Source organism: Peribacillus sp. NPDC006672 (assembly GCF_050274955.1).
Lineage (GTDB): Bacteria > Bacillota > Bacilli > Bacillales > DSM-1321 > Peribacillus.
Genome location: NZ_JBNNOR010000001.1, coordinates 286,587 through 517,272 on the forward strand (window position 1 = coordinate 286,587; position 230,686 = coordinate 517,272).

Here is a 230,686-nt window from a genome sequence, read left to right on the forward strand (position 1 = left end):
CATTTATAAAATCCCTGTAGATCACACATTAGCGATGACTGGAGAAATCAGCATTCATGGCGGTGTTAAACCGATTGGCGGAGTCATTCCGAAAATCAAGGCAGCAAAACTTGCCGGGGCAAAGAAAGTAATCATCCCTACCGATAACATGCAGCCGCTGCTTTCTGAAATCAAGGATATAGAAATCATTCCTGTTTCGAATGTGAAAGAAGTGCTGGATCAGGCACTGAAAAAGGAATTGATGTCGGAACAAATCCTCACATCCTTGGACCTATCAAAAAAGGAAAGCGTATAAAGGAAATGCCCCGGATTAAAACAGAACCGGGGCATTTTAAGGACCATAATGGGGGTCCTCAATATACCTAGCAAAAAAATAAACACTTGTTCAGACGTGCTTTTTTTTCTAATATTGGAGATAATAATAGCAGTCGAAACGTGTTAAGGTAAACGAATAGACACTTCTATATAAATAGGATAGAATTGTTAAAAGGTTGAGAACATGGGTAAATAGTTTACAACGACGATACTAATTAGATGGAGGTGTCAGGAAATGACTGATAAAGAAATCATCGTCCCCCTCCTGCCGCTTAGAGGACTGCTTGTATATCCAACGATGGTACTTCATTTAGATGTAGGCCGAGATAAATCGGTACAAGCCCTTGAGAAAGCAATGGTGGAAGACCATCTTATATTTTTGACGACACAACAAGATGTTTCGTTGGACGAACCAGGTGAAGAAGATTTATTTACAATGGGAACTTTAACAAAGGTAAAACAGATGCTGAAGCTTCCGAATGGTACAATCCGGGTGTTAGTGGAAGGATTGAACCGGGCAGAGGTCATTGAATTTTACGATTATGAGACACATTATGGTGCCAAGATTAAAATATATGAAGACAGTGATGAAAAGGATGCTGAACATCAAGCATTAATGCGCACCCTTCTGGATTATTTTGAACAATACATAAAAATGTCCAAGAAAATAACCGGTGAAACGTTTTCGTCCACTTCCGACATTGAAGAGCCAGGGAGATTAGCGGATATAATCGCTTCCCATTTGCCTTTGAAATTGAAGGAGAAGCAAGAAGTGCTTGAGACCATTGATATGAAAAAGCGTCTGAGCCGGGTGATCGAAATCATTAATAACGAGAAAGAAGTTCTTTTTCTCGAGAAAAAAATTGGCCAGCGTGTTAAGCGTTCGATGGAACGGACCCAAAAAGAATATTACCTACGTGAACAAATGAAAGCGATCCAAAAGGAATTGGGCGATAAAGAAGGAAAAACAGGGGAAATTGAGGTCCTCAACGAAAAGATAGAAGAGGCGGATATGCCGGAGCATATCAAAGAAACGGCATTAAAGGAATTGGACCGTTATGAAAAAGTTCCGTCAAGCTCAGCAGAGAGTTCTGTCATCCGCAATTATATCGAATGGTTGATCTCGCTTCCTTGGTCCAAAGCGACTAAAGATGACTTGAATATTCACAAAGCTGAAAAGATTCTGAACCGGGACCACCATGGATTGGAAAAGGTGAAAGAACGGGTGCTTGAGTATTTAGCCGTCCAGCAATTAACCAATTCATTGAAGGGACCGATCCTTTGCTTAGTGGGACCGCCCGGCGTCGGGAAAACCAGTCTGGCTAAATCGATCGCGTCATCCATGAATAGGAATTTCGTCCGTATATCTTTAGGCGGGGTGCGTGATGAATCAGAAATCCGCGGACATCGCCGCACATATGTAGGGGCGATGCCGGGAAGGATCATCCAAGGCATGAAAAAAGCTGGAACGATCAATCCTGTCTTTTTACTGGACGAAGTGGATAAAATGTCCAATGACTTTAGGGGAGACCCATCTGCAGCGATGCTGGAGGTACTCGATCCGGAGCAAAATCATAATTTCAGTGATCATTATATTGAAGAAACGTATAATCTTTCCAAAGTCATGTTCATAGCAACTGCGAATAATTTGGGATCTATTCCAGGCCCGCTTCGTGATCGTATGGAAATCATTTCGATTGCAGGTTATACTGAGATAGAGAAACTTCATATAGCCAAGGATCACTTACTGCCAAGACAGTTGGAAAACCATGGTTTAATGAAGACACAATTGCAAATCCGTGAGGAAGCACTTACCAAAATCATCCGTTATTATACCCGGGAAGCCGGTGTTCGGAGTCTGGAGCGACAGCTTGCAAGCATCTGTCGTAAGACTGCAAAAATCATCGTGTCCGGAGATAAAAAGCGGGTCGTCATTTCTGAAAAGAATGTCGAGGAGTTTTTAGGGAAAACGATGTTCCATTATGGACAGGCGGAAGTCGAGAACCAAGTAGGTGTAGCTAATGGTTTAGCTTACACATCGGTTGGTGGCGATACGCTGCAAATCGAGGTTTCCTTGTCACCGGGTAAAGGCAAGCTTATCCTGACAGGAAAGCTTGGTGATGTAATGAAAGAGTCAGCCCAGGCTGCTTTCAGTTATGTCCGTTCGAAAACCGAGAAACTTCATATTGATACGAACTTCCATGAAAAATATGATATTCATATTCATGTCCCCGAAGGTGCCGTCCCTAAAGATGGTCCTTCTGCAGGCATCACGATTGCAACAGCGTTAATATCGGCCCTTACTAATAGGCCGATCAGAAAAGAGGTAGGCATGACAGGCGAAATTACATTACGCGGACGGGTTCTTCCGATCGGCGGGCTTAAAGAAAAATCTTTAGCGGCTCACCGGGCAGGACTTACGAAAATCATCATCCCGCAAAATAACGAAAAGGATATTGATGATATCCCGGAAAGTGTCCGTAAAGCATTAACATTTGTTCCAGTTTCACACGTCGATGAAGTCCTTGAGCATGCATTGGCAGGTGTGAACGAATGAAAGTGACAAGTTCAGATATTGTCATCAGCGCTGTAAAGCCTGAACAATATCCCAATACTCCAATACCGGAATTTGCCTTGGCGGGCCGTTCCAATGTTGGGAAATCCAGTTTCATAAACAAAATGATCAATCGAAAAAACTTGGCGCGCACATCCTCTAAACCGGGTAAAACGCAGACCTTGAATTTTTACATCATAAATGAAGCACTCCATTTTGTTGATGTACCGGGTTATGGTTATGCAAAGGTTTCAAAAACGGAGCGTGATGCTTGGGGAAGGATGATCGAAACGTACTTCACTTCCCGTGATCAGCTCCGCGCTGCGCTTCTGATCGTCGATTTGCGTCATCCGCCTACAAAGGATGATATCGCAATGTATGAATTCCTGAAGCATTATGACCTGCCCCGGATCGTAATTGCAACAAAAGCGGATAAAATTCCAAAAGGCAAATGGCAGAAGCACTTAAAAATAACACGCCAAACGTTAAATATGGAAAGAGAAGATGAATTGCTTCTTTTCTCGGGTGAAACAGGCGAAGGTAAGGAACAAGCCTGGGGCGTCCTTAAGAAATATATGTAAAAGAAAAGGGTATTCCGCATTTGGAATACCCTTTTTCATTATGAAATTCGCATGAAATGCGACTCGGCTGCGTTTTACTTTTTTCGAACCAAAAAGTAGATGCCGATTGCCATCAAGGCAAATGGCCAAAACCTTTCGATGTTCGCCGTATTTGTTTCAACGATCCCGAAAGACGTTGTGATTTTATCATAGAACAAGAAAAGGATCGAGATGATGAATAATACCATCCCGTGAAACATTCCAGAATTTGTTTTACGTGCCCGGAGAATAAATCCCAGCGAGATGATTAAAATAAAGATACCTATATTATCCGGCCAAATATCAAGGTTTTCTACGATGTGGAAGTGAGCCCCGAACCCCAGTAGGATGACGCCTGGCAGGATGGCTTCATATTCATTACCGCTATAAGCCTGAACCAAGAAGGCAGCGCCGACGATACATAATAAAGTGGGCCAGCTATAAAAGCCTGGAAAGATTTCCATTTGGGAATGTTCAAGAAAAAAATAGAGTCCGAAACCGATTAAGACGGTTCCAGGGAAAATACGTTGCGTTTTCATTTTATCCTCCTATTCAATTCGATTACTTGAAGTTCTTTGCCATTTTTGATATGGTACTTTTGTACACAATGTCGAAATATGTATGTAACTTACAAATCACCGCTCGAACACCTGTTATAGCAATTCAGGCGTTTTGGCTGTCTTTTCATGGTAGCATACGTTTTCATAAACTGTTCATATTATTTGCGTGAAACCATTTTAGTACATGGTATAATAAATTTACATGAAAAATTTTGGGGGTGCAAAACAAAAGGATGCATATTCTAGCGGTTGGTATAAATTACAAAACTGCCCCTGTAGAAATTCGGGAAAAACTATCGTTTAACGAAGCCGAACTTGCCGAGGCAATGAAAGCTCTTAAAAATAAAAAAAGCATCTTGGAAAACATTATTATTTCAACATGTAACAGGACGGAAATATATGCGGTCGGTGACCAGCTTCATACAACCAGGTATTATATAAAGGAATTTCTTTCGGAATGGTTTAATATCGATAAAGAAGAATTTTCTAAATATCTGTTCATTTATGAAGGCGATGGGGCTGTCGAGCATTTATTTTCAGTTACCTGCGGCTTGAATTCCATGATACTGGGAGAAACTCAGATTTTGGGACAAGTACGTTCAAGCTATCTGTTAGGGCAGAAGGAAGATACGATTGGTACCGTTTCTAACCATCTCTTCAAGCAAGCCCTTACTTTAGCTAAAAAAGCTCATTCGGAAACCGAAATCAATACCAATGCCGTTTCCGTCAGCTATGCGGCAGTCGAGCTTGCAAAAAAAATCTTTGGAGGCCTGAACGGCAAGAATGTCTTGATTCTTGGGGCCGGTAAGATGGGTGAGCTGGCCATTCAAAATCTTCATAGCAATGGCGCAGACAGCATTACGGTCATTAACCGTACCTTCCAGAAAGCGGTCGACCTGGCCGAGAGATTCAATGGTACGGCGAAACAGCTTCAAGAGCTGCAATGCGCTTTAGTGGAAGCGGATATCCTGATTACTTCCACTGGATCAAAAGATATTCTTGTAACAAAGGAAATGATGTCATTCATCAATAAGCTTCGTAAAGGCCGTCCTATTTTCATGGTCGATATCGCAGTGCCGCGTGACCTTGATCCAACATTGGCCGAGCTGGAAAATGTCTTCTTGTACGACATTGACGATCTTGAAGGGATCGTGCAAGCGAATATCGAAGAGCGTAAAAAAGCTGCCGAGAAAATAGAAATGATGATCGAATCTGAAATTGTGGACTTCAATCAATGGATTAATTTGCTTGGTGTGGTTCCTGTCATTTCTTCTTTACGGGAAAAATCCCTATCAATACAAAAGGAAACGATGGAGAGCATCGAAAGAAAGCTTCCTCATTTAAGCGAACGGGACAAAAAGGTTCTGAACAAGCATACGAAGAGCATCATCAACCAAATGCTAAAAGATCCGATTCTTTATGCAAAAGAGCTTGCGGATGAGCCGAATGCAAAAGAGCAATTAAATAATTTCGTGAAAATCTTTCATTTAGAGGAATTGATTGAAGACCAGCTGGTAGCGGAGGATGAAAAAGAAATGAACAGCTCCTCCCCATTGAATCCAGTTCCTGTCCAGTAATGAGGTAAATATGGAATTACTAATGACAAGATTGCATGAAGCCACTGTATTGTTGTATGCCATCAGTATGCTTTTATATTTTATTGACTTCCTTAATAATAACCAGAAGGCGAATAAGGTCGCCTTCTGGTTGCTTTCTATTGTTTGGGTACTGCAAACAATTTTTTTATTTCTGTATGTATTGAAAACGGGAAGGTTCCCGGTATTGACGATTTTTGAAGGCTTATATTTTTATGCATGGGTCCTCATATCGTTATCTTTAATCATTAACCGATTGCTAAGAGTCGATTTTACGGTTTTTTTTACGAACGTATTAGGTTTTATGGTTATGGCCATCCATACCTTTGCACCTGTTCAGATGGAATCTCAAGTGCTTGCACAGCGTCTGGTTTCAGAGCTATTGCTCATACATATCACTTTTGCCATCCTATCTTATGGGGCATTCACGCTTTCATTCGTTTTTTCCCTTCTTTACTTAATTCAATACGATTTACTTAAACGGAAGAAGTGGGGGAAACGGCTGCTTCGACTCGGCGATTTAACGAAGCTCGAGCAAATGTCTTATGTCCTTGCAGTAATAGGTGTTCCGTTATTAGTGGTCTCCCTTATCTTAGGAATTCAATGGGCTTATATAAAAGTGCCTGGGGTATCCTGGCTGGATATGAAGATTATCGGTTCATTCATTTTGCTCATCGCTTACAGTGTGTTTTTATACTTGAAAATTCGGAAACAAATGTATGGAAGGACGCTAGCCTTTCTGAATATTGGATCTTTCATGATTGTGTTAATTAACTTTTTCCTTTTCGGAAGCCTTTCAACATTCCACTTTTGGAATACATAGGAGGAAACTATGAGAAAAATAATTGTTGGTTCTAGACGTAGTAAATTAGCGATCACCCAAACGAACTGGGTAATCGATCAACTTAAAGAGCTTGGGGTTCCATACGAGTTCGAGGTGAAGGAAATTGTCACAAAGGGTGACCAAATCCTTGATGTAACGCTTTCCAAGGTAGGAGGAAAAGGCTTATTCGTTAAAGAAATCGAACAAGCGATGCTGGATAAAGAAATAGATATGGCTGTACATAGTATGAAAGATATGCCGGCAGTGCTTCCTAAAGGCTTGACGATCGGCTGCATACCACCGAGGGAGGACCATCGGGATGCCTTGATTTCAAAGAACCATGAAACCCTTTCTGAACTGAAGCCCGGTTCAATTATAGGTACAAGCAGTTTGCGCCGTGCCGCTCAAATTTTGGCTAGAAGGCCGGATCTTGAAATTAAATGGATTCGCGGGAATATCGATACCCGTCTGAATAAGCTGAACACGGAAGATTATGATGCCATCATTTTAGCAGCAGCCGGACTATCAAGAATGGGATGGAAGCAGGACATCGTATCGGAATTTTTAGATGAAGATATTTGTATTCCGGCAGTTGGACAAGGGGCACTTTCCATTGAATGCCGCGAAGACGACAAAGAACTGCTGGCGGAACTTGAGAAATTAACCTGTGAAAAAACGAAAAGAACGGTTGAAGCGGAGCGTGCCTTTTTGGATAAAATGGAAGGCGGATGCCAGGTGCCGATTGCCGGATTTGCGGTAGCGAAAGATAATGGATGCGTTTCCTTGACGGCTTTGGTCGCTTCTCCGGATGGAAAAGTGATTTATAAAGAAATGGTTGAGGGGGCTGATCCCGAGACGGTTGGGCATAAAGCTGCCAAACAGATAAGTGAAATGGGCGGTAAAAAATTGATTGATCGCGTAAAAGAGGAGCTTGATCAGTAATGAATCCCTTTCAACCTCTTAAGGATTATCAGGTATTAATCACCAGAGGGAAAGGGCAGGCAGATGGTTTAAAAGATTCGATCGATAAAAATGGCGGAACGCCGCTTCTTGTGCCATTGCTTGAGTTCACTCTTCCTGATCATATGGAAGTTGTTCAAGAGCGGTTAGATGAGCTGCATACCTATGACTGGATAATTCTCACCAGTCAAAATGGAGTGGATTTCTTCTTTAAACTTATTGGTGAACAGCCTTTAATGCTTCCGAAAATAGCCGTTATCGGCTCCAAAACAGAAGCGGCCCTGAAACGACATGGATTTAGGGCGGATTTCGTTCCAGCTCAGTTTGTTGCCGAAGGATTTGTTTCGGAGTTCATCACGCTCCTTGATCCCGGGTCGCGTGTATTGCTGGCAAAAGGTAATCTCGCGAGGGCGGTTATTGCGGAGGCAATCAATGAAACTGGTGCATCTTGTGATGAAGTGATTATTTATCATACCGTGCTCCCCGGAAGCAGTGAAAAAAGACTCGTGAAACTTATAACGAATCATGAAGTCGACATCATAACCTTTACGAGCTCTTCGACGGTCAATCATTTTTTACAGATCATGGAACGCCATGATTTGGATACATACATAGACCGGATCATCATCGCATGCATCGGGCCGATTGCCGCTAAAACGGCTGAAAAAAATGGGCTACACGTCGATGTTTGTCCAGATGTTTATACGACGGATGCCATGGTTGCGGATTTAATACGCTTCATAAGTAAAAAGAAATAATAAGGGAGGAACTTCAAAATGAAAAACATTCCATTCAATCGCCACCGTCGCTTGCGTGCAAGTGCTGGCATGAGGGCTTTAGTCCGTGAAACACAATTGCATAAAGAGGATTTGATCTATCCGATCTTCGTCATTGACGGTGAAAATGTAAAAAATGAAATCAACTCGATGCCGGGTATATATCAGTTATCCATGGATAACCTTGGGGCTGAAATGGATGAAGTCGTAAGTCTGGGCATTAAGTCAGTCATTTTATTCGGTGTCCCTTTTGCTCATGATAAAGACGAACAAGGCACAGGTGCATTTCACCATAACGGACTTGTGCAAGAGGCAACCCGCTATATCAAAAAACAATATCCTGAAGTCATTGTCATTGCTGATACATGTCTTTGTGAGTATACAAGCCATGGCCATTGCGGGGTCGTTGAAGGGGAAAAGATCCTGAATGACGCTTCTCTTGACCTTCTTGCCAAAACGGCGATCAGCCAGGCTGAGGCCGGTGCCGATATCATTGCCCCTTCCAATATGATGGACGGTTTCGTTGCGGCTATCCGTGCAGGTCTGGATGAAGCTGGCTATGAAGATATTCCGATCATGTCCTATGCAGTGAAATATTCTTCGGCTTTTTACGGTCCATTCCGTGATGCAGCGAATGGTGCACCGCAATTTGGCGACAGGAAAACTTACCAAATGGATCCCGCCAATCGCCTTGAAGCATTCCGTGAAGCTGAATCCGATGTTGCTGAAGGTGCGGATTTCTTAATCGTGAAACCAGCCCTTTCCTACATGGACATTATCAGGGACGTTAAGAATAACTTTAATCTTCCCGTTGTTTCCTACAATGTGAGCGGTGAATATTCAATGGTCAAAGCTGCAGCCCAAAATGGCTGGATTGATGAAAAAGCGATAGTGATGGAAATGCTGACAGGATTGAAACGAGCAGGTTCCGACTTGATCATTACGTATTTCTCAAAAGAAGTAGCACGTTGGATAAACGAAGATAATCAAGGATGATTAACAAATAAAACCTGTAATGGAAAAGGGGATTGAATCATGCGGTCATATGAAAAATCGAAACAAGCGTTTGCCGAAGCAAAAAATTTGATGCCAGGCGGCGTGAACAGCCCTGTACGTGCCTTCAAATCTGTGGACATGGATCCCATTTTCATGGAGCGTGGAAAAGGCTCAAAAATGTATGATATCGATGGCAATGAATATATAGACTATGTTCTTTCATGGGGACCGCTTATCCTGGGTCACACGAATGACCATGTCGTTGAAGCATTGAAAAAGGTAGCGGAATCAGGTACAAGCTTTGGAACCTCTACGCTTATTGAGAATGAACTGGCTAAGTTGGTCATTGACCGGGTGCCATCGATTGAGATGATCCGGATGGTATCTTCAGGAACTGAAGCGACGATGAGTGCGCTAAGGTTGGCAAGAGGCTTTACTGGCCGGGATAAAATCCTTAAATTTGAAGGTTCATATCATGGACATGGCGATTCATTGCTAATCAAGGCTGGTTCCGGCGTTGCCACATTAGGTTTGCCGGATAGCCCGGGAGTACCGGAAGGCATTGCGAAAAATACGATTACCGTACCATATAATGACCTTGCAGCAACTAAATATGCGTTTGAACAATTTGGCGAAGACATCGCGTGTATCATCGTAGAACCTGTTGCAGGGAACATGGGTGTAGTTCCGCCGCAACCTGGTTTCCTCGAAGGCTTACGTGAAGTGACGACCCAATACGGGGCTCTATTGATCTTTGACGAAGTTATGACAGGGTTCCGTGTCGGTTATAATTGTGCACAAGGCTATTTTGGCATCGTACCGGACCTGACTTGCCTTGGGAAAGTGATTGGCGGTGGCTTACCGGTCGGAGCTTTCGGAGGCAAGCGCGAATTCATGGAACAAATTGCCCCGAGCGGGACAATCTATCAAGCAGGAACATTGTCAGGTAACCCTCTGGCCATGACGGCTGGTCTTGAAACGCTGAGCCAATTGACTCCAGAATCTTATGAAGAGTTCACCCGAAAAGGTGATATGCTTGAAAAAGGCATTGGGGAAGCAGCGAAAAAGTACGGAGTTCCCCATACATTCAACCGTGCCGGTTCCATGATTGGACTATTCTTTACGGACGAAGAAGTAATCAATTATGATACAGCAAAAACATCAGATTTAGAGTTCTTTGCTTCTTACTATAGGGAAATGGCGAATCAAGGCATCTACTTGCCGCCGTCCCAGTTTGAAGGTTTATTCCTTTCCACTGCACATAGTGATGAAGATATCGAAAAGACCATCGCAGCGGCAGAACAGGCCTTTGCAAAATTAAAAAAATGAGGCTTCTAACTTGAGACACTTTTAAAATTTTAAACAGGCTACCATTTTTCCAAAAACTTTTGGAGAAAGGTAGCCTGTTTTTTTTGCAGTAAGCGGAAGAAGGCCGAATTAAATTGGTTGAAGGACGAAAAAAATGGAGATAGTCCGAATTAAAAAGGCTTAAGGCTGATTGATCCAATTCACATGTTTTAGCCTGAAAAAGTAAAATCTACTCCTTTTCAATGATTCAGTAAAAATAAGGTCTGGATGGATGCAAATGAAATAAGGAATAATCAGCTTCCTTCTTTCATAGATTGATATTGGTATAGGTACCGTTTCCTGAAGCTGAAAGGAGGAGTTGTCTTGTCGCAAGAAAATGAATCGTATTTACGATTTTCTTTAGAGGAATCCGTTTGGTTCCAGAAGGGACAGGAAGTGGCTGAGCTATTTTCCATTTCCCTGGATCCAAATGTGACGATTCAAGAAAGTGATCAATATGTTTTTATACGAGGCTCGTTAGATTTATGCGGTGAATACAAAGACTCGCAAAATGGTGAGGAAGAGGAGTTTTCGCAGACCTTTTTGCCAAAAGCCGTTCAAAAGGTCGAGAGGCATCCCGATGGACTTACTGAGTTCAGACACCGTTTTCCGGTTGATATAACGATTCCTAATAATCGAATTGCCTCATTAGAGGAGATCGATGTCTCGATTCAAAGCTTTGATTATGCCATGCCTGAGCATAACTGTTTGAAATTGCAGGCGGATTTGTTGATAACCGGAATTTATAATGATTCATATGTGGAAGAACGGTTCGATACGGAGCAGGATGCTGGGGAAACAGAGGAACAAGAAGAAACGGACGGCGAAAACGAGTCATATATTCCATATGCGGCTTCAGTGCCGCCAATCCCGGATTTTCAGCCTGTTTTCCGCGATGAGCAGGAGGAAGAGTTATACACGCCTTTTTCTGCAGAAGCAAAACGGGTATCTGAAGCAAACGAGGAAGAAGAAGAGGAACCAATCTATTTAAGCGATCAGCATAGTGTTCCAGTTTTTGAGATTCCCGTTTCACCATATCCTGAAGAGGAGGAGTGGGAAACGGAAGTGAACAGACAGGAAGAAGCTGAAGCTGTAGAAGAAGCTGTAGAAGTAGAAGCTGAAGCTGAAGCTGAAGCTGTAGAGGAAGAAGCTGTAGAGGAAGAAGTGAATTTTTTTATAGATGATCAGCCTGACTCAGCAGAAGTACCTGTGTCATCCAGGGAAGAGGAGAAGGATGAGGAAAATGTAAGCAGGCAGGAATCCATGGAGAAAGTCGAGACTCCTAGACAGACTTTGATGGAAGAGGAAGCAGTGGAAGAGCCAAATCATGTAATCAACCATATAAGTGAACCAGTTGAGGATAACCCTGTTTCAAATTCCAAAAACGAGGATTTCATCCGGCAGGAAGAAGCTGAGGTTGTAGCGGGGCCTATCCTTAATGAACATGCGAAAAATGAACATGAAGAGGAATCAAATTCGTCGTCCCTAAGCGATCTATTCAAAAAGAAGGAAAGACCAGCGCCGCCAGCTAAGGAAGTTAAAAATTTCAAAGGCAGGAAACAAGCCGTGGAACGTGATGATAAGGAAACGGCTGAACATGATGAAAAGCAGGTTTCCATCATGGATTTATTCGGTCGGAAACAAGAAGAAGAACTGGTAAGGATGAAGGTTTGTATTGTCCAACAAGGGGAAACGCTTGATGACTTGGCTCAACGTTATGATGTTACAGTTCAATCCATACTTTTCAGTAATGAGTTGGAGTCGAACCAGAACGTCCATGAAGGGCAAGTCATCTATATACCAAAGGCTGTTTCGTATAAAAGTTGATCAGGACAGAGAGCAGAGCGTATGGTCTGCTCCTGTTTTTTAGAGCAGCCTGGATGCTAGAGGAATCGAATAATCGGATTGTTGAGTGTTTTTAGAGAAAGTGAGTGAGTCTCGTGAGGGAAAACGAGAATCAGCAGCCTGTTAATCGGGATCGTGACACGGAGACCGTCTTGAAGGAATACGCCATGTATGTACAATATATTGAGGACTTCGGGCGGGTGAAAAAAGTATACAGTGATCGAGGTACATTTGCCTTGAAATCCATGTTGCCGCATAACGGCATTGATTTTATCAGAAATGTTCAAAAACTGTACCATCGAGGCTATAACCGGATCGTTCCCATTTATCAAACGATGGATCAGCGTTACGCCGTTCTTCATAATGGACGTTTGTATTACCTGATGCCCTGGCTGAATAATGAAGGGGATGGGGAGCGCGATGAAAAGCATAAGCAAATGTTCAGGGAGCTTGCTCGGATGCATACGCTGTCCGTTAAGGAAATCCAGGTGGATATAGAAGAACGGGAAGCTCATTATGAGCGGACGTTTGATGCCTGGAATAAAGAGAAGGACTTTATGGATGAGTACATTGTCAGCTGCGAAAAGAAGTGGTATATGTCTCCATTCGAAATGACGGTTTGTTCCTTCTTCACTGATATTTCACAGGCACTGAAGTACTCGATCAAGAAGTTTGAAACCTGGTATGAAAAAACGAAGGAAAGTGAAAAGGTTCGAACCGTGATCACGCATGGAAAGGTCTCTTTGAAGCATTTCGTTTGTGATGAACGGGGATATGGCTACTTCATAAATTTTGAGAATTCGAATACGGCACCGCCTCATTTCGATTTACTGCCATTTCTAATTAAATCGGCCAGGACCTATCCTGTCCAATGCGATGACTGCGTCGACTTGCTATATAACTATTTTCGTTATTTTCCGTTGAAAGAAGAAGAATTGCTGCTCATGCAAAGTTATATGGCTTTCCCTGGATCAGCTTTGGAATTAGTGAAGGGTTATTCCGAAGGCAGGAGCCATCGTTCAGAGCTTGATAATGTTACTCAACTGCAACGGCAATTTTGGCTCCTGAAGAATGTAGAATATATGGTGATGAAAATCGAAGAAATCGAACAGAAGAAAAAGGAGGCTGCCGAGGCTGCCAAAGAAGAGCAATCCCCCCCAAGCTAAAATATACATGATTGGATCATCTCCAGTCATGTATATTTTTTTGCTGTAAGGGAATAATTAAAGCCATTCGAAATATAAAGACAAGGCCAAGAAAACAAAGGCGACTAACAGGAGCATATCGAAGAAAGTAGGGAAAATCAGCGTACGCAATCCTTGGAATACGATAAAGGGGACGATGAACTGCTGGCAAACACCGCGGAATTTTTTCATCCAAGGCGGTAAAGTATAGGGTGTATATCTTCGCTTCATATTATTACCTTCCTTTTTAGGACTTCTTTTATTCTATGAGTGGGTAGTGGGAAAGGTGAAAAAGTCGTCACATTAACTGTTCCTGGAGTATAAAATAAAGAAAATGGCCGGGCAGCGGGAGTGAATGCATGAAATGAGACGCTTCCTGGAAAAAGTAAGCGAAAAGATGATTGACTGGAGCCCCATATTTTTTGTACTATATACTATATGCATTCAATGATTTTACATATGAATATAAATCAATGCAAAGACCGGAAATAGTAAGATGAAATGCACTTTTCAGAGAGGAAACCAATTGGTGCAAGGTTTCCAGGCAGCAGCATCCGAAGTCGTCCGCGAGCAGTTTTCGTGAAAGATCTTAGTAGCGAAGGCCGGTGAAGAGCCGTTATCCGATTTGAGAGCCGAAAGAGATTTTTTTCTTTTTCGGAAAAAAGGTGGCACCGCGAACAACTTCCTTCGTCCTTTTGTGATGATGGAAGTTTTTTTTATGCCCAAAAAGGAGGAAATGATATGGAAGAGAACCAAATTTCGATGCCAACTAAATATGATCCGCAGACGATAGAGAAAGGCCGCTATAAATGGTGGCTTGATGGGAAGTTTTTCGAAGCGACGGGTGACGATAAAAAGGAACCATATACGATTGTCATCCCGCCCCCTAATGTAACAGGTAAGCTGCATCTTGGTCATGCTTGGGATACGACACTTCAAGATATATTGACACGCATGAAAAGGATGCAAGGCTTTGATGTATTATGGTTGCCTGGTATGGACCATGCCGGTATCGCCACTCAAGCGAAAGTTGAACAGAAACTTCGTGCGGAAGGCGTGAGCCGTTATGACCTTGGACGTGAAAAGTTCGTTGAAGAGACATGGAAATGGAAAGAGGAATATGCGAGCCATATCCGTGAACAATGGTCAAAGCTGGGTCTTGGGCTTGATTATACCCGTGAACGCTTCACGCTTGATGAGGGGCTTTCTAAAGCAGTACGCGAAGTTTTCGTCTCTCTTTATAACAAGGACTTGATTTATCGAGGCGAATACATCATCAACTGGGACCCATCAACGAAAACGGCGTTATCCGATATCGAGGTTATTTATAAAGATGTGCAGGGCGCATTTTACCATATGAAATATCCGTTGGTTGACGGGTCAGGTGAAATTGAAATAGCCACCACACGTCCAGAAACGATGTTGGGCGATACTGCGGTTGCTGTACACCCTGAAGATGATCGTTATAAACACCTGATCGGCAAAATGGTTCGCTTGCCAATTACAGGTCGGGAAATCCCGATTGTCGGTGATGATTATGTCGATATGGAATTCGGTTCAGGCGCAGTTAAAATTACTCCGGCCCATGATCCGAATGACTTCGAAATCGGGAACCGCCATGATTTGGAGCGTATCCTTGTCATGCATGAAGATGGCTCGATGAATGAAAAGGCCGGTAAGTATGAAGGCATGGACCGTTTTGAATGCCGTAAACAAATTGTCAAAGACCTTCAGGAAGAAGGGGTGCTCTTCAAAATCGAAGATCATCTTCACTCAGTTGGACACTCAGAGCGAAGCGGTGCTGTAGTTGAACCATATCTTTCGACTCAATGGTTCGTTAAAATGCAACCTCTTGCTGATGCATCAGTTGAGCTTCAAAAAGGGTCTGATGATGAAAAGGTTCATTTCGTACCAGATCGTTTCGAAAAAACGTATCTACACTGGATGGAAAATATTCGCGATTGGTGTATTTCCCGTCAGCTTTGGTGGGGCCACCGCATTCCAGCTTGGTACCATAAAGAAACAGGCGAAGTTTATGTAGGACATGAAGAGCCTGCGGATGCTGAGAACTGGGAACAAGATACAGACGTTCTGGACACATGGTTCAGCTCGGCATTATGGCCATTCTCGACTATGGGCTGGCCTGATAAGGACAGTATCGATTTCAAACGATACTATCCAAACGGGGCACTTGTAACAGGCTATGATATCATTTTCTTCTGGGTATCGCGGATGATTTTCCAAGCTCTTGAGTTCACGGGCGAACGTCCATTTGAAGATGTGCTGATTCACGGTCTTGTTCGTGACGAACAGGGACGTAAGATGAGTAAATCGCTTGGTAATGGAGTCGATCCGATGGATGTTATCGATCAATACGGTGCTGATTCCCTGCGTTACTTCTTATCAACGGGCAGCTCACCAGGTCAGGACCTTCGTTACAGCACGGAAAAAGTGGAAGCGGTTTGGAACTTCTCCAACAAAATCTGGAACGCATCCCGTTTTGCTTTAATGAACATGAATGGCATGACGTATGATGAAATCGATTTAAGCGGTAAAAAATCTGTAGCTGATAAATGGATTTTGACACGTTTGAACGAAACGATTTCAAACGTAACAAGACTCGCTGACCGTTATGAGTTCGGTGAAGTGGGCCGTGTGCTTTACAACTTCATTTGGGATGATTTCTGTGACTGGTATATTGAAATGGCGAAACTTCCGTTATATGGCGAAGACGAAGCGGCGAAGAAAACGACTCGTTCAATCTTAGCTTACGTGTTAGATAACACAATGAGATTATTACACCCGTTCATGCCATTCATTACCGAAGAAATCTGGCAAAACCTTCCACATGAAGGTGAGTCAATCACTGTTGCTGCTTGGCCGGAAGTGAACGAGGAATTGACAGATACAGCTGCAGCTGAGGAAATGAAGCTGCTTGTTGAAATCATTCGCTCCGTTCGTAACATCCGTGCTGAGGTGAACACACCGTTAAGCAAAAAAATCAATTTGATTTTAAAAGCGAAAGACGAGTCCATCTTAGCAACTTTACAGAAAAACAGCAGCTATATCGAGCGTTTCTGTAATCCTGAACACTTGACGATCGGCATCGAAGTCGAAGAACCAGCTCAGGCAATGACGGCAGTTGTTACTGGAGTTGAACTAATCCTTCCGCTTACAGGACTGATCAATATCGACGAAGAAGTGAAACGTCTTGAAAAAGAACTCGACAAACTTAATAAAGAAGTTGAACGCGTACAGAAAAAATTAGGCAACGAGGGCTTCGTTAAAAAGGCGCCGGCGAGCGTTATTGAAGAAGAACGTGCCAAAGAAAAAGACTATAGCGAAAAACGTGACTCTGTGATCCACAGGATCAGCGAACTGAAACAACTGTAAAACAAAAGGATGGACCAGCTATATGCCGGTTCATCCTTTTGTATTTAACGCAATTGATGCCATTCCCAAAATCAAATGTTCCGTTGGGAGGATATACTTTCTTTTATGAATAGGAGGTACTCACGTACGATATTCATGTCACTTAGTGCACTTAATGTCCGGCTGCCGACGACATCCTCGATTTCGTTGAGCATGAGGCTGCCATCTTCGGCAAATATGAAGTCGATTCCGACCAGGCCAAAATCAAATGCCTCGATTACTCTTTCTACAAGGGCTAAATCGGATGCGGTCAGCTCATATAACGAAGCCGATCCCCCTAGCGTGTAATTTGCCTTGAAACTCGAAGCGGATTCCCTAAGTACAGCAGCCTTCACTTTTTTACCAACTGCAAAGACACGGATATCTCTACCGAATAAACCAGGTTTTTGGACAATCCAATTTCCGTCATTCAGTTCGGCCAAATCATCGGCATGCTCGATTAAATAAACTTGTTTCCCGCCGCGGCCACGTGTTTCTTTAGCGATGAAAGGAAACTCCATATCATCGGCCCCCGGCCTTCCGTTGCAATATACGGTATCGGCCATTGGAATCCCCATCGAGGACAAATATTGATGCGTCTTTGCTTTGTCGTTCGCGATTTCGGATACGAAGGAGGAGTTAAAGCAAGCAATCCCCAGTTGCTCCAGTTGCCTAGTAAAAAAAGGATCGATGGTCCGGACGATAGCAAAGTCTGGCAATGAAATTGGCTGTGTCTCACATTCCACGTACAATTCGTTGAAACGGTGGCCGATCTTAAGGTCTTCCCGATGGAGAAAGTGTAAATCAAGATCAAGCTTACTGGCTTCGCCAAGCATCCAATCTATGTATCCTTTATTATTTATGGCATCCTCACGGTTATAAATCAACCAACCCGCTTGTTTTTTCATCAGATGCACTTCCTTTTCCTAATTTGTTCAAGATATAATCGAACATGCTTTCAGCGATGTTGATGCCTGTACATTCATAAATATTCAGTAAATGAGAATTCGAATTCACTTCGCACAAAAGCGGACCCTCTTCACCAAACAGCAAATCGACGCCAGCGAAGTCGGCACCTAGAATCTCCGCACATCGGATGGCGAGTTGTGCTTCTTCCGTGGTGGGTGTATAGGGGGAAGCCTGACCCCCGGCAGTCATATTAGCTCGGAAGTCGTGCTCGGAATGGCGTTGCATCGCTGCTATGACTCGATTGCCGACGACATTCACACGAATATCCCGTCCTTTACTGTGTTCAATGAATTCCTGAATGATAAATGGTTTGTGGCCAAGATTACGGATCGTCTTAAACAACTCATCCTCTGTTTGGATCAAATATACTTGTTCCCCAAAAGAACCGTATGCTTCCTTAACGATAAGTGGATACCCCAGTTCAATACCGATTTGTTTAAAGGCATCCATATTGACCCTTTCAATACCTTCGTACGTAAAGGGTGGAAACAAGGTTTTCGGCATCGGTATGCCATGCCCGGCCAATGCTTGATGTGTTTTTGCTTTGCTGTCGCAAATATCGATCGCTGTACTGCCGTTATATACGGGGATGCCGAGCAATTCCAAATGGCGTGCCAAATGAATGTCTTTATCCATGAACAGAACAAAATCAGGCAGCTTATCAAAGGCTCCTTTAATTAGAGGCACTCCTTTTTCAATGATGGGTATCAGATCTGAATTACGGATAAGGGTTGCCATGATTTCTTTCCTTTCAGCCGCCTCTTTAATGAACAAAGCTAAACTGGAAAACTTATCATGCTGTAAATAGCCGTTAACGACGATCCAACAGTGAAGATCTGAAGGTTTCATGGTAAAACACTACCTTTCATCTAGGTTAATCGTTCATATATTGATAAAATAATATTAACGCATAAGAGCGGTATAAAGAAAGAGGAGGCTCAACGATAATGGTAACAACCATGAAGGAAATCAATCATTTTTTTGAACGGCGCCAAGTTCAATTGGGTATGAATTTTGGCCTATCAAGGATGGAAACATTGTTAACTAACTTAGGTGACCCACATAAGGAGCTTAAGTATATTCACATTGCAGGATCAAACGGGAAAGGATCTACCTTGCAATATATGAAAGAAATCCTTCTAGCTGAGGGGGTACGTGTCGCTTCCTTCACTTCACCTTATTTAATGCGGGTAAATGAACAGCTGAAGATAAATGGGGACGAAATCAGCGATAAGGATTTTATCGCCTCATTCCGGGAGCTGGAGCCGTTCATCCAAGAGATGGACAGTAAGGGGAATGGACCCACTCAGTTCGAAATATTGACTGCAATGGCATTTTCTTATTTCAGCAAAAAGGAAGTGGATTTGGTTTTAATGGAAACCGGACTGGGAGGCAGGCTCGATACAACGAATGTCATCCAGCCGTTTCTTTCGATCATTACCTCGATTTCTTTGGAACATACAAACATCCTGGGTAACACACTAGGGGAAATTGCTTCAGAGAAGGCGGGTATCATTAAAAGCGGGGCGCCGATTATCAGCGGAGTCACCGCATGGGAACCAGCAAAAGTAATCGAAGAAAAAGCGTCTTCAGTAGGCGTGCCTTATTACCAATTAGGTAAAGACTTCCATGTAAGCAATGTAAAGCAAAGTGAACATGGGCAAAGTTTCTCCTTTTCGCTTGGAGACAGGTCCATCGAAAATGTGGAAATGCAGATGTTAGGCCGTCATCAAATGGAGAATGCGGCGCTGGCTATTGCTGCTATCCTATTAGGAATGGAAAATATCGATGAAAAAAGCATCCTTAAAGGAATAAGGGAAGCGAAATGGGATGGCCGTTTTGAAAAAATATCGGATGAGCCATTGGTGATCATTGATGGTGCACATAATCCTGCCGGCATCGACGTATTGATGAAAACGCTAAAAGTGCATTACCCTGAATATAAGTACCGGTTCATATTCAGCTCATTTAAAGATAAAAATTATTCCCTGATGCTTCGTGGACTGGAAACGGAAGCGATTGAAATCATCATTACCGAATTTTTCCACGAACGGGCGGCGGATGCGCACTCGCTTTATGAAAAATGCAGTCATGAAAATAAAAGTATAAACAAGGATTGGCAGGCGGCGGTAAGGGAAGGCAGACGGAAAACAGGGGGAAAAGAGGCTCTTGTCATTACAGGTTCCCTTCATTTCCTTTCACTTGTGAGGGAATTCCTATCTAAATTAAGTGTGGAAGAATGACGTTTTTTAGAGTAGTACCTAAAGGGTATGTGACTTTACTGTTCCGCCTGTCGAATGATCTGTTACTGAGGGTGTAAAATGAATACAATCATTAGTGTTTTCATCGTACTATTTATATTTGCCCTTGTTATCAAACTAGAGGCAATGAATCATAAAGCAAGAGCTGAAGAACGCCCTAAGCTTAATAAGAGAAGTAAGAGAATGGAAACTAGTAGGAATTCCAAGATTGATAAATCCTTGTACTTTTTTCTTTTTGCCCTAACCGTGGATTTGATGATCGTCCTGTTCGCCATTAAGGGCTATTATTTTATACCCGTTAAGTCAACAGGTGATATCTTACCATTATTACTTACAGTGATTGCCTTCTATATGTTAGCAAGAGCGAGGAATTTGGGGAAGTTCTGGGTTATTCTTGTCACAGTTTTGCTCGTACTGTTTTTAGTGATGAAAATTTCTCTATTAAAAACTCCCTATGCATCTGTCAGTTCACCATCTGGAAAAGAAACGGTCATTATAGGACATAGAGATGCCACTTTAGGGGAAACCAATCATTTCTATACCTTTTATCGTAAAACGGCTGTTCCGGGCGTGATGAAAAAAATGAATCAAGGGACGTTGAACATCATGACCAGAGGTACTCTTGAGGGGGATTTGGAAGTATTAGGAGTTGACAATGCTAAATGGATAGATGGTGAGCTGGTTATCTTTTCTTCTGCATATGCAGAGACCCGTTTGGAATTGAACTAGTGAATGATCAACTTAAATAAATGACAGTCTCAAAAAAGGATCTTTATAAGAGGTCCTTTTCTCTTTAAAATAAAAAGACTCTAACAGAGTGATGGACAACAAATCACCAAGTATATTTGTTAAAATATACTTATATATTGATTCTATATCACTAAGAATTTGAACTGAACGCCTCTAATGGGGATGGCGGTTATTCTAGGCAGAGCCAGTGAGGAAAAATAAAATGACGGGAGGAATGAAATACCATGAAGAAACCAAGTGATTATTATATAGCGGAAGGGACTTCTATATTAGGGTTTCAAAGAAAAGCAATCGAATCCTCGTGCACTTTGTATAAATGATGGCTATCCATATCTATCTCTTCGTCTTGGGCTTAATTTTAGGCTCATTCTTTAACGTCGTCGGTTTAAGTGTTCCAGCGGGAAATTCATTTGCGAATCGGCGCTCCGCTTGCCCTTCTTGTGGGCGTACATTGACATTCTTCGAGTTGATACCGGTTATTTCTTATATGATGCAATACGGAAAATGCCGGGGCTGTAAAGCGAGAATTTCCCCCCTCTATCCGTCAGTGGAAATGCTGACCGGTGTTTTGTTTGCCTCAGCTCCCATATTTATTGGCTGGTCGGACGAACTCTGGGTTGGCTGGACATTGATTTCATTATTTATGATCATCTTCGTGTCTGATGTAGCCTATATGCTCATCCCTGATAAAATACTGCTTTTCTTTACGGCGATTTTTACGGTTCTAAGAGTTTTATTTCCGCTGTCGCCATGGTGGGATTCAATTGTCGGGGCAGCGATTGGCTTTAGCCTGCTGCTATTAATCGCTGTGGTGAGTAAGGGTGGCATGGGGGGCGGTGATATCAAACTATTTGCAGTGATTGGCTTTGTACTGGGAATGAAGATGGTCCTGTTATCGTTTCTTTTTGCGTGCTTTTATGGTGCATTCCTTGGAATCATCGGGTTGCTAACCGGAATTCTAAAAAAGAAAACACTAATTCCTTTCGGGCCGTATATCGTTTTGGGGACATTGACTGCTTATTTTTGGGGCGATTCCCTTTTACATTGGTATGTAACTTTTCTAAGATGAGCTTAAAGGACCATTCCAGTTCAAGAGTAATTTGTCAAAAATCACCTGAACGATGAGGCAGTAGGGAACTATCCCCATTTGGCTTCAAGTGAAGATGACATGGAAGAGGTAAATATGTAATTGGTGTGTGGCGTTATTAAACGGTTCATGGACCAGAAGCACCAGTGCCTGGAAGTTCCTTTTGATTAACCAGATATGAATAGGGAAATTTGACGAAACCTATTAATGACAAGACGACAAAAGTCTTGTTATTTTTTTTTTCCTCTATGTTAGGATGAAAAAAATGATCTGGAGGGGAGGAAAAAAATTGGACAAGACGGAAAAAAGCAAAGGCGTCACGATTAAAATAAATGGGGAAGAAAAAGTATTTGCCGATAAAAATAAGATTGAAAGCCAAGAGGCGGCGAGTGAGGAACAGGAACAGCCAGATGAGAGTTTCGAATGGATACTCCCTGAGGATACAAACGAAAACAAGATTGTATTGGCTCCCTCACCGCCAAAGAAGAAAATGCCTAAGCTAATCGGTTTTGGTACTAGTTCGATGAAAAGCCTGGATAATAGACCGATCAAGGCATTCGTGATCGCTGTCATGTGTGCAGTGTTTTTTGGGTCGATTCTTGGCTTGATTGCCGTTAAAACGATTACAAAGGAAAAAGCCGCAGTTTCTTCGGTCGAGACTACGATTCCAAAGGGACCCACTGTTGAAGATAAAAAAGCGGCAGCGAATGAACCAGGAACGCAGCTGAAGACATTTCTTGTACAGGGCGGTGTATTCAGCAGCGAGGATGCGGCAAGGCAAATCCAAAAGAAAATCATTAAAAAGCAGGTTCCAGCTGAAATTTTCAAATTGGAAGACAGCTATTATTTATTCCTGGGATTGGCAGAGAGTCTAGCTGCAAGTAAGGAGTTGGCCTTGTTCTTAAAGTCCTATGATTTGGATGTATATTGGAAGGAAATCAATTTTGAAGCGGCTGGGACAAGCAAGGAAGATGAGAAAACCCTCGACAAGATGAAGGCAGTATATGCTTCATTGGCAGAAACATCTGCAACCAAGCTTCGTGGTAAGGCAGGGAAGGCAAACGAAGAAACCCTGAAAAAAAACCTGGATGAACTGAAGGCAGGGGAATTATCACCGAAGTTTTCAAAAATGAACGATGACCTGACGTCTGCTGCAAAGTCGATTAACGAATATGAGACTTCCCAAAAGGAAGAAAAACTATTGCAGGCCCAGGGAAGTCTTCTTGATTTTTTATTGAATTACCAAAACATATAGGGTTAAGTAAAGAAAAAGGGGAGCTGCCTAATGGGCCAGGCTCCCAATATGAAACTATCAGGTGACACCTTTTTTTATTTTCCGGGAAATACTTTCAGGCTTTTGTCGATTCCTAGTAAACAATAATTGTGGATTGGACCATAATTTGATAGGATAGATATGTATCTCCCTATGTAAAGAAAGGTGACTTTTTATTATGCAGCCATTGATTTTAGCTTCTTCATCACCACGTCGTAAAGAACTTCTACAATTTCTTCAAATCCCCTTTGAAAGCATGAATTCCAATATCGATGAAAGTATTGATGAAAACATGTGTCCGGATGCTGCGGTGAAAGACCTGGCCTCCCGTAAAGCGGAAGCCATCGCAGCGAAATTTCAGGAAAGCTGGGTAATCGGCTCGGATACCGTTGTTGTCCTTGATGGTGAGATATTGGGGAAGCCGGCAAGCCGGGCTGATGGAAAAAGAATGCTGGAAATGTTATCAGGACGGACACACGAAGTATACACAGGTGTTGCCATCCTATTTGGCGAACATCGCAGAGTATTCGCAGAAAAGACGGAAGTGACATTTTGGGAGCTGCCAGAAGCTGAAATCGAACGTTATCTGGATAGCGGGGAACCTTTTGACAAAGCTGGCGGCTATGGGATTCAAGGATACGGATCTCTTCTCGTCAAACAAATCAAAGGGGACTATTTCTCTGTCGTCGGGCTTCCGGTCTCAAGACTGGCCCGTGAACTTAAAGCGATGCAGGCAGAATTAGGATAAACGATTTCCCTCTGGCATCTCCCCTTTTCCAAAGGAAGGGTGGATCAAAAATGTTAATTCGGGATTACCCGAAAGAAGAGAGGCCGCGCGAAAGGTTTCTGCAGGACGGACCGCAAAGTCTATCCAATCAAGAATTGCTTGCTTTGCTATTGAGGACGGGATCAAAGGAAGAATCCGTTCTGCAACTATCGGGCAGGCTCATCAATTCCTTCAAGGGCCTTCGTCTGCTAAAAGAAGCCTCAGTCGAAGAACTTACGGTGATTAAAGGGATCGGTGAAGCGAAAGCGATTCAGATACTGGCCTCTGTCGAACTTGGCAGGAGGATTAACAAATTGAATGATCAAGACCGTTATGTGATTCGATCTCCTGAAGATGGAGCCAATTATTGCATGGAAGAAATGCGGTTTTTGTCACAGGAACATTTCGTCTGTCTCTATTTAAATACGAAAAATCAAGTGCTTCAAAAAACTACGGTCTTCATCGGCAGCCTCAATGCCTCAATCGTGCATCCGCGTGAGGTTTTTAAAGAAGCTTTCAGAAGGTCCGCTGCCTCTATCATCTGTCTTCATAACCACCCCTCCGGAGACCCCTCTCCCAGCAGAGAAGATATTGAAGTGACGAAAAGATTAGTCGAATGTGGTAAAATAATTGGGATTGAAGTATTGGACCATATCATTATCGGGGAACATAAATATGTTAGTTTGAAGGAAAAAGGTTATTTATGACACTATCAAAATTTTTGACGATACGATATAATATTGTTTATGATTTTTAAAAGAGGAAACTTTTTCAAAACTCTTATTGTCAAAAAACGACAAATTATTATTTGAACTTATAAAAAGGCATTTTTGTTTACGAAAGGGAGATACCATAATGTTTGGAATTGGCGCTAGAGATATAGGGATTGATTTAGGAACGGCGAATACGCTTGTATATGTAAAAGGAAAAGGGATTGCAGTACGTGAACCATCGGTTGTAGCTGTTCAAACAGATACAAAGCAAATCGTTGCAGTCGGAAACGATGCGAAAAACATGATCGGCCGTACACCTGGTAACGTGGTTGCCCTACGCCCGATGAAGGATGGAGTAATTGCCGATTATGAAACGACGGCTACCATGATGAAGTACTATATGAAGGAAGCTCAAAAGAAGGGCGTATTCGGTAATAAGCCATATGTCATGATTTGTGTGCCTTCCGGAATTACGGCAGTTGAGCAGCGCGCAGTCATCGATGCAGCTAGACAAGCTGGAGCTCGTGATGCATATCCTATTGAAGAACCGTTTGCAGCAGCAATCGGGGCGGACCTTCCTGTTTGGGAGCCTACGGGCAGCATGGTCGTTGATATCGGCGGAGGAACAACAGAGGTGGCGATCATTTCCCTTGGCGGAATCGTAACAAGCCAATCCATCCGTATTGCCGGTGACGAAATGGATGATGCCATTATCGTTTACATCCGCAAGAACTACAATTTGATGATCGGTGAGCGTACTGCTGAAGCCATCAAAATGGAAATCGGTTCTGCTGGAGACACGGAAGGCGTAGACAACATGGAAATTCGCGGCCGTGACCTATTGACTGGACTACCGAAAACGATCGAAATTACAGCTGAGGAAATATCCAAGGCATTAAGCGACACAGTTTCTGCAATTGTGGATTCCGTAAAAAACACTCTAGAGAAAACACCACCTGAATTAGCCGCTGACATAATGGACAGAGGTATTGTGCTGACAGGCGGAGGTGCTTTGCTGCGTAATTTGGATAAAGTCATCAGTGAAGAAACGCAAATGCCGGTGATCATCGCTGAAAATCCGCTGGATTGTGTTGCAATCGGAACGGGTAAAGCATTGGACCACATTCATCTGTTCAAGACTAAATCAAGAGATTCGCGATAAGCATTACTTCTCAAATAGGGCCGGCTCAACAAAAGGTGCAATTTTGAGCCGGTTTTTCTTATGTTTATCTATTTAATTAAAATCATTTATAGCTGTTTTTTTGTCTGTATGAACAAGACGATTGAGTAAATTTAAGATTAAGATTAAGATTAAGATTAAGATAGAGGTGCAAGCATCATGCCACAATTTTTTAATAAAAAGCTCCTTCTCTTGCTCGTTAGTATTATCGTTCTCGTGGCATTGATCGGTTTTTCATTAAGAGAGAGAGAAGAGTTGACATGGCCGGAGCAATTCCTGAAAGATACAACAGGCTGGGTCGGAAATATGTTTAATAAACCAGTATCGGGTATAACAGGTTTTGTAGGGGGCTTAAAAGACCTTCAAAATACATACGATGAAAACAAAAAATTGAAAGCCCGCTTGGATGAATATGTATTATTGAAAACTCAAGTCCAAGATTTAAAAGAAGAAAATGAAGAACTTCGCGATAATCTCAAAAAAGAAGATGACCTGCGGAAGTATTCACCCACTCAGGCGACGGTCATTGGGCGTAATCCTGACCGCTGGCATGAAATGCTGACGATTAATAAAGGGAAGCGTAATGGGGTAGAAAAAAATATGGCTGTCATAACGTCCAATGGGTTAGTCGGTAAGGTAAAATCTACGACGGATTTCACGGCTTCGGTTCAACTCTTAAGTTCGATCGATAAAGCCAACCGTGTTTCTGCCATCGTTCAAGGTGAAAAAGCATATGGCTTGATTGAAGGCTTCGATGATAAGAAGAACCTTTTGTTGATGAAACGGATACCTTATGATAAAAAGATCAAGAAAAATTCATTGGTCGTCACTTCCGGATATGGCGGGATCTTTCCAAAAGGTTTGCCGATTGGGAAAGTTGTCGATGTCAAAGTGGATCAATATGGATTGAACCAGACTGCATATATTGAACCTGCGACGGATTTTTATGATATTAATAATGTAATGGTCGTTCAGCGTGAAGTGGGCGGTGTACCGAAAGAAAGTGATGGGGAGGATGAAGGTAAGTGAGATATTTCATCCTTTCTTTTATAGCCTTGTTTTTTTTCGTTTTTGAAAGCATCTTTGCCCAGATGTTCGCTGGTGATGCATTCGGGGCCAATAAAATCCTCGTTCCCCATTTCATGATGATTTTCGTTTTTTTCCTGACCATGTACGGATCCAGGAAGATGGGAATGCTTTATGGCGCTATTCTTGGGTTGACTTATGATGTCGTGTATACGGAAATCCTGGGGATTTACATGTTACTGCTGCCTTTTCTTGCTTATCTGATATCGAAATGCATGAAAATCCTGCAAAATAATTTATTGGTTTCCTGCCTTACGGCGCTTTTGTTCACGGCAGTTTTAGAGGTTGTCATCTTTCAGATGAATGTCATCCTTTCTTTTACAGCTATGGGATTCGGTGAATTTGCGAACCGCAGATTGCTGCCGACATTATTATTGAACCTCGCATTCATTATAATCAGCTGCTATCCTTTAAAAAGAATGTTTGAAAAGCTTGATTTGCAAGGAGAAACGGATTAACGTTCCTGTGTCTTACAAAGCAGGTCGAGAATGTATTTTCTCTTTTCCGTGTACGTAGAAAAAGGAAATTTGTTTTCCTATGTCGAATTATATTTCATTGAGGTGAAACAAACGTCATGAATAAAAGAATTCAGCAAAATGTTATGATTAAGGGAACAAAAGACGGGTTTATGCTTCATCTCGATGATTCTTGCTCATTTTCCGAATTATTGAAAGAGTTAGAAGCGAAGCTTTCGGCAAACTATCAGTTTCAAGAAAATGACCCGTCCATTTCCGTAAAAGTACATACAGGGAACCGCTATCTTGATGAAATACAAGAAGAAAAGATTAAAGAGGTCATCCATAAAAAGAAGAAGCTTTTCGTTGATGAGATGATTTCGAATGTCCTGACGAAGGAAGAAGCGAAACGCTGGAAAGATGAAAACCAAGTGACGACCGTGACCAAGGTGATCAGGTCGGGACAGGTTTTTGAAGTCCCTGGGGATTTACTTCTAATAGGCGATGTCAATCCTGACGGAACGGTTCGTGCAGGCGGCAACATATATATCATGGGTCAGCTAAAGGGAATAGCCCATGCAGGATATAAAGGGAATAATGAGGCCATAATAGCTGCCTCTGTCATGAAGCCTGCCCAGCTCCGCATTGCTGGACAAGTGAATTTATCTCCTGACCAATATACAAAATGGGGACATGACTTGGAATGTGCTTTCATGGATGAAGAAGAAAATATCATTATAGAAAAACTGCAGGTTTTAAAGAAATATAGACCTAATTTAAATAGATTAGAAGGGGGTCTCTAATCGTGGGAGAGGCAATAGTTATAACATCCGGTAAGGGTGGTGTCGGGAAAACGACCACCTCCGCCAATTTAGGAACATCTTTAGCTCTTCTAGGCAAAAAGGTTTGCCTGATAGATACGGATATTGGTCTTCGGAACTTGGACGTGATCATGGGATTGGAAAATCGCATTATCTATGATTTGGTCGATGTGGTTGAAGGGCGCTGTAAGATACACCAAGCGCTCATTAAGGATAAACATTTCGAGGATTTGCTTTATTTGCTTCCGGCTCCACAAAACAGTGATAAAACAGTGGTGAATGAAGAGCAGATGAGGAAACTCATTAGCGATATGAAGCCTGACTATGATTATGTCATCATTGATTGCCCTGCAGGCATTGAACAGGGCTTCAGGAATGCCATCGCTGGGGCAGATAAGGCAATCATCGTTACGACTGCAGAGAGACCGGCTGTCAGGGATGCGGACCGTATTATTGGCCTGCTTGAAAAAGAAGAGCATATTGAACCGCCTCAATTGATCATCAACCGGATACGCGGCCATTTACTTCATGAGGATGAAGAAATGGATATCGATGGAGTTGCCGATTTTCTTAAAATTGATTTGATCGGCGTCATTCCTGATGATGACCAAGTCATTGTGGCAGCGAATAAAAAGGAACCCATTGCCTATAACCCGGACAATAGAGTCTCACTTGCCTATCGGAACATTGCCAGAAGGATCCTTGGTGAATCTGTACCCTTGACTCCAATTGGCGGAGAACCAAAAGGCTTCATGTCCAGATTGAAAAAATTCTTTAGCGTGCGGTAAATCTATATTCCATATTAAGAAGCGGGAGCATTTTATGCCCTCGCTTTTTTTTTGCTGCATGGAACTGTTGGGCAGTTCCATCATAATAAATAAAAAAGGCAAGCCATGTCCTGGCTTGCCTTATCTATATGCTGGAATGTAGCGGGTTATCCGCGTCTTCCGCCTCTGCCGCCGCGTTTTGATTCGGTGCTGCGTTTAAGAGTCGATAAATTTTCTTCACTAGTCTTTAAAAAGCGAACCATTTTATCTTCGAAATTTTCCTTTGGTTGGAAATTACCTTTAGAACGGAAATCTTTAGAACGGCTATCCCCTTGGCGTGGTGGGCGTTTGGTATAAGAAGAGGTTTGCCCTTCGGGTCTATCTATAGCCTTTTTGATGGACAAGGCAGTTTTTCCGTCTTTCTCACTAATCACTTTTACTTCAATTTGGTCGCCTACTTTAAGATGGTCATTTACGTCTTTTACATAGCTATCTGCTACCTCACTGATATGCACAAGACCTGTTGAGCCTCCTGGTAATTCTACGAATGCTCCAAAATTAGTGATACCTGTTACTTTACCTTGTACTTTGCTGCCTATTTCGATTGACATAAAAAAATGTTCCCCCTCAATAATGTTAAAACCACTTTATTATAACAAATTCAGGGGAACAATATCAATTGGATTTTTTCCTCAATTATTCGATTATCTGAATCGATGCCCAAAACGCCTGAGGAATTCCTTAGTTTCCGGTGAATTTTTCCTACAAAAAAAATTTTTCGCTTTATAAATCCTGGGGATGTCCGGAAAGAAAATTTTTTCTCCGGCATAGTCAGGACAAGTTGCTCATACGTTGTAATATAGCGCGTTGACATGAACAGGGGGGAGATCTGGAATGGATGATCGGAGGAAAGATATCCGCAATCGTATCGCCAAGAGACGTAAGTTTAATGATAAACCGGCAGGAAGCAGTAGTTGGACGGAGATCAACAATGAGGAACCATATGGAGTTGATTCATATAACGGGTATTCCGAGAAAGATCATCCGCTCTTCAAGAAAGAATATTTTTTCTTTAAAGTCCTTGCCAGTGTATGCCTGTTCCTGATTATCGCGGTGATGTTCAAACACCCTTCCGTAAGGCTTGACCCTGCCAGAAGTTTTGTCACGGAGAACATGAGCAAGGAATTTCAGTTCGCTTCAATCTCCAATTGGTACGAAAGTGCGTTTGGTAAACCAATTGCTTTTTTACCGAATGAAGCTGGTAAGGAAACAGTCGACTCGGGTGAAGGCTATGCAATGCCAGCCTCTGCGAAGATTACCCAAACCTTCGAGACGAACGGTGAGGGAATCATATTGGAAACGAGCAAAGGCTCAAAGGTGGAGGCCGTTAATGAAGGGGTAGTCATTTTTGCCGGCGAAAAGGAGGGGATTGGAAAGACGGTCGTCATTCAGCATGCCAATAAAAGTGAATCTTGGTATGGGCAGCTGGAAGGGATTGATGTGAAATTGTACGAGACCGTTAAAAAGGGCAATGAAGTCGGACAGGTTACAGTAAGTGAAGATGGATCCAAGGGCAGGTTTTATTTAGCGATAAAAGAAAATGACGCTTTCGTCAATCCTAAAAAGGTGATTCCATTTGAGTGAATATGGGAAATTACTGTTTAAAATCAGGGTGCATCCGACATTGTGGTTTGTCATTGGCATCGCCATCATCACTGCCCATTTCATTGAAGTGATGATGCTGCTGCTTATCGTCTTCATTCATGAGATGGGGCATGCCGTCTGTGCCCAGCACTTCAAATGGCGGATAAAGTCAATCCAGCTGCTTCCTTTTGGTGGGGCTGTAGAGACTGAGGAGTATGGAAATAAGAGTTTGAAGGAGGATTTGGCGGTGGTGCTCGCCGGTCCGCTTCAACATGTTTGGCTAATTGGTGCAGCCTTTTTGCTCTATTTCTTTTCTATTATTTCCTATGAGCTGTATCAGCCCTTTTTGTATATGAATCTTATGCTGCTGGTTTTTAATTTACTGCCAATCTGGCCATTGGACGGGGGACGGCTGCTATTCATCGGTGTTTCCCTTTACTGTACCTTTCTTGAAGCGCAGAAACATACACTTCATTTTTCTGCAGTATTCGCTGTCCTGGCTTTCTTGACCTGGCTCATTCTTGATCCGCTTAATTTGAACATCTGGCTCATCATCTTTTTCATAAGTCTCTCGCTCGTCATGGAATGGCGGCAGCGGTATTATGCGTTTATCCGCTTTCTTTTGCAGCGCCATTACGGGCATACGAATGATTTGGCGAAATTGAAGCCGATCTCGGTGGATTCACAAGAACCGATTTATAAAGTGCTGGAACTGTTCCAACGCGGATGTAAACACCCCGTCATCATCATGAAAAACGGGAAAGAGAGCGGTTCGTTGGATGAAACAGAAATCCTTCATGCCTATTTTTCCGAGAAAATGACAAACGGGAAAATCGGCGACCTATTATATTCTTATTAAATATGTTATCCTTTCTTCAAATTGAGGAGAGGATTTTTTTGATGAAAAAGATGATCGCGAACCTAGCTTCACGCGAAAAAAGAGTGGCCGTACTTGAGAATGGTGTTTTACGTAAACTTGAAATCATGCCGCCTCAAAAGCGCAGTACGGTCGGTAATATTTATCTTGGGAAAGTGACGAAGGTGTTACCGGGTATGGATGCCGTCTTCATTGATTATGGTGCAGAGAAAAATGGTTTTTTACACCGTGACGAGATTCCCTCTTACCAGCTGACAAAAAAGAACGATGGGAAAGCATCAATCGGTCAATATGTCCGTCAAGGAGAAAAGCTGCTAGTTCAGGTGGCCCGGGATGAAACGGGTACAAAAGGAGCTAAATTGACTGGGCTGATCGAGTTTTCAACGGATTCCCTCGTATACATACATGGAATAGATTATGTTGGCGTTTCAAAGAAATTCAAAAATGATGATTTGCATAAGCGGTGGCGGGAAACGGCCTTACAATATAAAAAGCCAGATGAGGGATTGATTGTCCGCACCTCGATGGAGAACGAAAGTGAAACATTCTTCCTGGATAGGTTAACTATAGTGCGGGAGCTCTTTAAAGGACTTGAACTTAAGGCTGCGTCCCTCAAGGCCCCGTCCCTTTTATATGAGAGGGACACATACCTTGATATGATCATTTCTGAAATGTCGGGAACGGCTGCCGGAGAACTTGCCATCGATGATTTCGAGGCGTATCAGGAATTGAAAAAATGGGTACAGGAAAACCGTAAGGAGTGGGAAATATCCCATGTATCTGGTAAGAATATTTTTTCTGAATGGAATGTGGAAGCGCAAGTCGAGAAAATGGCCAAGAAAATCGTCTGGCTTGATAATGGCGGATATTTAATTTTTGAAGAAACGGAAGCTTTCACCGTAATCGATGTCAATTCAGGTAAGTTCACCGGAAATGTGGCAAAGGAAGCAACATTGTTTGCGGTGAATCAGGCTGCGGCGAAAGAGGTCGCCCGTCAACTGAGATTGAGGAATATCAGCGGAATCATTTTGATAGATTTCATCAATATGGACCAATCACGACATGCGCAAGAAATCATCGACATCGTCAAAAAGGAAGCGGCGAGGGATGAGAAGCGGGTCCAGGTCATTGGCTTTACGGAACTGGGCATTTTACAAATGACGAGAAAGCGAACATCCCCATCTTTAAGTGAAATGATGACGGTGCCTTGCCCCGTGTGCAGCGGTATCGGTAAAATTGAGAGCCCGGAGACGGTGGCCTTCCGCTTGGAACGTGATTTGCTTGAACACCGGAAGACGGATGATGAAGCGGTCTGGGTGGAAGTCAGTAAAGCGGTGGCGGACGTGCTGCTTGGTGAAAAGGAATCATACCGGCAGACACTGGAGGAATTGATCGCTAAAAAGTTATTCCTATCTTTTATCCCAGGTCCCAGGAATGCCTATTCCATCAAGCGCTTCGGGAGCATACAGGAAATCGGGCGGGCTTTCGAATGAAGGACGATAAATCTTATAAATATATTGACAGCCATTCCGGTTTCATGTTAGGATTTTAATGTTATGTTTGTAGCACCCGTGCTACAACCGCTCAACAACAGGTCTTAAGCTTTTGTCTTTTTGACAGGACGCCTGTGATTGGCGAGTCTGAGACATTTAAGGAGGTGCAAGTATGTACGCAATTATCGAAACTGGCGGTAAACAAATTAAAGTAGCAGCTGGCGAAGCGGTTTACATTGAAAAATTAAACGCAGAAGCAGGCGAAACTGTTACATTTGACAAAGTTTTATTCGTAGGTGGCGAAGACGTGAAAGTCGGTGCTCCACTAGTTGAAGGCGCTACTGTAACAGGTACTGTCGAAAAACAAGGTAAGCAAAAGAAAATCACTGTTTTCAAATACAAAGCGAAGAAAAACAATCGTAAAAAACAAGGTCATCGTCAACCATACACAAAAGTTGTTATCGAAGCAATCAACGCGTAAGGGCTGATTCTAGATGATTAAAGTTGTCTTTGATGCTCCGCAGGAACGGATTACTTCGTTCACCTTAAGCGGACATGCTAATTTTGCTAAAAAAGGTTCTGATATCGTTTGTGCAGGTGTATCGGCTGTTTCCTTCGGGGGAGTCAATGCAATCATGTCCTTAACGGACGTAGAGCCTGAGATTGAGCAAGGCAGGGAAGGCGGCTATCTTCGCTGCGTCATTCCGGGGAATCTTTCGCCGGAATCGGAAGAGAAGGTTCAGCTGCTTTTGAACAGTATGCTCATATCGCTGCAGACCATCGAACGTGATTATGGTAAATACATGAAAATTATCCTCAACCAATAGGAGGTGGAACAAATGTTAAGATTAAATCTTCAGTTCTTCGCTTCGAAAAAAGGAGTAGGTTCTACAAAGAACGGACGTGACTCAATCTCTAAGCGTCTTGGCGCTAAACGTGCAGATGGTCAATTCGTATCTGGTGGTTCTATCCTTTACCGTCAACGCGGAACAAAAATCTATCCTGGTGAGAACGTAGGCCGTGGTGGAGACGATACTCTATACGCTAAAGTAGACGGTGTTGTTAAATTCGAACGTTTCGGACGTGACCGTAAAAAAGTAAGCGTATATCCAGTTGCACAAGAAGCATAATTGGCATCTTTGAACAGAGGCTGACTCAAAAGGGTCTGATTCCTTCTACGAGACACTATATACCGCGTCATTTTTAATAATGGTATGCTATATAGTGAAGAAGGGGTCTGGCCCTTTATTTATACTATAGGAACGATAAATAACCAGCATTTTGCAGGAGACTTTAGTCATTAGTATAAGGAAAACAACCTCTGACTTACAAAAGGCTCGCCAATCGGCGGGCTTTCTTAAACTTTCAGGGGGAAAATCCAAGGTTACTCATCCTTCCCATTTGGTTAAACCGAATAGACAGTCCAATTTAACTATAATATCTCCAATTGGTGCATAAATAAGGCCCATTCTCTTTTTTAGTTCAAATGGCTCTACCATCGTCCAAAGAACTCAGGGTGTGCGGCTGTATTTTTTGGACGGGGGCTTTCATGTGAAGGCATGTGAATCGAGCTTCATTTCCTGTTTGTCGTTTTTTTGATATACTGTACAAATGGAAGTATTCAACATGATAGAGCTGAAAAAAGTTTCTTTATCATAATTGAAGGTGTTTATAATGGAAAAAAATTGGACGACTATTGAAACTCTTCGTCAAACCAGGCATGACTGGCTGAATAAAATTCAAATCATCAAAGGGAATCTGGAGCTGAACAGAATTGATCGTGTCAAGGGCATCATTGATGAGATCATCGTTGAAACCCAGAATGAAGCACGCCTCTCCAGTTTGAATTTACCTAAGTTCACCGAGATGCTGTTGACGTCGAATTGGAAGAATGGATCATTTTATTGCGAATATGAAATCATTGATGTTTTTGAAGGCTCTGCTGAAATGGACAAGCTGATGTATCGCTGGACGAACGATTTCTTTAAAATTCTGGATAAGAATCTGGACCCGTTTTTTGAAAATATACTAGCTGTTTCTATGAGTAAAAAAGAAGTGAGCGATATGCACTGTTCATTTCATATGCAAGGCAGGTTCATTGATCAATCCGCAGTGAGCGAGTTTTTGGAAAGTTCATTAACGGCCGAGCAATCAATTGAAATTCTCGAATGTAATGAGGATGAAATATTTTTTAAGATGGATATTAACTTTTAGAGAAGTATACAGCAAGAAATGACTTGCAGAAAACAAGGAAGTGATAGCATGTTTGTCGATCAAACGAAAGTCTATATAAAAGGCGGAGACGGTGGTAACGGAATAGTTGCTTATCGTCGTGAGAAATTCATACCAAAAGGCGGTCCTGCCGGCGGAGATGGCGGTAATGGGGCAAATGTCGTTTTTGAAGTGGAAGAGGGCTTGCGTACGTTAATGGATTTCCGTTACCAACGTCACTTTAAGGCACCCCGCGGAGAACATGGCATGTCCAAAAACATGCATGGTGCAGCTGCAAAGGATATGGTCATCAAAGTTCCACCAGGCACGGTTGTCATTGATGAAAAAACGAAGGAAGTCATTGCTGATTTAGTTGAGCACGGGCAGCGCGCCATTATCGCAAAGGGTGGCCGCGGAGGCCGGGGGAATTCCCGTTTTGCTACACCTGCCAATCCTGCACCTGAAATCGCGGAGAACGGTGAACCGGGCCAAGAGCGCGATATAATCATGGAATTGAAACTGTTGGCTGATGTCGGTTTGGTTGGTTTCCCAAGTGTAGGGAAATCCACTTTGCTTTCTGTCGTATCTGCAGCAAGACCTAAAATTGCCGAATACCATTTCACAACGATCGTTCCTAACCTCGGAATGGTGGAAACGGAAGATCACCGCAGCTTCGTCATGGCCGATTTACCGGGTTTGATTGAAGGCGCTTCAGAAGGAGTGGGCCTTGGACATCAATTCCTGCGCCATATTGAAAGAACGAGAGTAATCGTTCATGTAATCGATATGTCAGGTCTTGAAGGCAGGGATCCATATGAAGACTACCAAACAATCAATAAAGAGTTGGAAGAGTATAACCTGCGCTTGACTGAACGTCCGCAAATCATTGTAGCAAGTAAAATGGATATGCCGGACTCAGCAGATAATTTAGCAGCATTCAAAGAAAAGCTGGAAGAAGACTATCCTGTTTTCCCGATATCTGCCGTAACGCGTGAAGGGATTCGTGAGCTTCTTTATGCAATTGCTGATAAAATCGAAGAAACGCCTGAGTTCCCTCTTGATCATGAAGAAGAGAATACTGGAATCCACCGGGTTCTTTATAAACATACATCACAGTCGGATGAATTTAACATTGAACGCGAATCAGATGGCAGCTTTGCCGTATCAGGATTCAAGATCGAGCGTCTATTCAAAATGACTGACTTTACCCGTGATGAGTCCATACGTCGTTTCGCTAGACAGCTTCGTTCATTCGGAGTCGACGAAGGCCTTCGTCAAAAAGGTGCGACAAATGGCGATATCGTCCGTATCCTTGAATATGAATTTGAATTTATTGATTGATTGAAGACCATGATGGCAGGCAAAAGGAGGCGTGCGGAGTTTGAATAAGGCCGATCAGAAATTTTTCCTCGTTCGGGAGGATGTCCTTCCCGAAGCGATGAGAAAAACGCTGGATGCAAAAGAAATGATTGAACGGGGAAAAGCAGAATCAGTTTGGGAAGCGGTACAGAGAGTGGACCTAAGCAGGAGTGCTTTTTACAAATACCGTGACACGGTTTTTCCGTTTCATACTGTTGTTAAAGAAAAGCTGATTACACTGTTCTTCTACCTCGAGGATCGTTCTGGTACTCTATCGGAGCTCTTACGGCTCGTCGCCTCATCCGGTTGCAACATCATGACTATCCACCAAACGATTCCTTTACAGGGTCGTGCCAATGTCACCCTATCTTTGAACACGGGTGGGATGACGATGGATATTGATGATCTGCTTACTAAGCTGCGTAAAATGGAGTTCGTCGAAAAAGTCGAAATTATTGGGAACGGCGCATGAAAACAGCCTGTACATTTCACATGTACAGGCTGTTTTTATTTGTAAAGGGGATTTAACGATTAACTATTGTAAAAAATCAGAAAATGGCATAACATAAACAATAGATTTTCCGTGAAAAGGAGTTTATAATATGACATCAAAAATTGCATTTCTTGGACCAAAAGCAACGTTCACGGATTTAGCTGTTTCGCGACTATTTCCTAATGATATAAAAATGCCGATGAACACGATTCCAGACTGCCTTGATGCTGTCCGGGACGGGGAAGTGAATCACGCGCTCGTACCGATCGAGAATGCTTTGGAGGGATCGGTAAATATTACGATGGATTACTTAGTCCATGAAGTCACATTACCGATGAAAGGGGAAGTGACGATCCCAATCCAACAGCATTATATGGTGCATCCGGATCATGCATATCCTGGTTTCAAACCGGACATGGTTTATTCGCATTCCCATGCCATCGCTCAATGCCGCAAATTCCTCCATAAAGAACTAAAGGGCATTCCATATGAGTATGTCACATCCACTGCAGCCGCTGCAAAAATGGTGATGGAGAATCCAGATATCAATATTGCTGCGATTGCAAATGATATGGCTGCAGCGGAGTATGGTTTGACGATTGTAGAAGAAAATATTCACGATTACGAACATAATCACACCAAGTTTATCGTCGTATCAAACAGTGAAGTTAACTATGAAGGGCATTTGACCGTTGAAGGGAACAAGAAAACGACCCTGATGATTCAGCTGCCTGCCGACCACTCAGGGCAGCTGCACCAAGTTCTATCCGCTTTTTCCTGGAGGAAGCTTAATCTTTCCAAGATTGAGTCAAGACCCATGAAAACAGGATTAGGCAATTACTTTTTCATCATCGACATTGAAATGGCCCTTGACGATGTTCTCATTCCAGGAGCGATCTCTGAGCTCGAGGCCCTTGGATGTACGGTTTCGATCATGGGAAGTTATTCATGCTTTAAAGTCCAAAATGGTGTGCCGCAGCGATGATTTCCCAGGAAAATTAAACGCTTAAAGCGGCGGTAAACGATTTTTCCTGGGTTTACAAGGTTGGAATTTTTGCATTCTCGTTTCCCCAAGTGATAAATGGTACAACCCTCAGCTGTGCTTTATATACAAGAAAGGTGCCCCAGGAGTATTTCCGGGGCATTTTTTTGTGAAGGTTTCAATTAAGATATGTATTTTCCTTGTGTACAAGTTCCTAAAATGGCTAACAAGAAAAGAGCGATGAAGGAAATCACTTTGAAGATGATTCTTTAGAGGAACATGAGTATGGATTGAAAAACACCGTTTGTGATGGACGCGTATACAATAGGTATTTCTCGGTAGGCTACCTGTGGATATGGAACATGAATACCAAATTAATACAAGGGATGGGGAGGCTGGGTACATGCGGTAGGTTCCATTGTTGGTTTTTAGGGCAATAGAGAATCTAGGGTGGAGAGTACGGAGCCAATAAAAAATCCCCAAAAGATGTGGCTTTTGAGGATTTTCATTTATTCAATCGACCAAAATGCCGGCATCCCTCAATGCACCTTCCGCTTCATCAAGCAATTCTTCTGATGATGCACTCAGTGTATGGAGATGGATGCCGCTCGTTAGTTCCGATAAAAGAGATGCGTTCGTTGCGGTCACCTTAGAGAGGAATTGCTGGACTTCCTTACGGCTGCTGACCATGATGGAAGCAGTCAGGTCTCCGTATACGGGGTGCTCGATTGTGACATCTTTCACCGTGATACCGATATCCACGAGTAAATATAGCTCTTCTTGGGCTCGTGAAGGATCATGCTGGCAAGCAATTATCCTTTCCGGCTTTTGGGTGCTCCCCGTTTGTAAGTACATATAGCCTTGGCTCGTGGCAATGATAGGTTCATTCCGTGCTTTCAGGAGCGTTATGTCACCAACGATAACCTGCCGGCTTACATTCGTGATTTGCGAAAGCTCGCTGCCTGTTACTGGCTGCTCGCTTGTTTGCAATAAATGTAAGAGTTTCGTTCGTCTTTCTTCCCCGAGTAATTTCTTTCTTTCCATAAACATTCACCTCTTTATTAACAAACATTCTACCATAGAATGGAGGGTTTTATCGAATGGAAGCTATCATTTCGAGACAGTCTGCCAACTTGTGGATGTCGTCGGCTGTTGTATTTTTACCAAATGAAAAACGGACGAATTGATGTGCTTCATCTTCGCTTTTCCCAATGGCCATCATGGTTTTTGAAGGATCCTGTTTACCGATTTGACAGGCGCTTCCCGTCGATACTGCGAATCCCTTCTGGTTTAATTCCAGCATGATGTACTGTCCTTGCAATCCTGCAAAGGTCAGCGCCAGAATGTGGGGCAATTGCTGGTCCTTCGCATCGATGATTTGAAAATCGACTTTCCTTTCCGCAAGCCGCTCGATCAATTGCACCCTAAGCATGGAAATCCGTTTCCGTTCATCTTCCATGATATTCCCTAATTTCTTTGCAGCGGTTACGAAGGAAGCTATACCAGGGACGTCCACTGTCCCTGGCCGGAAACCAAATTCATGAGTGATATTCGGTACAGAAGCCTTCAACTGATGGATGGCCGGGAAAATGACGGCTCCAGTCCCTTTTGGACCATAAACTTTATGACTGGAAACTGATAATCCATCACATAAGGCAGATAACTTCCCAAGCGGCAATTTAGCAAATGATTGGACACAATCCACATGCAAGAAAGCATGGTATCTTCGAACGATTTTACTTATTTGCTCAATGGGTTGAATGACCCCGATTTCTGAATTCACATGTTGGACGATGACCAAGCAAGTTTTCTCCGACAGGCATTCCTGTAGATGTTCAATGTCAACTCGGCCATCTTCCAAATGCCGTAAATACGTAACCTCGTAGCCTTCATGTTCAAGCTTTGCGACAAAATTAGCAATGGATGCATGTTCAGTTCGGCTTACAATCAGGTGGTTCTGCCAGGCTGGTTTAGAAGCGATGAATGTATCTATGGCAAGCATGTTGCTTTCTGATCCGCCGCTCGTAAAGATGATTCCTTCCTTTTTTATGTTCAGCATTTCTGCGAGTTGCTGCCGTGATATATCCAATAAATGTGCCGCTTCAGAGCCAACATCATGCAAACTGCTCGCATTCCCGAAAAATTTCCGGGATGCTTGGCTGAATACATCGAGTGCCTCATCATCAAGCGGCGTTGTGGCTGCATAATCTAAATAAATCAAGCAATCACTTCCATCCTTTAATCTTAAAAATCTCTTGATAATAGTTTAATAATATGTAAATATAGTTGTCAAGACACCTGTCGTAAACAGGAGGAATGAAATAATGGTAAAAGCGGGAATCATCGTTATAGGTAGCGGGATTGGTGCCTTGAAAACGGCATTGGAAGCAAGTAAACATAAGCATGTGATACTCATCACAAAATCAAAGATCCGCCATAGTAATTCCTATTTAGCACAGGGCGGGATTGCAGCAGCAATATCTGATCGTGATAGAGTATCCTTTCATAAAAAAGATACGCTGGAGGCTGGTCAGCGTTATAACAAGGAAAAGGCAGTGGAAAAACTCGTCGAAGAGGCTCCTTCGGTGATAGCTGAACTTATTCGTTCCGGTATGCAATTTGACCATGATCATGACGGTACTATCATGCTTGGCATGGAGGGTGCCCACAGTGAAAGGAGAATCCTTCATAGTCATGGGGATGCTACAGGAAAGTACATCATGGAACATCTAATAGGGTGTTTGAAAAACTCTGCGATTACTGTCGTCGAGAATGCGCCAGCGGTGGAGTTGATCATCGGAAAAGATGATTCTTGCATAGGCGTCAAAACTCTTGATAAGGCTGGGAAACTTGTAACGTACCACGCGGAACAAACGGTTTTGGCAACTGGCGGCTGTGGTTCCCTATACCATTTCACTTCAAATTCGCAAACGGTTTCAGGAGATGGAATCGCACTTGCATTCAAGGCCGGGGCAAAAGTTCGTGACATGGAATTCATACAGTTTCATCCGACTCTGCTTTTTATAAATGGTAAAGCGGAAGGGCTGGTTTCAGAAGCGGTCCGCGGGGATGGTGCAAGGTTAGTGACTGAAATGGGAAGGCCAATCATGGAGGATGTCCATGTCATGAAAGATCTGGCTCCAAGGCATATTGTGGCACAGACGATTTTTTCTTATTTACAGCGCGGTGAAAAGGTATTTTTGGATATTTCAATGATTAAGGATTTTAAGAAGCGTTTTCCGACAGTGAGCTCATTATGTGAAAAAAGTGGGCTGGACCTTAAATTCGGGAAAATCCCTGTAGCACCTGGAAACCACTTCCTGATGGGGGGGATTGAAGTGGATGAATGGGGGAGAACCTCTGTCCCCTCTTTGTATGCAGTTGGTGAAGTGGCATGCACTGGTGTACATGGGGCGAACCGATTGGCCAGCAACTCACTGCTCGAAGGGCTGGTTTTTGGAAATGCGCTTGGTCAGTTGCTAGCTAACATGCCAGCAAGGTCGATACCGGAAGAAAAAGAGCAGTCCAAAGGTTCCTGCAATTTTACCTTTTTACCTGATCTCGCGACATTGCAGGAAAAATTAATGAACGAAGCAGGAATCGTTCGAAATGAAGCAGGTTTAACTCGACTGAAGGATTATCTTGAAACATTCAATATCGAAAAATTGCTGCATATGGAAGTAACGGCATTATCGATAAATGAGATAACGAAAATCAATGCCACAATCGTGGCGTGGCTGATTGCCGAATCCGCATTGACCAGAACGGAAAGCAGGGGCGGTCATTTCCGCAGTGACTATCCAGGCGAAGATGACTCCAAATGGCTTGAAAATTCGGTTATCCTTGCTTGCACAGATGTGAAAAATCGAGTGAAAGGGAGACGACTATATGAATATATTGAAGCTTAAGCAGATGCTCCAACAATTTTTGATGGAAGATATAGGTGAATGCGACGTAACGAGTGATACGATTTTTGATCAAGGTGAACAAGGGACTTTGACATTCATTGCAAAAGAAGGTGGAGTTTTTAGTGGAAGTGAGGTCATCAAGACGGGATTTGCATTGTTGGATGAGCAAATCGAGGTTTCTCTTTTTGTTCATGATGGCGAAGTTTTTGAACCAGGACATCAACTTGCAAGAATGACCGGCGATATGGCTTCTCTTTTAAAAGGGGAACGGGTGGTTTTGAATTTAGTACAGCGTATGTCCGCCATTGCAACACAGGCTCATCAAGCTACCATGATATTAGCGGGGACGAGGACGAGAGCTTGTGATACGAGGAAAACTACACCTGGCCTGCGGATGCTTGAAAAATATGCGGTCCGTTCAGGCGGGGCATTCAATCACCGATATGGTCTATTTGATGCCGTCATGATAAAGGATAATCATATTTCTTTTGCTGGGTCCATAACGAAGGCGGTTCAAACGGTAAAATCTAAACTGGGACATACCACTAAAGTGGAAGTGGAAACGGAATCAATCGAACAGGTGCTTGAAGCAGTGGAAGCCGGTGCTGATATCATCATGTTCGATAACCGGAGCCCCGAAGAAATTAAACAACTGATCAAATTGGTTCCTGCCCACATCATAACTGAAGCTTCCGGAGGTATCCATTTAGACAATCTAGCCACATATCGGGAAACAGGGGTTGACTATATTTCGTTGGGCAGTCTGACTCACAGTGTCAGGGCACTTGATATTAGCGCAAAGGTCAAAGAACGTGAGGGGATATTGAAATGAACATATTGGAGATGGCTAGCACGGCAGGTAATGTATTGCCTGAAAAATATAAAACGATGACAATGGAAGATATGGAAAATCGGGTCCATGACATTAAGAACCGACTGGGAAAGCGGCTTTATATCCCAGGTCATCATTATCAACGGGAGGAAGTCATTCAATTTTCGGATGTAAAGGGAGATTCACTTCAGTTGGCACAGCTTTCCGCAGAAAATCGCGAAGCGGATTATATCGTGTTTTGTGGCGTGCATTTCATGGCTGAAACGGCCGATATTTTGACAGAAGAAGGGCAGACGGTCATCCTTCCTGACATGCGTGCAGGCTGTTCCATGGCAGATATGGCGGATATTGAACAAACGGAACGGGCCTGGACAAAGCTTCAGGATTTATTTGGCGATACGATCCTTCCGCTCACTTATGTTAATTCGACTGCGGCCATCAAAGCTTTTGTTGGGAAAAATGGCGGGGCGACGGTGACTTCTTCAAATGCACAAGGGATGGTATCGTGGGCCCTCTCGCAAAAAGAACGGATCCTTTTTCTTCCCGATCAGCATCTTGGGAGGAATACAGCCTTTGACCTTGGCATTCCATTGGATGAAATGGCTGTCTGGGATCCTCATAAGGATGAATTAATCTATGAAGGGGAACTCGAAGATCTGAAGGTACTTCTTTGGAAAGGGCATTGTTCGGTCCATAAAAATTTCACGACGGCGAATATTGAAACCCTTCGAGCGGAGCAGCCGGAAATGAATATCATCGTTCATCCCGAATGTCGCCGTGAGGTAGTCGCCCTGTCGGATTATGCGGGTTCGACATCGTACATCATTACTATGATAGAAAAGGCTGAACCAGGTAGTTCTTGGGCAATCGGCACGGAAATGAACCTTGTCAAACGGCTTATCGCCAATAGCCCTGACAAGAACATCATCTCGTTAAATCCGAATATGTGTCCATGCCTTACGATGAACCGGATTGATTTGCCTCACTTGCTTTGGGCGCTTGAATCAATTGAAGAAGGTATTATCATTAATCCAATAAAAGTCGAGAAGGGCATTGCGGATAATGCCATACTAGCTTTAAACAGAATGTTGGAACGGGTTTGAGTTAATCCTTTCAATATAATAAAATTGAAAAGGCTTTTTATAACATAAGAAAAGTGGGGCAGAAGCCCCCCTCAGACTGTAGACAAACTCGATAAATTATTGAGTTTGTCTACAGTCTTTTTTGTTTTTAAATAGAAGTAATCCGAATCTGTGATTACCGCCAAGGAGCGTCACCATCAAGATGATTGCTAATCCTCCCTTCGCCGATTCCGGCCATACCTTTGCCCTCGACGTTTGAGCTGCCCTGTCTCCTTTTTCCTCCCAGAATGTAAGATAAGTTTTCTGAAGCCACAGTTTTAGGTCATTAACTTTCTTATACTAGGATTTCCCTTTAGTTTAGACAGGTTGGGGGAAGCGTTTCTTTCATGATGCATTCCTAACGTAATCCTTTTTTTAGGATGAATGCAATGGTTCCTTTCTAATTATAGAACCTTTTTAGAGTGCCTCAGGAAATGGAGGCAGGTCCAAAGAGATGGATTATCCTTTTTCCGAGATGCCATATCGATTATTTCTTCTTTAAAAAAGTACCTTTCATTTCCCTAAATCATTGATCCAATCATAAAAGCCATTTTTTACGCATAAGTTTTCATGATAAAAATAATAGCAATTCACCCACTGCATCATAGAATATATGGACATATGCACAGGAGGGGTTAACAGCGTGAAAATTCATATAGTCCAAAAAGGCGATACGCTTTGGAAGCTCGCCAAAAAATACGGCGTCAGTTTTGAAGAACTTAAAAAAGTTAACACGCAATTGAGCAACCCGGACATGATGATGCCCGGAATGAAAATTAAAATACCAGGGACATCCGGAGCTGTAATAAAAGAAACGGTTCAACCAAACGCGAATATTCAACAGGGAATGAAAGAAACGGTTAAACCAAACGCGAATATTCAACAGGGAATGAAAGAAACGGTTCAACCAAACGTGAATATTCAACAGGGAATGAAAGAATCCCAAATTCAACATGAGCTGGTTAAAGAAAAACCAATCGTTCAAAAACCAGTAAAAGAGCAGCAAATCTTTCAACAGCCAGCTAAGAAAGAGCAGCAGATCGTTCCAAAGCCAGCTAAGAAAGAGCAGCAGATCGTTCCAAAGCCAGCTAAGAAAGAGAAGCAGATCGTTCAGCCAAAGCCAATCATTAAAGAAAAGCAAATAGTCGTTCCAAAAGAAGTGCCAGTACCGACGCCAGTGATTCCAGAAATCGATGTCAATAATTATTATATGGTCAACATGACCAATATGAGTGTACAGAAGCCTCCTGCACCACCACCTTTACCAAAGAAAAAAGAAGTGCCGGTAGTCACTAAAAAGAAGAAGAAGAAAAAGCCAGCTGTTCAGCCAGTACAGGAATATTGTGAGCCGGTGGATGAGTGTATTCCAGTAACCCCAATCATGCCTGGAAGCGGTTATTGTATTCAGCCGCCTCCATGGGCGTATATGCAGATGCAAGGGATGCAAGCCCCATATCAAGGTGCTCAAGGGTACCAGGCGGCTCCACAAGGTTATCAAATGATGGAAGAAAGTTCTGATGTTTGGGGAGAATCTTCTGACATGCAAACGATGGGGCAAGGATTTGTTCAAGGGGCAAGTATGAATCCGCCAGGCCAGCAACATTATCCATATCAAGCCACAGCACCGGTTCCGCACCATTTTTATGGAGGGATGAATCAACAAGCTCATGTAGCAGGGTCACAAGATTATGGGTCATCAGTGGAATCGTCTTCTTCACACAATTACCATAACGTTCATCAGCATTATACCCAGTCAGCCGGTGAGGAAGAGAAAGATTGCGGCTGTAATAAGGGGGTACTTGGAACTTATGGGCCGGAAGCGAAGGGGCAGTATAAAGGAAACAAAAAAATGGATTTCGAAGCACATCATCATCCGGATTATCACCAACATCAATCCGTACAATCACACCATCAAGCACCATATCCAGTAGTGTCAGCTAAAGAATCTCAGATGGGAAAAGAGATGCAGCATCAATATGAAGCAGATTCAGAAGAATCGGCTCAAGTCCAGCAATATGGCGGTCAAAGTGGAGGCGATCCAGGTATGGTGATGGGCGGTCAAAGTGGAGGCGATCCAGGTATGATGATGGGCGGTCAAAGTGGAAGCTATCCAGGCATGATGATAGGAGGCCAAGGTGGAGGTCAACCATGGATGACAGGAGGTCATCAAGGAAGCCATCCAGGGATGATGGAAGGTCATCAAGGAAGCCATCCAGGCATGATGGAAGGTCATCAAGGAAGCCATCCAGGCATGACGGGAGGCCACCCAGGAAGTCATCCAGGCATGATGGAAGGTCATCAAGGAAGCCATCCAGGCATGACGGGAGGCCACCCAGGAAGCCATCCAGGCATGACGGGAGGCCACCCAGGAAGCCATCCAGGCATGACGGGAGGCCACCCAGGAAGCCATCCAGGGATGATGGAAGGTCATCAAGGAAGCCATCCAGGCATGACGGGAGGTCACCCAGGAAGTCATCCAGGCATGACGGGAGGCCACCCAGGAAGCCATCCAGGGATGATGGAAGGTCATCCAGGAAGCCATCCAGGCATGACGGGAGGCCACCCAGGAAGTCATCCAGGCATGATGGGAGGCCAGCAAGGAAGCCATCCAGGCATGATGGGAGGCCAGCAAGGAAGCCATCCAGGCATGATGGGAGGCCATCCAGGAAGCCATCCAGGGATGGGAGGTCATCCAGGAAGCCATCCAGGAATGATGGGAGGCCAGCAAGGAAGCCATCCAGGGATGGGAGGCCAGCAAGGAAGCCATCCAGGGATGGGAGGCCAGCAAGGAAGCCATCCAGGGATGATGGGTGGCCATCAAGGAAGCCAACCAGGGATGATGGGAGGCCAGCAAGGAGGCCAACCAGGGATGATGGGAGGCCATCAAGGAGGCCATCCAGGGATGATGGGCCAGCCCGGAAGCCAACCAGGGATGATGGGCCAGCCCGGAAGCCAACCAGGAATGATGGGCCAGCCCGGAAGCCAACCAGGGATGATGATGCCGGGTCAATTTGGTGGTCAGCCGGGTATGATGCGTGGTCAGCTTGGGGGGCAACCTGAAGCTATGTTACCTGGACAAATGGGAGGCCAGCCAGGCCAATTCGGAGGCGTTCGTGCTCCTGAAACATTTGGGATACCAACATATGTAGATGAAAGCGATGACTACTAATTATCAAGGAGACAGTGTTTTTAACACGCGTCTCCTCTCTTATATAAATCGTAAACCAAAGAACATCCAGCATCTTCAAAGCAGTGTCTATTTAATAACTTTTGAAAAGGGTCATCCAATGATCCTTAAAGGATTCAGCAGTTTTGAAAAATGGGATCGGCAAAGAGAATTGACTTCTTTATTAAAACAAAAGGGTTTCCATCAAACGTATTATATTCATCAGAATTTAATGCCCTTTCAATTCAAAGGGAAATGGTATGGCAGTATGGACTATTTTCCGCCGAGTAAGAAAAAATTTCGATTTTCCCGTCATAAGGACCGTTTAGAGGGAATTCAGTTACTGGAAAACTTCCATGATGTTTCGGAACATCTCTCCATTAACGCGCCTGTTTTCGATCAATCAAAAAAATGGAAAGAACGTTTATCACTATTTAAAAATAACTTTTCCTATGTTCGCCAATATGTTTCCGAAGATATTATTAAAGAATGGATTAGATGGGGGGAGTGGGCATTAGAGGGGTTTGATGAAAATCAGTCTTTATGGAGTAAGGAAAAGAAAGTCATCATTCATGGTGATTGTGCCCACCATAATTTCTTGCGAAGAGAAGACGGCATTTTAACCTTAATCGATTTTGATCTAATGGCAAGTGCTCCAAGATGCATTGATTATTTACAATATGCAAATCGAATTTCGCATCATTTGGAAGATGCGGCCACCAAGTTGTGGGAAGTGCCGCAATTGCAAAGTTATCAGTCTGACCTGGCCTTTTTATATGCTTTAACTTATCCTACGGATATTTTCCGTGAATGGAATCGTCTTAATAAAAGTTCTTCTCAGCTTCATTCGGTCTGGAAAATGACTGTGGAAGGTTTTTCGGAGCGGATGGAGATGAATGAAAAGTTGGCGAAGAAGATTTCTTCCCTAAATAGGAAATAAAACGCGTTTTTGGCCGTAACTTACAGAGTACATTTATCGTTAGACACCCATGCTAATTATGAGCGGAATATAGCTCATTCTATTGCAATGGGAGGGTTATTTTGCAGAAAATAAAATGGTCACTGCCGCTTTATACGGTATTAGTCGCTGTCAGTTTGGTTGGATGCGCTAATAATGATACAGCGAAAAATGAAAATATCACGAATAAAACAGGGTACCATACAACTGAAAAAGATGTATTGGTACGAAACATCAATTATCGGAATATGGGGCAAGGTCTATACGATAAAGATGATGCGTACAGTACGCGGGACCGTAATTACCATGGCCATGAAAGTAAACCGCTTAGGGCCCGATCATCTTATTATAATTCATATGAAGGCACGTTAGCCGACAAAGCTAATGGGGTCGCCAATGAAGTGGACCCTGTTATCGATGCCAGAACAATCATCATGAAAGACGAAATGCTGGTTGCCTTGCTGCTTAATGACTACAGCCAAGCAAAAATTGTTAAAGAAAAAGTCAAGAATGAAATCGGACCGCTTTCTAATGGCCGGACCTTATACGTCACTACCGATCAAGGTGTCTATTACAGGTCGATGACACTTGATAACAATCTTCGTGATGGCGATACGAGGGAATTAATCATTCTGGATGCTAATGACATGTTCGAGAATCTTAACATTCATCAAGATCACTTAAGATAATTAAAGGGCTGACCCCGATTATTTTGGTCAGCCCTTTTTGATTTTTTCGGGTTAATAATCCTTATTTGGGTCAAACTACTTAAAAAGTAAACGCCTTAAGAGGTGAGAATATTGATTAATCAACTAAGGATCCAATTTTTCATGATACTTTTCATACTGCCATTTTGTTTAACCGTTTTTGCCGAAGAACCTGTGCAAAAGGAAAATGATCCAATTGAAAGGAAAGTCATTCTTCAGCGTATGTATCTGGATGGTGAGTTAAGTGAGGAGAAATTGACAGAAACAATTTGGTCGATGGAGGACTTTTGGTCAAAATATCAAGGGTGGAAAGTGGTCGGTCAAAATGAAGAACATATTATCCTTAAGAAAATTGAAAATGACATATCTCCGCTTTTAAAAGCGAATGGTTACCTTGGGATGAGGGAAGATGGTACATTATCCATTTTTATCGGAAGGCCTGAGCACGCCAAAATCATTCATACTTTCTACCAAATAGACGTTGGTAAACTTGAAGTATACAAGCAGGAGGAACTGCAAAAAGGGATACCGATCATGAATAAAGACCAATATAAACAGCTCATTAAAGAATATGAGCCATATTCGGTAAACTAGGATGGGATGACGCCCATCCTCTTTGTTTTTCACCAGAAAACCGTAAACCCCAAATCGATAAAACGGGATATCGTCCATTGGAAAAGTCTTTGCCGACTGCTAAATAACTTTTAATGAACAACCCTCCTTTTTTATGATAAAATGAGAGGTACAGCAAAATCAGGGAGAGAATTAATTTGTATGATTATATAAAAGGCAAGGTCGATTATATTGGACCTGAATACATAGTTGTGGAAAATGGGGGAATCGGATATCAAGTGATGACGCCGAATCCTTTTATTTTTTCCGCCCAATACCAGAAAGAAATCCAAGTTTTTTTGTATCATTATGTGCGCGAGGATATGGCTGCATTTTACGGATTTCAGACTCGTCAAGAAAAGGCATTATTCACAAAATTATTGAATGTAACCGGAATCGGACCGAAGGGTGCTCTAGCCATATTAGCATCAGGACAGGTTGATCAGGTGGTGCAGGCGATCGAAAGTGAAGATGAATCGTTTTTGGTGAAATTCCCGGGAGTCGGAAAGAAAACGGCACGGCAAATGATTCTGGATTTAAAAGGGAAACTTGAGAACATTATTCCGGATGCTTTTCCAAGCTTGTTTAATGAAGGCGTCACGGCCGCACTCAGTCCCAATGGTTTTACGGAAGCGTTGGATGAAGCCGTTCTTGCTTTGAAGGCTCTTGGTTATTCTGAAAAGGAAATCCAAAAGGTTGCTAAGAAGTTGCAGACGGAAGATTTGACGACCGAGCAATACATTAAGAAAGCATTGCAAATGATGTTAAGATAAGGAGTGGCGCAATGGAGGAGAGAATATTCAATCAGGAAGCCGATCTGAACGAACTATCCTTTGAACAAAGTTTGCGGCCGCAAAACTTAAAGCAATATATTGGACAGGATAAAGTGAAAGCGAATTTGAGTGTTTATATTGAAGCGGCAAGGATGAGGGAAGAAACGCTTGACCATGTACTTTTATATGGTCCGCCCGGTCTTGGGAAGACGACGCTAGCTGTCATCATCGCCAATGAAATGGGTGTCAATATCCGCACGACTTCCGGTCCCGCCATTGAGCGGCCGGGAGATCTGGCGGCCATTTTGAGTGCACTTGAACCCGGTGATGTGTTATTCATTGATGAGATTCACCGACTTCCTCGTGTTGTCGAAGAGGTTCTATACCCGGCTATGGAGGACTTCTGTCTGGATATTGTAGTCGGTAAGGGGCCGGAAGCCCGTTCGATCAGAATCGACCTGCCTCCGTTCACCCTTGTAGGGGCCACGACACGTGCAGGGTCACTGTCTGCACCGCTCAGGGACCGTTTTGGCGTTTTGAGCCGTCTTGAATATTATACGGAAAACCATTTGGCAGATATTATCATCCGTACCGCAAGAATCATGGATACGGAAATGAATGATCAAGCAGCTGCAGAGCTTGCAAGAAGGTCAAGGGGCACCCCAAGGATTGCTAATCGGCTTTTACGGAGGGTCAGAGATTTCGCCCAGGTACGCGGTGATGGTACGATAACTGCTGAACTTGCCGATTATGCGCTTGAATTAATGCAGGTCGACCGTTTAGGACTCGATCATATTGACCATAAATTACTTAAAGGGATCATTGAAAAATTCCGAGGTGGACCCGTGGGTCTGGAAACGATTGCTGCAACGATTGGCGAAGAGGCACATACGATTGAAGACGTGTATGAACCATATCTGTTACAAGTCGGTTTTCTTCAGCGGACTCCAAGAGGCCGGATGGCAACACAGCTGGTTTATGAGCATTTCGGAATGGAGATGCCTGAAGGATGAATATCCCAAAAATGGTAATGATACTGGGTGTGATTATATTCGTGATTGGTTTTGCGATGAAATATATTCATCTCGGCAGGCTGCCGGGAGATATTTTTCTAAAAAAGGGGAATACGACGTTTTACTTTCCTATCGTTACATCAATCATCGTCAGTGTTGTGTTGTCCGCCATTTTTTATTTGATCGGCCGTTTTAAATAATAATTACAGCTTGAAAGACAGGTTAGGAAGTGGAACAGATGAAATTGGAAATGTTTGATTTTCATTTACCGGAGGAATTGATTGCACAAGTTCCTTTGGAGGATAGGGAAGCAAGTAGATTGATGGTTTTGGACAAAGAAACCGGTAAGCTCCAGCATGATGTATTCAGCCATATCACAGAATATATCAAGCCGGGAGATTGCCTTGTGTTGAATGATACGAAGGTGCTGCCGGCCCGACTATACGGCAGTAAAGAGGAAACAGGTGGAAAAGTAGAAGTCTTGCTGTTGAAACAAGAACATGATGATGTATGGGAGACACTTGTAAAGCCAGCGAAACGAATTAAAGAAGGCACGACAATCATCTTTGGCGATGGTAAGCTGAGTGCCGTCTGCACAGGTGTACTTGAACATGGCGGTCGAATCCTTAAGTTTCAATATGAAGGTATCTTTTATGAGATATTAGAGGAACTTGGCGAAATGCCGCTACCTCCATATATCAAGGAACAGCTCGACGATCAGGACCGTTATCAAACGGTATTTGCGCGTGAACGCGGGTCGGCTGCAGCCCCAACGGCAGGGCTGCACTTTACCGAGCATTTGCTTGAGAAACTTAAAGGCATGGGCGTCCACATCGCTTTCATCACGCTTCATGTTGGACTAGGTACGTTCCGCCCAGTCAGCGTGGACGATATTGACAGTCACGAAATGCATTCAGAGTTTTACCAAATGACTGAAGGCACAGCCAGATTACTGAATGATGTGAAAGAAAAAGGCGGGAAAATCATCACGGTCGGTACTACGTCGACGAGAACGCTGGAAACGATTGCGTCCCGTAATGATGGAGTTTTTAAGGAAGAAAGTGGCTGGACGAGTATTTTCATTTATCCTGGTTATGAATTCAAAGGGATTGATGCGATGATTACGAATTTTCATTTACCAAAATCAACTTTAATCATGCTTATCTCCGCCCTCGCAGGCAGGGAACATGTTCTTCATGCCTATGAAAGGGCTGTGGAAGAAAAATACAGGTTCTTTAGTTTTGGAGATGCAATGTTAATTAAGTAATATAAGAGTGAGATGCTCTTGAAGGGAGTTATTGCGTTGACTGCAATACGATATGAGTTAATCAAAACATGTAAACAGACAGGGGCACGGCTAGGTCGAGTTCATACGCCGCATGGTTCTTTTGAAACACCAGCATTTATGCCGGTTGGAACAATGGCTACTGTCAAAACGATGTCACCAGAAGATTTGAAACAAATGGGAGCAGGCATCATCCTAAGCAATACGTATCACTTATGGCTGCGTCCAGGACATGAAATCATCAAGGAAGCTGGCGGATTACATAAGTTCATGAACTGGGATCGGGCGATATTAACCGACTCTGGCGGTTTTCAAGTGTTCAGTTTGAGTGAATTCCGTAAAATTGAAGAAGAGGGCGTACATTTTAGAAACCATATCAATGGTGATAAATTATTTTTATCTCCGGAAAAAGCGATGGAAATACAAAATGCACTTGGCTCCGATATTATGATGGCATTCGATGAATGTCCGCCATTCCCGGCAACCGAAGAGTATATGAAGAAGTCAGTTGAGCGGACATCACGCTGGGCAGAACGCTGCTTGAATGCGCATGAGCGTCCAAAAGATCAAGGGTTGTTTGGTATCGTTCAGGGTGGAGAGTTTGAAAATCTTCGTAAACAAAGTGCGAAAGACCTTGTCTCCCTTGATTTCCCGGGTTATGCTATTGGAGGATTATCTGTTGGGGAACCGAAGGATATCATGAACCGTGTCCTTGAATTTACAAGTCCATTACTGCCAACTAACAAACCGCGTTACCTAATGGGAGTCGGTTCACCGGACTCATTGATTGATGGTGCGCTCCGCGGCGTCGATATGTTTGATTGCGTACTCCCTACACGTATTGCACGTAATGGTACGTTGATGACAAGCAATGGCCGACTGGTTGTGAAAAATGCGAAATATGCTCGTGATTTTGGTCCAATAGATGAAAATTGCGATTGTCATGTTTGTAAAAATTATAGCCGGGCATATATCCGCCATTTGATTAAATGTGAAGAAACCTTTGGTATTCGTCTTACGACTTATCATAATCTTCATTTTCTGTTAAACTTGATGGAACAGGTCAGACAAGCAATTCGAGAAGATCGCCTTGGAGACTTTAGGGAAGAGTTTTTTGAACAATATGGTTTCAATAAGCCAAATGCAAAAAACTTCTAATTCCATACATATTTTAAAGAATGAAAGGAGTGAATTTACAAATGGGTTCTTTAACACAAATACTTCCGTTGATCTTAATGTTCGTATTGTTCTATTTCTTATTGATCCGTCCGCAGCAAAAACGCCAAAAGGCTACGCAAAGCATGCAAAGCAGTTTGAAAAAAGGTGATAAAGTTGCTACTATCGGCGGCATGCACGGAACAATCGATTCGATCGATGAATTGAAAATCGTCATTAAATCACCAGACGGTACAAAACTTACTTTCGACCGTGCTTCAATCCGTGAAATTACGGAAAGCGCACCAAATAAAGAAGCAACATTATAAGACAAACGAAAACCGGGCCATGTGCCCGGTTTTTTTGCTGTGTTTTTTTAATTGGTGCGTGATTCGGAGCTCATGTTGACCCCAAGCACGCCACCCATCATGGCCGTAATGACAAAACAGCCGTAGTAGATCCATTGCTTGATGGTGAAGAGGGCATCGTGACCTAAATATTGAAAAAGGAACACGACCAACAGATAAAGCAGCCCAGTACTTCCGCCTAAGAATAGTCCTTGCTTTTTCCCTTTGCCTCCTGAAATGAATCCACCAATGAACAGCGATAAAAAGGACACGATCATGATCACGTATGTCAGGGATGATTCCGTCAATGAAGTAAAACGAAGAAGGATGGAAACGATTAAACTTGCAATCATCGCTATGGCAAAGATGGAGCCTACGCCATAAATTACGGCGACACTCATTTTTTTAGTTTCGATGGGTATTCCTCCTTTTTAAAAGGCTGTTACGTTATAGCCTGTTTATGTGTTAGTACAAGCATATTCCCGGTATGGAACCTTTAGACCAGGTTTACAGAAGCTTCCCATAATATTAGAAAAGATTATGGAGTAATTTTTCAGTTCCCAAGCCATGCTATGGATGAAGGATGTGTTAAATGAAGTGGAAACCTATCTGGCTATTATTTTTAGAACAACAGTGATCTATCTAGTCATCTGGTTCCTTTTTCGAATGATGGGTAAGCGGGAAGTAGGGGAACTTAGCGTTCTTGATTTAGTGGTATCCATCATGATAGGGGATATTGCCGTGCTATCCTTTGAAGATTTGGAAAGACCGTTTGTTCGACAGACTATCCCAATGTTTGTCCTCGCGTTCCTCCAAATTACATTGGCATTTATCTCATTGAAAAGTGTCAGGTTTCGCAATTTCATGGACGGTAAGCCGCAGATCATTATCAATCAGGGGAAAATAGATGAAAAAGCGATGCGTAAACAACGATATAATTTTGATGACTTATTGACCCAGCTTCGTGAACAAGGAATTAATGATTTAAACGTTGTTAAATTTGCCATCCTTGAAACTTCAGGAAAGCTCTCGGTGATTAAAAATACGCAAGAAGAAAGGTCGGAAAGTGTAGAAACTCCCTACCCCCTTATAATCGACGGAGAGATTCAGGAGACTAATCTCGAAAAAATTGGCAAAAACCATTTTTGGCTCCGGTACCAGTTAAAAAAAATGGGAGAAACGAATATTAAAGAGATTTCGATTTGCGGATACATAGATGGCCAATTTTACATCGATAAGAATGAAACGAAGAAATGACCGAAGCGGTTAAATGCTTCGGTTCAATTTATTTCCAAGCAAACTTTGACAAAAAGCCGCCCACTACAGGAATCCTGATCAAATCCGCTTTTTTTATGCTGCCTGTCATGAGGAGGAAAAATGTGAACAGCAGGATTACGACCGTCACGGATAGCAAAAGCCGTGCGCCAAGTGGCTGTGAGGAGAGCGGGACTTTATAAAGAAAATAACCGCCCCAGCCTGAAATTAAGGCAAGGCCCAAAGCTGACATATAGCTTCGGAAATGAAGCGTGAAAGGAACGACTTTCAGCACGGTTGAAAAGTGCAGAAAGGTAACGAGCATCGTACCGACGGCTATCCCGATTGCGGCTCCCATGATCCCGAAACTTTCCTTCGACGCCAGCAGCCAAATCACACCAATTTTAAGGATGTTCCCAGCCAGGCTGTTGAACATTGCGGCTTTTGCTAGATCCAGTGCTTGAAGCATGGACTGTAGCGGGTATTGAAAATAATAAAGGATAAAAAAAGGTGCCAGGAATTTAATGAAAACAGCAGCATGGGAAGAACCATACATGACTTGTAAAATAGGTTCGGCAAAAACGAACAGAATGACGACAGCTAAACAGCCTGTGATAAAGGTGATTTTCAGGGCCTGCTGAAGCCTGTGCTCAACGAGTAGAAAGTTTCCAGTTGTACGGGCTTCGCTCACTGCGGGGACAAGTGCCGTCGCCAATGATGACGTAACGAAAGAAGGAAGCATGAGTAAAGGCAGTGCGTACCCCGTCAATTCCCCGTATTGGCTGGTGGCTGCTGCCGCGGTGACACCGGCGATTGCCAAACTCTGGGCAACCACGATCGGTTCGAAAAACCACGAAACCGATCCAATCATCCTGCTTCCTGTGGAAGGAAGGGCGATCCCCATCAATTCGGTGAACGTTCCTTTTCCTGATTTGACATTCTTGAAGAATCCTTTCCGGAACTTAAAATGTTTCTTTAATTTAAAGCTAGTCAATAAGTAGATGAGAGAAACAAGTTCGCCGATAATCGAAGCGAACATCGCCCCGGCTGCAGCGTATTCGATTCCATATGGCAAAAAGGCCTTCGTCAGGACGGCTATGAAAGTGATTCGTGCCACTTGTTCGATGACTTGTGAGAAAGCGAAGGGCTTCATATTTTGCTTCCCTTGGAAATATCCGCGCAGTACGGATGAAATGGCGATGATTGGTACGATAGGAGCAATTGCCATGAGCGGCCATACCGTCCGTTTGTCAGTGAATAGGTATTCTGAGAGAACCGGCGCAAAAAACAGCATTGCAGGAGTGAAAATCATCGATAGAGTAAAGGTGCAGGCCAAAGAGACGACAAGGATTTTCTTGACTTTCCGTTCATCACCTTGGGCATTGGCCTCAGCCACGAATTTGGAAATGGCGATAGGCAGGCCTAACTGGGTAATGTTCACGACGAGAAATAGGGTCGGTAAAGCCATCATATATAAACCAACGCCTTCTTCGCCGATGAAGCGGGCGATGACAATACGGTTAATGAACCCAAGAACCCTTGTAATCAGGCTTGCGATTAATAAAATCAGCGTCCCTTTTAAAAACTTGGACATTGAACTCCCTCCCTGCCTTCTCAAAAAAGCGGTTATGCTATACAATTATCTATATGCTTGTACTTGGACAAAGCATGACAAAAGTGTTTGCGTTCTTACAAATGATCGCATTTCCTTCTAAGAAAATGCGCATTCATTTGAGAATCATTTTTACTGGAGGCAAAGTGATGACGAAAAAGAATCATCCCTATCAAAGGTATTATGTAAAGGTACGTCCATTTTTAAAAAGCAAGCGTGAGGAATTTCAAATGGTTGGATTGAATGCCGTAACAGAAGAAGACATATGGGGAACCTTAACCAAAAATAAATGGAAACGTCCGCAGGAAAACATTCACATTCACGAACTCGTAGCCGACATTGTGACTTTTTCGAGCAATCAGTTCATGACCTTCCAAATGGTTGAAGCTTATAAATCACCCAACCTTTTTGAGCCGCTTTCTGAAGATGAGCTGAAGGATCTTTTGAAGGAATAAACCAAAGATATACTTAAATTGACAGCGGTTTGTATATGACTCATAATAGATATGGTTATGCTTTTTTTGGAAAAAACATGGGAAGCTATGTCTTTTTTCTCAAGAAGCAAAAGGTATGCAATTATCATATAAACAAAAAAAGTCAGTTTTTTTTTAACTTCAGGAACAGGCGTATTATAGAAAGGGGCCTACTACATAATGGTAAAAAGAAGCAGGGTCGTTGCGTTTTTTCTAATCGTACTTTTGATTTTCGCAGCGATGGGAACGACTTCAAAAGGAATCCTAAAGGATATCAAGCTGGGACTTGATCTTCAAGGCGGTTTTGAAGTGTTATATGAAGTAAAACCGCTGTCTGGGGGAAAGGTTACTCCGGAAGTTTTGAAAGCTACAGTGAGCTCCCTTGAGAGGCGTGTCAATGTATTAGGTGTCAATGAACCTAGTATTCAAATTGAAGGGAAGGACAGGATCCGTGTCCAATTGGCCGGAGTTAAAGACCAAAATAAAGCTCGGGAAATCCTTTCGACCCAAGCTAAATTATCCTTCCGTGATTACAACGATAAGGAAATGATGACTGGTGCTGACCTGAAAGAAGGGGGCGCGAAACAAACGTTCCAAGAAAATAAACCGGTTGTTGAAGTCACATTGAAAGATGTGAATAAGTTTAAAGAAATCACTCAAAAAATTTCCTCGATGGAACGTCCGACAAATGTACTTGCAATCTGGTTGGATTTCGAGGAAGGAAAAGATTCCTTTAAAGATCCGGCTTCACAGGACAATATGATATCCGCTCCAGCTGTCAGTGAAGTTTTTAATACGAAGAAGGTATTTATCACTGGTCAATTTTCGTTGGAAGAAGCGAAAGAGCTTGCAGCCCTTCTGGATGCAGGTGCCCTGCCTGTTGATCTAAAGGAAAAGTACTCCACTTCTGTAGGTGCTCAATTTGGTGCAGGTGCACTAAATGATACTATTTTTGCAGGAATCATCGGAATTGCACTTGTTTTCATCTTCATGCTTGTGTATTACCGTTTCCCTGGATTCATTGCAGTCGTCACTTTAAGCATATACCTTTTCTTGACGCTATTGGTGTTCGATTGGATGAATGCAGTCCTTACGCTGCCTGGTATTGCGGCATTGGTACTCGGGGTCGGGATGGCTGTCGATGCCAACATCATAACCTACGAGCGGATCAGAGATGAATTGAAACTTGGCCGTTCGGTAAAAGCAGCCTATAAAGAAGGTACGAAAAATTCACTGGCTACGATCATGGATGCCAACTTAACGACCTTGCTGGCTGCGGCTGTTCTGTTCTATTTTGGAACAAGTTCCGTTAAAGGGTTTGCGACCACTTTAATCATTTCGATTTTAATGAGTTTCATTACAGCCGTCTATGGTACACGTCTTTTCATGAGCCTGTGGGTGAATAGCGGGTTCCTTGACAAACGGACATCATGGTTTGGCGTGAAGAAGAAATACATTCACGATTTATCCGAGAAAATTAATTTAATGTCATTGCCAACACGCTTTGATAAAATCGATTTCGTCAAACATCGGAAAGTTTTTTATAGCATTTCAATCGGTGTAACGATTATCGGGATCATTTTCCTGCTCGTCTTCAGATTGAATCTAGGTATTGATTTCACGAGCGGTACCCGGATTGAGATTGCGTCCAAAGATGTCTTGACGACCCAACAAGTCGAAACCGAGATGGTCAAGGTCGGTATTGACGCGAAGGATATCAAGGATGTCAGGCTCGCTGGAAAAGAAAATAAAAATGCTGTCGTTCGGACAGTCGGTGTGCTTAATAAACAGGAAATCGCAAAATTGAAGGACCATTTCAAGGAAGATTACGGAGCAGAACCGAATGTTAGCACCGTATCCCCGACAGTTGGAAAAGAACTTGCGAAAAATGCCATGAAAGCATTAGCGATAGCATCACTCGGAATCATTTTGTATGTATCGATACGATTTGAATGGCGAATGGCTGTACCTGCTGTCGTCGCGCTTATACATGACGCATTCTTTATTATTACGATCTTTAGTGTACTTCGACTTGAAGTGGATATCACTTTCATTGCTGCGGTTCTGACGATCGTCGGTTATTCGATCAATGATACGATTGTAACCTTTGACCGTATTCGTGAAAACTTACGCTTCAGTCGTAAAGTCAAAACCGTTGAAGAGCTTGAGAATATTGTAAATATCAGTATCAGGCAGACTTTGACAAGATCCATTAACACAGTACTAACTGTTCTCATTACGGTTATCGCGTTGATGATCTTCGGTAGTGAAGCTATCCGAAACTTCTCCATTGCCTTGTTTATCGGTTTAATATGCGGCGTGTATTCATCGCTATTGATTGCTTCTCAATTGTGGCTTGATTTAAAAATAAGGGAATTGAAGAAGAAAGGTCCGCTGAACACCGCAAAAGAAAAGAAACAAAGTCTTGAAGGACAAGTTTAATAGCTGAGAGGAGGCTGGCATGATGCCAGCCTTCTTTTTGTGAGACCAGCTTATTGAATAGGGAATTACAGCCATAACTGAGTTTAAAATAAAATTGAAACCGGTATATTCGTTTTGTATAATAAGTAAGTTGAGGGGTGAATTCATGTTAAAACCAAAAACTCGGTGGAACTTGCGAACTGCCGATGAAAACAAAGTTGCTGTACTAGCTGAAGAGCTTCATATCACACCTTTGGTTGCAGCTCTGCTTGTGAATCGAGGCCTAGATACGATTGAAAGTGCCCGATCATTTTTATTTGTAAAAAATCAAACTTTTCATGATCCATTTTTACTCAAAGATATGGATAAAGCAGTATATAGAATAAGAGAAGCCATTCAAAATGGAGAAAAAATACGGATTTTCGGTGATTATGACGCAGATGGCGTGACATCGACCACAGTGATGATGACGGCGCTAACGAGGTTGGGGGCCGATGTGGATTTTTATATCCCGAATCGGTTTACAGAGGGCTATGGTCCGAATCCGATGGCGTTCCGCCTTGCAGCTGAGCAAGGGGTGAAGGTGTTAATAACCGTCGATACCGGAATTTCTGCAGTCGATGAAGCGAAACTTGCCGGCGAGCTTGGCATGGATTATATTTTGACCGATCACCATGAACCGGGACCGGAATTGCCTGAGGCATTGGCAATCATACATCCTAAACTTGAGGACAGTTCCTATCCATTTGAAGATCTTGCCGGAGTAGGTGTCGCTTTTAAGCTGGCACACGCTTTGCTAGGGGAATTGCCAGAGGATTTGCTTGAAATAGCGGCCATCGGCACCATTGCGGATTTAGTGCCTTTACAAGGGGAAAATCGCCTCATCGCTGCGAAAGGGATCGAGCAGTTGCGTTTGACTGGCCGTCCGGGGCTTGTTGCCCTAATGAAAGTGGCAAATGTTCAGCAGGAAGCATTGAATGAAGAATCGATCGGTTTTGCGATGGCACCGCGGATCAATGCAGTCGGACGACTTGGAGATGCCGACCCCGCTGTGGATTTATTGATGTCTGAAAACCTGGAAGAAGCGACGGAACTTGCCAATGAAATCAATGATATCAATAAAGAACGGCAGGCAATGGTTGCAGCAATGGCGGAAGAAGCGATTGCTGAAGTCGAGGAGAATTTCCCGCCGGAGTCAAATGGTGTGCTCATCATCGGCAGGGAAGGCTGGAACGCCGGAGTTGTGGGGATTGTGGCCTCTAAACTTGTTGAACGCTTTTACCGGCCCACGATTGTATTGAGCTATGACCGGGAAAAGGGATACGCCAAAGGTTCTGCCCGGAGCATCGCCGGTTTCGATCTTTTTGAAAGTCTTTCCACCTGCCGCGAATTACTGCCTCATTTTGGTGGACATCCGATGGCTGCTGGAATGACATTGAAAATTGAAGATGTTCAGGAGCTTAGGGACCGCATGAACTTGATTGCGAAGGAACAACTGAACGAAGAGGACTTCACACCCATTACAAATTTGGACGGGGCTACGACTTTAGCTGAAGTTTCCATACAAACGATTCAGGAGATGAGCCTGCTGGCGCCATTTGGGGTTACGAATCCTAAGCCGAAGATTTTGATCGATTCCGTACAACTTTCAAGTGTCCGCAAAATTGGTGCAAACCAAAATCATTTGAAAGTGCAGCTAGAAGATGGTGAAAATCATAAACTTGATGGAGTGGGGTTCGGTCTCGGTCATTTTGTGGATGAAATAGCTCCGCACGCTGAAGTCTCAGTGATTGGAGAGCTTTCCATCAATGAGTGGAATAATATGAAAAAACCCCAGATTTTTGTCCAGGATGTCTCAGTAAACCATTGGCAGTTATTCGATTACCGCGGCAAGGGTCAGGCTGAGAAGTGGCTTGCTGACATTCCGGCACAAAACCGGAAGATCGTCATTTTCTCGGAAGATATTTATAGTAGATATCCATTTTTACAAAACCATCCCGATCTCATTCATATCAAAAATGGACAGGATGCAGATCAGCTCGACTGCTTCGAAGGACATGTGGTATTTATGGACATGCCACCGTTAAGGGAATATTTGAAAAGGGTGATTGCCAATAAGAATCCATCGCGTATTTACGCTCACCTTTCCCATGAACAGGACCATTTCTTAAGTACGATGCCAACAAGGGACCATTTTAAATGGTTTTATGCCTTCCTCGCCAAAAAGGGCCCGCTCGATGTGAAAAGATATGGTGATGACCTTGCCAAGTACCGCGGCTGGTCAAGAGATACCGTGGATTTCATTTCTAAGGTGTTTTTTGAGCTTGATTTTGTTACAATAGAGAATGGGTTAATCATGCTCACGACCAATGCGAAAAAACGCGATCTCAGTGAATCTGAATCGTATATAAGAAAGAAAGAGCAATTTGAGCTTGAACAAGAGCTTGTTTATTCTTCCTATCAGCAATTATTCGATTGGTTCAATCATTATTTAGTTCATGAGGCAACAGACCTTGAGGAGGAAACAAAGCAATGGATTTAAAGCAATATGTAACAATTGTACAAGACTGGCCGAAACCGGGTATTGTCTTCAAAGATATTACAACATTAATGGATAACGGCGCAGCTTATAAATACGCAACAGACCAAATCGTCGAGTACGCCCGCGATAAAAATATCGATTTAGTGGTCGGACCGGAAGCACGCGGATTCATTATCGGATGTCCAGTCGCATACTCATTGGAAGTGGGCTTTGCACCAGTGAGAAAAGAAGGAAAACTTCCGCGTGAAACGATAAAAGCCGAATATGGTTTAGAATATGGCAAGGATGTTTTGACAATCCATAAAGATGCCATTAAACCGGGACAGCGTATCCTGATTACGGACGATTTACTTGCAACAGGCGGTACAATCGAAGCGACGATCGATTTGGTTGAACAGCTTGGCGGAATTGTTGCCGGGATTGCATTCCTTATTGAATTGACGGACTTGGATGGTAAAGATAAATTAGACGGCTATGATGTCTTGACATTAATGAGCTTTTAATAAAGAAGAGCACTCTGACCAGGGTGCTCTTTCTGTTTAACTCGATTTAACGGGATTTTGTCGAATTTCCAGTGAAAAAATGCAGTATTCTTCATAAAATACACGTTTAACCCTTTACATCCTAGGCTTTTTTTTCGATAATAGTAATAATAAAGAGTTTTTCTGCTAATAAGTTTATTTGCACTTGCATCCGTTTTAAGCGGATTTATTTTTTTTCGCAAAAATTGTCACGTTTTGCAGAATAAAGGGAAGTGCTACCAATCATACTCAATCCGGATCATATCCGGTGGCAGTTAAAGTGGGGTTAAGGTGATTAAATGGCTAATGATCAAATATTGACTGCCGAGCAGGTTGTAGAACGGGCCAGCTTATATCTTCAGCCGGAAGAAGCTGAATTTATTCATAGAGCGTATAAGTATGCAGAGTATTCTCACCGAGAACAATTCCGTAAATCGGGAGAGCCGTATATTATTCATCCGATTCAAGTGGCGGGCATTCTTGCTGATCTAGAAATGGACCCTGCAACTATTGCGGCAGGTTTTTTACATGATGTTGTTGAAGACACGGAGATCACTCTAAAGGATATTGAAGAAAACTTCAGTCCTGAAGTCGCCATGCTCGTAGATGGCGTGACCAAATTAGGGAAAATCAAGTATAAATCACAGCAAGAGCAACAGGCGGAAAACCATCGGAAAATGTTTGTGGCGATGGCCCAGGATATTAGGGTCATCTTGATCAAGCTTGCTGACAGACTGCACAATATGCGGACATTGAAGCATTTGCCGCAGGAAAAGCAGAGAAGGATATCGAACGAGACGCTGGAAATTTTCGCACCGCTTGCCCATCGTCTTGGTATCAGTACGATTAAATGGGAACTTGAAGATACTGCACTAAGGTATTTGAATCCTCAGCAGTATTACCGAATCGTTAACCTGATGAAGAAAAAGCGTGCAGAACGTGAACAGTATCTGGAAGAAGTCATTGATGAAGTGCGTAAAAACGTTGAGGAAGTCAACATTAAGGCTGACCTTTCCGGCAGACCGAAACATATATACAGCATTTATCGAAAAATGGCTTTGCAAAATAAGCAGTTCAGCGAAATTTATGATTTGCTTGCAGTCCGGATCGTCGTCAATAGCATAAAAGATTGCTATGCCGTTTTAGGGATCATCCATACATGCTGGAAGCCGATGCCTGGCCGATTTAAAGACTATATCGCCATGCCTAAGCCAAATATGTATCAATCGCTCCATACGACGGTGATCGGACCGAAAGGCGATCCGCTCGAAGTGCAGATCCGTACTTCTGATATGCATCGCATTGCGGAGTTCGGGGTTGCCGCGCATTGGGCTTATAAAGAAGGTAAAGATGTCGGTGAACAGCCTTCATTAGAAGAAAAATTGACTTGGTTCCGGGAAATTCTTGAATTCCAGGATGACGCGACAAATGCCGAGGAATTCATGGAATCACTTAAAATTGATCTTTTTTCTGATATGGTATTCATTTTCACACCAAAAGGCGATGTCATCGAACTGCCATCAGGATCCAACCCGATTGATTTTGCTTACCGGATTCACTCGGAAATCGGAAACAAAACGATCGGTTCCAAAGTGAACGGGAAAATGGTACCGCTGGATTATAAACTGAAAACTGGCGACATCATTGAAATCTTGACATCTAAGCATTCATATGGTCCAAGTCAGGACTGGCTTAAACTCACTCAAACATCTCAAGCGAAAAATAAGATCCGCCAATTTTTCAAAAAGCAGCGCCGAGAAGAAAATATCGAAAAAGGCAAAGAGCTTGTTGAAAAGGAAATCAAGGATATGGAGTTCGAGCTGAAAGAAATCCTGACTGTCGAGAACATCAAGCGTGTTGCAGATAAATTCAATTTCCTGAATGAAGAAGATATGTATGCAGCAGTCGGATATAACGGAATAACAGCACTTCAGGTGGCTAACCGCCTTACCGAAAAATGGCGTAAGCAAAAAATGGTCGAGCAAGAAGCGGATATTTCAGAAGCGGTAGCAGATCTGAAAACCTTTTCTAATTCATCTAAAAAACGTGACTCAGGTGTACGGGTACCGGGGATTGATAACCTGCTTATCCGTTTATCGCGCTGTTGCAATCCAGTTCCCGGGGATGAAATCGTTGGTTATATAACCAAAGGCCGTGGAGTTTCAGTCCATAGACAAGACTGCCCGAACCTGGAAAGCGGGGATTCCGATCATCGCCTGGTACCGGTTGAATGGGAAAGCACGATTAACGAACGCAAGGAATACATCGTTGAAATTGAAATCAGCGGGTATGACCGTCGCGGCTTATTAAACGAAGTGCTGCAAGCCGTCAATGAAACCAAGACCAACATTTCAGCGGTCTCGGGTAAATCCGACAGGAATAAGGTGGCGACCATTCACATGTCGATTTATATTCATAACATTGCCCATTTACAAAAGGTCGTTGACCGTATAAAACAAATTTCAGATGTTTATTCCGTTAGAAGGATAATGAACTAAGGAGTTTTTATTACCATGCGTGTTGTTTTACAACGTTCCAAAGCCGCAAAAGTCGTTGTGGCAGACCAAATAATCGGTCAAATCGACAGCGGGCTCGTTCTGTTGGTTGGTGTCACCCATGGGGATACCATCGATGACGCCGCATATTTGGCCGATAAGATTGTCAATCTCAGAATATTTGAAGATGAAAATGAAAAGATGAACCACTCACTATTGGAAGTGGGAGGTTCGATTTTATCCGTTTCGCAATTCACCCTATATGGCGATTGCCGTAAAGGCCGTCGACCGAACTTCATGGACGCCGCCCGTCCTGAAAAGGCGAATCAAATATATGAAGCATTTAACGAGGAACTCCGGAAAAAGGGCGTCCATACGGAAACAGGTCAATTCGGTGCCATGATGGACGTTCAGCTTACTAATGATGGTCCCGTTACATTAATACTGGAAAGCAAAAAATAACCTGCTGCGGCAGGTTTTTTGTTTTTAGAAAATCAGTGGCGGCGAAATGAAAAGCCAGCTTCGTATGGGAAGCTGGCTCGTCTTTATTTGAAATATCGCGCCAATCCATTATAAATGGCGGATGTGACTTTTTCTTGATACTCATTCGATGTTAACGTCAATTCTTCCACTGGATTACTTAAATAACCTAGTTCAATAAGTGTAGCTACCCGTTTGTTTTCACGGATAACATGAAAATTCCCGTATCGTGATCCACGGTTGGGCACCTGCATGGTGGAACCGAGTGAATTGGCCAGTGTAGTGGCCAATGAACGTTGGTAGCCATGATAGTAGTATGTTGTTATCCCGCTGGTGATCTGGTCCTTGGTGCTATCATAATGGAGGCTGATGAAAGCATCCGCGTTATGGATATGTGAGGTGCCGACCCGGGAAGGGAGCGGCACATAGGTATTGCCGCTTCTGGTCAATATCACTTTGGCCCCTGCGGCCTGAAGTTTGTCCCGCAGCAACTCGGCCGTCCGGATTGTCAAGTTTTTTTCAAGAGTGCCACCGACCCCAACTGTACCGCTATCCCTGCCGCCATGGCCGGGATCGATAACGATTGTTTTATCCTTTAAATATTTTTCAACCCCAGGGCGTTGGATCTGCTCGGAATTCCCTTCAATCGTCACGATCCACCCCGCAACATAAGCGGTTTTCCCGTTCTTTAGTTTAATCGAATACCAGTCGCCTTCCATACCTGTTGCGGAAAACGTTTCTCCTTCATTGGCCTGCTTCACGATTTCCGAGTTGCCATCAGGCTCACTTCTAAGAATCGTTCCATCATGAATGATGGTAATCTTGTTTCCTTTTGCCTCAATCCTCTTTTCCCTTGGCGTTTGTTCAACATTCTCTTTTTCCAAGTACCAACTCACGACCCAGCCCTTTTTTGAACCGGAAAGCTGGATCTGCGTCATTTTTCCCTTTGTTTGTAAGACAGCGTAAGTCTCATCTTTGTTCACCGAACCGATGACCTTGCTGTTTAGAGATGCATCTTTCCGAACATTTAAACCTGTTGCGGTCACCCTTGCAGTGGCTCCTGCCGAATTGATTTTCGTATCACCTTTATCTTGGCTTATTTGTATGTAAGGTTCAGCTACCCAACCGCGGACGCCTTGGAAATCAATTTCTGCCCATTCATTTTCAATGCGATAAACGGTCACTGACGTATCTTTATTTATCTTTCCGAGCGTAGCGCTGCTTCTAGATGGTTCCGAACGGACATTGAGCCGGTCCACCAAAGTGACTCCTGTTTTTACGGATTGTTTCGTTGCTTCTTTTTTCTTAGGTGAAACTTTCTTCGCTGCATTATCGGAAGCGGCGGGAAGCTTAAGGTAATCAGAAGAGACCCAGCCTTCAAGATCCGATGTTTTGACTTTTATCCAATTTTCATTCTTTTCAATGATGTCGACAGCTGTTCCTTCATTCAAGGAGCCAACCGTTTGAAATGTTGTGCCGGGACCTGTACGGACGCGGACGGAGCTGCCTGATATCACTCCTTGTCCGGATTCCTTTTTGACCAGGTTGGTGTTCGAATCCGATGTTCTTTCCACTAACCAATTGGCAACCCATCCAGTTTTACCGATGCCGATCCGGATTTCGATCCAGTCACCATCTTCTTTCAGGATTGGATAGGATTCCCCTTTTTCTAATTTTTTCACGATAGGGAAACTGAGACCCGCGCCTTCACGGACATTGACCACTTTGGACGTTACGATAATTTCCCCTTCATCTTTTCCGAAAGCGTGATCGACGGGGAAAATTGCTGCCATAATCAGCATTAGGATCAGGCCGAATAAACCCGATTTCTTCTTCATAAGTTGTCTCTCCCTTTTAATGTCTATATGTATGTATTCTCGTTCAACAAAAAATTTCCTCTTTCCCTGTGCAAAAAACATTTTTTTTAGGAAAGAATAAAGCTTATATAACTCTAGGAGGGAACTACATGAAATTCAGCGAAAAAGATCAAACGAGCTTAAGCGGAGGCAATCAAGTATTAGGTGTCGATTTTCACGATTTCATCCAGAAGGAACAAAGCTCAAACCTTGTTGAATTGGCATCCGAATTCGGGGTCAATGTCCGGACGATCAAAAATTTGAAAAAACATTTTAACCGATAAAACGCGACAAAATACTGAAGCCTGCCTTGACATTTGAAGTTAACGTCCGTATGATTATAAAATATCAGACTAATTACTGCAATAACCAATGATGGAGAAGAGTAATTAAGAAACACATGGAAAGAGAGGAAATGCCGAGGCTGAAAGCATTCCACATGATGACTTAATGAAAGAACCCTCCGTAGGCTTCACTCCGAACGGATTTTTTCTTAATAGGAGATGGACGTAAAACAGGCGTTAACTGTTTTTGAGCGGGGCACTTATTTTTTGTGCTTCAACTAGGGTGGCACCACGGGATATTCAAACTCTCGTCCCTTGTAACGGATAAGTTACAAGGGACGGGAGTTTTTTGTTTGGAAAAAATCAGTATAGCGCCGTATCAGAAAGGGCGCCTTGCTTTAAAGGAGGAAACATATATGTCTATTCAAATTCCTAGAGGTACCCAGGATTTATTGCCTGGACAAACGGAAATTTGGCAGTATATCGAAAAGACAGCGCGTGAGATTTGTCAGCGTTACCAATATAAAGAAATCCGCACACCGATTTTCGAGCACACGGAATTATTTTTACGTGGTGTAGGGGATACAACAGATATCGTACAAAAAGAGATGTATTCATTTCAAGATCGCGGTGAAAGGAATCTAACCCTTCGTCCGGAAGGCACCGCATCGGTTGTACGGTCTTATATCGAGAACAAAATGTTCGGGTGGGCCAATCAACCGGTCAAGCTTTATTATATCGGGCCGATGTTCCGTTACGAACGTCCACAAGCAGGCCGCTTCCGTCAGTTCGTTCAATTCGGCATCGAAGCTTTAGGAAGTAAGGATCCGGGAATCGATGCAGAGGTTCTGTCACTTGCGATGAACCTGTACAAAGAACTTGGATTGAAAAAGCTGAAACTTGTGATCAACAGCCTTGGTGATAAGGAAAGCCGGACAGCGCATCGGAATGCATTAATCAAACATTTTGAACCTCGTATTGGCGAGTTTTGCAGTGATTGTCAAAATCGTCTGGAAAAAAACCCATTGCGTATCCTGGATTGCAAAAAAGATCGCGATCACGAATTGATGAACACGGCGCCATCCATCATTGAATATTTAAATGATGAATCCCGTATTTATTTCGATAAGGTTAAACAGCATCTTACGGACTTGGAAATCGAATTCGTCGAGGATCCGACGCTAGTGCGGGGCTTGGATTACTATAATCATACCGCTTTTGAAATCATGAGTGATGCAGAGGGCTTTGGCGCCATTACAACACTTTGTGGAGGCGGCCGATATAACGGGCTGGCTGAAGAACTTGGCGGGCCGGAAACACCCGGAATCGGCTTTGCGCTTAGCATTGAACGCCTGATTGCAGCACTGCAAGCGGAAAACATCGAGCTTCCGATCAAAAAGGGTATTGACTGCTATCTTGTTTCATTAGGTGAAACGGCCAAGGATTATACCGTCAAACTTGCCCATCAATTGCGGAATGCCGGTTTTACTGTTGAAAAAGACTATCAAGACCGTAAAGTGAAAGCTCAATTTAAATCAGCCGACCGCCTTGAAGCGAGATATGTGGCGACACTCGGTGATGAGGAATTGGCAAATAATAAAATCAACGTGAAGTTCATGGAAACCGGTGAACAAGTCCAAATGGATCTTGCCACATTCGTTGAACAATTCAAAAAGCTACAGGCTTAAGGGGGAAATACCATGTTTGGCAGAACATACTTCAATGGTGAAGTGACAGAAGCAGCTATTGGTGAAAAAGTAACATTAAAAGGATGGGTACAAAAACGTCGGGATTTGGGCGGGGTCATCTTTATCGACCTTCGTGACAGAAGCGGAGTCGTCCAAGTCGTTTTCAATCCGGACATTTCGGCAGAAGCCTTGGCCACAGCTGAAAAGATCCGTAATGAATATGTCCTTGATATCCAAGGGACAGTCATCAAACGGGAGGAAGCAAACTTCAACCCGAATGTAACAACAGGTACGGTCGAAGTTCAAGCCGAAAACGTTACAATTTTAAATGAAGCTAAAACCCCTCCGTTCATCATTGATGAAAGAACGGATGTTTCTGAAGATATCCGCTTGAAATACCGTTATTTGGATTTGCGCCGTCCAGCGATGTTCGAAACGTTGAAAATGCGTAACCAAACAACAAAAGCAATCCGTGATTTCTTGGACGGTGAAGGCTTCCTAGATATCGAAACACCTATCTTAACGAAAAGTACACCTGAAGGAGCACGTGATTATTTAGTGCCTAGCCGTGTACACGAAGGTGAGTTCTATGCACTTCCGCAATCACCGCAAATCTTCAAGCAGCTATTGATGGTATCCGGTTTCGAGCGTTATTATCAAATTGCCCGCTGTTTCCGTGATGAAGATTTACGTGCCGACAGACAGCCTGAATTCACGCAAATCGATATTGAAACAAGCTTCATGAGCCAAGAAGATATCATTAACACCGCAGAAAACATGATGGCTAAAGTGATGAAAGACGTTAAAGGGCTTGACGTAACACTGCCATTCCCAAGAATGACATATAATGAAGCGATGGGCCGTTATGGTTCCGACAAACCGGATACACGTTTCGGAATGGAACTTAAAGACGTATCTGAAATCGTCAAAGACAGCGACTTTAAAGTATTCACTGGCGCCGTTGCAAGCGGCGGACAAGTTAAAGCGATCGTCGTCAAGGACGGAAATGCGGATTATTCCCGTAAAGATATTGATGGATTGGCTGAATTTGCAGCGATTTACGGTGCAAAAGGCCTTGCATGGCTGAAAGTTGAAGAAGACGGAGTAAAAGGACCAATCGCTAAATTCTTCGCAGAAGATCAAGAGCAATTAGTATCCGTAGTGGAAGCTGAAGTGGGCGATCTAATCTTATTCGTTGCAGATAAGAAAGGCGTAGTCGCCGATGCACTTGGAGCACTTCGCAACAAGCTTGGTAAAGAAAGAGGCTTGATCGATCAAAGCAAATTCAACTTCCTATGGGTGACGGACTGGCCATTATTTGAATATGACGAAGAAGAAGGACGCTACTATGCAGCACACCATCCATTCACAATGCCATTCCGTGAAGACATGGACAAACTGGAATCAGACCCAGCAAGCGTCCGTGCACAAGCATATGACCTTGTCTTGAACGGCTACGAACTTGGCGGCGGATCACTGCGTATTTTCGAACGCGACGTTCAGGAAAAAATGTTCAAAGTCCTTGGATTCTCAGAAGAAGAAGCAAACGCACAATTCGGCTTCCTAATGGATGCATTCGAATACGGAACGCCACCACACGGCGGAATCGCCCTTGGATTGGACCGTATGGTCATGCTGCTTGCAGGCCGCACGAACCTTCGAGACACCATCGCGTTCCCGAAAACAGCAAGCGCAAGCGACCTGCTGGTTGACGCACCAAGTGCTGTAAGTGACAAGCAATTGGCCGAACTTAGCCTAAGGCTTGCTGCACTAAAAAAATAATGAATTTGGGAAAAATATGAAAAAATACCTAGATGCTTTCTCTTGAAACAGAGTTAAGCATTATGATATGATGTTTTCAAGAAGTAAGGGTCCTGATGTGTTCGTTCTTTAACCTATAAGTTTTGACCGAACACTTATAGTTACCGGGAGCACTAGTTTCCTGGCCGCGTAAATGCCTCCCTCGAAGAGGACTTACAAACGCGAGGAACCGAGCACCCACCTGCGGAGAGCGGGTTCAAAACAAAGGCGTAAACGGCACAATTGGGACTCTTACACCTTACAAAGCAACTCATGTTAAATAAACATGGGTTTTTTTGTGCGTTAAAATAGTGAAGAATGGTAACTTACAAATAAATGGCGTGAACTAACGAGGTAGCGTGAAATTACGAGTAAATGTGGTGAATTCACGAGTAAAAGGCTTGAATTCACGAGTAAAGAGCGAAAATTCACGAGTAAAAGGAGTAAACTCACGAGTAAATGGCTTGAATTCACGAGTAAAGAGTGCAAACTCACGAGTAAAAGGCTTGAATTCACGAGTAAAGAGTGCAAACTCACGAGTAAAAGGCTTGAATTCACGAGTAAAGAGCGCAAACTCACGAGTAAAAGGGGTAAACTCACGAGTAAAGGGCGCAAATTCACGAGTAAAAGGGGTAAACTCACGAGTAAATGACTAAACTCGCGGATAATGGCGTGAAATTACGAGTAAAGAGCGTGAATTTACGAGTAATGGCGTGAATTCACGAGTAAAGAGTGCAAACTCACGAGTAATGGCTGAATTCACGAGTAAAGAGTGCAAATTCACGAGTAAAAGGCTTGAATTCACGAGTAAAGAGCGCAAATTCACGAGTAAAAGGGGTAAACTCACGAGTAAATGACTAAACTCGGGGAGAATGGCGTGAAATTACGAGTAAAGAGCGTGAATTTACAGTGAAAAGTGTGAATTCTAGACCAAATAGCAAAAATACACGAGTTTAGAAACAAATCTCACGAATTAAACAGAGCAAACTCATAGTAAAATACTGATTTTCATTTTCCCAGCAGGAAAAGAAGGCTTTAATAAAGAAGCTAAAAGAGAAGGAGTTGACGAATGAATGCTAAAACCGTGTGAAAAGCCTATAAAAATGCTCAAACTGGAGGCATTAAGCAGGAGGCTAACATCAAACCATCCAAAACAGGAACAGATAAGGAACGATTTCCGGAAAATTCGTACAGGGTTTAGCGGTGAGCGGAGTATTGGAAATGAGTTGAAGGATCTTCCAAAAGAATATCGAGTATTACATGATTTGAGGTTAGGTAACGATGGGGGCCGTTATTTTCAAATGGATTTCCTTATAATCACCCGGAATTACTGTATCATCATCGAAGTGAAAAACTTTGCGGGAATGCTCTATTTTGATCGCACTTATCCTCAATTGATTCGGACAAAAGATGGACAGGAACAAGCTTATCTGGATCCATTAATCCAAGTAGACGTGCAAAAATCCTGCTTAATGGATTGGCTCACTTTTCATAACTTTCCCTCGCTACCGATTGAAACGCTCATTGCTAATGCAAACTCGAATACCATCATAAGGACTACCCCAGGTTTTACCCCCATTTTCAAAAAAATTACGGGAAAAGAAACTCTGATCTCCAAGATTCATACCATTGAAGAAAAGTATCCTTCTGCGCAGTTGACCCAAAGGCAGAGCAATAAACTTTCGAACACATTGTTGCAAAAAAATACCCCATATAATCCGGATATACTTGAATGGTATCAAATTGATGATAAAAATCTGCTTAATAGCGTTCAATGCCCTGATTGTTCAGCTCTCCATATGCAATATCACTGGGGCAAATGGTCATGTGGTCAATGTTCTTACGCCTCCAAGGATGCCCACATTCAAACTCTTCGTGATTATGCCCTCCTCATAGAGCCCAAAATTACGAACCAACAAGCACGGCTCTTATTACAAATAGATTCTATCGATATCATGCAACGAATGCTATCTGCTCTGGAATTGCCCTATTTGGGGCAATATAAAAATAGAGTATATAGACTTGATGGATTAATTCACGAGTAAAGTGCCTAAATTCACGAGTAATCGCCCCAAATTCACGAGTAAAGTGCCTAAACTCACGAGTAAACGCCCCAAACTCACGAGTAAAGTGCCTAAACTCACGAGTAATCGCCCCAAACTCACGAGTAAAGTGCCTAAACTCACGAGTAATCGCCCCAAACTCACGAGTAAAGTGCCTAAACTCACGAGTAAACGCCCCAAACTCATGAGTAAAGTGCTCAAACCCACGAGTAAACGCCTCAAACTCATGACCAAACCCAATTTCTATCGAGTAAGTCTTCAGTATTCTCGATTAAACTTAAATATCCCCATTTAAGTAACATTCCGCAGTATAGATTCGTAAATTATAGTAAGGTTGAAATAATAATCAGCCAAGGATAGAAAGTAGTGAGGGCTTTGAAGGATTTATTGAATGCAAAGAGGAAGGAAATGCTTCAATTAGTGGAGCAGCTAGTGAATATAGATAGTGGTTCCCATACGAAAAAGGGTATTGATGAAATTAGTTCGATTTTAAAAACGAAATTTGAAAGCTTGGATTTTATTGTGGATACGGTTGAACAGCAGAAATATGGCAATCAGCTGGTCATCCAGCATCGTGACGCGCATCAGCCGCATATTGTTGTCGTCGCACATATGGATACGGTTTTCCCAGAAGGGACAGCCCAAAAACGGCCTTTTAAAGTGAAGGGAAATCGGGCTTACGGTCCTGGTGTAGCTGATATGAAGGCTAGTTTGGTTTTGCTTTTTTATGCGATCCTTTGTTTGAAACAAACGGGGCAGGCAGGCTATAAGCATATCCAAATCATTCTCAATAGTGATGAAGAGATCGGGTCTCCGTCGTCCGCTTCACTCATATCGGAAAAGGCGGCCAATAAGAAGTTCGCGTTAATTCTTGAACCGGCAAGGGCGGATGGTTCACTGGTCACGGCAAGAAGGGGCTGCGGGCAATTTAAAATGGATATAACGGGGGTGGCCGCCCATTCAGGGATCGAACCGGAAAAGGGTCGAAGTGCAATTGAAGAATTGGCTCATAAAATCATCGCCTTACACCAATTGAATGATCAAAAGAAAGGAATCAGCGTTAATGTCGGCATGATTGAAGGAGGTTCTGCTGTCAATATCATCGCTTCCCATGCGGCCGCTTTTGTGGATGTGCGGATCTCTGAAAAAAGGCAAGAAGGCATCATCCTCAAACAATTGAAAAAAATCTGCGCTGAAACCTATATTCCAGGGACGAAAACGGTATTAAGCGGGAAAATGGACCGGTCTCCCATGGAAAAGAACGAGAAAACGAATTTGCTTTTAGAGACTATCCGTCAGTCTGGAAAGGAAATTGGCATCCAAATAACAGATACGGCCACGGGTGGAGGATCAGATGCTTCTTTTACTTCAGAATTGGGTATAGCGACAGTGGATGGACTCGGGCCCATTGGAGGGAATGCACATAGTGATGAGGAGTATTTGGATATTCCCAGCCTGACAGAACGGACTCACCTGCTGGCTACCATCCTTCAAAAATTATCAAAAATGACCTAGTACATTAATTCCGATTAGACTGCTCATATTTCGCTTGTCATAAATGATGTTTATGATATATTGTTAAATGGGAAGCTAAATAAGAACAGAATTTATTGGAGTTGAATATATATGCTGCATCAGTTTTCACGAAATGAATTAGCAATTGGCAAGGAAGGCATCGATATACTGAAAAACACGACCGTTGCTGTCCTGGGTGTGGGAGGCGTAGGTTCTTTTTCAGCTGAAGCATTGGCACGCACGGGAGTCGGCCGTATTATTCTTGTGGATAAGGACGATGTCGACATAACTAATGTAAACAGGCAGATTCATGCACTATTATCAACAGTCGGTCAACCGAAAGCGGAATTGATGAAAAATCGCATTCAAGACATCAATCCTGACTGCGAAGTGATCGCCCTGAAAATGTTCTATACAGAAGAAACGTTTGAGGAATTCTTCAGCTATGGCCTGGATTATGTCATTGATGCATCCGATACGGTCATTTATAAGATACATGTGATGAAGGAATGCCTGAAACGGAATATCAAGGTGATTTCAAGCATGGGGGCCGCTAATAAAATGGATCCTACGCGTTTCCAAATTGCCGATATCTCCAAAACGCATACAGATCCGCTTGCAAAGGTCATTCGTACTAGATTGCGTAAAGAAGGCATCACAAAGGGAGTTCCCGTAGTCTTCTCGGACGAAAGCCCGATTGTCATTCGTGAGGATGTCCGGAAAGAAGTCGGCAATGATGAGGCAAAAATCCGTAAAGCCCAAATGCCGCCATCTTCGAATGCTTTCGTACCATCTGTAGCTGGCTTAATTGCGGCAAGCTGGGTAATCAATGATATTCTAAAAGACATTGAAGTTCGCCGTGTAAACGATTGATAATAAGTTGACTGACTCTATAGGGGTCAGTTTTTTTTTGTCTAAACCATATCATATAGACGGGGACGAAAAAAAGAGAAGGACCGGGCAAAAATGCCAACTTATACGACAGGAGATTCATGCATGATTTTATGCATCCAAAAGGGAATTATTCAAATTTGATATAGGAATTAAGACTAAAAAGGAGCTTGGGAACTGGGTTTAATTCCCTATCGGTATAAAAGTATTTTGGTAAAAATGTAATTAATAGGATGTTTAAAATATGAGATTGAATAAAATTTTTTGGTCAATAAATGATGATTTTACAATTTCAACATAATTAAATTATCAGTTTTTTCTGATAATACCCTTTATTTTCGCAATATTTAAAATATACAAAGATAAAAATGACATTTTCCTCCCTATGAAAAATATACTATTTAGCGAAATATGCTCATAATTATTGTATGGACGGAATGAAAATTATGCGGTAAACTATTTTTCGAAATATTAATTTAATTTGAAAAATTTCATCTAATTAATTTTTTCTGGGGCATCTTGAATAAATATTCATGCATCAGAGCTATGATTACAAAATGGGGGGATTATTTATGAAGAAGAAAAAATTAGCAGGGGCATTCCTTTCTCTAACACTTGCTGCAGGAGTTCTAGCGGGTTGTTCCGGCTCCGGTTCATCAGATAAAACAAGCGGGGACGGTGAAACGATCAAGATCGGTGTCAACCTTGAATTATCAGGCGGTGTAGCCTCATATGGTCAATCAATTGCAGAAGGCCTGGAACTTGCGACTGCAGAAATCAATAAAGAAGGCATTGACGGAAAAAAAATCAAACTAATAAAAGTCGATAATAAATCTGAAGCTTCAGAAGCGACTAGCGCCGCAATCAAGCTGACATCACAAGATAAGGTTGCAGCGATCGTGGGTGCAGCGACAAGCACGAACTCGATTGCACAAGTGCAGATTGCACAAGATAATAAAGTGCCGGTCATCTCACCTTCTGGTACAAGCCCTGAAATCACTTTCAGCAAGGATAAATTGAATGATTACATTTTCAGGACCAGCTTCATCGATCCTTTCCAAGGAACGGTTGCTGCAAATTTTGCCACTAAAGAAATCAAAGCGAAAAGTGCGGCCATCTATATTGACAGCGCAAGTGATTATTCAAAAGGATTAGCTGCAGCCTTTAAAGAACAATTCGAAAAAAATGGCGGAAAGATCGTAACTCAGGAATTTTACATTGCGAAGGATACGGATTTCCGTTCCACATTGACTCGTTTGAAATCGGCAAAACCTGATTTCATCTTCCTGCCTGGTTACTATGAGGAAGCTGGTCTGATCGTGAAGCAGGCGCGTGAAACTGGACTTGATGTCCCATTCATGGGCGGAGACGGCTGGGACTCTCCTAAGCTAGTTGAAATTGCCGGTGCAAAAGCGCTAAATAACACGTTCATAACGAACCATTATTCTTCAGGCGACCCTGATGAGAAAATTCAGAAATTTGTGTCATCTTTTAAAGCGAAGTACAAAGATAAATCCCCGGATGCATTTAACGCTCTAGGATATGACACAGGATACTTCCTTGCCGATGCGATCAAACGTGCCGGTTCAGCCGATTCAGAAAAAATTAAAGAAGCGCTGGAAAAAACGAAAAACCTTGAGCTTGTAACGGGTACTTTTACATTGGATGAAAAACATAATCCGATCAAATCCGCTACCATCCTTGAATTTAAAGAGGGAAAACAAGTATTTAACACAAAAATCAATCCTTAATTTCGGAGAACAACTCCAACCCTTTCGCCGGCCCTTCGTCATATAAGAAGGTGCTGGCGAATTCTCATTTTTCAGGTATACCAGGTCACTGAACTTCCCCTTGGCGGAATGCAAAGAGTCTGGATTATCACATTACAAAATTAGATTTTTCAAGGAGAGTCGAACATGGAATTAATACAGCAGTTAATAAACGGGGTTTCACTAGGAAGTATTTATGCCCTTATCGCTCTCGGTTATACGATGGTTTACGGGATTGTTAAATTGATAAACTTTGCACATGGTGATGTCTTCATGGTCGGCTCATTCGTTGGATTTTACTCGATAACGGTTCTGGATCTTTCATTTGTGCCCGCTCTATTAATCTCGATGACGATCTGTGCGCTCTTTGGAGTGATAATCGAGCGCATCGCATACAAGCCATTACGAAACGCTACGCGTATTGCAGCACTTATCACTGCCATCGGGGTCTCCCTTTTAATCGAATACGGATTCATCTACGTCCGGGGTGCACAGCCGGAGGCTTACCCGAATGATGTATTGCCGACGGACAAGTTCAATATCTTTGGAGTTTCCATCAATAGTCAATCGGTTTTGATTTTTGGAGTGGCTGTAGTCCTGATGATCATTCTTCAAATCATCGTTCATAAAACAAAAATAGGAAAAGCCATGCGAGCCGTTTCATTCGATGCGGATGCAGCCAAGCTGATGGGGATAAATGTTAATAACACGATTTCTGCAACCTTTGCAATCGGTTCCGCTTTAGCTGGGGCAGCGGGCGTCATTTTCGGCATTTATTATATTAAAATCGAACCGCTTATGGGTGTGCTTCCGGGGTTGAAGGCATTTGTCGCCGCCGTACTTGGAGGGATCGGGATTATACCGGGCGCCATGGTCGGAGGCTTATTACTTGGTGTCATCGAGGCTTTGGTCAGTGCCGCCGGTTACTCATTATGGCGTGATGCGGTAGCCTTCGTCGTACTGATTCTTATCTTGATTTTCATGCCACAAGGCTTATTCGGTAAAAACAAAAAAGAAAAAGTATAGGGGAGACAAAGCAATGACTACATTTAAGCGAGCAAAAGGTTTTTGGCTCTCGATTTTACTATCATTGATCTTTTTCGCCGTAGTTCAAGTGTTAATCGGCGGCGGATCGCTAAATCCTTTTTATCAAAATACGCTCATGTTCATCGGAATCAATATCATTCTGGCAGCGAGCCTTCACTTGATCATCGGGATAACAGGGCAGTTTTCCATTGGACATGCTGGATTCCTGGCAGTCGGTGCCTATGCTTCAGCCGTAATGACCATGAAGCTGGAAATGCCTTTTGTTGCAGCATTGATTGTGGGCGGTTTGGCGGCAGCGTTGGCAGGATTAATCATCGGAATCCCAAGCTTACGTTTAAAAGGTGACTACTTGGCGATAGCAACACTTGGTTTTGGGGAAATTGTCCGGATCGTGCTTTTGAATATCGATTATGTTGGCGGGGCAAGCGGGATGCAGGTATCCCATTTGACCACTTGGCCTTGGGTATTCGCCTCCGTTATCGTTACGATCATCGTCATCAGGAATTTCACAAGTTCGACACATGGCAGAGCCTGCATATCGATCCGTGAGGACGAGACGGCTGCCGATTCGATGGGGATCAATACGACCTATTACAAAGTTGTCGCGTTTGCGATCGGGGCCTTTTTCGCCGGAATTGCTGGCGGGCTTTACGCTCATAACTTCTACATCATCCAGCCATCCAACTTCGGATTCCTAAAATCATTCGATATCTTGATCTTAGTTGTACTTGGCGGCCTTGGAAGTCTTTCAGGAGCCGTATTGGCGGCCATCTTACTGACTGTGGTCACGACTTTCCTCCAGGATTATCCTGAAACGCGAATGATCATTTACAGTCTTGTGCTAATCGTCATGATGATCTATCGTCCACAAGGTTTAATGGGGACAAAAGAAATAACATCCATGTTCAAACGTAAAGGAGGCAGCAGCCATGGAAATAAAAACACCGCTGCTTAAAGTCGATTCGGTCGGCATCCAGTTCGGGGGGCTAAAAGCCGTTTCCGATGTTAACGTCGAGCTGTACCCTGGGGAATTGGTTGGCTTGATTGGACCGAACGGAGCCGGAAAAACGACTTTTTTCAACTTACTGACAGGGGTATACGTCCCGACGGAGGGAACGATTTCTTTAGAAGGGGAGGACTTGAGAAAAAAGCCTCCATATAAAATTACGCAAAAAGGCATCAGCCGGACATTCCAGAACATTCGCTTATTCAGTGAACTATCCGTGATCGATAATGTAAAGGTGGCCTATCATTCCCTTTCGAAGCATAGCATTTTAAGCTCGATCTTCCGAATGCCGATCCATTTTAAAGGCGAAAAGGAAATGAATGAAAAGGCGATTGAGTTCCTGAAGATTTTCAACCTTGATCAATATATGGATGAAAAGGCGAAGAACCTGCCATATGGCAAACAAAGACGTTTGGAAATTGCCCGTGCACTTGCAGCCAACCCGAAACTGCTTTTGCTGGATGAACCGGCAGCGGGAATGAACCCTCAGGAAACGCACGAGCTCATGAACCTGATTGCCCTCATCCGTGAGAAATTTGATTTGACCGTATTATTGATAGAACATGATATGCCGCTCGTCATGGGTGTTTGCGAACGCATATATGTACTCGATCACGGACAGCTGATTGCTCAAGGTAAGCCAGAGGAAATCCGTAACAATCCAAAAGTCATCGAGGCCTATCTGGGCGAGGAGGTTTCATAATGTTAAAAATCGAGGACATCAACGTCTATTATGGAAACATTCAAGCCTTGAAAGGAATCTCGCTTTCTATTAATGAAGGTGAAATCGTTACCCTGATCGGGGCAAACGGAGCGGGGAAAAGCACGATGCTGAAAACCATTTCCGGACTGTTAAAACCAAAACAGGGGAAAATCATGTATGAAGGGCTATCCATCGGCGGAAAGGCCGCACAATCCATTGTGAAAATGGGTATTTCCCATGTACCTGAAGGCCGGCGTGTATTTGCTAATATGACCGTTGAAGAGAACCTTCAGCTTGGTGCCTATTTACGCAAAGATAAGGCTGGCATCAAGCAGGACATGGAGAAAGTCTATGAATTATTCCCGCGTTTGCTTGAGCGCCTGAAACAGCAATCCGGAACCCTTTCCGGCGGGGAACAGCAAATGCTCGCAATGGGCAGGGCACTCATGGCCAAGCCCCGGCTTCTGCTGTTGGACGAGCCATCCATGGGACTCGCCCCATTATTGGTGAAGCAAATCTTTCATATCATCGAAGAAATCAATAATACAGGTACAACGATTCTGCTGGTCGAACAAAATGCCAACCTGGCCCTATCCATCGCGGACAGAGCCTATGTTGTTGAAACCGGCCGAATTGTCCTATCGGGCAAATCTGAGGAACTGACCGCAAGCGAAGAAATCAAGAATGCCTATTTAGGAGGACATTAAACCGCTTTATACACTGTAGGCAAACTCGTTAATAATTGAGTTTGCCTTTTGAGGCTTTTAAAATTTGACCGTTGATTGGAACGTAGGGCACTCGCTTTCCGCGGGAGGTCCGCCCTCGGCGCCTTTGCGCCTGCGGGGTCTCCCTTGGACGCGTATTCCTGTAGGAGTCTGGTACCTTCCGTTCCAATCAACTTTGTTTTAATCATTTAGATAGAACCACTTTTGAAACCGCTTAGCGGTTTTTTTCTTTTGGAAAATATGTAAATTTACTAGATAAAAAGGTTAGTAAAACCAAATCACTCGGTATACAATCTAGTTAGGAATAATAGTAGAATGGGTTCATGTTCAAAACCTCATCCATAGCTATTCTTAATCATATTTTATTGGAGTGATTTCATGCACAAACTTATTCAGGCCTTACTGCCGGTTCTATTGCTGTTTATGATTCTGCCAATCTGCCAACCGGTTGCTGCATCTGCAGAAGAAATCCCGCAATCCGATGGTGTCATCGTCAAATATAAAGAGACGAATGATGAGCCGATCAATGACTTGATAGAAAAGGTCGAGGTCCCTAAAGGGGAAACAACCGACAACGTTATCGAGAAACTTGAAGAACAGAAGAATGTGGAATATGCAGAGCCAAACTATCTTTTCAAGAAGATGGATAGTCCGAACGACCCTGCCTATAAAGACCAGTGGCATCATAAAACGCTCGGAACGAATGCAGCATGGACAAAAACCATGGGCTCGAAAGAAATGATCGTAGCCATTATTGACGATGGGATCGATCGTAACCACGGTGATTTAAAAGGGAAAATCGTCAATGCCTATGATACGGTACGCAATAGGAAGAATATCGTCCCAAAAGGCGAGCATGGTACGCATATCGCAGGCATCATTGCAGGTTCTGCGAACAACGGCATAGGCGGAACGGGTGTTGCGCCTAACGTAAAACTCATGCCGATCAATGTTTTTGATGGCGAATATGCCAATACGGCCGATATCATTGAAGCCATTCATTTTGCCGTACAGCAGAAGGCTAACATCATCAATATGAGCCTGGGTGACACCAGTTATTCGGAGGCGTTGGACAAGGCCGTCCAAGAAGCCTATAAAAAAGGCGTCCTGATTGTCGCAGCTGCCGGGAATGAAGGTGATATGGGGAAAAATGTACAGCGTGTGTATCCAGCTGCATACAGCCATGTCATTTCGGTTGCCGCCACTGACTCAAGGGACAAGCGTGCCAGTTATTCCAACTATCATTCAACAGTGGATATTGCAGCACCTGGAGATGATATCTTTTCAACCTTGCCGAATGGTAAATACGGCTGGATGAGCGGAACATCGATGGCCACGCCGATGGTGACCGGTGTAGCAGCACTGATTTGGTCATATGAGCCCAAGCTCAACAAATCTGAGGTCGAATACCGCCTCTATGATTCGGCCGTGGACCTCGGTGCAAAAGGGAAAGACATTTACTATGGAAACGGGCGGCTCAATGCCAAAAAAGCACTGGAAATGAAGACGCTGACCAAACCGGCCGTGACCGCGATTTCCGATAGGGACACCAAGATCAATGGGAAAATCCCAACTGATTTCAAAACGGGGACCGTCTCCATTTATACCGATAAAAAACAACTCGCGACAGTTAAGATCAACGGTGAAAAGTCGTTTACAGCGACCATCGCGAAACAAACAGCCGGCACGAACATCTCTACGAGGGTCATCGATAAATCGGGAAATAAAAGTATACCCGTTTCATTTAAAGTGGTAGATAAAACGGCTCCCTTAAAACCGTCAGTAAACACGGTAGGAGACAATACCGTAAAAGTAACGGGGAAAGCGGAAGCGAGCACTAATGTCATTGTCAAAAATGGCAGTACGGTCCTTGGTAAAGCAAATTCCAATAGCAGCGGGAATTTCACCGTAACGATATCAAAGAAACAAAAAGCAGGAAAAGTCCTATCCGTTACAGCAACCGATAAAGCAGGAAATACAAGCTCAGTCAAAACAGTGACCGTCGCAGACAAAACAGCACCAAGTAAACCTACGGTCAACACAGTAACGACAAAAACGACAAAAGTAACAGGCAAAGCAGAAGCCAACTCCACTGTCTCCATCAAAGAATCAGGAAAAGTGATCGGCTCTGCCACAGCAACGAATAAAGGTGCATTCTCGGTTAAAATCCCCAAGCAAAAAGCCGGGAAAAACCTATATACCTATGCCAAAGACAAAGCGAAAAACGTAAGTGAATCAAGAAAAGTCACGGTTAAAAAGTGAAACAAGAACAGCCCCCATACTAAGTACTGGGGGCTGTACCGTTTTGGGTCAAAAAAAAGAAGCAATAGCGAATATTGCTTCTTTGATCATCTGTTGTTTCATCTAATTTGCAATATCGTCCTACACGAAATACTTTAAATTTCACCTTCTTCAAGCCTCCTATTATATTCAACTTTACTTATTAATCCTTTTGCATTACAGGTAAGACAATCAGTATAAATATCGTAGGCGCCTGTTCCGGCACAAACATGGCATTTGACATGAGTTTCTGGTATATCCTTTTGCATGAATGAAAAAAAATTTCCAATATACTGCAGAATAAGCATTCCCAAAACTCCTTTTTTTTTCTATCATACAACAAAAAAAGGCGAAACCAACCTGGAATACAATATCATTACTTAAATCAAATAAAACCATTACATACTTTACATTGAATTAAAAAATCGATTCAAGGCTATTGACTGATTTCGTCCAACTCTCCCTATAAATCAAAAAAGCCGCTCAAATCGAACGGCCTAACTTTCCTTTATAAACGATCAGCAAGTGTGTGGGCTACAACGAAAGTAGATGTTTATAGGATAATATAATCCGTATATATCATTATTTTTTTCTCAAAATCCATAGGTAAGCCAATAGTGAAATCCCCACAGAGACAGCTGCCATTATGTAAATGCTAATATACCCAAACAGATAGCCGATTTGTCCGAAGAGGATGGCACCGCAGCCGATTCCAAGATCAAAGAAGGAATAGAAAGTGGCATTGGCCATGCCCTTTCGATTTCGGGCAGCGTTTTCAAAAGACCACGCTTGAAGAGCCGGTTGGACAGCCCCGAATCCGATGCCATAAAAAATAGCTGCCATATACAGAATCATGTTACTTGGCATCCAGGCTAGCAATAGCATCGCCGCTACGATAAAAAGAGTAGCTGGAATGAAGACAGCTTGATGTCCTTTTTGATCATAGATTTTTCCAGCGAACATTCGTGTGAAAATAAGAGCTAAAGCGTAAAGAAAAAAATATCCTTGAATACCTGACAGACCTTTTTCGATAGTATAAAGCGGTAAGAAGGTAGCAATCCCGCCAAAAGATACCGTAATGAAAAAAACAAGAATGGACGGTGCAACAGCGCTTTTTTCATAAATGTCAAACCTATAAGTTTTAGCGGGAGCAGAAGGATGATCTACTTTTTTATAGATAATTGTTGAAGCCATGATCCAAGCTGCCAGGCTTAATGCACCGCAAAATAAAAACAAATGTTGAAAGGTTAAAACATCCGCTAAGAAAAGTCCAAATGACGGACCAAAAGCCATCGCCAAATTACCCGATAAAGTGAAGTATCCCATTCCCTCACCCCGACGCTTTGCTGGAATAATATCGGAGGCAATCGTACCTGATGCAGTAGTCGTATATCCCCAGCCAATCCCTTGGACAATCCTCATTGCACATAGAAGGAAAATACTCATCATAAATCCAAACGAGCCTATAGCTACAGCCAAAAAGGCTAGACCGAACAGGAAAACAAAACGTCTTCCTTTTGTTTCCAATGCATGTCCGGCAAAGGGGCGGACAATCAGAGCGGAAAATAAAAACATGCCAGCAACTAACCCAATATACCGTTCATTTCCGCCAAGCTCTTTTACAAAGAGCGGAAGGGTTGGGGAAGTCATTTGAAAGGATAAAAAAACAAAGAAGTTAGCTAAGAATATCATCACAAAATCACGCGTCCAGATTTTAGTGGCAACCGGAAGTTCTTCTTTTAACAAAGGTACACCCATAATAGTTTATTCTCCTTAATTGATAGTAATTATCATTCTCATTTTACTAGAGTTATAGAAAACAATCTATAAAGATTAGAAATAGAAAATAAGTGATCACATTATATCTAAGTAATATTTACTAATAGTTAGTCTGTAAAATGATAATAGAAATAAAAAATTAGGATGGAGGTCACTTTATATTCAGAAAACACAAAATTTAATTTGTAAAAATTAATAAAAATGTTATATTTATGTAAATAAATAAGGAGATAGACTTATGAGAAGGAAATGGTTTTTTTTAGGTGATGGATATTAACTCTATATATGAAGGTGTTAAGAGGTGACAAAAAGTTAGCTATTACTAAGTCCATTGCCAGTAACGGTCTGAATCTCTTATTATCAAAATGCCATTAGATCAAGTTCCTGCCTCTACAGAACCCTTCTGAAGAGCGGAGTTAACTTTGCATGAAACAAACGTAGTTGTAAAATCCTATCTTTACCGTGCAATTCCAATGGAAATTAATTAACCCACTTGGTAATTATGGTAAAATTGTCGGGCGTTTGGGAGAGTTGTTAAGAGTTTTTATCATTAATGTGAAATTTTAATTAAGGACCTTTTATTTACCATTTATAAGGTTTATTATCAATGGGGAAATGAGAGATTAAAGGAGTTAATTATGGGTAGACTTACAGAGACTTTAATGGAGACGGTAGAAGATTCTCAAAATAGTAGGAAGAAACCTATGGTTGTTAAACTAAATTCCGAACAACTCGATGATTTTATAGAAAGATTTCCAGATGGCGGGGAGTTTTTTGGTTTAAGCTATCACATTCATGATGATAAGACGGTCACTTTTAACTACAATTCAGATGGTAAACTTTTAGAAGTATTGAATTTGGTTAAGTGATTTGTATCCAGCAGGAATGCTGGACTTTTTTGAGCATAAATATAATACCCATGTCGAGTGATGTCGGAATAAATTGGAAGAATATTCTTTATCGGTGCAATTTCGATAGCTATAATAAATGACAGAAAAATAATCGGAAGATAGTGAAATAGAGTTTAGGTGGCAGTACTATGGGAGGTAAAGATGAGGAAATATGGTTTAATCATTATCGCTGGAATTTGCTTGGCAGTTCTGATTTTTGGCCATCTGCATTGGAAGAACTTAAGTCAGGCAGCAGGTGTAGAGGCTAGAGAAGCTGAAGCAAAAGTAAAAGAAAAGGAAAAAGAAGATAGAGAAGCTTTGGTACAAAGGCTAAAACCGGAAAATAATGAGCAGCAGCCGTTAATCGATTACCTCCATTATAAGTCGCTTACGCAAGATAGGGTTACTGTATCCTTAGTGGGGAGTAATGGTACTACAGGAACCGGTGCGAGTAATGCTTCCAATAGTTGGGCAGGGCGCTTAGAGAAGAGCCTGCGCGCTGATCGTGATGAGTTAGAAACACTACGTTTTATTAATCATGGACATGAGGGGTATTCAACAGAGGATTTGCTGAAAGGTAAGAAAATTGAAGCGGTCATACAAGATGATCCCGATCTGGTTATTTTTGAAAATTCGCTGATAAACAATCATTATCAATCACTTAGCTTGGAACAGACGGAAAAAGATTTGAAAAACATCATGACAAAGTTGCAAAAAGAGCTGCCGAATGCAAAGATTTTAATCATTTCACCAAACCCAGTCGCAAATGGTAAAACGGAGAATAGTTTAGGGCTGAATTATTTGGACTATATTCAAGCTTCTGAGAAGGTCATCAAAACGAATAAATGGACTTATATGAATAGCAAAGAGGGAATTGAAAAGAAGCTAAAGAAAAAGAATTTGAGATTGGCTGATATACTGACTAATGATAACATCCATCCCAATGACCAAGGGCATTATATATGGTTCGAGGTTTTGCAGGAATATTTTAAGTTGTAGAAAGTAAAAGGGAGAAAAGCGGCTATATCCACTTTTCCCCCTTTTATAGTTTTCGAATCGGAATGAATTCCTATTAATTAATGAGACATCACTTTCTATCTAGAATGAATTCGCGCATTTCCTCTTTCGATATCCCCGACCCCATAACATCCTGCATGATTGCCATCCACTCTTCATCCATGCCTTTGTCTGCTTGTTCATAAAGCAGAGCATCAACCTTTATACAAAGGATTCTAGCGATTTTTTCCAAAACTAAAATAGTAGGGTTTGTTTGAAGGTTTCTTTCCAGTGAGCTTATATAGGATTTGGCAACGCCGGATTTTGTGGAGAGTTCACTAATGGACATTTTCCTTTCTTCCCTAAGCGACTTAACTCGGTAACCTATCATATTGACCACACCTAACCATTAAAATGAAAGTTATAAATGATTTTTTTAAACTATTACTTTCAGTTTACACATTTTTTCTCCCTTTTTAATGATAACTAGGTACTAAAATACTCGGAGCAATTATATGAATAAACGGATTTTCCTGTTTTGGTAGGCATTTAGTTAGGTACATTTCAAGAAATTTTGCAAAACCTAAAAATCATCTAAGCAAGATTGGGATGTGGTGTATACTTAGATTTAATGAAATTCGGGTCAGAATATTCAGAAAAACGGCCTATATGTATATAATATTGGTAAATTTAGTAAATAAACTACTTTTGCATTGAAAAAGTAGTTTGTAAGTTTCATGTAAATTTCCTTATAATACATAAATATAGGTAATATTATGCTATAATGGAATAGGTCATTTTTAACATACCAGGAGGATGAAATGGAAGAAACTATTAGTATTAAAGATATTTTTAAAACATTAAAGAAGCGTTGGAAGCTGATCATGCTGCTGACATTAATTGCCGCTTTGATTAGCGGAACGATTTCTTATTTTGTATTAACACCCGTTTACCAAACTTCAACCCAGATTCTCGTTAATCAGAAACAATCGGAGAACCAATTGGATTCTACTCAAATCCGATCTAATATCGACATGATCAATACATACAGTGTGATCATAAAAAGCCCTGCCATTTTGGAGAAGGTCATTGATGAGCTTGAACTAGACCAAAGCGTAGACCAACTTAGCGAGAAAATCACGATTAACAGCCAACAAAATTCGCAAGTCTTCTCATTAACTGTTCAAGATAGTAATCCTACTAAAGCAGTAGAAATAGCTAACACTGTTTCTGCAACTTTCCAAAAGGAAATCAAGGATATAATGAACGTCGATAATGTTAGCATTCTTGCCAAGGCAGAATTAAAGGACAATCCTGCTCCTGTAAAACCTAATCCAGTATTGAATATCGCCATAGCTTTGGTGGTCGGATTGATGGCTGGTGTCGGTTTGGCATTCCTCCTTGAGTATTTGGACAATACGATCAAGGACGAGGATGATATTGAGAAACTCCTGGAGTTACCCATCCTTGGATCGATTCAAAAGATTTCATAAGTGCATAGTTAAGGCTAACCCAGAAAAGAAGTATATGGAAGGATGCGGGATTTTTGAGAAGTAAAGATAAAAAACAGGTGAATTTGATTGCACAGACTAATCCTAAGTCACCTATCACTGAACAATATCGATTAATTAGAACGAATATTCAATTTTCCTCAGTGGACAAAGACATACAAACCATTGTGGTAACTTCAGCAGAGCCTAATGATGGGAAATCGACCACAGCTGCAAACCTCGCGATCGTGCTGGCACAGGAAGAGAAAAAAGTTGTGCTTGTGGATGCTGACTTAAGGAAACCATCCGTTCATTATGCCTTTAGTCTTAGTAATATAGAGGGGCTTACGAGTGTCCTTACCAAGAAAATGAGCCTAGAAAAAGCACTTTTGAAAACAAATGTTCCTAATCTGGAAATTCTAACAAGCGGTACAATACCGCCTAACCCATCGGAATTATTAAATTCAAAAGCGATCGAAACAGCCATTGAAGAACTGAAACAAATGTATGATTATATCATTTTTGATACACCTCCCGTTCTAGTAGTGCCTGATTCCCAGATTGTAGCCAATAAATGTGATGGCGTGATCATGGTAGTGTCGAGCGGCAAGACAAACAAACAAAGTGCAGTGAAAGCAAAGGAGCTTTTAGTGAAAGCTAATACATCCTTGCTTGGAGTCGTTTTGAATGGCGTTGAAACAGATAACAGCAATTATTATTACTATCAATCTTAAAGAAAATAAGACAAAATTCGACAAAATAACACCCTGTTTAATGGCAGTTTAATATGCTACGATTATCCAGGGTATTAATTCCTATCTATTTTCTTAGTGTTAAGCCTATTATCCTAATTCGTTAAAAGGAAGTGTGTGTAATTTGATTGATATACATTGTCACATTCTCCCAGGAGTTGATGATGGATCCGCGGACATGAAGGAAAGCTTGATTATGGCAAAAAAAGCAGCGGAAGCAGGGATCACCCATTTATTTGCCACGCCGCATCACTTAAATGGGAAATATGTAAATGTGAAGAGTGACATCATTGACCATACAGTGAGGTTAAATGAGAGTTTACAACAAGACAATATTCCTCTAACCATTCATTTCGGACAAGAAGTAAGAATCCACCGGGACATATTTACTTCACTAGAAAAAGAAGAGATCCTAACGCTGGATGATAATGGTACATATTTATTGCTAGAGCTCCCTTCGGGTAAGGTTCCTGCATACACACAAGAAGTGATTTATGAGCTGCTGCTTAAAGGAATCACACCGATTATCGTACATCCGGAGAGAAATAAGGAATTGATCGAGAATCGTAAACTATTATTTGAACTGGTCCAGGAGGGAGCGTTAACTCAACTTACCTCTGGCAGCATTACCGGAAACTTCGGTAAAAGCATCCAATCTTTTTCAAAAAAAATAATCGAACATAATCTGGCTCATTTCATTGCAACAGATGCCCATAATATAGGCTCTAGAGGATTCACGTTACAAGAAGCCTATGAAACTATTACAAAAGCATATGGAATCGAACGGGCATTTTATTTCAAAGAAAACGCTGAACTGCTAATAAAGGGACAAAGTCCTTTAATTGATAAACCAATACTATTTAAAAGGAAAATATTTGGAATCTTCTAAGAATAAAGATAATTATGGGGCCTACACATCATAAAAGAATTTGTCTCCATATAAAGTTTTAGGTTATTTGTTGCTGGAACTACTTATATAGGAGAGGGATAGACCACCTCTAATTGGAAAGTTCCTAGTTCAAACAGCAAAAAAAAATGGTCATTAGGATCAATAAGGGCATTTAAAAGGGGAATGGACAGCACCATTCATCATGATATTAAAAATTAATATCATGTGAAAAAAATACAATGCATTAATACTGTATTTAATAGGAAGTATATCGACATTTTATTAAAGGGGGAAATGAGGTTGGCCTACCGAAAACGACTAACACTGCTGGCGCTTTTAGATTCCTTAATAGTATTATCGGCCATTTATGTAAGTTATTTATTCTTGTATCCGTATTTAAATATATTTAAATTACCAACGCTCTTGGTCACATCTGTCTCACTATTAATTAGCCATCATTTTTTTGCTTCTATTTATAAACTGTATAAGAAGGCCTGGGAATATGCGAGTATTGGGGAGTTACTGTCCATTGTAAAAGCAGTAAGCTTATCGGTTATCACTGTTATCGCCATCCAAGTAATTGTTTTTCAAGATGTTTATGTAAGAGCCATGGCATTAACCTGGATGATGCATGTCATCCTTATTGGCGGTTCCCGTTTTTCATGGCGAATGCTGCGTGACCGCTTGATACATAATCAAAATGAAACCAGGAACACATTGGTTATTGGCGCAGGATCGGCAGGAACCATGGTTGTACGTCAACTTCTTAATAATCATGGTACGGAGCTTAAACCAGTAGCATTCATTGATGATGATCCGAAGAAAAATAAGTTAGACATCTTAGGAATACCTGTTGTTGGTAACTCTAAACATATCCCTGAAATGGTGGAAAAATACCATATAGATAATATTGTCATTGCAATTCCTTCATTAAGTAAGAAAGAATTGAAGGTCATCTTTGATGAATGTGTAAAAACGAATGCCAAAACACAAATCATGCCGATGATTGAAGATATTATGGTAGGGAAAGTAAATGTTAATCAGTTTAAAGAAGTGGAAGTCGAAGATCTTCTAGGGAGAGACCCCGTCGAATTGGATATAACCAGTATATCTGAATATGTAACAGGCAAGACCATCCTCGTTACTGGGTCTGGAGGCTCAATTGGTTCGGAGATTTGCCGTCAAATATGCAGGTTCTCACCTGGCAAACTTATTCTCTTAGGTCATGGAGAAAATAGCATTTATCAGATTGATATGGAACTGAAAAAGTTATATGCAAATCAAATAGAAATCATTCCTGTCATCGCAGATATTCAAGACCGGGATAGAATTTTTGAAGTGATGGAAACCTACCGACCTGACGTTGTTTATCATGCGGCTGCACATAAACATGTACCGCTTATGGAATATAATCCACGTGAAGCAGTTAAGAATAACGTTTTTGGTACAAAGAATGTTGCAGAAGCGGCAGATACTTTTGGTGTAGGTGCATTTGTGATGATTTCATCCGATAAAGCCGTTAACCCAACAAACGTCATGGGATCAACCAAGCGTATAGCTGAAATGATCATCCAGCAGTTAGCAAAAAATAGCACAACAAAATTTGTCGCAGTTCGCTTCGGAAATGTATTAGGAAGCAGAGGAAGTGTCATTCCTTTATTTAAAAGGCAAATCCAGGCCGGTGGACCAGTAACGGTCACACATCCAGACATGACAAGGTATTTTATGACAATACCTGAAGCATCCAGATTAGTCATTCAGGCAAGTTCCTTGGCTAGAGGTGGGGAGATCTTTGTTCTTGATATGGGTGAACCTGTTAAAATTGTAGAATTAGCGACAAATCTTATTCAGTTATCAGGTTATTCAATTGAAGAAATTGGAATTGAATATTCTGGAATCAGACCTGGTGAGAAGATGTATGAAGAACTATTAGGGGAGAAAGAGGTTCATAGTGAAGCTGTGTTCCCTAAGATTTTTATAGGAAAAGCGGTACTGGAACAGGAAGAAGAGATACAGTATCTTTTAAACTCCTATGATGATTTTTCCATAATGGAACTGAAAGATTTCGTGATAAATTTAGCTAATCGAAGAAAGAACAAAACTTTCTTAGCAGTAAAATAGCAGTAGGGTAAGGAGGACTAATAAGTGAAGAAAATCACAAAAGCAATCATTCCTGCAGCAGGGTTGGGTACTCGTTTTTTGCCTGCCACAAAAGCTATGCCAAAAGAGATGCTGCCAATCGTTGATAAACCAACGATCCAGTACATAGTGGAGGAAGCTGTTGCATCAGGAATCGAAGATATAATCATCGTAACTGGAAAAGGTAAACGTGCGATTGAGGATCATTTTGATTATGCTCCAGAACTCGAACAAAACCTAATGGAAAAAGGGAAAATGGACCTGCTCAATAAGGTACAATACTCCACCAACCTTGCTAATATCCATTATATTAGACAGAAGGAACCAAAAGGATTAGGCCACGCTGTATGGTGTGCACGTAAATTCATTGGGGACGAACCATTTGCCGTACTTTTAGGTGATGATATTGTCCAAAGTGAGACTCCTTGCTTAAAGCAGTTGATTAATCAGTTTGAGGAAACAAACCATTCAATTATTGGAGTTCAAACTGTGCCTAAGGAAGAAACCAATCGCTATGGGATAATAGATCCTGCTTTTCAAGATGGCCGACTTTATCAAGTTGAAAACTTTGTAGAAAAACCAGCCATAGGAACAGCTCCTTCCAATTTAGCCATAATGGGAAGGTATATTCTTACCCCTGAAATCTTCAGTTTGCTTGACCAGCAAGAAACGGGCGCTGGCGGTGAAATTCAGTTAACGGATGCGATTCAAAAGTTAAATCAAATGCAGCAAGTTTTTGCATATGACTTTGAAGGGAAACGTTATGACGTTGGAGAGAAATATGGATTTGTGAAAACGACATTAGAGTTTGCTCTTCAGAACGAAGAAATTAAAGATGAGTTAGTAGAGTTTTTAGAACAAATGGTTAAGGATTATTCTTCAGAAAAGATTAATGCGTAGGCTCAAGTTTTCATCAAATATCAATCATATATTTTATTCAAGGTGAAACATTCAAGAAGGATACCTTTACTTCCATTTTCCTTGGATACTCTATCCCCCTATTTTTACCCTATTTGAATAGTGGCTAGATGAAGAAATAACTTGATGTAAAATTCTGTATAAAGTGACTTATTGTAGGAAGGAAGTTTTAAATAATGAAGGATAGATTATTCCTCGCATCACCACATATGAGTGATGAAGGTTATGAAATGGAATATATAAAGGAAGCTTTTGATACTAATTGGATTGCTCCTCTTGGGGAAAACGTGAATCAATTTGAAATAGAATTGGCAAATAAGGTAGGAAGTGAAGCGGCTGCAGCACTTTCTTCAGGCACAGCGGCTATCCATTTAGCGCTTAAAGCAGCAGGAGTTGAAGCAGGGGATATTGTATTTTGTCCTACATTAACATTCTCTGCAACTGTCAACCCGGTAATCTATCAAAATGCTATTCCTGTTTTTATAGATAGTGATTATGAGACTTGGAATATGTGCCCTAAAGCTTTGGAAGAAGCGTTTGAGAAATATCCTGAAGTGAAAGCAGTAATTGTAGTGCATCTTTACGGACTTTCAGCAGACATGGATAAGATTATGGAGATTTGTAATAAGCATAAGGTAACGGTAATAGAAGACGCTGCTGAAAGCCTAGGTGCTTACTATAAAGGAAGACATACTGGAACCTTCGGTGATTATGGAGTTTTTTCTTTTAATGGGAATAAGATTATCACTACTTCTGGTGGTGGGATGTTGGTTTCCAATAATGAAGAACGTATTGCTAAGACAAGATTTTGGGCCACTCAAAGTAGGGACCAAGCAAGGCACTATCAACATAGTGAATTAGGATATAACTACCGGATGAGCAATGTAGTTGCAGGGATTGGCAGAGGGCAGCTTAAAGTATTAGATCAGAGAGTCGATAAGAAAAACTATATCTTTGAGTTTTATAAGAGAGAACTTGGTGAACTTGACGGTGTAGAGTTCATGCCTAGCAATGAGTGGGATAAACCGAATTATTGGTTAAGTTCTATGACTTTGAATGGTAATGTTAGACCGATAGATATTATGGAAGCTCTTGAAAAAGAAAACATAGAGTCAAGACCGGTATGGAAGCCAATGCATATGCAGCCGTTTTTTGAGAAGTATGACTTTGTTGGAACGAATGTTTCTGAGAGATTGTTTGAAAATGGTATTTGCTTGCCTTCTGATACAAAGTTAACAGATGAAGATTTGGAGAGAGTTGTTGAAATTATTAAAGGATTGTGGGAAAGGTAATGAAACTTTCTAAGGGTGATATTTATAGAAGATTTATAAAAAGATCGATGGATTTCATACTATCTTTGATCGCTATTATTGTTCTCAGTCCGGTCCTTTTGATAGTTGCCATCCTTGTAAGAGTAAAGCTAGGGAGTCCAATTTTGTTTCAACAAAAAAGACCAGGGATGAATGAGAAGATTTTTATGATGTATAAGTTTAGAACAATGACGGATGAGAGAGATGAAAATGGTGGGTTGCTTCCTGATAGTGTTAGGTTGACGAAGTTTGGAAGGTTACTGCGTTCTACATCCCTCGATGAACTTCCGGAACTTTTTAATATTCTTAAAGGAGATATGTCGATAGTGGGTCCTCGACCCTTGCTGGTGCAGTATCTGCCACTCTACAATGAGCATCAAAAGCGTCGCCATGAGGTTAGACCTGGATTGTCCGGTTTGGCGCAGGTTAACGGTAGAAATGCTATTAGTTGGGAAGAAAAATTCAATCTCGATGTTGAGTATGTAGATAATGTAAGCTTCATTGAAGATTGGAAGATTATTTATCTAACTATTAAAAAGGTATTTGTCAGGGAAGGTATAAATTCAGAAGCTGCTGAAACGATGGAGCCATTCAAGGGAACTAATAATAAGGAAAGAATGACACTATGAAAAATAATCTTCTTATAATCGGTGCAAGTGGCCACGGAAAAGTTATTGCTGACATTGCGATTAAAATGAATAAATGGAAAAGCATTGCTTTTTTAGATGATAACGAAAATATTAAGTCATCAATGGGAATAGAAGTGATTGGTAAATCAACAGATGTGTTTAATCATCTACAGAATTACGATATTTTTGTGGGTATTGGTGATAATTGCACACGTGAAAAGGTGCAAAGGAAGCTTGAAGCTGAAGATGCAAGCATACCTTCTTTAATTCATCCCAGCGCTGTTATTGGTGAACAAGTTGAGTTAGCATCCGGTACAGTCATAATGGCTGGAGTAGTGATTAATTGCTGCACGAGAATTGGAAAGGGATGCATTATCAATACTGGAGCCACGGTAGATCATGACAATATAATTGAAGATTTTGTTCATATATCACCAGGTGCGCATTTAGCTGGTACAGTGAAAGTGGGGCATGGATCGTGGTTAGGTATTGGTAGTATAGTAAGCAATAACATTAACATCACTAACAGTTGTAATGTGGGTGCAGGTGCTGTAGTGGTTAAGGATATAACTGAATCTGGAACATATGTAGGTGTTCCAGCGCGTAAGATAGATTGATAGTAAATAATTTGAGGGAGAAAATATATGGAATTATCCTATAAAATTCTATTTTATATAAGTGGATTTATTATTGTTTGGGCAATGGTTGGATATCCTGTATCTTTAAAAATAATCGGAAACTTTTATAAGAACCGAAAGCTTGAAAAAGACTATAGTCATCAACCTACAGTAACGGTTATGGTAGTTGCTCATAATGAAGAAAAAGTAATGTTAGAAAAACTTAATAACATTATAGAGTTAAATTACCCTCATGATAAAATTGAATTCTTGATAGCTTCAGATAATAGCACAGATAAAACCAATCAAATTGTTAAAGAGTTCATAAATGAATACCAATATCAAAATATGCGACTTTATGAGGTTAAGGCTCGTAAAGGAAAAACAAATGCGCAAAATGAAGCACAAAAAATTGTATCAACAGAGTTCTTAGTAATGACTGATGCAAATTCAATTATGGATCAAAATTCTGTTAAAGAACTTATGGCGGCCTTTACTTCTGAAGATATTGCATATGTTTCGGGTAGACTTTCCATTATAAATCATGAATCAAGTGATATAAGCAGTGCCGAAGCAAGTTATTGGGATAGTGATTTAGCAATCCGTGAAATAGAGGGGAAAATACAAACAATAACTGCTGGCAATGGGGCATTATATGCTTGTAGGACGAAAGATTACTATGACTTTGATCCGATTCAATGTCATGATAGCGCAATGCCTCCATTGTATGCACTTCAAGGTAATAGAGCAATTGCTAATCATGATGCTATAGCTTATGAGAAGGCTGGCGAAATAATAGAAGATGAGTTTGGTCGCAAAGTAAGGATGAATAGAATTATTCTAAAACACATTTTACCTGACGTAAGAATACTTAATATATTTAAGTATAAGTGGTTTTCTTATTTTTACTTTGGACATAGAACATGTAGATATTTATTGTGGATTTCACATTTAATACTATTTATATCAAGTGCTTTTTTGATAAAGGAATTCTGGCCATATACTTTTGCGTTTGTTGGACAGGTGATGTTTTATTTTTTGGCACTAGTTAGAGTAATTACTAAAACAAATAATAAATATTTGACATTAATCTATTATTATTGCGTCACAGTAACTGCACAATGGGTCGGGGTATATAACATATTGTCTGGAAAGGCAAAGCCATTTTGGGAGAAGGCTGAAAGTACTAGGTAAAATCAAAATGAAGATTGCTTTGATTGTATGGGATATTGGCTTTTACAGTGGATGTATTATTTCTATGCTAACCAACTTTTGAATAATGGCTACTCTAATCCTACTATAGTTAAGTTCCTGAAAGATTAACCTCAAATTTAATTAAAGTGAGATATTTAAATATAGATTGTTTTTTATCTTATGGAGAACTGAATTTTATATTCTTATTATCATAGATAATTTCCTCTATAAGATAAAAATGAGTTATAAAGTGGCTACTAAACTTACAGTGGATTAATTTATATAGGTTTTACATATGTTCACAGTGCATTAGAAAGGATTGAGATAATGTGAGTATACAAGTTCTTGTAGCTACAATGAATCAAAAAGATCATAACTTATTAAATGAAATGAATATTCAATCAGATGCAATTATTGCAAATCAATGTGAAAGAAACGAAATTGAAGAATTAATTTTCAAAGGGAATCATATAAAGTATTTGTCGTTTGCTGAACGAGGCGTTGGTTTGAATAGGAATAATGCTTTAATGCGAGCTCATGCTGACATATGTATTTTGGCGGATGATGATATGGTATTCCATGATGGATACGTTAAGATGATTAAAAAATGTTTTATAGAAAATCCTCATACCGATGTTATTATATTCAATATTATTGAAAATCCAAAAAAGAGATATGTAATTGAAAAGAAATTTAAGGTGGGATATCACAATTATATGAGATTTGGTGCTGCTAGAATAGCATTTAGGAGAAAAAGTATAACTAAATGTGGTATAACATTTAATCTCCATTTTGGAGGAGGAGCAGAGTTTAGTGCTGGAGAAGATACCCTCTTTTTACATGATTGCTTAAAAAATAAATTAAATATATTAGCTGTACCAGAAGCTATTTCCACTTTACCAAATTATAGAGAATCCTCCTGGTTTCAGGGATATACAGACAAATATTTTATTGATCGAGGGGCTTTATTTGCCTCTATAACCAAAAGGAATGCATGGTTACTTTGTTTGCAATTTGCTATTAGACATAGAAAAATGTTTAAAGAGGCTAAAAATTGGTATGAAGCATATAATTTAATGATTAAAGGCATAAAGGAAATTAAAGGATGAAGAATATAACCCCAATAATAACAATTGTTGTTCCTGTTTATAAAGTGGAAAAATATTTAGAAAAATGTGTGAATAGTTTAATCCATCAGACATTAAAGGATATAGAAATTATCCTTGTTGATGACGGGAGCCCTGATAGTTGTCCTAAAATATGTGACGAATACGCAAAGGCTGACTTACGTATAAAAGTGATACACAAAGAAAATGGTGGTTTATCTGATGCTAGAAATGTAGGAGTAAGAGAAGCTACTGGTGAGTATATATTGTTTGTTGATTCTGATGACTTTATCGAACTAGATACATGTGAGAGGTTTATTGAGAATATTGGAAACCATCGACCAGATTTAGTAGTAGGCAATGCTAGGAAAATAAATAATGGTGAAATCATGAATATGCAACATCAATTTAATACTAATGGACAAATGATAACAGGAAAAGAATATTTAAAGAAAGAGCTAAACTCTGGAACTATGCATATGGCTGTATGGCTAAATTTGTATAGTCGAAATTTCCTTGTAAATAATAAACTGGAATTTAAGGTCGGGTTGTTACACGAGGATGAACAGTACACACCAAGAATTTTTTTGAAATCAAAGACAGTCATAGGGACCGACATTATTTTTTATAATTATCTAATAAGAGATGGGTCGATTACTACAGCCCAAAATAAAACTAAGAATGCAGAACATATTATGCAAACTTGCAGAGAACTAGAGGAAATCTATAATGGAATTGATGATGTAGAGTTAAGAAGGCTGCTAAATGATAATTTAGTAAATAAGCTTCTTTATATATATCAAGTGGCAGGTTTACACAAAAAAGAAAATTCCTATTTAATAGATAAAAAGTTTTTAAAGGGTAAGGCGTACACGCGAAGAAATAAATTGAGAGTTTTTATATTCCAATTAAATTCAATGCTATATTACAATTTAAATATAGGTTATAAAAGATTTAAAGAGAAATTTACATTTTGAAACCACGATTTTTCTGAATAAATTCTAGAAATAAGCAAAAATTGTCGGGATTAGGTGAGGACTACAAATGGTATTTTATTTGAGTTGGTTTACACTAACTTTTTTGTTATTAGCATTAACAAGAAATGTAAGTAGGATAAATTTGATTATAGTATTTATTCTACTTACTTTAGTTTATGGTGGTAGGAATTTAATCGGTGTTGATGATCTTACATATATCTCATCATTTAATAATGCTAATAGTGGTGGGTTAGTATATGGGATGGAAAGATCCTTTATAGTTATTTCAAAGTTTCTTGGAGATATGGGACTTAATTTCAGAGCATTATTTTTCTTTTATGCATTAGTTTCTTTTACCTTTATGTATTTATCATATAAAGAATTATGTCAAAATAAGTATGAATGGATTGTTGCTATTTTAGGTTTTATAGTGTTTGCATTCGTACCAACCATAACATTGATGAGGCAATTTGCAGCTGCCGCCATCTTGACTTATGCATTTCTTTTTATATTAAAGAAAAAAAATATACTTGCGTTAATTTTTATTGCATTTGCATCTGTCTTTCATCTAGGTTCTGTTATTTGTTTTATGTTTTTACCGTTTTTTTTAATACGAATAAAGGTAAGAACAAAAATTATATTACCTATAATTTGTTTAGCTATTGGCTATTTTGGTATATTTAATAATCTATTGAATTTGATTGACTCATACATTCCAAATAAATATATAGGTTATTTAAATAGTTCTACAGTACCTCAAATTGGTCTATTACATTTAATCTTAATAACAATATATATACTTCAATTTCTACTACCGATCCTATATAAAACAAAAAAACAAATAAGTGATACTACCGATTTTCTAGAACGTGCACAAATGTTATATTTTTCGGTGTATTTTATTACTCTGTCTAGCGGTTGGACCAGCAGAATGAGTATTTATTTTATTCTTTTTGTTCCTTTTATTTTCAAAACATTTATTACGAGGTTTAAACTAGAAAAAGATAAGCAAATGTTATATCTAATTTGTTACGGAGCATATTTTCTGTTGTTTATTTATCAAATTATTGTAAATAACAATTTTAATATCCTTCTGTAAAAAAATAGTATAAATAAAAAATATTGAGGTGTATCATGCCAATACCTAAAGTAATTCATTATTGCTGGTTTGGAGGAAATCCATTACCTCCTTTAGCGAAAATTTGTATAAATAGTTGGAAAAAGAATTGTCCGGATTTTGAGATAATAGAGTGGAATGAGCAAAATTTTGATTTTAATTGTAATACATACGTGAAAGAAGCGTATGAAGCAGGTAAATTTGCCTTTGTGTCAGACTATGTAAGACTTCATGCACTTTATCATCATGGAGGAGTATATATGGATACTGATGTCGAAGTAAAGAAACCACTAGATTTTTTTCTAAAACATGCTGCATTTACAGGGTGTGAAAATGAAAACTATTGTGTTACGGGGATAATGGCAACAGAAAAAAATCATCCATGGGCAAAGGACTTATTAGATCAATATAAATATAGGCATTTTATATTGGCAAATGGCAAAGTAGATACTACACCAAACACAGAGATAATAACACAAAAGACCACTGAAAAGTATGGTTGGATACCCAAAAATAAATATCAGGTTTTACAAAATGGGCTACATATTTACCCATTTACGGTGTTTTGTGCAAAGAGTTTTAAAACAGGAAAGATTATGGTAACAGATGAAACCTATACTGTGCATCATTTTTCAGGTTCTTGGTTATCTAAAACTGATAAAGTTAAGGCGAAAATTTTTAATTTTTTGGGACCAAATATTACTGGAAAATTAGTAAAGTATAAAAATAAATTAACTATAAGGAGTTAGTAGGTCAGTGTAATGACTTTTAACTTTAAAATAAGACAGTATTTTAACAACGTTCATTAATGAAAGGATTTTGGTTATACATGACAATCAGCCCTTTGGTTTCTGTTATTATGGCAACATTTAATGCCAACCCTGAACATTTAAAAGATTCAATAAAAAGTATTTTATCTCAAACTTATAAAAATATCGAGTTTATAATAATAAATGATGGTTCGACGACTATTAATCCTAAAAAAATTATAGATAACTTTAAAGATGAGAGAATTCTTTATATTAGTAATGAAAAAAATCAAGGACTAACAAAATGTCTTAACATCGGATTAAATTACTGTAATGGTAAATTTATTGCTCGAATGGATGATGACGATATTTCATTTCAGAATAGAATAGAAAAACAAGTTAATATCTTTGAACAAAACTCCAATATAAATATTTTGGGCACTAATGTAGAATACTTTGGTAATTCTAACAAATATTCAAATATTATCATGTCATCTAATATAGAAATTCAACAAATTCGTCTTCTTTTGGGAAATAAAGCAATTTTTCATCCAACGGTGATGTATAGAGCGAGTTTCTTGGAAAAAAATAATATTAAATACAATGAAAAGTATAAAAAAGCTCAGGACTATGGTATGTGGGTTGAGTGTACTAAATTTAGTAATATTGATTGCTTACCAGAAGTACTACTAAGATATAGGACTCATCCTAATCAAATATCAAATAAGAATAGAAATGAACAGCAGGATTACGATGATATGATTAGAATAGACCAACTTGAATTTTTAGGTATAAAACCTAGTGAAACTCAAATTAAAACACATTTAGAATTTTGTAAAATGGATATAAACCTTAAAATAAGGGATACAGAGAAATGGATAGAATTTTTGATTAGACACAATAAAGAAACAAAAAAATTCAATGCAAATGTTTTCTCAAAGATAATTAAAAGATATTGGATTTTTATCTGTTATAACAGATTTTTTAAAGAAAAGAATTTGAAATACTTACTTCCATTAATTAAATCGTTAAATTTAAATATTGTATCAGAATTTCTACTTAATAAAACTAGAAGTATTTGGAGAGTAAAATAAGTTGAGAACACAAAGAACTTTAAAAATTATCTACTGGGGTTTAGTATCTCAAGTTATTATCTTACTAATCGGTTTTATTACAAGAAAAATATTCTTAATGATATTAGACTCCACTTATTTAGGCATCAATAGTCTGTTTGGGAATATTATTTCAATAATATCACTAGCAGAACTAGGTGTTTCAAGTGCAATTATATATCATTTATACAAACCAATTGCTGATAATAACAGTAAAGAAATAACGAAGTTAATGAATTTGTATAAAAAAGTATATAGAATAATTGCTTTAGTAATCACTATAATAGGTTTATTGTTCATCCCATTCTTAGAATATGTAGTGAAGGATTCAACTTTTTCATTAGGCTACTTAAGAATTATTTTTTGTATATTTTTATTTGATACTGTAGTTTCATATTTTTTTTCGTATAAACGGTCTATGATTTTTGCTGATCAAAAAAATTATATTGTTATAATAAATGATACGATATTTAAAATTTTAACTGCAATTGTAAATATCGTTATTTTGATATTAACTAAGGACTTTATTTTATATTTATTATCAAGTACTGTTCTTAAAGTATTAAATAATATTACAATAGCATTAATTGCTGATATGAAGTATCCATATATAAAGAATAATGACAAACTTGAAAAAGAAAAAACTAAGAAAATATTTAAAAATATTAAAGATATATTTATTAATAAACTTTCATGGACAGTAACTAGTGCAACAGACAGCATAATAATATCCATGTATTTTAATTTATCTATAATTGGTATGATTGCAAATTATAACTTAATAATATTATCTATACAAAATTTGGTTGTGAAATTATTAGATTCTACTCAAGCAAGTATAGGAGATTTATTAGTTAAAGGCAAAAAAGAATATATCTATATGATTTTAAAACGATTAAGTTTGTTAGCATTTTTTATAGCTTCGTTTTTTGGGTTGAGTTTAATCTTCTTAAGTAGTCCTTTTATATCTATCTGGCTTGGGGGTCAATATTTAATTAGTAACGATATAATTATAGTACTAATATTGAATTTCTTCTTTTTGGTATTAAGGACACCTTTATGGCAAATGGTAGGAGTTTCAGGCCTATTTAGACAAGAGAGAAATATTGCATTAATTGGTACCATAGCAAATCTAATTGTATCAATTGTTTTAGTAAAATATATCGGATTAATAGGAGTATTCTTAGGCACTTTATTATCTATTCTTATACAAATCGGATTAAAAGTTCCGTTGTTTTTCAATAATTTTTTATTAATGAAAGCCAGAGAATATTTTAAAACACTCTTAAAATTTATCATTTTATTTTTTATAGAATTTTTAATAATTTATTACGTTAGTTTGCTTATTAATATAGAGAATCGGTATTTTGAATTTATTGTCTTAGCACTAATTTGTATGTGTATTCCAAATACAATTAATTACTTAGTATTTAGAAACTCAGAGGAATATAAATATCTTAAGTCATTGGCTGAAAATATTGTAAAGAAGAAAACAAAAGGTGTTTGATTTTTTATATTTTTTTAAAGAAACTAATATCTATTTTAAAAGTTGATAAATAGATAAATGTAAAATCATTTAATTAAAAAGTTGATGAAGTATGTGTGGTCACTCAAAACGATTGCCAGTTCTTGTATAATTAGAACAAATTCTTTTTTAAAAAATAAATGTGTAAAGGATGACGTCACAATGTACAAAATAGCAGTAGCAGGTACAGGCTATGTCGGCTTAGTGGCAGGTGTATGTTTTGCCGAAGTTGGTCATCAAGTGACCTGTGTGGATATAGATGAAAATAAAGTGAATGTAATGAAGTCTGGGATTTCTCCTATTTATGAAGCTGATCTAGAAGATTTGATGCAGAAGAATTATGCTGCTGGAAGGATTGATTATACTACTGATTATAAATCAGCCTATAAGGATGCAGATGCGATTTTTATAGGTGTCGGTACTCCAGAGCAGCCAGATGGTTCTGCTAACCTTTCCTATATCGCAACGGTTGCACGGCAAATTGCTGAATCGGTAGTGAAAGATTGTTTAGTTGTTGTGAAATCAACTGTCCCGGTTGGAACGAATGATAAAGTTGATCAGTTTATTCAAGACTTCTTAGTTAATGATGTAAAAGTGGAAGTTGTATCGAACCCGGAATTCTTGGCACAAGGTTCTGCTGTGCATGATACGCTGCATGCCGAACGGATCATTATCGGAACGGAAAGTAAATGGGCTGAAGAACTGATGCAGAATATTTATGAGCCGTTTCATTTACCTGTAGTTTCAGTGAATAGAAGATCCGCCGAAATGATCAAGTATGCATCCAATGATTTTCTTGCGCTTAAAATCTCTTATATGAATGATATCGCCAATCTTTGTGAACTTGTTGGTGCGGATATTCAGGATGTAGCTAGAGGGATGAGCTTCGATAATCGAATTGGAAGCAAGTTTTTAAATGCTGGTATTGGTTATGGTGGTTCATGTTTCCCTAAGGATACGAAAGCATTGGAGTATTTGGCAAGACAAAACGGTTACGAGCTTAAAACCGTGAAAGCTGCCATTGATGTGAACAAAGACCAAAAGACGATGCTATATAAAAAAGCTAGTAAAAGACTGATTACCTTTAATGGTTTGAAAGTAGCGGTATTAGGATTAACTTTTAAGCCTGGTACTGACGATTTAAGAGAAGCGGCATCTCTTGAGAACGTGCCTTTATTATTGGAGCAAGGTGCCGATATCTATGCGTACGATCCTGTTGGAGCTGAAAATTTTGCTAGAGTGTATCCAGAAGGTAAGAATGGTAAAGGCAGTATCACGTATGTTGCGAATATAGAGCATGCCTTAGAAAGTGCAAATGTCTGTTTTATTTTTACTGAATGGGGAGAAGTGAAAGCATTAACGTCTGCTACATATAAAAAGTTGATGAGAACGCCTTTAGTATATGACGGAAGAAATATCTATAGTGTAGTAGAAATGCAGGAATCAGGGGTAGAGTATCACTCCATTGGAAGAAAGCCTGCTAGTAGAAAAGGCATAAAGGAGTCGAAGCACGTTGAATTACAAATCCCTAGATCCTAGTAAAACATATCTAATCACTGGAGCAGCAGGTTTCATCGGATATTTCTTATCTAGAACACTACTCGAAAAGGGCTGCAGAGTGATCGGTGTTGATAACATCAATGATTACTATGATGTGAAGCTTAAATATGATCGTTTGGAAAAACTTAAACCTTATGAGAAATTTACCTTTATCAAAGGTGATATTTCTGACAAAACGATGATCACAAATATCTTCGAAGAGTATAAACCTAATATTGTAGTAAATCTGGCTGCTCAAGCTGGAGTGCGATACTCGATCGAGAATCCTGATGTGTACATTCAAAGTAATATCATCGGTTTTTACAACATCCTTGAAGCATGCAGGCACAATCCTGTGGACCATCTTGTTTATGCTTCATCCAGTTCTGTTTATGGAGCTAACAAAAAGGTTCCATTTGAAGAAACGGATTTTGTTGACAACCCTGTCTCACTTTATGCATCAACTAAGAAATCAAATGAATTGATGGCCCATACATACAGTCATCTATATAATATTCCTGCTACAGGACTCCGTTTCTTTACGGTTTATGGACCTATGGGACGACCGGATATGGCCTACTTTGGATTTACTGATAAGTATTTTGCTGGTGAACCAATTAAGATCTTTAATAATGGTGATTTTGAAAATGACTTATATAGAGACTTCACCTTTATTGATGACATTGTCGAGGGAATAGAACGTCTTCTATCCAACCCTTCAGTTGGAGATAATAACGTTCCTCACAAAGTATTTAACATAGGAAACAACAATCCTGAAAAGCTGATGGTTTTCATTAAAACTTTGGAGAAATGTTTAAGTAATGCTCTAGGCAAGGAGATAGAATTTAATAAGGTTTTCGAGCCAATCAAACCTGGAGATGTACCTGCCACTTATGCTTCTACTGATTTGCTGCAGAAGGCTGTCGGATTTAAGCCGGAGACTTCAATAGAAGAGGGTTTGCAAAAGTTCGTAAATTGGTATGTAGAATATTATAGAAGTAAATAAGGACTTTTTTAATTCTACCTCTATAGTTAGGGTGATTTTACTAGTCACATTTTTAGAAAGATAAAAATAGACAAAGAGTTATTTAAAGCTCTTTTGTTTATTTTGAAGAATTTCTTTGTTTTGATGTTATTCAACACCTTCAAATAGATACAACCACTCGGGTATAAACCTACCTGTTAGTCAAGTTTTCTGTTTGCCAAAAGGTTGTAAAGGATAAAGTTCTACAGAAAATTCGATTCTCAGGACAACTGATGTATGAAACTTTATTAATAGTAACTATTCCATATCTAAAAAAATGTTTGAAAGAGAATTCAAGCTACGTAATCGTACAATAAAAAGGTAGAAAAAGATATATAAGTGATATTGTTTTGAATTATTTAATGGTATCAGAATTAATAACATAAAATACAAGGAGTTAAAAGTATGAATAAAAAAATAAAAATTATGACTATTTTTGGCACTAGGCCAGAAGCGATAAAAATGGCTCCTTTAGTATTAGAATTAGAAAAGTATCCTGAAAGTATTGAATCTATCGTTACGGTTACAGCTCAACATAGAGAAATGTTAGATCAGGTTTTAGAGGTTTTTCAAATTAATCCGGATTATGACTTGGATATTATGAAAGACCGGCAGTCTTTGACAGGAGTTACTATAAATGCATTATCAGGGTTAGATAATATTATGAAAGAAGTGCAACCAGATTTAGTTCTAGTTCACGGTGATACTTCTACAACATTTGTTGCAAGCCTTTCTGCCTTTTATAATCAAATTTCAGTGGGACATGTTGAGGCAGGTTTAAGAACATGGAATAAGTACTCTCCATTCCCTGAAGAAGTAAATAGGCAATTAACTGGAGTTATAGCCGATTTGCATTTTTCCCCAACAGTTCAATCCAAAGAAAATCTTATACAAGAAAATAAAAAGCAAGAATCAATTGTTATAACAGGTAATACAGCCATTGATGCTTTAAAAACGACCGTATCAGATTCCTATAAGCATGATCTTATAGATGAAATAGGCTCTGACAAAATGATTTTGTTGACTGCTCACAGGCGAGAAAATCTTGGAGAGCCTATGAGAAATATGTTTAAGGCAATAAAACGACTTTTAGCAGAAAATAGTGATATACAGGTCGTTTATCCTGTTCATCTTAACCCCGCTGTTAGAGAAATTGCTGATGAAATACTAGGTAATGATGATAGAATCCATCTAATAGAACCATTAGGGGTTATCGATTTCCATAACTTTGCGTCACGTTCCCATCTTATTTTAACGGATTCTGGTGGAGTTCAAGAAGAGGCACCGTCTTTGGGGGTTCCAGTCCTTGTACTTAGAGATACAACGGAAAGACCAGAGGGAGTAAAAGCAGGAACCTTAAGACTGGTAGGAACTGATGAAGATATTATTTTTCATACAGCGCATGAGTTATTAAATAATGAAGAACAATATAATGCCATGGCTAAGGCAGCAAACCCTTATGGAGATGGAAAGGCTTCTAGCCGAATTGTTCAAGAAATCTTATATCGTTTTGGTAAAGTTGATAAAGCTCCATCTGAATTTCAGTAATTGTTGATTTTATATATAAGAACCTACTAATTATTGAGACAGAGAGTTTTTTGGAAAGCTCTTTGTCTTTTTTATTAATTTGGATAAAAGATTCTTCTATTATATAAATACCTCGTTTAACCTATACTTCCTTCTATATTGAAACCCACAAACATCTCAGTCATAATTTGTTAAAAATGTAGTTAGCTGTCCCTTTCAAAAAAGTGTATCGTCTGAAAGAGAATCCATTGATAGAACCTTCAATGAATATTCGAACAATGCCAAATAAAAAACTAAAAAAGGATGAATTTCATGAAAAAAATCATCGGTTTTCTCATATGTTTTTTGCTGATTGTTTTCGTCATTTACCAACAGATTAATTCTGTTTCGAACCATAAAGAGAAGATATATGTTGAAGATTTTAAAGGGGCTAATGATTCTGCGAAGATTCAAGCTGCCATCGATAAAGCACACAAGAATAAATTAAAGACCGTTATGCTGGATGATAGGAAGTATACGATTTCATCACCGATCATTGTTAGGAAGGGTGTTAAGCTGTTATTCGGTTATGGAACGAAGTTCATTGTGGAGGGGAACTTCAGGGTGCTTGAGCTTGAGCAGAATGCTTCCATTGAAGGTGCTTATGTAGTGATAAATGATCCTGAATTTAATTCGGAGGTCATTTACTTAGATGGTAAGTATAAATATTATAATACCTGGAACAAAACACAAGTGAAGGATGTAAATATTATTAATTGGTCTGAAAGTAATCAGGGTACAGGGATTTCTTTATATGCTGGCGGTAAAGGTCATGAGATTTCTTTCGTGAACTTTGAAAATATCAAGGTTGCAGGCATGAAGACTGGGGTAAAGTTAATGGCTGAAGAACCGTCTTCTGGAAAGGCATGGATCAATGCCAATCGGTTTTTGAATCTATCTTTAGAAGATTGTGTGAACATGATTTACATAAATAGTGGTTCTACCATTCCGAATGAGGCGAGTGGCAATCAATTTACGAATTTGCAGATACAGCCTTCAGGCAAAACAAAGAGCATTTTGAAGGTAAGCGGTCAATATAATAAGTTTGAGGGAATGTTCTGGGATTTGGACAAAATCACACTTCAAAACAATGTTATTGAACTTACGGAAAATAGCATGGGCACTAGCATTGATATCCCATCCTTGCCTATGAGCCGAATCACTGACAGTGGTCAAGCTAATATCTTGAATCAATAAATAAAAGAGTGTTTCTTTCCATCAAAAAGGGTGATTAGCTAATATAAATGAACTCATCTACTATATTTCAAAATGATTAACTGGTACTATTGATCGTTATCCATATAAGGGGGAAACCCCTTGCCACTTTGGATAACGAGTATATATACCAGTTTTTTAAATTTAAGGTTATAGCTTTGAAGTGATAATTTGTCCTTGATCATTAATAGTCACTTTCCACCTTGTTCCGTTTGGAGAAGCCATTGTCACAGCTTTCCCTTTTTGAAGTTCTAAATCTCCATATAATGTTCCGCCTGTAGTCGGCAGCCAAGCTGCACCAGGCTGTAACGATGATCTTGCGAAGATCCGGTTAATCCGGAATCGTTTATGCTCTTGTGTATAGCCACTTAACGTCAGTTTAACTTTATACAGCACCTCTGCTCTTGCTTCTGAGATGACGGTGTTACCGGCATTAAATGGGAGATTTTTTGCAACTGTCCAAGGTCCATTTAAGCTTTGTTGATATTCAATCAGCACCCGACTGGGACTTTCATTCCATCCAAAATAAATACCAAAGCAATTTAGCATATTAATAGGTTGTTTGGAAAAATCCAATTCGATTACAACTGGTTGGGAACTAGGAACATCCAGGTAATTTATACTTTGCTCATCGAGTAAATTGAAACAGTTATTGATATTTCCTCCATAAGGAGCTTTTCCAGAAAGCTGACGTACAGCGTAGCGGATGTTTGCATTTATTAAGATATCGTCCTGATTCCCGACCAGATGGGCTTTGCCTAAGGCAAGAGGGGGATATATATGGAGCGATTCTTCATGAGGAGATGTGCATCGATTGTATTGGCCGAGATCAAGGATGGATGTGGATACCTGATTCGAGCTTAGGTAGTTGTGATGGGAAGTGGCGGAGAATTCAATGACGGGGGGAGGAGCATCCATACGGTAGATATCCCATATGATGCCTTCAAATATATTATAAGCACCTGAGCATCGAATGACTTTTTTCGTTTGTTTGCGGCTTTGAACTTGAATTCCAGTAAAGGTGTTCCCGGAAATTTCGTAAGGTAAATCACTGTTTCCTACAATCTCGATACCGTACTGGCAGCCATCTATAAAAATGGACTCGAAGGAATTAGCATTAATCCAACACGGGGTATCTATATTTAAAAGTTTTTCGGTTTTTAAATAGATGGCTGTATGGAAGTTTGTGATTTGGAGGGAGCTTGCCTTAAAAAAACTGATGAAATCCCATGCTTGTTTACAGTATAAATGGATGGCTATACCCTGATACGTTGTTGTACGGTTGATAATATTGATATTGGATATAGCTGTATGATTATGGATTTCTATTTGCTGTGCCCCGGAAAGGAAAATGACGGATGAATTGAAGCTAGAATCCACGACTTCAATCGTCCCGCCGGAGATGGAAGCATCCTTCTGCAGCTCAAAAACCTGGAAATTACCTTTAACGATTAATGTTATCGTGGGATCAATTTCCAGGTGTACATTCGACTTAATGACAATGGGGGAGGAGAGGGTATATTGTTTCTTCCCTGTAATGATAACTTTAGAGTAGTTATTATCTACACAATAATCAATCGCTGCTTGAATGGCTGGTGAATTATCCGCTAGATTCGGATTGGCGCCAAAACAATCAATATTGGCAACATCCCTGTTCTGGCAATCTTCAGGGAGGCCGAGTGGATCTGCCATCTATAACACTCCTTTTATGGTGATGTTATATAGCATATGCTTGTCCAAAAACTATGTATAGGTATAAAAAACAAAAAAACAAACGAGGCCATCGTTTGTTTTTAATCATTGATAAGTTTTCAGTGTAGAATGAATCATATTTGAGAGGGAGAAGGATTCTTCTACCTTTTGTCTTGCTTTGCTTCCTAAGCGTTGTCTTAAATCATCATTACCTTGAAGTGATTTAATTTGTTTGGCAAATTCTTGTTCCGAATGATGTGAAATGAGAATCCCGGTTTCATGGTCCACAACCGCTTCTTTAATGCCGCCTACATCCACTGACATAATTGGCGTTCCAGCAGCCATTGCTTCCAGGACGACCATTGGGAACACTTCCCTAAGTGAAGTTAATAGTAGTAAGTCCATATTGCATATAAATTCATACGGATTGGAGGCCTTGCCTAGGAGCATCACTTTGTGGCGCAAATTTAAGTTTTTAATCATTTTTTCTACAAATTCCCGCTCTGGTCCATCTCCGGCAATATAAAACATCACGTTAGGTACATCTTTCAACTCATTAACAATTTTCAAGAAAAGCTCATGATTTTTCTCTTTTGATAAGCGGGCTAAAATCCCCACATTGAAAGTTTCTTTAGGCTGTAGTTGTTTAAAAGAAAAGTGTTCCACATCCACACCGTTGTATATCGTCCGAATAAGATCCTCCCTGACACCCAGCTGAAGTAAGTTATCCTTTTCAAAATTACTGATCGCGATGATTTGTTCAACATGCTTATTCAGCAGCCTTTTAAATAGTAAGGGCATCTTTTTTTCTAGGATCGTTACGTTATGCTTGGTATACACCAGTTTGATATTTCTTCTGGTCAGTTTCTTGATGGCGATCGAATATAGCAGCATTCGTAAACTATTGGCATGAATGACATCAATCCGTTTTTGGCTGACTTGTTTGCATAGTAGTTTAAGATTGGCAAGGTGATTATTTAAACGTAAAGGAATGAATTGTTGTTTGTTATGGATTTGCTTGTACAATTCACCCGTTGCAGCAGCAGAGTAAAACGTCATGTTTTCATCTTGGAGATGGTTTTCCAATTTACAAAAATACATCTCAGCTCCGCCTATTATGAGTTTATCGGTAAGTAGCAGGACATTGTTCATATACCTTATTTCCCTCCAGTTGGTATAGAGGCAGGCAGCGAACCTCTGTTTTTGTTATATGCGTTATAGGCGTATTTGCTAAAATAAAAGTTAGCTTTTACAAAGTTCAATTTTTCCTGGCTTCGTAACAGTTTCCAATATCGGTAAGCAGCCTTCAATTTATTCCTTGAGGTAGAGTTACTGACAATGCGATATCTGGATAAGACTTTCGGTAAGCCATGCGCTTTATAACCTTGGCGTAACAGCAACAGCCATAATGCGGTATCCTCAGGCTGAATATCGGGCATTTCAATATGCTTGATTTGCAGTCTATCCAACATCACGGTCAAACAGCCAATCGTTGTATTTCCAATCAGTTGCTTATAATCCACCGCTTTAGGTGCGTTTACTTCAATATCAAGAGAATTTCCTTCTTCATCTATTAAAGAATAGGAGGTGAAAGAAAAAGCAAGATTTCCCTTTTGCATAAATGTGACTTGTTCTTCCAATTTAGTTGGGAGCCATAGATCATCACTATCAAGAAACGCGATATAATCTCCATGGGCTTCTTTAATTGCTATATTTCTAGCGCGGGCAGCCCCGACATTCTTAGATAAAGGGATAAGTCTGATCCGTGAATCGTTAACTGAATAGGATTTAATGACATGAACCGAGTCATCCTTTGATTGATCGTCAACAATGATCATCTCCCAGTTAAAGTAGGTTTGATCTTGGACCGTTTTTATGGTTTCCGTTATAAAAGACGAGTTGTTATAAGAGGGAGTTATCACGGAAACTAAAGGTCTGTCATCCTTTTTGCTGTAGATCATTACATTCCACCTCTTTTCTCTCATATAAGGAAATATATTTTAAAGTTAATGCTAAAAAGGAAAAAAATGCTTCATTAATCATGAGGGAAAGGGACATCATCTGTATTAAGAAAGCAAAAAGAGTAAGCACAATGAAGGGTTTTTCTTTATGTAATTTAGTCTTGAATAACGTGATGATGAGCATCAATAAAAAGGAAATGTAAAACAGAAAACCTATGATTCCAGACTCTACTAAAACCTCAAGATACGTATTGTGAACATATAGCTTTTCATTATGCTCGAAAGCGTAATAATCGGAAAAATTAAAAGCACCAATGCCAAAAAGGGGATTGGACATAAAGTAGTTAATCGCCTGTCCCCATAATCCAAACCTGCCGCTGCCACCATCTGTTGAAAAGTCAGTAATGCGGCTAGTGATAATTTCATTGAAATCTATTTTGATAATAGATCCAGCAATATACATCACAGTTAGACATAACAAGGAAACAGTAATCATCTTGATTTTTTTTGAGAAATTGGCTAAGAGCATGTACAAAAAGACCACCAGTACGAGCGCTAAAATACCACCTCTTGAAAAAGTCAGGAGGGAAGTGATCATACATAGGATGAATCCAATTGAGTGCTTGAATCCCTTTAAATGGGTTAAATAAAAGGAAAAAAATAATGTGTTAAAAAAAATGAAGATGTTCGGGTCATCCAGCAAACCGATTAATCTTGGATAATCCCGGTCCAATAATAATCCATATGATGTAATCTCAACACCTGTTGGGAATCTTCCCGTCACCTTTATTCCAATGATGTATAATAATAGGCTGCTAACGTTAAAGATGATCCCGACATTTGCAATGGATTTCTCAATGGCACTTAAGGTTGTTAACTCCAGTACATATCTCATGATGAAATAACAGCCAAGTACGAGTATCACACCTAGGATGACCCGAATGCTCGATTCAGGGTATTGGGAAAAAGCACCGCTCAGACAATAGGTAAAATAAAATAAAAGCAATAGGATTTCATAATGGTAAAGGGTATGGAAATGAAAATCCCGAAAATGAATGCAGAAGAAAATGGCTAGAAAAATCATGTAAATTTTTAATGAAAAACCAATGGATATATTATATTTACTGAGTGTAATAAAAAATAACAAGAGAAAGACCGACCACATAGAGGTGTTCTTATTAATTAGCAATCTTTCCATTCTCTTTTTGTCTCCCATCTTGTAAATGTTTGGTGTCATTTTTCTTTTTAAGTAATTCTAAGATTAGTTGCTTGATGTCCTTATCGAATATCAACATTAGACCAGTGACTAAAATGATGGTAGAAATCATGGCTATGAAAGGATACTTGGATAATAAGTTGTGCATTAGGATGAAACTAATGGAAAAGAAAGAACCATACGGCAGGATGACCTTGAAAAATACCGTTCTTTTTTCTGGATTCGCAGCGACATAGCCAATGAATGATACGATTTCCATCGATAGGACGGCAAAAGCTGAACCAGCCACTGCATAGTTGACACTAAGAAAGTAGAAGGAAACCAAACCGACGGTGATGGTCATAAACTGGACCATTGTACGCCGGTTCTGTAATCCCCTTGTCGTGAGACCGTCAGCAATCGCAATGTTAAAGCCTTGCAGAACGATTATAAAGGCCAGTATTTTTAAAGGCTGAACCGCAGATCCCCATTCGGCTCCGAATAAAAGGGTGACGAGATATATAGCCAAGTAGAACAGGGATATAGTCATGCACATGCCGATAAAGGACATGATTTTCATTTGCAGGATATTCAATCTAGTGTGTTCTGTAAGTTCGCCTTGGTTGTATCGCTTAAATAAAAGCGGAAAAAAAGCGCCTGCAATGACCCCTGGTATTTGGTATAAAGCAGAAGGAATCCGGTAGGCTACAGCAAAGAGACCGACAAGCGCTAAAGGCAGTGTTTTTTCTAACACCAATGGTCCCAATTGCGGGGTTAGCATGATAAATAACCCACTGATTAAAAACGGACTAAGATTTGTTAATAATTGTTTTTCAAAAGGGGATTTCCATTTTATTTCCGCTTTTTTCAGTAGTAGATAAAGGCTGTAAAGTCCTCCGGCCAAATAAGAAAATCCATATAAGAAGGCTGCTGAATGGACATCCACTTTTAAGCCCATACTCACCGTGGTTGAGATGATTAAAGCAACGGATGAGAAGATTTTTATTGATGCGATGAATTGCATCCTTTCAGTTAATTGAAAATAGGTTATTCCAATACTCTGCATCGCCAGGCCAATGACCATGGGGATCATTAGGCTGTAGATCATATTAAGAATTTGTTGTTCTTTATAAAAAATATGTATGCCTGCAAAGAAAACAAAAAAGGTTAAAAGGGAGCAAACAATCCGAATTTTAATATAAGAAGAAAATACCTTCCCTAAGTGTTCCTTCTTCGATCCTTCCCTCAGGAAAGTATTACTTACCCCGAGGTCCGTAAAAAAGTTCATGACCATGGCAAGAGCAAGTGCCACACTAAAAATCCCATAGTTCTTTGAGTTAAAATAATTAGCTAATAGAATGAGAGTGGCCGCATTAAGGACATTAGATAGAATTGTACTGTAAAATAAATGGATAATATTTTTTAAAATAGAGTTCTTCTTTGTATTCACTTTTTTTTGGCTCCCGATTTTATGACGATAAAGTCGTTGACTTGAGTAGTGGTGCAGGTGAATGAAGTGCCTTTGCGGTTAAAGAAGAGTGATTTTGATTTAAATAATATTCATATGTGCTCGCAAGGCCCTTTTCAAGTGAATGAGCGGGTTGCCAACCCAATTTTTGGGTCGTCGTTTTATTACAGAGTAAACTTTCTTTGATATCCCCATTTTTCGCTGGCTGATAAATAGGAGATAAATCATGGGTGCCAAATGATTGAATAATCGAGAATAATTGATTGATGCTTGTACTGGTCGTTGATGAGATATTGTAGGTGCCGCTTCCTTCTGATTCCAACGCTTTCAGGTTGGCATCAGCTACATCTTTAACATAGATGAAATCCCTCGTTTGAGTGCCGTCCCCATAAATAACGGGCCGCTCATTATTTATGACAAGATTAGTGAAGATCGATATAACACCGCCTTCACCACTTGCTGTCTGTCTTGGTCCATATACATTACTATATCGAAGATTTACATAATTTAAATCGTATAATTCTTTTGCAAGCTTTAGATAATCCTCTGCCGTTTTTTTTGATGCACCATAGGGTGATAACGGAGAAGTAAGATGTGATAAGGTAATTGGCATGACATCAGCATTTCCATATACAGCCGCAGATGAGGCAAACACTATCTTTTTTACGGCATACTTGTGAGAGAGCTTAGCGATGTTTATCGTTCCCAAGATATTGATCCGTGCATCATTCGTAATGTCCGAAATGGATTTTTGTACACTAACTTGTGCAGCTTGATGAATGACATAGTCAGGCCTAAATGTCTCCATTGCATTATCGAGCAGGGCTTCATCTTCAACATTTCCAAAGAAGGGAGTGACTTTGGCATGGACATTCTTCATCGTTCCGGTAGATAGGTTATCATATATAGCTACTTCATAATTATTACGGATTAATGTATCGACAATATGAGAGCCAATAAATCCAAAGCCCCCAGTTACTAGCACTTTATTCATTTTTCACTACCCCTTTTTTAGATTATCTAGCTCCGTTACCAGTAAATACTATGGTCAATGTTCGGAACAAAATCTTGATTTCCATAGCAAGTGAGCGGTGTTGAATATAATATAGGTCGAAATTCAGTTTTTCTTTTGGTGTTAAATCATACCCCCCATTTACTTGTGCCCACCCAGTAATTCCAGGTTTCACATATAAACGTTTTTTAAAGCCAGGCAAAAACATTTCGAATTCTTTATAGAAATATTCTCTTTCAGGTCTTGGACCGATGAGCGACATTTCCCCTTTTAAAACATTAATGAGCTGAGGGAGTTCATCAATGCGTGTTTTTCGTATAAATACTCCTATTCTGGTAACTCTAGAATCATTTTCACTTGCCCACTTAGGTCCATTTTTTTCGGCATCGATGCCCATGGAACGCAGTTTAATCATATTGAAAGGCCTCCCATCCAGGCCCAATCTTTGTTGATAAAAAAAAGGGGAGCCAGTTGAATCAATAGGGATAAGAATGCAAAATAAGAATAATATAGGTGCTGAAAGTATCAGCAAAAAAAACGAGATGATAAAATCCATAGTGCGCTTTAGATTAAAATAAGATGATGTCGATAGTGGTTTTATCAGGATTTCTTCCTGCCTATCGACTCTGGCTTTCGAATCCACTGGTTATCCTCCCTGATTTATGAAATGATCATTGATCCTGAAATTTCAAGGTTTGCCCTATCAAATTGCATTTTTACACTTGCAATTTTCTCTAACTTATCTCTTCCTTCTTGTATCGCTAAAATTATGCCATCACAATATTTAGCAACGATATTTGCATCAGGTTTATTTAAACTATCTGATGTATGAAATAAAATGATATCAAAACTCTTTTTCCACTCTTTAATCAGAGTGGGGAGGGTCTCTAATGTTAATAATGTTGCTGGTTCATAAATGACTTCGCTTGTAGGTATACAGAATAGTTGTCCCTTTATATGTATAGCATGATCGTTAATATCGGGCTTCTCATTTAAAAGCAAGTTGGTCAAACCGAATGAATTATCGATATTAAACACTTGATGCAGCGAAGGTTGACGCAGGTTGGCATCCACTACCAGCACCCGTTTACGTTGCTCAGAAAAGGCAAGTGCTAAGTACGCGGTGGCATTGGCAATATTCTGTGATTGTGAAATGGATGTAATCATTAATATTGACTCGTCTTTTTGAAGATTGGACTCGATATTGTTACATATTGAGTAAAATTGCTCTTTATTGGTTTCATTTAGGTAAAAGGATTGTTTCCTTGTGAATTTAATACTCACTATATTCACCCCGTTTTGTGGAAGGTAAGGTTTTATAAGTTGTTTTGCGTTTTCTGTTTTTCCATGTTGTATTTAAATCCAACCTTCCTAATAATGGAATCCCGAGCAGTTCAAGTTCCCGATCGGAATAGGTCGAATCATCAAAGTGTTCTCTAAGAAGTGCTAAACCTATTCCAGCGAAAAAGCCTAAAACGATTGAAATGGCTATAATGAATTTGGGCTTGGGGAAAAGCAGTTCTGCTTGTCCCATTTCATTATCAGTGAGAATGCTAAGCTGTTTAACGTTGGTAATGTCTTTAAATGTAGAGATGGAATGCCTTGCGACAGTCTGGGCGATATCTTTAGCGGAATCAGGATTCGAATCCTTGACGGTAATCGTAATAATTTGTGAATTATCTCTATTGGTAATGGAAACTTGCTTAAGTAAGTCATAACTTGAAGTCTTAAGATGCAATTCCTCTTTAACCCCTATCATGATTTGAGGACTTTTAATGATGTCCATATAGGAAAGAGCCAGTTGTCTATTCTCTTGAACTTTATTCATCGAAGCGTCCTTTTCGTCCATGCTCAAAGATCCTGCCAGGACTTGAGTTGAGTACTGATAAGTTGGCTTCATAAGGTACATGGACGAAAAAATAATGAAACCAGTAATGCAAAATGCAGAAAGTATTATGATAAATATTCGCTTTTTTAAGATTCGTATAAAGTCTTTTATTTTCACTTTTTCATTCATCGATTTCACCACTTTTTTAGAGATAAGTAAGAATACGTTTAAAACTTGAAGAGAATAATTATATTTTGCAATACGGCAGTAATAGAATGTGAGCAATTATCCTATTTTGCGCTTTAGTACTATTGGAACATTGGATATTTCTGTTCCTTGTTTGTTTCTCGTGAAATACGATCCGAGGCTCATGCATGGTTTTTCCACGAATAGATAGGCTACTGAAGAGAGTAAAAAAGAAAAGAAAAATGAAAAAACCAATATTAAACCGGTAGGCAGCTTGTTATAGAATAGGTACATGAATGAGAATAAGGATATGAGATGATACAAATATAAGCTATATGAAATTTTCCCTAGAAAAGTTAGCATTCTAGACCTTAAGAGAGTTGAAACTGTTTGCGAAGATACGCTCATGGTGATAAAGATGCAAACACCGCACGAGACCACATAGTCCCTGAAAATATAATTGTTTAAAAAATCCACTTCGCCAATAATACCTTCGTACATAAAACAGATAATCGCCCACATCAGCAATGAGGTTTTTACAGTTTTTTTCATTTTAAAGGTATAGGCAAAGAGTGTATGCCGATATTTTGCTAACATAGCTCCCATTAAAAAAAGAGTACTATAATGGAAACTTAGAATAATGCTGGTTATATCCACACTAGAACCAAATAAATATAAACACACAGTCGAAGAAAAAATTAAAACAAAAAGCCATAATAATGAATATTTGAGCTTTCTTCGTATAAATAAAAGTACCAGTACAGGGAATACAATTGAAATTCTCATTTCGTGGACAAGTGACCATATTACATTGTTATAGGCGTCTGTATTGAACTGACCAATAAACAAAAGATGTTCTATTAATAAGGAAGGAGTGTCAAGAGCTGTCCAAGATTTACTAAACCAGTCAGTGATAAAGGGTAAATCAATATGGCTTAAAAGTCTTTTCGCCAATATAGCCAAGCTTATTGCCACTAGATATGGTATATAAATTCGAAACACTCGTTTTATTAGATATGTAGAATAGCGGAATTTAGCACTAGTAACTGATAAATACAAAACAAAACCACTCAATACAAAAAATAGAATGACAGATTCATTTCCACTACTGAAAAAAAGGCGTAGAGGAGTTTCCTTGAACAAATAAATCATATAGGGACTGTTTGAGTCGTATTTATAATTTGCATAGGCAGGGTAAACCATCAAATAATGCCCGATTAACACAATGAGAGCTGCTAAACCCCTTAATGAGTCGAATTCCTCATATCTACTAGTCATATCCTCCTCCAACCATTTTTTTTATAATATAGCATTTGTTCTTAATAAAGTATATATAGTTCTATAAAACAGACAAAATTAGACAAAAAAAGTAAAAGTTAAACCATATTATCCTAACTTTCAATTATTAAATGTTTAATGGGCGTACTATTAGTATTTAATAATTAAGGAGAGTATTTGAAAGAAGGAACACATCATGGTTAAGTTAAATCGAAGTTTCAGATTATGAAAAAGGGATTTCGGACTTTTGTCCAGGAGGATAAACACTGTTCCTATCACCCTTAATTCACTTAAGGGATGGATTTTGCGGATCATCCAGCAGTTATGGATTAAAGAGGAAACATTCAAGCTGCTGATGCTAATTCGTCCTAAGAGGGATACAAATTAGATAATCAAATAGAACCAATAATGCTGATTGACATAATAATGTAAAGATGGTAAGTTCAATCTGAATATTCGTTATAAAGAACAATGTGTTCGTTAAAGGTTGGAAGTTTGAAGGATTAAAGTAATGAAAAATGTAAAATAATAAATTCTACTTTTAAATATATATACCTATCATTTATTAAAAGCAAAAGCTCAATTAATGAGTTATAGAAAGGATGAATTTTAATGCCTTTATACCAAATGAGAGAAATATGGACACCTTTAAAATTAGTTGGAGTTAAGTTTTTTAAAACAGATGAAGGAAGTATTTTTATGAAAGTTTTTAATAAACGTCGAAGAAAGTTAAATTAATGCATTTTTTTAATGGCAGTTCAGCTTGTTTATGATTGATCGGAATTTCCCAATATACCTAGTTTTAAGACAATTTCTTTGAAGGATTTTGTAGAATGATGGCAGAAATTAACGAAAATTATTAATGATTAATACTTTAGTTTTAAAGTATAATTAACATGAATATAGTATTAAAGGCTTAGAAAAAATATAATGGGGTGTCGACTTCTTAAAAAAGTAGAATTGCACGCCATGAAACTAAATGGGAAAATTAAATGTTAAATATTCTTGAGAAAAGCAAACCTATTGAAAAGTAGGGACGCAAAATTACAGGTCTAAGGCTATGCTAAGACGGCTGTGTTACCACAAATTAGGCGGGAATTTTCATGAAAGCAAACAATGAATTAGAAGAATGGGTTTATTTAATGTTGGAGGCGAAAAACTCAGGATTATCCATTGAAGATGTGCGTGACTTCATCGTAACAAATAAATCTAGAGTAAAACAGTAAATCATGGGATTAGCAATATTTACTTTAGGGAAGGCTGATATACAGTCTTCTTTTTTTGTGGATCCTCTAAGGGATAAATAGGAATTTTAAGTTCACCTAACCTTCTATAGTTTTACGAAAAATAACCTACAAAAAAATAGTGAATAATACCTAAATGTTTTCGGGTATGTGCCGATATAACTATAAAGATCAAGCAAAGGGACTTCGCGGCAGGCGATGTCAGATAGCTGCCATCAAAATAAAAGGAGATTATTTGATGACAAAAAACAAATTCATTACGTTCGAGGAAGTTTATGAAAAGAAACAAAGAAGCAAGAAGATTTTTATTGGGACTTATATTACCATTACTTTAGTATTGATTTCATTGATGACTTATTTAATGGGGCAATCATGATAGAGGGTGTCGAATGGGCTGAGGAATCGGTCCTTTTTGTTTCTTTTTCATTTGGCTTTTACACCAAATGAACTACATATATTCAACTGATGATTTTGATATTCCGTCAGTTATGAACTTTTTGTGATCATATCTTTTAATATTTCTTTAAAAATTCAGATTTTACCCTTTTGTAGATTCATTCCGCTTGCCAATCACCAATTTATATGTGATTATCAAATAAAAGAGCTATATTCCTTATTTTTGAAAAAAAGGATTAGGACAACAGTATGAAATGGTGGCTCAATTATATTGGAGTGGAAAATTCAAATGGATTTTTTTGATGTTTTAAAAGACACTTTTGCCAAAGGAGAGTCTGGGCAGGATGTTACTGTAAATGAACTTGTGGAGGAGATTAAGGAGAAATTAAGCGGGATCATGGAAGAACCTGATAGTATATGATCCGTAGATATTTCGTCCCGGGTTTGCTCGTTTTATGGGCGATGGTCATCTTCTTTTTTTCCTCGCAAACGTATGAGGAGCAAAGCATTTCCCCTTTATTAGCACAGTTCAATACGCCGTATTGGTATGATAGATTAAGCGGCATTTCATTCATGTATGGTGGTGTTGAAGTAAGTGTCCAAACAGCTGGAGTGAACGGTTTTCTGGAGTTTTTCCTTCGGAAGGGTGCCCATCTTTTTATCTTTTTTGTGTTTGGATTATTGACATATGGTGTTTGGCGCCGTTTTGTGAAGAATCCTGTTCTTTCGTTTTCAGGCGCTTTTTTATGCGTCCTTTTTTATGCGAGTGCGGACGAGCTGCATCAAAAACTAACGGGTGGACGAACTCCCTTGTGGCAGGATGTCATGCTGGACACGTTTGGCGGTTTGCTGGGAATTTTCTTTTTTCTTATCTTTTATCGATGGAGAAGTCCTAGAATCTGAAGAAATCATTTCACATAAACTTCTAACAATATGCTTTTCTTTTGGAGTGCCCGCACAGGAAAAAATGAATAAAAACAAGTATAAAAGCAGTGGATTTCGCAAGTGAAATCGCACTGCTTTTCGTGTTTTTTAGGATGAAAATCTTTTTATTCTATTGGCTGATGAATTGTTATTTACGTATAATCGAATATCCCAGATGAAAAGTCATAACAAAGTAAGTGGAGAGTTGAAAATTGCCGTCTCTTGACGGCAATGTCAACTTTTCATTCTTCCTTAGAATAATTCAAATGTAGCTACGCTCTTTTATATGTCTTTAACAATCCTGATAGGCTGCACAGCATTATTATTCTGGGCTTTATTTGGTTCTGCATTTAAGAAGATATTTGCAAAATACGATAATGTGTTTATTACTCATTTATTCTGCCATTGCAATTTTCTAAAGAAAGGCCCATTTGGAATGAATCCACATGAGCGAAAGTAACATGCCGAAGTTAGAGGGATTTCGACCGCATAAAGGGATTACAACAACATGCTTCTTTTTTATCGTTATCCCTTATATATATAAATAAATGATAACCTGTGAGGGTGATTGATGAGTGAGGAGACAAAATAAGGTTCAACTGGGAGCATTGGCGATTATTCTCCTGGCTTTAGCAGCAGGGGTTTGTATCATTTTTCTTTGGCCGAGCGGTTCAAAAAGCGTTGTGGAAGATTTTTATGAGTATGAAAGTGAAGCGGAGTTCGGGAAGTCCTGGGATTTGTTAAGTTCTGAAATGAAGCTGCGGTTTCCGAATCGGGCAGATTATGTACAAAATCGCTCCCATGTGTTTTTACAGCATATGGATGTGGAGACCTTTCAGTATGATATAGGCCGAATTAAGAAAGTGAAGAACTGGAGTCTGGATAAGGGTGGAAGGGTGCATAAAACGGCCTTTAAAATTCCAGTTACACAGGTCTTCAATTCTCGCTTTGGGGTGTTTAAATTGGAACAGGAATGCTATGTCGTAAAAGAAAAAGGCGAATGGCGTTTGTTATGGGATTATCAGTTTGAATAGATTCCTCTCCTTTTTCAGGCTCAAGTTCGTTTTAGTGAAAAGGGAGAGGCGATGCTCTCTTGTAATGATTCCAATAGATCTACTTATCATGAAACATATTTCATTCTTGAGCGATCACTGATGGCTTTCAGAATAAACATTTTGTCCTGTGTGCTCAGCATAGCCCAGCTGCCTGCTTTGATTTTCATTTAAATCGACTCCTTTTGTTTAGGATTATTTATTATGGTTGGTGAATGATGGTTGATGGAATTCCGGGTCCAAAGAATAATAGTGTCAAGTAATGATAGGGGCAAGGGGAAGATGTAATTATCAGCTCCTACTAGATTATACCGTTTTTCCATGCCCAATAAACAACAAAAATTCCAACAAATCTCTACAATTGGTGTTCGTTTTTTGTCAGATTATTGGACGGGGAAAATGAAAAAGCCGTCGGGATGCAGGCCCGGACAGCTTTTTCATTTTTTCTTATTTGATGGATAATTGTTCTTTTAATTCGGATTGAACCTTTTCTTTTTCCTCATCCGACACAATATAGTAGTAGATTCCGTCGATTTTCGTTCCGTTGCCATTTATGGATGATTCGGTAATGCTTTTGCTAGCGTCTCTGTAGTTCTTTTGGATGTCCATCATGTCATCAAACGTCAAATTCGTCTGGATATTATTACCTAGTGCGTCGAAGACATCATTGTATTTCGTCAGAGAGGAAACGCTCGCACCCTCCCTGATGACAGCCTCAATGATGGAACGTTGTCTGGACTGACGGCCAAAATCACCATTCGGATCATCATGCCTCATTCGTGAGTAGGCTAAGGCTTCTTTCCCATTAAGAGTATGCGAACCTTTCGCAAAATGAATGCCATCGGAGGTGAAGTCCAAATCGTTTTGAACAGTCACTCCGCCGACTGCGTCAACGATATCCTTAAATCCTTCCATATTGATCTTCATATAATAGTCGATCGGGATATCAAGAAAGTTTTCAACAGTATCCATGGACATCTTCGCGCCGCCAAAGGCAAACGCATGGTTGATTTTATCCTTTGTACCATGACCGACGATCTCGGTCCGTGTATCACGCGGAATGCTTAGCATTTTGACTGACTTCTTTTGTGGATTGACCGTCAAGACGATCATTGTATCTGAACGGCCTTTGTCGCCATCACGTTCATCGACACCGAGCATGAGCATCGAGAAGGGCTCCTGATCCGATAGTGCTAGGTCTTTTGTTCGTTTATCCGTGTCACGGTCTATGGGTGTATGCATGGAGTCAACGGTTTTAGTTAGAGCATTCCATACGGAGTAGGCAAACGCTCCCCCTGCTAATATGAAAAGTAGGACAATTATACCAACTACCTTCAGCCATGTCCGTTTCTTTTTCGTCTTTTTTTCATGTCTCATATTTTACTTCCTTCCTCTTTTTGTAACCACTTCATCTATTATATTTAAATTCACTATAAAAGAATAGTATATTTTGTTATTTTATAATACTTTTGACATATATCAGTGTAGTTGTGTACTATGTAACTAGAACAATAATGAGGGGGTTGGGAAGTTGAATTCGTTTAAAGGTTTAATGCAGAAGGAGTGGCTGATCGGGAAATCCACACTTCTTTGGCTATTGGTTGCGCAGCTTGGCTTAGTGTTTATTGTTTTTTTAGTATCCAGGTATTTGGAAGTTGCGGGTCTTTTTTATTTGTGCACAGGGGTAATCATGTTCTTACAACCATTTTTTATGTTCTCTTTGATTTTTGGATGTTTGAATTATGAGGGGAAGACGCAGTTGTGGATTCATAATCCCCAGTCTGCGGCGATGCTGCTTGGAAGTAAATTATTGTCAAGTGTGCTGTTTCAGGTGGTTTCAATTTTATTTGCCTGCTGTTTAGTTTTTGTGGCTTTTAGGGTTCCGACCAGTTATTTTCAGCCAGACTTTCAGATGGAAAATATTTCGGAATTAGGAGGCTTGCTACAGATAGGCGGGGTTATGACGGCGATCAGTATTGTCATTGCCGTGCTAATGATGTTTTTATGGGTAGTGTATCATGCACTCGCAAGGATTCAGCTTATTAAAAATATTCGTTGGCTGATAGTGTCGCTTCTGTTTATAGGAATGGTTTTGGTAAAAAATTGGGTTGGGAATACCAAGATATATAAGAAACTGGATGAGCTATGGGCTGTACCTGCTTTTAACGGTTCGTCGTTTAGCTTGTCTCAAGCCAAGTTTGAGTTTTTTATAGAAAGTAGAGGGAATATTTCGCTTTTGACAAGTGGATTGGATGTTATCGCATTAGTGATATTGTTCCTCGCTTCATGTTGGCTCTTGGATCGAAAGGTTGAGGTGTAGAGGATGTCAGAGGATTTTCATGCTTCAAAACCGATTTATTTGCAGGTTGCCGATCGAATTTGTTATTCAATTGTACGGGGTGAGGTAAAGAGTGGAGATAAGCTGCCATCGGTCCGCGAAATGGCTGTCGAAATGGGTGTCAATCCGAATACGATCCAGCGTACTTATACCGAGATTGAGAGGGATGGAATTGTGGAGACGAGACGGGGGCAAGGTACATTCGTTAAAAATGATCCGGTGCTGATTGCATCATTGCGTAACCGGATTCAAACGGAAGTTATCGAGACATTCGTTGAAAATATGAAAGAAATCGGCTTGTCGAGAGAAGAAATGCTGACAGCGGTACAGCAATTTCTGAAGAAGCAGGGGGATGCAAAATGACGGTTGAGCTGCATGATGTAACGAAAAAGTATGGTAGTATTACTGCCCTGGATGGTGTTTCACTCACGTTTGAAATGGGGAAGATATATGGGGTGTTGGGGGCCAATGGCAGCGGTAAGTCAACCTTGCTCAAACTTATTGCCGGTCTCGCGAAACCGGATCATGGAGAAGTGACGGTTGATAGGGTGCCGGTAAGCAGGAGGACGGCTTCTGTTGTTTCTTATATGACAGAGCTTGATTTTTTCTATAGCCATTTTACGGCAGGTCATTATATTGATTTTTATGCATCGCAATTTGCTGATTTTAATCTGGATAAGGCAATTGAAATGCTGGCATTCATGAAATTGGATGTCCGGAAGAAGGTCCGTACAATGTCGAAGGGGAATCGGGGAAGGCTGAAATTAGTGCTGGCCCTGTCTCGGGAGGCGCCAGTCGTGTTATTGGATGAACCATTCTCAGGGTTGGACGTTATGGTCCGGGAATCGATAGTCCGGAGTTTGCTGTCTCATATCGATTTTGAAAGACAAATGGTTATCATGGCCACTCATGAAATCGAGGAAATCGAGAAAATCCTTGATGAGGTGATCGTGATCAAGGATGGTAAAGCCATAGGAAAGGAAGTAGCTGAGGACCTCCGCGAAACCGGTGGGAAATCGGTAATCGGATGGCTAAAGGAAAATCATAGGTAAATGTCATGCTCCGAATTTTCATTTGGAGTTTTCTTTTTTCAGGACATACGAGCAGACTTTCACGTTTTTTAGGGAATTGTATGCAAATGGTAGGCAGTAAAAAGAGCTAGTGGCTGCTTCCAAGGATCCTTTTCAATTCTGATACATTTGCCGTTATCCAGTGTAAAAGGAAGCGTGTGGCTAAAGCAGTAGCCAAGGAGTAATGATGGAATTGTCCAATAAGTAAGAAGAAAATCAGGCAGGCTGTATGTGCCCGTTTGGCCATTTTCAATAAGTAAAATGATGAAGTAACTCCGGGAAAAATTCCGGAGTTTTTTTTATTAAAAAAGTAAGGCCCTTTTTAATAGTTGAATAGAATGGAAAAAGTTTTTTTCATAACAATTTTCTAGGCGTACGACGATTTACTACAAAATGGGTGATTAGCAGAGTCCGTATTAGAAAGAAGGCGCATATATATGCAGTACGGATATCACTAAAGTATAAATAACTATTGGAGGCTAAAGGAAAAATGGAAGAGACTGTTGGTTTACCTTACCTTGAAGCTTTAACAGGGAAATTTGTGAGGGTGTTTAAAGGCGGGCCTGAATCTAGAGAAGGCAAGCTTTTAGCAGTGCAGAGCGATTATATCGTGATTCAAACAGAACAAAATCAACTCGTATATTTCGCCATCGAGCATTTGAAAATCGTTGTGGGGAATGCGAAAAAATCTCAACTTGATTTATGTGCGATCAACGAAGAAGAAACAGTATATTCAGCAAATTTTTTAGGTATGCTGGAATCACTTCAATCTAGCTGCATTCAAGTGAATGGCGGCGGTCCGGCATCAAAAGTTGGCCGGGTTGTAGATGTAAAAGAGGAATTTCTAGTTTTATCCAGTGAGAAAGACGGGCTTGTACTATACCCAATTTCCCATATTAAAAGTGTAACAGTGCTGGAGCTGGCGGACAATGAGTTATTGCCTGAATTTGGTGACGGTACAGAAACAATTAACGGCTTACTATCGCGGTTAGTCCACAACTGGGTATCCGTCAGTGCTGGAGGACCTAATAAAGTTGAGGGCATCCTGATGGAAGTTACTGACAAACACCTTATCGTTGTTCATCATGAAGAATTATTTTATGTGACAACGGATCATGTCCAATTCGTAGTTATAACTGTGCAGGTAAATGAAAATTGCGGCGAAGAAGCAGAAGGTGAAAACTCTGCAAATGGAGGCTCGGCAAAAGGAAGAAGTTCAAGCAGTTCATCAGATGAAAGCAGCAGTTCGTCAGATGAAAGCAGCAGTTCTTCGGACGAAAGCAGCAGTTCATCAGACAAAAGAAAAGGTTCATCAGACAAAAGAAGAGGTTCAACAGACGAAAGCAGCAGTTCATCAGATGAAAGCAGCAGTTCTTCGTACGAAAGCTCTTCAAGCAGTTCATCAGATGAAAGCAGCAGTTCTTCGTACGAAAGCTCTTCAAGCAGTTCGTTGGATGAAAGCAGTTCATCAGATGAAAGCAGTTCATCAGATGAAAGTTCTTCAAGCAGTTCTTCAGATGAAAGCTCTTCAAGCAGTTCATCAAATGGAGGTTCAAGGAGACTTCGAGGTCCTCGTGTAAATGCGTTCAAGCAAATATGGATTGAGAGCTTAATCAAAGCAACATCTCAAAACACACGGTAAAAGAAATACCCAACAGGTACAGCAACCAATATGGAGTTGTTGTGCCTTCTTATGGAAAGTGGACATGCCGCTCTTGCCCATGATAGAAGATGTTTCATTTTATAAAATTTTTTAATGACGATTTTATCAGTCAAATGCTATTGGAACTGACAAAAAAATGGCCAAGCAACCATTCTAATGACAGGTAACCTGGTATCAAGTTGGAACAAAGCATACTTTTTGGTTTGATTGATTTCAATAGAAAGGAGGAAGCAACGCTTGTTATCAAAACATATAGGTCAGTATATGGAACTTGAGCTCGCAGGGAATATACATGAAGCGGGGAGTTTAATTGAAGCAAGCTCGGACATCATCGTCTTGTATACTGGAAAAGTGTACCGTTACATTCCATTCCGGCACATTAAGAATTTTTCCTTTCCAATGATCGAAGAGGAGTTTGGGTCGGGAGGAGAGCCGGAAATCGAAGAGACATCGTTCCGAAAATTGTTGATGAATGCGAAGGGGAGGTTCGTTGAAATCCTGCTCACGAAAAAACACTCGGTTCATGGCTATATCGTGGGAATCATGAATAACTATTTCGTCTTTTATTCGCCTGTATTTAAAACGATGTTCATCTCGATGGATCATTTGAAGTGGCTTTCGGTTTCTAATGATGAAAAAGGCCCTTACGGTTTAAATAAATCAGAGCAACTGGCACAGGTCTCATCTTTAAGCTGGGCCAGGACATTGGAGGAACAGATGAAAAAGCTAACCAATAAACTGGTGGTGCTCGACTTAGGGATGCATCCGAAGAATATTGGTAAGATCAGTACGGTGAAAGATGGCATCATTGAGATGGTGAATGCTCATGGGGAGGCGGACTTTGTCAATATGAGACATGTCAAAAGCTTTCATTTCCCCCAATAAAAAAACTCCGGGTCTGAAGTGATCCGGAGTTATTTCTTTTTCTCGATATTTTCATAGACCGATGCCAGGGCTTGTTCAAATTTCCCGCTCTTTTTCGGTTTGTAATATTTTTTGCGGCGCAGTTTGTCCGGTAAGTATTGCTGCTTCACCCAGCCACTCTCGTAGTCATGCGGATAAAGGTAGCCGATGCCGCGTCCGAGATCCGTGGCCCCTTTGTAATGGGCATCCTTAAGATGGTCAGGTACATCTCCGCTATGGCCGCTGCGAATGTCAGCCAGAGCTGCATCAATTGCGACATAGGCTGTGTTCGATTTAGGTGATAGGCATAACTCGACCACTGTGTTGGCAAGTGGAATCCGGGCTTCAGGAAATCCGAGCCGTTCAGCGGCTTCGACTGCAGCGAGGGCCCTGGGACCAGCCTGAGGATTGGCAAGACCTATGTCTTCGTAGGATATGACTACCAAGCGGCGGGCAATGCTGACAAGATCGCCGGCTTCGATCAAGCGCCCCAAATAGTGAAGGGCTGCATTCACATCACTTCCGCGAATTGATTTTTGAAAAGCCGAAAGGACATCATAATGGGCATCTCCATCCCTGTCATGTGAGAAGCTTTTTTTCTGCATGCATTCCTCGGCAATTTGCAAATCTATATGAATCGTTCCGGACTCATCGGGTTCGGTGGAAATGACGGCGAGCTCAAGAGCGTTAAGGGCACTGCGGACATCTCCGTTTGAAGCAGTCGCGAAATGGGAAAGGGCATCAAAGCTGACATCCGTTTCATACGCACCAAGCCCCCGCTCTTCATCATGAAGTGCCCGTTCCAGAGCTGTAGTTATATCATTGGTTTCCAAGGATTTGAGCTCGAAAATCTGGCACCGGCTTCGGATAGCCGGATTGATTGCATGATAGGGATTGCTGGTCGTTGCACCGATCAAGGTAATCATCCCGTTTTCGAGATAAGGCAATAGGAAATCCTGTTTCGCTTTATCGAGGCGATGGACCTCGTCAAGCAGCAGAATCACTTTACCGGACATCTTAGCCTCGGCTGCCACGATTTCCATATCCTTTTTATTATTGGTCACTGCATTCAGCGTCCGAAAAGCAAACTTCGTGCTTCCGGCAATCGCACTTGCAATCGATGTCTTGCCAATTCCCGGCGGACCATACAGAATCATGGATGAAAGCTGCTTGGCCTTCACCATCCTTGCGATAATTTTCCCTTCACCGACCAGATGCTCCTGCCCGATGATCTCATCAATCGATCGAGGCCGCATCCGGAAAGCAAGCGGTTTAATATTCATTGCGCACCTCTCCTTTTAATATAAGGTATCACAACTTATGGGGAAAATGCGCTGATTATGCTGTGAATGCAGTTGAATTAGTATTTAATGCGCCCTTCTGACAGCTAATTCGACCTTCACAGGAAATATTCGTCCTTCGGGAAAATAATTCGTCCTTCACACCAATTAATTTGTCCTCTCCTCAATAATCGAACGTAAAAAGTAAACTCTTCCTTTGGTGTTGCCGGAATGATGTAATTTTAATGAGGTTAATAACTTTTTTGCACTGGATGGAAATTTGAGTTGGAGGAATTGCCGGAATTCGCTGTTGGTAATGGTAGGTTTAACGAGGAATACATAATCCTGAAGAGCGGAGATGTGGGCATCATGGGAAGAATGCAAACATGTACGGCAAATCCACTTTCTTAATCGTCTCTCCATAGAAAATGCATAACATTTATGGCAGTATACTCCGGTTTGAAGGGCGGTAAGAGGATCCATAGCTTTCTAAAAGATTTGGAATATAAGGTGTTTGTTCGTCGAGCAATAAAGTAGATATTCTTTTCATATTTCTAGTTGAAAGGATTTTCTTTTTATATTTTTTTTGAATTCTGCAATTTTTATAAGAATACTATCTTTACGTATCACTTTTCTATAAATATCTCTATTCTAAAGCTCGTATTATAGTTGATGAATTGGCGCTGACGACTAATGTTTTCTACTGGAAGATTGATGATTTTTTTAATTTTAACCATTCAACTGGCACTGCCGGTTCACTTGCAGAATTGGATCATCAAAAGCTTCTGTTCTTCCATCTGGATTTGTGCGGATAAGTTGATTGAATGTGTTGTCGAAATAGATTTCACCAGCCATGTTTTTCACTTCAATAATTAATAGAAAATAAGAACTGAGAATAAGGATGTCGATTTGGAAGGGGAAGGTTGATCCAATTAGACGGAAGTCATGAAAAAATAGATACTCTTTTTCAGGAAGGGCATTTAAAGAGGTTAAGACTCTATATTCCCCACTATATCCAGCTTTGTTTTTTTGATGTCTGAGTTAATATCGGTTGCTAAGCATGATCAGGTGGTAAGCGTCTCATTAGAGCTTCTATCATATGTACTTTTAAAGGTATCTCACATTCGTTTATCATCATAGTAATAATAGAAATATTCTCTATTAATGATAGGTTTCCTGTATTTTTTAGTAAAAGGAAATGTGTCAAAGAACAGAACTTTCATTTAAAAAATGTACGTTGTCTTACAAAGAAGTTAATTTGTCCTAAATGCGGGATAATTCGTCCTTGATAGATAATAATTCGTCCTTGGAGCTGGATAATCCGTCTATTCCCTACCTCTCCAATTTGGATAATTGACAAATGAAGGGCGGGTGAATGCATTTCTAGTAGGAATATGCTATAATTTCAACAGAATTTATAAACGGATAAATAATATGAGGTGTATATGAATGAAGATATCTACTAAAGGCCGATATGGTTTAACCATCATGATCGAGCTTGCTAAACATTATGGAGAAGGCCCGAAAAGTTTGAAATCGATTGCCCAGACGCATAATCTCTCGGAGCATTATTTGGAGCAGTTGATAGCGCCGCTGCGTAATGCAGGATTGGTGAAGAGTGTCCGTGGTGCGTATGGCGGGTATGTATTGTCTAAAGATCCTCAGGAGATTACTTCGGGTGATGTCATTCGTGTATTGGAAGGACCGATTACCCCTGTTGAAGGAATTGAGGATGAAGAGCCGGTGAAGCGCCAGCTTTGGATCCGGATCCGTGATGCTGTGAAGGATGTATTGGATAATACGACGCTTATGGATTTGGCAAACTATAAGGATACAGGTGAAATCAATTCTTATATGTACTATATTTAAGTGATCAGCAATGCGCCTATTATGTAGGCGCTTGCGTTTTTTAATGGAGGCGACAATAAAGTGGACAGAATATATTTAGATCATGCTGCGACTTCACCGATGCATCCGAATGTGATCGATAGAATGATGACAGTCATGAGCCATGACTTTGGTAATCCGTCGAGCATTCATGCTTTCGGGCGGGAGGCTCGCCATGTTTTAGATGAGGCGCGTTCGAGTATTGCAAAGAGCATCGGTGCCGGGCGGAATGAAATCATTTTCACGAGCGGCGGAACCGAGGCGGATAATACGGCGATCATTGGTGTTGCGAATGCTTATGAAGAAAAAGGAAAGCACATCATAACGACGGAGATCGAGCATCATGCGGTTTTGCATACATGCCAATTCCTTGAGAAGTCTGGCTTTGAAATCACATATTTACCTGTGAATGAAGCGGGGCTTATTTCGCTTGCTGATTTAAAAGCGGCATTGCGGGACGATACAATTTTGGTTTCGGTCATGTTTGGCAACAACGAAGTCGGAACGATCCAGCCGATTGCTGAAATTGGACAATTGCTCAAAGGTCATCAAGCCATTTTCCACACGGACGCGGTTCAGGCATACGGTTTGATCTCTATCGATGTTCGTGAATTGGGTGTGGATTTGCTGAGTGTAACAGCGCATAAAATCAACGGTCCCAAAGGAATCGGCTTTCTATATATGCGTGAAGGCTTGAAGCTGAATCCGCATTTATATGGTGGGGAACAAGAACGCAAACGCCGAGCGGGTACGGAGAGTGTGCCGGCCATTGCCGGTTTTTCAGAAGCTGTTTTAATTGCACAAAGTATGATGGAAAAGAAAACGGAGCAATACAAGCAATTTAAAGACGTATTGCTTGCCGTCCTTGATGGGGCGGATGTACAATATGAAATTAACGGATCTATGGAACAATCGCTGCCACATGTGCTGAATGTTAGTTTCCCGGGTACGAATGTGGAATCGATGCTCGTTAATATGGACTTGGCAGGTGTTGCGGTATCGAGTGGATCCGCTTGTACGGCAGGGTCAATCGATCCGTCGCATGTTCTTGTGGCGATGTTCGGGAAAGATTCGGAGCGGACGAAGAATTCGATTCGTTTCAGCTTCGGTTTGAACAACACCGAAGAAGAAGTCAGGCATGCTGCTGAAACCACCGTGAAAATCGTTAAAAGATTAGTGGGAAGATAATTCTTTCTTTAAATAAATGAGGTGACAGAATGAATAAAGCACCACAGGATACCCGCGTCGTCGTGGGTATGTCAGGAGGCGTGGATTCTTCTGTGTCAGCCCTGCTTTTGAAGAATCAAGGCTATGATGTGGTCGGGATTTTCATGAAGAACTGGGATGATACAGATGAAAACGGAGTCTGTACGGCAACGGAAGATTACAATGATGTAATTGCTGTTTGTAATCAAATCGGCATCCCTTATTATGCGGTAAATTTCGAAAAGCAATATTGGGATAAAGTATTCACTTATTTCTTGGATGAGTATAAAGCGGGCCGCACCCCGAATCCGGATGTAATGTGCAATAAGGAAATCAAGTTCAAGGCATTCCTTGAGCATGCGGTAAGCCTTGGTGCTGATTATGTGGCTACAGGCCATTACGCGCAGGTAGAATACCGGGATGGCGAATACAAAATGCTTCGCGGTATTGATAATAATAAGGATCAAACCTACTTCTTGAACCAGCTTACTCAGGAACAATTGGAAAAAGTCATGTTTCCGCTTGGGCACATTGATAAGAAGGAAGTCCGTGAGATTGCGAAAGAAGCGGGTCTTGCTACGGCAACGAAAAAAGATTCAACAGGCATTTGTTTTATCGGTGAACGCAATTTCAAAGAGTTTTTAAGCAATTACCTTCCAGCACAGCCCGGTGATATGGTCACGATGGATGGCATCGTCATGGGCAAGCATGACGGTTTGATGTATTACACGATTGGTCAGCGTCACGGTCTAGGGATTGGCGGCAGCGGCGAACCTTGGTTTGTTGCGGGAAAAGACTTGAAGCGCAATGTTTTATATGTGTGTCAAGGCTTTGATAATGATGTGCTGTATTCCAATTCCCTTCGTGCAGTGAATGTCAGCTGGGTAGCGGAACATATACCTGCGGGTGAATTTACTTGTACGGCAAAGTTCAGGTACCGACAAGAGGATAGCGGTGTTAAGGTGAAGGTTCTGGAAAATGGCGGTGTCGAAGTCATCTTTGACGGGCCGGTCCGCGCGATCACACCTGGACAGGCAGTCGTATTCTATGATGGTGAAGTGTGCCTGGGTGGCGGTACGATTGATGAAGTATTTAAAAAAGGTGAAAAACTGACTTACGTAGGGTAAAATAAGCATGTCCCCAGCTGTGTTTGCGGTTGGGGACTTCTTTTGGATTGCGAGTGTGCTGTCTGAATTCGACCGATGGCTTATGCTATACTTTTTAATATGAAAAATGGAGTGTGAAATGATTATGGATAAGAATCAACAAGGAATTGAGTTTATGCAGCAAGGAAAATACGAAGAAGCGGCGAAAGTTTTTAATGAGGCGATCGAGGAAAATCCGAATGAGCCTGTTGCCTATATAAACTTTGGGAATGTATTGACTGCCGTGGGTGAAACGGATAAAGCGGTCAAGTTTTACAAAAAGGCGATTGAGCTGGATGAAAATGCAGCTGCGGCTTACTATTCATTAGGAAACTTATACTATGAAACCGATACTAAATTAATCGAAGCAAAGGATATGTTTGAAAAGGCTATCCGTTTGGGTCTTGAGAACAGCGATGCTTACTTTATGCTTGGATTGACATTGATGGCGTTAGATCAGCCGAAATTGGCGATGCCTTATTTACAGAGAACGGTAGAGCTGAGCCCTGAGGACGTTGATGCGAGATTCCAATATGCGCTATGTCTTGCCAATGCGGAATTGTATGATGAATTGATCAAGCAATTGAATTTAGTGGTTGAACAGGATCCAGGCCATGCCGATGCTTATTATAATTTAGGTGTTGCGTTTGCCGGGTATCGTGAGGATGCGCAGGCGGCGATGGCTTATTTTGATAAAGCTTTGGAAGCACAGCCTGACCATATGCTTGCTGCACACGGTAAGAAACTGATGGAAGAAATGAATGCTGAGTAAATAGACTGCATTTGCATGGAAAGGTGGGGAGAAGCGTTGAGCCAGCAAGATTCGTTGGATTTGTTTTCAGAAGAGAAAATGTTCATGAAAGGAAGTCATTTAGTGACGATCTTTCATAATGAAGAAAATATGTACTCGGTTGTAAGAATTCGTGTGCATGAAACGAATCTGAATTATGAAGAGAAGGAAGCTGTCGTGACAGGTTACTTTCCAAGGATGCATGAGGATGAGATCTATATTTTTTATGGGGCGATGAAGGAACATCCGCGTTTTGGCCTTCAATTTCATGTAGAGCATTTTCGCAAGGATTTGCCCCAATCAAAGGAAGGCATCGTCAGTTATTTATCCGGTGACCTGTTCAAAGGCATTGGGAAAAAAACAGCCGAGAGCATTGTTGAGACACTAGGGGAAAAGGCAATTTCCAAAATTCTGGCTCAGCCTTCGTTACTTGATAATATCCCGAAGCTATCCGGGGAAAAGGCAAAGGGTCTCTATGATACATTAGTCGAGCATCAAGGTCTGGAGCAGATAATGATTGCCCTGAATCAATATGGCTTCGGTCCGCAGCTGTCGATGAAGATTTATCAATTGTATAAACAGGATACGATTTCGATGGTTCAGGGAAATCCATATAAGCTCGTAGAGGATATTGAAGGGATTGGTTTTGGACGGGCGGATGAGCTTGGGCATCAGCTTGGCATTTCCGGCAGCCATCCCGACCGAATCAAGGCTGCGTGCTTGTATACACTTGAAACACAATGCCTTCAGGACGGAAATATCTACATAGAAGCCGAGCAGCTTTTGGAAGCTGTCAAGCGCCTGCTCGAGGAAAATAAACGGGATCGCATTGAGTTCACGAACATTTCCTCGGAAATAATCGAATTAACGGAAGAGGGGAAAATCGTTGTCGAGGATCAACGGATTTATCCTCCTTCACTTTACTATTCTGAAAAGGGAATTGTTACGAACATCAAGCGGCTGCTCGCACAAACCGAGTATGAAGACCAGTTCCCGGAATCGGAATTTTTACTGGCCCTTGGGAAGCTGGAAGAGCGTCTAAATGTTTCTTATGCCTCAGCTCAAAAAGAGGCGATACAAACAGCCCTGCAGTCCCCTATGTTGATCTTGACGGGGGGACCTGGTACTGGGAAGACGACGGTGATCAAAGGGATTGTTGAGCTATTTGCAGAGCTGCATGGTGTATCCATGGACATTAATGATTATAAAAAAGAGGGAAGCGATCCATTTCCATTCGTTCTTGCGGCCCCTACTGGCCGTGCAGCGAAACGCATGGCCGAATCGACTGGACTCCCCGCTGTTACGATCCACCGTTTGCTGGGGTGGAACGGGAGTGAAGGCTTTTCCCATGATGAGGATAATCAGCTGGATGGCCGGATCGTGATCATCGATGAGGTTTCCATGGTGGATACATGGCTGGCCAATCAATTGTTTAAGGCTTTGCCGGAAAATGTCCAAGTGATATTGGTAGGTGATGAAGATCAACTGCCATCGGTTGGACCTGGGCAGGTTTTAAAGGATTTGCTTGCGTCGAATTGTGTGCCTACTGTCAGTCTGGAACATATTTATCGTCAAGCTGATGGCTCATCGATCATTGAATTAGCCCATGGTATCAAAAAAGGAAAGCTTCCGGATGATGTGACGAAGCAGCAAGAAGATCGATCGTTCATTCGCTGCCAGACCGGGCAAATCGCTCAAGTAATCGAGAAAGTGGTTGCGAACGCCAGGACGAAGGGTTTCACTGCCAAGGATATACAGGTGCTGGCTCCCATGTATAGAGGTCCTGCCGGGATTGATGCACTGAATAAAATGCTTCAGGAAGTGTTCAATAGCAATGCGGATGAAAAGCGGCGGGAGATTAAATTCGGAGATGTGATATACAGAACGGGAGATAAGGTGCTTCAACTGGTGAACCAGCCAGAGGAGGGTGTCTTTAACGGCGATATGGGTGAAATCGTGTCCATATTGTTCGCTAAGGAAAATACCGATCATGTCGATAAAGTAATCATATCGTTCGAGGGAATCGAAGTGACATACACGAAACAGGACTTGAACCAGATTACGCATGCGTATTGCTGCTCCATCCATAAGTCGCAGGGAAGCGAGTTCCCTATTGTCATTTTACCTGTAGTAAAAAGTTATTATCGGATGCTCCGCCGTAATTTATTGTATACGGCGATTACTCGCAGTAAAAACTTCTTGATCCTTTGCGGTGAAGAAGATGCATTCCGTCTAGGAATAGAGCGTAATGATGAGATGCGCCGGAAAACGACCTTGCGTGAAAAGCTGCGGGAGATTTTGAGTGAAGAAGATATGCCGGTGGAAAAGGGAGAGGTGCAAGCGCCCGAGGCAAGTTATCTTGATGTCTTCATGAATGCTGACCCGATGATCGGGATGGAGGATGTCACGCCTTATGATTTTATGTAGCTGATGATCAATGTTTGGTTCTTATTTTGATAAATTTTGTTTGAAAATCATAGTCTTGGTAGAAATAATATAGAATATAACTTATATGAATGTGAAAGAGCAGGGGGGATTTGGATGAAAAAAGGTTGGATAATAGGAATAGTAGTTGTCGTTTTACTTGTCATTTATGGGGCAACTTCTTACAACGGTCTTGTAAGTGCCAATGAAGACGTAGACAATAAGTGGTCACAGGTGGATAATCAATTAAAACGAAGAGCGGATTTGATTCCGAATCTTGTCGAAACGGTGAAGGGTTATGCTTCGCATGAAACGGAAGCCATTAAAGCGGTGAGCGATGCACGCTCGAAGTTGGCAGGTGCCAATTCGACTGAAGATGCTATTAATGCGGACCAAGAATTGAGTGGGGCTTTAAGCCGTCTTTTAGTGGTTGTCGAGAACTATCCGGATCTAAAGGCCAATGAGAACTTTAAGGGTCTCATGGATAGTTTGGAGGGGACGGAAAATCGCTTGACGGTAGCACGGAAAGACTATAATGATGAAGTTACCAACTATAATAAGACGATTAAACGCTTTCCAAAGAATATGATGGCAGGTGCTTTCGGGTTCGATGCCAAACCATATTTTGAAGTGACCAATCAAGAAAAAGAAACGCCAAAGGTTGATTTTGGGAGCGATAAATAATGAAAAGACTCGCTGTGTTTGCGCTATTTTTCATTCTCACGTTCAGTTTAGCAAACGTAGTCGCAGCACAACCTAAAATTCCTGAACCAGTTGGGGATATATATGTCCAGGACTTTGCCGGAGTCCTGGATGATCAGGAAAAATCCGAACTCATCGAGCTTGGGAAAAGGTTGGATGATGCCACAAAAGCACAAATTTCCGTTTTGACGGTTGATTCGTTGGAAGGATCTGAGATTGAGGAGTACTCGGTCCAGGCATTTAGGTCATTCAAGCTTGGTGATGCAGAACAGAACAATGGAGTCCTCATCGTTCTGGCTAAGGAAGAACGGAAAATCCGTATTGAAGTGGGGTACGGTTTGGAAGGTGCCATTACCGACATAAGATCTGGACAGATTTTGGACAATGTGGCAATCCCCGAGCTGAAGGCGGGTAAATACGATCTTGCCCTGACTGAAACCTATAAGGCCGTATATAACGATGTCACGGAAGAATATAACTTAGGTGACGAGTTTCATCAAGATCTATCGGTTCAGCCCGAGTCAGAAACTTTTCGGCCATCAGCTTTACAGATTTTTCTCATTATCATCGTTGTCATCATCGTATTCATCATCGATGCCAAGTTCTTTAAAGGGTTTTTCCTTCAAATATTACTCAATATCCTCTTGATGTTCATCAGTCGCGGAGGTGGCGGTGGCCGTGGAGGCGGCAGCGGTCCACGGGGCGGCGGCGGCGGAAGTTCCGGCGGCGGTGGTTCCAGCAGAGGCTGGTAAGATGGGATTGACCGGGAAATCGGTCACAGTTTGGAGACAAAAGGGGTTCGGAATTAAAACATTCCGAACCCCTTTTGAAATTCCCTTTGACTTTTCGACTTTCATCGATTTTGTCTAAAGTTTGTGACTGGGAAACCGGTCTTTTTTTATACCCGTCACTGGATATCCGTAAGGTTGATCAACAATGGAAAACCTTTCAGCACATCTATTTTCATGATGAAAGAGATAATAAAAATGTTCGGAAAGGCGGGATGACCTTGCGGACGTTTTCTTTATTGAAAGGGATGCCGGTTTTTACAACCAAAGGAGAAAGAGTCGGCACGGTCCACGATTTATCGATATCTGATTCGGGTCAGGTAACAGGCTTGGTCATTCATCAACAGGCATTGTTCAAAAGAGCTTTTCATTTAAAACTGGACGATATATCTTCGTTCGGTCCAGATGGGATCTTCATCATGCATCAGGATTCAGCCCTAGGTAAAGTGCCTGCGGATTCCATGTGCTTCACGAAGGACGAATTATTGGGACGCATGCTTTTTTCAGAAATGGGTGAGGAGCTTGGTTTACTGCAGGATGTATATTTCAAGGAAAAAATGGGCACGATTATAGCGTATGAAACAACGGATGGGTTTTTCTCGGAGTCGACAGTGATAGAATCAAAGCAGCCGCCTGCATTAGGGAAGGATACCATCATTGTTTCAGTTTATGAACAGTGAGGTGTCCATTTTGGAAATAAAATGTCCGAATTGCCGCAGTAAAGATGTTGGGAAGATTGGCGTTAATCAATATTATTGTTGGAATTGCTTTATTGAAATGACCTTATCCGAAGGGATCATTAATACGCACCAGGTCGAGGAAGATGGAAGTTTAAGCTCCTTGGACGACTTGTTTGATGAAAATGACCGCCGCTTCAGTATGTAATTAACGGAAGAGGTGTTGGCAATGGCTAGACGTTCACGCAATAATCTAATGAATATGGGTTCGGACTTGATGAACTCGAAGATGATCAAACGGAATATGAAGAAAATACGTAAAAGATTAAAATCATTATTTTAATGGGAAGGGGTGTCCTGCTAATGAGGGCACTCTTTTTTATGTATGAAAACCTTCCGCCTTTCGAAGAATAAATGAGCGGGAGGTGTTTAATTGTGAGTATTCGTCTTAAGTGGTTTTATCGCCTGGGTTTTTTATTGCTCTTATTTTTCGTCATCTATATTTTTATGAAACTTAAGCCCATGTGGGGACCTGTCGTTACTGTTTGTGTGACAGTACTGCTGCCTTTTTTGGTGGGTGCGTTCATCAGTTACTTGTTGCACCCTGTAGTGGAGTACTTAAATGATAAAGGGATGCGCCGATGGCTTTCAATTACGATCATCTATTTGCTGTTTTTCGGAGGGGCTGGCCTTGCTGTTTATAAAGGTATTCCAGTAATGGTCAGCCAGGTTCGAGAGCTGTCGGAAAGCGTACCGGAACTGGTTGAACAGTATAGGAGCCGGATAGATAAGCTCAATCATCAAACGGCGGCCTGGCCGTTCGGAATTCATGAAAGATTCGAAGAAGGCGTCATCCTTTTTGAAGCCTGGCTGAAGCGTATGCCCGAAAAGGCGATGGAGTATGCGATGAAGATGATTGATTTCATCGTACTGATTGCGTTGATTCCATTTATTGCTTTTTATATCCTGAAAGATTTCACGGCATTAAAAAAAATGGCATGGTATATGACACCGAAAAAATGGCGAAAGCAGGGACGGGCATTCGTTCGTGATGTGGATGCGTCGCTTGGCGGCTATATTCGCGGACAAATCATCGTTTGTGTCGTGATCGGTTTAATTTCCTCGCTGCTTTTCTGGATAGTCGGAATGCAATATCCGCTGCTTTTGGGGGCGATAATCGGAATAACGAATGTTATTCCCTATTTCGGGCCCATAATCGGGGCCATTCCTGCAGTTATAATTGCCGCGACAATGTCAGTGAAAATGGTGTTGATCATTGCGGCCATCGTGCTTGTACTACAATTCCTCGAGGGGAATATCCTGTCGCCGCTAATAGTCGGTAAAAGCCTCCATATGCATCCGCTGTTCATCATGCTTGCATTATTGGCCGGTGGTGAAATAGGCGGCATTACGGGCATGGTCCTTTCGATTCCCATTTTGGCTGTGTTGAAAGTTTTTGTACTGCATGCCCGCGTTCACTTTAGAAAGAAGCCATCCCTTGTTGACAAATAAAAGTCTTGTGAATATAATCCATTACATAAGATAATTCGTTGAAGGATGAAGTATGCTGAAGTCCATCTAAAAGAGAGGGGTCCCCTAGGCTGAAAGGGACTGCAAGGTGAAGAGCAGCAGAAAGCTAGTCCTGAGAGCAGCTAATACCTGCCGTCATGCCGCGTTAAGGCTTTTATGAAGGTGATGGACATGGGGTTTCCCTGCGTCCATAATCAGGGTGGTACCGCGAGTTAACTCTCGTCCCTGTTTTTGGGATGGGAGTTTTTTGTGTGCTCAAAATTACATAATTTAAAAGGAGGATATATATGAAGTATTTAACTGGTGCTCAAATCCGCCAAATGTATTTAGATTTTTTTAGTGAAAAAGGCCATAACATCGAACCAAGTGCGTCATTGGTTCCTCATGAAGATCCATCATTGCTTTGGATAAATTCCGGGGTTGCGACTTTAAAGAAATATTTCGATGGACGGGTGATTCCCGAAAATCCAAGGATTACAAATGCACAGAAGGCCATCCGTACAAACGATATTGAAAACGTGGGGAAAACCGCACGTCATCATACGTTTTTCGAAATGCTCGGTAACTTTTCCATTGGTGAATACTTCAAAGAAGAAGCCATCACATGGGCTTGGGAGTTTTTGACGGATGAAAAATGGATTGGGTTCGACAAAGAGAAATTAGCTGTGACCATCCATCCTGAAGATGATGAAGCATTCGAACTCTGGAATAAAAAAATCGGTGTTCCTGCTGAAAGAATCATTCGTCTGGAAGAAAACTTCTGGGATATCGGTGAGGGTCCAAGTGGCCCGAATACAGAGATTTTCTATGACCGCGGACCAGCATACGGAGATGATCCGAATGACCCGGAACTATATCCAGGCGGGGAAAATGAACGTCATCTAGAAGTTTGGAATCTTGTGTTTTCTCAATACAACCATAATCCTGACGGCTCTTACACACCGCTTCCAAAGAAAAATATTGATACGGGCATGGGACTTGAACGTATGGCTTCCGTCGTTCAAGATGTGGCGACGAACTATGATACTGATTTATTCATGCCAATCATCCGGGCAGTCGAAGAGATCTCTGATGTGAAATATGGTGTCGATGCAGAAAAAGATGTTGCATTCAAGGTCATTGCCGACCATATTCGTACGGTAGCCTTTGCGGTAGGTGACGGGGCTCTTCCATCCAACGAAGGGCGCGGTTATGTATTACGCCGTTTGCTTCGCAGAGCGGTTCGTTATGCGAAGCAAATCAACATCAATCGTCCATTTATGTTCGAGCTTGTGACGGTCGTTGGCGAAATCATGAAAGACTTCTACCCTGAAGTTCTTAACAATAAGGAGTTCATTGCAAAAGTAATCAAGAATGAAGAGGAACGCTTCCATGAAACTCTAAATGATGGGCTGGCCATCCTTTCTGAAGTCATTAAAAAGGAAAAAGCAAAAGGCGGAAAAACCATTCCGGGCAGTGATGCATTCCGTTTATATGACACATATGGCTTCCCTATCGAGTTAACGGAGGAATATGCAGAAGAAGAAGGCATGACGGTCGATCAGGCTGGATTTGAAAAAGAAATGGATGCACAGCGCGAACGTGCCCGTTCAGCGCGTCAAGATGTTGATTCCATGCAAATCCAAGGCGGGGTATTAGGCGATATTAAAGTTGAAAGTGAGTTTGTCGGCTATGATCAAGTTGCTGTCGAAGCCAAAGTTTCTGCCATCATTAAAAATGGCGAGCTTGTAACGGACGCACAAGAAGGTGAGGAAGTTCAGGTGATACTGAACAAGACTCCTTTCTACGCGGAAAGCGGTGGTCAAATAGCTGATAAAGGAACGATGGCTAATGAATCCGTTAAGGTGGATGTCCATGATGTTCAAAAAGCTCCAAATGGCCAAAATCTACACCGTGTAACTGTGGCTGCCGGCACTTTAACATCAGGTTCTGATATCATTGCTGCGGTGAATCAAGAAAATCGCATCCATATCACGAAAAATCATACAGCGACACATCTTCTGCATCAGGCGTTGAAAGATGTGCTAGGTACACATGTCAATCAGGCAGGTTCACTCGTACAAGCTGAGCGCCTTCGCTTCGACTTCTCTCATTTTGGCCAGATAACGGCGGAAGAGATTGAGCGGATCGAAACGATTGTGAATGAAAAGATTTGGCAGAGCCTTCAAGTGAACACTGATTATAAAAACATTGAAGAAGCCAAAGCGATGGGCGCAATGGCCCTGTTCGGCGAAAAATACGGCAAGATTGTCCGTGTCGTGCAAATAGGCGATTATAGTCTTGAACTTTGCGGTGGCGTTCACGTCCCGAATACCGCGGTAATCGGCTTGTTCAAAATCGTTTCAGAAAGCGGCATCGGTGCGGGAACTCGCCGGATAGAAGCGGTAACAGGTGCAGGGGCATACACATTGATGACTGATCAAATTGGTGTCTTAAAAGACGCGGCTGCTAAATTGAAAACGAACTTGAAAGATGTACCGTCAAGAATTGAAACGGTCTTGGCTGAAGTGAAGGATCTTCATCGTGAGAATGAAAGCCTGACTGCAAAATTAAGTAATATTGAAGCAGGAAGCCTTGTTTCCAACGTAAAAGACGTAAATGGGGTTAATGTATTGGTGGCAAAGGTTCAAGCTACCGACATGAATAACCTTCGTGCCATGGCGGATGATTTGAAACAAAAGCTCGATTCTGTCATTATCGTATTAGGATCGGCCCAAGATGATAAAGTCAATTTGATTGCCGGTGTTACCAAGGATTATATCGATCGCGGTTTCCATGCAGGTAAATTGATCAAAGAAGTTGCTTCCCGTTGCGGCGGAGGCGGCGGCGGACGTCCAGATATGGCCCAAGCCGGCGGAAAAGACCCAGAAAAATTGGATGCAGCACTTAATTTTGTTGAAGAATGGGTCTTATCGATTTCATAATCAATGGAAAGTGTTGTACAATGTAGATATTAGTGGATTCTGGACGCTGAGGAGAGGTGCATGTTAATGAGTTCCTTTGATAAAACGATGAAATTTAATTTTCCTGAAGAACCATTCGAAAGAGATGTACAAGAAGTATTGTCTCAAGTGTATGTTGCACTTCAGGAAAAAGGTTATAACCCGATCAACCAGATTGTCGGTTATCTATTATCTGGTGACCCGGCCTATATCCCGCGCCATATGGATGCTCGAAACATTATTCGTAAGCTTGAACGCGATGAAATCATCGAAGAATTGGTTAAGTCGTATCTTAAGAACCATCGAGAGGAATACTAATGCGCACAATGGGACTTGATTTAGGTTCAAAAACCATCGGCGTTGCCGTGAGTGACGCGATGGGGTGGACTGCACAAGGATTGGAAACGATCAAAATTAACGAAGCTGGTAATGACTTCGGCTTTAAACGTCTCAATGAAATAATAAAAGAGCATGAAATTTCTAAAATTGTCCTAGGTTTACCTAAAAATATGAATGGAACCGTTGGACCGCGAGGCGAGATCAGTCAAGATTTCGCCAAACGATTAGAAAAAAAATTCAAGCTGCCTGTGTTTCTCTGGGATGAACGGTTGACAACTATGGCGGCTGAACGTGTTCTTCTTGAGGCGGACGTGAGCCGAAGCAAACGCAAGAAAGTCATTGATAAAATGGCAGCTGTCATGATTCTGCAAGGTTTCTTGGACAGACAAACAAATTCAATATGAGGTGAATACAAATGGAACACGGCGAAAACAACATTACAGTAGTAGATGAAAACGGAAACGAGCAGCTTTGCGAAATCCTTTTCACATTTGACTCAGATAAATTCAACAAATCTTATGTACTTTATTATCCAATGTCTGCAGAAGATGAAGAGGAAGAAATTGAAATCCACGCTTCATCATTCGTACCAAGCGAAGATAATAAAGATGGTGAACTTACACCGATCGAAACCGAAGAAGAATGGGATCTGGTTGAAGAAATGTTAAATACATTCCTTGACCAAGAAGAAGCTGAAGAAGAATAAGAATAGAAAAAACCGACCTCGATCAAGGTCGGTTTTTTTTCATTTATGTACCAGTAAACCTTTATCTTTTCTCTACGAATAAAAGAATAAAAGTAGCGAGCGGACCCAAAAATAATGATAGCAGGAACCAATTCAATGCCGTTCTATTTTTACCTTGAGCAAGTCCGGCGTTTATGAGTGCCAATGTCCCCCAACCTACAAAATAAGAATTATCCAACTCCTTCACACCTTTCTTCAGCTTATAATTAATAATAGCATTCCTTCATGCATATTCCTGTCATTGCCTGAAATTCCTTACACATGCAGGGGAACAAATTTGAGGGCATTTTTAAGCTAATGAGAAAATTATGTCACTATTTTCCTATTAAATAACATCTGTATATTGACAAAACTAGTGCATTTTTGCCATAAATAGAGTAGTAATCAATGTAGTTTTGCAAAAACCATGTAATTATTTGTTGATTTTAGTATAATGTTCGAAGCAAAGTTTAATTAAAGAAAGCATCACCTAGAAACCATTCTGTAGTTGGTGTGAGTTTGGCAGGGGGAATGAAAATGGATGAAAAAGATAAAAATTTATCTAAAAAGGAACATATCCGAATGAAATTGTTAGAACGGCAAGGAGAAGCCAGGCTTGTGCGTAAAATCATCATGATTACGATAGCTTCGCTTATTTTACTAATTGGGATAGTTGGTCTTGTGGGCTTTTTATATATCAACTCAGCCATGAAACCAGTCGATCCTGATGATGACACCATCAAGAAAGTGAAAATCCCAATCGGATCTTCCGTGAACGAAATTTCAACACTGCTTGAAGAGCAGGGTATAATCAAGGACGCACGCGTATTCAAATATTATATTAAATTCCGAAATGAATCCGGTTTTCAGGCAGGTGAGTATAAATTGTCACCTTCCATGCCAATCGAAGATATCGTCACAAGCATTAAAACCGGGAAACTCATGAAAGAAGCTGCATTGAAGATAACGATTCCTGAAGGAAAGCAGCTTATCCAGATTGCCGATATCATTGCAGTGAAGACGGATGAAGATCCGAAAAAGGTCTTTAAGGAATTGAATGATAAGAAATTCGTAAAGTCCATGCAAAAGAAATATCCGGAGCTTTTGACGTCGGAAATTGAAAATAAAAAGGTTTTATATCCACTTGAAGGGTACCTTTTCCCAGCTACATATGACTTTTATGAGGAAAAGCCGACATTGGAATCCATAGTCACCGAGATGCTGAAGAAAACGGAAGAGACATTGCAGGCATACGAGACCCAGATGGACAAAAACGATTATTCCGTACACCAGATGCTGACTTTCGCTTCGCTTGTCGAAGAAGAAGCCACGGCAAAAGTTGATCGCGGAAAGATAGCTTCCGTCTTTTATAATCGTATGAAGGAAGATATGCCGCTTCAAACGGATCCGACCGTTCTGTATGCAAAAGGTTCACATAAGAGTAAGGTGTATTACAAAGACCTAGAGGTGAAGTCCCCGTATAATACGTATAAGAACAAGGGGCTGCCGCCAGGACCGATTGCCAATGCCGGAACGACCTCGATCGATGCGGTATTGAAACCTGAGAAAACGGACTTCCTATACTTTTTGGCAACACCTGAAGGGGAAGTCCTTTACTCCAAAACCTTGGATGACCACAATAACAAAAAGGCAGAGCATATTTCCAATAAATAAATAAAAAAATTGCAAAGCGACTGAGGGGGGAGAGATATTACTTTCCCCTTGTTTTTATGATAGAATAGTACAAGTGAATTTTAGATCCGATTTTTATCGGTGACGTAACTCGGCGAATGCCGGGTTTTATTTTGAAAGATAAGGAAATGTAGATCGTCAAGCATACTTGTTTCAGCTCCTTGTGAAAAATTGCAGGCATTTAAAGAGAAATCTTTTTTTGACCGATCAATTTCTTCATGTACTGACCAAGCGCTTTCGTTTTTCTTATAATTGGAGGAAACGTTTTGAACGGAAAAATAGAACAATATCTTCATTCCTTAATTCCGGAGCGTACGGGTTTGATTAAGGAGTTGGAAGATTTTGCAATGGAGAATAGCGTGCCGATCATGGAGCCGGAAGGTATTGAGGTGCTGCTTCAGATTTTAAGGCTTCATCAGCCTAAGGCGATTTTGGAGGTAGGTTCGGCCATTGGCTATTCGGCTATAAGAATGGCTGAGACCCTTCCGGAGGCTCAAATCGTTACACTTGAACGGAATGAAGCCCGTATTGAGCAGGCAAGAACTAACTTTGAGAAGGCTGGACTGTCCGAAAGGATTACCCTCATTGAAGGTGATGCCCTTGAAGCAGGACCGAAAGTCATGGAACATGGTCCGTTTGATATCATCTTCGTTGATGCAGCTAAAGGGCAATACAAGCGGTTCTTTGAACTGTTTGAACCAATGCTTGCAGATGCTGGCATTATCATTACGGATAATGTTTTATTTAAAGGCTTGGTTGCCGAAAATATTGAAGAAATGGAAATGACGAGACGAAAGCGAGCTCTCATCAAAAAAATCAGAGACTTTAACATCTGGTTACATGACCATCCTCATTTCGATACCGTAATTTTGCCGATTGGAGATGGCGTGGCCATAAGTAAACATAGAGGTGACAAAAATGAAAAAGCCTGAATTACTCGTGACTCCAAAAAGTGTCAATCATATAACAGAACTCATCGATGCAGGAGCAGACGCCTTCGTCATTGGCGAACAACGTTATGCCCTTAGGCTGGCAGGGGAGTTCAATCGTGATGATGTCAAGAAGGCGATTGAGCTTGCACATGCCGCAGGCAAGAAAGTGTACGTGTCCATGAACGCCATTTTCCATAATGAAAAAGTGGACGAGCTTGAAGAGTATGTCACATTCCTTAAGCAGACTGGTGCTGACCGGATCATATTCGGCGATCCAGCAGTCTTAATGGCTGTCCGTGCCGCGGCACCTGATATGCCCCTGCACTGGAATACAGAGATGACGGTAACGAACTGGTACACATGTAATTATTGGGGGAAACGCGGTGCTGTCCGTGCCGTGTCTGCCCGTGAAATAAGTCTGGACGAGATAGTGGAAATGAAGGAAAATGCCGAAGTGGAGATTGAAGTGCAAGTGCACGGCATGACGTGTATGTTCCAATCGAAGCGTACGCTTCTGGGAAATTACTTTGAATACCAAGGCAAGTCATTGGAAGTGGAAAATCGGAAGGAACATAGAAATATGTTCTTGCATGATAAAGAACGTGAAAATAAATACCCGATTTATGAAGATGAAAATGGTACACATATCATGAGTCCGAATGATATGTGCATGATTGATGAACTTCAGGAATTGATTGAAGCGGAAATTGATTCCCTTAAAATCGAAGGGGTATTACAAACACCGGAATATATCATCGAGATGACAAAGTTATATCGGGAAGCGATTGACGTATGTGCAGAAGATCCTGACCGTTATGATGATATGAAATCGGAACTATTTGAAAAAGTCAAAGCGGTTCAGCCGGATAGTCGTGAGTTGGATACAGGATTCTTCTTTAAAGAATCGGTTTATTAAAGAAAAGGGTAAGAGAAAGAGGAGGAATAGCCTTGAATGCTATTGCTGATAAAATTTCCAAGATCGTTGATGGAAAGAGAGTCATTATAAAAAAACCGGAATTGCTGGCTCCGGCTGGCAACCTGGAAAAATTAAAAATCGCCGTCCATTACGGCGCAGATGCCGTATTCATTGGCGGGCAGGAATATGGTCTTCGTTCCAATGCCGGCAACTTCACGTTTGAGGAAATGAAGGAAGGCGTCGAATTCGCTAAAAAGTATGGTGCTAAAGTATATGTAACAACAAATATCTTCGCACATAATGAAAATATCGATGGTCTTGATGAATATCTGGAAGGTCTTCAGGATGCTGGTGTTCATGGAATTATCGTTGCTGATCCATTAATCATTGAAACTTGTAAGCGGGTTGCTCCTAACGTTGAGATCCATTTAAGCACACAGCAGTCTCTATCGAATTGGAAGGCTGTTCAGTACTGGAAAGAGGAAGGTCTGGAGCGTGTTGTTTTGGCACGTGAGACAAGTGCTGATGAAATTCGTGAAATGAAGGAGAAAGTCGATATTGAAATCGAAGCGTTCGTTCACGGTGCAATGTGTATTGCCTATTCTGGACGCTGTACGCTTTCAAACCATATGACTGCACGTGATTCGAACCGCGGCGGCTGTTGCCAGTCATGCCGTTGGGATTATGATTTATATGAATTAAATCAAGATGGGGAAAAGGCTTTATTCGATAAAGAAGATGCTCCATTCGCAATGAGTCCAAAAGACCTGAAGCTGATTGAATCCTTGCCAGGCATGATTGAAATTGGCATTGATAGCTTGAAAGTCGAAGGAAGAATGAAGTCCATTCACTATATTGCTACAGTTGTCAGTATCTATCGTAAAGTGATTGATGCGTATTGTGCCGATCCGGACAATTTCAAGATTAAACAAGAATGGCTGGAAGAGCTTGATAAGTGTGCAAACCGTGAGACGGCATCATCGTTCATGGAAGGGGAAATTCCTGGGTATAAACAGCAAATGTTCGGGAATCATACCGTAAAGACTCGCTTCGACTTCGCGGGACTGGTGCTTGATTACAACGAGGAAACTCAAATCGCCACCATGCAGCAACGTAACTTCTTCAAGGCTGGAGATGAAGTGGAGTTTTTTGGACCGGAAATCGAAAATTTCACTCAAAAAATCGGTACGATCTGGGATGAGTCAGGTAAGGAGCTGGAGGCAGCTCGCCATCCGCTTCAAATTGTCCGCATTCAAGTAGATAATCAAGTTTATGTGAACAATATGATGCGGAAGGAGAATTGACATGACAAGGAAAAAACCAGTGGTCATCGGAGTTACCGGAGGGTCGGGATCAGGTAAAACAAGTGTTACTCGTTCGATTTTTGAATTCTTTCAAGGACATTCGATCTTGATGATCGAACAAGATTATTACTATAAAGATCAAAGTCATCTGCCTTATGAAGAGCGGTTGAAAACGAATTATGATCACCCTCTGGCATTTGATAATGATTTGTTAATCGATCACCTTAACGCATTGCTGCGCTATGAAACGATAGAAAAACCAGTTTATGATTATTCGATCCATACACGTTCAGAAGAAGTCGTCACAGTTGAGCCACAGGATGTCATCATCCTTGAAGGGATTCTTGTACTGGAAGATGAACGCCTTCGAGACCTGATGGATATGAAACTGTATGTTGATACTGACGCAGACTTGCGGATACTCCGTCGGATGACCCGTGATATTAAAGAACGCGGCCGTTCCATAGATTCCGTCATCGATCAATACATCAGTGTCGTTCGCCCGATGCATAATCAGTTCATAGAACCGACGAAGCGTTATGCCGACATCATCATTCCAGAAGGCGGTCAAAACCATGTGGCGATTGACCTTATGGTGACAAAAATTCAAACAATCCTTGAACAAAAGTCTTTTTTGTAATAACATAGCATAAATAATGATATGTGCCATTTTCCTCCGTTTTTTTAAATAATCCCATTTATTTATTGGGAAAGACTGGACAAATGTTGGAAAACGCAATACTCTATTCTTGATACAGAACGAACCGGCTGCTCACCGCAGTCGGTTTATATACTAAGGAACGGATGTTTCTTAGTATTAATGCGCGTACTTTTTAATTCGCGCAATTATATATTTTGACTCGAGTATTTGGGTTAAGCACTTATAGTACATAAACTTGTCACAGCAAATGCTTGCTGTAAAGAATTAGAAGGAGTGAAGGGTTTTGGCAATTGAAAAAGAGTATCCAATGACTAAAGAAGGAAAGTTAAAGCTTGAACAGGAACTGGAACAATTAAAAACGGTTAAACGTAAAGAAGTGGTGGAGAGAATTAAAATCGCCCGCAGTTTTGGGGACCTTTCCGAGAACTCGGAGTACGATTCCGCAAAAGAAGAGCAGGCATTCGTTGAAGGACGTATTACAACAATCGAAAATATGATCCGCAATGCTAAAATCATTGAAGAAAGCAATGATTCGAATACAGATACAGTTGCACTTGGAAAGTCGGTAACATTCGTAGAACTTCCAAATGGTGACGAAGAAACATATTCCATCGTAGGAAGCGTTGAAGCTGACCCATTCGAAGGGAAAATTTCCAATGATTCTCCAATCGCGAAAAGCCTAATAGGGAAAAGGGTCGGCGACAAGGTATCGATCATGACACCTGGCGGCGAGATGAGCGTCAAGATTGTATCCATCAGCTAAATACGGCTTAAGAGGGTGTCCATAGGGACATCCTTTTTTTTATCAAAAAAATGACTTGATAAATTTGTTCATAATTGTTTAAAAATTCGCACCTCGTCAACAATGGTTACGAGGTGTATTTTATGAAAAAGAAACGAATGAGGTTGCTGGCTATTTTTTTGACCACTTTCATGCTGATGCTCATAGGAAGGCTCGCCTACATCCAACTTGTATCGACAGAATCTTTTTCAAAGCATGATGTGAACCTAATAGAAGCAAGTGTGAATCAGCGTTCACAGATATTAAAGATTGATGATGGGCGTGGAAAGTTCTATGACAGAAATGGGGAACCACTAGCACATGAAGAGATCCCGACACTCGTCCTATTTCCATTTTTGAAAAAAATGACATGGCCTATAGATGAAATTGCCTCGATAATAGGCAGATCGGAAGCGGAGTTGAAACGGGCAATTGAACAAGCGGATGAACCATTCGTATTTGGCGGAGAAGAACCGATAGAGTTGACGTCCAGCCAATCGAAGGCAATCAATCAATTGAAGATTCCCGGGGTCTTTGCCGTGAAAGAGAAATTATATCACGATCAAACCCCTGCAGCGCAATTGATCGGCACGACGAATATATCAGATGCGGAAAAGAAAAAACGTTATCCCGACATTAATTTATCTCCTGAAACGAAAATCGGCAATACGGGACTGCAAAGGACCTTTGATGAGTTCTTGCTTTCCGCTGGGGAATCGAAGCTCGTTTTTCACGTGGACGCCAGCGGAGGCCCAATGTTCGGTGTCGATGTTAAATACGTGGAACCAGCGAATCCCCTGTACCCAGTGAAGGTAGTAACGACCATTGATAAAGAGATTCAGGAAAAAGCGGAGAAGCTAGTCGATGATCGCGGGATAAAAAAAGGCGGTCTCGTACTGATCGATATCGAAAAAAGTGAAATTGTTGCAATGGTATCACGCCCGGCGCTCGATATAAAAGATCCGAATGGCGAAGGGGCCGTCAATATGATGCTGACTCAAAAAACGCCAGGTTCCGTCTTTAAAACGGTCACGGCAGCAGCGGCCATCGATTATGAAGCGGCTAGTCCTTCCAGGACATTTAATTGTAATTTGACGATTGACGGGAAAACGGATAAACAGAGGGAACTGGGCATGCTTAATTTTGAAAATAGCTTTGCCCAAAGCTGTAACAGGACGTTTGCCGAATTGTCACAGGAAATTGCTGAAAAGGATCCTGACTTTTTGGATAAATACGCAAAAATGTTAGGGTTGATTGGTGAAACGGGCTGGCAAGGGGATGTATATCACACGGAAGTTACCCAGTTGCATCATGAACAAACCGGGAAGGTCTGGCATGATGACGATTTAAAAAAGGATCCCAAAATGATTGCCAAAACAGCAATTGGCCAGCAGGATGTCCAGACGACACCACTCGCTATAGCGAATATGATGGCAACGCTTGCCCGCGGTGGCAAGAAGGAACAGGTCAAAGCCGTTTCTAAGGTTGAATTTAACAATAGTACGACGGTAGTCGACTTTCCCGATCAAAGTATTGGCGGTGAGACACTTTCCCCATATACAACGATGAAGATGCAGCACCTTCTGAGGAAGGTCGTAACGGAAGAAAAAGGGACGGGTGCTTCCTTGAGAGATTTGCCTGTAGAGGTAGCGGGCAAGTCTGGTACAGCTCAGACGAATATTGAAAAAGGGGAGCTCAATAAATGGTTTGCCGGCTACTTTCCATATAAAAATCCCCAATATGCTCTAGTTACCGTAAGTTTTGAAACGAAGGAAAACAGTTCCAGCATGACGCCTCTTTTTTCAGATATTGTAAAAGTCTTGTACTCCAAGGACCAGGACAAGAGCGAGAATTGACGAAAAGTGTAGGAAACCCTTCCCTTCTATCTCTAGCTAAATCATGTTAAAATGAGGCAGTAAGAAATGGTAAGGGAGGAATGGACCTTGGGCTCACGTTTTAATCAGAGAGATCAAAAAAGAAAAGTAAATAAAATATATAATATAGCAATCACCATCGTTTCCATTTTAATCGTCATTGTAGCTGTCACCATTTTCTTAAGTGATGATGGCACTGAATCAAAAAAAGCCACGACTGAACCAAAGCAAATTTCCGGAAAACAGGGAAAAGTAGTGGACAAACCTGCTGGGAAAAAGGAAGAAACAGATTCAGAGAAGGAAGAGGCAGAAGAAGATAGTAAAGCAACAGAAGATGGTAAAGCAACGGAGGAAGATACCGAAGAGAAGTCTGAAGATGGAACAGACCCAGAAAAAGCAGGGGATGCCAAACTTGTAGAAGTGGAAGGCAGCGGAGATGGAAATGTCGCGGCAACATATACGAGTGAGGGCTGGAAACCAGTTGGAACTAAGCAATCAGGGGAACACACTACAAGCTTCCAAAAAGGCTCAGTCGATTGGAATGAAATGAGTAAAGCCATAGCAAGCGGAGCTGGAATCGATGAAGGAAACATGAAACTATGGTGGCTTCAAAACGGCGGTTCGCCTAACACGGCAATCGGTACCGCTTCTGAGGGAACCAGTCCTAAAACCTTCCGTGTTTATATCGAATGGGTGGACGGATCAGGTTGGAAGCCTGTAAAAGTCGAAGAGCTGAAGACAAACGATAAAAGGTAATGGATAAAAAATATTAACGAAAAACCCCCGAAAGGAATTCCAACTTTTCGGGGGTTTTTCATAGTGGTCACTTTTTGGCTTTAAAGTGTACGACTGCACTGTAAAAACGTCTGCCTTCCTCGCTTACATACATTTGGTGTGATACTGATTGAACCTGAAGCATGATCGCTTTATTTATTTCAATTTGTGATTGGATTTTTTCCTCGAGATTTTTAATGCTTTCTGCCTCGAAAAATTCTATTTTATCTTCGAATAAGTTTAAGTCTAGTTGAAAACTCATGACTATTCCCCTCCAACATTTAGATACTGTTAGTTTAACACCAATCTGAACTGAATGAATAGATTTGCCTAAAAAACAAGAACTGTTTTGTGTTTATTTCATATTATGCTTATAGGTTTTATTATCTAATTATAAAAGCTGATTTTTATTTGAAGAATGGTCGAAATCGTATGATGATACGGCGGTGACACGATATTGAGTATCAAACATTATGACAGGATATTGGAAAGCTCTCCAATTGGGCTTATAGTCACGTGCATACAAGGGATCTTATTGAAACTGCGGAAGCCTTTCCGCCGATTATTCTATATTGCATAAACCTTATTAAACTGGTAGGATAACTTTGAAAGGTATCTTATTTTACATTCCTTCCCAACATCCATGTTGATTGGGGTGACGACGATGATTTGAAATCACCCATTTCCGGTTACACAATGAAGTCCGTATCTTTGTCTAACTGGAATACTTTAATCCGGGAGGAAACCAAGGGGATATGGATGGCATTTTTACCTATCTATATGGATGAAACGAATTTGATAAGATCCATTGTGACGATTTTACAAATGGTGAAGGAATTGACGATTAAAGAGGGCTTGTTTGTCGGGTATTCTTCCGGCACGGCATTTGCAGCGGCCATGAAGGCGGCAGCCAAGGCTTCCAATGAAAGATACTTTAGAAAAAAATTTATCAGGGTGGTATATAAAATGGGCAGAGAATTTATAGATTTATTTGAGAAATGGTCGAAATCGTATGATGATACGGTTGGTGGATACGATATTGAGTATCAAGAGGTTTTTAAACATTATGATAGGATATTGGACAGCGTCACCAATCGGGTTCATGGCCATGTGCTTGAGTTCGGCGTAGGTACCGGAAATTTGACGGAAAGGCTTTTGAAGAAAGGCTTGGAGGTATCGGGAATCGAGCCATCACCTGCCATGAGAGAAATAGCGGTAAGCAAGTTGCAAGGGAAAACAGAAATTGTAGATGGTGATTTTATCGATTTTCCGAAGCCGGAACAGGTAGATTCGATTGTGAGTACGTACGCGTTTCATCATTTAACCGATGAAGAAAAAGAAAAAGCGATAGCCAACTATGGAAAGTTACTGAATACTGGTGGTAAAATAGTGTTTGCGGATACAATGTATCAATCCAGGGAAGCGCATGAACAAGCGATTTCTGATGCAAGGCAGGCAGGCTTTCATAATTTGGCGAACGATTTGCAAACGGAATATTATACGACGATTCCTTTTTTAGAAAAAGCACTTGAAGCAAATGGATATAAAGTGAACTTCGAGCGCTGCAATCAATTTGTCTGGATTATGGAGGCGGAAAAATTATAGGAAGAGGTTTTTACTAATGAAAGTAGCCATAATCGGAGCAATGGAAGAAGAAGTTACGATTTTACGTGATAAATTGGAAGGTTTGGAGCAGGTGACCATTGCCGGTTCTGAGTTCAATACAGGCACACTGAATGGTATCGAGGTCATTTTGCTTAAATCGGGAATAGGTAAAGTGAATGCGGCAATGTCCACTACGATCCTTTTAGAAAAATTCAAACCGGATGCGGTCATCAATACTGGCTCTGCGGGCGGTTATCATTCAGCACTGAATGTCGGGGATGTGGTCATATCCACGGAAGTTCGCCACCATGATGTCGACGTGACGATTTTTGGATATGAGTACGGTCAAGTCCCTCAGCTGCCTGCAGCTTTCCTCCCTGATGAAAAACTTCTCGCAATCGCAGAAGATGCAGCTAAAGAAATAGAGGATATGCAAGTGGCAAAAGGGCTGATCGTAACGGGGGATTCTTTCATGAATGATCCTGACAGGGTTGAATTCGTCAGAGGGAAATTTTCCGATTTATACGCGGTGGAAATGGAAGCGGCAGCCATTGCTCAAGTAGCTTTCCAATTCAAAACACCATTTGTCATCATCCGCTCCCTTTCGGATATCGCAGGTAAGGAGTCCAATATTTCCTTTGATAAATTCCTGGAAACGGCGGCTCTCCATTCAGCGGGACTTATTTTGAAAATGGTTGAAAAAATGAAATGAATGGTTAGTGATCAGCGGAAGTCTTCCGCTGATTATTCTTTATTGCATAATCCTTATTAAATTGGTAGGATAACTATGAAAGGATGTCCACATATGAAAGTCTTTAAAAACATTCATGAGTTGATCGGGCAAACGCCGATGATGGAAATAACCCATTTCCCGCTTCCTGATGAAGTCCGTATCTTTGCTAAACTGGAATACTTTAATCCGGGAGGCAGTGTGAAGGACCGGCTTGGTCAAGAACTTTTAGCCCAAGCGTTACAGGCCGGGAAGGTGAAAAAGGGTGGGACAATCATTGAACCGACTGCCGGAAATACTGGGATTGGCTTGGCGTTGGCGGCAATAAACAGTGGAGTGGACGTGATATTTTGTGTTCCGGAGAAATTCAGTGCCGAGAAACAGGAATTGATGCGTGCGCTTGGGGCCAAAGTGATCCAGACCCCGACAGAGGAAGGAATGACAGGAGCGATTGCGAAGGCTAAGGAATTGCTGGCTGAAATTCCAGGATCTTATTGCCCCCAACAGTTTGCCAACCCATCCAATCCTGACACCTATTATAAAACGCTGGGACCTGAAATATGGGAACAGATGGATGGCGATGTGGATGTGTTTGTTGCCGGAGCAGGGACGGGAGGGACATTCATGGGAACATCGCGATATTTAAAAGAAAAGAATGCTGCTTCTGTCAAAACGGTCATAGTCGAACCAGAAGGATCGATTTTAAACGGAGGCAAAGCAGGACCCCATAAAACCGAGGGGATAGGGATGGAATTTTTACCTGCTTATATGGATGAGACGTATTTTGATCAGATTCATACGATAAGTGATCGTGACGCTTTCCATATGGTGAAGGAATTGGCGAAAAAAGAAGGCCTGCTTGTCGGCAGTTCTTCCGGCGCGGCATTTGCAGCGGCCATGAAAGAAGCGGCCAAGGCTGCCCGGGGGACGAATATCGTCGTCATATTTCCGGATTCGAGTGAACGATACTTAAGCAAAGAAATTTATCAGGGAGGTATTTAAAATGAGAAAAAAAACACAATTGATCCATGGCGGCATTTTTGGTGATGAAAAAACAGGAGCGGTTTCGGTGCCGATTTATCAAGTGAGCACCTATAAACAGGATGGTCCGGGGAATCATCGGGGATATGAATATTCCCGTACGGGCAACCCAACCCGCCATGCCCTTGAGGAATTGATCAAGGACCTCGAAGAAGGAGAAAGAGGATTCGCCTTCGGATCAGGAATGGCAGCGATGACGGCTGTCATGATGGTGTTCAGTCAAGGTGATCATGTATTGATGACAGATGACGTTTATGGAGGGTCCTTCCGGGTCATCACTAAAGTTCTTAACCGCTTCGGGGTGGAAGCTACGTTCATCAATACGAGTGACATACACTCGATCGAAAAAGAGATCAGGGACAATACGAAGGCACTTTTCATTGAAACTCCGACGAATCCATTGTTGAAGATCACTGATCTAGCAGCGGTATCAAAAATAGCTAAAGAAAACGGCATCCTCACCATTGTGGATAATACCTTCAGTACGCCATATTGGCAAAATCCACTTACACTTGGGGCCGATATCGTGCTTCATAGCGCAACGAAGTACCTGGGGGGACACAGCGATGTTGTAGCAGGTCTTGTCGTGGTGAAGGATGAAAAACTTGGCAATGACCTTCATTTCATCCAAAACTCTACAGGGGGCGTGCTAGGGCCTCAAGATTCATGGTTGCTGATGCGTGGAATTAAAACGCTTGGAATCCGAATGGAAGAACATGAAAAAAATACATCTCGTATCGTCCGTTTCCTATCCGGGCATGAAGGCGTTTCAAAAATCTATTACCCAGGTCTTGAAAACCATCCAAACCATGATATTGCAAAAAAACAATCGCGTGGCTTCGGCGGTATGGTTTCATTCGATGTCGGCAGTGCCGAAAAAGCCGAATCCGTTTTGGGTAAAGTGAAATTCTTCACACTTGCTGAAAGTCTAGGGGCAGTGGAAAGTTTAATTTCGATTCCAGCCTTGATGACGCATGCCTCGATTCCGGCAGAGCGCCGTGCAGAGCTTGGAATAACAGATGGGTTGATTCGTATTTCAGTTGGTCTGGAAGACGTTGAAGACTTACTGGAAGACTTGGAACAGGCGCTAAAAGGATAAATCGGAAGAGGGACCGCTTCATAGCTTGCTGCCAATAATTACACCCTGCCATTTGGAATAAATATGGTAGAATGAGATAGCGATATCTTATTAGCTTGAAAGAAGGTGGAATGGCATGAAAAACCGCAAAAAACAAACGGCGGCAATGCTGCGTTCGAAAATGGTCGATTTTAAACAATTTGCGATCACCTTGCTATGTGTCGGCTCTTTCTTCTATTTAGGAACCATCCTTCCCTCTGGCGACAAAGCGATGATTGACACATATGTCTATATGGGAGCGACAATAATGTTCCTTGGCATATCCATAGTATTTTTCCGATTATCCAAAAAATATAAAAAGACCCTGGCGGAAATGGATGACCAGGACTCTTTACAACAATAGAAGAAAAACCTGATTCTTTCACGAATCAGGTTTTTTTGTTTGTCTTACGTTATTGCCCGGTATATGGGCAGATATATCATACTTATTTCCTCATTTAAGTGATAATGGCTCTTGGAAATAGGAAGAAAGAAAGAAAATTCAAAAAAATAGGCAAAAGCCGTTTACAAATATCGAATTTGTGGATATACTTACCAGGTAATAAAAAATATTCCAAAGGGAGGTCGAGGAAAATGAAATTGTATCTATATGGAATTGTCACAAATCAGATTAGCTGGTCCGTTTCAAATAACAATCACATACCATTCGACCTGTGCCAAGCGGAATATTTCTAAAGCAATTTGGCTTTATTAATCATTCAGACATAGCGGCCGCAGGGAGAAGTGTTTTATCCTGCGGCCTTTTTATATTTTAAAAAATCCCGCAGGAGGACGTAACTTTCTGCGGCCTTTTTATGCCTTTTTGTTGGGCCGCTCCCTTAAAGGAGGTGATATTATGACACTGAATATGCTTTTCTTCACCATCACGATTAAAATGAAAAAAATGACTGCCGAGGAATGTTTGCAACAGGAGAGGATCCAGAAGATCCGAGAAGAACATCTAGATAAAGCCATGAAGCATCGTCCTTTTTTCTAAAAGAGATATGAGGTTGGTATTCCATAAATGAATTTTAAGAAAGGTGGGAGGGTAATATGGATAAATTGGTGTATGTAAAAGGAGAGAAGCGTTGCTATTGGCAGGAGAAGGATACCGGCTAACGGGTCTGCCGACGTTCACAGTATAGACATGGTTGTATAAAAAAATGTTCACTTAAACAGCGGAAAAGGATGTTGGAAACATGATGAATCGAGGTGAGGAGTGATTCATCATGTTCTCAATGTAGATAACGCTAATTATCACTGAGGTCATGGAACGGAGATATCCGTAAATGTTTCCGTTGAGCCTATCAGCCGCTGAAATGAATATGTAAAAGGGAAACTCGGCACTCTGGCCGAGTTTTTTTCTTTGTTTGCATCAGCAGCATGGACCTGGTCCTCCACAACCAAACCCACATCTCGGGAACCAGCAAAACCCGAAAATGAGCAATAAAATCAAGAGGACAATAATCAGTCCATAACCAAACCCGCAACCGGATCCGGCATAACAAGGTGCAGGAGTCGGATAACCATAGCTGCACCCGTATGGTCCATAGTTATATCCCATCCTAAAAACCCCCCTTTCCTTAAAAATTCACTTTCATTATATGAAAGTTTGTCTTCGTCCGTTTGGGAATTCATCCATTCTGGTTTGAACATTTAATACTTTCATGATTTCTTTTAGTGGGACAGACACGAACAAGCCCACTGTTGCATAGGTATGAATAGGGAAACCAAAGAAACGGGGGATGAAACCAATGCCCGGAATACTTACAGCTGTCGGCTATATTATTAAAGAATTTTACTTATTAGTTTCCTATGTGAAAAACAACGCTTTTCCCCAGCCCTTGTCATCTCAAGATGAAAAGAAATATCTGAAGCTTATGAGTGAGGGAGATGGTGATGCCCGTAACATCCTGATCGAGCATAATCTCAGGCTTGTTGCCCATATCGTCAAGAAATTCGAGAATACGGGCGAAGATACAGAGGATTTGATTTCAATAGGAACAATTGGTTTGATAAAGGCCATTGAGAGTTATTCGGATGGGAAGGGTACGAAGCTAGCCACATATGCGGCGCGATGCATTGAGAATGAGATCTTGATGCATTTACGAGCGACTAAGAAAACGAAAAAAGATATTTCCCTGCATGATCCAATCGGTCAGGATAAAGAAGGAAATGAAATCAGTTTAATCGATGTACTGAAATCGGAATCGGAAGATGTCATCGATACGATTCAGCTGAATATGGAAATTGAAAAAGTGAAAAAGTATATTGATATTTTGGATGAACGGGAAAAGGAAGTCATTGTAGGCAGGTTCGGACTGGATTTAAAAAAGGAAAAAACCCAGCGTGAAATCGCTAAAGAACTTGGCATTTCCCGCAGTTATGTATCAAGGATTGAAAAGCGTGCCTTAATGAAGATGTTCCACGAATTTTACAGGGCAGAAAAAGAGAAGGAAAAGAAAGCAAAAGGATAGGAATGCTAAAATTCAAAAGAGTGCGGGGGAATTCCCCCGCACTCTATTTTTTAATATTTATTTCTGATCAAATCTGCAAATGCATGATAAATCTCGATACCCTGATAAAGGAACATACGTGAGGCGGTTAAAGAAAATACCCCTATTATAATTAGTCGGAACCACATATGAATCACTCCTCGATTTTATTTTTTATAAAATGTCAGAGTGTGCGGCAACGTAATTCGCCTGAAAAAAAACTGGACTGAGATATCGTCGGCGAAGATTTGAATGAAAGTACAGGAAACTTAAAACGGAAAATTCAAAAATGATAATAATGATAAGAGACTGCCAGGAACTAAGGAAAGGGACGAAAGGCAGTTTCTTGTCGGCCTTTTCCCAGTGATGAACATCAATATGCTCTTCAAGGGTTAGCTGCTGTCCATGATGATGGAACTGTATCGGCAGTGTCCATAGAAGAAGGATGATAGCAGACAGGTGGATAAAGAATTTCATACATCAACCACCTCTTTCCCAAGAATATATTCATCATATCATGCTTTTATTATGGGATAAATAAAAATGTTCTAAAAAATACTGAAAATTCATTTTAATTAGAAAAATATTGAATAAAGCTCTATAATTGGATTATTGATAAAAAGGGGGCAATGCAGAATGGTATATTCTTTGACGTGGGATTTGGATATCTTTTATAAAGGGGGAAGCTCTTCTAAGGAGTTCTTGCTTTTTTTAAATGAAATTAACGAAGAGGTACAAGAATTGGACCGGCTTGTTAGCAATATCAATCCAGAGGAAAACGATGATGGAGTTTTAATCCAGGCATTTGATTTTTTTAAAAATACAAATATGAAATCGTCTCAGGCCGGAGCTTTCATCGGATGTCTGGAAGCTCAAAATGCGCAGGATAAAAAGGCGGGTCAGCTGCGGATCAAACAAATGAAGATAGTCGCTTCACTAAAAATGGTGTTAAGCAAGCTGGATGAAAAGTTGATACAGCTTGATAATGCGTTTTTTAAAAAAATCCTTGAAAAAGAACCATTGAATGAATTGAAATTCGTATTGAACGAACGTCGAGAACGGGCAAAGGAAAAGCTTTCCGTTAAGGAAGAATCATTAATCACTCAATTGTCCATGGACGGTTTCGAAGGCTGGAGCCAAATGTATGATACGATTGTTGGTTCAATGACCATCCCTCATAAGGGTGAAAATCTTTCTGTAGGCCAAGCGGCGAATAAATTTTCGGATCCTGATGGAAGGGCACGGAAAGAATTATTCACTGCTTGGGAACAAGCTTGGGAGGAAAAAAGTGACCTTTTTGCCCGGACTTTGAACCACTTAGCAGGATTTCGTCTTAGTGTGAATGATAAAAGGGGCTGGGATGATATTTTGAAGGAGCCTCTGGAAATAGGGAGGATGAAAAAAGAAACCCTCGAAAGCATGTGGAATGTAATTGCCGATCATAAGGAGCCGCTTGTGAGGTTTTTACAAAGGAAGGCGGAGTTACTGGATTTGGATAAATTAAGTTGGGCGGATTTGGATGCACCGCTCGCTGTTACAGCAAAGTCCAAAGTAATGGATTATCAAGAAGGTGCAGACTTCATCGTTCAGCAATTCTCTAAATTCGGCTCTCAATTAGCACACTTCACCCAAAAAGCTTTTGAGGACAGCTGGATTGAAGCGGAGGACAGACCAGGTAAGAGACCAGGCGGTTTTTGCACGGGCTTTCCATTAAATAAGCAGTCAAGAATTTTCATGACGTACTCGGGTACCCCTTCAAATGTATCGACATTGGCCCATGAGTTGGGGCATGCGTTCCATTCTTATGCGATGAGGGAAATCCATCCATTGAACCGATCATATGCAATGAACGTAGCTGAAACTGCCTCTACTTTTGCCGAAATGGTCGTATCGGATGCAGCTGTGAAAGAAGCAGCCAGTGAGGAAGAAAAGCTGGTTCTTTTAGAAGATAAAATTCAGCGTTCCGTAACATTATTGATGAATGTCCATGCTCGCTTCTTATTCGAGACAAGATTTTATGATGAGAGGAAACAAGGATATGTCAGTGCCGAACGATTGAATGAACTGATGGTTGACGCACAAAAAGAAGCTTATGGTGATGCATTAAGTGACTATAATCCAACGTTCTGGGCTTCAAAGCTTCATTTCTATATTACAGGTGTACCATTTTATAATTTTCCGTATACATTCGGATACTTATTCTCAATAGGCATATATGCGAATGCCCTGAAAGAACCGGCAGGATTCGAAGAAAAATATATCGCCCTATTAAAGGATACTGGTTCGATGAAGGTCGAGGATTTAGCGGACAAACATTTAGGCGTTGATTTGACGACCCGGGATTTTTGGGAAGAAGCGGTTAATGCCTGCATGGAGGATGTAGAAGAATTCATTCGTTTGACCGATCCCCTTGTCCGAAAGGCATAAGATAAATTTAGTCTGAATATGAACGAAAAAAAGCGGATGTCCGGTTAAGGACATCCGCTTACTTATTTAAACTTTCTTCAGTTTAAATGGACTGACCATGAGTAATGATAATATAATCATGAGGGATAAGAAAAAGACCGGATGGAAATACGGGATTGCGAGAAAACTTAAGGTAGCGATGCAGCCTGCAACCGTAATGGGTACTCCTGTAAAATATCCATTGCTTTCACTTATATTGAAGCGTGCGAGGCGAAATGCGCCACAGCCAATATAGAAAACGGTGAAGATTGTGCCAGGTGCCCCGAATTCTATTAATATTCCTTGGTATAATAATAGAGCTGGTGCAACGCCAAAAGAAATGATGTCACACATGGAATCAAGTTGCTTACCCAATTCCGATTCAATGTTAAACTTACGTGCAACCATACCGTCAAAGCGATCTGCAAGGGCAGCCAAGAAGATTAAAAGCAAGCTTAAATTCAATTGGCCGTGCATCACGGCAATTATCGCAAATCCACCAAGGGATAAATTAATTAAAGTAAGTATATTTGCTGTTTGTGCTTTCACTTTTTTAATGGTTTGATCTAGGGCGTGTAATAAAAACATCTTTTCACTCCTTTCAAATGAAACAAAATAAAACAAAATATAATAAACCATAAGTATTTATTATATAATAATATTTTATTTAACACAATTTATGCAAGTGATTTTTGAATAATTTTACAATTTGGAGTGGTTTTATTTGTATCAGTCTTTGTATCGCATTCTTATTGAACTGACGAATGGTCGGTTTTCATCAGGTTTATTAAAGCATTTTAGCCAATCTCGTTGGAGCAGGCCCTTGATTTTACTATATGTAAAAACTTTCAACCTTAATCAACAAGAATTTGGTAAGGATTTAAAAGGGTATACGAATCTGCATGAGCTATTTACAAGGCGGTTAAAGGCGGACGCCAGGCCTATTACGGCAGCTCCTTCTGCAGTGGCTTGTCCCGTCGACGGTGTACTCGAGGATTCAGGGGAGATACGCGTTGATAAAAAGATCGTCGTTAAGGGAAAGGTATACTCAATGGAGGAGATGCTCGGGGATGAGCTTTTTTTGGAAAAATACTTAGGCGGCAAATATCTCGTGTTATACTTAAGCCCGAGTCATTACCACAGGATCCATGCACCAATCAAGGGCTCCGTGGTCAAACGCTGGACTCTTGGAAGGAAATCATACCCCGTTAATAAATGGGGAATGAAATATGGAAAAGAGCCTTTGGCAAAAAATTATCGTACAATAACTGAACTTCAAAATGAAGCGGGAAGTCTGGCAATGGTGAAAGTCGGAGCCATGTTTATAAATTCGATCGTCATTACTGATGAATCGGATGAATTGGAAAAAGGACAGGAATTTTCTTATTTCAGCTTTGGGTCGACAGTGGTACTTCTTTTTGAAAAAGGCAGTTTTGAACTTGAAGGAAACATAACCATCCCCGCTGATGTCCGTGTCGGTGAAACAATCGGATTCATGAGACCCGTCTAACTTCAAATAAAAAATAAGAAGGCTGACATTTGATGTCAGCCTATGTATTTCATATTAGAATATTGATCGGATTTTATGTGTTAAGGATCTTCGATGAATTTCCGTTTCTATAAGGCGGATGAAGTCGGTACTTAACTTTAAATTCTGCGCTTTAAAATAGGATTCCAGCAACAGGTCATCAGATAGTTTTTGCATCAGAACGCCATATACGGCTGCTCACCTCCAGTAGGGATTGCGAGGAATAATTTGGTGTTTACTTGCATATATTGATAAGTCTTCCTTGATGTACCCCTACTGTATCAGAAATAAACTTGGAGAACAATCGTTCTGTTATCCACAGATAAAAGTGGATAACCTGTGGTTAAGTTGTTTACAAGGTGAACGAAATGATGCACATCAGTATGGATAATGTTAGTAAAGTTATCCACAGGTTGGATAAATGAAATTTTTGTCGAAATCTTTTAGGAATAATTAGTTCTTTGGGTCTGGTTTACCCGCTAATTTCCCATTCTTTAATAAAAAATGCCTTTCCATATCAGAAAACATACATTATGATGTTTTTTTACCGTCAGACCTTCTTTCCTAATTTTTTTTGAAAGTGAACCGAAATTTCGATATGATGGAGACGGTATATTTTAATGAAAATATAGAGGTGCCAATATGCTTAAATTATTTTTGCCGAGTGAACATGTTAAAAGCATTTTTAATATAGATCCTCAAGAATTGAAAAAAAGAGGGATAAAGGGAGTCATTACCGATTTGGATAATACTCTCGTTGAATGGGACAGGCCAACAGCCACCCCCGATTTAATCAAATGGTTCGACAATATGCGGGATCATGGGATTTTAGTGACGATTGTGTCCAATAATAATGAAAAACGGGTTCGGTCTTTTTCCGATCCGCTTCACATTCCGTTTATCTTCCAGGCCAGAAAGCCGATGGCAAGAGCTTTCCATAAAGCCCGTAAGACGATGGGATTGAAGTTAGAAGAAACGGTGGTAATCGGCGATCAATTATTGACGGATGTATTGGGAGGGAACAGAGGCGGGTTCCATACGATCTTAGTGGTCCCTGTCGCGCAGACCGACGAATTCAGAACGAAGATCAATCGTTATTTTGAAAGAAAGATCATGGCGTTTTTTAAACGAAAAGGAATGATAGAATGGGAGGATCACAATTGAACAATCATCAAGAATTAGTGTGCATCGGCTGTGGTGTGAAGGTCCAGACGGAAGATCCGAAGGAGTTGGGCTTTGCCCCTAAATCAGCACTGGAAAAAGAGAGCATCGTATGTCAGCGCTGCTTTAAATTGAAACATTATAACGAAGTTCAGGATGTGTCCTTAACTGACGATGACTTCTTGAAAATCTTGAATAAAGTAGGCGAAACCGATTCTTTAATCGTCAAAATCGTCGATATTTTTGATTTCAATGGAAGCTGGCTTCCGGGCCTGCATCGATTTGTCGGGAGAAATGATGTTCTTTTGATCGGTAATAAGGTTGACTTATTGCCTAAATCAGTAAAACCGAACAAGTTGATCAATTGGATGAAGCAATCGTCCAAGGAATTGGGGCTTAACCCGATTGATGTCCTGCTTGTCAGTGCGGAAAAGGGAAAACACATCCTTGAAGCGGCTGATGCGATTGAGCGGTATCGCAAAGGTAAGGATGTCTATGTCGTGGGCTGTACGAATGTAGGTAAATCGACTTTCATCAACCGTCTTATAAAAGAAGTGAGTGGTGAAGGTGATATCATCACGACATCCCACTTCCCAGGCACAACCCTGGATATGATTGAAATTCCTTTGGATGATGGACAGGCTTTGATCGATACACCAGGTATCATTAATCATCATCAAATGGCTCATTATGTGGACAAACGGGACTTCAAGGTGATTATGCCGAAGAAGGAAATCAAGCCGAGAGTGTACCAACTGAATGAAGGGCAGACGCTATTTTTCGGTGGATTGGCTCGGCTGGATTATGTCTCAGGAGGAAGGCGTTCACTCACTTGCTACCTTTCGAATGAATTGAATATCCACCGTACGAAATTGGAGAATGCCGATGAATTGTATAAAAACCATGCCGGGGAATTATTGACGCCCCCACGCCCTGAACAAATCGAGGAGTTTCCGAAGCTGATTCCACATGAATTCTCCTTGAAAGATGGTAAAATGGATATTGTGTTTTCTGGTCTTGGCTGGGTTACGGTCAATGAGCCAGGAGCGAAAATCGTTGCACATGTCCCTAAGGGTGTCAATGTGATCGTTCGTAAATCATTAATCTAAATATAGGGGTCGTCTAGTCTATGAAAAAGATATATGGGGTAATGGGAGATCCAATTGCACATTCGATGTCCCCGGACATTCATAATGATGCATTTGAAAAAGAAAATATAGAAGCGGTTTATCATCATTTTCATGTGACGAAAGAAGCTTTGAACGATGCTGTAAAAGGCATGAAAGCCCTTGGTATAGAAGGATTTAACATCACGATTCCTCATAAGACTTCAATCATCCCTTTCCTTGATGAAGTGGATGAACTTGCCCTGGCAATCGGGGCTGTAAATACGGTTGTTAACAAAAATGGTCGGTTTATAGGGTATAATACAGACGGAAAAGGATTTTTTAAATCTTTATGCGATGAAATATCAGGTGACATTAAGGCTAAAAAAACGTTAGTGATCGGAGCGGGCGGTGCTGCGCGTGCGATTTATTTTACTCTTGTTAAAGAAGGGGTAAAACAAGTTGATATTGCAAACCGGACAAAGGAAAGAGCGGCCCAGCTTGTTTCTGATTGCCCATATGATAAAATATCGAAGGCACTCTCGATTATCGAAGCGGAAGAAAGCTTATCACAATATGATTTAATCATCCAAACGACTTCATCTGGAATGAGTCCGGAATTGGACCATTCACCGTTGAAGGTCGACCAGCTTAAAACCGGTGCAATCGTCAGTGATATCATCTATAACCCTCTGCAAACCAAGCTGCTGCGTGAAGCGGGGGAAAAAGGGGCGGTAACGCAAAATGGTCTGGGGATGTTCATCAACCAGGCTGCGCTCGCATTTGAGATATGGACAGGCGTTATGCCGGATACAGCAAGAATGACAGATATTGTCTTGAACAAACTAGGAGGTAACACATGTTAACAGGAAAACAGAAAAGATTTTTACGATCAAAGGCCCATCACCTCAATCCAATTTTTCAAGTTGGTAAAGGCGGGGTCAATGATAATCTCATCAAGCAAATTGGTGAGGCGCTTGAAGTACGTGAATTAATTAAGGTCAGCATCCTGCAAAACTGTGAAGAGGACCGCAATGATGTGGGACGTTCTTTATCAAAAGGTGCAAGAGCGGAATTGGTTCAGATTATCGGCAACACAATTGTGCTGTATAAAGAATCAAAAGAAAACAAACAACTTCAATTACCTTAAGGAACCTATCTATGAAAAAAATTGGAATTCTTGGCGGTACATTCAATCCTCCACATATTGGGCATTTAATTATAGCGAATGAAGTGCTGGATGCTCTTGAGCTAGATGAAATTAGATTCATGCCAAATCATGTTCCTCCCCATAAGGAAAAATCGGAGGAAGTAACCGATATGGACAGGTTGGCTATGTTGGAAAACGCGATAGCCGGAAACCCATCTTTTTATATTGAAGGTATTGAAATAGAAAGAAAAGGCACATCTTATACGTATGATACGATAAAATTGCTGAAAGAACTTGAGCCGACCAATGAGTTCTATTTCATAATTGGCGCAGATATGATAGAGTATTTACCGAATTGGCACCGTATTGACGAGCTGGTGAACATGGTCAATTTCGTTGGGGTGAAGCGCCCCGGTTATAATGAAAAGACTGTATACCCAATCACGATGGTGAAAGTCCCTCAGATGTTCATTTCCTCTTCCATGATACGGAGGAAGCTAAGAACGGGGAAAACCGTGAAATATTTAATAGCAGATCCAGTGGTGAAGTATATTAAAGGGAATGGTTTATATGAATCGTGAAAAAGCGTTGATGCTGGTCAAAGAACAAATTACCGAGCGCCGGTACATTCATACATTGGGCGTGGTCGGATCAGCGATTGAACTTGCTGAACTGTATGGTGCCGACGTCAAAAAAGCGGAATTGGCAGCAATTTTCCATGATTATGCAAAATTCCGTCCAAAAGAGGAAATGAAGCAAATTATAATCGCTGAAAAAATGGCTCCGGAGTTACTTGATTACGATATGGAGCTGTGGCATGCTCCAGTCGGGGCTTTTCTCGTGAAAAAGGAAGCTGGTATCACTGACGCTGAAATATTGGATGCGATTGCCTATCACACGTCTGGCAGGGTTGGCATGAGCCTTTTGGATAAGGTCATATACCTTGCTGACTATATTGAACCGGGACGTTCTTTTCCTGGAGTCGACGAAGTCAGGCAGACAGCAAAGCGAAATTTGGATCATGCTGTCATTCAGGCTTTAAGGAATACAGTTGTTTTTTTAATGAAAAGAAATCAGGCAATTTACCCTGACACATTTAAGACATATAATGATTTGATCATGAATTTGAAGGAGAAGATGTAATGACTGAACGTGAACTTCTTGTAATTGCAGCAAAAGCGGCAGATGATAAAAGAGCGGAGGATATCGTAGCATTGAATATGCAAGGTATTTCCCTAGTAGCGGATTACTTTTTGATCTGCCACGGTAATTCTGAAAAACAAGTACAAGCAATAGCTCGTGAAATGAAGAGCAAAGCTGATGAATCAGGAATCAATGTAAAACGTCTTGAAGGCTTTGACGAAGCGAAATGGGTGCTTGTGGATCTTGGCGATGTAGTGGCCCACATCTTCCATAAGGATGAAAGAAACTATTATAACCTTGAACGTTTATGGGGAGATGCACCTTTTGAAGATCTGGAGAGTGAACTGACTCCATGACTTATGAACGCTTTGCCTATGTATACGATGAATTGATGAAGGACGCACCCTATGAGAAATGGCTGATGATCCTTACGGCGAAGCTGGAACAGTACGGAATTGGTGGAAGGAAAGTCCTGGATTTAGCTTGTGGAACCGGGGAAATGACCGTTGAATTGGCACAACACGGATTTGAAGTCACCGGCGTGGATTTATCTGATGAAATGCTTCTTGTTGCCAATGAAAAAGCGGTGAAGCTTGGATTATCGATTCCACTTTTCCAACAGAATATGGCAGAACTCGAGGGACTTGGTCAATTTGACTGTGTCACGATTTTTTGTGATTCGCTGAACTACCTTCGCGACGAGGCGGATATAGTAAAAACGTTCAGCAGGGTTCATGAGCATTTGAAGGATGGCGGATTATTCTTGTTTGATATCCATTCGATTTATAAAATGGAAAAAATCTTTCATGATAATACGTTTGCTGTCAATGATGAGGAAGTATCCTATATATGGGACTGTTTCCCAGGTGAAGAACCTTACAGTGTGGAACATGATTTAAGTTTTTTCGTGAGGGACGATGAAAGTGGTCTGTACGATCGTTTTGATGAGTTGCATTATCAACGGACCTATCCGGTTGAACAATACAAAAAGTGGTTGAAGCAAGCAGGTTTTACGGTTTCTGAAATACTGGCGGATCTTGAAGAAGCACCGCTTGTAACGGAAACTGAAAGAATCTTGTTTGTAGCAAGTAAATGAATCAAGAGGTCAAGATTCCCGTTCGTACATCCCTGTACGAGTCGAGGATCTGACCTCTTCTTTTTTTTATTTTTAGAAGGAGATGAGGTGTTTATTACGAATATTAATAAGGATGGCCGAATTGTTTTTTGACTTCGTGAAGATCTTCTGCAAACTTTTCATGTGTCGCTTGAAAAAGATGATGGAACATTTCCCCGGTTTCAGCTTCTAAAACCTTGATCCCCTCACCCGTTATTCCACCCTTTACACAAACCTTTTCCTGCAAGGTCGGCAATGTATAAACTCCTTTACCAAGCAGTTCCCCTAAGCCAACCAGCATGTTCTCAGTCAAAGTCGTAGCGGTTTCTTTATCAATCTTCGTCGTTTGGCATGCCGCGTCAATAAAAGCTTGTGCTAAATAGCTAAAGAAGGCAGGACCGCAGCTGACGATGTCGGAAGCTACCCGGGTAATATCATTTTCAATGATGACCGGTGCCGATATGGCGGAGGCCAAATCATATAAAGCAGCCTTTTTTTCATTACTGCAGTCATTGCTGAAACTCAGTAACGATACCCCTGAGCCCACACGGTTCGTTATGCTGGGGATAAAACGGGCGCAGGGGGCATCCACTGCCGATGCGAGCTGGGAGACTGAAACAGGGCTTGTAATGGAAATAACTAGTTGTTCACTTTTTATATGGTGTTTGATGCCCTGCAATAGGCTATCTATTTGTAATGGTTTTACACAGAGAAAAATAAAGTCCGCTTGCTGGACGATTTCGGCAGCGCTCTCCGCAACCTTGATACCAGGGTGTTTTTCTTTCAGCACCAATGCTTTGGAAATTGTTCGATTTGTAATGATTAGATCAGCCGGATTCAATATTTTTGCCTCCAGCCACGCCTCGATTAAAATGGTCCCCATATTGCCAGTTCCGATTACACCGATTTTCTTCAATGCCGATCAACTCCTCTCAATTAAGCGATTGATTCTCCTAGAAACCCTATGTATTTTTAATCTGTCCTATTCCAATGTATTGTGTCAAATCTAGCAAGGAGGAAGAGAAATGGAAAAAATTTTAAAAAACAAAATGGCGATGATTACCGTTGCGGCGGTATCTGGGGCAGCGGGAATTTACTTTTTTTTGCAACAAGGGGAAGGTCCGGTTGAAACGGAAGATATATTTGCTGTTACGGCAAATGAAGATAAAATCGAACAAAATAAAAATGAAACGGATACCGAACCTGTAATCATTAAAGTGGATGTTAAAGGAGCGGTAAAGGCCCCAGGCTTATTTACGGCCCAGGCAGGTGACCGGGTAATCGATTTGATTACAGAGGCGGGCAGTTTTACGAACAAGGCCAATAAGGATAAAGTGAATTTTGCTCAAATCGTTGAAGACCAAATGGTCATCTATGTACCGGAAATAGGTGAAGAAGACAAGGGAATCTCGGAGGATATACAAGTCGGTCCGGCTGGTAATGCCGCTTCTGGAGGGACGTCAGGGAGACAGGTGAACTTGAATACAGCTACGCAGGAAGATTTGGAAACACTTACGGGAATTGGACCATCCAAAGCGATTGCGATCCTGGAATACAGGGAAAAAGTGGGGAAATTCAAGCAGGTCGATGAATTGAAGAAGGTATCGGGAATCGGCGATAAAACGTTTGAAAAGTTACAGGATTCCATTTCGGTGCAATGAATGATTGAATTTGCTACACAAATGGACAGGAAGAGGGTAAAATTGAAGAAAATCATTCTAGGGTAAGGGGATACAACATGAACAGGATTAGTTGGGATCAATATTTCATGGCGCAAAGCCATTTATTAGCTTTAAGAAGCACATGTACACGCCTCGCTGTAGGAGCGACAATCGTTCGGGATAACCGGATCATTGCGGGAGGATATAATGGGTCCATTGCAGGAGGGACGCACTGTATTGATGATGGCTGTTATGTAATTGATAATCATTGTGTCAGAACGATACATGCTGAAATGAATGCACTTTTACAATGTGCGAAATTTGGAGTGCCTACTGATGGGGCAGGAATATATGTGACCCATTTTCCATGTCTTCAGTGCTGTAAATCACTCATCCAAGCTGGAATCAAAGCTGTTTATTATGCGGAGGATTACAAAAATCATCCATATGCCCTGGAATTATTTAAACAAGCTGGTGTCAAGACTGAAAAGGTCGAATCGAAAGGGGCAATAGATGTTAATGGAAAAGAAAAAAAGGACTTTGTTTTCTCGTTGCTAGCTCAACTTGAACGAACAGGTCTGGGAAAAGAAGCTGTATTGGAGCTGGAAAAGCAGGCCAAACAGATATTTGACAATTAAATCGGACGGGAGGCAGGCATGGCTAGACACCTTATCTTATTAGCTGTTTCAGCCACATTTGGGGTTTCGGCCCATTCATTTTTACATGTAAGGCAGCTGATCATTATCCTTATTTTTCTCTGTTTCCTTTATTTATCGGTCGGGTTGAGCGTTAAGGTCATTAGCTTTCATTTAGTGATCATGGGGATTTTCTTAGGTGCTGCCTCCGTCTCCGATCATCGGAACAACACTGCGTATCATGGAACGGAAAGCCGATTTATCATCACATTTACCGATCAACCGAATATTGATGGAAATTCATTAAAAGGATTCGTTGGCAGTGAGAAAGGCGAACGGCTAATGCTTCGTTATAATATCACCTCCGAACAAGAAAAGGCAAAGCTTAGCCAGCTTCTGCGAATCGGTTTATCATGTCCGGCCGAAGGGAAATTGCTAGTTCCCGACAAAAATAGAAATGAAAACAGTTTCGATTACCAGCGTTATCTTTTACGCCAAGGCACCCATTGGATATTTAAGGCTGATTCCATTTCATTTCAAGAATGCCAAGAGGTTGGAAACTCGATTGTCGTTTCGATTCGTAATTTGCGAATGAAGGGAATCACGTATATTAGTGAACATTTTCCGGAAGAATCGAGCGGTTTTGTTACAGCTCTCATATTCGGCGACCAGACATATATAGATGAAGTCGACCTTACTAATTATCAGCGGTTGGGTCTGGTTCATTTACTGGCGATTTCCGGTCTTCATGTAAGTTTTTTAACGGGGATGTTATTTTATATTGGCATCAGGGTTGGAATTACAAGGGAAAATATGATGGTGGCCATCCTGATTTTCCTACCAGTTTACATGATACTTTCAGGTGCTAGCCCATCAGTGGTTAGATCGTGTTTAATGGCTATGTTTTTCTTTTTACTCCTGCTGTTCAAAAAGCGAATCTCGGCAGGTGCCACAATTGCATCGGTTTATATGGCACTGTTGTTTTTTAAACCTAATATGCTCTATGATATAGGTTTTCAGCTTTCATTCGCAGTCACTTTCTCCATTATCATGTCTTCAAGCATTTTCTTCCAATACCCGCAAAAAACGATGCAGCTATTCATCATCAGTTCCATATCCCAATTGGCTGCTCTTCCAATTTTACTTTTTCACTTTTTTGAAGTATCTTTTCTTGGCGTGTTCTTGAATGTATTGTATATTCCTCTTTATTCCATCATTTTGCTGCCATTTTCACTGATTACCCTCTTTATTCATTTATTGCTGCCTTCTCTGGGGCAACCCCTCATATCAATATTAAACTTCACTTTCATACTCTCTAATAAAGCCGCGGATGCGGTATCGGATTTGCCCCTTGCATCCATTACGTTTGGAAAACCGCCTTTCATCATGATGGCATTACTTGTTATTTCCCTTTTAGGGTTATACCTGACTTGGGATGAATCTTTTGAAAAAAGTAAAATCTGGTGCGGAATCATAATTGTCCTTTTGCTTTTTCAATATAATTTACAAAGGTTCTCACCTTTTGGTGAAGTACAAATAATCGATGTCGGACAAGGCGACTCCATTTTAATTATCCTGCCATTTAACCGCGGTAATTATTTGATTGATACGGGAGGGCAAATTACATTTCCAATCGAAACGTGGGCAAAAAAGAGAAAGAAATTCAATACGGCGGATGATATCATTATTCCATTATTGAAAAGTAAGGGAATCCACCACTTGGACAAGCTGATTTTAACTCATGCGGATTCAGATCATATGGGAAGTGCGAAGGAATTAATTGAAAATTTCAAAGTAAGGGAGATCGTTATTGGAGACTGGAGTGAAGAGCATTATCGGGATTTGGATTTTGTGTCCATTGCAAGAGATAAAAAGATTAAAATGACGGTTACGAAGAGGGGGGACCAATGGGTAGTAGGCGAAGCTGCGTTTTCCGTGCTAAATCCATACCAAAAAGAAGAGGATAAGAATGATGCCTCCATAGTTCTATTCACAGAGCTTGGGGGATTGTCATGGCTATTGACTGGAGATATGGGAGAAGAGGGGGAAAGGGAACTGTTAAGCACATTTCCGCAGTTGCAGGCGGATATCTTGAATGTTGGTCACCATGGCAGTAAAACATCTTCTTCCACGCCCTTCCTTGAACAGCTACAGCCGAAAGCTGCGCTTATTTCAGTTGGGAAGGATAATCGCTACGGTCACCCTCATGGGGACGTAATTGGAAATCTGGAGGGTAATGACATTAAAGTGTTCAGGACGGATGAGGATGGATCGATTATTTACAAGTATTACAAAAGTAAAGGAACCTTTCGGAAGATTCTTCCATAGTATGTAGAAAATCAATAAGAAAGAGACTGCAACGGCAGCCTCCTTCAGGAAAAATAAGTGCATGAAAGTAAATGAAATCAGGATCCGACAGCTTTAATGACGACAGCTATGGTGAACATGGCGGCGAAAAATACAAAAGAACCGATGAATCCCATAGCGGAATCAGCGACGTCATCTGTTTTTGATTGGACATTCTTTTCGAATTCGTTCATTATTTACCCCTCCTATTTCTGCTAATAGTATAAAACATTACCAAAAAAAAATCTACAGGCTACATTTCTTCTTTCCTTTACTGACAAGAGTTGTCACAAATAGTTTGGAATTTTGAGGTCAAAATAAAAGTACAAACAAAGCAAGCGAAAAAGAAAAGCTCGATTTTTGTTCTACATGAATACTTTACCCGCTTTCAAGGGAGATTACCCGGGCCTTTCTTGAAAGTGTTCATATAGATCCGGAATTAGCCCTTTAGAGGGCTAGTTCCCTTTATAGCTTGTCAAATGGTCCATCCACCTATACCATTAGAGAAGAATACATAAAAAAGAGGCGGATTCTATTGGTATTAGACGTATGGAAAAGTATAAAAAAAGGGCAATTCGCGCCAGTATACTTGTTATATGGAACGGAGGCCTATCTAATTAATGAAACGAAGCAGCTATTGATCGAGAACGTCCTTCACGACGATGAGATGGATTTTAACTTTTCTCAATTTGATTTGGAAGAGACGCCTGTTGAAACAGCGCTTGAAGATGTTGAAACCCTCCCGTTTATCGGGGAAAGGCGTCTTGTTTTCATGCAAAACCCATTTTTTTTGACAGCTGAAAAAACGAAGTCAAGAGTTGAACATAATGTGAAAAGGCTTGAAGCATATTTGGCTGATCCTGTTCCCTATTCTATTGTCGTGTTGACCGCACCTTATGAGAAACTGGATGAACGGAAAAAAATTACCAAGGAACTGAAGCGTAAAGCGGTTCTCGTTGAGGCAAAGAAGCTTGGTGATCATGAATTAAAGGGATGGGTGAAGGAGCGGGTCGCAGCCTCTTCCGTCCAAATAGATGAACAAGCTACAGAGCTTTTACTTGAACTTGCAGGAACGAATCTGATGATGCTAACGAATGAACTGGATAAAATGGTGCTTTATGCAGAAGCTGATAAACACATTACGGTCGAGGTAGTGGAAAAGCTGGTCGCTAAATCCCTTGAGCAGAATATCTTCACGCTTGTTGATCATGTCTTGCAGCGGAAGATGGAGAGTGCAATGACGATCTTACACGATCTTCTCAGGCAAAATGAAGAGCCGATCAAGATCTTGAGTGTTATGGCGGGACAGGTCAGGCTAATGTATCAGGTGAAAGAGCTTTCACGTCAAGGCTATAGCCAGCAAAAAATTGCAGGACAACTGAAGGTGCACCCTTACAGGGTAAAGCTGGCACTTGAAAAGACGGGGAAATTCCAGGAACGCGAGCTGTTGAGCATCATGAACGACTTAGCAGAGGCGGATTATAAAATGAAGACCGGACAAGCAGATAAGGCGATAACACTTGAATTGCTGCTCTTAAAAATTAGATGATAAAAAAAGGTGGCAGAAACCCTGTCACCTTTTTTAAACAAAAAAACATGCACAAAAAAAACGATCCAATTGGATCGTTTAATTTTTCATTATGCGTTAAGAGCGTTAAGTCTTTTCGCTAAACGAGATTTTTTACGGGCTGCCGCATTTTTATGGATTAATCCTTTAGATGCAGCTTTGTCTAATTTCACAGCAGCTGTTAATAGAGCTTCTTTAGCAGCTTCAACGTTTTCACCAGCTAATGCAACTTCAGCATTTTTCACTGTAGTACGCATAGTTGATCTAACAGTAATGTTATGAACGCGTTTTTTGTCGTTAATTTTTACACGTTTAATAGCAGATTTAATGTTTGGCATTCCGTTCACCTCCTACAAAGAAATCGAGATTATATGAACTCGACTTTTCAAATCCATATCAAATAGCACAAGTGATATTCTATCAGACTGCTCATAAATATGCAATACTTCAGATTGAGAATCGAAAAGGAATTATAATTTCAGAAATAAATTCATCTCGTCATGGTTCATTGTACCAAAAAAATGAATAATAAAAAAGCAAAAACGACAGAATGTTTAAGAGAGACTATGAAAATTACTAGATTAGATACAATTCAAACATCAGGAGGCCGTTATGGAAAATAATTTGGACCTTAGTGAATACGGAATTCGAACAGATTTGGCGATTGAAGCAAAGGAAATTGCGCTTGAACATAAAGGTGTTGTTGAGGAAGTGGATGTATCCCGTATCGAAGGGGTCATTATTAAGGAAAAAGAAGTGGACGATCTGAAGGTATCCTTAGTCGAGGTCACGGCTGAGGGGGAAAAAGAAATCGGTAAAAAAAAGGGCAGCTATTTGACCATTGAAGTCCAGGGGATCCGCCAGCAGGATACGGAAACCCAGCAGCGAGTTGAAAAGGTGTTTGCCAACGAACTGGCTTACTTCTTGCAACGGAATAAAATCACCAAAGATAGCAGTTGTTTAGTTGTCGGACTTGGTAATTGGAATGTTACTCCCGATGCTCTAGGGCCTGCTGTCGTTGAGAATCTTGTAGTCACGAGGCATTTGTTCGAATTGCAGCCAGAGTCCGTCAAGGAAGGCTATCGCCCGGTCAGTGCGATTTCCCCCGGTGTGATGGGGATTACGGGAATCGAGACGAGTGACATCATAAAAGGGGTCATCGAAAAAAGTAACCCTGATTTCCTTATCGTCGTTGATGCCTTGGCTGCCCGTTCAATCGACCGTGTGAATTCAACGATTCAAATTACGGATACAGGCATCCATCCAGGCTCTGGTGTGGGAAATAAGCGAAAAGAATTGAGTCAGGATACATTGGGAGTTCCTGTTATAGCAATTGGAATACCAACCGTAGTAGATGCCGTATCAATTGCCAGTGATACGATTGATTATATATTGAAGCATTTTGGCAAGGAATTGAATGAAGGGGACAGACCATCACGTTCATTGGCACCCGCTGGATTCAGTTTTGGAAAACGTACAAAGCTGACCGAAGAGGATATGCCAGGTGAAAAGGAACGCCAAACCTTCTTGGGGATGATAGGTGTCCTCCCTGATGAAGAGAAACGGAAATTGATTTATGAGGTGCTGTCACCACTTGGCCAAAATTTAATGGTTACACCGAAGGAAGTGGATGTTTTCATTGAGGATATGGCCAATTTGATAGCTAATGGGTTAAACGCAGCCTTACATAATTCAATAAATCAAGAAAATACCGGTTACTACACCCGTTAAATCATTTTAAGTGCCCAAAAATGGTGTTCTACCCTTTCTAGCAAAGTCATAGGTATTAATAGACAAGCTATAGAGAGGGTGGAAGGATGAGAAGAAGAAATTCCCCAGGGATCATAACAGCTATTCACGGATCAACAATAATAAAAACTTTTCTAGGTATTCTCGCCTTGCTTCTTTTTGTTTTTTCCGTCAGCGGGGTCATGACGTCCCTAAGACCGGAGTATCGGATATCTTCGAATTCCGTACATACCGTTGCGAACCAATTTTCAGGAAAAATGCTGTTCTCGATGCTGGCCAATGAAAACCATTATTTTTTTAATGCCCTGCCAGAAGGTAAGCAGGAATCGGTAATCACGAGTCAATTGATAAAAGCCTCGACTAACATTTCATTTGAGGACCCGCGAAGTTTACTTGGACGGGAACTTCCTGGCTTCTCGATTTTTGATAATGAAATCCTCGTGGCTGGGGAGGGGACGAATTATACGAATATGCCGTATGAATCCTCACCGCCAGTAGACGTCCTAAATGAAGAAAGGGATGCATCCCTGCAAAACCTGGATGAGATTGAAGAAACGGAAAAAGGAGTGGACAATAAGCCGAATCAAACGACCAATGGCCGGAAAGTGGTCGAGATTTATCATAGCCATAACCGGGAATCGTACCTTCCTTATTTAAAAGGTGTGACCAATCCAGATATGGCCTACCATTCTAAAATCAATATTACGAAACTCGGGGAACGGATGGTTGAAGATCTGGCTGATAAGGGGATTGGTTCCTCGCTCGATAAAACGGATATCATGGGAAATCTCAATAATAAAGGATTGAATTATACCAAATCTTATCAAGAATCCCGAAGGTCAGTCCAGACGGCATTGTCCACTAACAAAGATTTGGAATATATGATTGATATCCATCGTGATTCGAAACGAAAAAAACATACGACCATTAACATTAAAGGTAAAGATTATGCAAAGATTGCCTTCGTGATTGGGGGCAATAACCCGAACTTCGAAAAAAATGCCGCGCTTGCCAATAAGCTTCATAAAGCTTTGGAGAAAAAATACCCTGGGATTTCACGCGGGGTTATGAAACAGGGCGGAGCGGGGCAGAATGGAGTATACAATCAGGATTTGTCAGGCAATGCCATGCTAATTGAAGTTGGCGGTGTTGATAATACTTTCGAGGAAATGTACCTAACCGTTGATGCCTTTAGCGATGTTTTCAGCGAATTTTACTGGGATGCCAAAGCAGTGGATAAAACGACTGGGGAATCGGAAGCGAAGTAATTTGAAAGGAGTTCTCTATCATGGTTCGATTTTGGTTGAAATGTACAGGGATTGTGCTCGTATTATTTTTAGGTGTCCTTATTGGGATGCAGCAAGCGAACGATGGGATGAAAAAAATGAAGGGGTATGAGGATCCCTCTTTGAATAGTGCATTCATTATTAACCAATCGGACCAAGGGGAGATGGAAGCGGATATCCTTGGACAAAAAGTAACAAGTCATGATTTGGAGACGAAAAAAGAAAAGCTTGAAGAAATGAAAGCATTCAACTTTTTCTCTTCGATCGGCAAAGCGCTTGGAGATACCATATCAGGGGCCTTCCAAGCACTTATCGATATGATTTAGGTGTGGCATAAGCTGAGTGTGCCCTATCCAAGGGCTGCATCCGAATCCGGAATGCAGCCTTTTTTTATGCTTTGCCCTGTAATGATGCTTCTTTTGTAACTATTCTGTTGAATCTTGCATTTTCTATTGATATAATAAAAAATAGTGTATTGTGTCGACTAGTGGGAGTGAACGTCATGAATAGAGAAGAAAAATTAAAAAGACAATCAAAGATTCGTAACTTTTCCATCATCGCTCATATTGATCATGGTAAATCTACATTGGCGGATCGTATCATTGAAAGAACGAACGCCATGACTCAGCGTGAAATGAAGAGTCAGTTGTTGGATTCCATGGATTTAGAGCGTGAGCGTGGAATTACGATTAAATTGAATGCGATTCAATTGAAATATAATGCGAAAGATGGCGAAGAATATATTTTCCATCTTATTGATACACCGGGACATGTCGATTTTACGTATGAAGTGTCACGAAGCCTTGCAGCTTGTGAAGGCGCTGTCCTTGTTGTCGATGCGGCACAGGGGATTGAGGCCCAAACGCTTGCAAACGTGTATTTAGCTTTGGACAACAATCTGGAAATCATTCCGGTCATCAATAAAATTGATTTGCCGAGTGCCGATCCGGAACGGGTACGTGGAGAAATCGAGGAAGTAATCGGGTTGGATGCTTCCGATGCAGTTTTGGCTTCGGCTAAAGCGGGAATCGGAATCGAGGAGATTTTGGAGCAGGTCGTTGAATTGGTGCCAGCTCCACAGGGAGATCCCGATGCCCCGTTCAAGGCGCTTATTTTCGATTCACTGTTTGATGCGTACCGCGGTGTGGTTGCTTATATCCGTGTTGTTGAAGGTTCCATTAAAGTGGGCGACAAAATCAAAATGATGTCCACTGGCAAGGAATTTGATGTAACCGAATTGGGTGTCTTCAATCCAAAGACCCAGCTGTTGGATGAACTGAACGTCGGTGATGTAGGTTTCCTTACGGCAGCCATTAAAAACGTTGGTGATACGACTGTTGGTGATACGATTACCAGTGCCGTGAATAGTGCGACAGAACCATTGCCGGGCTACCGGAAGATGAATCCGATGGTATATTGCGGTCTATACCCAATTGACGCATCGAAATTCAATGATTTACGGGATGCGTTAGAGAAATTAGAATTGAACGATTCAGCGCTACAGTTCGAAGCGGAATCATCGCAAGCATTGGGCTTCGGTTTCCGTTGCGGATTCCTTGGACTCCTTCATATGGAAATTATCCAGGAACGGATTGAACGTGAATTCAAAATTGATCTGATTACAACTGCGCCGAGTGTTATTTATGATGTGATCCTGACAGACGGAACGGTCCTGAAAGTAGATAACCCGTCTAATATGCCGGATGCTCAAAAGATTGAACGGGTCGAGGAGCCATATGTCAAAGCGACAATGATGGCACCGACGGAGTTCGTCGGAACGATCATGGAAATCTGTCAAAATAAACGAGGCAACTTCATTGATATGGAATATATCGATGAGACCCGTGTGAGCATTCATTATGAAATACCTTTATCGGAAATCGTGTATGATTTCTTCGATCAATTGAAATCCAATACAAGAGGCTATGCTTCATTCGATTATGAGTTGATCGGCTACAAACCGTCCAAGCTTGTGAAGATGGATATCTTACTGAATTCTGAAACTGTCGATGCTTTAAGTTTCATCGTTCATAAGGACTTTGCCTATGAACGCGGTAAAGTCATTGTTGAAAAATTGAAGAAATTGATTCCAAGACAACAATTCGAAGTGCCGATCCAAGCGGCAATCGGGCAAAAAATCGTGGCCCGTTCTTCGATTAGTGCAATGCGCAAAAACGTATTGGCTAAATGTTACGGCGGCGATATTTCCCGTAAACGTAAGTTGCTCGAAAAACAGAAAGAAGGTAAAAAGCGGATGAAACAGGTAGGTTCCGTTGAAGTGCCGCAAGAAGCTTTCATGGCTGTTTTGAAAATGGATGATACGACACCAAAAAAATAAATAAAATAAACGATAGATAGAAAAGAGGGTAGAGGAGATCTAGCCTCTTTTTCTATCGACTCATTCGATTAAAAGGTTGTGAACACAATGATTAAAAGCGCCTACCTCCATATACCATTTTGTGAACATATTTGTCACTATTGTGATTTTAATAAAGTGTTTTTGCAGGGACAGCCGGTCGACGATTATTTACAGATGATGAAAAGGGAAATGGTATTGCAGCTTTCTAAATACCCGACTGCAGGATTGGATACTGTTTTCGTCGGTGGAGGGACACCGACCTCTCTAGATGAAAATCAGCTTGCATTCTTATGTGAAGCAATCAATGAAACCCTGCCATTTGACCCCAAAAAGGCTGAATATACATTCGAAGCCAATCCAGGGGATCTTTCGCGAGAAAAACTCGAGATTCTTTATCATTCAGGTGTCAATAGACTTAGCTTTGGCGTGCAAAGCTTCAATGATGAATTATTAAAACGAATAGGCCGGACTCACCGGGCTCTAGAAGTATATGAAACGATTCATCTGGCTCAAGAGGTTGGCTTTACGAATATCAGCATCGATCTGATTTATGGATTGCCGGGCCAAACGATGGAAGATTTCAATGATACGCTGGATAAAGCGATTGCCCTTCAATTGCCGCATTATTCGAGCTACTCATTGATCGTTGAACCGAAGACGGTTTTTTATAATCAGATGCGAAGGGGTAAGTTAAACCTGCCGCCGCAGGAGCTCGAGGCTTCGATGTATGAGAGGCTGATGGAAGAGATGGAGAAGCATGGTCTGCATCAATATGAAATCAGTAATTTTGCCCGTGAAGGGTTTGAAAGCCGGCACAATCTGACATATTGGGATAATGTGGAGTATTATGGGATTGGTGCCGGTGCACATGGCTATACTGGAGGAACAAGAGTGGCCAATCATGGTCCGGTGAAGAAATATATTACACCATTGATGGCGAACCAGCTGCCTGTTTTGGAGGAACACCCAGTACCGCTTCATGAACAGATGGAAGAGGAGATGTTTTTGGGTCTCCGAAAAACGGAAGGAGTTTCATTGGAAATCTTCAAGAATAAATTTTTTGTTGAAATGACGGAGATTTTCAGGAAACCACTCGAAGAAGAATCGGCAAAGGGTCTGCTTAAGATAGAAGGCGGGTTCGTGCGCTTGACCGAACAGGGAAAATTGCTTGGAAATGAAGTGTTCCAATCATTTTTAGGCGTTATTGATTCCGAGTGAAGTAAATCTATGTTATTTTAACGATGAATTAGGGGTTTTCATTGTTGACATCATAAGCTTCATTTGATAATTTATTAGTATATTAGCACTCGGAGAGATAGAGTGCTAACAGAGGTGATCATACATGCTAACTGATCGTCAATTATTGATTCTACAAGTGATAATCGAGGATTTTATCCATTCTGCCCAGCCAGTCGGGTCACGAAGCTTGTCGAAGAAAGATGAAATTACGTTCAGCTCTGCCACAATTCGAAACGAAATGTCCGACCTTGAAGAAATGGGATTTATAGAAAAAACCCATACTTCTTCCGGTAGGATTCCTTCTGAAAAAGGGTATAGATATTATGTGGATCATTTACTTTCTCCTCAAGCTCCTAAAAAGAATGAAATGAAGATATTAAAATCCGTTTTTGTAGAACGAATTTATGAATTGGAAAAGATCGTTCAAAAGTCAGCGAAAATACTTTCGGAACTGACGAATTATACGGCGATTGTACTGGGGCCAAAGGTGAATGAGCATAAGCTGAAGAAAATCCAGATCATTCCTCTTAGCCCTGAAACAGCAATAGCCATCATTATCACTGATACAGGTCATGTGGAAAATCGAATGATTTCCTTACCGCCTTCTTTTGATATAAACGAAATTGAAAAGATGGTGAACATATTAAATTCCCGTTTGGTCGATGTTCCGCTGGTTGATCTAAAGGATAAGATTTATAAAGAAGTGGCTGTACTTTTGAGCCGCCACATCCATAACTATGGATCGATGGTCTCGGTCCTGGCGGATACCCTGACGGACACAAAACCCGAAAAGATATTTTTCGGCGGGAAAACGAATATGCTGAGGCAGCCGGAGTTCCATGATATTGCTAAAGTAAGCACGCTTTTATCAATGATTGAGCAGGAACAGGGGTTTTATGAACTCATTACCCAAAATCCATCGGGCATCCACGTCAAGATTGGTCGTGAAAATCAAAACACAGTGCTCGATGACTGCAGTTTGATTACAGCAACATACTCAATCGGGCAGGAGCAAGTGGGCACATTAGCCATATTGGGCCCAACGAGAATGGAATATTCGAGAGTGATCAGTTTGCTTTCGTTTTTCTCGAAAGATTTAACGGCCTTGATGACAAAACTGTATCAAAAATAGGAGCAAAGGTAATATTGTTAAGGTGGCGGAGGTCATATTCCGCAGCCTGACATATTACTTTAGCATAAATTGTATAACCCTTTTAGGGAGGTGAGATTGTGACAAAAAATAAAAACGAAGAACAAACATTGGAAAATGAAACAATCGAGGAAAGCACTGCAGATGCAGTTTTCGCTGAAGATGAAATTCCAGCTGAACAAAAACAGGAGGAAACTCCAGTTGAAAAAGATGAACTTCAATTGGCTCATGAAAAGATTGCTGAGCTTCAGGCAAAAATCGAAGAAATGGATAACCGTTATCTTCGTCTGCAGGCCGATTTTGATAATTCAAGACGCCGTGCCAAGCTTGATATGGAGGCGGCTCAAAAATATAGAGTTCAAAGCATTGCCATTGATTTAGTGGAGGCTCTTGATAATTTTGAAAGAGCTACAAAAATCGAAGCGGAAAATGAACAGACGAAATCCCTGCTATCTGGCATGGAAATGGTCTACAAAGCGATTACTGATGCATTAACTAAAGAAGGTATCGAACCGATCAGTTCGGTTGGTGAAGAGTTCGATCCGCGTTTGCATCAAGCGGTCATGCAAGTTCAAGATGAAAACTTCGGTTCTAACATCGTCGTCGAGGAATTCCAAAAAGGATACCTTCTTAAAGACCGTGTTATTCGACCTGCAATGGTTAAAGTGAACGAATAAGATTTTTACATATAATAATTGGGAGGTAGTGAAACTATGAGCAAGATTATTGGTATTGACTTAGGCACAACAAACTCTTGTGTATCTGTACTTGAAGGCGGGGAACCAAAAGTAATCCCGAATCCAGAAGGAAACCGAACATCACCATCCGTAGTGGCATTCAAAAATGGAGAAAGACAAGTGGGGGAAGTGGCAAAACGCCAAGCGATTACTAACCCTAACACGATCATTTCCATTAAACGCCATATGGGTACTAACCATAAAGAAGTAATTGAAGGAAAAGAATACTCACCTCAGGAAGTATCTGCAATCATCCTTCAATACTTAAAATCATATGCTGAAGAGTATCTTGGCGAAAAAGTTACAAAAGCGGTTATCACTGTACCTGCTTACTTCAATGATGCAGAACGTCAAGCAACTAAGGATGCTGGTCAAATTGCCGGTCTTGAAGTGGAACGTATCATCAACGAACCGACAGCTGCAGCACTTGCATACGGATTGGATAAAACGGAAGAAGATCAAACGATCCTTGTATTCGACCTTGGCGGCGGTACATTTGACGTATCGATCATGGAACTTGGAGATGGCGTTTTCGAAGTTAAGTCAACAGCCGGTGACAACCGTCTAGGTGGAGATGACTTCGACCAAGTCATCATCGATTACCTAGTCGAAGCATTCAAGAAAGAAAATGGAATCGACCTTTCAAAAGACAAAATGGCGGTTCAACGTTTGAAAGATGCAGCTGAAAAAGCGAAAAAAGATCTTTCTGGCGTAACTTCAACTCAAATTTCTTTACCATTCATCACAGCTGGAGATGCTGGCCCGCTTCACTTGGACGTAACGATGACTAGAGCTAAATTCGATGAGCTTTCTTCAGGTCTTGTGGAACGTACTATGGGACCAACTCGTCAAGCATTGAAAGATGCTGGACTTTCAGCATCTGAAATCGACAAAGTAATCCTTGTTGGTGGATCTACACGTATTCCTGCGGTTGTTGAAGCGATCAAAAAGGAAATCGGTCAAGAACCAAGCAAAGGTGTAAACCCTGATGAAGTAGTGGCCATGGGTGCTGCGATTCAAGGTGGAGTATTAACTGGAGATGTTAAAGACGTTGTTCTTTTAGACGTAACTCCACTTTCACTTGGAATTGAAACAATGGGCGGAGTATTCACGAAATTAATCGACCGTAATACAACGATTCCAACAAGTAAATCACAAGTATTCTCAACAGCGGCTGATAATCAAACAGCTGTAGATATCCATGTTCTTCAAGGTGAACGTCCGATGTCAGCAGACAACAAAACGCTTGGTCGTTTCCAATTGAGTGACATTCCACCGGCTCCACGCGGAATTCCACAAGTCGAAGTAACTTTCGACATTGATAAAAATGGTATTGTAAACGTTCGTGCGAAAGACCTTGGCACAAACAAAGAACAAGCGATCACAATCAAATCATCTTCAGGACTTTCTGATGAAGAAATCGACCGCATGGTACGTGAAGCAGAAGAAAATGCTGATAGTGATAAACAACGTAAAGAAGAAGTTGAACTTCGTAACGAAGCAGATCAACTAGTCTTCCAAACGGAAAAAACGCTTAAAGATCTAGAAGGTAAAGTAGACGAAGCGGAAGTAACAAAAGCAAACGAAGCGAAGGATGAACTTAAAGCAGCAATCGAGAAAAATGAGCTTGAAGAAATCCGCGTGAAAAAAGATGCACTTAACGAAATCGTTCAAGCTTTGACAATGAAGCTTTATGAAGAAGCTGCAAAAGCTCAGCAAGCTGCCCAAGAGGGTGCTGGCGAAGCTGGTGCTCAAGACGAAAATGTAGTTGATGCAGAATATACAGAAGTTAACGAAGAAGAGAAAAAATAAAAAAGTGACCCAATCGGGAAACTGATATATATTGGGCAGTTAATTTCTGCCTGCCATTGTAGAAAAGTCAAAGTCAGGTTATCTTGACTTTGGCTTTTTTTACAGTGGATGGAATCATTGCCAGGAAGTGTTGGCATCTGATTTTCTTTTATTCTTACAATCGCTGGTGGGGAATCATGGGAATTTAGAGAAAAATGTGTGCAAATTGGGGTTGGCATGACCATTTACAAAAAAGTGTTAAAGCCGTTTGTACTTTTCTAGTTGATTATTATCTTCGTTCAGTGATAATATTACCTTTATGTGAATCGAATCGGGAGTGGATTTTATATATGAGTAAACGCGATTATTATGAGGTGTTAGGCCTTTCGAAAAGTGCTTCGAAGGATGAAATCAAAAAAGCGTATCGTAAGCTCTCCAAACAATATCACCCTGATATTAATAAAGCGGACGATGCTGCGGATAAATTCAAGGAAATCAAGGAAGCTTACGAAGTATTGAGCGACGAACAGAAAAAGGCCCATTATGACCAATTCGGACATACAGATCCAAATCAGGGCTTTGGCGGTCAGGACTTTGGTGGTTTTGGCGGTTTTGAAGATATTTTCAGCAGTTTCTTTGGTGGCGGCGGACGCAGGAGAGATCCGAATGCACCGCGTCAAGGGGCGGATTTACAGTATACGATGACGCTTTCTTTTGAAGAGGCTGCATTTGGAAAAGATACTGAAATCGAAATTCCGCGTGAAGAGAATTGTGATACATGCAAAGGATCCGGTGCAAAACCAGGTACAAAAGTGGAAAACTGTTCACATTGTCATGGAACCGGTCAATTGAATGTTGAACAAAACACAGCGTTCGGAAGGATTGTTAACCGGAGAGCATGTCATCATTGTCAAGGAACAGGAAAAATCATTCCTAATAAATGTTCAACATGCGGCGGGGACGGAAAAGTCCAAAAACGTAAAAAGATCCAAGTTAAGGTGCCAGCAGGAATTGATGATGGCCAGCAATTACGTGTAACCGGACAGGGCGAGCCAGGGATCAATGGCGGACCAGCCGGAGATCTGTATGTAGTCTTCCATGTGCGCAGCCACGAATTCTTTGAGCGGGATGGCGATGATATCTATTGTGAAATGCCTGTTACTTTTGCTCAAGCCGCACTAGGGGATGAAATAGAAGTTCCGACCCTTCATGGAAAAGTGAAGCTGAAGATCCCTGCCGGTACACAAACGAGCACGCGCTTCCGTTTAAAAGGCAAAGGTGTTCCTAATGTCAGAGGATATGGCCAAGGAGATCAGCATGTGGTCGTATTAGTGGTCACACCTAAGAAATTAACGGAAAAACAAAAAGACCTGCTTCGTGAGTTCAGTGATATCAGCGGACAAGGTGTAGATGAACAAGATGATGGCTTTTTCTCAAAAGTAAAGCGTGCTTTTAAAGATAGGTGAATAAAAGTAAAAGAACAAATTGGGAGTTGGTAGATTATGAAGTGGTCTGAATTTGCAATCCAAACAACGAATGAAGCGGTTGAACCTGTTTCGAATATTCTTCATGAGGCAGGTGCGAGTGGTGTTGTCATTGAGGATCCTCTAGAACTAGTCAAGGAACGCGAAAATGTTTTTGGCGAAATCTACCATTTAAACCCAGATGATTATCCGGATGAAGGTGTATTGATTAAGGCCTATTTGCCAGTTAACAGCTTCCTTGGTGAAACTGTTGATGCTATAAAGGAATCAATTAATAATCTCCTTCATTTTGATATAGACCTTGGGAAAAATGTTGTTTCAATTAGTGAAGTGAATGAAGAAGAGTGGGCGACGGCTTGGAAAAAATATTATAATCCCGTCAAGATTTCCGAACGTTTTACCATCGTGCCGACATGGGAAGATTACACTCCTGTAAGCAGTGACGAATTGATCATTGAACTTGATCCAGGCATGGCCTTCGGAACGGGGACACATCCGACAACGGTCATGTGCATACAAGCACTGGAACGTACAGTTCGGCCAGGGGATTTAGTTGTTGATGTAGGAACGGGTTCTGGGGTTCTAAGCATTGCTGCTGCATTATTGGATGCAAAACGAATCCAGTCCCTTGATTTGGATGAAGTGGCTGTACAGTCAGCTATGCAAAATGTGGAACTTAATAACGTGCAGGATAAAGTGTCCGTTTCACAAGGCAACTTGCTGGATGGCGTGAATGAACAAGCGGATGTCGTCGTGGCTAATATTCTTGCCGAAGTGATCATGCGATTTACGGATGATGTAGCGAAAGTGGTAAAACCTGGCGGATATTTTATAGCTTCTGGGATCATTCAACCAAAGAAACAAGATGTGAAGGATGCGATTATAGGATCTGGATTCACCATTGAGGAAACGATCTTGATGGAAGATTGGGTAGCCATAATCGCGAAAAGAAATGATTAATTGAAAAAGTTACTCTGATTATCGGGTATTTTGATAGTCAGAGTACCTTTTTTTAGCTTGAATCCTTGCATTCGAGAAAGCTGACTGATAGCCCTTGTAAGTGTGTTAGACTAGACGAAGTAGGTGGCAGTGTGCAACGGTATTTTCTTAACGAAGAAGACATCAATGGAAACACGGTGACGATATCGGGTGATGATTTTCACCATATCTCCAGGGTGATGAGGATGGGACCGGGAGAGCAGATAATCACGGTGAAAGCTAATGGTATGACTGCTGTCACGGAAATTTCCGAAATAACTGATGATGTTGTTATAGGGACTGTTATCGAATGGAAGAATGAAGAAAAGGAACTTCCTGTGAGGGTTGTGATAGCGAGCGGTCTGCCTAAAGGGGATAAATTGGAATATATCGTACAAAAGGGTACGGAACTGGGTGCGGTTGAATTTATCCCTTTTATTGCTGCTCGTTCGGTGGTAAAATGGGACCACAAAAAGGTAGGTAAGAAATTGGAGAGGCTCCAGAAGATTTCAAAAGAGGCGGCTGAGCAATCTCACCGCACGGTTATCCCTGCCATCAAGGAACCGATGACGGCAGATCAGCTAGCTGGGTATGCTTCCGGTTTCGATCATAAATTAATCGCTTTTGAAGAAGAGGCAAAGCGGGGGGAAACTTCTGTACTCGCTTCTGTCTTGAAGGATATCACCGGAGGGCAATCGATTTTATTCGTCTTTGGTCCTGAAGGTGGTTTAGCAGATAAGGAAATTGAAAAACTGTCTGATGCCGGGTTTGTAGCTTGCGGTCTTGGACCAAGAATATTAAGAACTGAAACAGCACCTTTATATGCACTTTCTGCTGTTTCTTATCATGTAGAACTTTTGAGGTGATGAAAAATGGCAACGGTCGCTTTCCATACATTAGGCTGTAAAGTGAATCATTATGAAACAGAGGCTATTTGGCAATTATTCAAAACTGGGGGATATGATCGTGTTGAGTTTGAAAATACATCAGATGTATATGTCATCAACACATGCACGGTGACAAACACTGGCGATAAGAAAAGCCGTCAGGTCATCCGTCGTGCCATTCGTAAAAATCCGAATGCCGTCATAGCTGTAACGGGATGTTACGCTCAGACATCGCCAGCAGAAATCATGGCCATACCAGGTGTGGATATTGTTGTAGGAACACAGGATAGGGTTAAACTTCTTGATTACATCGAGCAATTCAAGGTGGAACGTGAACCAATCAATGCTGTAGGAAATATTATGAAAAACCGTGTCTATGAAGAGTTGGATGTACCTGCTTTTACAGACCGTACACGCGCTTCGCTAAAGATTCAGGAAGGTTGCAATAATTTCTGCACATTCTGCATCATCCCTTGGGCTCGTGGCTTGATGCGTTCCCGCGATCCAAAGGAAGTCGTTCACCAAGCTGAGCAGCTTGTCGAGGCAGGATATAAGGAGCTAGTCCTGACCGGAATTCATACTGGTGGCTACGGAGACGATTTGAAGGACTATAATTTGGCGATGTTGCTGCGGGATTTGGAAAAAGTCGATGGGTTGAAACGTATCCGTATTTCTTCAATTGAAGCCAGCCAAATTACAGATGAGATCATTGAAGTGCTGACGAATTCGAAAAAAGTCGTACGTCATTTGCATATTCCAATCCAATCGGGATCCGATACGGTTCTAAAACGGATGAGACGTAAATATACAATGGATTTCTTCGGTGATCGGATCGAAAAATTGAAAATTGCACTCCCGGGTCTTGCCGTTACCTCCGATGTCATTGTAGGTTTTCCGGGTGAAACCGAAGAAGAATTCATGGAGACATATAACTTTATAGAAAAATATAAATTCTCCGAACTTCATGTCTTTCCTTATTCAAAACGGACAGGGACTCCGGCTGCACGTATGGAAGATCAAGTGGATGAAGATGTCAAAAATGAACGCGTCCACAGGCTTATCGCTTTGTCGGATCAGCTGGCAAAAGAGTATGCCTCCCGTTTTGAGGGGGAAGTTCTTGAAGTCATTCCTGAAACGAAGTTGGAAAATGGCCTTTATGAAGGCTACTCCGATAATTACATGAAAATCGTCTTCCCGGCTTCGGAAGAAATGGTCGGTGAAATCGTAAAAGTGAAAATTACAAAGTCTGGCTATCCATTTAGTGAAGGACAGTTCGTGACGGTCATAAAGGATTTTCCATTGCAACAAGCATCAAATATTTAAGACGGCGATTTTACGCTGTCTTTTTTTTATTCTCTATTTGATGTGTTTTCTTGGAACGTTCGGGTAAAGACTATATATATCGTCAAAGTGGATAAATTATGGTATGATTAGAGGTACGTACAACTAGTTATAGATAGTTTTGAGGAGGATTATTAATGTCACAAAATGTAGCAGGTTTAATTGACCACACGTTATTAAAAGCAGATGCAACCAAAGAGCAAATTAAGGTATTATGCGAAGAAGCAAGAGAGTATAACTTTGCTTCCGTATGCGTAAACCCGACTTGGGTTAAGTATGCAAGCGAACTTTTGGAAGGTTCAGAAGTGAAAGTTTGTACGGTTATCGGGTTCCCTCTAGGTGCAACCACACCGGAAACTAAAGCTTTTGAAACGAAAGATGCCATCAGCAATGGCGCTCACGAAGTCGATATGGTGATCAATATCGGCGCATTGAAGGACAAGGATGATGAGTTGGTAGAGCGGGATATCCGTGCTGTGATAGCTGCATCCACCGGTAAGGCTCTATCGAAAGTAATCATTGAAACCGCTCTATTGACTGAGGAAGAAAAAGTCCGTGCTTGTGAACTGGCAGTAAAAGCGGGAACGGATTATGTTAAAACATCAACTGGTTTTTCGACCGGCGGTGCGACTGTTGAAGATATCACGCTCATGAGAAAAACGGTCGGTCCCGATATCGGTGTCAAAGCTTCAGGTGGTGTCCGTAACACAAATGATGCCCAGAAAGTAATTGAAGCTGGTGCAACTAGAATTGGTGCAAGTGCAGGTGTCTCCATCGTAAAGGGCTTAACAGCTGAATCCGATTATTAATTTTTTCAAAGGCGGAGAATAATTTTTCTCTGCCTTTTTTTTATTCCTCTTTTTCCCACCACGTCTGATCGCGTTTGCTTCATTCCTGTCCAAGAAAAAGCTCTCCACGGCAAAAGAATGAAAGATGCATCGATTTTGAATTCTCACTAGTTATTTTTGAAAGAAATCCGCACAAGCAGCGAGTTTCACGAGTTAGAGCGGCGAAATTCATGAGTAAAGTATCAAAATAGAGTGAATGTCATGAAAATGCAAAAGAAAACGCTCCAAAATTACGCCAAAGTATGTAATTTTTGAGGAGGAAATTGAAACTTACGAGTAAAAGTGCAAAACTCACGAGTAAAAGCGCAAAATTCACGAGTAAAGCACCGAAATTCACGAGTAAAAGTGCAAAATTCACGAGTAAAAGCGTAAAATTCACGAGTAAAGCACCGAAATAGAGTGAATGTCATAAAAATGCAAAAGAAAACGCCCCAAAATTACGCCAAAGCAAGTAATTTTGAGGAGGAAATTGAAATTCACGAGTAAAAGTGCAAAACTCACGAGTAAAGCACCGAAACTCACGAGCAAACCGCCGAAATTGTCCCCAAATCCATTGACTTTTAGGACAGGCCTTTATTTTTTTATAGGGGGACGGTGCACCAAAAGAATGAAGCTGGAGAATTGCCGTGCGAAAGGCAAGACAGCCAAAGAAGTCAAGATATTGAAAATGACACTAGCATGGGCTAGTTGTTTCCCCTCATTTTCGCTGAAAAAGGCTGCCGCTCGTTCCAGGATGTCCACAAAAGGCAGGAATGCGGCAACCCCGATGACGTTTAGCCAAATATGTGCATAAGCTGTGAAGGCAGCTTGTCTACCAGACCCGATGCTGGCCATGTATCCGGTGATGCAAGTGCCTATATTGGATCCAAACATGATGATGATTGCGGAAGCGACGGATAACTCCCCATTCATCAAAAAGCTCATGGCTATCCCGATGGTTGCCGAACTAGAGTGAATGAGTGCCGTTAATAATATCCCGGCTAATAGGGCATAACTCATATGGCCCTCTATGTAATTGATGAGCGTTTGTATGGATGGATAGGCTGCAATTGGTGTCGAAAGCGTTTTAAAACCGCTCATAGCGGCGAAGATCGCTGAGATTCCGATCAGTGTCATCCCTAAGCTTCGCGGTAATACTTTTGGCATGAAGCAAAGGAAAGCGCCGCTGATGACACCTGGGATGATCCAACGATCCAAAGAAAAGGTCATGAACTCTGCCGTAAAGGTGGATCCGATATTCGTTCCAAGAATTATCCCGATTGTTTGCGGGAACGTTAAGCTTCCTGCAGAAACGAGGCCGACGGTCATGACCATGACCGCCGAGCTGCTCTGCAGGACCCCCGTAAAGATGGTTCCGGCCATGAAGCCTTTCCATGGTTTATCTGTTACTTTTGAGAGAAATGTTTTTAATGCTGCACCGGACATATTGAACAATCCGATTCGTAAAACTGACATACCAGCCAAAAATATCGCAATGAATAGCAGGAATAAAAATAGTTCATACATGACTGTCACCCCTTTAATAAGCTTATGGTCCATTAAGGGGAGACATGCTATAAATTGGATTTCCATGCCGTTGAATGATGGTTTAGAGAAAAATTATGATAATAACATGATAATATTCAAAATAAGTTTGATTTTATTAGTTGACCTGCTAAAGATGATATATTATAATTGTTTAGTACATGTATAACATGTTGACAACTTGAGTTAGTGTGTTGTTTTCGGAGGGAGGGAAAGAGATGTCTAAAACCGTCGTTCGTAAAAACGAATCGCTTGAAGATGCTCTTCGTCGTTTCAAACGTACTGTATCTAAAGCAGGATCGCTTCAGGAAGCTAGGAAGCGTGAATTTTATGAAAAACCAAGCGTAAAACGTAAGAAAAAGTCTGAAGCTGCAAGAAAACGTAAATTCTAAGAGAGGGTGGAAAGATGAGTCTTCTCGAGCGTTTAAATAATGATATGAAACAAGCGATGAAGAACAAGGAAAAGGACAAACTATCTGTTATTCGGATGCTGAAAGCTTCTATTCAAAACGAAGCACTGAAGCAGAGACAAGATTTAACAGATGATGAAGAATTGACAGTGCTCTCTCGCGAATTAAAACAACGCAAAGACTCCCTCCAGGAGTTTGAAAACGCAGGTCGTTCCGATCTCGTGGATAAAGTCCGCACCGAACTAGTATACGTAGAGGCATATATGCCTGAGCAACTTTCAGAAGAAGAGATTTCTAAAATTGTTAAACAAACGATTGAAGAAGTCAATGCAACATCCAAAGCAGATATGGGGAGAGTTATGGGAGCTTTAATGCCTAAAGTTAAAGGTAAAGCGGATGGTTCTCTAGTAAACAAATTAGTACAACAACATCTATCTTAAACTCGAAACTTAAAACTCGAAACCTAACCGCAGGCAAATTGCCTGTGGTTTTTGTGTATTTCCCGGTTTTATGCGTATATTATTGAAATGAAGCCGAAGATATTATGGCCACTTTCAATTTTATTTGCTTTTTTTGAAACCTTTTTCATATACATACGTAATAACTAAAGAACAGAGTATAGGGTTGCTTCATTTGCTCCTTATTCGAATTTTAGTTGCGGGCTGAATTTTACTGGTAAGTATCTTCCTGAAAATTGGAGGCACTTACAGCGTTTAATACGGGAAAGGGGGCGTTCCGTTGAAAATTTGGCGTTATTTATCTGTACTCTTATTTGGATTGCTGTTCACGATTTCTTCATTTGGGGGATCGGCGGTTTCTGCAAAAGAGAAAATCGTTTACCATGTTCCAATTGAAGAAACGGTGGAAAAGGGACTCTCGGCCTTTTTGGAGCGTGCGCTGACCACTGCTGAAGCTGCTGATGCAGATCTTGTCGTATTCGAGGTGAATACCCCTGGAGGCGCTGTGGATGCAGCAGGGGAAATTGCGAAGTTACTGTCCGATTCACCAATTAAGACAGTTGCCTACGTGAATAACAGGGCTTTATCTGCAGGTGCATATATTTCCCTAAGTGCAGATGAGATCTATATGGTTCCAAGTGCCACTATGGGATCAGCGGCAGTGATTGATTCAACGGGGAACGCTGCAGGTAAGAAAGCACAATCTTATTGGCTGGCTGCCATGAAGACTGCTGCAGAACAAAATGGACGCGATCCCATATTCGCCCAGGCGATGGCGGATGATGACATCGACCTTCCCGAATATGGGGCGGAAAGAGGAAAGTTGCTGACATTTACAGCTGAACAGGCAAAAAAGGCTGGTTATAGTGAAGGTACCGTCTCTGGGAAAGCGGAGTTGTATAGTATACTAGGGGTTGAGGATGCCGATATTCGGTCAATCGAAGAAAGCTTTCCTGAGAAACTTGCCCGCTTTTTGACCAATCCGATCGTTGTCCCCATTTTATTGACGATAGCGGGAATCGGGATTGTGATTGAATTGTTTTCACCTGGTTTTGGAATTCCGGGGGTAATTGGGATCTCCAGTCTTGTCTTATTCTTCTATGGTCATCTTGTCGCTGGTATCACCGGGTACGAATCGTTAGCAATGTTCATTATTGGGGTCATTCTCGTACTAGTTGAGTTTTTTATCCCAGGGGGGATTATCGGGCTGCTTGGATTTACGGCGATCGTGGGGAGTTTATTCCTCGCATCAGGTGATCCAGTTCATATGACGATATCCTTGCTAATTGCGATCACCGTATCCATTTTGGTATTCATCCTACTTGTAAAGGTGTTTGGAAAACAAATGAAATTTTTCAGGAAAATGATATTAACCGATGCAACAAAAACGGAACAAGGATATGTCAGCAATCCGAATCGAGTGGATTTATTAGGTGTGGAAGGGAAGGCCCTTACAGATTTGAGGCCTTCAGGAACAGCTTTAATCAAAGATGAAAGAGTGGATGTCGTGACTGAAGGAAGCTTTATTTCCAAAGGTTCGTCAATCATGATCGTTAAAGTTGAAGGATCTAGGGTGGTTGTCCGGGAAATTCCGGATTCAAATTAAAAAATTATAGATACAGGAAGGATGAATAATTAAGTGATAACTTCAGGAACGATATTTATTGTACTGGCAGTGATTGCTGCTATCATCGTATTGGCAGTATTTTTCACATTCGTACCAGTAATGTTATGGATTTCCGCTTTAGCGGCAGGAGTTAAAATCAGTATATTTACATTAGTGGGTATGAGGCTTCGTAGGGTTATACCTAGCAGAGTTGTCAATCCTCTTATCAAAGCCCATAAGGCTGGAATTAATGTTTCAACGAATCAATTGGAAAGCCATTACCTTGCAGGAGGTAATGTCGATCGCGTCGTGAATGCATTAATTGCTGCAGAACGTGCGAATATCGTTTTACCTTTTGAAAGAGGTGCGGCTATTGATCTTGCTGGTCGTGATGTACTGCAAGCCGTTCAAATGAGCGTTAATCCGAAAGTAATCGAAACTCCGTTCATCTCTGGTGTAGCGATGAATGGTATTGAAGTAAAAGCAAAGGCAAGAATTACAGTTCGTGCCAATATTGAACGTCTAGTCGGTGGTGCCGGTGAAGAGACGATCATTGCCCGTGTAGGGGAAGGTATCGTATCAACAATTGGTGCTTCGGAAATGCACACGGATGTACTGGAAAATCCTGATTTGATTTCAAGAACAGTATTATCAAAAGGGTTGGATTCAGGAACAGCATTTGAAATTCTCTCCATTGATATCGCTGAAGTGGATATCGGGAAAAACATCGGGGCTATCTTGCAAACTGACCAAGCCGAAGCGGATAAGAAAATTGCCCAGGCAAAAGCAGAAGAACGCCGTGCCATGGCTGTTGCACTTGAACAGGAAATGGTTGCCCGCGTTCAAGAAATGCGAGCGAAGGTTGTCCAATCTGAAGCGGAAGTTCCGTTGGCAATGGCAGATGCACTGAAAAGTGGAAACCTTGGAGTGATGGATTATATGAATATCCAAAATATCACGGCTGATACGGATATGCGTGATTCCATCAGTAAAATATCCGACAATCCAAAAGATAACAACAATAACAATAATTAGATCAGGGAAGGGAGGTCTTTAAATGGGAGATTTTATTGATTTCTTTCTCAAGAACCCATTCCTTATCATTGTCTTGATCGGTATTTTAACGTCCATGCTAGGAAAGAAAAAGCAGCCTCAGCAAAATGATGATCCAAACAGGCCTCCGAAAAAGAACTGGCAGGAGGTCATGCGGGAGCTTCAAGGTGAAATGTCGCAAGGGGATCAGCAGCAAAGGCCTGCCCCTGCTCCTGTAAGGAAAGTCGAACAGCAGGCAACGCAGGCTGTTGAAGTAATCGATGAGACGAAGAATGAAGCGAACAATAGGATTGCTGAGCTTAGACGGCTTCAGCAGAAGTACGATCAAGAGCGTTTATATCAAAAAGCGAAGGCAGATCAAATTACATCAGCAATATCTGATAACAGCAGTCCGGTTTATCGCAAAGGACCGTCTTTTGGCAAAAAGCAGCTGATTGATGGCATCATCATGTCAGAAGTGCTGGGACCGCCAAGGGCAAAGCGAAGTCTTCAGAGGTCCAGAAGGTAACAGAAGGCAATCCGGAACACAGGGCTTTTTTCAGTTACGTCTTTGAGCACGAAAAAATAGGCTTTCATTCCCTTATAATTTTGTGCTAGAACCCTCTTTCATTTCATACATTGAGATGAAAGGGGGTTCTTTTTTATGGCACGCAATTGGGGAAAAAAAGTGAAACAGCTTATGACCAAAACAATGGACCTTCCGCAAGATGTCATGATGGACCTGCCGCGAATTACAATGATCGGACAATTACATATTTATATTGAAAACCATCGTGGCTTATTGGCTTTTACAGACAGCGAAGTGCGATTGATGCTGAAAAGTGGGCAGTTGCTGATAAAGGGAAACGCCTTTGTCATAAAGACGATTTTGCCGGAAGAAATCATGCTCGAAGGCAAAATTGACAAGGTTTATTTTATCAATGAATGATCCCGGGAGGTCTCCATGAAAAACCAATGGACAAACTATTATACAGGCTATGTAAAAGTGAAGGCATATGGAAAAGGCGCAGAACGGCTGATTAACATGCTCACGAGAAGAGGGCTGCATATCTGGGATGTGAAGCGCGTCGGCAGCGAAGCCCTGATTTTCCATATGGATGTTAGGGATATCCCTAAACTCCGTCAAGTCATGCGTAAGAGCGATTGTAAAGTAAAATTCATGCAGGGAAAGGGTGTCCCTTTCCTAATGAAGAGGATAATGAAAAACAGCGGATTTTTAGTGGGTCTGATCGCTTTCCTGCTTTGCATATTTGTACTTTCCAATATGGTATGGGGCATCGAGGTACAAGATGCCAAGCCGGCAACCGAGCATGCCATCCGGAAAGAATTGGACAAGATGGGCGTGAAGATCGGTAAAATGCAATTCTTTGTTGATGATGTGGATACGATTCAGCGTAAGCTTTCGGACCGGATTGGTGCATTGACATGGGTAGGGGTAGAGCTAAAGGGAACGACATACCATTTCAGGGTTGTTGAAAAACGGCAGCCTAAAGAAGTCGAGAAAACATCTCCACAGAATTTGGTAGCTTCCAAAAAAGCGATCATCATTGATATGTTCGTTGAAAAGGGACAATCTATAGTAAATGTGAATGATTATGTAGGAAAAGGACAGCTTCTTGTTTCAGGACTGATTGGAAAAGAGGATAAACAGGAAATTGTATCCGCAAAGGGAGTAATAAAAGGGAAAACGTGGTATAAAGCGAAAGTGGATGTACCGTTAAAAACCAAGTTTGCTGTTTTTAACGGAAATGAAACGAGTAGGCACTTTTTGAAAATGGGGGAATTTTCACTGCCTATTTGGGGATTCAAGGATCCGGGTTATGAAAAACAGGTAAAAGAAACGACAGTGAGGCCGTTTCACTTTCTTCAATGGGAACTGCCCATTTCCTATAAACAGGTGACCTTAAGGAGCAAGGAAGACATTGTTCGAAATTATACAGAGGAAGAAGCGGTGAAGGAAGGCAGGAAAATGGCTAAAGCGGAATTGGAAAAGCATTTAGACGAGGACGATGAAATCGTCGAAGAAAAAATTTTGCACGAAAGCATAGAGAATGGTAAAGTTAAATTATCTATACATTACCAAGTTATTGAAGATATAGCGATTGGACAGCCAATCATTCAAGGAGACTAACGAATGGCAGATGATGTGAAAGTAATTAAGCTAGAAATAGAGTCACCTAATGAAGCGATCGCTTTATTGGGCAATGGAGATTCAAATGTGAAAGTGCTTGAAGAGGAGCTAGGCATTTCCGTCATTACCCGGGGGGAAGCGGTGAGTGTTGCCGGGGATATCGAGCGGGTAACGATGGGAGAGGAAATACTTAAGGCGCTATTGACAGTGATCAGAAAAGGAATTGCAATCAGTTCTAGAGATGTGCTTTATGCAATTGAGTTGGCAAGAAAAGGCACCTTGGAGTATTTCGGTGAATTATATGATGAGGAAATCGCCAAAACGGCTAAGGGGAAATCCATTAAAGTCAAAACTATCGGGCAGAGATACTATATCCAGGCAATAAAGAAACATGACCTGGTATTTGGAATTGGGCCTGCCGGAACCGGGAAGACCTATCTTGCTGTAGTGATGGCGATTAATGCATTGAAAAATGGACAGGTTAAACGGATCATCCTGACACGTCCTGCCGTCGAAGCAGGTGAAAGCCTGGGTTTTCTGCCTGGTGATCTCAAAGAAAAGGTAGATCCTTACCTACGGCCGCTGTATGACGCTCTCCATGACCTTCTTGGGATGGAACAGACCCAACGGATGATAGAGCGCGGAACGATCGAAATAGCTCCTCTGGCTTATATGAGGGGCCGTACGCTTGAAGATGCCTTTGTCATTTTGGATGAAGCCCAAAATACGACGGAAGCCCAAATGAAGATGTTCCTGACCCGGCTAGGGTTCGGATCGAAAATGGTCATTACGGGAGATCGGACACAGATTGACCTTCCAAAAGGCGTGAAGTCAGGTCTTGTCCGGGTAGAAGAGATCTTGAAGAATGTTAAAGGCCTTTCCTTTGTTTATTTTGAGCAAAGTGATGTAGTAAGACATCCGCTTGTCGCCAAAATCATTACTGCTTACGAGCAGGCAAAGTCATAAGAAAAAATCCGCCATTTTTAATCGGCGGATTTTTCGTGATGTGACTGAATGACTATCTTTTTGTCTAAAAAGTGGATATGGAACCAAAGAAGGTTTACATTTATCAATACGAAGGTGAAAATTTACATGAAAACTGTTATGATTTTACATATCTAGAATAATAAACATCATTTTTTTAGGAGGACCTTCCTTGAATCGTATCCAGAAATTTTTCACTAAAATAAAAGAGCTGTTGGTCCATCGCTTTTTTCAAGTGTTATTGTTTATCATACTTGGTTTGTTTGCTTATGGGTTAATGTTCTCCAACGTCAAGCCGGAAAAGGTCGAAGTAGAGCTATTTAAGCCCTCGGAACAAACAATCCGTTCAACCAAGACCGTGGAAGATACCTATAAAACCGAACAGGAAAAAGAAGAGATTTCAAAACAGGTGGCGGATGTATATTCATTAAAAAAAGAATATGCCAAAAATAAAGTCGATCTGATTTCATCCATCTTCGATTCAGCGATTGAGGTGAATAAAGAAACGGACCCCGATAAAGAGCATGATGATGATGGTAAAGAAAATAAAAAAGGGACCGTAAAGACGGATGCTCAAAAAGTTTCCATATTAAAAGAAAAATTGACCGATGAAGTCAATAAAAATATTGAGGAATCCGTTTTCCTTGCTTTAGTCCAGGCGGATAAAGATGAGTTGAAAATAGCGAAGGATTCAACCATTACTGCCGTGAATAATGTGATGAGCTCCCGCATCGCTGCCAGTGACGTCGAAAATGCCAAGAAAAAGGTTGTAGAAGAATTGGGCTATATGAGCATTAATAGCGATATGAAAAAAGCTTCCAATTCCCTAGCGCGCACGGCAATCATTCAGAATGTGTTTTTCGATAAGGATAAAACCGAGGAACAGCGACGGAAAGCGGTCGAAAGCGTGGAGCCAATCAGGATTCTCCAGGGACAGATCATCGTAGAAGAAAACCAATTAGTGGACAGGGATGTATATAGGCAGCTTGAACTGGCAGGATTTTTAAATACGGAGTCTACCATTTACCCGTATATCGGCCTGCTGCTATTCATATTTCTGACTTTTACCGCTTTTTATTACTTTTTCTACTTTTCCATTTCCAAAAAGGATAACAAGTACAATCAGTTATTAATCTTCAGTCTTGTCTTTATCCTTTCAATGGCTACCATGAAAACGGTCAGCATTCTGGCAGACCTGAAAAACTCGAATTTGGAATACATTTTCCCGGGTGCCATGGCGGCGATGCTCATCAAGATACTATTGAACGATAAGTTAGCGGTAGCCATGATCATATTGTTAGGTTCATATGGTACGATTATATTTAATGGTGATACGCCTGGTAATCTGGATTTCTCGATGGGGCTTTATATCATTTTCGGGGGATTGGCGGCAATCATCATTTTATCGAGGCCCAATTTCAAATCAAAGGTTCTGGTTGCAGGGCTACTATTGTCTTTAATCAATATGGCATTCGTATTTTCACTAATCTTTATTATGGACGGCCATTATACTAGAATGGAGTATTTATATTATGCTTCTGCTGCCATAGGTTCTGGAGTTGGTTCAGCTGTTTTGACCATGGGCCTTTTACCGTTTTTCGAGGCTGGTTTCGGGATCTTATCATCTATTAAGCTTATTGAGCTTTCGAATCCCAATCATCCGTTACTGCGGAAGATCTTGATTGAGGCTCCGGGGACTTATCATCACAGTGTAATGGTCGCCAATTTGGCGGAATCGGCTTGTGAAGCCATCGGGTCTAATGGATTGCTGGCAAGGGTCGGCAGTTATTATCATGATATCGGTAAAACGAAGCGGCCGCACTTCTTCATCGAAAATCAGATGAACGTGGAGAACCCGCATGATCGGCTACAGCCGGAAACGAGCAGGGATATCATCATCGCCCATGCCGTTGATGGCGGGGAGATGCTGCGCAGTCACAAATTCCCGAAAGAGATAGTGGATATTGCAGAGCAGCATCATGGGACAACTTTATTGAAATTTTTCTACCATAAGGCAAAAAAACAGGACGATGCCACACTGGAATCGGCTTACCGATATCCAGGGCCGAGGGCGATAATGAAGGAAGTAGCCGTCATAGGCATTGCCGATAGTGTGGAAGCTGCAGTCAGATCGATGCAGCACCCAACCCCAGAGAAGATTGAAGAACTGGTAAGTTTCATCATTCAGGACAGGATTCAAGATGGTCAATTTGATGAATGTGACATTACTATGAGAGAATTGAGTATCGTGAAGCATTCCTTATGTGAATCGCTTAATGGTATCTTCCACTCCAGGATTGAATATCCGGAGCCGGATAAATTAGGACAGAAGGTGAAAGAATGATTTTAGCTATCGATTTAATGGATGAAACGAACGAAGTAACGGAAGAAGCTCAGCGACTTGTTGAAAGCATTCTGCAATTTGCGGCAAAAAAAGAAAACATTGAAAAAGATACCGAGCTGTCAGTTACATTTGTGGACAATGAGAGAATTCGGGAAATCAATAAAGAATATCGTCATAAAGATTCAGCAACCGATGTCATTTCTTTTGCACTTGAAGAAATGGGGGAAGATGAAGTGGAAATTGTCGGTGCGGAAATGCCCCGCATGTTAGGCGATATCATCATTTCCATTGAACGCACGAAAGAGCAGGCTGAAGAATATGGTCATTCTTTCGACCGTGAACTTGGATTTTTAGCACTGCATGGCTTTCTTCATTTATTAGGATTTGACCACATGAATGAAGAAGATGAAAAAGAGATGTTCACAAAACAAAAGGAGATCTTGGAAGAATATGGACTTTCAAGAGAAGGGTAAAAAAAGGTATCCATTATTAAAAAGTTTCTCTTTTGCCTGTCAGGGAATTTTGGAGGCTGTTCGAACGGAACGCAACATTAAGATTCATTTCGTGTTAACGGCAATCGTCGTTTTCTTTGGCTGGTATTTCTCATTGAATGGGATGGAATGGCTTTTCATTTTGGCGGCCATAGCCGGTACGATTACGTTAGAGCTCGTTAATTCAGCGATTGAAAGGGTAGTTGACCTGGTGACGGATCAAATCCATCCCCTTGCCAAGCAGGCAAAAGATATTGCAGCCGGCGCTGTATTCGTATATGCTATATTCTCCATAATAGTTGGATTGATTATCTTTTTGCCTAAGTTTGGCCTGTAGGTTGCCAAATGGTACTCAATTTGAAAGGAAGATGTGAATTGAATACGAATGAATTGATTGAAGAAGCTAAAAAAGCTAGGGAAAAAGCTTATGTGCCTTATTCCAAATTTAAAGTGGGGGCAGCCCTTTTGACCGCTGATGGAAAGGTCTATCATGGTTGTAATATAGAAAATGCTGCGTACAGCATGTGTAATTGTGCTGAAAGGACCGCTTTATTCAGCGCTTATGCCCATAACGATAAAAAATTCACTAAACTTGCAGTCGTGGCAGATACCGATGGTCCCGTTTCTCCATGCGGGGCGTGCAGGCAGGTTATTTCAGAACTGTGTGACCAGGATATGCCGGTAGTTTTGACCAACTTAAATGGGGATATAAAAGAACTAACAGTACAGGAATTGCTTCCAGGAGCTTTTTCACCGGAGGATTTAAATGGATAAATTATTTGATGATACACAAGTAAAAGGTTATAAATCAGGTTTCATTTCGATTATTGGTCGACCTAATGTTGGAAAGAGTACATTTCTGAATCGGGTCATCGGTCAAAAAATCGCGATTATGAGTGATAAACCCCAAACTACAAGAAATAAGGTTCAGGGTGTACTTACGCAAAACGATTCACAAATGATTTTCATTGATACACCCGGCATTCATAAACCAAAGCATAAGCTTGGGGATTTCATGATGAAAGTGGCAACGAATACATTGAAAGAGGTCGATTTGATTCTCTTCATGATCAATGCGACTGAAGGATACGGGCGCGGTGACGAGTTTATCATCGAAAAACTTCAAACCGTAAAAACTCCTGTTTTCCTGGTTGTAAACAAAATAGATGCGATGCATCCAGATGATTTACTTCCAATCATTGAAAAATACCAGCAGCTTTACCCTTTTGCGGCAGTCGTTCCGATTTCTGCACTTGAAGGAAATAACGTCGATACATTGCTTGAACAAATCAAGGAACATCTGCCAGAAGGTCCCCAGTTTTATCCAGCTGACCAAGTGACCGACCATCCGGAACGTTTTATCATTTCCGAATTGGTCCGCGAGAAGGTATTGCACCTGACGCGTGAAGAAATTCCGCATTCAGTGGCTGTTGTCATCGATTCAATTAAAAAAATGGATAACAGCGATACCATTAATGTCATGGCGACGATTGTTGTCGAGCGTGATTCACAAAAAGGCATCGTCATCGGTAAGCAAGGGAAAATGCTTAAAGAAGTCGGTAGCCGTGCCAGGGTGGACATCGAAAACTTATTGGGCTCGAAAGTTTTCTTGGAACTTTGGGTAAAGGTACAGAAGGATTGGCGTAACAAAGCCAGCCAGCTTCGCGATTATGGTTTCAATGAGAGCGAGTATTAATTAACAAAATTTACGCGTTATGAAAGTTTGGAAAACGGTCAAGCTAATCATATGGTCGGATATTCATATTGCTAGTTAAAAATGAAAGGTGGGCTTTATATGTTGGATTTTACCTGGGAATTATTTAGTGAAACAGGTAATGTGGACACCTATTTGCTGTTTAAGGAGATAGAAGTCGAAAGACAGGAAAGACCCTTGGTATTGAAAGATGAGCTAGCAGAAATTGATTTTCCTGTTTCATAGGTTAGTCTTGGCGAACATGGGTGGTGTCTTGGTATGCTCCAAAAATGTGAGGGCATTGTCATAAGGCGAACTGCATATGGAGAAAATAACAAAATCATTACTATATATACCCGAGAGCTAGGAAAAATTGGCGTTATGGCTAGAGGAGCCAGTAAACCTAACAGCAGGCTTGCTGCCGTCACCCAGCTTTTTTGCTCCGGGTATTTCCTTGTAACCACATCAACCGGACTCGGAAGTCTTCAGCAAGGTGAAATGGTCGATTCACTCCGCTTCATACGGGAGGATCTTTTTGCGACTGCTTATGCTTCTTATATTGTTGAGTTGCTTGATAAAAGCGTCGATGATAAAAAACCGAATCCATATTTGTATGAATTGCTTTTGCAAACCTTGCATTACATAAACGAAGAATATGACGCAGAGGTTTTGAAATTCATTTTTGAAATGAAGATGCTGCCCGTCAACGGGATTAACCCAGTGCTGAATCAATGTGCTGTTTGTGGTGAAACGGAAGGGGAATTCGCCTTCTCGCTTCGGGAAGCGGGTTTTATTTGTCATCGCTGTCTCGGGAAGGATCCCTATCATTTTAAAATTTCACCTGCAGCCGTCAAATTGCTTAGGATATTTTATTATTTCGATTTATCAAGGCTAGGAAACATTTCCGTCAAGCCTGAAACGAAAAAGGAACTCCAGAAAATCATAGATGCATATTATGAGGAATATTCCGGTCTCCATTTGAAATCAAAAAAGTTCCTAAAACAGATTGATACGATGAAAGATATGTTTTAAGTTCTGACCTATTGACATTCCATGCTAGTTTGTATAAAATTCTAATCATTAAAATAAGAAGATTGCGTTGATGGAAAAGAGTATCTGTCATTCTCCATAAAAAGCGAACCCGGGACGGTGGAAGCCGGGATATGGATTTACAGGGAAGGGCGTTTCCGGAGCATGTTGCTTTAAAAGAGGCCGTTTTATAAACGGCAATTAGGGTGGAACCGCGGGTATACTCTCGTCCCTATGCATTTCGCATAGGGACGGGAGTTTTTTGTTTGCCTGTGAAAGGGTTCCAATCCTTAATTTTTAAAGAGCCGTTTAAATAACCTGGAGGTGTACGATGAATATTCAAAATATGATTTTAACGTTACAAAAGCATTGGTCTGAACAAGGCTGCATATTAATGAATGCTTATGATGTAGAGAAAGGGGCAGGAACGATGAGCCCATACACGTTCCTGAGAGCCATTGGACCTGAGCCTTGGAGTGTTGCTTACGTGGAGCCATCCCGCCGTCCGGCTGATGGTCGTTATGGCGAGAACCCTAATCGACTGTATCAGCATCATCAGTTCCAAGTGATCATGAAGCCGTCGCCTGACAATATCCAAGAGTTATATTTGGATTCATTGCGCGCTTTAGGGATTAATCCGCTAGAGCATGATATTCGTTTTGTAGAGGACAATTGGGAAAACCCATCACTAGGGTGTGCTGGTCTCGGTTGGGAAGTATGGCTTGATGGAATGGAAATCACGCAATTTACCTATTTCCAACAAGTGGGGGGCCTTGAATGTAAGCCGGTTTCCGTGGAGATTACATACGGGATCGAACGTCTTGCCTCTTACATTCAAGATAAGGAAAACGTATTTGACCTGGAATGGACAGAAGGATTCACGGTTCGGGATATATTTGGACAGCCGGAATACGAACATTCAAAATATACGTTTGAAACATCCGACCTAGATATGCTGTTTCAACTTTTCACGATGTATGAAAAGGAAGCGCATCGCCAAATGGAAGAAGGGCTTGTGCATCCTGCCTATGATTATGTTTTGAAATGTTCACATACATTTAATCTTTTGGATGCCAAAGGCGCCATCTCGGTAACGGAAAGAACGGGATATATTGCCCGCTGCCGTAACCTAGCGCGTAAGGTCGCTAAAACCTTCTATGAAGAGCGGGAAAAATTAGGCTTCCCGATTCTGAAAGTGAAAGGGGAGAATACAAATGAGCAAGCGTGATTTGTTATTGGAAATTGGATTGGAAGAGCTGCCAGCCCGTTTTGTGACAGCTTCCATGAATCAGCTGTCAGATAAAGTGCAGAAATGGCTAACGGAAAAAGCGATTGAATTCGGAGAGGTTGAAGCGTTTTCCACACCAAGACGTTTGGCCATATTGGTGAAAGACGTGGAAGAATCACAAAAGGATATCGAAGAAGAAGCAAAAGGACCGGCTAAGAAAATAGCTTTGGACAGCGAAGGCAATTGGTCTAAAGCTGCATTGGGATTTGTCAGGGGCCAAGGCATGACTTCAGAGGATATTTATTTTAAAGAACTCAAGGGTGTAGAATATGCCCATGTGAATAAATTCATAAAAGGACAACCGACAGCCCAGCTTTTATCTGAGCTACAGGAAATTATTACAGGCATGACGTTCCCGAAAAATATGCGTTGGGCCAACCAAGATCTTCGTTTTGTCCGTCCGATTAAGTGGCTAATTGCCTTATTCGGTAATGAAGTAGTGCCATTTAGCATCGCTGATGTCGAGACGGCCCGTGAAACAAAGGGACATCGTTTCTTGGGCGATAGTGCAATCATCGAGCTGCCGGCACAGTACGAAGAAACGTTAAAAGAACAATTTGTAATGGCGGATCCAGATAAACGCCGACAAGTTATTCTAGATCAGATTAAAGGGCTTGAGCAGGAAAAGGGCTGGATCATCCCAGTCGATGAAGACCTGCTTGAAGAAGTCAATAATTTGGTGGAGTATCCAACGGTGTTATTTGGACACTTCGAAGAAGAATTCCTTGAGCTTCCTGCAGAGGTACTGATCACTTCAATGAAGGAGCACCAACGTTATTTCCCGGTCAAAGATCAAGACGGCAAGCTACTTGCTTTCTTTGTAACCGTGCGTAATGGTGATGATCGCCATTTGGATAAGGTTTCTAAAGGGAATGAAAAAGTATTGCGTGCACGCCTATCAGATGCAGCATTCTTCTATAAAGAAGATCAGAAAAAAGAGATTTCGGCTGCTTTGAAAAAACTGGACAGCATCGTTTATCATGAAGAAATTGGTACATTGGCCGAGAAAACTGCCCGAGTAACTGCAGTGACCGGTGTTCTTGCCGATGCCTTGAATTTAAAGGCGGAAAAAGAAATGGCCCTTCGTGCAGCGGAAATTGCCAAGTTCGATTTGGTTAGCCATATGGTTTATGAATTCCCTGAATTGCAAGGGTATATGGGTGAAAAATATGCGCTCCTAAAAGGAGAAGCCAAGGAAGTGGCCGCAGCCATCAATGAACACTATATGCCAAGGCATGCGGATGACAATGTTCCGCCATCTGTCATTGGAGCGGTTGTTAGTATAGCTGAAAAAATTGATACTTTGTCTTCATTCTTCGCTATTGGCGTCATTCCGACAGGTTCCCAGGATCCATACGCACTAAGAAGGCAGGCGAGCGGTGTCGTCCAAATTCTAGCCGAGAAGAAATGGAATATCTCTTTAGAGGAGCTTATTGTTTTAGGCCTTAAAGGTCTAGAATCAAAAGGTATCTTAAAACGTGATCTTGAGGAAGTTAAAGCGGATATGTTCACATTCTTTAAAGCCCGTGTAAAACACCTGCTACAAGAACAGCAAATCCGTTACGATTTGATTGACGCAGTTCTGTTCAATGAGATCGGTTATATCCACTCCATCGTGGAACGTGCACACGTCTTGGATGCGAAAAAAGACGAAGCAGGATTTAAAGAAAGCCTGGAAGCTTTAAGTCGCGTCATGAACATTGCCGTGAAATGTGACAATAAAGTGACAGTCGACCCAAGTGTCTTTGAAAATGATCAAGAAAAAGCGCTATACGAAAAATATCAAAATGTAGCAATGCGCTATACTGAATCTAAAGATGAGAATGAGCGGTTTGAACAGCTTGTTTCGCTCCAATCGGAAATAGAGTCATATTTTGAGAATACAATGGTCATGGCAGACGATGAAGCAATACGTAGTAACCGTTTATCTCTTATGAAGGAAATCAGTGATTTGGTTGCAAGTTTTGCCGCCATGAATAAAATCATCCTTACATAACTGAAAGGGTGTATGGAAATCGGAAATACTTTAAACAAGGGTTTCCGATTTCCATAAAAAGATAAATGGTCAATAATTAGGACAAACATGCCCTTATTAAATAATTTAGTATATAATTATTTAATGAATGACTTTTGTTACTTTACTCTGCGAAAGCAGTGGGGTGGTGATTATAATCCAATTGAATAAGCGTCAGGAACATATTTTACAAATTGTAAAAGAAAACGGACCGATTACTGGAGAGCATATTGCCGATAGATTGAACCTTACGAGGGCGACTCTTCGTCCAGATCTAGCCATTTTGACGATGGCAGGTTTTCTTGATGCCAGGCCGCGAGTGGGGTATTTCTATACAGGCAGGTCAGGAACACAGCTTTTGACCGACAGCCTTAACCATCTTTATGTACGAGACTACCAATCGATCCCGGTCGTTGTTGACGAGGGCATTTCCGTATATGATGCAATCGTCATGATGTTTTTAGAAGATGTCGGGACAATGTTCGTTGTCGATAAGCATGCATTGCTTGTTGGTGTCTTATCCAGGAAAGACTTGTTGCGTGCGAGTATTGGGAAACAAGAGCTTAACTCCATTCCAGTCAATATCATCATGACTAGGATGCCCAATATTACAATGTGTTCAAAAGAAGATCTTTTGATTGATGTTGCCAAAAAATTGATTGATAAGCAAATCGACTCATTACCGGTCGTCAAAGACACAGAAAAAGGCTATGAAGTAATTGGAAGAATTACAAAAACCAATATTACGAAAGCATTCGTAGCTTTGGCTGATGAAGGCTATTAGGGGGCTTGCAAAAGGAATGACGGAGAATATGAACGGTTCTATTATATATGTTGTATCGGATTCAGTAGGCGAAACAGCGGAATTGGTTACAAAAGCAGCTGCAAGCCAGTTCTCGGGATCTGCTTTTTCCATAAAGCGAATTCCGTACATTGAAGATGAACAAAACGTGGATGAAGTGATTTCACTAGCTAAATTAGATGGGGCGATTATTGCTTATACCCTTGTGAAGCCGGCTATTAGAGCGTATATGAAAGCACAGGTCGAAAAGGAAAACCTGTCTGCTTATGACATTTTAGGGCCGCTTATGGACATCCTTCAGGAAAGGGCACCAAAAGGGCCTCTTAATGAACCTGGTCTTGTAAGAAAGCTGGATGATGATTATTTCAAGCGTGTGGAAGCCATTGAATTTGCAGTAAAATATGATGATGGGCGTGATCCCCGAGGCATTTTACGTGCAGATATCGTCCTTGTAGGTGTTTCACGCACTTCAAAAACACCGTTATCACAGTATTTAGCCCACAAACGCTATAAAGTGGCGAATGTACCTTTAGTGCCTGAGGTGGAACCGCCAGAAGAGCTGTTCCTGGTGCCGCCTGAAAAATGCATTGGTTTAAAGATCAGTCCGGAAAAGCTGAACCATATTCGGAAAGAACGATTAAAGTCACTCGGGCTCAATGATCATGCTATTTACGCAAACGTGGAGCGAATAAAAGAAGAATTGACATACTTTGATAAAATCATATCAAGGCTGAACTGTCCAATTATTGATGTAACCAATAAAGCTGTTGAAGAAACAGCCAATTTGATCATCAATATCCTTCAAAATAAAAATCGTTAACCCTTACAATCAAGGCAAACCAAAATGTGAGCTGGACACTTTAAGTGTCAGCTCACATTTTAATGCCAAGGTCAGTAAAGGGAATATCAAGAATAAATTGAAAATAATTACATTTAATTCCTCTTTTTTTCAAATGTAAATCCATTGATTTGCATGAAAATAAAATCGGAATTTAAATGTTGGCATCTTCTAATCAAATAGACTATAATAAAAAATTGTGAGAAAAAAGTAATCTTAAGGTTTAGACTTAATTAATAAGGAATAAACTAAAGGTTAATGAGATGTCAAGGTTTTTATCATAAAAATAATTCGACATGTTCCGTATAATTCAAAATGGGTGGGCCTTATTCAAGAGAAAAGTGGCGCTCTCACTTAAGAAAGCTGGTATTCCTTGAAGAATAAATATTGGCTATTTTAGAGGGAACTCTCTGAACCAATGCTAAAAATTCACTATATCTTCATAAAGTTTAGGGGAGAAAAAGGATTATGCAGAAAGATGTAGAATTAGAAAGTATGAATAATAAACCGACCATACACGTCGATGCCGATGCATGCCCGGTGAAAGACGAGATCCTTCATTGTGCAGGATTGCACGATGTTGAAGTCTGTTTTGTTGCATCATATAAAAATATGATGAATAACCCTGAAGGTAAATGGGTATATGTCGATGCAGACAAAGAAGCGGCTGATCTTTATATAGTAAACTCAGTAAAAAAGGGTGATATTGTCGTTACCGCAGATATTGGTTTGGCTGGGACCCTGCTTCCTAAAAGCGTTTACGTCCTTTCGCCTAGGGGAAAAGAATACACAGAAGAGAATATTTTCATGCTCTTGGATATGCGTTATCAGTCGGCGAAACTCCGCAGGCAGGGTAAACATACGAAAGGGCCGAAAGCATTCACAAAGGAAGATCGAACATGTTTTACAAATAAACTTTTGAAAACTTTGTCGAACTTTGCAGGAAATTAGGAAGCAGTATCGAATTAGAAACTATCACCAGTATTGCAAGGTGGAAAAATGATAAATGGCCGTATAGAAGATGAAAAAATTAATCAAATTCGCGAAGCTGTTGACATTGTTGATTTAATTGGAGAGTATGTTCAGCTGAAGAAGCAAGGGCGCAATTATTTTGGCCTTTGTCCTTTTCATGGTGAAAACTCACCCTCGTTTTCCGTTTCAACGGAAAAGCAAATCTTTCACTGTTTTGGTTGTGGGGCAGGCGGAAATATTTTTACCTTCTTAATGGATATAGAAGGCTACAACTTTGTGGAATCTGCAAAAGTTTTAGCTGAAAAAGGAAATGTTCCTTTGGATGTTGAAATTAATAAGGATTCCAAGCGTTCTAACATGCCTGCAGGCTCGCAGCAAATGGTTGAAGCCCATGACCTGCTGCGAAAGTTTTATAACCATCTTCTCGTTAACACGAAGGAGGGCCAGGACGCTCTCGAATATTTACTTAAACGGGGGTTCACTGAAGAGACGATAGAAAAGTTCCAAATTGGCTACTCTTTAGATTCATGGGACTTCGTATCCAAGTTTCTTTTAAAACGTGGGTTTCCAGCAGAATACATGGAGCAGGCAGGGCTTATTATTTACAGGGAAAAAGACGAGTCATATTTTGACCGTTTCAGAAATAGAGTCATGTTTCCAATTATGGATCATCAAGGAAATACGATTGCGTTTTCAGGGAGAGCGATGGGGGACGATGAGCCCAAATATTTGAATAGTCCTGAAACGCCAATCTTTAATAAAAGTAAAACTTTATATAATTTCCATCATGCAAGACCTCACATACGAAAGAAAGAACAAGTAGTCATTTTTGAGGGCTTTGCCGATTGTATTTCAGCTGTTCGTGCAGGTGTAGAAAATTCGGTCGCTACAATGGGGACTGCCCTGACGGATCAGCATATCCAGCTTTTAAAAAGAAATACTGACCAGATACTCATTTGCTACGATTCGGACTCTGCGGGATTGAACGCAGCCAATCGTGCAGTTGATATGCTGCAGGACCATGACTTTTCCGTGAAAGTCGCTCTCATGCCTGATAACTTGGACCCCGATGACTACATAAAGGAATTCGGTGAAAAAAGCTTTGTTTCTGAAGTAATAGGGGCCAGCTTAACCTACATGGCATTCAAAATGCATTATTTGCGTCGAGGGAAAAATGTAAATAATGAAGGAGATCGAATTCAATATATCGAAGAAGTCCTTAAAGAAATTTCGCGATTGCCCAATGCAGTGGAGAGGGATCATTATCTCCGGCAGTTATCCTCTGAATTTTCCCTATCATTGGATGCGCTGGAACAGCAGCAGCGCCAGGTGTTCTTTACGGAACGCAAGAAGGGGACACTGCCGCAGCCTGCAGCCCAAAAGAAAATGGCCCTGCAATATGAGCATAAGTTAAAGCCTGCTCATCATAATGCTGAAATGAAGTTAATTGCCCATATGCTAAAAAGCAGGGATATGACTTTTAAAATTCAGCAGCTGCTTGGGCAAACGGTCTTTCATGTAGACGAACATCAGGCAATCATCACCTATTTATATGCGTTCTATGAAGATGGACACGAACCGGATACAAGCTTTTTCCTTACTTATTTACCGGATCCAAACTTGAGAAGGATCGTTTCGGAAATAGAAATGATGTCAGTGAATGAGGAAGTTACCGATAAAGAACTGACCGATTGTATAAATCAAGTGTTGAAATATGAAAAGTTGTTAAAGATAAAAGAAAAACAAGTTGAAGAAAAAGATGCAGTTAGACGGAGTGATTATGTCACTGCTGCACAGATTGCCATGGAAATCATTAAATTGCGTAAAATGTTGTAGTCGTTTAGGTGTAAGTCCTGGAAGGAGGGGAACTAATGGCTGAAAAACCAGCACGTTCCAAACAAGTTGATAATGAATTTAGCCTTGAACAGGTTAAAGAAAAATTAATAGAGCTAGGTAAAAAACGAGGCTCTTTGACTTTAGAAAAAATCGCTGAAATGATTGGCGGTTTTGAGTTAGATTCCGATCAAATGGATGAGTTCTATGAGGTGTTAGCAGAAAACGGCGTCGAGATACTCACGGATGGTGAGGAAGACGAAGATGAAGATGATCCTGATGAGAAGAAACTTGCAAAAGAAGAAGAGTTTGACTTAAATGATTTAAGTGTTCCTCCTGGCGTTAAAATTAATGATCCAGTCCGTATGTACTTAAAGGAAATCGGACGGGTCGACCTTTTATCGGCAGAAGAGGAAATCTCTCTGGCGACGCGAATTGAAGATGGAGATGAAGAAGCGAAACGCCGATTGGCTGAAGCTAACCTTCGTCTTGTTGTCAGTATTGCCAAGCGTTATGTCGGACGAGGCATGCTTTTCCTTGATTTGATTCAGGAAGGTAATATGGGACTTATCAAAGCAGTAGAAAAATTTGATTACCGCAAGGGATTCAAATTCAGTACGTATGCAACATGGTGGATTCGCCAAGCCATAACCCGTGCCATAGCCGACCAAGCAAGAACGATCCGGATACCGGTGCATATGGTTGAAACGATCAATAAATTGATCCGTGTCCAAAGACAGCTTCTTCAGGATTTAGGACGTGAACCTTCTCCGGAAGAAATTGCAGAAGATATGGACTTAACTCCTGAAAAAGTTCGTGAAATCTTGAAAATAGCTCAGGAGCCTGTTTCCCTGGAAACGCCAATAGGTGAAGAAGACGATTCCCATTTAGGTGATTTCATTGAAGATCAGGATGCTACTTCCCCATCAGAACATGCAGCATACGAACTTTTGAAAGAACAGCTTGAAGACGTATTAGATACACTTACTGACCGTGAGGAGAACGTCTTGAGACTCCGCTTTGGACTTGACGATGGCCGCACTCGGACACTTGAAGAAGTAGGTAAGGTGTTTGGGGTCACCCGCGAGCGTATCCGTCAAATCGAAGCGAAGGCGTTACGTAAACTGAGACATCCAAGCCGCAGCAAACGCTTGAAAGATTTCTTGGAATAAAATATAAATGCCCTTCACAGAGCCCTCTTTGAATGCCCAGCGTTCGGGAGCGGCTTTTTTTTGAAATTGAATGTAAAAAATTTCTTATAAGAACAAAATTTAACCAGTTATCTATATAATGGAGATGGGTTTAGCTAGATAAACTTAGTTTCCACAACCTAAAAGAGCGGGAAAAACTGTTAAAAAGAAATGACCGGCATGAGGATGTGAAATTCATGGATGAGATGAGAAAGAAAATCATCATTCAAGAAATAAACTCCTGGAAGGAAAGTCGTATGCTTCCGGAGAAATATTGTAATTACCTGCTTGCATTATACTGTCAAGGCGAACTACCGCCTGCAAATTCGAATAAAACCGGAAGTGATAAGAAAGACATTCTTTCAGGACTGTTGATTGGAGCCCTTTTTGCATTTATTGTATTTTTGAATTATTTTACTGAAATACCCATAAGAATGCAAATGCTTGGGACAACAATTTCTATCATTGCCTTTGGACTGGCGGTCCGCCGCTTTATCGGCAGGAAAATAATTTTTCAGATGGCGTTGATGGGAATGGCGTTATCACTGCTTTTATTAACAGTCAGTTTGGCAGAATTCATGGCACCCGGCAAAGCGGGCATTCTTTATGTTTTCTTGTTCATAAATTGCGGACTCTGGGTTTTAATGGGCAAAAAACTGAAGCTGCTCTATTTCTCCATAGCGGGAGGCCTGGGGGCAATAGTCATTGCTTACTTTTTAATAATATAATTCAAAGACATTCTAGCGGTTTTAAATAGTGAATTTAGGGTATTATGAAATATATGTAAGAAAAAACAAAATTGTTTGGAAATATACATAAGTTTTTGACAATTTTAAGAAATTATATAATATCTTCTATTTTTGGGCTTTTACTTGAAACTCTTTTCAAGTAAAATAATATATAGTTGTTTGTATATAATATTAAATATGGTAAGTTTAGGTTCTACATAGGGGAGGAAATACTATGCGCAATCCAGTAATGCCTTTTATTATTATCATGGTTTTTGGTATTGGACTTATGTTTTTACTTTCGTTTAAAGGGTTGGGTGATGCCAAAGATCTAGCTAAGGAAAAAGAGGGCGGCGAAAAGACAGAAGAAAAAGAAAGTGCGTCTGCATCACCTGAGGACATCTATAAGCAAAACTGTATCTCTTGTCATGGTAACGCCTATCAAGGCGGTGTCGGGCCTGCTCTAAAAGGAGTTGGTGATCATCTGTCGGTGGACGAGGTTAAAGACGTGATCACTAATGGACGAGGTGCAATGCCACCAGGTTTAGTCGAAGAACAGAACATTGATGCCATGGCCGAATATATTCATGGACTGAAGTAATTCATGAAAACTGACTCAGGAGATCGTTTGAAGGCGACCTTTTTGGGTCAGTTTTTATTTTATTCTGAAAAAGGAAGATTCCAGCTGGAAGATTTCCTTTATCCAGTGATGGAGGGGGCCCCTATTTCTCCTTCCTGTAATTTTTTGATTGAACTTGTTATAATCGAATGGGAAACTAATTAAATGTAAGACATTATTTGAATTAAGAGAGTTGATAAATATGAATCATGAAAAACTATCGATGAGATTAGAACGAGTTGCCATACATATACCAAAAGGAAGCATCCTTGCAGATATAGGTTCCGACCATGCTTACTTGCCGTGCTATGCGGTGAGTAACGGCCTGTGTGACAGCGCTATAGCAGGTGAGGTAGTAGAAGGACCTTATCAGTCAGCCCGCAAGCAAGTGGCTATAACGGGACTTGGGGACAAGATAGAGGTCCGTAAAGGAAACGGGCTTGAAGTATTGAATCCCGATGAAGCGACATGCATTACGATTGCAGGTATGGGTGGGACTTTAATATCAAGTATATTGGAAAACGGAAAAGGGAAACTCGGCAAGGCAGAAAGGCTTATTCTTCAGCCTAATGTCGGTGCAGCGAATGTTCGCAGTTGGCTAATCGATAACGGCTGGGAACTTAGTGGAGAGGAAATCCTTGAGGAAGATGGGAAAATCTACGAAATCTTAATTGCTGAAAAAGGGGAACCGCTTCGCCCTTATCATGTAAACAGGCAAACAGGCCTCATATTCGGACCATATTTAAGAGAGCAATTCAGTGACATTTTCATAAAAAAATGGCAGCTTGAGAAAAAACATTTGGAAAGAATCATCGAACAATTGGATGAAAGCGGACGAAGCGGACTGGAAACGAAGCGCAATGAGTTACTATCCCAAATTTCCGTAATTGAGGAGGTGCTTAAAGGTTGAAGATCGTAAATGGTCACAAAATCATTGAAATGTTTGAACAATTCTCCCCAAAGCAATATGCAATGGAGGGCGATCCGATTGGTTTGCATGTCGGACAGCTGAATAAGCCGGTTACTAAAGTGATGATTGCTCTTGATGTGTTGGAAGAGGTTGTAGACGAAGCGATTGAACATGGCGTGGAATTGATCATCGCCCACCATCCGCTTATTTACCGACCATTGAAAAGGATCGATACAAACGCAGCTGGAGGCCGCATCATCGAAAAGCTGATCAAACATGATATCGCTGTTTATGCTGCACATACCAATTTGGATGTTGCTAAGGGAGGAGTGAATGATTTACTTGCCGAAGCGCTTCAATTAAAGGACACAGAAGTATTGGTTTCAACGTATGAGACAGCTCTGAAGAAATTGGTCGTGTATGTTCCGGAGGCCGACGAACAAAAGGTGAGGGAAGCCTTAGGTAAGGCAGGGGCCGGATCAATCGGGAAATACAGCCAGTGTTCGTTTTCGGGGGAGGGTACAGGACGCTTCTTGCCAGGTGAAGGCAGTGAACCGGTAATTGGCTCCCAAGGAAAGCTTGAAGCAGTAGCTGAAATGAGGGTTGAAACGATATTCCCGGAAAGTATCGAGAAGAAAGTGCTTTCTGCAATGATTAAAGCCCACCCATATGAGGAAGTTGCTTATGATATTTATAAACTGGAAAATAAAGGGGAATCACTTGGGTTAGGAAAGATTGGCGTGCTTGCTGAAGAAATGACACTAGAACAATTTTCCGAACATGTGAAGCGGACCCTTGATGTTGAAAAGGTGCGCGTCGTTGGAGATTTGCAGAGCCCGATAAAAAAAGTGGCCGTGTTGGGCGGAGACGGCAATAAATACTTTACGGCTGCGAAATTCAAGGGTGCGGATGTATATGTAACAGGTGATATGTATTACCATACAGCCCATGACGCAATGATGATTGGTTTGAACATTGTGGACCCAGGCCACAATGTTGAAAAGGTGATGAAAAAAGGCGTTGCACGAATCCTTGAAGAAATGTGTCGCGAAAAGAACTACGATGTGGAATTTATTCCATCTCAACTTAATACGGACCCTTTCCGATTCATTTAAAAGACGAAAAAAGGCAGCCGCAGCGGCTGCCTTTTTTGTGCATAATCATTTCTTCACTTTAATCTTAGGTAAAATTTTATGCAATGGCGTTTTCTTTTCGGTATTCCAGGTCGTTTCATCATTTGCTTCATATTGTTCCAGAAATGCTATAACTTCCTTTGTGATCGGAGTGGGTGTAGATGCCCCGGAAGTGACGGCAACCGTTTCTGCATCTTTTAGCCATTCAAGGTTCAGCTCGGAAATATCAGCGATTCGATAAGCTGTCGTGCTGGCAATTTCCTCGGATACTTGTGCAAGGCGGTTTGAATTATTACTCTTGGGATCACCGACGACAATTAAAACATCAGCTTCGCCAGCCTGCTTGGCAACCGCTTCTTGACGTACCTGTGTCGCTAAACAAATTTCCTTATGGACTTCGGCATGTGGGAATTTTTCCTTAACCTTATCCATGATATCCAAAACATCCCATTGGCTCATCGTTGTTTGATTTGTCACAATGATCTTATCACTATTCAATGTCAAGGCTTCAACGTCTTCATCCTTTTGAACGAGGTGAACGACATCGGGAGCAACTCCGACTGCACCCTCTGGTTCCGGATGGCCTTTCTTGCCAATATAAATAATTTGATAGCCTTCCGCTTCTTTTTCCCGGATTAAGTCATGGGTTGCGGTAACATCGGGACAGGTTGCATCTAGCGTGACAAGTCCTTTTTTCTCAGCAATCTTTCTAATCTCAGGGGAAACGCCGTGAGCAGTAAAGATGACGGTTCCGCTGTCGACCTTTTCGATGATATCGTTACGGTTGCTGCCGTCCAACGTGATGATGCCTTCTTCTTCAAACGCATCCGTTACATGTTTGTTATGCACGATCATTCCCAAAATGTAAATGGGGCGTGGCAAGGTTTTATCTAAAGCCGCATTTCGGGCGATGACCATGGCATCGACAACGCCATAACAATAGCCGCGCGGGGAAATTTTAATCACTTTCATCTATGTGTCCTCCTCATAGCAAAAAACTCTCACTTTTATACCTTTCTATTATATAAGACCATAGATGATATTACAAAACATCCTATTTGGATAACAGTTACTGGTAAAACTTTTTAAAACTTTAAATATAAAGCTTGGGACCGGATGTCCTTTCCCTTTTGGTTTTGGTACGAACCTGGGTAATGGGTTTATCTTCTTTAGCTTTTGCTTCTTCCTTCGCATCCGTTTTTACCTCATTATTTTTTTGTGCCTCAACATTAGTCACGCTTTCAACTGGCGCTTTCTGGTCCTCGGTTTCACCGGCTGATGATATGTTCCGGAAAACTTTCCACACGGAAGGCAAGTTTTTAATCACCGGTCCATATTGTTCCACCATAGGGGTGAATTGTTCGGCTGCCTGTAACACCTTTTGCGTGTTGTTGAGCATATTGTTCAGGGAATCGGGGTTTTTTAGTGTTTCTAAGATACCGCCGCCTCCGCTGCTTCTTGAAGAACTTTGCTTAGTGGAAGCAGCTGGTGCAAACAAGTTGGGAGAAGCATTTCTTTGTTTCGACTTACCGAGTATCTTTGACAATAGCCCTTCCTTCTTTGCTGGCGGCATTTCCTGCCGTTGCGGTGTGGAGAAAGGACCCCGGAAACCTTGAGGCCCCTGAGGTCCCTGCGGTCTGTTTTGTGCCATCGGCCGCCGCATCTGCTGATAAGGGTGGGGAGGTTGCGGTGGTTGCCTGAATGGTATAGGCGGCTGTTGCATCCTTCGACCATTTTGTGGCTGAAAACCGGGTCCGGGTTGACGAGTTCTGTCTGGGAACATAGGTTTCACCTCCTCTGATATTATATGCTGGTGTATTCTTCTATATAAATTATGCAGCTCGACAAAAAAGGTTTGAGGAAAGAGTGACTGGGCTGTTGTGAAGTGACCGGAAAGAAGGTAAGATGGTAACGGTAGTCTTTTAGCTCCATGTCTGCGGGGGATACGCTATGACCAGGACAGGGGCTTTTCGTTTGCAAGAGTCCATTTTAAGAGAACTAGCCTCAGCGCACGCGCTTTTTATGAAATCCAGCTTCAGCGCCCAGCCCGTTGTGAAAAAGAGGATGGACCACATAAGGCAAAAAGCGCCTTAAGGGTCAATCCCTATTTTCTTCACGAGCAACCCAGGCGCTTGCGCTTTTTATGTAAAATTTATTATAATAAAAGGACATGTCTAATGACTGACAGGATAAAGGAGTTTTTTGATGAAACAAAACCAATTTGAACGATTTAATTTGAAAAGCTACATTCTAGATGCAGTTCGTACTTTAGGGTTCGATAAGCCGACGGAAATTCAAGAGCGCGTGCTTCCGTCGCTTTTAAAGGGAAGTAGCTTAATTGGACAGTCGCAGACAGGTACAGGAAAGACACATTCCTATTTGCTGCCGATTATGAACAGGCTTGATGCTGGCAAAAATGAGGTTCAAGCGATTATTTCCGCACCAACCCGTGAGTTAGCGAACCAAATCTACAAAGAAGCTTTGAAAATTGCTGACCATTTCCCTGAGGATGAGCAGATTCAAGTCCGTTGTTTCATCGGTGGTACTGATAAACAACGAATGATAGATAAATTGAAAACACAACCACAGTTGGTAATCGGTACGCCAGGCCGGATCAAGGATTTGGTTGAGGCTCAGGCCCTACAAGTGTATACAGCAAAAATGCTTGTAGTCGATGAAGCAGACCTTATGCTAGACATGGGATTCCTTGAAGATGTTGATTTATTTGCATCACGCATGGCTGAAAAAATTCAAATGCTTGTCTTCTCGGCAACCATTCCTGAAAAATTGAAGCCGTTTTTGAATAAATATATGGAGAATCCTAAGTATGTTCAAGTGAATCCGAAGCAGGCGACCGCTGCGAAAATTGAACATGTTCTGGTACCGATTCGCCACCGTAACAGGGAGCAGTTACTTCATGACATCATCGTTCGTTATAATCCATATTTGGCGATTGTTTTCACGAACACAAAAAAAATGGCGGATCATGTGGCTAATTCCTTGATTGAAAAAGGGTTGAATGTCGGTCGTATTCATGGGGATTTAACACCTCGTGAGCGTAAAAAAATGATGAAGCAAATCAAAGATTTAGAGTATCAATTCATCGTTGCGACTGATCTGGCTTCCCGTGGAATTGATATTGAAGGTGTAAGCCATATCATTAACTATGAATTGCCATCAGATTTGGATTTTTACATCCATAGGACGGGAAGGACTGCCCGTGCAGGATATTCCGGAATTGCCACTACTATTTATGATACATCCGATGAAGATTCATTGAACCGCCTTGAAAAAATGGGCATCGAATTCCGTGATGCCGATATCCAAAACGGTGATTGGGTTGATATCGACGAACGTAATAAACGGAAAAACCGTAAAAAACAAAAATCTGATATCGATGTTAAAGCGAGCAGGCACGTCAAGAAGCCAACTAAAGTCAAGCCAGGATACAAGAAGAAAATTCAACGTGATGTGGAAAACTTTAAAAAACGCGAACGTCGTATACAGAGAAAGAAATAGGGGAGTAATCAGATGCTGAAGATTGGATCGCATGTTTCAATGAGCGGAAAAAATATGCTTCTTGCTGCGAGTCAAGAAGCGGCTTCATATGGCTCCAACACATTCATGATCTATACGGGGGCCCCTCAAAATACAAGACGTAAAAAAATCGAGGATTTAAATATTGAAGCCGGAAGACTGCATATGGAGGAGAATGGAATAAGCGACATCGTAGTCCATGCCCCATATATCATCAATATAGGAAATACCACGAATCCAGCTACATACGAGCTGGGGGTCAACTTCTTGCGTAGTGAAATCGACCGGACTGAAGCGATAGGTGCAAGGCAGATCGTGCTTCATCCAGGTGCGCATGTTGGTGCAGGCAGTGAATTGGGAATCAAGAGAATCATCGAAGGTTTGAATGAAGTGCTGACAGCCGACGATAAAGTTCAGATTGCCCTTGAAACGATGGCGGGTAAAGGTACTGAATGTGGCAGGTCTTTCGAGGAGTTAGCGATGATCATTGATGGTGTGACCCATAATGAAAAATTATCGGTATGCTTCGATACTTGCCATACTCACGATGCAGGATATAATATCATTGAGGATTTTGATGGTGTACTGAATGAATTTGATAAATTGGTCGGTGTTGACCGCATCAAGGTCCTTCATATAAACGATAGCAAAAACGAACGCGGCATGCGTAAGGACCGCCATGAAAACATTGGATTCGGTCATATCGGTTTTAAGGCATTGAATGATATTGTCCACCATCCGCAATTAAGCACTGTTCCAAAAATCCTGGAAACACCTTATGTAGGGGAAGACAAGAAAGACAAAAAGGCACCTTATAAATTTGAAATTGATATGTTCAAGAATAATCAATTTGAAGAAGAGTTATTGGAAAAGATCAGATTGCAGCGATAATCATAATAGATAGGGACGATTCATCTTTATGTCGATGAATCGTCCTTTCCTTTTACATGTAGTTTAAGTATACCTATTCAAAGACTGTCCGTAAGTAGGCTATAATCCTTTAAAAGGTGGAAGTAAGATTATTAAAGAGGGATTCTATTTCCCTGGCTGTGCCTGCTCCGGCAACTTTTGTAATTTGACCCAGTACGTTCTGTCTTTGGCGTATATCAAAAATGTTGATTTTCTTACCTGCTAGAAGTGCAGTGATATCCTGTGCTTGTTTTTGGGTGAGTGCAACCCTATGCTGCTTAGCAAGGGAAAGCAGTTCATCAGGGCGTATATTGTTGATTTTATGATTGACCATCATTTCAAATAATTTCAAACGATCTCCTCCTTTGTTAAAACATATGAAAGAGGAAGACGTATGTGAACATGAAAGTTTGTTTGATTTACGGGAATTTGGTTCAGCTAACGTTTTTTGATGGTTCAGGGCGGATGGACACTTGTTCAGAAGACCGGTTTCTTTACATCTGGGCTTCTTTGATTTATACTAACGATTGTTAATCGTAATGATTCTTAAAAAAAAGGTGATCTATTTGGATAATGTAGTAAACCCAATAATTAAATTAGAAGATATATCTTACAAATATACAAAAGATCTAGTGCTGGAACATGTTTCGCTTGAAATTCCTAGAGGGGCCTTCTTAGCTATCGTCGGGCCGAATGGATCCGGTAAGTCAACTCTTTTGAAATTGCTGCTTGGTCTGTTCAAGCTCCAAAACGGAAAAATTGAAATATTCGGGGAAGACATAAAACGCTTTAAAGATTGGCAAAAAGTAGGGTTCGTTTCCCAAAAGGCAAACTCCTTCAACTCGGGATTCCCTGCCACTGTATTTGAAGTGGTGCAAAGCGGTTTGACTAAAAAAATCGGTTTATTCAAGTTTGCAGTCAAAGAGGATAAGCAAAAGGTGAAAAAAGCTTTGGAATCCGTGGACATGCTTGAATATCAGAACCGCAATATCGGAGAATTGTCCGGAGGGCAGCAGCAGAGGGTATTCATTGCCCGTTCACTGGTCAGCGAGCCGGAATTGATGATATTGGATGAGCCCACGGTTGGCGTTGATTCAAAGAACGTCCACCAATTTTATGAAATGCTTGAGATGCTGAATAAAAAATTAGGAATAACACTGATTTTAGTTACCCATGATGTTGGTACTGTGACGGATAAAGTCACACATGTCGCCTGCTTAAATAAAAAACTTCATTTTCACGGGGATGCCTGTGAATATAATGAGTTGAATGAAAGCGAGCTCTCATCCATTTATGGACATGGGGTCCAATTATTAAATCATAATCATTAATATGTTTTGGAGGATAGCCCAATGATATCGGGGATATTGCAATTTGAATTTTTGCAGAACGCATTCTTGACCGGAATCATCATCGGAGCGATTGCGCCATTAGTAGGCGTTTTTGTCGTGGTAAGGCGGATGTCGATGATTTCCGATGCTCTCAGTCATGTAGCGCTTGCTGGTATAGCGTTTAGTTTATTGCTTCAGAAGAGCTTTCTACCTCTAGCAGGATTGAATCCACTTTATATAGGAATGGCGTTTTCTGTAGGTGGTTCATTATTCATTGAAAAATTAAGAGGGGTGTACAAGCATTACCAAGAGCTTGCAATCCCGATCATAATGTCCGGCGGCATGGGTCTTAGTGTCATTTTCATATCCATTGCAAATGGTTTCAATACGGATTTATATGGTTATTTATTCGGCAGTGTCAGTGCCGTCAGCCGGGCTGACTTGTATGTTATATTGGCAGTGGGGATAGTCGTTGCATTAATGCTCACCCTATTGTATAAAGAATTATTTCTGTTATCATTTGATGAAGAGCATGCAAAAGCGTCGGGAATACATTATAAAGCGATTCATTTTATTTTTATTGTCATGGTCGCATTGGTCATTGCCGCTTCCATGAAAATCATTGGCATATTACTGGTTTCTTCGCTCATGACGCTCCCGGTAGCAGCTAGTCTCCGTTTCGCTAAGGGCTTTAAGCAGATGATTGTTTATTCGGTATTATTCGGTGAAGTATCTGTCATAGGCGGATTATTTTTATCATACAACCTTGATCTCGCTCCTGGCGGGACCATTGTAATAATAGCTGTCCTAATTCTCATCTTGTCAATTTTGTTTGATAAGTGGAAAAATCGATAGATGGGGTGATGTTTTTTGAACGTAACTACTGCCATGCAATTATTAAAAGATAAAGGTTTTAAACATACAGGAAAGAGGGAAGAAATGCTTCAGCTTTTCTCTTCCAGCGATAAATATTTAACGGCAAAAGACGTATTGGAGAATATGAAAAAAGACTATCCGGGGTTAAGCTTTGATACGATTTACCGGAATCTTTCCTTATTTGTCGAACTAGGCATCTTTGAAGCAACAGAGTTGGAAGGAGAAAAGCATTTTCGATTTACATGCGGCCATTCTTCCCACCATCACCACTTTATCTGTTTGAATTGTGGAAAAACGAAAGAAATCGAATTGTGTCCGATGCAGGAACTTCAGGAAAGCTTGAAGGACTACGATGTTTCAGGACATAAATTTGAAATATACGGACGATGTCCCGCATGCAGCGCATCTTAGAAACATAAAAACCATTGACCCTCATGTCAATGGTTTTTATGTTTTACTTTATAGTTGCCGGTTGCCCTGACATCCATTTATTCACCCAGACGGAAGCTTCTTGCCAATTGTTGACCCGAATCACCCTTTCAGGCACAGGGTCTTGGTTATAAGGAGTATTAAATAAAATCACGGGTATTTTACACTCTTCCGAAATGGCCACTGCATTATCGTGCTTGTCCTCTAAAAAGAGATCGACTTCAAATTTCTTGGCTGCAGCCACTTTATCGTGTGATCCTACAAGCTCGATATGATCATATAGAACTTCGTTGCTCGTGAACCAATTCTTCGTTATATCCAATAAACGGTTGCTCCTGGCACTGATGAAATATAGGTTAGCTTGTTCTGTCCATTTTTCCAATACATCCTTCGCTCCCTCAGCCAATAAAGATTCGGAATAGATGATTGGCTCAGTTTCAATGAACCATTTAGTGAAATCTTCTTTTGGAACATTCACGAATGGGTATAAGTCATACTCCGTAATGTCTTCATATGCTAAATTCAGCTGAAAAGCATTATTTAAAAAAGGGACCATGGAATCAGGTCTCGTAACAGTCCCATCTATATCGATGCCAAATCGTTTTTTCATGATGAATCTCTCCTCATATTCAATACTTGTAATAGTGTAACATATACCAACATAGCTTTGGTAAAAACCCGTATTTATTTCCAAGACATGAAACCATTTCACGGTGGATTCCATCAATTTTTACATACACTATAAATGCTCCATAAACGAAAGTGAGGGATGCACGAATGGAAAAAGATCAATACTCCAGTATTGACGATGAGATGCAATTGACTAAAAAGGCCAGTGAACCATCCGTTGTGGATGATCAGCATCATGAGCGATATTATAATGAAGATACACCAGCAGATGACAGGCGGTATGAAAGTCGTGGGACCATTACCAATAATATGGATAACCAGTATACTGAAGAAACGTCTGCCGAAATTTCAACACCACCGCGAATCAGGGAATATAAGGATGATGAGTCAATTAAGGCTGATGATGATTCTGTGAATGTGGCTTCAAGAGGGCAGGCTATTGGTGTCATAGCTTTGATCATCTCCATTATATCGTTATTCATGATGCCGTTCATTTTAGGGGTTGTGGGTATAATTGTAGGGATAGTAGCCAGAAGCAGAGGATCAAACTTGGGTACTTGGGCCATAGTCATAGGTGCAATCTCCATCATTGTTGGCATATTCATTCTGCCATTCTTTTAAGCAATTTTGAAACCCTTTGATGTCATTTCTCCAAAATGCATCAAAGGGTTTTCAAATGAAAAAAAATCCCGATATTATCGGGATTTTTTTCATTTATTTAGTAAAGCGGCAGCAGCCGCTTCGGCTCTTTGTTTTTCATAGTACTCTTCAGCGATTTTGTCAATTTCCTTTTTCAGTTCCTCGACCATCGTCTCTTCAGGCACTTTACGTACAATCTGCCCTTTTCTAAACAGCAAACCTTCACCACGAGCCCCTGCTATGCCGATATCAGCCTCACGGGCTTCCCCAGGACCGTTTACCGCACAACCGAGCACTGATACCTTAATTGGTGCTTTAACCGTCTGGATGTACTCTTCAACCTCATTGGCGATGGAGATTAAATCAATCTCGATCCGACCGCAAGTAGGGCAGGAAATTAATGTGGCCATGTTAGAAGCAAGGCCAAATACTTTTAGGAGCTCCCTTGCCACCTTCACCTCTTCGACAGGATCGGCACTTAAGGAAACACGCATCGTGCTTCCAATACCTTGACTTAGGATGGCACCTAGTCCGGCAGCACTTTTTACGGTTCCTGAGAACAGTGTACCTGATTCCGTGATTCCCAGATGTAATGGGTAATCGAATGCTTTTGAAGCTTTTTCATATGCTTCGATGGCTAAATTCACATCAGAAGCCTTCATGGAAACGATTATGTCATGGAAATCGTGATCTTCCAGGATCTTGATATGGTGTAAAGCACTTTCAACCATGCCATCGGCAGTTGGGTATCCATATTTATCGAGGATCTTCTTCTCGAGTGAACCGGCATTGACTCCAATACGAATCGGAATTCCTTTTGCTTTCGCAGCTTTAACAACTGCTTCAACTTTTTCACGTCGTCCGATGTTACCAGGATTAATCCTGATTTTATCTGCTCCGCCTTCTATTGCTTTAAGAGCCAGCTTATAATCAAAATGAATATCAACTACAAGTGGGATGTTTATCCGTTTTTTTATTTCAGGAATGGCATCTGCCGCTCTTTCATCTGGACAGGCGACACGTACGATTTGGCAACCAGCTTCTTCAAGACGAAGAATTTCTGCAACTGTTGCTTCAACATCATGTGTTTTTGTTGTTGTCATGCTTTGTACAATAACTTCATTATTGCCGCCAATTGTTAAGTTTCCGACTTTAATTGGCCGCGTCTTAGTGCGATGTATGATTTCACTCAAGTGGAATTCTCTCCTTTAGGAAAAAATCAGTTTTGATTTTTAATTTGCTTCTCTGAAATATTGTATCAATGTACATACCGCTTGACAAGGAAATAGGTCGTATTATCTTTTTTCAACAAGAAAGATTCCCTATTCCTGGATAAATTCGATGCTTGGAAATCCCTCTTAATGGTGCTTGGGAATGCGCAGATCCCCATTTAGAGGTTATTTATAAACGGGAATCTTATATGTTTTGCCAATCTGCATATTTTCGGGCTTCAATCCTTCATTCAAACTTTGAAAGTCAGAAATGATCGTTTCGATTGGCTGATTAGATCCGACTTTTTCCGTTTCAATGATGGAGAGTAAGGTATCCCCGGGTTTCATGGTGATTTCTTTATAAGCGGCAGATGGTGCGGTTGCAGACTGACTGGCCGGGACGGTCGGTTCGCCTGTAGTGGCCGGTGGATGGGAAACCGGCAGGGTACCCGTAGTCAAATCGAAATAAATAATAAATAAAGTGAAACAGAATGAGATAAAAAGCAGTAGCCGCTTCAATTTTCCATCCTCCCAAGCTTGTCTTTAATTCATATATACTTGAAAGAATCTAAAAATATGCCTAAAAATGGGCAATTTTTCAAATGGGATGTGGGAAGGTTTTTCTTTTTCAGTTGAAAAGAGCTGATTTCCTTTGGAGTCATACCAATTTCTCTTGCCTCCATTATGAGTAACAGCCATTGTACATCAATATTACTTTCCTTCACGTCTATACCTCTTAAATACTATTTCAACGTTAAGTATAAGAATGACTTGGTGAGTATTTTGTCGAATTAAGTAGATATGAAAAAATGATGACTGTAGTCATATGCGGGAAAGCATGGATAATCCGATTATAAGTAAAAGCAAAAAGATCCGGAACAGATGGGTTCCGGATCTTTTTGCTTTTTAAGGTCAATCTGCAATCTTATTAGCGGCTGTTTCTTTAATGGATAAATATAACATAATTAATGTCACAAACCAGCTAATGATTGAAGCGAATGGAACCGTTGCTTGAAAAGCATCCATGATGGTGAAGAATATGGTGGCAAGTGTAATGCTATATGCACCAATTCTCCATAGATGCCTATAGGAAAGCGAACGGCCAAGGGCATTTTTGAAAAGAAGACCGAAAGCGGCAAGGATTGTCACTTTAATGAAGATTCCGCTAGCAGTAAACAGGTATAATATAAGTAGTAGCAATGGAAGGATGATCGGTAGCACAGATTCAACTGACTCAAGCCAAGTGGATATTTCCTGATTATCTCCTTCCAGAAGTGAATATGGAGAGGATTGCACGTTGCCGCCAGAAACGAACACCAGATTAGACTTTAAAAGGGCGACAGCTTCATCAGCTTGTGAAGCAACTTCTTCCGGGGTCAAGGCCCCCGTGCCATCTACGAAAATTTGGTAACCGTTTTTATTAAGGCTAAATGGCTCACTTTCTTCAGTCGTCAACGTGCCATTTTTGATTTCAAATGCAGGTAAGTCTTCAGATACTGTTTCATTCATGGCATCTATCCCGTCAACTATCATTGTACCGAAATAAAAAGCTGAAGGGAGAAAGGCGATGAGACTTATAAAGAATACGAATAAAATCGTTTTCCCGATACCTTGGCTTTGAAAGGAAGCGATATCTTTAGGAGAATATATGCTTACCCATAGTTGTTTGAATATGTTCAATGTTTTTCAGCACCTAACTATATAAGATTCCTAACCAATTTTAACTATTTGGGAAAAATAAAACAACCTGTATTCTGCTTCATTGGTTTCAACCATCAATAAAGAGGCAATTATGGAGAGATAAAGGCAAAAATTT

General features: G+C 41.0%; 228 protein-coding genes, 1 other RNA gene, 1 pseudogene, 1 riboswitch and 4 other annotated features (1 of these 235 running past the window's edge). Of the genes and pseudogenes, 185 read left to right on the forward strand and 45 right to left on the reverse strand.

The window, feature by feature from the left end; translation table 11 throughout:
* The 3 genes from lonB to yihA form a co-directional block, all read left to right on the forward strand.
* On the forward strand, positions 1–295 hold the end of the coding sequence (gene lonB / locus ACQKKK_RS01440) for an ATP-dependent protease LonB (protein ID WP_427613537.1). The gene continues 1,376 nt to the left of window position 1, outside the view; only the last 295 of its 1,671 coding nucleotides appear in the window; its start codon lies beyond the left edge, outside the window; the stop codon is at positions 293–295.
* A 255-nt stretch (positions 296–550) separates the two neighbouring features.
* Positions 551–2,872: an endopeptidase La gene (gene lon, locus ACQKKK_RS01445; RefSeq protein WP_427613539.1), complete on the forward strand. Its 2,322-nt coding sequence runs from the start codon at positions 551–553 to the stop codon at positions 2,870–2,872.
* Positions 2,869–3,450, forward strand: a complete 582-nt coding sequence (yihA, locus tag ACQKKK_RS01450) for a ribosome biogenesis GTP-binding protein YihA/YsxC (protein WP_289315462.1) — start codon at positions 2,869–2,871, stop codon at positions 3,448–3,450. The genes lon and yihA overlap by 4 nt, the downstream gene beginning before the upstream one ends.
* A 74-nt stretch (positions 3,451–3,524) precedes the next feature.
* Here yihA and ACQKKK_RS01455 read toward each other — a convergent pair whose 3' ends face one another.
* Positions 3,525–4,007 (reverse strand): LiaI-LiaF-like domain-containing protein, encoded by a 483-nt coding sequence (locus ACQKKK_RS01455; protein WP_427613542.1) that lies wholly within the window; start codon positions 4,005–4,007, stop codon positions 3,525–3,527.
* Between the two features lie 254 nt (positions 4,008–4,261).
* On the opposite strand from ACQKKK_RS01455, the gene hemA reads away from it, so the two are divergent.
* From hemA to ysxE, 8 genes are all read left to right on the forward strand, one after another.
* Positions 4,262–5,605, forward strand: coding sequence for a glutamyl-tRNA reductase (gene hemA / locus ACQKKK_RS01460; protein ID WP_427613544.1), 1,344 nt, complete (start codon positions 4,262–4,264; stop codon positions 5,603–5,605).
* A 10-nt stretch (positions 5,606–5,615) separates the two neighbouring features.
* On the forward strand, positions 5,616–6,446 hold the full coding sequence (locus ACQKKK_RS01465) for a cytochrome C assembly family protein (RefSeq protein ID WP_427613546.1): 831 nt from the start codon (positions 5,616–5,618) through the stop codon (positions 6,444–6,446).
* A gap of 9 nt (positions 6,447–6,455) precedes the next feature.
* Entirely contained in the window at positions 6,456–7,388 is a 933-nt protein-coding gene (hemC, locus tag ACQKKK_RS01470) for a hydroxymethylbilane synthase (protein ID WP_427613548.1), read from the forward strand.
* Positions 7,388–8,164, forward strand: coding sequence for a uroporphyrinogen-III synthase (locus ACQKKK_RS01475; RefSeq protein ID WP_427613550.1), 777 nt, complete (start codon positions 7,388–7,390; stop codon positions 8,162–8,164). The genes hemC and ACQKKK_RS01475 overlap by 1 nt, the downstream gene beginning before the upstream one ends.
* 18 nt (positions 8,165–8,182) lie before the next feature.
* Positions 8,183–9,178: a porphobilinogen synthase gene (gene hemB, locus ACQKKK_RS01480; RefSeq protein ID WP_427613552.1), complete on the forward strand. Its 996-nt coding sequence runs from the start codon at positions 8,183–8,185 to the stop codon at positions 9,176–9,178.
* A gap of 39 nt (positions 9,179–9,217) precedes the next feature.
* The gene (gene hemL, locus ACQKKK_RS01485) at positions 9,218–10,507 is read left to right on the forward strand and encodes a glutamate-1-semialdehyde 2,1-aminomutase (protein WP_427613554.1); all 1,290 of its coding nucleotides are present in this window, start codon (positions 9,218–9,220) and stop codon (positions 10,505–10,507) included.
* Positions 10,508–10,849: 342 nt separating this feature from the next.
* On the forward strand, positions 10,850–12,352 hold the full coding sequence (locus ACQKKK_RS01490; protein ID WP_427613556.1) for a LysM peptidoglycan-binding domain-containing protein: 1,503 nt from the start codon (positions 10,850–10,852) through the stop codon (positions 12,350–12,352).
* Positions 12,353–12,456: 104 nt separating this feature from the next.
* The gene (gene ysxE / locus ACQKKK_RS01495; RefSeq protein WP_427613558.1) at positions 12,457–13,536 is read left to right on the forward strand and encodes a spore coat protein YsxE; all 1,080 of its coding nucleotides are present in this window, start codon (positions 12,457–12,459) and stop codon (positions 13,534–13,536) included.
* 57 nt (positions 13,537–13,593) lie between these two features.
* Here the strand turns inward: ysxE and ACQKKK_RS01500 are convergent, their stop codons facing one another.
* Positions 13,594–13,785 (reverse strand): hypothetical protein, encoded by a 192-nt coding sequence (locus tag ACQKKK_RS01500; protein WP_427613560.1) that lies wholly within the window; start codon positions 13,783–13,785, stop codon positions 13,594–13,596.
* A 238-nt stretch (positions 13,786–14,023) separates the two neighbouring features.
* Positions 14,024–14,252, forward strand: a binding site (T-box leader).
* A gap of 43 nt (positions 14,253–14,295) precedes the next feature.
* Here ACQKKK_RS01500 and ACQKKK_RS01505 point away from each other — a divergent pair.
* The gene (locus ACQKKK_RS01505; RefSeq protein WP_427613562.1) at positions 14,296–16,947 is read left to right on the forward strand and encodes a valine--tRNA ligase; all 2,652 of its coding nucleotides are present in this window, start codon (positions 14,296–14,298) and stop codon (positions 16,945–16,947) included.
* A gap of 71 nt (positions 16,948–17,018) precedes the next feature.
* On the opposite strand, the gene ACQKKK_RS01510 is transcribed toward ACQKKK_RS01505, so the two are convergent.
* Both ACQKKK_RS01510 and ACQKKK_RS01515 read right to left on the reverse strand, forming a co-directional pair.
* A complete protein-coding gene (locus ACQKKK_RS01510; protein WP_427613564.1) occupies positions 17,019–17,873 on the reverse strand; it encodes an ATP-grasp domain-containing protein in 855 nt (284 codons plus the stop codon).
* Positions 17,842–18,783 carry an ATP-grasp domain-containing protein gene (locus ACQKKK_RS01515; protein WP_427613565.1) on the reverse strand — a complete coding sequence of 314 codons (942 nt, stop codon included), beginning with the start codon at positions 18,781–18,783 and terminating at the stop codon, positions 17,842–17,844. Before ACQKKK_RS01515 ends, ACQKKK_RS01510 begins: the two co-directional genes overlap by 32 nt.
* Positions 18,784–18,881: 98 nt before the next feature.
* On the opposite strand from ACQKKK_RS01515, the gene ACQKKK_RS01520 reads away from it, so the two are divergent.
* From ACQKKK_RS01520 to minD, 11 genes are all read left to right on the forward strand, one after another.
* Positions 18,882–20,177 carry a bifunctional folylpolyglutamate synthase/dihydrofolate synthase gene (locus tag ACQKKK_RS01520; protein WP_427613566.1) on the forward strand — a complete coding sequence of 432 codons (1,296 nt, stop codon included), beginning with the start codon at positions 18,882–18,884 and terminating at the stop codon, positions 20,175–20,177.
* Positions 20,178–20,255: 78 nt separating this feature from the next.
* Positions 20,256–20,924 carry a hypothetical protein gene (locus ACQKKK_RS01525; protein WP_427613568.1) on the forward strand — a complete coding sequence of 223 codons (669 nt, stop codon included), beginning with the start codon at positions 20,256–20,258 and terminating at the stop codon, positions 20,922–20,924.
* A 337-nt stretch (positions 20,925–21,261) separates the two neighbouring features.
* The gene (locus ACQKKK_RS01530) at positions 21,262–22,014 is read left to right on the forward strand and encodes a prepilin peptidase (RefSeq protein WP_427613570.1); all 753 of its coding nucleotides are present in this window, start codon (positions 21,262–21,264) and stop codon (positions 22,012–22,014) included.
* Between the two features lie 307 nt (positions 22,015–22,321).
* The gene (locus ACQKKK_RS01535) at positions 22,322–23,287 is read left to right on the forward strand and encodes a hypothetical protein (protein ID WP_427613571.1); all 966 of its coding nucleotides are present in this window, start codon (positions 22,322–22,324) and stop codon (positions 23,285–23,287) included.
* Positions 23,288–23,483: 196 nt separating this feature from the next.
* Positions 23,484–24,053 (forward strand): Maf family protein, encoded by a 570-nt coding sequence (locus ACQKKK_RS01540; protein WP_427613573.1) that lies wholly within the window; start codon positions 23,484–23,486, stop codon positions 24,051–24,053.
* A 50-nt stretch (positions 24,054–24,103) separates the two neighbouring features.
* Positions 24,104–24,778 carry a RadC family protein gene (gene radC, locus ACQKKK_RS01545; protein ID WP_089361663.1) on the forward strand — a complete coding sequence of 225 codons (675 nt, stop codon included), beginning with the start codon at positions 24,104–24,106 and terminating at the stop codon, positions 24,776–24,778.
* 148 nt (positions 24,779–24,926) lie between these two features.
* Complete coding sequence (locus tag ACQKKK_RS01550) at positions 24,927–25,946, forward strand: rod shape-determining protein (RefSeq protein WP_427613576.1); 1,020 nt, start codon at positions 24,927–24,929, stop codon at positions 25,944–25,946.
* Between the two features lie 177 nt (positions 25,947–26,123).
* Entirely contained in the window at positions 26,124–26,993 is an 870-nt protein-coding gene (gene mreC / locus ACQKKK_RS01555; RefSeq protein WP_427613577.1) for a rod shape-determining protein MreC, read from the forward strand.
* Positions 26,990–27,508: a rod shape-determining protein MreD gene (gene mreD / locus ACQKKK_RS01560; protein ID WP_427613578.1), complete on the forward strand. Its 519-nt coding sequence runs from the start codon at positions 26,990–26,992 to the stop codon at positions 27,506–27,508. The genes mreC and mreD overlap by 4 nt, the downstream gene beginning before the upstream one ends.
* A gap of 116 nt (positions 27,509–27,624) precedes the next feature.
* A complete protein-coding gene (gene minC, locus ACQKKK_RS01565; RefSeq protein ID WP_427613580.1) occupies positions 27,625–28,308 on the forward strand; it encodes a septum site-determining protein MinC in 684 nt (227 codons plus the stop codon).
* Between the two features lie 2 nt (positions 28,309–28,310).
* Positions 28,311–29,114, forward strand: a complete 804-nt coding sequence (minD, locus tag ACQKKK_RS01570; RefSeq protein WP_427613581.1) for a septum site-determining protein MinD — start codon at positions 28,311–28,313, stop codon at positions 29,112–29,114.
* Positions 29,115–29,260: 146 nt separating this feature from the next.
* Here the strand turns inward: minD and ACQKKK_RS01575 are convergent, their stop codons facing one another.
* Positions 29,261–29,704, reverse strand: coding sequence for a S1 domain-containing RNA-binding protein (locus ACQKKK_RS01575; RefSeq protein WP_034308861.1), 444 nt, complete (start codon positions 29,702–29,704; stop codon positions 29,261–29,263).
* A gap of 283 nt (positions 29,705–29,987) precedes the next feature.
* Here ACQKKK_RS01575 and ACQKKK_RS01580 point away from each other — a divergent pair, with 283 nt between their 5' ends.
* From ACQKKK_RS01580 to pheA, 10 genes are all read left to right on the forward strand, one after another.
* Positions 29,988–30,737 (forward strand): peptidoglycan DD-metalloendopeptidase family protein, encoded by a 750-nt coding sequence (locus tag ACQKKK_RS01580; RefSeq protein WP_427613583.1) that lies wholly within the window; start codon positions 29,988–29,990, stop codon positions 30,735–30,737.
* Positions 30,730–31,596, forward strand: a complete 867-nt coding sequence (locus ACQKKK_RS01585; protein ID WP_427613584.1) for a M50 family metallopeptidase — start codon at positions 30,730–30,732, stop codon at positions 31,594–31,596. The genes ACQKKK_RS01580 and ACQKKK_RS01585 overlap by 8 nt, the downstream gene beginning before the upstream one ends.
* A gap of 41 nt (positions 31,597–31,637) precedes the next feature.
* Positions 31,638–33,107: an Rne/Rng family ribonuclease gene (locus tag ACQKKK_RS01590; RefSeq protein WP_427613586.1), complete on the forward strand. Its 1,470-nt coding sequence runs from the start codon at positions 31,638–31,640 to the stop codon at positions 33,105–33,107.
* 75 nt (positions 33,108–33,182) lie between these two features.
* Positions 33,183–33,266, forward strand: a sequence feature (ribosomal protein L21 leader region).
* 13 nt (positions 33,267–33,279) lie between these two features.
* A complete protein-coding gene (rplU, locus tag ACQKKK_RS01595; protein WP_034308849.1) occupies positions 33,280–33,588 on the forward strand; it encodes a 50S ribosomal protein L21 in 309 nt (102 codons plus the stop codon).
* A 13-nt stretch (positions 33,589–33,601) separates the two neighbouring features.
* The gene (locus tag ACQKKK_RS01600) at positions 33,602–33,934 is read left to right on the forward strand and encodes a ribosomal-processing cysteine protease Prp (RefSeq protein WP_427613588.1); all 333 of its coding nucleotides are present in this window, start codon (positions 33,602–33,604) and stop codon (positions 33,932–33,934) included.
* A 12-nt stretch (positions 33,935–33,946) separates the two neighbouring features.
* On the forward strand, positions 33,947–34,237 hold the full coding sequence (gene rpmA / locus ACQKKK_RS01605; protein WP_061143474.1) for a 50S ribosomal protein L27: 291 nt from the start codon (positions 33,947–33,949) through the stop codon (positions 34,235–34,237).
* Positions 34,238–34,781: 544 nt separating this feature from the next.
* Positions 34,782–35,321: a Spo0B domain-containing protein gene (locus ACQKKK_RS01610; protein ID WP_427613590.1), complete on the forward strand. Its 540-nt coding sequence runs from the start codon at positions 34,782–34,784 to the stop codon at positions 35,319–35,321.
* 48 nt (positions 35,322–35,369) lie between these two features.
* Entirely contained in the window at positions 35,370–36,659 is a 1,290-nt protein-coding gene (gene obgE, locus ACQKKK_RS01615) for a GTPase ObgE (RefSeq protein WP_427613591.1), read from the forward strand.
* A 40-nt stretch (positions 36,660–36,699) separates the two neighbouring features.
* Complete coding sequence (locus tag ACQKKK_RS01620) at positions 36,700–37,149, forward strand: ACT domain-containing protein (protein ID WP_427613593.1); 450 nt, start codon at positions 36,700–36,702, stop codon at positions 37,147–37,149.
* Between the two features lie 130 nt (positions 37,150–37,279).
* A complete protein-coding gene (gene pheA / locus ACQKKK_RS01625; protein ID WP_427613595.1) occupies positions 37,280–38,155 on the forward strand; it encodes a prephenate dehydratase in 876 nt (291 codons plus the stop codon).
* Positions 38,156–38,665: 510 nt separating this feature from the next.
* Here the strand turns inward: pheA and ACQKKK_RS01630 are convergent.
* Positions 38,666–39,196, reverse strand: coding sequence for a transcription repressor NadR (locus ACQKKK_RS01630; RefSeq protein ID WP_427613597.1), 531 nt, complete (start codon positions 39,194–39,196; stop codon positions 38,666–38,668).
* 49 nt (positions 39,197–39,245) lie between these two features.
* Positions 39,246–40,373, reverse strand: a complete 1,128-nt coding sequence (locus tag ACQKKK_RS01635) for an IscS subfamily cysteine desulfurase (RefSeq protein ID WP_427613599.1) — start codon at positions 40,371–40,373, stop codon at positions 39,246–39,248.
* Positions 40,374–40,476: 103 nt separating this feature from the next.
* On the opposite strand from ACQKKK_RS01635, the gene nadB reads away from it, so the two are divergent.
* The 13 genes from nadB (at position 40,477) to yajC (ending at position 54,011) form a co-directional block, all read left to right on the forward strand.
* A complete protein-coding gene (nadB, locus tag ACQKKK_RS01640; protein ID WP_427613600.1) occupies positions 40,477–42,060 on the forward strand; it encodes an L-aspartate oxidase in 1,584 nt (527 codons plus the stop codon).
* Complete coding sequence (gene nadC, locus ACQKKK_RS01645; protein WP_427613601.1) at positions 42,041–42,892, forward strand: carboxylating nicotinate-nucleotide diphosphorylase; 852 nt, start codon at positions 42,041–42,043, stop codon at positions 42,890–42,892. The genes nadB and nadC overlap by 20 nt, the downstream gene beginning before the upstream one ends.
* Complete coding sequence (gene nadA / locus ACQKKK_RS01650) at positions 42,889–43,995, forward strand: quinolinate synthase NadA (RefSeq protein ID WP_427613602.1); 1,107 nt, start codon at positions 42,889–42,891, stop codon at positions 43,993–43,995. Before nadC ends, nadA begins: the two co-directional genes overlap by 4 nt.
* 661 nt (positions 43,996–44,656) lie before the next feature.
* Positions 44,657–47,182, forward strand: a complete 2,526-nt coding sequence (gene safA / locus ACQKKK_RS01655) for a SafA/ExsA family spore coat assembly protein (RefSeq protein WP_427613604.1) — start codon at positions 44,657–44,659, stop codon at positions 47,180–47,182.
* Positions 47,172–48,119, forward strand: a complete 948-nt coding sequence (locus tag ACQKKK_RS01660; RefSeq protein WP_427613606.1) for a phosphotransferase — start codon at positions 47,172–47,174, stop codon at positions 48,117–48,119. Before safA ends, ACQKKK_RS01660 begins: the two co-directional genes overlap by 11 nt.
* A 101-nt stretch (positions 48,120–48,220) precedes the next feature.
* Positions 48,221–48,826 (forward strand): YhcN/YlaJ family sporulation lipoprotein, encoded by a 606-nt coding sequence (locus ACQKKK_RS01665; protein ID WP_427613607.1) that lies wholly within the window; start codon positions 48,221–48,223, stop codon positions 48,824–48,826.
* Between the two features lie 111 nt (positions 48,827–48,937).
* Positions 48,938–49,438: a BofC C-terminal domain-containing protein gene (locus ACQKKK_RS01670; protein ID WP_427613609.1), complete on the forward strand. Its 501-nt coding sequence runs from the start codon at positions 48,938–48,940 to the stop codon at positions 49,436–49,438.
* A 176-nt stretch (positions 49,439–49,614) separates the two neighbouring features.
* A complete protein-coding gene (gene ruvA, locus ACQKKK_RS01675) occupies positions 49,615–50,229 on the forward strand; it encodes a Holliday junction branch migration protein RuvA (protein WP_427613610.1) in 615 nt (204 codons plus the stop codon).
* Between the two features lie 11 nt (positions 50,230–50,240).
* Positions 50,241–51,242: a Holliday junction branch migration DNA helicase RuvB gene (gene ruvB, locus ACQKKK_RS01680; protein ID WP_427613611.1), complete on the forward strand. Its 1,002-nt coding sequence runs from the start codon at positions 50,241–50,243 to the stop codon at positions 51,240–51,242.
* Positions 51,239–51,442, forward strand: coding sequence for a DUF2905 domain-containing protein (locus ACQKKK_RS01685; protein WP_427613613.1), 204 nt, complete (start codon positions 51,239–51,241; stop codon positions 51,440–51,442). Before ruvB ends, ACQKKK_RS01685 begins: the two co-directional genes overlap by 4 nt.
* A gap of 38 nt (positions 51,443–51,480) precedes the next feature.
* Positions 51,481–52,509 (forward strand): tRNA preQ1(34) S-adenosylmethionine ribosyltransferase-isomerase QueA, encoded by a 1,029-nt coding sequence (queA, locus tag ACQKKK_RS01690; RefSeq protein ID WP_427613614.1) that lies wholly within the window; start codon positions 51,481–51,483, stop codon positions 52,507–52,509.
* 36 nt (positions 52,510–52,545) lie between these two features.
* Entirely contained in the window at positions 52,546–53,685 is a 1,140-nt protein-coding gene (tgt, locus tag ACQKKK_RS01695) for a tRNA guanosine(34) transglycosylase Tgt (protein WP_056528321.1), read from the forward strand.
* A 41-nt stretch (positions 53,686–53,726) separates the two neighbouring features.
* Complete coding sequence (gene yajC, locus ACQKKK_RS01700; RefSeq protein ID WP_427613615.1) at positions 53,727–54,011, forward strand: preprotein translocase subunit YajC; 285 nt, start codon at positions 53,727–53,729, stop codon at positions 54,009–54,011.
* Positions 54,012–54,058: 47 nt separating this feature from the next.
* Here yajC and ACQKKK_RS01705 read toward each other — a convergent pair whose 3' ends face one another.
* The gene (locus ACQKKK_RS01705) at positions 54,059–54,430 is read right to left on the reverse strand and encodes a TIGR04086 family membrane protein (protein WP_061464226.1); all 372 of its coding nucleotides are present in this window, start codon (positions 54,428–54,430) and stop codon (positions 54,059–54,061) included.
* A gap of 196 nt (positions 54,431–54,626) precedes the next feature.
* On the opposite strand from ACQKKK_RS01705, the gene ACQKKK_RS01710 reads away from it, so the two are divergent.
* The gene (locus ACQKKK_RS01710) at positions 54,627–55,286 is read left to right on the forward strand and encodes a DUF421 domain-containing protein (RefSeq protein WP_427614044.1); all 660 of its coding nucleotides are present in this window, start codon (positions 54,627–54,629) and stop codon (positions 55,284–55,286) included.
* Between the two features lie 28 nt (positions 55,287–55,314).
* On the opposite strand, the gene spoVB is transcribed toward ACQKKK_RS01710, so the two are convergent.
* Entirely contained in the window at positions 55,315–56,877 is a 1,563-nt protein-coding gene (gene spoVB / locus ACQKKK_RS01715; protein WP_427613617.1) for a stage V sporulation protein B, read from the reverse strand.
* Positions 56,878–57,044: 167 nt separating this feature from the next.
* Between spoVB and ACQKKK_RS01720 the strand changes: the two genes are divergently transcribed.
* The 6 genes from ACQKKK_RS01720 to dtd all read left to right on the forward strand — a co-directional run bounded on the left by ACQKKK_RS01720 (position 57,045) and on the right by dtd (position 65,809).
* Complete coding sequence (locus tag ACQKKK_RS01720; RefSeq protein WP_185147790.1) at positions 57,045–57,350, forward strand: post-transcriptional regulator; 306 nt, start codon at positions 57,045–57,047, stop codon at positions 57,348–57,350.
* Between the two features lie 198 nt (positions 57,351–57,548).
* Complete coding sequence (secDF, locus tag ACQKKK_RS01725; protein WP_427613619.1) at positions 57,549–59,810, forward strand: protein translocase subunit SecDF; 2,262 nt, start codon at positions 57,549–57,551, stop codon at positions 59,808–59,810.
* A gap of 145 nt (positions 59,811–59,955) precedes the next feature.
* Entirely contained in the window at positions 59,956–62,331 is a 2,376-nt protein-coding gene (gene recJ / locus ACQKKK_RS01730; RefSeq protein ID WP_427613621.1) for a single-stranded-DNA-specific exonuclease RecJ, read from the forward strand.
* Complete coding sequence (locus ACQKKK_RS01735) at positions 62,322–62,834, forward strand: adenine phosphoribosyltransferase (protein WP_427613623.1); 513 nt, start codon at positions 62,322–62,324, stop codon at positions 62,832–62,834. The genes recJ and ACQKKK_RS01735 overlap by 10 nt, the downstream gene beginning before the upstream one ends.
* Before the next feature lie 317 nt (positions 62,835–63,151).
* The gene (locus ACQKKK_RS01740; RefSeq protein WP_427613625.1) at positions 63,152–65,350 is read left to right on the forward strand and encodes a RelA/SpoT family protein; all 2,199 of its coding nucleotides are present in this window, start codon (positions 63,152–63,154) and stop codon (positions 65,348–65,350) included.
* A gap of 15 nt (positions 65,351–65,365) precedes the next feature.
* Positions 65,366–65,809, forward strand: coding sequence for a D-aminoacyl-tRNA deacylase (gene dtd, locus ACQKKK_RS01745; RefSeq protein ID WP_427613626.1), 444 nt, complete (start codon positions 65,366–65,368; stop codon positions 65,807–65,809).
* Between the two features lie 83 nt (positions 65,810–65,892).
* Here dtd and ACQKKK_RS01750 read toward each other — a convergent pair whose 3' ends face one another.
* Positions 65,893–67,665 (reverse strand): SH3 domain-containing protein, encoded by a 1,773-nt coding sequence (locus ACQKKK_RS01750; RefSeq protein WP_427613627.1) that lies wholly within the window; start codon positions 67,663–67,665, stop codon positions 65,893–65,895.
* 128 nt (positions 67,666–67,793) lie between these two features.
* Between ACQKKK_RS01750 and ACQKKK_RS01755 the strand changes: the two genes are divergently transcribed.
* The 4 genes from ACQKKK_RS01755 to ssrS all read left to right on the forward strand — a co-directional run bounded on the left by ACQKKK_RS01755 (position 67,794) and on the right by ssrS (position 71,709).
* Positions 67,794–67,967 carry a hypothetical protein gene (locus ACQKKK_RS01755; protein WP_427613628.1) on the forward strand — a complete coding sequence of 58 codons (174 nt, stop codon included), beginning with the start codon at positions 67,794–67,796 and terminating at the stop codon, positions 67,965–67,967.
* A gap of 79 nt (positions 67,968–68,046) precedes the next feature.
* Positions 68,047–68,286 (forward strand) — a binding site (T-box leader).
* Between the two features lie 97 nt (positions 68,287–68,383).
* Entirely contained in the window at positions 68,384–69,655 is a 1,272-nt protein-coding gene (gene hisS, locus ACQKKK_RS01760) for a histidine--tRNA ligase (protein ID WP_427613629.1), read from the forward strand.
* 12 nt (positions 69,656–69,667) lie between these two features.
* Positions 69,668–71,437: an aspartate--tRNA ligase gene (gene aspS / locus ACQKKK_RS01765; RefSeq protein WP_427613630.1), complete on the forward strand. Its 1,770-nt coding sequence runs from the start codon at positions 69,668–69,670 to the stop codon at positions 71,435–71,437.
* Positions 71,438–71,523: 86 nt separating this feature from the next.
* A non-coding RNA gene (gene ssrS / locus ACQKKK_RS01770) (6S RNA) lies at positions 71,524–71,709 on the forward strand.
* Positions 71,710–71,758: 49 nt separating this feature from the next.
* Here the strand turns inward: ssrS and ACQKKK_RS01775 are convergent.
* Positions 71,759–72,097 carry a hypothetical protein gene (locus ACQKKK_RS01775; protein WP_427613631.1) on the reverse strand — a complete coding sequence of 113 codons (339 nt, stop codon included), beginning with the start codon at positions 72,095–72,097 and terminating at the stop codon, positions 71,759–71,761.
* A gap of 431 nt (positions 72,098–72,528) precedes the next feature.
* On the opposite strand from ACQKKK_RS01775, the gene ACQKKK_RS01780 reads away from it, so the two are divergent.
* Positions 72,529–73,500, forward strand: a complete 972-nt coding sequence (locus ACQKKK_RS01780) for an NERD domain-containing protein (RefSeq protein WP_427613632.1) — start codon at positions 72,529–72,531, stop codon at positions 73,498–73,500.
* Here the strand turns inward: ACQKKK_RS01780 and ACQKKK_RS01785 are convergent.
* Positions 73,486–73,746, reverse strand: coding sequence for a hypothetical protein (locus ACQKKK_RS01785; protein WP_427613634.1), 261 nt, complete (start codon positions 73,744–73,746; stop codon positions 73,486–73,488). The two genes, ACQKKK_RS01780 and ACQKKK_RS01785, sit on opposite strands and share 15 nt — an antisense overlap.
* Positions 73,747–73,926: 180 nt before the next feature.
* Between ACQKKK_RS01785 and ACQKKK_RS01790 the strand changes: the two genes are divergently transcribed.
* The 7 genes from ACQKKK_RS01790 to ACQKKK_RS01820 all read left to right on the forward strand — a co-directional run bounded on the left by ACQKKK_RS01790 (position 73,927) and on the right by ACQKKK_RS01820 (position 81,156).
* Positions 73,927–75,033, forward strand: a complete 1,107-nt coding sequence (locus tag ACQKKK_RS01790; RefSeq protein WP_427613635.1) for a M20 family metallopeptidase — start codon at positions 73,927–73,929, stop codon at positions 75,031–75,033.
* A gap of 111 nt (positions 75,034–75,144) precedes the next feature.
* The gene (locus tag ACQKKK_RS01795) at positions 75,145–75,906 is read left to right on the forward strand and encodes a tRNA threonylcarbamoyladenosine dehydratase (protein WP_427613636.1); all 762 of its coding nucleotides are present in this window, start codon (positions 75,145–75,147) and stop codon (positions 75,904–75,906) included.
* Between the two features lie 590 nt (positions 75,907–76,496).
* Positions 76,497–77,675 (forward strand): ABC transporter substrate-binding protein, encoded by a 1,179-nt coding sequence (locus ACQKKK_RS01800; RefSeq protein WP_427613637.1) that lies wholly within the window; start codon positions 76,497–76,499, stop codon positions 77,673–77,675.
* A 165-nt stretch (positions 77,676–77,840) separates the two neighbouring features.
* Positions 77,841–78,719: a branched-chain amino acid ABC transporter permease gene (locus tag ACQKKK_RS01805; RefSeq protein ID WP_061464210.1), complete on the forward strand. Its 879-nt coding sequence runs from the start codon at positions 77,841–77,843 to the stop codon at positions 78,717–78,719.
* A gap of 13 nt (positions 78,720–78,732) precedes the next feature.
* Positions 78,733–79,695, forward strand: coding sequence for a branched-chain amino acid ABC transporter permease (locus tag ACQKKK_RS01810; protein ID WP_427613638.1), 963 nt, complete (start codon positions 78,733–78,735; stop codon positions 79,693–79,695).
* The gene (locus tag ACQKKK_RS01815) at positions 79,670–80,449 is read left to right on the forward strand and encodes an ABC transporter ATP-binding protein (protein ID WP_427613639.1); all 780 of its coding nucleotides are present in this window, start codon (positions 79,670–79,672) and stop codon (positions 80,447–80,449) included. Before ACQKKK_RS01810 ends, ACQKKK_RS01815 begins: the two co-directional genes overlap by 26 nt.
* On the forward strand, positions 80,449–81,156 hold the full coding sequence (locus tag ACQKKK_RS01820; RefSeq protein WP_427613641.1) for an ABC transporter ATP-binding protein: 708 nt from the start codon (positions 80,449–80,451) through the stop codon (positions 81,154–81,156). The genes ACQKKK_RS01815 and ACQKKK_RS01820 overlap by 1 nt, the downstream gene beginning before the upstream one ends.
* On the opposite strand, the gene ACQKKK_RS01825 is transcribed toward ACQKKK_RS01820, so the two are convergent.
* Positions 81,153–81,362, reverse strand: coding sequence for a hypothetical protein (locus ACQKKK_RS01825; protein WP_427613642.1), 210 nt, complete (start codon positions 81,360–81,362; stop codon positions 81,153–81,155). The two genes, ACQKKK_RS01820 and ACQKKK_RS01825, sit on opposite strands and share 4 nt — an antisense overlap.
* Before the next feature lie 190 nt (positions 81,363–81,552).
* Between ACQKKK_RS01825 and ACQKKK_RS01830 the strand changes: the two genes are divergently transcribed.
* Entirely contained in the window at positions 81,553–83,436 is a 1,884-nt protein-coding gene (locus tag ACQKKK_RS01830) for a S8 family serine peptidase (RefSeq protein WP_427613643.1), read from the forward strand.
* 600 nt (positions 83,437–84,036) lie between these two features.
* Here the strand turns inward: ACQKKK_RS01830 and ACQKKK_RS01835 are convergent.
* Entirely contained in the window at positions 84,037–85,212 is a 1,176-nt protein-coding gene (locus tag ACQKKK_RS01835) for an MFS transporter (RefSeq protein ID WP_427613644.1), read from the reverse strand.
* A 659-nt stretch (positions 85,213–85,871) separates the two neighbouring features.
* On the opposite strand from ACQKKK_RS01835, the gene ACQKKK_RS01840 reads away from it, so the two are divergent.
* Positions 85,872–86,102, forward strand: a complete 231-nt coding sequence (locus tag ACQKKK_RS01840; protein ID WP_427613645.1) for a hypothetical protein — start codon at positions 85,872–85,874, stop codon at positions 86,100–86,102.
* 183 nt (positions 86,103–86,285) lie between these two features.
* Positions 86,286–87,122 carry an SGNH/GDSL hydrolase family protein gene (locus ACQKKK_RS01845; RefSeq protein WP_427613647.1) on the forward strand — a complete coding sequence of 279 codons (837 nt, stop codon included), beginning with the start codon at positions 86,286–86,288 and terminating at the stop codon, positions 87,120–87,122.
* An 88-nt stretch (positions 87,123–87,210) separates the two neighbouring features.
* Here ACQKKK_RS01845 and ACQKKK_RS01850 read toward each other — a convergent pair whose 3' ends face one another.
* Positions 87,211–87,510, reverse strand: coding sequence for a helix-turn-helix domain-containing protein (locus tag ACQKKK_RS01850; RefSeq protein ID WP_427613648.1), 300 nt, complete (start codon positions 87,508–87,510; stop codon positions 87,211–87,213).
* A gap of 430 nt (positions 87,511–87,940) precedes the next feature.
* Here ACQKKK_RS01850 and ACQKKK_RS01855 point away from each other — a divergent pair, with 430 nt between their 5' ends.
* The 19 genes from ACQKKK_RS01855 to ACQKKK_RS01945 all read left to right on the forward strand — a co-directional run bounded on the left by ACQKKK_RS01855 (position 87,941) and on the right by ACQKKK_RS01945 (position 108,969).
* Entirely contained in the window at positions 87,941–88,612 is a 672-nt protein-coding gene (locus tag ACQKKK_RS01855; RefSeq protein WP_427613650.1) for a YveK family protein, read from the forward strand.
* A gap of 53 nt (positions 88,613–88,665) precedes the next feature.
* The gene (locus ACQKKK_RS01860) at positions 88,666–89,343 is read left to right on the forward strand and encodes a CpsD/CapB family tyrosine-protein kinase (protein ID WP_427613652.1); all 678 of its coding nucleotides are present in this window, start codon (positions 88,666–88,668) and stop codon (positions 89,341–89,343) included.
* A 133-nt stretch (positions 89,344–89,476) separates the two neighbouring features.
* Positions 89,477–90,250 (forward strand): tyrosine-protein phosphatase, encoded by a 774-nt coding sequence (locus tag ACQKKK_RS01865; RefSeq protein ID WP_427613653.1) that lies wholly within the window; start codon positions 89,477–89,479, stop codon positions 90,248–90,250.
* A 300-nt stretch (positions 90,251–90,550) separates the two neighbouring features.
* A complete protein-coding gene (locus tag ACQKKK_RS01870) occupies positions 90,551–92,371 on the forward strand; it encodes a polysaccharide biosynthesis protein (RefSeq protein WP_427613655.1) in 1,821 nt (606 codons plus the stop codon).
* A 24-nt stretch (positions 92,372–92,395) separates the two neighbouring features.
* Positions 92,396–93,289 carry a UTP--glucose-1-phosphate uridylyltransferase GalU gene (gene galU, locus ACQKKK_RS01875; RefSeq protein WP_427613656.1) on the forward strand — a complete coding sequence of 298 codons (894 nt, stop codon included), beginning with the start codon at positions 92,396–92,398 and terminating at the stop codon, positions 93,287–93,289.
* A gap of 194 nt (positions 93,290–93,483) precedes the next feature.
* Complete coding sequence (locus ACQKKK_RS01880) at positions 93,484–94,599, forward strand: DegT/DnrJ/EryC1/StrS family aminotransferase (protein WP_427613658.1); 1,116 nt, start codon at positions 93,484–93,486, stop codon at positions 94,597–94,599.
* A complete protein-coding gene (locus ACQKKK_RS01885; RefSeq protein WP_427613659.1) occupies positions 94,599–95,246 on the forward strand; it encodes a sugar transferase in 648 nt (215 codons plus the stop codon). The genes ACQKKK_RS01880 and ACQKKK_RS01885 overlap by 1 nt, the downstream gene beginning before the upstream one ends.
* The gene (locus ACQKKK_RS01890; RefSeq protein ID WP_427613661.1) at positions 95,243–95,863 is read left to right on the forward strand and encodes an acetyltransferase; all 621 of its coding nucleotides are present in this window, start codon (positions 95,243–95,245) and stop codon (positions 95,861–95,863) included. Before ACQKKK_RS01885 ends, ACQKKK_RS01890 begins: the two co-directional genes overlap by 4 nt.
* Before the next feature lie 27 nt (positions 95,864–95,890).
* Complete coding sequence (locus tag ACQKKK_RS01895; RefSeq protein ID WP_427613662.1) at positions 95,891–97,057, forward strand: glycosyltransferase family 2 protein; 1,167 nt, start codon at positions 95,891–95,893, stop codon at positions 97,055–97,057.
* A 329-nt stretch (positions 97,058–97,386) separates the two neighbouring features.
* Complete coding sequence (locus ACQKKK_RS01900; RefSeq protein WP_427613664.1) at positions 97,387–98,166, forward strand: glycosyltransferase; 780 nt, start codon at positions 97,387–97,389, stop codon at positions 98,164–98,166.
* On the forward strand, positions 98,163–99,140 hold the full coding sequence (locus ACQKKK_RS01905) for a glycosyltransferase (RefSeq protein WP_427613665.1): 978 nt from the start codon (positions 98,163–98,165) through the stop codon (positions 99,138–99,140). The genes ACQKKK_RS01900 and ACQKKK_RS01905 overlap by 4 nt, the downstream gene beginning before the upstream one ends.
* A 67-nt stretch (positions 99,141–99,207) precedes the next feature.
* Positions 99,208–100,239 carry an EpsG family protein gene (locus ACQKKK_RS01910; protein WP_427613667.1) on the forward strand — a complete coding sequence of 344 codons (1,032 nt, stop codon included), beginning with the start codon at positions 99,208–99,210 and terminating at the stop codon, positions 100,237–100,239.
* 35 nt (positions 100,240–100,274) lie between these two features.
* Complete coding sequence (locus ACQKKK_RS01915) at positions 100,275–101,006, forward strand: glycosyltransferase family 32 protein (protein WP_427613668.1); 732 nt, start codon at positions 100,275–100,277, stop codon at positions 101,004–101,006.
* 80 nt (positions 101,007–101,086) lie between these two features.
* The gene (locus ACQKKK_RS01920; protein ID WP_427613670.1) at positions 101,087–102,100 is read left to right on the forward strand and encodes a glycosyltransferase family 2 protein; all 1,014 of its coding nucleotides are present in this window, start codon (positions 101,087–101,089) and stop codon (positions 102,098–102,100) included.
* Between the two features lies 1 nt (position 102,101).
* Entirely contained in the window at positions 102,102–103,625 is a 1,524-nt protein-coding gene (locus tag ACQKKK_RS01925) for a lipopolysaccharide biosynthesis protein (protein ID WP_427613671.1), read from the forward strand.
* Between the two features lie 180 nt (positions 103,626–103,805).
* A complete protein-coding gene (locus ACQKKK_RS01930; protein ID WP_427613672.1) occupies positions 103,806–105,182 on the forward strand; it encodes a UDP-glucose dehydrogenase family protein in 1,377 nt (458 codons plus the stop codon).
* On the forward strand, positions 105,157–106,188 hold the full coding sequence (locus ACQKKK_RS01935; protein ID WP_427613673.1) for a GDP-mannose 4,6-dehydratase: 1,032 nt from the start codon (positions 105,157–105,159) through the stop codon (positions 106,186–106,188). The genes ACQKKK_RS01930 and ACQKKK_RS01935 overlap by 26 nt, the downstream gene beginning before the upstream one ends.
* Positions 106,189–106,611: 423 nt before the next feature.
* Positions 106,612–107,754 carry a non-hydrolyzing UDP-N-acetylglucosamine 2-epimerase gene (wecB, locus tag ACQKKK_RS01940; protein WP_427613674.1) on the forward strand — a complete coding sequence of 381 codons (1,143 nt, stop codon included), beginning with the start codon at positions 106,612–106,614 and terminating at the stop codon, positions 107,752–107,754.
* A gap of 282 nt (positions 107,755–108,036) precedes the next feature.
* A complete protein-coding gene (locus ACQKKK_RS01945; RefSeq protein ID WP_427613676.1) occupies positions 108,037–108,969 on the forward strand; it encodes a hypothetical protein in 933 nt (310 codons plus the stop codon).
* A 168-nt stretch (positions 108,970–109,137) separates the two neighbouring features.
* Here ACQKKK_RS01945 and ACQKKK_RS01950 read toward each other — a convergent pair whose 3' ends face one another.
* The 10 genes from ACQKKK_RS01950 to ACQKKK_RS01995 all read right to left on the reverse strand — a co-directional run bounded on the left by ACQKKK_RS01950 (position 109,138) and on the right by ACQKKK_RS01995 (position 119,607).
* Positions 109,138–110,679 (reverse strand): hypothetical protein, encoded by a 1,542-nt coding sequence (locus tag ACQKKK_RS01950; protein WP_427613678.1) that lies wholly within the window; start codon positions 110,677–110,679, stop codon positions 109,138–109,140.
* Positions 110,680–110,784: 105 nt separating this feature from the next.
* Positions 110,785–111,831: a glycosyltransferase family 4 protein gene (locus tag ACQKKK_RS01955; protein WP_427613680.1), complete on the reverse strand. Its 1,047-nt coding sequence runs from the start codon at positions 111,829–111,831 to the stop codon at positions 110,785–110,787.
* Positions 111,832–111,836: 5 nt separating this feature from the next.
* The gene (locus tag ACQKKK_RS01960) at positions 111,837–112,640 is read right to left on the reverse strand and encodes a glycosyltransferase family 2 protein (RefSeq protein WP_427613681.1); all 804 of its coding nucleotides are present in this window, start codon (positions 112,638–112,640) and stop codon (positions 111,837–111,839) included.
* A complete protein-coding gene (locus ACQKKK_RS01965) occupies positions 112,618–113,838 on the reverse strand; it encodes an O-antigen ligase family protein (protein ID WP_427613683.1) in 1,221 nt (406 codons plus the stop codon). Before ACQKKK_RS01965 ends, ACQKKK_RS01960 begins: the two co-directional genes overlap by 23 nt.
* Complete coding sequence (locus ACQKKK_RS01970; RefSeq protein WP_427613685.1) at positions 113,819–115,285, reverse strand: lipopolysaccharide biosynthesis protein; 1,467 nt, start codon at positions 115,283–115,285, stop codon at positions 113,819–113,821. Before ACQKKK_RS01970 ends, ACQKKK_RS01965 begins: the two co-directional genes overlap by 20 nt.
* A gap of 19 nt (positions 115,286–115,304) precedes the next feature.
* The gene (locus tag ACQKKK_RS01975) at positions 115,305–116,297 is read right to left on the reverse strand and encodes an NAD-dependent epimerase/dehydratase family protein (RefSeq protein WP_427613686.1); all 993 of its coding nucleotides are present in this window, start codon (positions 116,295–116,297) and stop codon (positions 115,305–115,307) included.
* A 22-nt stretch (positions 116,298–116,319) separates the two neighbouring features.
* Entirely contained in the window at positions 116,320–116,871 is a 552-nt protein-coding gene (locus tag ACQKKK_RS01980) for a sugar transferase (RefSeq protein ID WP_427614046.1), read from the reverse strand.
* A gap of 104 nt (positions 116,872–116,975) precedes the next feature.
* On the reverse strand, positions 116,976–117,599 hold the full coding sequence (locus tag ACQKKK_RS01985) for a CpsD/CapB family tyrosine-protein kinase (protein ID WP_427613687.1): 624 nt from the start codon (positions 117,597–117,599) through the stop codon (positions 116,976–116,978).
* Complete coding sequence (locus ACQKKK_RS01990) at positions 117,589–118,332, reverse strand: YveK family protein (RefSeq protein WP_427613688.1); 744 nt, start codon at positions 118,330–118,332, stop codon at positions 117,589–117,591. Before ACQKKK_RS01990 ends, ACQKKK_RS01985 begins: the two co-directional genes overlap by 11 nt.
* A gap of 96 nt (positions 118,333–118,428) precedes the next feature.
* Positions 118,429–119,607, reverse strand: a complete 1,179-nt coding sequence (locus tag ACQKKK_RS01995; RefSeq protein WP_427613690.1) for an acyltransferase family protein — start codon at positions 119,605–119,607, stop codon at positions 118,429–118,431.
* A 1,003-nt stretch (positions 119,608–120,610) separates the two neighbouring features.
* A riboswitch (cyclic di-GMP riboswitch) is annotated at positions 120,611–120,692 on the forward strand.
* An 18-nt stretch (positions 120,693–120,710) separates the two neighbouring features.
* Here ACQKKK_RS01995 and ACQKKK_RS02000 point away from each other — a divergent pair.
* The 5 genes from ACQKKK_RS02000 to ACQKKK_RS02020 all read left to right on the forward strand — a co-directional run bounded on the left by ACQKKK_RS02000 (position 120,711) and on the right by ACQKKK_RS02020 (position 123,205).
* Entirely contained in the window at positions 120,711–120,833 is a 123-nt protein-coding gene (locus ACQKKK_RS02000; protein WP_427613692.1) for an anti-repressor SinI family protein, read from the forward strand.
* A 256-nt stretch (positions 120,834–121,089) separates the two neighbouring features.
* Positions 121,090–121,227, forward strand: a complete 138-nt coding sequence (locus tag ACQKKK_RS02005; RefSeq protein WP_289337304.1) for a hypothetical protein — start codon at positions 121,090–121,092, stop codon at positions 121,225–121,227.
* A gap of 291 nt (positions 121,228–121,518) precedes the next feature.
* Positions 121,519–121,668, forward strand: coding sequence for a hypothetical protein (locus ACQKKK_RS02010; RefSeq protein ID WP_427613694.1), 150 nt, complete (start codon positions 121,519–121,521; stop codon positions 121,666–121,668).
* Positions 121,665–122,150, forward strand: a complete 486-nt coding sequence (locus ACQKKK_RS02015) for a VanZ family protein (protein WP_427613696.1) — start codon at positions 121,665–121,667, stop codon at positions 122,148–122,150. Before ACQKKK_RS02010 ends, ACQKKK_RS02015 begins: the two co-directional genes overlap by 4 nt.
* 596 nt (positions 122,151–122,746) lie before the next feature.
* Positions 122,747–123,205, forward strand: a complete 459-nt coding sequence (locus tag ACQKKK_RS02020; protein ID WP_427613697.1) for a hypothetical protein — start codon at positions 122,747–122,749, stop codon at positions 123,203–123,205.
* A 465-nt stretch (positions 123,206–123,670) separates the two neighbouring features.
* Here ACQKKK_RS02020 and ACQKKK_RS02025 read toward each other — a convergent pair whose 3' ends face one another.
* Entirely contained in the window at positions 123,671–124,600 is a 930-nt protein-coding gene (locus ACQKKK_RS02025; protein ID WP_427613699.1) for a LytR family transcriptional regulator, read from the reverse strand.
* A 154-nt stretch (positions 124,601–124,754) separates the two neighbouring features.
* On the opposite strand from ACQKKK_RS02025, the gene ACQKKK_RS02030 reads away from it, so the two are divergent.
* The 5 genes from ACQKKK_RS02030 to ACQKKK_RS02050 all read left to right on the forward strand — a co-directional run bounded on the left by ACQKKK_RS02030 (position 124,755) and on the right by ACQKKK_RS02050 (position 129,179).
* Positions 124,755–125,543 carry a hypothetical protein gene (locus tag ACQKKK_RS02030; RefSeq protein ID WP_427613701.1) on the forward strand — a complete coding sequence of 263 codons (789 nt, stop codon included), beginning with the start codon at positions 124,755–124,757 and terminating at the stop codon, positions 125,541–125,543.
* 3 nt (positions 125,544–125,546) lie between these two features.
* Entirely contained in the window at positions 125,547–125,924 is a 378-nt protein-coding gene (locus tag ACQKKK_RS02035; protein WP_427613703.1) for a GntR family transcriptional regulator, read from the forward strand.
* Positions 125,921–126,613, forward strand: a complete 693-nt coding sequence (locus ACQKKK_RS02040) for an ATP-binding cassette domain-containing protein (protein WP_427613705.1) — start codon at positions 125,921–125,923, stop codon at positions 126,611–126,613. The genes ACQKKK_RS02035 and ACQKKK_RS02040 overlap by 4 nt, the downstream gene beginning before the upstream one ends.
* A gap of 508 nt (positions 126,614–127,121) precedes the next feature.
* Positions 127,122–128,273, forward strand: a complete 1,152-nt coding sequence (locus tag ACQKKK_RS02045) for a hypothetical protein (RefSeq protein ID WP_427613706.1) — start codon at positions 127,122–127,124, stop codon at positions 128,271–128,273.
* 258 nt (positions 128,274–128,531) lie between these two features.
* Positions 128,532–129,179 carry a DUF2642 domain-containing protein gene (locus ACQKKK_RS02050; protein ID WP_427613708.1) on the forward strand — a complete coding sequence of 216 codons (648 nt, stop codon included), beginning with the start codon at positions 128,532–128,534 and terminating at the stop codon, positions 129,177–129,179.
* Positions 129,180–129,208: 29 nt separating this feature from the next.
* Here ACQKKK_RS02050 and ACQKKK_RS02055 read toward each other — a convergent pair whose 3' ends face one another.
* Both ACQKKK_RS02055 and ACQKKK_RS02060 read right to left on the reverse strand, forming a co-directional pair.
* A complete protein-coding gene (locus ACQKKK_RS02055; RefSeq protein WP_427613710.1) occupies positions 129,209–130,480 on the reverse strand; it encodes a replication-associated recombination protein A in 1,272 nt (423 codons plus the stop codon).
* 726 nt (positions 130,481–131,206) lie between these two features.
* Positions 131,207–131,485 (reverse strand): annotated as a pseudogene (locus ACQKKK_RS02060) (nuclease-related domain-containing protein); the annotation flags it as partial.
* A gap of 441 nt (positions 131,486–131,926) precedes the next feature.
* On the opposite strand from ACQKKK_RS02060, the gene cymR reads away from it, so the two are divergent.
* The 14 genes from cymR to ACQKKK_RS02130 all read left to right on the forward strand — a co-directional run bounded on the left by cymR (position 131,927) and on the right by ACQKKK_RS02130 (position 145,613).
* A complete protein-coding gene (gene cymR, locus ACQKKK_RS02065; protein WP_089361582.1) occupies positions 131,927–132,346 on the forward strand; it encodes a cysteine metabolism transcriptional regulator CymR in 420 nt (139 codons plus the stop codon).
* Between the two features lie 60 nt (positions 132,347–132,406).
* Positions 132,407–133,552 (forward strand): cysteine desulfurase family protein, encoded by a 1,146-nt coding sequence (locus ACQKKK_RS02070; protein WP_427613712.1) that lies wholly within the window; start codon positions 132,407–132,409, stop codon positions 133,550–133,552.
* A gap of 29 nt (positions 133,553–133,581) precedes the next feature.
* Positions 133,582–134,697 (forward strand): tRNA 2-thiouridine(34) synthase MnmA, encoded by a 1,116-nt coding sequence (gene mnmA, locus ACQKKK_RS02075; protein WP_427613713.1) that lies wholly within the window; start codon positions 133,582–133,584, stop codon positions 134,695–134,697.
* Positions 134,698–134,821: 124 nt separating this feature from the next.
* Entirely contained in the window at positions 134,822–135,487 is a 666-nt protein-coding gene (locus ACQKKK_RS02080; RefSeq protein WP_427613715.1) for a tetratricopeptide repeat protein, read from the forward strand.
* A 36-nt stretch (positions 135,488–135,523) separates the two neighbouring features.
* Positions 135,524–137,932 (forward strand): SF1B family DNA helicase RecD2, encoded by a 2,409-nt coding sequence (recD2, locus tag ACQKKK_RS02085; protein ID WP_427613716.1) that lies wholly within the window; start codon positions 135,524–135,526, stop codon positions 137,930–137,932.
* A 114-nt stretch (positions 137,933–138,046) separates the two neighbouring features.
* Positions 138,047–138,613 (forward strand): LemA family protein, encoded by a 567-nt coding sequence (locus ACQKKK_RS02090; protein ID WP_427613718.1) that lies wholly within the window; start codon positions 138,047–138,049, stop codon positions 138,611–138,613.
* Positions 138,613–139,383 (forward strand): TPM domain-containing protein, encoded by a 771-nt coding sequence (locus ACQKKK_RS02095; RefSeq protein WP_427613720.1) that lies wholly within the window; start codon positions 138,613–138,615, stop codon positions 139,381–139,383. The genes ACQKKK_RS02090 and ACQKKK_RS02095 overlap by 1 nt, the downstream gene beginning before the upstream one ends.
* A 257-nt stretch (positions 139,384–139,640) precedes the next feature.
* The gene (locus ACQKKK_RS02100; protein ID WP_427613722.1) at positions 139,641–140,099 is read left to right on the forward strand and encodes a PRC-barrel domain-containing protein; all 459 of its coding nucleotides are present in this window, start codon (positions 139,641–139,643) and stop codon (positions 140,097–140,099) included.
* Positions 140,089–140,304: a hypothetical protein gene (locus tag ACQKKK_RS02105; protein ID WP_427614048.1), complete on the forward strand. Its 216-nt coding sequence runs from the start codon at positions 140,089–140,091 to the stop codon at positions 140,302–140,304. Before ACQKKK_RS02100 ends, ACQKKK_RS02105 begins: the two co-directional genes overlap by 11 nt.
* 227 nt (positions 140,305–140,531) lie before the next feature.
* The gene (locus ACQKKK_RS02110; RefSeq protein WP_427613723.1) at positions 140,532–141,608 is read left to right on the forward strand and encodes an AI-2E family transporter; all 1,077 of its coding nucleotides are present in this window, start codon (positions 140,532–140,534) and stop codon (positions 141,606–141,608) included.
* A 305-nt stretch (positions 141,609–141,913) separates the two neighbouring features.
* Positions 141,914–144,550: an alanine--tRNA ligase gene (gene alaS / locus ACQKKK_RS02115; protein ID WP_427613725.1), complete on the forward strand. Its 2,637-nt coding sequence runs from the start codon at positions 141,914–141,916 to the stop codon at positions 144,548–144,550.
* 66 nt (positions 144,551–144,616) lie between these two features.
* Positions 144,617–144,886, forward strand: coding sequence for an IreB family regulatory phosphoprotein (locus ACQKKK_RS02120; RefSeq protein WP_034311358.1), 270 nt, complete (start codon positions 144,617–144,619; stop codon positions 144,884–144,886).
* Positions 144,886–145,311, forward strand: coding sequence for a Holliday junction resolvase RuvX (gene ruvX, locus ACQKKK_RS02125; protein ID WP_061464156.1), 426 nt, complete (start codon positions 144,886–144,888; stop codon positions 145,309–145,311). Before ACQKKK_RS02120 ends, ruvX begins: the two co-directional genes overlap by 1 nt.
* 11 nt (positions 145,312–145,322) lie before the next feature.
* The gene (locus tag ACQKKK_RS02130) at positions 145,323–145,613 is read left to right on the forward strand and encodes a DUF1292 domain-containing protein (protein WP_034308630.1); all 291 of its coding nucleotides are present in this window, start codon (positions 145,323–145,325) and stop codon (positions 145,611–145,613) included.
* Positions 145,614–145,674: 61 nt separating this feature from the next.
* Here the strand turns inward: ACQKKK_RS02130 and ACQKKK_RS02135 are convergent, their stop codons facing one another.
* Positions 145,675–145,830, reverse strand: a complete 156-nt coding sequence (locus ACQKKK_RS02135) for a hypothetical protein (RefSeq protein WP_185147948.1) — start codon at positions 145,828–145,830, stop codon at positions 145,675–145,677.
* Between the two features lie 338 nt (positions 145,831–146,168).
* On the opposite strand from ACQKKK_RS02135, the gene mltG reads away from it, so the two are divergent.
* The 8 genes from mltG (at position 146,169) to ACQKKK_RS02175 (ending at position 154,547) form a co-directional block, all read left to right on the forward strand.
* Positions 146,169–147,305, forward strand: a complete 1,137-nt coding sequence (mltG, locus tag ACQKKK_RS02140) for an endolytic transglycosylase MltG (protein WP_427613726.1) — start codon at positions 146,169–146,171, stop codon at positions 147,303–147,305.
* 284 nt (positions 147,306–147,589) lie between these two features.
* Positions 147,590–148,255 carry an O-methyltransferase gene (locus tag ACQKKK_RS02145; protein WP_427613728.1) on the forward strand — a complete coding sequence of 222 codons (666 nt, stop codon included), beginning with the start codon at positions 147,590–147,592 and terminating at the stop codon, positions 148,253–148,255.
* Complete coding sequence (locus ACQKKK_RS02150) at positions 148,242–149,171, forward strand: peptidase U32 family protein (RefSeq protein ID WP_427613730.1); 930 nt, start codon at positions 148,242–148,244, stop codon at positions 149,169–149,171. Before ACQKKK_RS02145 ends, ACQKKK_RS02150 begins: the two co-directional genes overlap by 14 nt.
* Before the next feature lie 32 nt (positions 149,172–149,203).
* A complete protein-coding gene (locus ACQKKK_RS02155) occupies positions 149,204–150,475 on the forward strand; it encodes a peptidase U32 family protein (protein ID WP_427613731.1) in 1,272 nt (423 codons plus the stop codon).
* A 1-nt stretch (position 150,476) separates the two neighbouring features.
* Positions 150,477–151,115 carry a uridine kinase gene (gene udk / locus ACQKKK_RS02160; RefSeq protein WP_427613732.1) on the forward strand — a complete coding sequence of 213 codons (639 nt, stop codon included), beginning with the start codon at positions 150,477–150,479 and terminating at the stop codon, positions 151,113–151,115.
* A gap of 304 nt (positions 151,116–151,419) precedes the next feature.
* Positions 151,420–151,899 carry a transcription elongation factor GreA gene (greA, locus tag ACQKKK_RS02165; protein ID WP_427613733.1) on the forward strand — a complete coding sequence of 160 codons (480 nt, stop codon included), beginning with the start codon at positions 151,420–151,422 and terminating at the stop codon, positions 151,897–151,899.
* Positions 151,900–152,021: 122 nt separating this feature from the next.
* Positions 152,022–153,773, forward strand: a complete 1,752-nt coding sequence (locus tag ACQKKK_RS02170) for a peptidoglycan D,D-transpeptidase FtsI family protein (protein ID WP_427613735.1) — start codon at positions 152,022–152,024, stop codon at positions 153,771–153,773.
* Between the two features lie 87 nt (positions 153,774–153,860).
* Positions 153,861–154,547 carry a DUF1510 family protein gene (locus ACQKKK_RS02175; RefSeq protein ID WP_427613736.1) on the forward strand — a complete coding sequence of 229 codons (687 nt, stop codon included), beginning with the start codon at positions 153,861–153,863 and terminating at the stop codon, positions 154,545–154,547.
* Between the two features lie 67 nt (positions 154,548–154,614).
* Here the strand turns inward: ACQKKK_RS02175 and ACQKKK_RS02180 are convergent, their stop codons facing one another.
* Complete coding sequence (locus tag ACQKKK_RS02180; protein WP_061464144.1) at positions 154,615–154,827, reverse strand: DUF2536 family protein; 213 nt, start codon at positions 154,825–154,827, stop codon at positions 154,615–154,617.
* 704 nt (positions 154,828–155,531) lie between these two features.
* On the opposite strand from ACQKKK_RS02180, the gene ACQKKK_RS02185 reads away from it, so the two are divergent.
* The 6 genes from ACQKKK_RS02185 (at position 155,532) to ACQKKK_RS02210 (ending at position 160,055) form a co-directional block, all read left to right on the forward strand.
* Complete coding sequence (locus ACQKKK_RS02185) at positions 155,532–156,170, forward strand: class I SAM-dependent DNA methyltransferase (RefSeq protein ID WP_427614050.1); 639 nt, start codon at positions 155,532–155,534, stop codon at positions 156,168–156,170.
* A gap of 16 nt (positions 156,171–156,186) precedes the next feature.
* Positions 156,187–156,882 carry a 5'-methylthioadenosine/S-adenosylhomocysteine nucleosidase gene (mtnN, locus tag ACQKKK_RS02190; protein ID WP_427613738.1) on the forward strand — a complete coding sequence of 232 codons (696 nt, stop codon included), beginning with the start codon at positions 156,187–156,189 and terminating at the stop codon, positions 156,880–156,882.
* A gap of 93 nt (positions 156,883–156,975) precedes the next feature.
* Entirely contained in the window at positions 156,976–157,902 is a 927-nt protein-coding gene (locus tag ACQKKK_RS02195; protein ID WP_427613740.1) for a PLP-dependent cysteine synthase family protein, read from the forward strand.
* A 1-nt stretch (position 157,903) separates the two neighbouring features.
* Entirely contained in the window at positions 157,904–159,040 is a 1,137-nt protein-coding gene (locus ACQKKK_RS02200) for a bifunctional cystathionine gamma-lyase/homocysteine desulfhydrase (RefSeq protein ID WP_427613742.1), read from the forward strand.
* Between the two features lie 115 nt (positions 159,041–159,155).
* On the forward strand, positions 159,156–159,422 hold the full coding sequence (locus ACQKKK_RS02205; RefSeq protein ID WP_427613744.1) for a YrhC family protein: 267 nt from the start codon (positions 159,156–159,158) through the stop codon (positions 159,420–159,422).
* Between the two features lie 492 nt (positions 159,423–159,914).
* Positions 159,915–160,055 (forward strand): YrzI family small protein, encoded by a 141-nt coding sequence (locus ACQKKK_RS02210; RefSeq protein WP_427613746.1) that lies wholly within the window; start codon positions 159,915–159,917, stop codon positions 160,053–160,055.
* A gap of 470 nt (positions 160,056–160,525) precedes the next feature.
* Here the strand turns inward: ACQKKK_RS02210 and ACQKKK_RS02215 are convergent, their stop codons facing one another.
* Positions 160,526–160,714 carry a hypothetical protein gene (locus ACQKKK_RS02215; RefSeq protein WP_427613747.1) on the reverse strand — a complete coding sequence of 63 codons (189 nt, stop codon included), beginning with the start codon at positions 160,712–160,714 and terminating at the stop codon, positions 160,526–160,528.
* Positions 160,715–160,812: 98 nt separating this feature from the next.
* On the opposite strand from ACQKKK_RS02215, the gene sigK reads away from it, so the two are divergent.
* Positions 160,813–161,535 (forward strand): RNA polymerase sporulation sigma factor SigK, encoded by a 723-nt coding sequence (sigK, locus tag ACQKKK_RS02220; RefSeq protein WP_061464138.1) that lies wholly within the window; start codon positions 160,813–160,815, stop codon positions 161,533–161,535.
* Between the two features lie 192 nt (positions 161,536–161,727).
* Here sigK and ACQKKK_RS02225 read toward each other — a convergent pair whose 3' ends face one another.
* Positions 161,728–162,030: a hypothetical protein gene (locus ACQKKK_RS02225; RefSeq protein ID WP_427613749.1), complete on the reverse strand. Its 303-nt coding sequence runs from the start codon at positions 162,028–162,030 to the stop codon at positions 161,728–161,730.
* 159 nt (positions 162,031–162,189) lie between these two features.
* Between ACQKKK_RS02225 and ACQKKK_RS02230 the strand changes: the two genes are divergently transcribed.
* A complete protein-coding gene (locus tag ACQKKK_RS02230; RefSeq protein WP_427613751.1) occupies positions 162,190–163,980 on the forward strand; it encodes a M3 family oligoendopeptidase in 1,791 nt (596 codons plus the stop codon).
* Between the two features lie 66 nt (positions 163,981–164,046).
* Here the strand turns inward: ACQKKK_RS02230 and pssA are convergent, their stop codons facing one another.
* Complete coding sequence (gene pssA / locus ACQKKK_RS02235) at positions 164,047–164,586, reverse strand: CDP-diacylglycerol--serine O-phosphatidyltransferase (protein WP_427613753.1); 540 nt, start codon at positions 164,584–164,586, stop codon at positions 164,047–164,049.
* 136 nt (positions 164,587–164,722) lie between these two features.
* Here pssA and ACQKKK_RS02240 point away from each other — a divergent pair, with 136 nt between their 5' ends.
* Positions 164,723–165,508, forward strand: a complete 786-nt coding sequence (locus ACQKKK_RS02240) for a phosphatidylserine decarboxylase (protein WP_427613755.1) — start codon at positions 164,723–164,725, stop codon at positions 165,506–165,508.
* A gap of 54 nt (positions 165,509–165,562) precedes the next feature.
* On the opposite strand, the gene ACQKKK_RS02245 is transcribed toward ACQKKK_RS02240, so the two are convergent.
* Positions 165,563–165,703, reverse strand: coding sequence for a sporulation histidine kinase inhibitor Sda (locus ACQKKK_RS02245; protein WP_034311351.1), 141 nt, complete (start codon positions 165,701–165,703; stop codon positions 165,563–165,565).
* Positions 165,704–166,168: 465 nt separating this feature from the next.
* Here ACQKKK_RS02245 and ACQKKK_RS02250 point away from each other — a divergent pair, with 465 nt between their 5' ends.
* From ACQKKK_RS02250 to ACQKKK_RS02285, 8 genes are read left to right on the forward strand one after another with little or no spacing between them, the layout of a single operon-like run.
* A complete protein-coding gene (locus ACQKKK_RS02250) occupies positions 166,169–166,690 on the forward strand; it encodes a YqeG family HAD IIIA-type phosphatase (protein ID WP_061464133.1) in 522 nt (173 codons plus the stop codon).
* Positions 166,687–167,796, forward strand: a complete 1,110-nt coding sequence (yqeH, locus tag ACQKKK_RS02255; RefSeq protein ID WP_375166213.1) for a ribosome biogenesis GTPase YqeH — start codon at positions 166,687–166,689, stop codon at positions 167,794–167,796. Before ACQKKK_RS02250 ends, yqeH begins: the two co-directional genes overlap by 4 nt.
* Before the next feature lie 20 nt (positions 167,797–167,816).
* On the forward strand, positions 167,817–168,659 hold the full coding sequence (gene aroE / locus ACQKKK_RS02260; protein WP_427613757.1) for a shikimate dehydrogenase: 843 nt from the start codon (positions 167,817–167,819) through the stop codon (positions 168,657–168,659).
* The gene (gene yhbY, locus ACQKKK_RS02265) at positions 168,653–168,943 is read left to right on the forward strand and encodes a ribosome assembly RNA-binding protein YhbY (protein WP_427613758.1); all 291 of its coding nucleotides are present in this window, start codon (positions 168,653–168,655) and stop codon (positions 168,941–168,943) included. Before aroE ends, yhbY begins: the two co-directional genes overlap by 7 nt.
* A gap of 11 nt (positions 168,944–168,954) precedes the next feature.
* On the forward strand, positions 168,955–169,524 hold the full coding sequence (locus ACQKKK_RS02270) for a nicotinate-nucleotide adenylyltransferase (protein ID WP_427613760.1): 570 nt from the start codon (positions 168,955–168,957) through the stop codon (positions 169,522–169,524).
* On the forward strand, positions 169,514–170,086 hold the full coding sequence (gene yqeK / locus ACQKKK_RS02275; protein ID WP_427613762.1) for a bis(5'-nucleosyl)-tetraphosphatase (symmetrical) YqeK: 573 nt from the start codon (positions 169,514–169,516) through the stop codon (positions 170,084–170,086). The genes ACQKKK_RS02270 and yqeK overlap by 11 nt, the downstream gene beginning before the upstream one ends.
* On the forward strand, positions 170,086–170,442 hold the full coding sequence (gene rsfS, locus ACQKKK_RS02280; protein ID WP_057218744.1) for a ribosome silencing factor: 357 nt from the start codon (positions 170,086–170,088) through the stop codon (positions 170,440–170,442). Before yqeK ends, rsfS begins: the two co-directional genes overlap by 1 nt.
* Positions 170,439–171,182, forward strand: a complete 744-nt coding sequence (locus ACQKKK_RS02285; protein ID WP_427613764.1) for a class I SAM-dependent DNA methyltransferase — start codon at positions 170,439–170,441, stop codon at positions 171,180–171,182. The genes rsfS and ACQKKK_RS02285 overlap by 4 nt, the downstream gene beginning before the upstream one ends.
* 103 nt (positions 171,183–171,285) lie before the next feature.
* On the opposite strand, the gene comER is transcribed toward ACQKKK_RS02285, so the two are convergent.
* The gene (comER, locus tag ACQKKK_RS02290; RefSeq protein WP_427613765.1) at positions 171,286–172,116 is read right to left on the reverse strand and encodes a late competence protein ComER; all 831 of its coding nucleotides are present in this window, start codon (positions 172,114–172,116) and stop codon (positions 171,286–171,288) included.
* A 109-nt stretch (positions 172,117–172,225) separates the two neighbouring features.
* On the opposite strand from comER, the gene ACQKKK_RS02295 reads away from it, so the two are divergent.
* The 3 genes from ACQKKK_RS02295 (at position 172,226) to ACQKKK_RS02305 (ending at position 175,824) form a co-directional block, all read left to right on the forward strand.
* Positions 172,226–172,861, forward strand: a complete 636-nt coding sequence (locus ACQKKK_RS02295; RefSeq protein WP_427613767.1) for a helix-hairpin-helix domain-containing protein — start codon at positions 172,226–172,228, stop codon at positions 172,859–172,861.
* Between the two features lie 77 nt (positions 172,862–172,938).
* Positions 172,939–173,499, forward strand: a complete 561-nt coding sequence (locus ACQKKK_RS02300; protein ID WP_427613768.1) for a ComE operon protein 2 — start codon at positions 172,939–172,941, stop codon at positions 173,497–173,499.
* 18 nt (positions 173,500–173,517) lie between these two features.
* Complete coding sequence (locus tag ACQKKK_RS02305; protein ID WP_427613770.1) at positions 173,518–175,824, forward strand: DNA internalization-related competence protein ComEC/Rec2; 2,307 nt, start codon at positions 173,518–173,520, stop codon at positions 175,822–175,824.
* A gap of 77 nt (positions 175,825–175,901) precedes the next feature.
* Here the strand turns inward: ACQKKK_RS02305 and ACQKKK_RS02310 are convergent, their stop codons facing one another.
* Positions 175,902–176,036 carry a YqzM family protein gene (locus ACQKKK_RS02310; protein WP_081108861.1) on the reverse strand — a complete coding sequence of 45 codons (135 nt, stop codon included), beginning with the start codon at positions 176,034–176,036 and terminating at the stop codon, positions 175,902–175,904.
* Positions 176,037–176,377: 341 nt separating this feature from the next.
* Here ACQKKK_RS02310 and holA point away from each other — a divergent pair, with 341 nt between their 5' ends.
* Complete coding sequence (gene holA, locus ACQKKK_RS02315) at positions 176,378–177,391, forward strand: DNA polymerase III subunit delta (protein WP_427613771.1); 1,014 nt, start codon at positions 176,378–176,380, stop codon at positions 177,389–177,391.
* Between the two features lie 89 nt (positions 177,392–177,480).
* Here holA and rpsT read toward each other — a convergent pair whose 3' ends face one another.
* Positions 177,481–177,747: a 30S ribosomal protein S20 gene (rpsT, locus tag ACQKKK_RS02320; RefSeq protein ID WP_034308554.1), complete on the reverse strand. Its 267-nt coding sequence runs from the start codon at positions 177,745–177,747 to the stop codon at positions 177,481–177,483.
* A gap of 274 nt (positions 177,748–178,021) precedes the next feature.
* Here rpsT and gpr point away from each other — a divergent pair, with 274 nt between their 5' ends.
* The 13 genes from gpr to deoC all read left to right on the forward strand — a co-directional run bounded on the left by gpr (position 178,022) and on the right by deoC (position 193,219).
* Positions 178,022–179,140, forward strand: a complete 1,119-nt coding sequence (gene gpr / locus ACQKKK_RS02325; protein ID WP_427613772.1) for a GPR endopeptidase — start codon at positions 178,022–178,024, stop codon at positions 179,138–179,140.
* 86 nt (positions 179,141–179,226) lie between these two features.
* A complete protein-coding gene (gene spoIIP / locus ACQKKK_RS02330; RefSeq protein ID WP_427613774.1) occupies positions 179,227–180,426 on the forward strand; it encodes a stage II sporulation protein P in 1,200 nt (399 codons plus the stop codon).
* A gap of 20 nt (positions 180,427–180,446) precedes the next feature.
* Entirely contained in the window at positions 180,447–180,770 is a 324-nt protein-coding gene (locus ACQKKK_RS02335) for a YqxA family protein (protein WP_125160702.1), read from the forward strand.
* Positions 180,771–180,946: 176 nt separating this feature from the next.
* On the forward strand, positions 180,947–182,782 hold the full coding sequence (gene lepA, locus ACQKKK_RS02340; RefSeq protein ID WP_427613776.1) for a translation elongation factor 4: 1,836 nt from the start codon (positions 180,947–180,949) through the stop codon (positions 182,780–182,782).
* Positions 182,783–182,869: 87 nt separating this feature from the next.
* On the forward strand, positions 182,870–184,021 hold the full coding sequence (gene hemW, locus ACQKKK_RS02345; RefSeq protein WP_427613778.1) for a radical SAM family heme chaperone HemW: 1,152 nt from the start codon (positions 182,870–182,872) through the stop codon (positions 184,019–184,021).
* 124 nt (positions 184,022–184,145) lie between these two features.
* Positions 184,146–185,174, forward strand: a complete 1,029-nt coding sequence (hrcA, locus tag ACQKKK_RS02350; protein WP_427613779.1) for a heat-inducible transcriptional repressor HrcA — start codon at positions 184,146–184,148, stop codon at positions 185,172–185,174.
* Positions 185,175–185,272: 98 nt separating this feature from the next.
* The gene (grpE, locus tag ACQKKK_RS02355) at positions 185,273–185,869 is read left to right on the forward strand and encodes a nucleotide exchange factor GrpE (RefSeq protein WP_427613781.1); all 597 of its coding nucleotides are present in this window, start codon (positions 185,273–185,275) and stop codon (positions 185,867–185,869) included.
* 36 nt (positions 185,870–185,905) lie between these two features.
* Positions 185,906–187,741, forward strand: a complete 1,836-nt coding sequence (dnaK, locus tag ACQKKK_RS02360) for a molecular chaperone DnaK (protein ID WP_427613783.1) — start codon at positions 185,906–185,908, stop codon at positions 187,739–187,741.
* Positions 187,742–188,070: 329 nt separating this feature from the next.
* Complete coding sequence (dnaJ, locus tag ACQKKK_RS02365; RefSeq protein WP_076365210.1) at positions 188,071–189,186, forward strand: molecular chaperone DnaJ; 1,116 nt, start codon at positions 188,071–188,073, stop codon at positions 189,184–189,186.
* A 36-nt stretch (positions 189,187–189,222) separates the two neighbouring features.
* Entirely contained in the window at positions 189,223–190,164 is a 942-nt protein-coding gene (gene prmA / locus ACQKKK_RS02370) for a 50S ribosomal protein L11 methyltransferase (protein WP_427613785.1), read from the forward strand.
* A gap of 131 nt (positions 190,165–190,295) precedes the next feature.
* Entirely contained in the window at positions 190,296–191,048 is a 753-nt protein-coding gene (locus tag ACQKKK_RS02375; RefSeq protein ID WP_427613787.1) for a 16S rRNA (uracil(1498)-N(3))-methyltransferase, read from the forward strand.
* A gap of 6 nt (positions 191,049–191,054) precedes the next feature.
* Complete coding sequence (gene mtaB / locus ACQKKK_RS02380; RefSeq protein ID WP_427613789.1) at positions 191,055–192,392, forward strand: tRNA (N(6)-L-threonylcarbamoyladenosine(37)-C(2))-methylthiotransferase MtaB; 1,338 nt, start codon at positions 191,055–191,057, stop codon at positions 192,390–192,392.
* Positions 192,393–192,547: 155 nt separating this feature from the next.
* Positions 192,548–193,219, forward strand: coding sequence for a deoxyribose-phosphate aldolase (deoC, locus tag ACQKKK_RS02385; protein ID WP_427613791.1), 672 nt, complete (start codon positions 192,548–192,550; stop codon positions 193,217–193,219).
* A gap of 612 nt (positions 193,220–193,831) precedes the next feature.
* On the opposite strand, the gene ACQKKK_RS02390 is transcribed toward deoC, so the two are convergent.
* Positions 193,832–194,764, reverse strand: coding sequence for a Na/Pi symporter (locus ACQKKK_RS02390; protein WP_427613792.1), 933 nt, complete (start codon positions 194,762–194,764; stop codon positions 193,832–193,834).
* A gap of 236 nt (positions 194,765–195,000) precedes the next feature.
* On the opposite strand from ACQKKK_RS02390, the gene rpsU reads away from it, so the two are divergent.
* From rpsU to ACQKKK_RS02520, 26 genes are all read left to right on the forward strand, one after another.
* Positions 195,001–195,174 carry a 30S ribosomal protein S21 gene (rpsU, locus tag ACQKKK_RS02395; RefSeq protein ID WP_028391853.1) on the forward strand — a complete coding sequence of 58 codons (174 nt, stop codon included), beginning with the start codon at positions 195,001–195,003 and terminating at the stop codon, positions 195,172–195,174.
* Positions 195,175–195,188: 14 nt separating this feature from the next.
* Entirely contained in the window at positions 195,189–195,632 is a 444-nt protein-coding gene (locus ACQKKK_RS02400) for a GatB/YqeY domain-containing protein (RefSeq protein ID WP_089361544.1), read from the forward strand.
* A gap of 298 nt (positions 195,633–195,930) precedes the next feature.
* Positions 195,931–197,256, forward strand: a complete 1,326-nt coding sequence (locus ACQKKK_RS02405) for an NfeD family protein (protein ID WP_427613795.1) — start codon at positions 195,931–195,933, stop codon at positions 197,254–197,256.
* Positions 197,257–197,307: 51 nt separating this feature from the next.
* On the forward strand, positions 197,308–198,291 hold the full coding sequence (gene floA, locus ACQKKK_RS02410; protein ID WP_427614051.1) for a flotillin-like protein FloA: 984 nt from the start codon (positions 197,308–197,310) through the stop codon (positions 198,289–198,291).
* 22 nt (positions 198,292–198,313) lie between these two features.
* Positions 198,314–198,817: a hypothetical protein gene (locus tag ACQKKK_RS02415; protein ID WP_427613796.1), complete on the forward strand. Its 504-nt coding sequence runs from the start codon at positions 198,314–198,316 to the stop codon at positions 198,815–198,817.
* A 135-nt stretch (positions 198,818–198,952) separates the two neighbouring features.
* The gene (gene yqfC, locus ACQKKK_RS02420) at positions 198,953–199,237 is read left to right on the forward strand and encodes a sporulation protein YqfC (RefSeq protein ID WP_427613798.1); all 285 of its coding nucleotides are present in this window, start codon (positions 198,953–198,955) and stop codon (positions 199,235–199,237) included.
* A 15-nt stretch (positions 199,238–199,252) separates the two neighbouring features.
* Positions 199,253–200,440 (forward strand): sporulation protein YqfD, encoded by a 1,188-nt coding sequence (gene yqfD / locus ACQKKK_RS02425; protein WP_427613799.1) that lies wholly within the window; start codon positions 199,253–199,255, stop codon positions 200,438–200,440.
* Between the two features lie 3 nt (positions 200,441–200,443).
* Positions 200,444–201,406: a PhoH family protein gene (locus tag ACQKKK_RS02430; protein WP_427613800.1), complete on the forward strand. Its 963-nt coding sequence runs from the start codon at positions 200,444–200,446 to the stop codon at positions 201,404–201,406.
* 190 nt (positions 201,407–201,596) lie between these two features.
* Positions 201,597–203,768 carry an HD family phosphohydrolase gene (locus ACQKKK_RS02435; protein WP_427613802.1) on the forward strand — a complete coding sequence of 724 codons (2,172 nt, stop codon included), beginning with the start codon at positions 201,597–201,599 and terminating at the stop codon, positions 203,766–203,768.
* Positions 203,765–204,241, forward strand: a complete 477-nt coding sequence (ybeY, locus tag ACQKKK_RS02440; protein WP_427613804.1) for an rRNA maturation RNase YbeY — start codon at positions 203,765–203,767, stop codon at positions 204,239–204,241. The genes ACQKKK_RS02435 and ybeY overlap by 4 nt, the downstream gene beginning before the upstream one ends.
* Positions 204,219–204,596 carry a diacylglycerol kinase family protein gene (locus ACQKKK_RS02445; RefSeq protein ID WP_427613805.1) on the forward strand — a complete coding sequence of 126 codons (378 nt, stop codon included), beginning with the start codon at positions 204,219–204,221 and terminating at the stop codon, positions 204,594–204,596. The genes ybeY and ACQKKK_RS02445 overlap by 23 nt, the downstream gene beginning before the upstream one ends.
* A gap of 38 nt (positions 204,597–204,634) precedes the next feature.
* A complete protein-coding gene (locus tag ACQKKK_RS02450) occupies positions 204,635–205,033 on the forward strand; it encodes a cytidine deaminase (RefSeq protein ID WP_427613807.1) in 399 nt (132 codons plus the stop codon).
* The gene (gene era / locus ACQKKK_RS02455; protein ID WP_061464097.1) at positions 205,026–205,955 is read left to right on the forward strand and encodes a GTPase Era; all 930 of its coding nucleotides are present in this window, start codon (positions 205,026–205,028) and stop codon (positions 205,953–205,955) included. Before ACQKKK_RS02450 ends, era begins: the two co-directional genes overlap by 8 nt.
* 99 nt (positions 205,956–206,054) lie before the next feature.
* Positions 206,055–206,198, forward strand: a complete 144-nt coding sequence (locus ACQKKK_RS02460) for a YqzL family protein (protein WP_081108859.1) — start codon at positions 206,055–206,057, stop codon at positions 206,196–206,198.
* Between the two features lie 33 nt (positions 206,199–206,231).
* The gene (recO, locus tag ACQKKK_RS02465; protein ID WP_427613809.1) at positions 206,232–206,984 is read left to right on the forward strand and encodes a DNA repair protein RecO; all 753 of its coding nucleotides are present in this window, start codon (positions 206,232–206,234) and stop codon (positions 206,982–206,984) included.
* 58 nt (positions 206,985–207,042) lie between these two features.
* Positions 207,043–207,218, forward strand: a binding site (T-box leader).
* 94 nt (positions 207,219–207,312) lie between these two features.
* Positions 207,313–208,209, forward strand: coding sequence for a glycine--tRNA ligase subunit alpha (gene glyQ / locus ACQKKK_RS02470; protein ID WP_061140675.1), 897 nt, complete (start codon positions 207,313–207,315; stop codon positions 208,207–208,209).
* Positions 208,196–210,265 (forward strand): glycine--tRNA ligase subunit beta, encoded by a 2,070-nt coding sequence (gene glyS, locus ACQKKK_RS02475; RefSeq protein WP_427613810.1) that lies wholly within the window; start codon positions 208,196–208,198, stop codon positions 210,263–210,265. Before glyQ ends, glyS begins: the two co-directional genes overlap by 14 nt.
* A 127-nt stretch (positions 210,266–210,392) precedes the next feature.
* Positions 210,393–211,067 carry a helix-turn-helix transcriptional regulator gene (locus tag ACQKKK_RS02480; protein WP_427613812.1) on the forward strand — a complete coding sequence of 225 codons (675 nt, stop codon included), beginning with the start codon at positions 210,393–210,395 and terminating at the stop codon, positions 211,065–211,067.
* A 16-nt stretch (positions 211,068–211,083) separates the two neighbouring features.
* Positions 211,084–211,905 (forward strand): pyruvate, water dikinase regulatory protein, encoded by an 822-nt coding sequence (locus tag ACQKKK_RS02485; protein WP_230160715.1) that lies wholly within the window; start codon positions 211,084–211,086, stop codon positions 211,903–211,905.
* A gap of 486 nt (positions 211,906–212,391) precedes the next feature.
* Positions 212,392–212,874: a YaiI/YqxD family protein gene (locus ACQKKK_RS02490; RefSeq protein WP_427613813.1), complete on the forward strand. Its 483-nt coding sequence runs from the start codon at positions 212,392–212,394 to the stop codon at positions 212,872–212,874.
* 51 nt (positions 212,875–212,925) lie between these two features.
* Positions 212,926–214,731 (forward strand): DNA primase, encoded by a 1,806-nt coding sequence (gene dnaG / locus ACQKKK_RS02495; protein ID WP_427614053.1) that lies wholly within the window; start codon positions 212,926–212,928, stop codon positions 214,729–214,731.
* Positions 214,732–214,766: 35 nt separating this feature from the next.
* A complete protein-coding gene (gene rpoD / locus ACQKKK_RS02500) occupies positions 214,767–215,900 on the forward strand; it encodes an RNA polymerase sigma factor RpoD (RefSeq protein WP_284470210.1) in 1,134 nt (377 codons plus the stop codon).
* Positions 215,901–216,115: 215 nt separating this feature from the next.
* Entirely contained in the window at positions 216,116–216,646 is a 531-nt protein-coding gene (locus tag ACQKKK_RS02505; protein ID WP_427613814.1) for a hypothetical protein, read from the forward strand.
* Between the two features lie 235 nt (positions 216,647–216,881).
* Positions 216,882–217,247: a cytochrome c550 gene (cccA, locus tag ACQKKK_RS02510; RefSeq protein ID WP_427613815.1), complete on the forward strand. Its 366-nt coding sequence runs from the start codon at positions 216,882–216,884 to the stop codon at positions 217,245–217,247.
* A gap of 220 nt (positions 217,248–217,467) precedes the next feature.
* A complete protein-coding gene (locus ACQKKK_RS02515) occupies positions 217,468–218,175 on the forward strand; it encodes a tRNA (adenine(22)-N(1))-methyltransferase (RefSeq protein WP_427613816.1) in 708 nt (235 codons plus the stop codon).
* Positions 218,172–219,290 (forward strand): Nif3-like dinuclear metal center hexameric protein, encoded by a 1,119-nt coding sequence (locus ACQKKK_RS02520; RefSeq protein ID WP_427613818.1) that lies wholly within the window; start codon positions 218,172–218,174, stop codon positions 219,288–219,290. The genes ACQKKK_RS02515 and ACQKKK_RS02520 overlap by 4 nt, the downstream gene beginning before the upstream one ends.
* A 45-nt stretch (positions 219,291–219,335) precedes the next feature.
* On the opposite strand, the gene ACQKKK_RS02525 is transcribed toward ACQKKK_RS02520, so the two are convergent.
* Together ACQKKK_RS02525 and vrrA are read right to left on the reverse strand one after the other, a co-directional pair.
* On the reverse strand, positions 219,336–220,280 hold the full coding sequence (locus ACQKKK_RS02525) for a 4-hydroxy-3-methylbut-2-enyl diphosphate reductase (protein WP_427613819.1): 945 nt from the start codon (positions 220,278–220,280) through the stop codon (positions 219,336–219,338).
* A 121-nt stretch (positions 220,281–220,401) separates the two neighbouring features.
* Positions 220,402–220,959 carry a VrrA/YqfQ family protein gene (vrrA, locus tag ACQKKK_RS02530; protein ID WP_427613820.1) on the reverse strand — a complete coding sequence of 186 codons (558 nt, stop codon included), beginning with the start codon at positions 220,957–220,959 and terminating at the stop codon, positions 220,402–220,404.
* A gap of 554 nt (positions 220,960–221,513) precedes the next feature.
* Between vrrA and ACQKKK_RS02535 the strand changes: the two genes are divergently transcribed.
* Entirely contained in the window at positions 221,514–222,827 is a 1,314-nt protein-coding gene (locus ACQKKK_RS02535; protein ID WP_427613822.1) for a DEAD/DEAH box helicase, read from the forward strand.
* Positions 222,828–222,839: 12 nt separating this feature from the next.
* On the forward strand, positions 222,840–223,736 hold the full coding sequence (locus ACQKKK_RS02540; RefSeq protein ID WP_427613823.1) for a deoxyribonuclease IV: 897 nt from the start codon (positions 222,840–222,842) through the stop codon (positions 223,734–223,736).
* A 109-nt stretch (positions 223,737–223,845) separates the two neighbouring features.
* Here the strand turns inward: ACQKKK_RS02540 and ACQKKK_RS02545 are convergent, their stop codons facing one another.
* A complete protein-coding gene (locus tag ACQKKK_RS02545) occupies positions 223,846–224,106 on the reverse strand; it encodes a DUF2624 family protein (RefSeq protein ID WP_427613824.1) in 261 nt (86 codons plus the stop codon).
* A 214-nt stretch (positions 224,107–224,320) separates the two neighbouring features.
* Here ACQKKK_RS02545 and ACQKKK_RS02550 point away from each other — a divergent pair, with 214 nt between their 5' ends.
* Genes ACQKKK_RS02550 through ACQKKK_RS02560 form a run of 3 tightly spaced genes read left to right on the forward strand, consistent with a single transcriptional unit; the run spans position 224,321 to position 226,372 of the window.
* The gene (locus tag ACQKKK_RS02550; RefSeq protein ID WP_427613825.1) at positions 224,321–225,085 is read left to right on the forward strand and encodes a metal ABC transporter ATP-binding protein; all 765 of its coding nucleotides are present in this window, start codon (positions 224,321–224,323) and stop codon (positions 225,083–225,085) included.
* 21 nt (positions 225,086–225,106) lie between these two features.
* Positions 225,107–225,940, forward strand: coding sequence for a metal ABC transporter permease (locus ACQKKK_RS02555; protein ID WP_427613826.1), 834 nt, complete (start codon positions 225,107–225,109; stop codon positions 225,938–225,940).
* Positions 225,941–225,955: 15 nt separating this feature from the next.
* Positions 225,956–226,372: a Fur family transcriptional regulator gene (locus ACQKKK_RS02560; protein ID WP_061464080.1), complete on the forward strand. Its 417-nt coding sequence runs from the start codon at positions 225,956–225,958 to the stop codon at positions 226,370–226,372.
* A 43-nt stretch (positions 226,373–226,415) separates the two neighbouring features.
* Here ACQKKK_RS02560 and ACQKKK_RS02565 read toward each other — a convergent pair whose 3' ends face one another.
* Complete coding sequence (locus ACQKKK_RS02565; protein WP_427613828.1) at positions 226,416–227,000, reverse strand: 5' nucleotidase, NT5C type; 585 nt, start codon at positions 226,998–227,000, stop codon at positions 226,416–226,418.
* Between the two features lie 167 nt (positions 227,001–227,167).
* Between ACQKKK_RS02565 and ACQKKK_RS02570 the strand changes: the two genes are divergently transcribed.
* Positions 227,168–227,641, forward strand: a complete 474-nt coding sequence (locus ACQKKK_RS02570; protein ID WP_427613830.1) for a DUF4190 domain-containing protein — start codon at positions 227,168–227,170, stop codon at positions 227,639–227,641.
* 89 nt (positions 227,642–227,730) lie between these two features.
* Here ACQKKK_RS02570 and ispG read toward each other — a convergent pair whose 3' ends face one another.
* The 3 genes from ispG to ACQKKK_RS02585 form a co-directional block, all read right to left on the reverse strand.
* The gene (gene ispG / locus ACQKKK_RS02575) at positions 227,731–228,843 is read right to left on the reverse strand and encodes a flavodoxin-dependent (E)-4-hydroxy-3-methylbut-2-enyl-diphosphate synthase (RefSeq protein ID WP_185147838.1); all 1,113 of its coding nucleotides are present in this window, start codon (positions 228,841–228,843) and stop codon (positions 227,731–227,733) included.
* A gap of 213 nt (positions 228,844–229,056) precedes the next feature.
* Positions 229,057–229,389, reverse strand: coding sequence for a hypothetical protein (locus tag ACQKKK_RS02580; protein WP_427613831.1), 333 nt, complete (start codon positions 229,387–229,389; stop codon positions 229,057–229,059).
* Between the two features lie 393 nt (positions 229,390–229,782).
* Positions 229,783–230,550 carry a DUF1189 domain-containing protein gene (locus ACQKKK_RS02585; RefSeq protein ID WP_427613832.1) on the reverse strand — a complete coding sequence of 256 codons (768 nt, stop codon included), beginning with the start codon at positions 230,548–230,550 and terminating at the stop codon, positions 229,783–229,785.
* Positions 230,551–230,686: the final 136 nt, after the last annotated feature.

Coding starts and splice junctions, on each gene's coding strand:
- ACQKKK_RS02540 (WP_427613823.1), top strand. CDS start 222,840: ATGCTGAAGATTGGATCGCATGTTTCAATGAGCGGAAAAAATATGCTT.
- ACQKKK_RS01575 (WP_034308861.1), bottom strand. CDS start 29,704: ATGTCAATCGAAATAGGCAGCAAAGTACAAGGTAAAGTAACAGGTATC.
- ACQKKK_RS01580 (WP_427613583.1), top strand. CDS start 29,988: ATGGATGATCGGAGGAAAGATATCCGCAATCGTATCGCCAAGAGACGT.
- ACQKKK_RS02305 (WP_427613770.1), top strand. CDS start 173,518: ATGGCTAGACACCTTATCTTATTAGCTGTTTCAGCCACATTTGGGGTT.
- mtnN (WP_427613738.1), top strand. CDS start 156,187: ATGAAAGTAGCCATAATCGGAGCAATGGAAGAAGAAGTTACGATTTTA.
- ACQKKK_RS02460 (WP_081108859.1), top strand. CDS start 206,055: ATGTTGGATTTTACCTGGGAATTATTTAGTGAAACAGGTAATGTGGAC.
- yqfD (WP_427613799.1), top strand. CDS start 199,253: ATGAAAAACCAATGGACAAACTATTATACAGGCTATGTAAAAGTGAAG.
- ACQKKK_RS02285 (WP_427613764.1), top strand. CDS start 170,439: ATGACTTATGAACGCTTTGCCTATGTATACGATGAATTGATGAAGGAC.
- hemC (WP_427613548.1), top strand. CDS start 6,456: ATGAGAAAAATAATTGTTGGTTCTAGACGTAGTAAATTAGCGATCACC.
- rpoD (WP_284470210.1), top strand. CDS start 214,767: ATGGCTGAAAAACCAGCACGTTCCAAACAAGTTGATAATGAATTTAGC.
- ACQKKK_RS02445 (WP_427613805.1), top strand. CDS start 204,219: ATGGACTTTCAAGAGAAGGGTAAAAAAAGGTATCCATTATTAAAAAGT.
- ACQKKK_RS01895 (WP_427613662.1), top strand. CDS start 95,891: ATGGAATTATCCTATAAAATTCTATTTTATATAAGTGGATTTATTATT.
- ACQKKK_RS02565 (WP_427613828.1), bottom strand. CDS start 227,000: ATGAAAAAACGATTTGGCATCGATATAGATGGGACTGTTACGAGACCT.
- ACQKKK_RS01920 (WP_427613670.1), top strand. CDS start 101,087: ATGACAATCAGCCCTTTGGTTTCTGTTATTATGGCAACATTTAATGCC.
- rpmA (WP_061143474.1), top strand. CDS start 33,947: ATGTTAAGATTAAATCTTCAGTTCTTCGCTTCGAAAAAAGGAGTAGGT.
- nadC (WP_427613601.1), top strand. CDS start 42,041: ATGAATATATTGAAGCTTAAGCAGATGCTCCAACAATTTTTGATGGAA.
- cccA (WP_427613815.1), top strand. CDS start 216,882: ATGCGCAATCCAGTAATGCCTTTTATTATTATCATGGTTTTTGGTATT.
- ACQKKK_RS01525 (WP_427613568.1), top strand. CDS start 20,256: ATGAATACAATCATTAGTGTTTTCATCGTACTATTTATATTTGCCCTT.
- ACQKKK_RS01995 (WP_427613690.1), bottom strand. CDS start 119,607: ATGACTAGTAGATATGAGGAATTCGACTCATTAAGGGGTTTAGCAGCT.
- lepA (WP_427613776.1), top strand. CDS start 180,947: ATGAATAGAGAAGAAAAATTAAAAAGACAATCAAAGATTCGTAACTTT.
- ACQKKK_RS01855 (WP_427613650.1), top strand. CDS start 87,941: ATGGAAGAAACTATTAGTATTAAAGATATTTTTAAAACATTAAAGAAG.
- aspS (WP_427613630.1), top strand. CDS start 69,668: ATGTTTGGCAGAACATACTTCAATGGTGAAGTGACAGAAGCAGCTATT.
- ACQKKK_RS01910 (WP_427613667.1), top strand. CDS start 99,208: ATGGTATTTTATTTGAGTTGGTTTACACTAACTTTTTTGTTATTAGCA.
- ACQKKK_RS02230 (WP_427613751.1), top strand. CDS start 162,190: ATGGTATATTCTTTGACGTGGGATTTGGATATCTTTTATAAAGGGGGA.
- ACQKKK_RS02310 (WP_081108861.1), bottom strand. CDS start 176,036: ATGAACGAATTCGAAAAGAATGTCCAATCAAAAACAGATGACGTCGCT.
- ACQKKK_RS02270 (WP_427613760.1), top strand. CDS start 168,955: ATGAAAAAAATTGGAATTCTTGGCGGTACATTCAATCCTCCACATATT.
- ACQKKK_RS01980 (WP_427614046.1), bottom strand. CDS start 116,871: ATGGATTTTATCATCTCGTTTTTTTTGCTGATACTTTCAGCACCTATA.
- queA (WP_427613614.1), top strand. CDS start 51,481: ATGAAATTGGAAATGTTTGATTTTCATTTACCGGAGGAATTGATTGCA.
- secDF (WP_427613619.1), top strand. CDS start 57,549: ATGGTAAAAAGAAGCAGGGTCGTTGCGTTTTTTCTAATCGTACTTTTG.
- aroE (WP_427613757.1), top strand. CDS start 167,817: ATGAAAAAGATATATGGGGTAATGGGAGATCCAATTGCACATTCGATG.
- ACQKKK_RS01930 (WP_427613672.1), top strand. CDS start 103,806: ATGTACAAAATAGCAGTAGCAGGTACAGGCTATGTCGGCTTAGTGGCA.
- ACQKKK_RS02245 (WP_034311351.1), bottom strand. CDS start 165,703: ATGCAAAAACTATCTGATGACCTGTTGCTGGAATCCTATTTTAAAGCG.
- ACQKKK_RS01955 (WP_427613680.1), bottom strand. CDS start 111,831: ATGAACAATGTCCTGCTACTTACCGATAAACTCATAATAGGCGGAGCT.
- ACQKKK_RS02485 (WP_230160715.1), top strand. CDS start 211,084: ATGACGGAGAATATGAACGGTTCTATTATATATGTTGTATCGGATTCA.
- ACQKKK_RS02000 (WP_427613692.1), top strand. CDS start 120,711: ATGAAAGCAAACAATGAATTAGAAGAATGGGTTTATTTAATGTTGGAG.
- ACQKKK_RS02215 (WP_427613747.1), bottom strand. CDS start 160,714: ATGTTCAAACCAGAATGGATGAATTCCCAAACGGACGAAGACAAACTT.
- radC (WP_089361663.1), top strand. CDS start 24,104: ATGTTAATTCGGGATTACCCGAAAGAAGAGAGGCCGCGCGAAAGGTTT.
- ACQKKK_RS01825 (WP_427613642.1), bottom strand. CDS start 81,362: ATGATTAAAACAAAGTTGATTGGAACGGAAGGTACCAGACTCCTACAG.
- ACQKKK_RS01815 (WP_427613639.1), top strand. CDS start 79,670: ATGGAAATAAAAACACCGCTGCTTAAAGTCGATTCGGTCGGCATCCAG.
- ruvX (WP_061464156.1), top strand. CDS start 144,886: ATGCGCACAATGGGACTTGATTTAGGTTCAAAAACCATCGGCGTTGCC.
- recO (WP_427613809.1), top strand. CDS start 206,232: ATGCTCCAAAAATGTGAGGGCATTGTCATAAGGCGAACTGCATATGGA.
- ACQKKK_RS02195 (WP_427613740.1), top strand. CDS start 156,976: ATGAAAGTCTTTAAAAACATTCATGAGTTGATCGGGCAAACGCCGATG.
- ACQKKK_RS02015 (WP_427613696.1), top strand. CDS start 121,665: ATGATCCGTAGATATTTCGTCCCGGGTTTGCTCGTTTTATGGGCGATG.
- ACQKKK_RS02250 (WP_061464133.1), top strand. CDS start 166,169: ATGCTTAAATTATTTTTGCCGAGTGAACATGTTAAAAGCATTTTTAAT.
- yihA (WP_289315462.1), top strand. CDS start 2,869: ATGAAAGTGACAAGTTCAGATATTGTCATCAGCGCTGTAAAGCCTGAA.
- era (WP_061464097.1), top strand. CDS start 205,026: ATGGATAAATTATTTGATGATACACAAGTAAAAGGTTATAAATCAGGT.
- ACQKKK_RS01735 (WP_427613623.1), top strand. CDS start 62,322: ATGGATTTAAAGCAATATGTAACAATTGTACAAGACTGGCCGAAACCG.
- ACQKKK_RS02555 (WP_427613826.1), top strand. CDS start 225,107: ATGATATCGGGGATATTGCAATTTGAATTTTTGCAGAACGCATTCTTG.
- ACQKKK_RS01905 (WP_427613665.1), top strand. CDS start 98,163: ATGAAGAATATAACCCCAATAATAACAATTGTTGTTCCTGTTTATAAA.
- pheA (WP_427613595.1), top strand. CDS start 37,280: ATGACATCAAAAATTGCATTTCTTGGACCAAAAGCAACGTTCACGGAT.
- hrcA (WP_427613779.1), top strand. CDS start 184,146: ATGCTAACTGATCGTCAATTATTGATTCTACAAGTGATAATCGAGGAT.
- ACQKKK_RS01660 (WP_427613606.1), top strand. CDS start 47,172: ATGACTACTAATTATCAAGGAGACAGTGTTTTTAACACGCGTCTCCTC.
- ACQKKK_RS02120 (WP_034311358.1), top strand. CDS start 144,617: ATGAGTTCCTTTGATAAAACGATGAAATTTAATTTTCCTGAAGAACCA.
- rpsU (WP_028391853.1), top strand. CDS start 195,001: ATGTCTAAAACCGTCGTTCGTAAAAACGAATCGCTTGAAGATGCTCTT.
- ACQKKK_RS02005 (WP_289337304.1), top strand. CDS start 121,090: ATGACAAAAAACAAATTCATTACGTTCGAGGAAGTTTATGAAAAGAAA.
- ACQKKK_RS02390 (WP_427613792.1), bottom strand. CDS start 194,764: ATGTATGAACTATTTTTATTCCTGCTATTCATTGCGATATTTTTGGCT.
- hemB (WP_427613552.1), top strand. CDS start 8,183: ATGAAAAACATTCCATTCAATCGCCACCGTCGCTTGCGTGCAAGTGCT.
- lon (WP_427613539.1), top strand. CDS start 551: ATGACTGATAAAGAAATCATCGTCCCCCTCCTGCCGCTTAGAGGACTG.
- ACQKKK_RS01780 (WP_427613632.1), top strand. CDS start 72,529: ATGCTAAAACCGTGTGAAAAGCCTATAAAAATGCTCAAACTGGAGGCA.
- glyQ (WP_061140675.1), top strand. CDS start 207,313: ATGAATATTCAAAATATGATTTTAACGTTACAAAAGCATTGGTCTGAA.
- minC (WP_427613580.1), top strand. CDS start 27,625: ATGAATAAAAGAATTCAGCAAAATGTTATGATTAAGGGAACAAAAGAC.
- ACQKKK_RS01810 (WP_427613638.1), top strand. CDS start 78,733: ATGACTACATTTAAGCGAGCAAAAGGTTTTTGGCTCTCGATTTTACTA.
- ruvB (WP_427613611.1), top strand. CDS start 50,241: ATGGAGGAGAGAATATTCAATCAGGAAGCCGATCTGAACGAACTATCC.
- ACQKKK_RS01505 (WP_427613562.1), top strand. CDS start 14,296: ATGGAAGAGAACCAAATTTCGATGCCAACTAAATATGATCCGCAGACG.
- ACQKKK_RS01550 (WP_427613576.1), top strand. CDS start 24,927: ATGTTTGGAATTGGCGCTAGAGATATAGGGATTGATTTAGGAACGGCG.
- gpr (WP_427613772.1), top strand. CDS start 178,022: ATGGAAAATAATTTGGACCTTAGTGAATACGGAATTCGAACAGATTTG.
- ACQKKK_RS01785 (WP_427613634.1), bottom strand. CDS start 73,746: ATGAGTTTGAGGCGTTTACTCGTGGGTTTGAGCACTTTACTCATGAGT.
- wecB (WP_427613674.1), top strand. CDS start 106,612: ATGAATAAAAAAATAAAAATTATGACTATTTTTGGCACTAGGCCAGAA.
- deoC (WP_427613791.1), top strand. CDS start 192,548: ATGTCACAAAATGTAGCAGGTTTAATTGACCACACGTTATTAAAAGCA.
- hisS (WP_427613629.1), top strand. CDS start 68,384: ATGTCTATTCAAATTCCTAGAGGTACCCAGGATTTATTGCCTGGACAA.
- ACQKKK_RS02170 (WP_427613735.1), top strand. CDS start 152,022: ATGAAAAAGAAACGAATGAGGTTGCTGGCTATTTTTTTGACCACTTTC.
- mreC (WP_427613577.1), top strand. CDS start 26,124: ATGCCACAATTTTTTAATAAAAAGCTCCTTCTCTTGCTCGTTAGTATT.
- ACQKKK_RS01880 (WP_427613658.1), top strand. CDS start 93,484: ATGAAGGATAGATTATTCCTCGCATCACCACATATGAGTGATGAAGGT.
- ACQKKK_RS01515 (WP_427613565.1), bottom strand. CDS start 18,783: ATGAAACCTTCAGATCTTCACTGTTGGATCGTCGTTAACGGCTATTTA.
- yajC (WP_427613615.1), top strand. CDS start 53,727: ATGGGTTCTTTAACACAAATACTTCCGTTGATCTTAATGTTCGTATTG.
- nadB (WP_427613600.1), top strand. CDS start 40,477: ATGGTAAAAGCGGGAATCATCGTTATAGGTAGCGGGATTGGTGCCTTG.
- ACQKKK_RS02095 (WP_427613720.1), top strand. CDS start 138,613: ATGAAAAGACTCGCTGTGTTTGCGCTATTTTTCATTCTCACGTTCAGT.
- hemW (WP_427613778.1), top strand. CDS start 182,870: ATGATTAAAAGCGCCTACCTCCATATACCATTTTGTGAACATATTTGT.
- ACQKKK_RS02105 (WP_427614048.1), top strand. CDS start 140,089: ATGAACAGTGAGGTGTCCATTTTGGAAATAAAATGTCCGAATTGCCGC.
- ACQKKK_RS02525 (WP_427613819.1), bottom strand. CDS start 220,280: ATGAAAGTGATTAAAATTTCCCCGCGCGGCTATTGTTATGGCGTTGTC.
- ACQKKK_RS02225 (WP_427613749.1), bottom strand. CDS start 162,030: ATGAAATTCTTTATCCACCTGTCTGCTATCATCCTTCTTCTATGGACA.
- yqfC (WP_427613798.1), top strand. CDS start 198,953: ATGGCACGCAATTGGGGAAAAAAAGTGAAACAGCTTATGACCAAAACA.
- ACQKKK_RS01945 (WP_427613676.1), top strand. CDS start 108,037: ATGAATTTCATGAAAAAAATCATCGGTTTTCTCATATGTTTTTTGCTG.
- ACQKKK_RS02045 (WP_427613706.1), top strand. CDS start 127,122: ATGGAAGAGACTGTTGGTTTACCTTACCTTGAAGCTTTAACAGGGAAA.
- ACQKKK_RS01845 (WP_427613647.1), top strand. CDS start 86,286: ATGAGGAAATATGGTTTAATCATTATCGCTGGAATTTGCTTGGCAGTT.
- ACQKKK_RS02210 (WP_427613746.1), top strand. CDS start 159,915: ATGACACTGAATATGCTTTTCTTCACCATCACGATTAAAATGAAAAAA.
- ACQKKK_RS01990 (WP_427613688.1), bottom strand. CDS start 118,332: ATGAATGAAAAAGTGAAAATAAAAGACTTTATACGAATCTTAAAAAAG.
- ACQKKK_RS01890 (WP_427613661.1), top strand. CDS start 95,243: ATGAAAAATAATCTTCTTATAATCGGTGCAAGTGGCCACGGAAAAGTT.
- ACQKKK_RS02570 (WP_427613830.1), top strand. CDS start 227,168: ATGGAAAAAGATCAATACTCCAGTATTGACGATGAGATGCAATTGACT.
- ACQKKK_RS02185 (WP_427614050.1), top strand. CDS start 155,532: ATGGGCAGAGAATTTATAGATTTATTTGAGAAATGGTCGAAATCGTAT.
- glyS (WP_427613810.1), top strand. CDS start 208,196: ATGAGCAAGCGTGATTTGTTATTGGAAATTGGATTGGAAGAGCTGCCA.
- ACQKKK_RS01610 (WP_427613590.1), top strand. CDS start 34,782: ATGGAAAAAAATTGGACGACTATTGAAACTCTTCGTCAAACCAGGCAT.
- ACQKKK_RS01850 (WP_427613648.1), bottom strand. CDS start 87,510: ATGATAGGTTACCGAGTTAAGTCGCTTAGGGAAGAAAGGAAAATGTCC.
- ACQKKK_RS02505 (WP_427613814.1), top strand. CDS start 216,116: ATGGATGAGATGAGAAAGAAAATCATCATTCAAGAAATAAACTCCTGG.
- ACQKKK_RS01465 (WP_427613546.1), top strand. CDS start 5,616: ATGGAATTACTAATGACAAGATTGCATGAAGCCACTGTATTGTTGTAT.
- ACQKKK_RS02535 (WP_427613822.1), top strand. CDS start 221,514: ATGAAACAAAACCAATTTGAACGATTTAATTTGAAAAGCTACATTCTA.
- ACQKKK_RS02515 (WP_427613816.1), top strand. CDS start 217,468: ATGAATCATGAAAAACTATCGATGAGATTAGAACGAGTTGCCATACAT.
- ACQKKK_RS01590 (WP_427613586.1), top strand. CDS start 31,638: ATGAAAAAGATGATCGCGAACCTAGCTTCACGCGAAAAAAGAGTGGCC.
- ACQKKK_RS02180 (WP_061464144.1), bottom strand. CDS start 154,827: ATGAGTTTTCAACTAGACTTAAACTTATTCGAAGATAAAATAGAATTT.
- ACQKKK_RS02025 (WP_427613699.1), bottom strand. CDS start 124,600: ATGAGACATGAAAAAAAGACGAAAAAGAAACGGACATGGCTGAAGGTA.
- dnaJ (WP_076365210.1), top strand. CDS start 188,071: ATGAGTAAACGCGATTATTATGAGGTGTTAGGCCTTTCGAAAAGTGCT.
- mltG (WP_427613726.1), top strand. CDS start 146,169: ATGGATGAAAAAGATAAAAATTTATCTAAAAAGGAACATATCCGAATG.
- ACQKKK_RS02080 (WP_427613715.1), top strand. CDS start 134,822: ATGGATAAGAATCAACAAGGAATTGAGTTTATGCAGCAAGGAAAATAC.
- ACQKKK_RS02150 (WP_427613730.1), top strand. CDS start 148,242: ATGAAAAAGCCTGAATTACTCGTGACTCCAAAAAGTGTCAATCATATA.
- ACQKKK_RS01520 (WP_427613566.1), top strand. CDS start 18,882: ATGGTAACAACCATGAAGGAAATCAATCATTTTTTTGAACGGCGCCAA.
- pssA (WP_427613753.1), bottom strand. CDS start 164,586: ATGTTTTTATTACACGCCCTAGATCAAACCATTAAAAAAGTGAAAGCA.
- ACQKKK_RS02130 (WP_034308630.1), top strand. CDS start 145,323: ATGGAACACGGCGAAAACAACATTACAGTAGTAGATGAAAACGGAAAC.
- ACQKKK_RS01915 (WP_427613668.1), top strand. CDS start 100,275: ATGCCAATACCTAAAGTAATTCATTATTGCTGGTTTGGAGGAAATCCA.
- ACQKKK_RS02300 (WP_427613768.1), top strand. CDS start 172,939: ATGAACAGGATTAGTTGGGATCAATATTTCATGGCGCAAAGCCATTTA.
- dtd (WP_427613626.1), top strand. CDS start 65,366: ATGCGTGTTGTTTTACAACGTTCCAAAGCCGCAAAAGTCGTTGTGGCA.
- ACQKKK_RS01790 (WP_427613635.1), top strand. CDS start 73,927: ATGCTTCAATTAGTGGAGCAGCTAGTGAATATAGATAGTGGTTCCCAT.
- ACQKKK_RS02480 (WP_427613812.1), top strand. CDS start 210,393: ATGACTTTTGTTACTTTACTCTGCGAAAGCAGTGGGGTGGTGATTATA.
- ACQKKK_RS01800 (WP_427613637.1), top strand. CDS start 76,497: ATGAAGAAGAAAAAATTAGCAGGGGCATTCCTTTCTCTAACACTTGCT.
- ACQKKK_RS01475 (WP_427613550.1), top strand. CDS start 7,388: ATGAATCCCTTTCAACCTCTTAAGGATTATCAGGTATTAATCACCAGA.
- ACQKKK_RS01455 (WP_427613542.1), bottom strand. CDS start 4,007: ATGAAAACGCAACGTATTTTCCCTGGAACCGTCTTAATCGGTTTCGGA.
- ACQKKK_RS02490 (WP_427613813.1), top strand. CDS start 212,392: ATGCAGAAAGATGTAGAATTAGAAAGTATGAATAATAAACCGACCATA.
- ACQKKK_RS02430 (WP_427613800.1), top strand. CDS start 200,444: ATGGCAGATGATGTGAAAGTAATTAAGCTAGAAATAGAGTCACCTAAT.
- ACQKKK_RS01885 (WP_427613659.1), top strand. CDS start 94,599: ATGAAACTTTCTAAGGGTGATATTTATAGAAGATTTATAAAAAGATCG.
- ACQKKK_RS01530 (WP_427613570.1), top strand. CDS start 21,262: ATGATGGCTATCCATATCTATCTCTTCGTCTTGGGCTTAATTTTAGGC.
- ACQKKK_RS01750 (WP_427613627.1), bottom strand. CDS start 67,665: ATGAAGAAGAAATCGGGTTTATTCGGCCTGATCCTAATGCTGATTATG.
- ACQKKK_RS02400 (WP_089361544.1), top strand. CDS start 195,189: ATGAGTCTTCTCGAGCGTTTAAATAATGATATGAAACAAGCGATGAAG.
- ACQKKK_RS01630 (WP_427613597.1), bottom strand. CDS start 39,196: ATGGAAAGAAAGAAATTACTCGGGGAAGAAAGACGAACGAAACTCTTA.
- ybeY (WP_427613804.1), top strand. CDS start 203,765: ATGATTTTAGCTATCGATTTAATGGATGAAACGAACGAAGTAACGGAA.
- udk (WP_427613732.1), top strand. CDS start 150,477: ATGACAAGGAAAAAACCAGTGGTCATCGGAGTTACCGGAGGGTCGGGA.
- ACQKKK_RS02295 (WP_427613767.1), top strand. CDS start 172,226: ATGGAAAAAATTTTAAAAAACAAAATGGCGATGATTACCGTTGCGGCG.
- sigK (WP_061464138.1), top strand. CDS start 160,813: ATGCCCGGAATACTTACAGCTGTCGGCTATATTATTAAAGAATTTTAC.
- ACQKKK_RS01540 (WP_427613573.1), top strand. CDS start 23,484: ATGCAGCCATTGATTTTAGCTTCTTCATCACCACGTCGTAAAGAACTT.
- ACQKKK_RS01975 (WP_427613686.1), bottom strand. CDS start 116,297: ATGAATAAAGTGCTAGTAACTGGGGGCTTTGGATTTATTGGCTCTCAT.
- ACQKKK_RS01795 (WP_427613636.1), top strand. CDS start 75,145: ATGCTGCATCAGTTTTCACGAAATGAATTAGCAATTGGCAAGGAAGGC.
- ACQKKK_RS01820 (WP_427613641.1), top strand. CDS start 80,449: ATGTTAAAAATCGAGGACATCAACGTCTATTATGGAAACATTCAAGCC.
- ACQKKK_RS02055 (WP_427613710.1), bottom strand. CDS start 130,480: ATGAATATTAAACCGCTTGCTTTCCGGATGCGGCCTCGATCGATTGAT.
- ACQKKK_RS02415 (WP_427613796.1), top strand. CDS start 198,314: ATGGGAGATTTTATTGATTTCTTTCTCAAGAACCCATTCCTTATCATT.
- recJ (WP_427613621.1), top strand. CDS start 59,956: ATGTTAAAACCAAAAACTCGGTGGAACTTGCGAACTGCCGATGAAAAC.
- prmA (WP_427613785.1), top strand. CDS start 189,223: ATGAAGTGGTCTGAATTTGCAATCCAAACAACGAATGAAGCGGTTGAA.
- ACQKKK_RS01510 (WP_427613564.1), bottom strand. CDS start 17,873: ATGAAAAAACAAGCGGGTTGGTTGATTTATAACCGTGAGGATGCCATA.
- ACQKKK_RS02035 (WP_427613703.1), top strand. CDS start 125,547: ATGTCAGAGGATTTTCATGCTTCAAAACCGATTTATTTGCAGGTTGCC.
- rpsT (WP_034308554.1), bottom strand. CDS start 177,747: ATGCCAAACATTAAATCTGCTATTAAACGTGTAAAAATTAACGACAAA.
- dnaK (WP_427613783.1), top strand. CDS start 185,906: ATGAGCAAGATTATTGGTATTGACTTAGGCACAACAAACTCTTGTGTA.
- ACQKKK_RS01600 (WP_427613588.1), top strand. CDS start 33,602: ATGATTAAAGTTGTCTTTGATGCTCCGCAGGAACGGATTACTTCGTTC.
- ACQKKK_RS01805 (WP_061464210.1), top strand. CDS start 77,841: ATGGAATTAATACAGCAGTTAATAAACGGGGTTTCACTAGGAAGTATT.
- rsfS (WP_057218744.1), top strand. CDS start 170,086: ATGACTGAACGTGAACTTCTTGTAATTGCAGCAAAAGCGGCAGATGAT.
- ACQKKK_RS01950 (WP_427613678.1), bottom strand. CDS start 110,679: ATGGCAGATCCACTCGGCCTCCCTGAAGATTGCCAGAACAGGGATGTT.
- ACQKKK_RS01830 (WP_427613643.1), top strand. CDS start 81,553: ATGCACAAACTTATTCAGGCCTTACTGCCGGTTCTATTGCTGTTTATG.
- ACQKKK_RS01685 (WP_427613613.1), top strand. CDS start 51,239: ATGAATATCCCAAAAATGGTAATGATACTGGGTGTGATTATATTCGTG.
- ACQKKK_RS01705 (WP_061464226.1), bottom strand. CDS start 54,430: ATGAGTGTCGCCGTAATTTATGGCGTAGGCTCCATCTTTGCCATAGCG.
- nadA (WP_427613602.1), top strand. CDS start 42,889: ATGAACATATTGGAGATGGCTAGCACGGCAGGTAATGTATTGCCTGAA.
- spoVB (WP_427613617.1), bottom strand. CDS start 56,877: ATGTCCAAGTTTTTAAAAGGGACGCTGATTTTATTAATCGCAAGCCTG.
- cymR (WP_089361582.1), top strand. CDS start 131,927: ATGAAGATATCTACTAAAGGCCGATATGGTTTAACCATCATGATCGAG.
- yhbY (WP_427613758.1), top strand. CDS start 168,653: ATGTTAACAGGAAAACAGAAAAGATTTTTACGATCAAAGGCCCATCAC.
- yqeK (WP_427613762.1), top strand. CDS start 169,514: ATGAATCGTGAAAAAGCGTTGATGCTGGTCAAAGAACAAATTACCGAG.
- vrrA (WP_427613820.1), bottom strand. CDS start 220,959: ATGGCACAAAACAGACCGCAGGGACCTCAGGGGCCTCAAGGTTTCCGG.
- obgE (WP_427613591.1), top strand. CDS start 35,370: ATGTTTGTCGATCAAACGAAAGTCTATATAAAAGGCGGAGACGGTGGT.
- mnmA (WP_427613713.1), top strand. CDS start 133,582: ATGAATAAAGCACCACAGGATACCCGCGTCGTCGTGGGTATGTCAGGA.
- ACQKKK_RS02335 (WP_125160702.1), top strand. CDS start 180,447: ATGGTTCGATTTTGGTTGAAATGTACAGGGATTGTGCTCGTATTATTT.
- ACQKKK_RS01960 (WP_427613681.1), bottom strand. CDS start 112,640: ATGATCTACAGCAAAAAGGATGACAGACCTTTAGTTTCCGTGATAACT.
- hemL (WP_427613554.1), top strand. CDS start 9,218: ATGCGGTCATATGAAAAATCGAAACAAGCGTTTGCCGAAGCAAAAAAT.
- rplU (WP_034308849.1), top strand. CDS start 33,280: ATGTACGCAATTATCGAAACTGGCGGTAAACAAATTAAAGTAGCAGCT.
- spoIIP (WP_427613774.1), top strand. CDS start 179,227: ATGAGAAGAAGAAATTCCCCAGGGATCATAACAGCTATTCACGGATCA.
- ACQKKK_RS01835 (WP_427613644.1), bottom strand. CDS start 85,212: ATGGGTGTACCTTTGTTAAAAGAAGAACTTCCGGTTGCCACTAAAATC.
- ACQKKK_RS01840 (WP_427613645.1), top strand. CDS start 85,872: ATGGGTAGACTTACAGAGACTTTAATGGAGACGGTAGAAGATTCTCAA.
- mtaB (WP_427613789.1), top strand. CDS start 191,055: ATGGCAACGGTCGCTTTCCATACATTAGGCTGTAAAGTGAATCATTAT.
- ACQKKK_RS02040 (WP_427613705.1), top strand. CDS start 125,921: ATGACGGTTGAGCTGCATGATGTAACGAAAAAGTATGGTAGTATTACT.
- ACQKKK_RS01965 (WP_427613683.1), bottom strand. CDS start 113,838: ATGGAAAGATTGCTAATTAATAAGAACACCTCTATGTGGTCGGTCTTT.
- ACQKKK_RS02205 (WP_427613744.1), top strand. CDS start 159,156: ATGAAAAACCGCAAAAAACAAACGGCGGCAATGCTGCGTTCGAAAATG.
- ACQKKK_RS01755 (WP_427613628.1), top strand. CDS start 67,794: ATGAAATTCAGCGAAAAAGATCAAACGAGCTTAAGCGGAGGCAATCAA.
- ACQKKK_RS01500 (WP_427613560.1), bottom strand. CDS start 13,785: ATGAAGCGAAGATATACACCCTATACTTTACCGCCTTGGATGAAAAAA.
- ACQKKK_RS02200 (WP_427613742.1), top strand. CDS start 157,904: ATGAGAAAAAAAACACAATTGATCCATGGCGGCATTTTTGGTGATGAA.
- ACQKKK_RS02090 (WP_427613718.1), top strand. CDS start 138,047: ATGAAAAAAGGTTGGATAATAGGAATAGTAGTTGTCGTTTTACTTGTC.
- alaS (WP_427613725.1), top strand. CDS start 141,914: ATGAAGTATTTAACTGGTGCTCAAATCCGCCAAATGTATTTAGATTTT.
- ACQKKK_RS01720 (WP_185147790.1), top strand. CDS start 57,045: ATGACGAAAAAGAATCATCCCTATCAAAGGTATTATGTAAAGGTACGT.
- hemA (WP_427613544.1), top strand. CDS start 4,262: ATGCATATTCTAGCGGTTGGTATAAATTACAAAACTGCCCCTGTAGAA.
- ACQKKK_RS01740 (WP_427613625.1), top strand. CDS start 63,152: ATGGCTAATGATCAAATATTGACTGCCGAGCAGGTTGTAGAACGGGCC.